The sequence below is a fragment of the Dechloromonas sp. ZY10 genome, from assembly GCF_041378895.1.
GTDB classification, from domain to species: Bacteria; Pseudomonadota; Gammaproteobacteria; order Burkholderiales; family Rhodocyclaceae; genus Azonexus; species Azonexus aquae.
Genome location: NZ_CP144212.1, coordinates 1,092,844 through 1,321,838 on the forward strand (window position 1 = coordinate 1,092,844; position 228,995 = coordinate 1,321,838).

Here is a 228,995-nt window from a genome sequence, read left to right on the forward strand (position 1 = left end):
AGGCGGCGCGCATGGCGCAGGAAGCAAGGCGCGAACAGGCACGGGCCGAAGACGCGGGGGCAGGTACCGAGTCGGCAGCACGCGATCCGTTTGCGCTGCACGGTGTGGCTGCCTATCGTCAGATGGGTGGCGGTCTGGTGCCGCCAGCCGTCGAGGCTTGGGCTTGAGGCAGCTCAGAACAGGCGGCTGAGGGCGAAGGCCGCAAGCAGCAGGAACAGCGCACCACTGACGCGATGAATCCAGGCCAGTGGCAAGCGCTTGAGCCAGCGTCGCCCAGCGTAAATTCCGATCAGCGAGGTGCCGGCCAGGGCCAGGGTGGCACCACACCAGACAGCGGTAGTGGCTTGTGTGCTGCTGAGGCCAGCAACGGCAATTTGCGTTTTGTCGCCAAATTCGGCGAGAAAAATCAGCAGGAAAGTTGTGGCAAAAATTCCGTGTCCCGGCTTGTCCGGGCAGGCTTCCTCCTCGTCATCCTCCTGGTAGCGCAAGGCGCTGATGCCGAAGGCGGCAAAGAGAGTTGCGACAGCTGCAGTGATCAGCCATTCGGGAAGCCAGGCTGCAACTGCAGCGCCGAATAATGTGGCCAGCAGGTTGAGCAGGGCAAAGGCGGAGAGGGCCCCGGCTGCTACCGGTAGTCCTCGGTGGCGTGCGGCCAGCGTCATGCAGACCAGCTGACTTTTATCGCCGAATTCCGCCAGGGTGATCAGCGCAAAGCTGGTGCCTGCCGATGCCAGCCACTGGCTGGCTGCGTTGCCTGTACTTAAATCGGGCATCGCTGTATCAGTTGTCCTTGTCCTGGCGGTGCGGGCAGGCGCTCTTGGTGCATTGAGCGTATAGGTATAAAGCGTGGTCCTGGATGGCAAAACCGCGCTCTTCGGCAATCGCATTCTGCCGGCGCTCGATTTCCGGGTCGTAAAATTCTTCGACGCGGCCGCAGTTGATGCAAACCAGGTGGTCGTGGTGTTTGCCGCGGTTGATTTCGAATACGGCCTTGCCTGACTCGAAGAAATGTCGTTCAAGGAGGCCGGCTTGTTCAAACTGGGTTAGCACGCGGTAGACGGTGGCCAGGCCAATATCCATGTTTTCCGCTATCAATAGGCGGTAAACGTCTTCTGCTGCCAAGTGTCGCTGGGTGCTGTTCTCGAACAGTTCGAGAATTTTCAGGCGGGGGAAAGTGGCTTTCAGCCCGATGTTTTTCAGGCTTTGCGCGTCGCTCATCTTGTATTTTTTCCGGAAATCAGTGGCTCTGGGCCGTTGGGGATTTCGGGTATGATATAACGCTTCCCCGTCGTTTGAGAAACTCCGGAATTGAGCATGCCTTTATTTCGCCCGTTGTTTACGCTTGGTTTTTGCCTGTCGATTGCAGCTTGTTCCTACAAGCCTGCTTTCGTCAGCGAATACAAGATTGATGTTCAGCAGGGCAATGTCCTGTCGCAGGAAATGGTGGCGCAACTGAAGCCTGGGCTTACCCGCGATCAGGTTCGTTACGTGCTGGGTACGCCACTGGTGGCGGATATTTTCCATCAGCAACGCTGGGATTATGTCTATCGTTACCGCAATGGTCAGACGGAGCAGGTTGAGACTCGCAAGCTGGCTCTCTTTTTCGACGGTGATAATCGTCTTGAGCGGGTTGCGGGTGACGTTGAGGTGGCTGCAGTAGCCGATTTGGTTGCGCCGGTGGCTCGCAATCGGGTCGTCGATCTGGGCTCCATCTCGCCGGAGGCTGCGGCGAAGGGCTTGCCACCAAGTGAAGAGCAGGGCTATTTGCGCCGTTTGATGAATATGATTGGTTTGTAAAATGACTGTACCGCGGATTGGAATTGTGGGCGCCAGTGGGCGCATGGGACGGATGCTGATCGAGGCTGTGCTCAAGGATGAGCGGGTGGTGCTCGGGGCGGCCTTCGATTTGCCCGGTAGTCCGGCGGTTGGCAAGAGCGCTGGTGAACTGGTTGGGATGGCTGCTCCGGTGCTGGTCAGTGACGATCTGGTCGGCGGTATGGCAGCAATTGATTGTCTGATTGACTTTACTCGGCCGGAAGGGACTTTGCGGCATCTTGAGTTGTGTCGTCAGGCGGGGGTGGCCATTGTTATCGGGACGACCGGTTTCGAGGCAGAGGGCAAGGCGGCGATTGCCAAGGCAGCAGAAGACATTCCTGTGGTTTTTGCTCCCAATATGGCCGTTGGGGTCAATCTGGTTTTCAAGTTGCTTGATACGGCTGCCCGGATTTTGAGTCAGGGCTACGATATCGAAATCGTCGAGGCTCACCACCGCATGAAAATCGACGCGCCCTCTGGTACGGCGTTGCGCATGGGTGAGGTCATTGCCGGGGCGCTGGAGCGTGACCTCAAGGCGTGTGCGGTCTATGGGCGCGAAGGCGTGACCGGTGAGCGCGATCCTTCCACCATTGGTTTTGCGACGGTGCGGGGCGGAGATATTGTTGGTGACCATACGGTTATGTTCTGTGGCCTCGGCGAACGGGTCGAGGTGACCCATAAGGCGAGTAGTCGCATGCCTTATGCTCTCGGTAGCTTGCGGGCAGCGCGTTTTCTTGCTGGGCGCAAAAATGGCTTGTTCGATATGCAGGATGTACTCGGTTTGCGTTGATTGGCTGGCTTTTTCCGGTGTTCGATTTGCCTGAGGGTGGGCTTTTCGGCTAAAATTGGAAGGTTTGAAAGTACAAGCGGGGAGGCGAAAGCCTTCCCGCTTGGCGCATGAATAAGCTGAAATTCCCAGGAGAGCCGGTCGTGTCCTTGTTGCCCTCATTTTCCCCCGCCATTCTTGCCCTTGCCGACGGTACGGTCTTTCGCGGCCAGTCCATCGGCGCTGACGGCGTCACCAGCGGCGAAGTGGTATTCAATACTGCCATGTCGGGGTATCAGGAAATCCTTACCGATCCTTCCTATTGCCGTCAGATTGTGACGCTGACCTATCCGCATATCGGCAATACCGGCTGCAATGCGGAAGATTTTGAATCCAATGCGAACTACGCTGCTGGGCTGGTCATTCGTGATCTACCGCGGCGTGCTTCCAATTGGCGTTGTCAGGACGATTTGTCGTCCTATTTGAAAAAGCACGGCATTGTTGCCATCGCCGGGATTGATACCCGCAAGCTGACCCGCATTCTCCGTGAAAAGGGGGCTCAGGCTGGTTGTATTCTGGCCGGCGAAGCTGATGAGTCGAAGGCGCTGGCCATGGCTCGGGCCTTCCCGGGGTTGGCCGGGATGGATCTGGCCAAGGTTGTTTCAGCCAAGGAAGGCTATCTCTGGAACGAGGCTGAGTGGACCCTGCAGGGTTACAAGCAGCGTGCCGAAGAGCGTTTCCATGTCGTTGCTTACGACTTTGGAGTCAAGCGAAATATCCTGCGCATGTTGGCCGAACGTGGGGTCAAGCTGACCGTTGTGCCGGCCCAGACCCCTGCGGCCGACGTGCTGGCAATGAAGCCGGATGGCGTCTTCCTGTCGAATGGTCCGGGCGATCCCGAGCCTTGTGAGTACGCGATTGCTGCCATTCGTGAATTCCTTGAGCGCGGAGTGCCGACCTTCGGTATCTGCCTGGGGCATCAGTTGCTGGCGCTTGCTTCCGGCGCCAAGACCCTGAAGATGAAATTCGGGCACCACGGCGCCAACCATCCGGTCAAAGACATGGATACCGGTCAGGTGTTGATCACCAGCCAGAACCACGGCTTTGCAGTTGATGCCGATTCATTGCCCGCCAATCTGCGTCCTACCCACGTCTCGTTGTTCGACGGTTCCCTGCAAGGCATTGCGCGCACCGACGTGCCGGCCTTCTCCTTTCAGGGGCATCCGGAAGCCAGCCCCGGTCCGCATGATGTGGCCTACCTTTTCGACCGCTTCCTCGACTGCATGACGCGTGGCGTCGCTGCGTTGAATCCCGCGCAATAAGCGGCACAGAGAGAGATACACAAGATGCCGAAACGTACAGATATTCAAAGTATTCTCATCATTGGCGCCGGCCCGATCATCATCGGTCAGGCGTGCGAATTCGACTACTCCGGCGCCCAGGCCTGCAAGGCCCTGCGCGAAGAGGGTTACAAGGTCATCCTGGTGAACTCCAACCCAGCGACGATCATGACCGACCCGGAAATGGCCGACGTTACCTACATTGAGCCGATCACCTGGCAAGTCGTTGCCAAGATCATCGAGAAGGAGCGCCCGGACGCGCTGCTGCCGACCATGGGCGGCCAGACCGCACTGAACTGCGCGCTTGACCTCGACCGTGAAGGCGTCCTCGAGAAATTTGGCGTGGAGCTGATCGGTGCTTCCAAGGAAGCCATCGACAAGGCCGAAGACCGCCAGAAGTTCAAGGACGCGATGACCAAGATCGGTCTCGGTTCCGCCCGCTCGGCCACCGCCCACAGCATGGAAGAGGCCTACCAGGTGCAGGCTGCCATCGGCTTCCCGACTATTATTCGTCCCTCCTTTACGCTCGGCGGCACGGGCGGCGGCATTGCCTACAACATGGAAGAGTTCGAGACCATCTGCAAGCGCGGTCTCGAAGCTTCGCCGACCAACGAGTTGTTGATCGAAGAATCGCTGCTCGGCTGGAAGGAATACGAGATGGAAGTGGTTCGCGACAAGGCGGACAACTGCATCATCGTCTGCTCGATCGAAAACCTCGATCCGATGGGGGTGCACACCGGCGACTCGATTACCGTTGCACCGGCCCAAACGCTGACCGACAAGGAATACCAGCTGCTTCGTAACGCCTCGATCGCTGTGCTGCGCGAAATCGGCGTCGATACCGGTGGTTCCAACGTGCAGTTCTCGATCAATCCGAAGGATGGTCGCTGCATCGTCATCGAAATGAACCCGCGCGTCTCGCGTTCGTCGGCGCTGGCCTCCAAGGCCACTGGCTTCCCGATCGCCAAGATCGCCGCCAAGCTGTCGGTTGGCTACACGCTCGACGAGCTGACCAACGACATCACCGGCGGCAAGACCCCGGCGTCGTTCGAGCCGTCGATCGACTACGTCGTGACCAAGGTGCCGCGTTTCGCCTTCGAGAAGTTCCCGCAGGCTGATTCGACGCTGACCACCCAGATGAAGTCGGTTGGCGAAGTGATGGCCATGGGCCGCACCTTCCAGGAGTCGCTGCAGAAGGCCTTGCGTGGTCTCGAAGTCGGCGTCGATGGCTTCAACCTGAAGTCGGTCGATCCGGAAACCATCGACGAGCAATTGGCGCGTCCGTCGCCGGATCGCCTGTGGTACGTCGCCGATGCTTTCGGCGTCGGTATGTCGGTGGAAAAGGTATTCGAACTGACCAAGATCGATCCGTGGTTCCTAGTTCAGATCAAGGAAATTGTCGACCTCGAGTTGGCAGTGGAAAAGCGCGAATTTTTGTCGTTGACCGCAGAAGAGCTGCGTTTCCTGAAAAAGAAGGGGTTCTCCGACCGTCGCTTGGCCTACCTGCTGAAGACGACCGAGTCCGAGTTCCGCAAGCGTCGCCACGAGCTGAACGTGCGCCCGGTCTATAAGCGCGTCGATACCTGCGCGGCTGAATTCTCGACTAACACTGCTTACATGTACTCGACCTATGAGGATGAGTGCGAGGCCAATCCGACCGACAAGAAAAAGATCATGGTGTTGGGCGGTGGCCCGAACCGTATCGGTCAGGGTATCGAATTCGACTACTGCTGCGTTCATGCCGCGATGGCGATGCGCGAAGACGGGTACGAGACCATCATGGTCAACTGCAACCCGGAAACCGTCTCGACCGACTACGACACCTCCGACCGTCTGTACTTCGAGCCGCTGACGCTGGAAGACGTGCTGGAAATCTGCGCCATCGAAAAGCCGGAGGGCGTCATCGTCCAGTACGGCGGCCAGACCCCGCTGAAGCTGGCCCTGGCGCTGGAAGCCAACGGCGTGCCGATTATCGGTACGACGCCCGAATCCATCGACATCGCCGAAGATCGCGAGCGCTTCCAGAAGCTGCTGCACGATCTTGGCCTCAAGCAGCCGCCCAACCGCACCGCGCGCACCGAAGAGGAAGCGCTGCGCCTGGCTGCCGAAATCGGCTATCCGCTGGTCGTTCGTCCGTCCTACGTGCTGGGTGGACGCGCCATGGAAATCGTCCATGAGCAGAAGGACCTTGAGCGCTACATGCGCGAAGCGGTGAAGGTTTCCAACGATTCGCCGGTGCTGCTCGACCGCTTCCTGAACGACGCGGTGGAGTGCGATGTTGATGCGCTCTCCGATGGTGAGGAAGTGATCATCGGTGGCGTCATGGAGCACATCGAACAAGCCGGTGTGCACTCCGGCGATTCGGCCTGCTCGCTGCCGCCGTATTCACTGTCTGCCGCTGTGCAGGACGAACTTCGCCGCCAGACCAAGCTGATGGCCAAGGCGCTCAACGTCTGCGGTCTGATGAACGTGCAGTTCGCGATCAAGGACAACGAGGTCTATGTGCTGGAAGTGAATCCGCGCGCTTCGCGTACCGTGCCCTACGTTTCCAAGGCAACCGGTCTCCAGCTGGCCAAAATCGCTGCTCGCTGTATGGCGGGCAAGAGCCTGAAGGCACAGGGGATTACTAAGGAGGTTGTGCCTCCGTATTTCTCGGTCAAGGAAGCTGTTTTCCCCTTCGTCAAATTCCCGGGGGTGGACACTATTCTCGGTCCGGAAATGAAGTCGACTGGCGAAGTGATGGGCGTTGGTACCAGCTTTGCCGAGGCCTTTGTCAAGTCGCAGCTGGCTGCTGGAGTGAAGTTGCCGAAGACCGGCAAGGTCTTCCTGTCGGTCAAGGATAGCGACAAGGCCAAGGCGGTCGAGATCGCTCGCCATCTCCATGAAGCGGGTTTCCAGTTGGTTGCTTCGCGCGGTACGGCCAAGGCCATCGAGGCTGCAGGGCTGCCGGTGCAGCAGGTGAACAAAGTCACTGAAGGCCGTCCGCATATCGTTGATATGATCAAGAACGATGAAATCGCTCTGATCATCAATACCGTCGAGGAAAAGCGCGGCGCGATCAACGACTCCCGTTCGATCCGGACTTCAGGCCTGCAGGCGCGAGTTACGATGTACACCACGATCTGGGGGGCTGAAGCCGCCGCCGAGGGGATTCGCAACCGTGCCGAGCTGGAAGTCTATTCCATCCAGTCGCTGCACGGACAACTGCAGTAATCGTTGTTTCAGCCGCCGGGTCGCCCTTGTGGGCGCCGGCGGTTTTGCTTTTTCGAGGGAAAAAGATGAATAAAGTACCGTTGACCGTAAAAGGTGCTGAAAAGCTGCGTGAAGAGCTGCATCGGCTGAAAACTGTCGAGCGTCCAAACGTGATCGCAGCGATCGCTGAGGCACGTTCGCATGGCGATCTGTCGGAAAATGCCGAGTACGATGCCGCCAAGGAGCGTCAGGGTTTTATCGAGGGGCGCATCCAGGAAGTCGAAGGCAAGCTTTCCAATGCGCAGATCATTGATCCAAAACTGCTCGATGCCGATGGCCGTTGCGTTTTTGGTGCTACCGTCGAAATGGAGGATCAGGACTCCGGTGATACGGTTACCTATCAGATCGTCGGCGAAGATGAGGCCGATATCAAGGATGGCAAGATTTCAGTCAGTTCTCCTCTGGCTCGTGCGCTGATTGGAAAATATTCGGGTGATATTGCGCAAGTTCAGGCCCCGGGTGGTTTGCGCGAATACGAAATTCTCGACGTTCGCTACGAGTAAATTCGTGCAGCGGCATTTTTCGGACTGGCTTCGTGGGCCGCTGCTAATTGTGTGGGTAGGTAGTCTGTGGGTAGTGGGCTACCTGGTGGTGCCCCAGTTGTTTGTATTGTTGCCTGATCGGGTCATGGCCGGACGGGTTGCAGGCGAGTTGCTGCGAATGGCAGCCTGGGTTGGCTTGGTGCTCGCACCCCCGGTGCTTTTTTCACTTTGGCCAAGGGGGCCGGGGCGTGGTTGGCGACAGCGTTTTCCCTTGGTGTTGCTCGTTTTATTGATTGTCGCGGGCCATGTTGTGAGCTTGGCTTTGCTGCAGCCAGAAATGCTTGCGCTGAAAGCGGCGGTGGCGCCGCTTGATGTCATGCAAAGCCCGCTTCGCGAGCAGTTTGTCCGCTGGCACGGTGCAGCCAGCGGAGTCTATCTGTTGCAAAGCCTAGTGGCCTTGCTCGTGGTCGTCCGCTACGGCGGTGCCAGTCGGATTTAGCCTTGAAAGCTACGTTTGGTCCGGCGCGGTGCCGCACGGCGTGGCTTGCTAGGGGCCTTGTTTTCTTCCGGTTCCGGGCGCCAGACGACCAGCAGTTTGCCGATATGTTGTACCGGTGCAGCACCCAGCTCGGCGCAAATCTGCTCATAGTAGGCGATGCGGTCTTCCCGGCTGTCGCCATAAACACGAATTTTGATCAGTTCATGGGCTTTCAGGCAGACATCGATTTCGCGCATGACCGCATCAGTCAATCCGTTTTCAGAAATCGAAACCACTGGGTTCAGGCTGTGGGCGCGGGCTTTCAATTCCCGGCGCTCGATAGGCGATAATTGCAGCATTGTTTAAAACCTTTCAAAAACCGTATTTTACCGAATGAAAAGAACCCGGACCAGCAAGGCGTGGATGCAGGAGCACGTCAACGACCCTTATGTGCAGTTGGCGAAGAAGGAAGGCTGGCGTTCGCGGGCTGCTTTCAAGCTGATGGAGATTGACGATAAGGATAAATTACTGCGCCGTGGCGAGGTGGTTGTCGACCTTGGCGCCACCCCAGGGGGGTGGTCGCAGGTGGCCGTCAAGCGGGTTGGTGGCGAGGGGTTGGTGATCGCTCTGGATTTGTTGGAAATGGAACCTCTGCATGGCGTGCACTTCATTCAGGGGGATTTTCGTGAGGATGATGTGCTCGAACGCCTGGAGGCCTGCGTTGGTGAGCGCCAGGTTGGTCTGGTGATGTCGGACATGGCTCCCAATATGTCCGGGGTGCCGCTGGTTGATCAGGCCAGGGTGATGCATCTGGCGGAACTGGGTCTGGAGTTTTCCCGGGCGCATTTGAAACCGGATGGGGCTTTCCTGGTCAAAGTGTTTCAGGGTAGTGATTACGAGGCGTTTTTGCGCCTGATGCGCGAGACTTTCAAGACCGTTCAGGTGCGTAAGCCGGATGCTTCGCGTGATCGCAGTCCGGAGTTGTATTTGCTGGGTCGTGTCTTGCGTTGAAAGTTTTGTTTAGAATGTCGTCTTTTCGCTCGACGTTGGATAGAGGAGAGCAGGCTTGAACAACATGTTCAAAAATCTTGCGGTCTGGCTGGTGATCGGCCTGGTGTTGATGACCGTTTTCAACCAGTTCAATAACCGGCAGGTTCCGAACGGTTCGATCGAGTATTCCCAGTTCATCGAAGAGGTGAAGCAGGGGCGGATTGCCAAGGTGGTGATGGAGGGGCGTACCCTGAAGGCCACCACTTCCGAAGGCAAGCGGATTACGTCGTATGCGCCGCCGGATCTGTGGCTGGTTTCCGACCTGCTCAAAAATGGGGTGAAAATCGAAGCCAAACCCGAAGAAGAGCCATCTTTTCTGATGAATCTCTTCGTCAGTTGGTTCCCGATGTTGCTTCTGATCGGGGTTTGGGTGTTCTTCATGCGGCAGATGCAGGGCGGTGGCAAGGGCGGTGCTTTTTCTTTCGGGAAGTCCCGCGCACGGATGATGGACGAAGCGCAGAACACCATTACCTTTGTTGATGTCGCTGGTTGCGATGAAGCCAAGGAGGAAGTTCAGGAGTTGGTCGACTTCCTGCGCGATCCATCCAAATTCCAGAAGCTGGGTGGCCGCATTCCTAAGGGGGTCCTGATGGTCGGCAATCCGGGAACCGGCAAGACCCTGCTGGCGAAGGCTATTGCTGGTGAAGCCAAGGTGCCGTTCTTCAGCATTTCCGGTTCCGATTTCGTCGAGATGTTTGTCGGCGTCGGCGCGGCGCGAGTTCGCGACATGTTTGAAAATGCCAAAAAACACGCACCATGCATTATCTTCATCGATGAAATCGATGCGGTTGGTCGTCATCGTGGTGCCGGTCTTGGTGGCGGTAATGATGAGCGCGAACAGACCCTGAACCAATTGCTGGTTGAGATGGATGGCTTCGAAGGCCATACCGGGATCATTGTGATTGCAGCCACTAACCGTCCTGATATTCTCGACCCGGCGCTGTTGCGTCCGGGGCGTTTTGACCGCCAGGTCGTGGTGCCGCTGCCGGATATTCGTGGTCGCGAGGAAATTCTCAAGGTGCACATGCGCAAGGTTCCGATTGCCGGTGATGTCAAGGCAGACATCATTGCGCGCGGTACGCCGGGTTTTTCCGGTGCCGATCTCGCGAACTTGGTGAACGAGGCAGCGTTGTTCGCGGCCCGCGGGAACAAGCGTCTGGTCGACATGGAGGATTTTGAGAAGGCCAAGGACAAGATCATGATGGGGGCCGAGCGCCGCAGCATGGTTATGACCGAGGAAGAGAAGATGAACACGGCTTACCACGAGTCAGGCCATGCCGTAGTTGCCAAGCTGGTCCCGAAGTCGGATCCGGTGCATAAGGTGACGATCATCCCGCGCGGACGCGCACTCGGCTTGACCATGCAGTTGCCGGAACAGGATCGGTATGCTTACGACAAGGAGTATCTGTTGTCGAGGATCGCGGTTCTGTTTGGTGGCCGGATTGCCGAAGAGTTGTTCATGAATCAGATGACTACCGGCGCTTCTAACGACTTTGAGCGTGCTACCTCGATGGCCCGGGATATGGTGACTCGTTACGGGATGTCGGATCTCGGTGTCATGGTCTATGGCGAGAATGAAGGCGAGGTGTTCCTCGGCCGGTCAGTGACTCAGCACAAGAATGTTTCCGAGGCGACGATGCAGAAGGTTGACGCAGAAATCGCAAGGATCATTGATCAGCAGTATGCACTTGCGCGCAAGTTGCTCGATGAGAACCGCGACAAGGTCGAGGCGATGACCAAAGCGTTGCTGGATTGGGAGACCATCGATGCCGAACAGATTGACGACATTATGGCCGGGCGTCCGCCGCGTCCGCCCAAGCCTTCTGGTGGCAAGGCGGTGGGCGGTAGTGGCGGAGGTGGTTCGCCGGACGCCGAACCCAGCGCAACACCGGCGGTCTGAGTTTCAGTAATACTCGCCGGGAGTCTTGGACTCCCGGTTTTTCTTTTGTGGAGTTCCTTTTGCTGCACTGTGGAAAGTATCGTTTATCGCTAGAGCGCCCGTTGGTAATGGGAATTGTCAATTTGACGCCCGATTCGTTTTCCGGTGATGGCGTGGGGGCTGTATCCGTTGCTGCTGCGCTGGCGCATGCCCGTGCGCAGTTGGAGGCGGGGGCCGATATTCTCGATCTCGGCGCTGAGTCATCCCGTCCGGGGGCTCCAGCGGTGACAGCTAAGGATGAATTGGCGCGTTTGTTGCCTGTGCTGCGCGAGGTAGTTACCTGGGGGGTTCCTGTCTCTGTCGATACCTACAAGCCGGAGGTAATGGAGGCTGCATTGGCCGCAGGTTGCGCGATGATTAATGACATCTCCGGCATGCGCAGCCCGGAGGCCTTGGCGGTTGTCGCCGGGGCGGATTGCGGTATCTGCGTGATGCATATGCAGGGCGTGCCGGGGAGTATGCAGGATGCCCCTAGTTATGTCGATGTGCTTGGGGAGGTGAATTCCGAGTTGTTGGCGGCTGTCGCCCGATGTCGCGAAGCTGGGGTCGATGATGCGCGTTTGGTGTTGGATCCTGGTTTTGGTTTCGGCAAGACCGCAGCGCACAATTTTTCGCTTTTTCGCGGGTTGACCGTGACTGCTGCGCTGGGGTGGCCTGTATTGGTTGGGGTTTCCCGAAAGAGCATGCTGGGCGCAGTCACCGGGCGACCGGTTGAGGAGAGATTGTCAGCCAGCGTAGTTGCGGCTGCCTTGGCTGCTCAGAAGGGGGCGGCGATTCTGAGGGTGCATGACGTGGCGGCAACCTGCGATGCCTTGAAGGTTTTGCGGGCGGTTGAGGAATGTGGGGTGGAGAATGGCTAGGAAATATTTTGGGACCGATGGTGTTCGCGGGCGAGTTGGAGTATCTCCGATCACGCCGGATTTTGTTATGCGGCTGGGTTATGCGGCCGGGCGGGTATTGATTGAAGGCTCTGGTTTGCCCGGAGGTGAACGTCCGGCGGTATTGATCGGTAAGGATACGCGGCTTTCCGGCTATATGCTGGAATCAGCTTTGGAGGCCGGCTTCTCCGCCGCCGGGGTAGATGTCTGTCTGGTCGGGCCTTTGCCAACGCCGGCAATTGCTTACTTGACCCGAGCCTTGCGCTTGCAGGCGGGGGTGGTGATTTCTGCGTCCCATAATCCCTACGCGGATAATGGCATCAAGTTTTTTTCCGCGCAGGGGACCAAGTTGCCGGATGCGGTGGAGCTGGCGATTGAGGCTCGGGTAGATGCCCCGCTGGAGTGCGTCGCCTCGGCCGATCTCGGGCGGGCCAAGCGTATCGACGACGCCAGGGGTCGCTACATCGAGTTCTGCAAAAGCACCTTTCCGGCCGATCTTGATTTGCGCGGCATGAAGATTGTTGTCGATTGTGCGCATGGCGCAGCTTACCAGACCGCACCCAGCGTCTTTCATGAATTGGGGGCCGAGGTGATTGCTATCGGGGTGCAGCCCAATGGTCTGAATATTAACGAAGCTTGCGGTGCAACCTCTCCAGGGGCGCTGATCGAGGCGGTGCGGGCCTCTCGCGCAGATCTTGGGTTGGCATTGGATGGTGATGCTGACCGAATTCAGATGGTCGACGCCGAGGGGGGGCTGTACGACGGCGATCAGTTGCTTTATGCGATTGTCAGACAGCGCGCTGCCTCCGAGCCGGTGGCTGGTGTGGTTGGAACCCTGATGTCGAATCTGGCGCTTGAGCACGCCTTTGCGGAGATGGGTATTCCGTTTGCGAGGGCGGCTGTTGGCGACCGTTATGTGCTCGAAATGTTGCATGCCAAAGGCTGGATTTACGGAGGGGAAAGTTCCGGGCATATCTTGGCGCTTGATCGGCATAGCACTGGGGATGGGACTGTAGCTGCCTTGCAGGTTCTTGCGGCATTGCGCCTGCAGAAGTGCTCGCTGCGGGATTTGTTGGCAGATTTGCAGCTCTATCCCCAAAAAATGATCAACGTTCCGGCTCCACGCGGGTGCCGCTGGCAGGATTATTCTGAACTGGTGGCACGGGTTGGTATGGTTGAGACCCGGATGGCGGGGCGGGGGCGGGTTTTGCTTCGGGCTTCGGGTACCGAGCCCGTGCTGCGGGTGATGGTGGAGGGGCAGGACAGAGTTGAAGTCGAGGCTGCTGCCGTAGAGTTGGCTGAGGTTGCACGTAAGGCCTTGGTTGGGATGGATGGGGTTGCTGACTAACTGGCCGTCTTTTCACGTTGCTGGCCTTTCTTGACCCGCAAAATTTTGGCTCTGTATAATCGTCAGGTTTTTCCTGCGAAAAAGAGTGCAGATGATGCGTAAGAAGTTGGTGGCCGGGAATTGGAAAATGAACGGTTCGCTCGCCAAAAATCAGGTATTGCTCGATTCAGTGAAGCAAGGTCTGGCGAGCGCGCCCTGTGATGTTGCGGTTTTTCCACCGTTTCCCTATTTGCTCCCGGCGTTCGAGTCTCTGCGTGGTACGAGGGTGGCGATTGGGGCGCAGACCCTCAGTGAATATCCGGAGGGGGCCTATACCGGCGAAGTCTCTGCCGGCATGCTGAAGGAACTGGGGTGTGTTTATGTGCTAGTTGGGCATTCCGAGCGGCGTTCGCTGTTCGGAGAGTCGGATTCGACTGTGGCGGCCAAGTTCGTGGCGGCGTTGAGTGCCGGTTTGTTACCTGTCCTGTGTTTTGGAGAGACGCTGGCGGAACGTAATGCCGGGGTTGCGCTTGATGTTGTCAAGCGGCAGGTTCTTGCCGTTCTTGAGCGGTGTGGCGGAGTTTGGCCTGAGCAGGCGCTGCTGGCTTATGAGCCAGTCTGGGCGATTGGTACCGGATTGACGGCGACGCCCCTGCAGGCTCAGGAGGTCCATGCTTTTGCCCGATCATTGCTGGTGTCGGGTGTGGCGGAGAGAGATGCTGGTGTGCGTATTCTCTATGGCGGCAGTGTCAAGCCGCAAAATGCGGCTGAGTTGTTTGCGCAACCGGATATTGATGGTGGCCTGATTGGGGGTGCTTCCTTGCAGGCCGAAGACTTTTTGGGAATCTGCCGCGCGGCAGTTTAGAAGGGTGTAAGGCATGAACTGGTTTTTTTCCTTGGTATTGACGATCCATATTTTGGTCGCCTTGGCGATTGTCGGTCTGGTCCTGATGCAGCACGGCAAGGGGGCTGACATGGGGGCCGCGTTTGGCAGCGGTGCTTCCGGGAGCTTGTTTGGGGCTTCCGGTTCGGCCAATTTTCTTAGCCGGGCTACCGGTATTCTCGCAACCGTGTTCTTTTTGACTAGTCTGACCCTGGCTTATGTAGCGGCGGATAAGCCAAAAACGACTGGCAGTGTGATGCAGGACGCGGTACAATCGCAAGCTGTTCCGCAGGCTGCAGAGCAGTCCTCCGGGATGGCTGCTGCGGGGGTTGAAGGTGCCTCCAAGGCAGTGAATATTCCGAAGTAAAGCAGGCTTGTCCGGCTGGTGGGGAAATCTCCGGTCGGGCAATAAGGTTGTGCCGACGTGGTGAAATTGGTAGACACGCTATCTTGAGGGGGTAGTGGCGCAAGCTGTGCGAGTTCGAGTCTCGCCGTCGGCACCAATAATGAGCCAGGAGCTAGCTGCTGGCTTTGTATAAGAAACTGAACTAATGGCGGCGGATGATGGAAAACTACTTTCCTATCCTGATGTTCGTCCTGGTGGGGATTGCAATTGGTGTCTTGCCGGTTGCGATGGGCTTTTTGCTTGCCCCCAGTAGGCCGGATCCTGAAAAGCTCTCTCCCTACGAGTGCGGTTTTGAGGCTTTCGAAGATGCGCGCATGAAGTTTGATGTGCGCTATTACCTGATAGCCATTCTCTTCATCCTGTTTGATCTTGAAATCGCCTTTCTTTTTCCATGGGCGACGATTTTCAAGGATATTGTCGCTACCGACTCAATCAAGCTCTTTGGTTTTGTCGAGATGATGGTGTTTGTCGCCATTCTGGTCGTTGGCTATGTATATGCCTGGGCCAAGGGTGCGCTGGAATGGGAGTGAGGCCGGGCTATGGCGATTGAAGGCATTCTGCAGGAAGGCTTTGTCACGACGACGGCGGACAAGCTGATTAATTACATGCGCACCGGTTCGTTGTGGCCGATGACTTTTGGCCTTGCGTGCTGTGCCGTGGAGATGATCCACGCTGGTTGTTCACGTTATGACCTGGATCGTTTTGGTGTGGTTTTCCGCCCCAGTCCGCGTCAATCGGATGTGATGATTGTCGCAGGTACTTTGACGAACAAGATGGCTCCTGCCCTGCGCAAGGTCTACGATCAGATGGCTGAGCCGCGCTGGGTTATTTCGATGGGCTCCTGTGCCAATGGGGGGGGGTATTACCACTACTCCTATTCGGTGGTTCGTGGTTGTGATCGGATCGTGCCGGTTGATATTTATGTTCCGGGCTGTCCGCCGACTGCTGAAGCTTTGTTGTACGGCATCATTCAGTTGCAAAACAAGATTCGCCGCACTAACACCATTGCACGTTAATTATCAGGGCTGATTCGCTATGTCTGCTAAGTTGGAAGCGCTCTGCCAAAGCCTTCAGGATCGTTTCGGAGGGCAACTGAAGTCCATCGTCACAGCCTTGGGGGAAGTGACTGTCGAGGTCTCGGCGCAGGATTATTTGCAATTCATGCTTTCTTTGCGTGATGAGCAGGACTTTTCGTTCGAGGAAGTAACCGATCTCTGTGGTGTCGATTATTCGGCCTATGGTAACGGCTCCTGGCAGGGGCGGCGGTTTGCTGTTGTTGTTCATCTCTTATCTGTTCGGCATAATCGCCGTCTCCGCGTACGGGTCTTTGCCGAAGATGATGAGTTTCCTGTTGTGCCCTCGATCATCGGTGTGTGGAAGAGCGCAAATTGGTTTGAGCGGGAAGCCTTTGACTTGTTTGGGGTTGCCTTCCCGGGGCACGATGACCTTCGTCGTATCTTGACGGATTACGGCTTCATCGGTCACCCCTTCCGCAAGGATTTTCCGATTTCTGGGCATGTTGAAATGCGCTACGACCCTGATCAGGGGCGTGTCGTCTATCAGCCGGTCAGCATTGAACCGCGCGAGAATACGCCGCGTATCGTGCGTGAAGACACTTACGGGGATGTAGCACATGGCTGACATTCGCAACTTTACTCTCAACTTCGGTCCGCAACACCCTGCAGCGCACGGCGTTCTGCGCTTGGTGCTCGAGTTGGATGGGGAGGTGGTACAGCGGGCTGATCCACACATTGGTCTGCTTCATCGTGCGACCGAAAAGCTTGCAGAAACTCGCACCTGGGTTCAGTCTGTTCCTTACATGGATCGACTCGACTATGTGTCGATGATGTGCAACGAGCATGCGTACTGCTTGGCTACCGAAAAGCTTCTCGGCATCGAAGTGCCGGAGCGCGGTAAGTACATCCGTACGATGTTCGACGAAATTACCCGGATTCTGAACCATCTGCTGTGGATTGGTTGTCATGCGCTTGACGTGGGCGCGATGACCATGGCGCTTTATACTTTCCGTGAGCGCGAGGATTTGATGGATGCTTACGAGGCTGTTTCCGGTGCTCGTTTGCATGCTGCTTATTATCGGCCGGGTGGCGTTTATCGCGATCTTCCTGATCGTATGCCGCAGTACACCGAGTCTACTTGGACCAGCGCCAAGAAGGCTAAGGAATTGAACGAAAATCGCAGCGGTTCGCTGTTGGATTTTCTTGAAGATTTTACCGAGCGTTTTCCGAAATATCACTCTGAATACCACACGCTGTTGACCGATAACCGGATTTGGAAGCAGCGTCTGGTAAATGTTGGTGTGGTTAGCCCTGAGCGTGCGCTGCAGATGGGTTTCAGCGGAGCCATGCTGCGTGGCTCCGGGATTGCTTGGGATTTGCGCAAGAAGCAGCCCTATGCAGCCTATGACAAGGTTGATTTCGATGTGCCGGTCGGGGTAAATGGCGACAGCTATGATCGCTATTTGGTTCGCATGGAGGAAATGCTGCAGTCGAACCGGATCATTAAGCAATGTATCGATTGGTTGCGCAAGAATCCCGGTCCTGTCATTACTGATAACCACAAGGTTGCGCCTCCTAAGCGCGAGGACATGAAGTCCAATATGGAAGAGTTGATTCACCATTTCAAGCTCTTCACAGAAGGTATTCATGTTCCACCGGGTGAGGCGTATTCAGCTGTCGAACACCCCAAGGGGGAGTTTGGCATCTACTTCATTTCGGATGGTGCAAACAAACCTTACCGGATGAAGATTCGTGCCCCCGGCTACGTGCACCTTGCTGGTATGGATGAAATGTCGCGTGGTCACATGATCGCGGACGTTGTCACCATTATCGGTTCCCAAGATATCGTTTTTGGCGAGATTGACCGCTGATGTTTTCCGCTGAGACCCTGCAGAAGTTTGCCCGCGAAGTCGGCAAGTATCCGGCTGATCAAAAACAGTCGGCCGTGATGGCATGTCTTGCGCATGCACAGGAAGAGCTAGGCTGGCTTCCTTCCGAGGCGATTGAGGGGGTGGCCAATTATCTTGGCATTGCCCCAATGGCTGCTTATGAAGTGGCCTCCTTTTACAACATGTACGACCTGAAGCCTGTGGGGAAGTACAAGATCACCGTCTGCACCAATCTGCCGTGCGCGTTGTCCGGTGGTTACCATGCGGGTGAGTACCTTCAGAAAAAATTGGGTGTTGGTTACAACGAGACTACTCCCGATGGCAAATTCACTTTGAAGGAAGGCGAGTGCATGGGGGCTTGTGGGGATGCTCCGGTGTTTATTGTGAACAACCGCAGCATGTGTAGCCACATGCACCCAGAGCAGATCGACAAGTTGCTGGAGGAGTGCAAATAATGGCAATGCTTGGTTCGATCAACGGTCTTCTGATGGAAGGCCTAGACGGTGACAACACTTGGCGGTTGAAAGATTACGTTGCCCGCGGCGGCTATCAGCAACTGCGAAAAATCCTGGAAAATAAAATTTCCCAGGAGGAAGTGATTAGTGAAGTCAAGAAATCGGTTCTCCGCGGTCGTGGCGGTGCCGGTTTCCCGACTGGCTTGAAGTGGTCGTTCATGCCGCGTTCATTTCCGGGCGATAAGTACGTGGTTTGTAACACCGACGAAGGCGAGCCTGGTACCTTCAAAGATCGTGACATCATGCGGTACAACCCGCATGCTGTGATTGAGGGAATGGCCATCGCTGCGTATGCCATGGGGGCTAATCGTGGCTACAACTACGTTCACGGCGAAATCTGGGAGACTTATCAGCGTTTTGAAGAGGCGCTGGATGAGGCTAGGTCCGCAGGTTTCATTGGGCAGAACATTCTCGGGTCAGGGTTCAATTTCGAATTGTTTGCCCATCATGGCTACGGTGCCTACATCTGTGGCGAAGAAACCGCTCTGCTCGAATCGATCGAAGGAAAGAAGGGCCAGCCCCGGTTCAAGCCGCCTTTCCCCGCTTCTTTCGGCCTCTATGGCAAACCGACCACGATTAACAATACCGAGACGTTTGCCAGTATTCCTTTCATCCTGAAAACCGGCGGAGAAGAATATCTTAATCTTGGTAAGCCGAATAATGGTGGGACTAAACTTTTCTCTGTGTCCGGCCACGTTAACCGGCCCGGTAATTACGAGATTCCGCTAGGCACTCCGTTTTCCACCCTGCTGGAAATGTGTGGTGGGATGCGTGGCGGCCGCAAGCTCAAGGCGGTGATTCCTGGTGGATCATCCGCTCCGGTCTTGCCCGGCAATATCATGATGGACTGCACGATGGACTACGATTCGATCAGCAAGGCTGGTTCGATGCTCGGTTCCGGCGCAGTGATCGTGATGGATGAAACGGTGTGCATGGTCAAGGCGCTTGAGCGACTGTCCTTCTTCTACTACGAAGAGTCTTGCGGTCAATGTACGCCCTGTCGTGAAGGCACCGCATGGATGTACAAGATCATCCACCGCATCGAAAACGGGCTCGGGAAGCCTGAAGATTTGGATTTGCTGAACAGTGTGCTCGGCAATATTTCCGGTCGTACCATCTGCGCCCTGGGAGATGCAGCAGCATTTCCTGTGCAGAGTTTCCTTAAGCATTTCCGTAGCGAGTTCGAATACCACATCGAACAAAAAACCTGTCTGGTGCCAAAAGAATTGCAGTGGAGCGGTAGCGGCTTCCACAAGATTCCGGCCTGAACAAGGTTATTCGCAAGCGATAGATAACAAACTGGCTACAAGGTAGCGACATGCTAGAAATCGAAATCGACGGCAAAAAGGCGCAAGTGCCTGATGGCAGCACGGTAATGGATGCTGCACAGCAGGTTGGGGTATACATTCCGCATTTCTGCTACCACAAAAAACTTTCGATTGCCGCAAATTGCCGGATGTGTCTGGTGCAGGTGGAAAAGGCTCCTAAGCCTCTTCCTGCCTGTGCTACTCCGGTAACCAATGGCATGAAGGTGTTCACCCACTCCGAACTCGCTGTGAAAGCCCAAAAGGGTGTCATGGAGTTTTTGCTGATTAATCACCCGCTTGATTGCCCTATTTGCGACCAAGGCGGTGAATGTCAACTCCAGGATATGTCGGTCGGTTACGGTCCGATGCAAAGCCGTTACACCGAAGAAAAGCGGGTCGTTTTTCACAAGAATGTTGGGCCGCTGATCTCCATGGAGGAGATGAGTCGTTGTATCCATTGCACCCGTTGCGTGCGCTTCGGTCAGGAAATTGCCGGCGTAATGGAACTCGGCATGGCCAATCGCAACATGCATTCGGAGATCACTACTTTCGTCGGGCGCACGGTGGACTCGGAACTCTCCGGCAATATGATCGATTTGTGCCCGGTAGGTGCTCTGACCTCCAAACCCTTCCGCTACACTGCCCGCTCTTGGGAATTGCAGCGCCGTAAGTCGGTTAGTCCGCACGATTCGGTGGGTGCCAATCTGGTTATTCAAGTCAAGCACGATGATGTGATGCGTGTTTTGCCGCGTGAAAACGAAGACGTTAATGAATGCTGGATTTCCGACAAGGAGCGCTTTGCCTATCAGGCATTGAACTCCGACCAGCGCTTGCTCAAGCCCATGGTCAAGCAAGGCGGTGAGTGGCGTGAAGTTGAGTGGAATGTTGCGCTGGATTATGTCGCGCATGGCCTCAAGGACGTTTCCCGCGAACATGGTGGCGATGCGCTGGCTGCCTTGGCATCGCCTAGTTCTACGACTGAAGAACTGTATTTGCTGCGCAAGCTGATGGCTGGACTGGGCAGCTCAAATACTGATTTTCGTCCCCGTCAGAGCGATTTCTCCGCTGATGGCAAGCGCGCTGGTACGCCTTGGTTGGGTTTGCGCCTGAACGAGATCAAGGATCTTGATGGTGCCTTGGTGGTTGGCTCTTTCCTTCGAAAGGATCACCCCCTGATTGCCCAACGCTTGCGTCAAGCAGCGAAGAAGTTTACCAAGGTGAGCTTGCTGACTGTTGCTGCTGATGATCAGCTGATCAACCTTCACGCCTGCAAGCTGGTCGCACCTTCTGAGTTGGCACTGGCATTGGCCGCCGTGGTAAAGGCTGCCGCAGAACTTAAAGGCTTGCCGGTTCCTGCCGATTTGGCCGCGGTCCGGGTTGACGAGATCGCAAGGAGCATTGCCGCGAGTCTTGTCGATGGTGAGAAGCGTGCTATTTTCCTCGGCAATGTCGTCGAGCAATCGCGTGATGCCACCCAAATCCAGGCTCTTGCCAATCAGCTTGCTGAAATCACCAAGGCCAGCGTCGGCTTCCTTGGTTCGGCTGCTAACGTAGTTGGCGGCTATGCTGCTGGTGCTGCCTCTAACGGCGCCAATGCGGTGACCATGTTCAGTCAGCCGCGGAAAGCCTACGTATTGTTTGGCGTTGAGCCCGAATACGATCATGCTGATCCGCAGCTTGCGCTCGCGGCGCTGGAGCGGGCTGCACTGGTCGTCGCGGTTTCCAGCTTTAAAAATGATCTCGCTCTTAAGTATGCTGATGTCGTTTTGCCGCTTGCGCCATTTACCGAAACGGCCGGCACCTTCGTCAATATTGAAGGGCGCGTGCAAAGCTTCAATGGCGTGGTTCGTAGTCGTGGCGATGCTCGTCCTGGCTGGAAAATTCTCCGGGTACTTGGGAACGTCCTGAATCTTGACGGTTTTGGGTACAACACCAGCGAGGAAGTTCGCGACGAGATCCTTGGTGCTGGCGCTGAGTTTATTGCCGGTTTGAGCAATGGACTGACTGGGGTTACGGTGACTTTGCCTGCTGAGCGTCCGGTGAATGGTCCGCTCCAGCGGATCGCTGATGTGCCTATTCACTTTGCTGATGCAATCGCCCGGCGTGCCCCGGCTTTGCAACAAACTGCTGACAGTGCGGTGCCGATTGCTAGGGCAAACGCTGCAACTCTGGCCAGCGCAGGTGTCAACTGTGGCGACATGGTGCGAATCAAACAGGGAGAGGCAGCAGTTCTGATGGCAGCCAAGCTCGATCCAGGTGTTCCTGATCGCTGTGTACGCGTTGCTGCCGCCCACGCTTCTACGGCCACCTTGGGCGCCATGTTCGGCGACATTTTCATGGAGCGTGCATAAATGGATGCGGTTATGAATTTCGGCCAGGGTATTTTCGGGGGAGCCTGGCCGGCAGTCTGGGCCTTGCTCAAGATTGTCCTGATCGTTGCGCCCTTGATGCTGAGTGTTGCTTATCTTACTTGGGCTGAGCGCAAGGTGATTGGCTACATGCAGGTTCGTATCGGTCCCAATCGGGTTGGCCCGTGGGGGCTGATTCAGCCGATTGCCGACGGCCTGAAGCTGTTGCTCAAGGAAATCATCGTTCCCAGCGGTGCCAATAAAGCAATTTTCATCATCGCTCCGATGTTGGCAATCGCGCCTGCGCTCGCTGCTTGGGCAGTGGTTCCCTTTAATGAAACCCTTGTACTCGCCAATATCGATGCAAGCCTGCTGTATATCATGGCGATTACGTCGATGGGGGTTTATGGGATCATCCTGTCTGGTTGGGCATCTAACTCGAAGTATGCCTTTCTTGGTGCGATGCGCTCGGCGGCGCAGATGGTTTCCTACGAAATCTCTATGGGTTTCTCGCTCATCTGTGTGTTGATGGTTTCGAACAGTCTGAATCTTGTCGATATCGTCAAGGCACAGGATCAAGGCATGCTGGCAGGGATGGGACTTAATTTCCTCTCTTGGAACTGGTTGCCTCTGTTGCCGATGTTTCTTGTCTATCTGATTTCCGGTGTCGCAGAAACCAACCGGGCGCCTTTCGATCTGGCGGAAGGTGAGTCCGAGATCGTTGCCGGTTTCCATGTCGAATACTCCGGTATGGCCTTCGCCGTCTTTTTCCTGGCTGAATACGCCAACATGATTCTGATTTCGGCGCTGACCTCAATCATGTTTCTTGGTGGTTGGCTGTCGCCGGTTGGTTTCCTGCCGGATGGGATTCTTTGGCTGTTTGCAAAAATGGCCTTCATCCTCTTCCTGTTCCTCTGGTTCCGCGCCACTTTCCCCCGCTATCGCTATGATCAGTTGATGCGTCTGGGCTGGAAGGTGTTCCTGCCGATCTGTCTGATCTGGCTCCCCGTTGTTGGCATCTGGATGATGTCACCGCTGAATATCTGGAAGTGAGGAGAGACTAATGGGTTCGATGAAGGAAATCTTCAACAGCCTCTTCCTCAAGGAATTGTTGAAGGGTATGTCGGTTACCGGGCGCTATTTTTTCGCTCGCAAGATTACTGTTCAGTATCCTGAGGAAAAAACGCCGCAGAGTTTCCGTTTTCGTGGATTGCACGCCTTGCGCCGCTACCCCAATGGCGAGGAGCGCTGCATTGCCTGCAAACTGTGCGAGGCAATTTGTCCGGCGATGGCTATCACCATCGAGGCGGAGCCGCGCGATGACGGTTCTCGGCGCACCACCCGGTACGATATTGATCTGACCAAGTGCATTTTCTGTGGCTTCTGCGAAGAGGCCTGTCCGGTTGATGCCATCGTCGAGACGCGGGTATTCGAGTATCACGGCGAAAAGCGCGGTGATTTGCACTACACCAAGCAGATGTTGCTGGCCAACGGTGATCGCTACGAAGCGCAAATCGCCGAAGACCGGCAACTTGATGCCCCTTATCGCTGACAGGTGCCCGCTATGGATTTTCAGACTTTTGTGTTTTTTGTATTGTCGGCGATTCTGATCATTGCTGGCCTGAGGGTTATTACTGCGCGTAATCCGGTGCATGCAGCTTTGTATCTGATCCTTGCATTTTTTACTTGCGGCGGTATCTGGGCCTTGTTGCAGGCAGAGTTTCTCGCGATTGCGATCATCTTGGTCTATGTTGGCGCGGTGATGGTGCTGTTCCTGTTTGTGGTGATGATGCTTGATATCAACATCGACAGGATTCGTCAGGGGTTCTGGAATTATTTGCCGCTGGGTGCAATGCTCGGTTTGCTGATGGTGATGGAGATGGGTTTGGTGCTGGGTAGCAAGTATTTTCAGGTGCCAGCATCAGAGGCGGTTATACCTGCCGGCGTATCGAATACCAAAGCTATCGGTGAGTTGATGTTCTCGGACTATGTCTATCCGTTCGAACTGGCTTCCATCGTTTTGTTGGTCGGCATGATCGCCGCGATTGTGCTGACTTACCGTGGTCCTAAGCCTTCCAAAAATACTAATCCGAATCAGCAGGTCTTCGTCAAGGCGAAGGATCGCGTGCGTGTCCTGCAGATGCCGGTTGAAAAAGACTGAACGACGGGGCGCCAATGCTTACACTGACTCTTTCGCATTTTCTGGTACTGGGGGCAATTCTCTTTGCTATCAGCGTGGTCGGCATTTTCCTTAACCGGAAAAACCTGCTGGTTCTGCTGATGGCGATTGAATTGATGTTGCTCGCGGTCAACATGAATTTCGTGGCCTTTTCGCACTATCTGCAAGATTTGTCTGGCCAGGTTTTCGTGTTCTTCATCCTTACCGTTGCTGCAGCTGAATCAGCGATCGGTCTGGCCATCCTGATTGTGCTGTTCCGTAACCTCAAGAGCATCCATGTGGATGACCTGGGCGGCTTGAAGGGGTAACCATGGAAATGCAAAAACTATATCTGCTTGTTCCGCTGGCACCGTTGGTCGGGGCCATGGTGGCTGGTCTCTTTTGTCGTGTGATTCCCCGTTGGGTTGCTCACACCGCAACCATTGCCGGAGTTGCCGTCGCATTCATAGCGTCCTTGATCATTTTCAAGGATGTAATGGCCGGCAATACCTTTAATGGCACGGTTTACACTTGGCTGACCAGTGGCGATTATAAATTCGAAGTCGGTTTCATGATCGATACCCTGACCACGACGATGATGATCGTCGTGACTTTCGTGTCACTGATGGTGCATATCTACACCATGGGTTACATGGAAGAGGATCCGGGTTACAACCGCTTCTTCAGCTACATCTCGTTGTTCACCTTCTCCATGCTGATGCTGGTGATGAGCAACAACTTCATGCAGCTTTTCTTTGGCTGGGAAGCTGTTGGTCTCGTCTCTTACCTGTTGATCGGTTTCTGGTACACCCGTCCGACTGCGATTTTCGCCAACATGAAGGCATTCCTGGTTAATCGGGTCGGCGACTTCGGCTTTATCCTCGGTATCGGTCTGGTGCTGACCCACTTCGGTTCGCTCGATTATGTGACTGTCTTCAACAAGGCGCCGGAACTCGCCAACACGACGATCAATCTGTTTGCTGATCGCGAGTGGGCTACCGTGTCCTTGATGACCATTACCTGTATCTGCCTGTTTATCGGTGCGATGGGTAAGTCGGCGCAAGTGCCGTTGCATGTGTGGCTGCCCGACTCGATGGAAGGTCCGACCCCAATCTCTGCGCTGATTCACGCGGCAACCATGGTTACCGCTGGGATCTTCATGGTCTCTCGGATGTCGCCACTGTTTGAGCTGTCTACCACTGCGCTGTCCTTCGTGATCGTGATCGGTGCCATTACCGCGTTGTTCATGGGTTTTCTCGGGATCATCCAGAACGATATCAAGCGGGTGGTGGCTTATTCGACGTTGTCTCAGCTCGGTTACATGACGGTAGCACTGGGCGCTTCTGCTTACTCGGTAGCGATTTTCCACCTGATGACCCATGCATTCTTCAAGGCGCTGCTGTTCCTCGCTGCAGGTTCGGTGATCATTGGCATGCATCATGATCAGGATATTCGCAATATGGGTGGTCTGCGCAAATACATGCCGATTACCTGGATCACGTCGCTGATCGGTTCTCTTGCTCTGATTGGAACTCCTTTCCTTTCCGGCTTCTATTCCAAGGACTCGATTATCGAGGCTGTTGCTCTGTCGCATATTCCGGGCTCCGGTTTTGCGTACTTTGCAGTGATGGCTGGTGTTTTCGTCACTGCGTTCTATTCCTTCCGGATGTATTTCCTGGTGTTCCACGGAGAGGAGCGCTTTGGCAAGGCTGATCACCATGATCATCATGGCGACCATGACGACGAGGAGGCGACTCACGACCACCACCATGGGTTGGCACCCGGCCAAAAACCGCACGAGACTCCGTGGGTGGTTACCCTGCCACTGGTTCTTCTTGCCATCCCTTCCATGCTGGTTGGCTATGTCGCGATCGAACCGATGGTTTTTGGTGACTATTTCAAGGGCGTTATCCATATCGACCATGCAGCGCACCCGGCGATGGCCCATCTGGCAGAACATTTCCACGGTGCTGCTGCGATGGGGGTTCATGCGCTTACCACGCTGCCGTTCGTCCTCGCCCTCTCGGGTGTGGTTTTGTCGTGGTTCTTCTACATGAAGCGTCCGGATATCCCGGCTGCGATTCAGCGGCGTTTCTCGGTGATTAATACCCTGTTCGAAAACAAGTACTACTTCGACAAGATCAACGAGGTCATTTTTGCCGGTGGCTCCCGGCTGCTGGGCAAGGCGCTGTGGCGTGGCGGTGATGTTGCTATCATCGACGGCATCATCGTTAATGGCTCGGCCAAGCTGGTTGGCTGGATTGCGGCAGTGGTTCGCTTCTTCCAGACCGGCTATGTCTATCATTACGCATTCACGATGATCATCGGCGTATTCGTGCTGATGACCTTGTGGATCAACCGCGCCTAGCGTGAATAGTTCGCAGAAAAGCAAGGAATAAAATGTCGACTTACCCGCTGCTATCCCTCGCAATCTGGGTTCCGATTATTGCCGGTGTGTCCGTTTTGGCTACCGGCAATGACAGGAATGCTCCGCTGGCGCGGATGCTGGCCCTGATTGGTGCTATCGCCGGATTCCTGATCACGATTCCGTTGTGGACCGGTTTCGATCCCAATAACGGAGGCATGCAGTTCGTTGAACTGCAGACCTGGATCCCGCGCTTCAACATCAATTATCACCTCGGCACCGATGGCATCTCGATGCTGTTTGTGGTGCTCAATAGCTTCATTACCGTGATCGTCGTCGCTGCCGGCTGGGAAGTGATTCAGGAGCGTGTGGCCCAGTATTTCGCCGCCTTCCTGATCATGTCCGGTTTGATGAACGGTATTTTCACGGCGATGGATGGCGTTCTTTTCTATGTTTTCTTTGAGGCATCGCTGATTCCGCTGTATTTGATCATCGGCGTCTGGGGTGGCCCGAACCGGGTCTACGCAGCGTTCAAGTTTTTCCTTTATACGCTGTTCGGTTCGCTGCTTTTCCTACTCGCCCTGATGTATCTGTTTATCCAGTCTGGCGGCAGCTTTTCGATTCTTGAGTGGCACAAACTGCCGATTGGCTTGGGTCCGCAGATTTGGCTGTTCCTCGCATTCCTGATCGCTTTCGCGGTCAAGGTCCCGATGTTCCCGGTCCATACCTGGTTGCCGGACGCCCACGTTGAAGCACCTACCGGTGGTTCCATCGTGCTGGCGGCGATTGGCCTGAAACTCGGGGCTTACGGTTTCCTGCGGTTCTCGCTGCCGATTGCGCCTGACGCATCGCACGAATTGGCTGGACTTGTGATTACCCTGTCGCTGATTGCTGTGGTTTACATCGGCTTTGTCGCCCTGATCCAATCGGATATGAAAAAGCTGGTGGCTTACTCGTCGATTGCACACATGGGCTTCGTCACCTTGGGCTTTTTCCTGTTTAGCCCGATGGGTATCGAGGGCGCACTGGTTCAGATGATTTCGCACGGTTTCGTGTCCGGGGCCATGTTCTTCTGTATCGGCGTCATGTATGACCGTGTGCATAGCCGCCAGATCGCCGATTACGGCGGTGTGGTGAACACCATGCCGAAATTTGCTGCTCTGTTCATGCTGTTCTCGATGGCGAATGCCGGCCTTCCGGCAACTTCCGGTTTCGTTGGCGAATTCATGGTCATTCTCGGTGCGGTGAAATTCAACTTCTGGGTGGCGCTACTGGCTGCAACCTCGATGATCCTCGGTGCTGCCTATACTCTGTGGATGTACAAGCGAGTGATTTTTGGCGATATCGGCAACGACCATGTGCGGGAACTGACCGATGTTAATGGCCGAGAATTTGTGATCCTCGCCGTTCTGGCCATCTGTACGTTGTGGATGGGTGTTTATCCGCAGCCCTTTACCGAAGTGATGCACTCCTCGGTCAACGACCTGTTGCGCCACGTCGCCATCAGCAAGATTCAATAAACGGTAGCCGACATGTTCGAGAATTTCGTTGTTCCTGACCTCGTGCCTGCTGCGCCAGAGCTTTTTCTGGCCTTCATGGCGCTCGCCATCCTGCTGGTTGATGTTTTCGTCAAGGATTCCCGTCGGACCCTGACTTTCTTCCTCAGTCAGGCCGCGCTGATCGGTTGTGCCGTGATTCAGTTCGCGACCAGTACCGGGGAAATCACCTATACCTTCAGCAACATGTTCGTCGATGACTTGATGGCGGATTTGTTGAAGATTTTCCTGTACATGACCGTCATTGTGGTGTTGTTCTATTCCCGGGCCTACATTGCCGAACGTGAGGCGATGAACAAGGGTGAGTACTATGTACTGGCCTTGTTTGCGACCTTGGGCATGATGGTGATGATCTCTGCTAATCACTTCCTGACCATTTACATTGGTCTCGAACTGCTGTCCCTGTCGCTTTATGCGATGGTTGCGATGAACCGAGATTCGGTAGTCTCTACCGAGGCGGCAATGAAGTATTTTGTCCTTGGCGCCTTGGCCTCCGGCTTGTTGCTGTACGGTATGTCGATGATTTACGGCGCCACTGGCACGCTGGAAATCACGGCAATTGCCGAGCAGTTGTACGGCGGTGCTGCCAACAAGAGCGTCCTGGTGTTTGGTCTTGTCTTCCTGGTGGCTGGCCTTGCCTTCAAGTTGGGTGTGGTTCCCTTCCACATGTGGATTCCCGACGTTTATCACGGTGCTCCGACCTCGGTTACCTTGCTGATCGGTTCTGCGCCCAAACTCGCTGCTTTTGCCATCACCATGCGCTTGCTGGTCAACGGCCTGATTACCCTGTCTCAAGACTGGCAACAGATGTTGATCATCCTTTCGGTTCTGTCGATGGCGATTGGTAACTTGGCTGCGATTGCTCAGACCAATCTGAAGCGCATGCTGGCTTACTCGGCAATTTCCCACATGGGTTTCATGCTGCTCGGGATCGTCACCGGCGTTGTTGGCGGCGATGCTCGCTACGCCCTTAACGCCTACAGTTCGGCGATGTTCTACATCGTGGCATATGTTCTGACCAGCCTCGGTACCTTTGGCATCATCCTGCTGATGTCGCGTGCCGGTTTCGAGGCCGAAGAGCTTGAGGACTACAAGGGTTTGAACAAGCGCAGTCCGTGGTTTGCAGCGGTCATGTTGATGCTGATGTTCTCGATGGCCGGCGTGCCCTTCTTTGTCGGGTTCTTTGCCAAGTTTTCAGTGCTGCAGGCGGTGGTTGCTGCGGGTTACATGTGGCTCGCGATTGTTGCCGTCCTCTTCTCGCTGATCGGTGCGTTCTACTACCTGCGCGTAGTCAAGATCATGTATTTTGATGCACCGGTTGACGAGACGCCGCTGCAGGCCTGCGGTTCCATCAAGCTGCTGGTATCGCTCAATGGCATTGCCGTGGCTGCGTTTGGCCTGGCGCCCCAGATGTTGATGTCGCTTTGCGCATACGCTCTGCTTCGCTCGCTCTAAGTCTAGTCAGTTGAACCGCATGAACGCCCCGCTGGTCGGGGCGTTTTTCTATGGTTCAGGCTTGGTTGCACCAGGAAATTGTCGAGGTTTCTTGGCAGTCTGCTTAATGAGGGGGGGCAGTTGGTTTTTTGCTGGCACCACGTGAGTGACCCGATTGTCGCGGATCCTCTTTCACGTCGGTCGAATTCGCTTCTTTTGTGCGAATGTCTAATTCAAAACCCGCGTGGTTTTTATCTGGCGCAATGGCGGCAGCGGAAATTATGGGGCTGTAACCTTTTGCGTTTGCGGGCTGGCAAGATCGCGTTCCAAGGCAGGGATTTTTTGCGTGGCGCAAGTGCTTCTTGCGCATGGCTAGTTTGAGGCTTGCCCGAAACCATGTAGGGGAAAATTCATGGTCGGGACAGTTGATGTCCTGGGCGGAAAGAATAAATTTGGGAAATTAAAAAAGGCTCCCAAAGGAGCCTTTTTTGAAATTTTGGTGCCCAGAAGAGGACTCGAACCTCCACGCCGTTAAGCGCTAGTACCTGAAACTAGTGCGTCTACCAATTCCGCCATCTGGGCAGGTACAGAAGCCAGCATTATAATGGTTTAAAACCATGTTGCAAGCTTTTTGTTACTGCAGATAATCGTTTTCAGCTTGGCTGATGTGAGACAATCTGCATTTCTTCGCGGCAACTTGTCGTTTGCCTGGTGCCCAGGAGAGGACTCGAACCTCCACGCCGTTAAGCGCTAGTACCTGAAACTAGTGCGTCTACCAATTCCGCCACCTGGGCTCAGGTGCGAAGAGCCGCCATTATAGGCTAGAATAAAGTGATGTCAAGAAAAAAGTTAAGTAAAGTTCGCCGGGCCGATCCTTTCCTGGATCGTGAACTGGCACGCTATGAGTTTCCGCTGCCTTCGCGGGAATACATTCTTCAAATTCTGGAACAGGAAGCCAGGCCTCTGGAGGCCGAGGAAATCGTTCTCTTGCTCGATGTGAGCAGCGGAGAGCGGGATATGTTCCAGCGCCGACTGGGTGCGATGGAGAGGGAGGGGCAGCTGCTGAGAAATCGCAAGGGAGCCTATCTGGTGCCGGAGAAGGCGAGCCTGATCGCCGGTCGAATCCAGGGGCACCAGGACGGGTACGGTTTCTTGCAGCCAGATCAGGGCGGTGAGGATATCTTTCTCGATCAGCGTCAGATGGCTCGGGCCTTGCACGGAGATCGGGCGTTGGTGCGGATTACCGGCGTTGACCGTAAGGGGCGCAGCGAGGGAAGTATCGTCGAAGTGACTGAGCGGGCGAATCAGCGAGTGGTTGGTCGAGTTTTCGTCGATCATGGCGTGACCTTCGTCATCCCCGAGAATCGCCGGATCGCACAGGACATCCTGATTCCGCCTGTGGCCAAGAGCAAGCTCAAGCCGCAGTCAGGCCAGGTCGTGATGGTCGAGATCATCGAGCAGCCGAACAAGTTTTCACAGCCAATTGGGCGGATCAGCGAAATCATTGGCAACTATGCTGATCCCGGGATGGAGATCGAGATCGCTTTGCGCAAGCACGATTTGCCCTTCGTTTTCTCACCGATGGCCGAGGTGGAGAACAGCAAGACTCCGAGCAAAGTGCGCAAGAGCGACCTCAAGGGGCGAGAGGATTTACGTGATCTGCCGCTGGTCACCATTGACGGAGAAACCGCTCGCGATTTCGACGATGCGGTCTATTGCGAAAAGCGGGGCCGTGGATGGCGGTTAGTGGTGGCTATTGCTGATGTTTCGCACTATGTCCGACCGGGTATGGCGCTTGACCGCGAAGCCCGCGAGCGGGGAAATTCAGTGTATTTCCCGCGGCGGGTGATTCCGATGCTGCCTGAAAAGCTCTCCAACGGGATTTGTTCCTTGAATCCGGATGTCGAACGCCTGGCGATGGTTTGCGACGCCGAGATCAGCAGTACCGGAAAAATCGGCAAATATCGGTTTTATCCGGCCGTGTTTCGTTCGCACGCTCGCCTGACCTATACCCAGGTCTGGTCCTGGCTCTCGGGTGAGGCGCAGCCGGAGGCGGCGGGGTACGTCGCGCTGCTGCCGCAGTTGCAAAACCTCTATAAGCTGTATCAGGTCTTGCACAAGGCCCGGGGCAAGCGTGGGGCGATTGATTTCGAAACCACGGAAACCCGGATGCTGTTCAACGAGCAGGGCAAAATCGAGAACATTGTCCCGGTGGTGCGCAACGATGCCCATCGCATCATCGAGGAGTGCATGCTTGCGGCCAATGTCTGTGCGTCCGATTTTCTGGCGACCCACAAGCAGGCCTGTCTGTATCGCATTCACGCCGCTCCCTCGGAGGAAAAGCTGAAGAATCTGCGCTCCTTCCTTGGCGAGTTCGGCTTGCAGTTGCCGGGCGGCGACGATCCGACGGCCAAGGACTATGCCGCCCTGCTTGAGCAGATCAAGCCGCGTCCCGACTTTGCGCTGCTGCAGACAGTGATGTTGCGTTCCTTGCAGCAGGCCATCTACAGCCCGGACAACGTCGGTCATTTCGGTCTGGCATACGAGCATTACACGCATTTCACTTCGCCGATTCGGCGTTATCCCGATCTGCTGGTGCATCGTGCGATCAAGGCGGTTCTAGCAGGCGAGAAATATCATCCGGAAGGTAGTTGGGACGATATCGGCTTGCAGTGCTCGGCGACCGAAAGGCGTGCCGATGAAGCGACCCGCGATGTTGAAAACTGGCTCAAGTGCTTCTTCATGAAGGAACGGATTGGCGAGGAGTTTGATGGCAGTATCTCGGCGGTAACTTCTTTCGGGATTTTTGTCGCACTCGACGCGGTTTATATCGAAGGTTTGGTGCACGTTTCCGAACTGGGGAGCGATTACTTCCAGTTTGATAACGTCAAGCACCAGATGTTGGGCGAACGTACCGGTCAGCGTTTCCGTTTGGGTGATCGGGTCAAGGTGCGTTTGGTGCGCGTCGATCTGGAAAACAACAAGATCGACTTCGTGCTCGCCGATAGTGGCAAGGGGGCGCGCGGAAATCGGTCCGCTGTTTCGACGTCCGGCCCTGCCGTGCGTTCACGGCCTGCTCGACCGGTTGGCGGGGCTGCCGCAGCAGCCCAGGCAAGGGAAGAGGGGGACCGCCCAGCGCCGGCTGTTAAGAAAAAGGTGGCGGTAAGGGCCGACAAGGCCAAGACCAAGCCACTCAAGTCCAAGGCAGGTAAACCCAAGGCCGCAAAGCGCAAAAAGGCGGCGGCCAACAAGGGGCGCAGCAGGAAATAGCGTGCTGTGCCGGTTGCGGCTCAACTCTGCGGAGGTTCCAGCTGTTGCAGAGATTCCGCCGCAGCGGCCAGTTGGCTGGCGAGTTCCGGGGTGATGTCGGGCAATTGTAGTGCCAGCCAGCCCAGGCCGGCATTTGGGATCAACTTGCCGGCTTCGGCCAGATCGCCGACCAGGGCGCGGTTGGCAAAGCCGCCACTATGCAGGTGGCGGGCGGTGTCGACGCAGAGTCGGGATAGGTTGGCCCGGATATGGTCGACGCCGCGAATCAGGTGGGTTAGCAGTGGTGGCAGGTTCCAGATTCCGGCGCATTTGAGGGTTAAGTCGCGGAAGCGGAAGCCGCAACTGTCGACCTGGGCCTGGACCGAGCGTAGCGACTCGCCGCGAGCCAGGCGGGCTTGCGCGGCTAGCGGTAGTTCAGGGACAAAGCTCCAGAGCAGCAGTTCGCCGATTTCTGAAAGCAATGCGGCCATCGCGATTTCTTCCGGGGAAATGTCGGCGCGGGCGCTTCCCCATTTATATGCCATCCGGCTGGCGGTTACCGAGCGGGCTTCGCAAGCAGCAAGCCCTGGGTTGTTTTCGTCGGTTTCCGGGCTATTCAGAATCAGGCGGTGCACATTGGCAACGCCCAGTTGCATGATGGCGGCGAGCGGCGTTGTGGTTTCATGCTCAAGCCGTTTGACCCGGCGCTTTTCGGCCTCGCGCAGCAAGCGCAGGCAGAGGAAGGGGTCGGTGCCGGCGAGGTGGGCCAGGTGGCAAGCCGACAGTTGCTCCTGATGTTGCTCTTCCAGTTCGAGCAGGCGGGCTTTTGACCGTGGCATACAGGGGAGTTCGGCGGTGCTCAGATAGGCCGCCCATTGGTCGACACCCCAGTTGCGTTGATTCAGTTTCAGCATGCTGCCCACCCGTCGGCCGGATTCCGATGCGTTGAATGTGTAATCCAGTTTACGACCGATTTGACCCGGATTTGAGGTTGGCGTTCTTTTTTAACAAATTTTTTGCTTTTTTACGGTCGACCGTGGCAAAGCGCAAAAACCCTTTCGCCGATTTGCCGAATTCCAGTCCTGGCCATGCGGCCCGGTCCCGGTTGCCGGTACAATCCCGCTTTGTCTATTTCGGAATGCTGTCATGTCCTCCCGTCTGATTTACGGTTTTCATGCCGTGACCGCCAAGCTTCGCCACGACCCGGAATCGGTCAAGGAAATCATGATCGATGCGAGTCGCCAGGATGCGCGCGCGCGCGATCTGATCAAGCACGCCGAACTGCAGGATGTGCGCCTGATCGCCACCGATGGCAAGCGGCTTGACGGGATGGCGCCCGGCGCCCGGCACCAGGGGGTGGTGGCGCGGCTTGAGGGCGGGCGCAAGCTGGCGCATCTCGACGACGTGCTCGACACGCTGGAAGAGCCGGCGTTCCTGCTGATCCTCGACGGTGTGACCGACCCGCGCAATCTCGGGGCCTGCCTGCGCGTTGCCGATGCGGCGGGCGTGCATGCGGTGATCGCACCCAAGGATCGCTCGGCGGGCTTGACCGATGTTGCAGTCAAGACCGCCTGCGGTGCTGCCGAGACGGTGCCTTACGTGACTGTGACCAACCTGGCGCGGACCCTGCGCGAGTTGCAGGAGCGCGAAATCTGGGTGGTCGGCACTGCCGGCGAGGCAGAAACCGGGCTCTATCAGGCCGAGTGGCCACAAGCTACGGCCTGGGTACTCGGTGCCGAAGGCGAGGGAATGCGCCGGCTGACCCGCGAAAATTGCGATCAACTGGTGCATATCCCGATGCACGGCTCGGTCGAGAGTCTCAACGTCTCGGTCGCTGCCGGCGTTTGTTTGTTTGAAGCCCGCCGTCGGCGCGGCTGATCCGGGGAAGATCAATGGGCCTGATTTCGGCGGCGGCGGCGGCGACGATCATCTTTACGTTGCTGGCAGCAATTGCGCTGGGTTTTTTGCTGCGCTTCGTGCTGCCGGCAATCCGCCTCAACCGGGTGCTTGGCGCGGCGGTTCAGCGCCTGGAAAAAATGCAGTCGGGCGGCGCTGCCCGGCCGACTCCGGCCCAGATCGCCGAGGAGGCGATGGCTGCGCCGCGCCTGGCCCATTTGTGGCGTGAGTATGCGCAAACCCTGCACGCTACCGGCGATTCCGCGCAAGGCCAGCGCTGGCGGGCGACGGCGATGGCCGAAAGCATTTTCAGCGAAGCCGCGCTGGTCGATACGCCGCTGAAAACCGAGTTCTACAAACATTTGCCGGGGATTCTCACCGGGATCGGCATCATCGGCACCTTTGCCGGCCTGATCGCCGGCCTGACCCAGTTCGAGGTCAGCAGCGACGCAGCCACCGTGCGCCTGTCCTTGCGCGCGCTGATCCAGGGGGTTGGCCATGCCTTCCAGGTCTCGGCGCTGGCGATTGCCCTGGCGATGTTCGCGACCTGGATCGAGAAATCGCTGGTGACCTTGGCCTACCGCAAGGTGGCGCGGCTCAACGAGTTGATCGATAGCCTGTTCGAAGGCGGGGTCGAGGAGGAATATCTGGCACGCCTGGTGCGGGCCAGCGAAGTTTCGGCGCAGCAGGTCGGGCAATTGCGCGTGGCACTTGGGCAGCAGAAGGAGGATCAGGCCGCCGGCCAGCAGGCGATGATCGCCGAGGCGGTCGGCAAGGCGGTGGCGGTCGCGGTTGACCGCGCCCTGCGCGAGCCGATGCAGCGCATTGCCGAAGCCGTCGAACGCGCTGGCGGCAGCCAGGGCGACGCTGCGGCCAAGGCGCTGGGGCCCCTGCTGGAGCGGTTTACGGCGCGCATGGAGGCCTCGCTCGGCGGCAGCCAGAGCAATCTGGAAGCAACCTTGACGCGCACGGTCGAAGCCTTGGGCAAAGTGGTGCAGGAACTCGGCCGGGTGACGGCGCGGATGGAAAGCACCGGCCAGGGCATGGTCCAGTCGGCTGCCGGCCAGTTGCAGACAGCCGGCCAAGGCGTCGGTCGCGCTGCCGACAGCTTCGCCCAGGCCAGCGGCCAACTGGTCGGCGCAGCCGCGTCGCTGACCGCTGCGGCGATGGAGGCGAGTACGGTGATGCGCGAACAGGCGCAGACCCGCGACGCCTTTGCCGCGATGCTCAGCGAAATGCGCACCCTGCTCGAACAATCGCGGCGCGAGGCAGCGCTCACCGACCAGTTGATCGGCCGTATCGAAGGGGCTGCCTCCGCGCTGGGGCGGGCCGAACTGCAGGCGCGCGACTATCTCGACGGGGTCAGCCGCGTGCTCGGTGAGGCGCACAGCAGCTTTGCCGACAATCTTGAGCGCACTTTGCGGCAGGGTAACTCGCAGTTCCACAAGGAAGTGGCGACCGCCGTTGATTACCTCAAGGGGGCCATCGAAGAACTCGGTGACACCCTGGAAACCCTGACGGCGCGGCGGTGACCTGGTGAGCCTGGGTAGCCGTGCGCCGGTCGCGAAGAAAAAGCGCGACGAAGCTGAAAGGCCGTTCTGGATTTCCTTTTCCGACCTGATGACGGCGCTGATGGTGCTTTTTCTGGTTGCGATGAGCGTGGCGCTGATGGCGATCACCCGTGAAATTTCCGAAGCCGAGGAAAAGAAGGCCGAGCGCGAGGCGGAGATCGCCGAGCTGATGCAGCGTTTGCATAATGCGACCCGCGAATTTCCCGGTGTTCGCGTGCATGGCCGGGTGGTCGATTTCGGTGACCGTGCCCGTTTCGAAACCAACAGTCATCGCCTGAGCGATGCGCAGGCTCGCTTGCTGCGGGGCTTCACGCCGCACATCCTGGCGCTGGCGCGCGATCCGCTGGGCGATAAATGGCTTAAGCGGGTGGTGGTCGACGGTTATGCCGATGCGCGCGGCAGCTACCTGCATAACCTCAATTTGTCGCTGCAGCGCTCGGAGCGGGTGCTCTGCGTGCTGCAGGCCCTACCGCCGCAGCCACTGCCGCTCAGCGAGGCCGACCGGCAACTGGTACGCGAACTCTTCCTGGTCGGCGGTGCGTCCTTCAACGCGCTGCGCGAGAGCGCCGAGGAAAGCCGGCGGATCGAGATGCGGCTCGAATTCCGCGACCTCGACGAGGCGCCTGTCGGCCCGCGTCCGCCTACCGGAGACGGCGATGGACGCTGCCCGCTCGACCTCTGAGGCAGAGGAAACGCCGCTGGACCGGCTCGCCGCCGAGTTGCAGCAGGCGCTGCGCGGCAAGCCCCGGCAATTGCATTGGGGCGACCCGGAGGCGATGCGGCGCTCGCTGGCGGCGGTGCAGGCCCGGTTTGGCGGGCGCCAGGCGATGGCTCGCGAACAGCAGATCGTGCGCGGGGTGCTGGCTTTCCGCATCCTCGGCCGGCAACTCGACTTCGTCCGCCTCAAATACGTGTGCTATGGCGTTGCTCAGGCCATGGACTGGGAGTCGCGGCGTCTGCTGGATAGTCCAGAGCAGGTGCAGGTGCTACTGGAAGCCGTGGCCGCGCTCAAGCATCAGCCGCGGCGTTTCATCAATTGTTGCCGGGGCTTGCACGCATCTTGGCAGCAGGCCTGCGCGGCGGATTTTCCGCTGACGCCATCCGCCCATCAGGGACTGGAAAAGCTGCGCCGTTTCCTGGTTTCGGCCAGCCCCGCGCTGCCGCCGGAATTGCGGATCGGTAACCTTCCGGCTTGAATTGTGATCCGCCTTCGGTTTTTTGCCGCTTGCTACGGTCGACCGTGGCAAGCGGCAAAAAAACCGGGTTCAGCCGGCTTGGCGGATCAGTTCGGCCAGGCGCGCCAGGCCTTGTTCGGCATCGGCTTCGCTGGCGTGGCTGAAGTTCAGCCGCAGGTGGCCCAGCGGTGGCGTGTCGCTGGCAAAGAAGGCTTCTCCGGGCATGAATGCAACATTGGCGGCAATCGCCTGCGGCAACAGGCTGCGGGTGTCTATCTTGCGCTTCAGCGTCAGCCAGAAGAAGAGCCCGCCCGGTGGCACCTGCCAGTCGGCGAGGTCGGTAAAGTGGCGCTCCAGCGCGGCGGCAAAGGCGTCGCGGCGCTGCCGGTAGATGGCTGCCAGTCCCTCGCTGCCGGTGTTCTGCTGCAGATGTTGCAGGACCAGCCACTGACTGACGCGGTTGCTGTGCAGGTCGGCGGCCTGCTTGAGCCGGGTCAGCAGCGGGATCAGCGCCTCGCTGGCAATCAGATAGCCGAGGCGCAGGCCGGGGGCCAGGGTCTTCGAGAACGAGCCTTGGTAAATCCATGGCGCGCTACGCAGGCGGGCGCATACTGGCTGGCGTTCGCAGGCATCGTAGACCAGGTCGCGATAGGGGTCGTCCTCGAACAGCGGTGTGCCGGTGGCATCGCAAGCGGCGGCCAGGGCATCACGTTCATCGGCGGAAAGGCAGTGGCCGCTGGGGTTCTGGAAGGTCGGGATGCAATACGCCAGCGCCGCCTGTGCGGTCGCCAGGTCGTTCCCGGCGGTGCTTGCCGAGTATTCGCTGAAGCGGGCGCCAAAGAAACGGAACACCTGCAGCGCAGCGAGATAAGTCGGGGCTTCGACTGCTACCGGCGTGCCTGGGTCGACGAAGAGCTTGGCCACCAGGTCGATCCCCTGCTGTGAACCGGAGAGGATCAGCACCTGCTCGGCGCTGCAGGCCAGACCGAGGGCCGACATGCGGCTGGCGACTTCCTTGCGCAGTGCCATCTCGCCTTCGCTGGCGCCGTATTGCAATTGCGTGCGAGGCATCGCGGCCAGGGAAAACTCAGGGAAACTGTCCGGCGCCGGCAGGCCGCCAGCGAAGGAAATCATGCCGGGACGGTCGATCACTGCGAGGATTTCGCGAATCGGTGAGGCATGCAGGTCGCGGCTGCGGGCGGAGAGGCGGAGGGTGGGCGTGGACATGATAAGTATATATGTCAAGTTTGTTGACCTATGGACAAGATAGCGCCAGGCCTCCTAACATGTCAATCAGCTTGACTCATAAAATTGATACAAGCCCGGCGCCCTGAAGCCCTGCTTTTCCCGCCGGCTTGTTGTCCCTGCCGGCATTTGGGGAATCGGGCACGGCGGGCGAGAAAGGTGGAACAGGATGTCAGCCAGCCAGCCAGCGTTCGTGGATGCCGATATTGCCGAGGAAGCGGCACTGCGCGAAGCGATTGAGAATTTTTTCTTTGCTTATCGTGCCTTTACCTCCTTGCCCGACCGAATGCTCGGCGAACAGGGGCTGGGTCGCGTGCATCACCGCATTCTTTATTTTGTCGGGCGCGATCCCGGGTGCTCGGTCAATGAGTTGTTGCATACCCTGGGCGTTAGCAAGCAGGCGCTCAATCCACCTTTGCGCGAACTGGTCGAGCGTGGCCTGATCGGAATGACGCCTGCCGAGCACGATCGGCGGATCCGGCGCTTGCGCCTGACCGCTACAGGCGAGATTCTGGAGCGGCAGTTGAGTGCCAGCCAGATGCAGTTGTTGCGCCAGGGTTTCGGACTCGCCGGCGCGGGGGCCGAGGCCGGCTGGCGAGCCGTAATGGCTTGCCTGAGCGAGGCCGCAGCCAAGTAAACTTCAAGCGGCCGCACCGATGGGAGACCGGAAAAAGCAACTTTTTCCCAGTCGACCGTGAATCTGCCTGGTTTCCCGGGGGGGCTTGCGCCGACTTATTCCCAGAGCTTTTTCCAACCCTCCGGGCCAAGCTTTTCCATGGTTTCAATGTTCCGCTGATAGATGCTTTCGGCGTGCGGGAAGGCAGCGACAGCGCGGTCGATGCTGCTCTCGCGTAGCAGGTGCAAGGTCGGGTAGGGGGAGCGGTTGGTGTAGTTGGCGATTTCGTCCGGATCGCTGCCGGCGAATTCGTATTGCGGATGCAGGCTGGCAATCTGGAAGATGCCGTCGTAGCCAAGATTGCGAATCAGGGCATCCACTTCGCCGAGAAAGAAGTGGTAGTCGAGAAAGTCGGTCAGCACGTGCGGGTGGATCAGCAGCGTGGTGTCGAGCGCTTGTGGATCGGTGGTGGCGAGCCGCGTCAGTTCGGCTTCGATTTCGGCCAACAGCTGGTCGGGATCGCTGGCCAGGCTAAGGGCGTAGCGTAGTTGCTTCTTGACTACCACGCTCTTGGCGAAAGGGCACAGGTTGAGGCCGATGACCGCCCGTTCCAGCCATTCGCGGGTAGCGCCGATGACGCGTTCGGCCAGGATGGGGTCGGTGCAGGGGTAGAGCGTATCGGGCATCGGCGGCAGACTTCGCGGAAAGGAAGCGGCAATTTTACCGGGGATTGGTTGAATGCCTGCGTTGATCGGCGTTTGCCGATATACTGGCCGCCTTTTCCTGCAGACTGCCTGCGCTCAAGGCGACAGGCGCGAACGGATGAATTCCTCTGCCAAGCATTTCGTGCGGCGCTGGTTCTGGCCGCTGCTGATCCTGATGGTCGGTCTGGTGGCGACACTCGTTGCCTATGGGCATTTTGCCCGCCAGGCCGAACTGGAGTCGCGCCAGGGCTTGCGCCGCGAAGTGGCTTTGCTGACCTCGGGCCTGGTCAATCGTCTGCATGACCATGCCCAGCTACTGCGTAGTGTCCGTGCCTTTTTTGCCGCCAGCGAGCAGGTCACTCCCGGCGAATGGGCCGCCTACGTCAACCAGTTGCAGGTGGATAGCCGCTTTTCAGGGGTTCATGCCTATGGTTTCGCCGCCTGGCGAGACGGACGCCTGCATCCCAGCTTCCCCTCGGTGGCCAGTCGCGAGCATTCCCTGCTGGCACTCGATGCCTTGCAGGACACCCGGGAGGCCGCCCTGCGCGACGACGAGGCCAGTCTGTCCAGGCCTTTGCTGACAGCCAGCGGCGAATCGCCGCCGCAACTGGTAATGTTGTTGCCGGTGTATCGCAAGCAGTCGGCGATTGCCACAACCGAAGCCCGGCGTCTGGCCTGCATCGGTTACGCCTATGTGATTTACCGGCCGGAGGAATTGTTGGCTGCCGCCTTGCCCCGGCGCAGCTCGCAACTGCTGCCGGTGCTTGCCGATGGCAGCGAGGCACGACTGCCGCCCCTGTTCGACGGGCGGGCCGATGAGTCAACGGCAGTACTGCTGGAGGCCCGGCAGTTGGCTTTTGGCGGGCGCGATTGGCGGCTCAGTTTTTATCTGCAGGGGGTGCCAGCGGTGAGTGGCCCTTTACCCCTGTTGCTGGCCGGCATTCTGCTCAGTCTGTTGCTCGCCTGGGTGGCCCGCAGTCGCCTGCTGGAGCGCGAAGGCGAGGCGGCCCAGGCCGCCGATGCTGCGGCCCAGGCGGAGGACTGGCGGCGCAAGCGGGATTTGCTGGCTACCGTGCTGCATTTCGTGCCGCATCCGGTATTCGTCAAAAACGCGGCTCGCCAGTATGTTGCGGTGAATGCTGCCTTTTGCACCCTCACCGGGCGGCGCGAGGATGAGTTGCTTGGCCAGAAGGGGATCGGCAGTGCTCACTTGGCTCCGGACCTGGTCGCACGGATTCGCGAGGTGGATGACCGGGTATTTGCCGGCGAAGGCGAATTTTGCGATGAGTACGAAGTGCCTTTCGATGCCGGGACCCGCCGGGTGGTTGCGCGCAAAGCCCTGGCCTACGATCCGGATGGTGCGCCGGTGCTGGTGGGAACCCTGACCGATGTCAGCGAGTTGCGGCGGGTTGAACGGCAGCGCAACGACATCCTGGCGGCCGCCACCGAAGTTTCAATCATTGCCACCGATCGCAACGGGCTAATCACCCTGTTCAATGCCGGGGCGGAAAAGATGCTCGGCTATGCGGCCGAGGAGTTGTTGGGCCGCGAAACTCCGGCCATCTTTCACCTCGAAAGCGAGATACAGGCGCGTGGAGAGACCCTGAGTGCTGAACTCGGGCGGTCAGTTGCCGGTTTTTCGGTGTTTGTTGCCATTCCCTTGCGCGATGGTGCCGAGCGTCGCGACTGGACCTATGTACACAAGGATGGGCGGCAGTTGCAGGTCAGTCTGGTGGTGACGGCGGTGCATAACGAGGCGGGCGCCCTTACCGGCTATCTCGGGGTCGCGGTCGATGTTTCCGCGCGTAATGCCTATGCCCGCGAGTTGCAGCGCCACCGCGATCATCTGCAACAGCTGGTCGAAGAACGGACGGCCGATCTGCGCCGGGCGAAGGAAACGGCCGAGCAGGCCAGCGAGGCCAAGTCGGATTTCCTGGCCAACATGTCACATGAATTGCGGACCCCGATGCATGCGGTGCTTGGCTTTGCCCGCCTGGGTGAAGAGCGGGCTGGCGATTTCGGCCAGGACAAGCTGCAGCATTATTTCCAGCGCATTCATCAGAGCGGCCAGCGTCTGCTTGACCTGCTCAATAACCTGCTTGATCTGGCCAAGCTGGAAGCCGGGATGATGCCGATCGTTCCCTGTGAACAGGCGCTACTGCCCTTGCTGCGCGAGGTGGTGCACGAATTCGAGGCACTGGCTGCGTTGCGGGGAATCAGGTTCGAATTGTCCGGCGAGGAGCGGGTGGCTGCGGTTGATGCCGGTACCCTGGCTCAGGTGATGCGCAACCTGTTATCGAATGCCCTGAAGTTTTCGCCCGATCACAGCGTGATCAGCATTGAGCTGACTGCCGGCCTGTTGCCCCGGGGGCGGCGGGCTGCCGATCCGGTCGATCTGCCGGCGACCTGCATTACCGTGCGCGATCAGGGGTGCGGTATTCCTGACAACGAACTCGAAGCAGTCTTCGACAAATTCGTCCAGAGCAGCAAGACGCGAACCGGGGCAGGGGGAACCGGGCTCGGCCTGTCGATCTGTCGGCAGATCGTGCTGGCTCACCGCGGATTGATCCAGGCAAGCAACCATCCGGCGGGAGGTGCAGCATTAACCATCACCCTGCCTTGCGCCGCACTTCCGGCCGGTGCTGCCGAAACTTTGCCCAAGCGGGAGGGCACATGAGCGACAGACGTTTGCTGGTGGTCGACGACGAGTCGATCAACCTGGAGTTGATCCGCGAATATTTCGTCGATACCGGATTTGCGGTCGACACCGCAACCGACGCGGAAACCGCCTGGCAGATGCTGGAGACCGGCGGGGCGTATGCGGCAGTGCTGCTTGACCGGATGATGCCGGGGACCGACGGCATGGCCTTGCTGCGCCGGATCAAGGCGGCGTCGGCACATGCGCATCTGCCGGTAATCATGCAGACGGCAGCGGGTAGCCCGCAGCTGGTTTCCGAAGGTCTGGCTGCCGGTGCCTACTATTATCTGGTCAAGCCGTATGCCCGCGATGCCTTGTTGGCGATTGTCCGGGCCGCGCTCGGCGAACGTGCCGTTCGCGATGCCTTGCGAGCCGAGCTGGCCGCATATGCCGGCTCCCTGCGCTTGCTGCGGCACGCCGAGTTCGTCTTTCGCGATATTGACCAGGCCGGTCAACTGGCGGTGGTGCTGGCGCAAATCTGTCCGGTACCAGAGGCCGCTGAACTGGCTCTGGGGGAGTTGCTGGTCAATGCGGTCGAGCACGGTAATCTGGCAATCAGCTATCAGGAGAAGTCGCGTTTGCGTCGCGAAGATGGCTGGCGCGAGGAAATCGAGCGGCGCCTGGGGCTTCCGGAATATGCGGATCGTGTGGTCCGGGTGGCGGTGCAGAATGGCCCGGAGGCTTGCGAGATCAGCATTGCCGACCAAGGGAGCGGTTTTGACTGGTCGGGCTATCTCGACCTGGCTCCTGAGCGGGCTTTTGACCCCAATGGGCGGGGAATTGCGCTGGCCCGGATTGCCGGCGGTGCGAGCCTGCACTACATCGGCTGCGGCAACACCGTCAGGCTGCGCTTTCCAGCTGGCGGCTGAGCCGGAGGTGAAAGGCTTCAGCTACCGAGCGACAGGTGGCGGGTGGGGAAGTGTCCGGCTGCTGCGTCGGCAACGAAATGTTGCAGGGTGCTGACCACCGAGTGGAAGGAAAGCTGTTCCCAGGGAATTTCGTCGAGCGCGAAATAGCGCGCAGCGAGACTTTCCGGTCCGGGGTCGAGAGCAGGGCTGCTTGCTTGAGCGAGAAAGAAGAAATGCACCTGGTCGGCTTGCGGGATGTCGATCACCGTATACAACTCGCCAATGCTGACTTCGGCGCCGGCTTCCTCTAGTGTCTCGCGGGCCGCCCCCTGGCGGGTGGTCTCGGCCAGTTCCATGAAGCCGGCCGGCAGGGTCCAGGTTGCCCGCCGCGGTTCGATCGCGCGCAGACAGAGCAGCACCCGGTCCTGCCAGAGCGGAATGCTGCCAACTACCATGCGCGGATTCTGGTAATGGATGGCGCCGCAACTGTGGCATAGGTCGCGCAGGCGATTGTCGCCGGGTGGAACGGCAAGGCTGACGGGCGTGCCGCACTGGCTGCAAAATTGCTGCCGGCGCGGGGCCGGGAAGTAGAATTCGGGCGGTCGGTCGAGCATTGGTGCCAGTCAGCAGAGAGTCGGTGGGCGGGAGGGGCACCGCCAGGCAGTGCGCAAGTCGCCATTGTGAACCGCTGTCGCCCGCTTGTCAGCGGGGTGGTGGCGGTTCCCCGGCAGGATTGGCTGGCTGGCGGGTTGCGGCGCGGGCGCCGCTCTGCATCATTCCCCGGCCGGATACCCGAAGTCGTGCGTGCTGCGGGTGGGGGCCTGACGTTTGGCGGTGGCAGAAATGCGGCGACGGGCAGCCTTTTTTACTTTGCTACCGCGCAAATCCGACAGATGGGCAGGGTTTTTTCTGGCTTGCCGATGCTTTTGACTTGCATCAAAATGTGCCGCTGCGGCTGCCTGTCGCGGTATTTCCCCTCTGCTGTCCGCCTTCTTTCCGATTCCTGCTCCAGCTTTTCGAGACCCTCATGCGCGATCATCTGCCCGTACAAACCGATAGCCTGCTGGCTCGCATTCCGCTGTTCGACGGCCTTTCGCCGGACGAGTTGGCCCGCGTTGCCAAGGGCACGCGCGAGGTCCGCCTGAGCAAGCATGACATGCTGTTCCAGCGCGGTGACAAGTGCTCCGGCCTGTATCTGGTGGTGTTCGGCCAGATCAAGCTGGCCTTCACCTCACTGCAAGGAACCGACAAAGTGATCGAGGTGATGGAGCCGGGCGAAAGCTTTGGCGAGTCCTTCATGTTTCTTGACCGGCCCTATCCCTATTACGCCCAGGCGCTGGCCGATTCATTGCTGTTGCACGTCGGGCGGTCGGTGATCGACCACGAACTGGAGAACGACCACCAGTTCATGCGCAAGATGCTCGCCAACATGGCCCGGCAACTGCGCGACGTGGTCGGCGACGTCGAGGCTTATTCGCTGCATAACGGGGAACGCCGCGTGATCGGCTACCTGATGCAGTTGCTTGATGCCAGCCAGTTCGAAGCCGATGACGTGACGATCGAGTTGCCGACCATCAAGGGGGTGATTGCTTCGCGCATCAATCTCACCCATGAGCATTTCTCGCGCATCCTGCACGCCCTGCACGAGCGCGGCCTGCTCACCGTCAAGGGGCGCAAGGTGCATATTTCCAGCGTCGCCAAGCTGATTGCCGCAGCGGAAAATGGCTGAGCTTCCCGCTGTTCCCGTGCCGGACAGGCCGTTGCCCGGCGTCTACCTGGCTGGTCCCGACGTTTTCTTTCCTGACATCGCGGCCAGGGCGGCGGTACAAAAGGCGTTGTGCGGCGAACTCGGGCTACGTCCTTTGCATCCGGTCGATCAGCCTGAATTGCAGGCCGAAACCATCTACCGGCACAACCTCGCTCTGATCCGCGAAGCCGCTGGAGTGGTGGCCAATCTCGATCCGTTTCGTGGTGCCGAGGTTGATAGTGGCACTGCTTTCGAGGTCGGGTACGCAATTGCGCTTGGCAAGCCGGTGGTTGCCTATTTCAGTGTTAATGAGGATTGGCGCCAACGTGTCGAGCGCTGTCAGGGGCCCCTGCATTTCGACCCGTCGCGTGCCGTGTGGTGCGATGCCGATGGCAATCTGGTCGAAAACTTTGGCCTGCCTGCCAACCTGATGCTGGCTATTCCTTGCACGGTGGTAGTCGGCGACGCCGGTACCGCCTTGCGTCGCCTGCGCGACCTGTTGCAGCCTGGCTGTTCCGGTTGTGAGTGAGGAAATTGGCCGGTTTTTACGGTCGACCGTAAAAACCGCAATTTTCCTGCATTTTCCGGGGGGGGGGGCAGGCTGTCCGCCCGCTGCGGGCCTTGCTTCCTGAGCGTGCCGTTTACACCAGGCATTCGACCCGGTTGCGGCCATTGTGCTTGCTGCAGTAAAGCGCCTGGTCGGTGCGGCTGATCAGATCCTTGAGCAATTCGCCGTTGCGGAAAGTGGCAACGCCGAAGCTTGCTGTCAGTTTTCCTGCGCATTGGTGGCACTGGGTTTCGATCGCCTGGCGCAGCTTCTCGGCAAACTGCCGGGCGCCGTCAAGCGAAGTATCGGGGCAGATCAGCAGGAATTCCTCTCCCCCCCAGCGGCCGAGAGTATCGGCCTCCCGCTTGTTTTCCCGCAGCTGCCCGGCGATTTCGCACAGAACCAGGTCGCCGACCGGGTGCCCGAATTCGTCATTCACCGCCTTGAAGTGGTCGACATCAACCAGAATCAGGGAAAACAGTCCGTCATAGCGCTGGCAGCGGGCAAATTCGGCATTCAAAACCTGATCAAGCTTGTGCCGATTGTAGAGTCCGGTCAGGCGGTCGGTAATCGACAGGATTTCCAGTTGCCGGTTTTTTTCCAGCAGCTCCTGCTGTGCCGCACGAACCTGGGCCAGCGCCTCGTTGGTCGAACGCATTGCCGCACGGGCCCGGGCTTCCGCCTCGCTATGCCGCAGGATGATGTGGCGCAGGCGCTGCAACGTCCGGTTGAAGCCTTCGATCACGCTGTCGAATTCGCGCAGGCGGAAAGGGGGTAATTCCTCCTGCGTCTCGGCATCATGTCCGGCCAGACGGTTGAGCGCATCGCGCAAACGGGTGAGGGGAGAGAAGACCAGATTCAGGCTGAAGTAAAGGAGCACGAGCAGCAGCAGATTCATGGCGACGACCTTGAGCGCCTGTCGCAGCAGCGACTGTTGCAGGCTTTGCTCCATGTCGCTGCGATCGAACTCGATTTGCAGCCTGGCGGTGGGCAGGTTTTGCCGTTCGCTGGGGGCTTCCGCCGGGGGATAGATCAGGGCTTCGTCATGCAGCTGGTGCGGATCTTTCTGTTCCGACGAAGTATCGCTGAGACGGGCCGTGGCTGCATAAACTTCGTTGCCTTCCGGGGAAAGGATGCGAATTCTCCTGACTTCAGGGTGCAGCAGGGCGGCCTCCAGGCGGGCGTTCATGATCGCCTGGTTGAGCGACCAGACCGGATCGGTCAGGTTGTATTGCAGATGTTTGATGATCTCCTCGCGGGCCGTAGCGAAGCGCTGTTCCAGTTCGGCCCTGAGCAGATGCTGTTCATAGTAGGCGAACAGGCCCAGGGTCGTCGTGGTCAGGGCGATGAACAGCAGGATCAGCCGGTTGCGCAGAGAGTTCATCATGCTCAGCGGCCCAGGCTTTGATCAAACAGTTCGCGAAAGCGTGCCAGTTCCGGGTTCTTTTCCTCATATTTGCGGCTGAAGCCGACATGCACCGATTCGGTTTTTACGGTCATGATCCGCTTCGATTTGGCCCGCATCCGTTCGGGCAATCCGCGTGCCTCAAGCGTCACCAGGGCTTCGTTGATCACGATGCTGGGGTTGACCACGCAATCGATTTCGCCGACCAGCATCTTCTTGACCAGATCATGGAATTCGATTCCTTCGACCAGCGTCAGTTGTCCGGCACGCGCCATCTCGAAAAAGCGCGGGCCGGGGGCCAGATAGGCGCGCTGGTTGCCGAAGCGCAAGCCGGCAAAGTCTTCGGGGTACTGGTTGAACTGGCGACCGGAAACGGCATCGCGATTGCAATGAACGGCGACTTCCTCGGCGAAAATCGGTTTCGAATGCAGCAGGAAGGGGCGCTCGTCGGGGCGGTGATAGACCCCGACAATGGCTGCGGCATTGCCGGTCTTTACTTCTTCCAGAGCCCTGGCCCAGGGGGCAAAGCGGATTTCGACGCGGTAGGCCGGCAGGGTTTTCAGGACACGCTGGAGGCTGTCGATGTAGAGGCCCTTGGGCATCCCGTTCTCTTCGTATGAAAACGGCCGCTGTCCGGCTTCGGAATAAAACAGTAGCGTTTTTTCCGCCCAGGCTGGCTGGTGCAGTAGCCAGGCCAGCAGCAGTACGATCGTTCGGCGCATGTTCGTCTCCTGTCCGGCTGCAATCGGTCGTTTCGTGCTTACGCCGAAAAAACGCCAATTGCGTGGTTCTGACAATACCGGTGACGAAACGTTGCAGGCAATAGGCCGCTTGGAGCAGTGGAGTAGGTGCTTACCTTGCTGCTTCGGGCGAATCACGGCAACCACTGGCCATGGCCGTGAGCGCAAAAAAACGGGGCCTTGCGCCCCGTGCTGCGTTTCGGCTTAGTCCTTCGCCGGTGGGCGGAACTGCATTGCCTTGTATTCGAGGAAGTCTTCCAGTCCGTATTTGCCCAGTTCGCGGCCGTTACCGGACTGTTTGTAGCCGCCGAACGGCGCGTAGAGATTGAACGGGCCGCCGTTGATCTCGACCTGGCCACAGCGCAGCTTGCGTGCGACGGCTTCTGCCCGCTCGTCGCTACCCGCCCAGACGCCGCCGGCCAGACCGTAAGGGGTGGCGTTGGCGAGGCGGATGGCGGCAGCTTCGTCGCCGTCGGGATAGGTGAGGATGGCCAGTACCGGGCCAAAAATTTCTTCTTGCGCGATGCGGCTGTTCGGGCGCACGCGGCCAAAAATCGTTGGGCGGACATAGGCGCCGCTGGCGAGCAGTTCCGGGGCCAGGCCTTCGGGGGCGTCGACGCCGCCAGTCAACAGTTCGGCACCTTCGGCGATGCCGACGCGGATGTAGTCGCGCACCCGTTCGGCTTGCGCTGCCGAGGCCAGCGGGCCGAGGCGGGTGCTGTCCAGGCGTGGGTCGGCGGGAATGAATTTCGCTGCTGCGGCGACGGCGCGCTCGGCGACTTCGCTGTAGCGGCTCTCCGGGACCAGCAGGCGGGTCTGCGCGGTGCAGGTCTGGCCGGCATTCTGGTAGCAGTTGGCGACCACGGCGGGAATCGCGACGGCGAAATCGGCATCATCGAGGACGACTGCTGCCGATTTGCCACCCAGTTCAAGGGCCACCCGCTTGACGGTCGCCGCCGCCAGTTCGGAAACCCGCTGCCCGGCACGGGTCGAGCCGGTGAAGGAGAGCATGTCGACGTCCGGGTGGTTGGCGAGGGCTTCGCCAACCACTGGCCCGGTGCCGGTGAGCAGATTGAACACGCCCGGTGGCAGGCCGGCTGCGGCTACGGCTTCGGCCAGGATCAGTGCGTCGAGCGGCGCGATTTCGGAGGGTTTGAGTACCACTGTGCAGCCTGCGGCGAGGGCAGCCGCAACCTTGGCGGCAACCTGGTGCAGCGGGTAGTTCCACGGGGTGATGGCAGCGACCACCCCGACCGGTTCGCGTACCACCTTGGAGTTGCCGACCGTTTCCTCGAAGGCAAAATCGCCGAGCAGGCGGGCATACATCCCGAAGCTGGCAATCGGCGATCCGGCCTGCACCGTTTGCGCAAAGCGGATCGGACACCCCATTTCCTGGCTGATGGCGCTGGCAATCTCCCCGGCACGGGCCTTCAGTTCGCCCTGGATCGCCTTGAGCAAGGCGGCGCGTTTGGCGACCGGGGTAGCGGCCCAGCCGTCAAAGGCGCGGCGGGCGGCGGCGACGGCCCGGTCGACGTCTGCGGCGGTGGCTGCCGGAATGCGGGCGATTTCGCTGCCGTTGATCGGTGAAATGACGGCGATGGTTTGTTCGCTGCTGGCAGCAACCCAGCAGCCATCAATGAATAATTGTCCTTGCTGCATGCAGTCTCCTGTCTGTATTGACGCTGTTGTTTTACCTGGCAGCAGTCTAGCAGCCTCTCCGCTGCACCGCTGTCTGTCCTCCGGCCGGCTGACCGCTCGTACAATCACTGGGGAACACGCGACTATTACTTTTGTCGTAGCTGGTGGCAAGCGCAGAAAAGGGCCAGTCGGTGAATCTGGGCTGGCGGGCGAAGTGGTCTCGGGCTCAGGGAGGAGTGAACAGACCGTGCACAAGGGATTGCAGCGACAGCTTAAACGCGGCTTGGGGATCGCCGATCAGGAGGCCTGTGACCGCCTGCTGGCCGAGGCCGTCTTACTCGCCCGGCAACCCGGGGTGTCGGGCGAAATGGCGGCCTTGCTATGCGGCTTGAATGACTTCCTGCAGCGGGTCGAGGCCAGCTACGAGCAGGCCGACCGTGACCTCGAACTGCGCACCCGTAGCCTTGAACTCAGTTCGGCCGAGTTGAATGCCGCCAACAGCAAGCTGCGTGCCGATGTGGCGGCACGCTCGCTGCTGCACGAGGCGGTGCGCAACATCGCGATTGGTTTCACCATCTACGATCCGGAAGACCGGTTGGTGATGTGCAATGAAGCTTATCTCGGCTTCTATGAGGACAGCCGTGACCTGATCGTTCCCGGTGCGACTTTCGAGGAAATCGTTCGCCGGGGAGCCGAGCGTGGTCAGTACAAGCAGGCCATCGGGCGGGTCGATGCTTGGGTGGCGGAGCGGGTCTGGCAGCACCAGCATCCGGACGGTCGGGCGATCGAGCAGGAACTGGCTGACGGGCGCTGGCTGCTGATCATCGAATACCGGACGCCGGGAGGTTATCTGGTCGGCAATCGGATCGATATTACAGCGAGCAAGCAGGCCGACAAGGCTTTGCGCCTGTATGCCAATATTTTCGAGAACAGTGGCGAGGCCATTCTGGTTTGCGACCGCGACAACCTGATTGTCGACATCAATCCGGCCTTCAGCCGGTTGACCGGCTACTGCCGCGAGGAGGTGCTGGGCCAGGATCCCAAACTGCTGGCATCGGGGAGTACCCCGCCGCACATCTATCAGGAAATGTGGGCCACCCTGCGCGATACCGGATACTGGCAGGGCGAACTCTGGGATCGTCGCAAGGATGGTGGTTTGCGTCCGGTGTGGGCGGCCATTTCGGTTATCCGCGATGAATTGGGGGAGATTGCCAACTACATCGCCAGTTTTACTGACATTAGCGAACGCAAGGCGGCTGAGGAGCGGATTGCCCATCTTGCACATCATGACCCATTGACCGGGCTGTTCAATCGCTTCAGCCTTGAGGAGCGCCTTGATCAGGCCCTGTTGTCGGCCCGTCGGGAGCGGCAGCAGGTGGCGGTGATGTTTATCGACATGGATCGCTTCAAATTGATCAACGACACCCTTGGGCATCATATCGGCGACCGCTTGCTGATCGAGGTTGCCCGGCGCTTGCAGGATTGCGTGCGCGAAAGCGACATTGTCGCCCGCTTGGGCGGCGACGAATTCGTGGTGGTTCTCACCGGAGCCGAATCAGGGATGCAGGCGGGAGCAACAATTGCTCAACGCATCCTGCAACGACTCGACAGCCCCTATCTGATCGACGGCAAGGAGTTGCGCTCGACCCCGAGCATCGGGATCAGCGTTTATCCCGGCGACGGTGAAAGTGCCGAGGAATTGATGCAGCACGCCGATGTGGCGATGTATCACGTCAAGGAATGCGGTCGCAATGCGGCCCTGTTCTTTACTCCCGAGATGAACACCTCGGCGCGGGAGCGGATGTCGCTGGAGCGCGACATGCTCAGTGGTCTGGCCGAGGGGCAGTTCGAGTTGCATTACCAGCCGCAGATCGAGGCGGCGAGTTCACGCATCTGCGGCGTCGAGGCGCTGGTCCGTTGGCGCCATCCGGTGCGCGGCATGCTTTCGCCATTGGAGTTCATTCCCCTTGCCGAGGAAACCGGGATGATTGAGCCGCTGGGGAGCTGGGTGCTGGCCGAAGCCTGCCGGCAGCTTGCCGAATGGCAGCAGGCCGGTTGTCCGTCCCTGCGCATGGCGGTCAATCTCTCGGCCTTTCAGCTGCGCTCAGGCAAGCTGATCGAAGAGGTCGGCCAACTCCTCGCGCAGTACCGGATTGCCAGCGGACATCTGGAACTGGAGGTAACCGAGTCGGTGGCAATGGCTAACCCGGAGCGGGCAATCGGGCTGTTGCTGGAATTACGCAACCTCGGGGTCGAACTGGCGATCGACGATTTCGGGACGGGCTATTCGTCGCTGGCCTATCTGAAGCTGTTGCCGATTGATACGCTCAAGCTCGACCGGACTTTCGTCAAGGATATCGAGAGCGATGGCAACGATGCCGCAATCAGTGCCGCAACCATTGCTCTGGCCCATAACCTGGGTCTCAAGGTGATTGCCGAGGGGGTTGAAACCATCGGGCAGGAGGTCTTTTTGCTGGCCCATGCCTGCGACATCCTGCAGGGCTATCGCTACAGCAGGCCGGCGCCGGCCGCCGCCATCGCCGCGCTGCTGCGGGAGGGGCGGCCGGTGCTTGGCGGGGAGCCCTAGCGCACCAGTTCGAGCAACTTGGCGAAGGCTTCGTCGAATTGCTTGAGGCCGGCGGCGAGCAGTTCGGCGCCGACCCGTTCAAGGTCGATCCCGCATTCCTGCAGCGCGGCGAGCTGGGCTGGCGCAACTGCAGCTTGCTGCGGCAAGGTGAGGGCGGCTTCGCCGTGGTCGCGGAAGGCGGCCAGCGTCGCATCCGGGACGGTGTTCACCGTGCCGGCGCCGATCAGTTGCTCGACGTAAAGCACGTCGCGATACGCCGGGTTCTTGCTGGAGGTTGAGGCCCACAGCAACGACTGCGGCCGGGCGCCGCCGGGCAGCGCCGGCTGTTGCTGCCAGCGGGCGTACTCGTTGGCAGCAAAGGCCAGTGCGGTCTTGCCCTGGAGCTCGGCCGGCAGTTGCGGGTCGAGCAGGCTGTCGAGACGGCTGATGAAGACGCTGGCGACCGAGGCGATACGGTCGACCGGCAAACCGGCGGCAAAACGCTGCTCGATGCCGGCGCGGTAGGCGGCCTGGACGCAGGCCAGCTGCGCCGGGGAAAAGATCAGCGTCACATTGACATTGATCCCGTCGGCAATCGCGCCGCTGATCGCCTGCATCCCGGCCGGGGTCGCCGGAATCTTGATCATCGCGTTGGCTTCGCCGATCTCGGCCCACAGGCGGCGGGCGGCGGCGAGGGTGGCGGCGGCATCGTGCGCCAGCGTCGGCGAGACTTCGAAGCTGACGAAGCCGGCCTGGCCCTGGCTGGCCTCATATACCGGGCGCAACAACTGGCAGGCGCGGCGCACGTCGGGCAGGACCAGCGCCTCGAAGCGCTGTTCGGGGCTGGCGTCGGCCGCGCTCTGGCGCAGGCTGGCCAGCGCGCTTTGGTAGTGCGCGTCGTTCTTGATCGCATTGAAGAAGATCGCCGGGTTCGAGGTCACGCCAGCAATGGCGTCTTCTTCGATCCAGCGGGCGAGTTCGCCCGATTCGAGCAGGTGGCGGGAGAGATTGTCGAGCCAGATCTGCTGGCCGAGGGGGGCGATGGCTTTGATGCGGGACATGGCGATGCGAAGTGACGTTGAAAAAGCGGTGGCGGAACTGCTCGCGGGCCGGTCATGCCGGGCGGATGCAGGCGCAAGACTGCCAGTCTAGCAGGCTGCGGGCCGGCTCAGGTGCGGTAGGTGGCGAGATGGATGCTGGTTTCGGTGGTCTGGATGCTGCGGATCAGGCGGATGCGTTCGAGGATGTCCGACAACTCCTTGAGATTTTCGGCACGCAGTTCGGCGAGCAGGTCCCAGCGGCCGTTGGTGTCGTGGAGGCGGGCGACGCCGGGCTCGCCGAGCAGGCTGGCGATCACCGAGCGGGTCTCGTTGCCGGAAACCGCAATGCTCATCCAGGCGCGGATTTCGTTGTTCGGCAGTTCCGGGCGCAATTGCACCGTGTAGCCGGCGATGACCCCGTCCTGTTCGAGGCGGGCCAGGCGGTTGCTGATCGTGCCGCGCGAGACCTTGAGCTTGTGCGCCAGGGTCGCGACGCTTTGCCGGGCGTTATGGCGCAATTGCGCAATCAGTTGCTGGTCGAGCGCGTCCATTTGAACATTCCGTCAATTTGTTGTGTCATTCTGCTTTAAAAACTGACGAAATGCAGCATTGTTTGCGATTTTGTTTGGCGTGAGCGCGTGGGAAGATGAGCGAAACAGTCAACTATTTCTCCCGCTGGAGCTTGTCATGTCGTCCCTCGCCAGTTTGTCGCTGCCCGTATTTCCCGCCGCCGCCATCGCCCGCCTGATCGCCGCCGAAGGACCGGGCGAGTGCATCGCCGGCATCGCCCGCCAACTGGACGCCGATTTCCGCCGCTGGCCGCAGTTCGACAAGAGCCCGCGCGCCGCCTGCCATTCGCCGGAGGGCGTGATCGAGTTGATGCCGGTCTCGGACGGCGTGCATTACTCGTTCAAATATGTGAACGGCCACCCGAAGAACCAGCGCCACGGCCTGCCCACCGTGCTCGCCTTCGGCGTGCTGGCCGAGGTGGCGACCGGCTTGCCCTGCCTGCTCGCTGAACTGACGCTGCTCACCGCCTTGCGGACGGCGGCGATGTCGGCCTTGGCCGCACAGCATTTGGCACGCCCGGACAGCCGGCGGCTGGCACTGATCGGCAACGGCGCCCAGAGCGAGTTCCAGGCCCTGGCCTTCCACCGCCTGCTCGGCATCCGCGAATTCCATCTCCACGATCTCGACCCGGCGGCGACCGCCAAGCTGCAGCGCAACCTGGCCCGCCTCGGTCTGACTTCGCGCGCCTTCGCCAGCACCGCCGAGGCGGTGCGCGGCTGCGACATCGTCACCACCATCACCGCCGACAAGAGCAACGCCACTATCCTGACCCCGGCGATGATCGAGCCGGGGATGCATCTCAACGCCGTTGGCGGCGACTGTCCGGGCAAGACCGAGCTTGCCCCGGAGATTCTCGCCGCCTGTGGCCAGGTCTTCGTCGAATACGCACCGCAAACCCGGATCGAGGGCGAGTTGCAGCAAATGCCCGCCGACTTCCCAGCGCACGAATTCTGGCAGGTCTTGAGCGGTGCTCACCCCGGCCGCCAAGCCGCCGAAGAAGTGACGATCTTCGATTCGGTCGGCTTCGCGCTGGAAGATTTTTCGGCACTCTCCTGGCTGCAGGAAACCGCCGCCGGCCAGGGCGAAACGCTGGGCCTGCTGCCGCAGCTGGCCGACCCGCGCGACCTGTTCGGCTACCTGCCGTTGAGCGCCGGCCTGGCCCGCGCCGCCTGAGTACGGGCCAGGCACCTTGCGCGCACCGCAAAGTCTTGGGGCGCGTCGAGAAATAGCGGGAAGATCGTCGGGATGTTGCCGGCAAGCCGCCGCTGGCGCCTTGCTCTTGGCTGGCAGCGCATCGCCGGCAAGATCGAGGCGTCGCCGTGCCGGCACTTGCCGCGCGGGGAAAAATCCCGAATCACACGGTCGACCGTGAATATGGCCCAAAAATGAAAAATGGCGCCGGAGCAAGCGGTGCCATTTTTTTCCCGGGCAGCGGGGGCGCTGTCCGGCCCCGGCGCAAGGACTAGCGACTCGCCGCCGCCCGTTTTTCCAGCCATAGCGGCAGTAGCTGTACCGCCAGGATGCTGGCGAAGATCAGCGTGCAGCCGGCGAGTTGCAGCGGCCCCAGGCGTTCGCCGAGGACCAGTGCGCCGGCCAGTCCGGCGAACAGGGTTTCCGACGAAAGCAGGACAGCGGCATCCGCCGGGCCAGTGTGGCGCTGGGCGACGACTTGCAGGGTGAAACCGACGCCGACCGAGAGCACGCCGCCGTAAAGAATCGCCGGCAGTGCGGCGAGCAGGCGCTCGCTGCTGAGCGGTTCGGTGAGCAGGCCCCAGATCAGCGCCAGGCTGCCGCAGACAACGAACTGGGTCAGCGCGACCAGGATCGGCGTGCCCTTGCGCGCGGCAACGCGGCCGACGTAGAGCACGTGCAGCCCCCAGAAGAAGGTGCTGGCGATCACCCACCAGTCGCCGCTGCTCAGTTCGGTCAGTTCGCCGCCGGCGAGCAGCCAGGTTCCGAACAGGCTGCAGCCGACCGCCGGCCAGGTCAGCCAGTGCGGGCGGTGGCGGTGCAGCAGCCAGGCCAGCAGCGGCACCAGCGGCACATACAGCGCGGTGAGGAAGCCGGCGTTGGTGACCGTGGTTTCGCCGATCCCGATCTGCTGCAAGATGATCCCGGCAAAGAGCAGGCCGCCGAGACTGATCCCGGCCAGCCAGTCGGCGCCGTCCAGGCGGATGTTGCGGTCGGCCAGGCGGACGTATTCGCGCAGCGCCATCGGCACGATGATCAGCGCGCCGAGCAGGAAACGCAGGCCGGTATAGAGAAAGGGGCCGAGATTGTCGAGCACGACTTGCTGAGCGACGAAGGTGGTGCCCCAGATCAGGGCGGCAATCAGGAGCAGGAAATTGGCTTGCAGGCGGGACATGGAAACGGGGGGCAACGGGAAGGGGGCGGGGAAAATCGGGGGCGAAAAATCGGGAAAGAGTCGGGCAGAGGACTGGGCAAAGAGCCGGAGCCCTGAATGATTTTTGCCGGTTTTCACGGTCGACCGTGAAAACCGGCAAAAACCGGAGGCTAAGGCGCGGGCTAACTATGAATGCGGCACAGCGTGCTTTTGCCGAACAGGCTTTCGATCAGGTCGACCGCCAGTTCGGCGGTCTGGTTGCGGTGGTCGAGCGCCGGGTTGAGTTCGACGATGTCGAGCGAGGCCAGCCGTTCGGTATCGGCGATCATTTCCATGCACAGCTGCGCTTCGCGGTAGGTCGGGCCGCCGCGCACCGTGGTGCCGACGCCGGGGGCGATTTCCGGGTCGAGAAAATCGACATCGAGGCTGACGTGCAGATGAGTGTCGGCGTCGATCCCGGCCAGCGCCTTGTCCATCACTGCGCGCATGCCGTGCTCGTCGATGTAGCGCATGTCGAAGACCTCGATCCCGAGTTGCTGCAGGAAGCGCTTTTCACCGTCGTCAACGCTGCGGATGCCGATCTGGCGGATCTGGTCGGGCAGCATCGCCGGGACGTGGCCGCCGATTTCGCACAGGACCTGCGGGCCGTGGCCACAGAGACAGGCGACCGGCATGCCGTGGATGTTGCCGGAAGGCGTCATGGTCGCAGTATTGAGGTCGGCGTGGGCGTCGAACCACAGCACCCGCAGCTTCTTGCCCTGTTCGCGGCAATGGCGGGCGACGGCGCTGATCGAACCGATCGCCAGGCAATGGTCGCCGCCCATCATGATCGGCAGGCGGTCGGCGGCCAGCTCGCGGTACACCGCGTCGTGCAGCGTCGCGTTCCAGGCGGCGACTTCGGGCAGGTGACGGAGGCCGGCTTGCGGCGGCTGTTCCGGGTTGGCCGGGCCGCTCAGATTGCCGCAATCGACGACATCGACGCCGAAGGCAACCAGGGCTTCGTGAATCCCGGCGACGCGCAGGGCTTCCGGGCCCATGCGGCTGCCACGGGTGCCGGCGCCGACATCGGTGGGAACGCCAATCAGGCTGATGCGGTGGCTATGAACGGTGGCGGTCATGCGCAACTCCTTAAGCGGCAAAGGCGACCTTGAGGCCGGAAATCAGCATCTGCACGGCCATTGTAGTCAGGATCAGACCCATCAGGCGTTCCATCGCCTCCATGCCGGAGCGGCCGAAGAGACGGGCGAGCGGGTCGGAAATCAGCAAGATCAGGGTGTTGACCGTAGATGCGGCCAAGACCGCGCCGACCCACAGCCACGGATCGCCGGACTGGCGCGAGGCGAGCAGGACCATCGCCAGCGCCGAGGGGCCGGCGATCATCGGTACGGCCAGCGGCACAATGAAGGCTTCGCTGCGCGCCGGCGTATCGGCGGCGCCGTGGCCCGCCGGGGGGAAGACCATGCGCAGCGCAATCAAAAAGAGGATCAGGCCGCCGGAAATTTCCAGCGCCGGTTCGGAGAGGTGCATCACCGCCAGCAGGCGGTCGCCGGCAAACAGGAAGGCAAGCAGTACGCCTGTGGCGATCGCGCATTCGCGCAGGATCACCCGGCGCTTGCCGGCCGCTGGCAGGTCGCGCAACAGCGACTGGACGAACGGTACGTTGCCGAGCGGGTCGAGGACCAGCAGGAGCAGGAAAGTCGAGGAAATCAGTTCGGGCGACATGGGCAGGGCGGCGAAGAAAGTCAGACGGTGGCCGGCTGCCCGGTGGTCGCCGGGCGGGGCCGGCGACCGATAGGCGACGGCTTAGTTGAAGTTGTAACGCGCCATCAGGTTGATGCGCGACATATCGCCACGCTGGCCGGACAGGGTCTCGCGGCGGCCATAGATGTACTCGGCGCCGATATCGACATATTTGACCGGGTTCCAGATTGCGCCGACGTGGAACTGCTGGACCTGACGGTTAACGCCGAAGCGGCCGCTGTCGAGGCCGTTGGCACGGGCCCAGTCGGTATAGGCGTTGTCGTAGTGACGCTGACCGCCATAGACCAGGTTCATGCGCAGGGTCTCGCTGAACTTGTGCTGGTAGCCAACCACCAGGCCCAAGGCCTTTTCCATGGTGATCTGGTTGGTGTTGGCGTTGTAGCCGGCGCCTTCGATGTAGTTGAAGTAGCGGCCGATACCTTCGCCGCCGGTGGCGATGAAGCTGATCTGGTCGTTGTCGGTGAAGCGATAGACGCCGGACACCGAGACGCCGTAGCCACGGCGCGATTCGTCGACTACGCGGTTAACGCCGCCGCCCAGTTGCATGCTGCCATCGACGCGATGCTCGTGCGACACCGCGCGCAGGCTCAGCGAGCCCTGGGTGAAGGCCTTGTCCCAGCGCACGATCAGGTCGGGCGACTTGGCAAAGCCGGCGGTCGAGGCGCTGCCGGTCGGGTCGAGCACGTAGCTGACCGAGTTTTCCAGCGCGGCGGTGAAGTTGCCGTAGTTCGGGGTGGCGTAGGTGTAGCGCAGTTGCGGCTGACGGATGAAGGTGCCGCCGATCGGGCCGTTGAAGTCGACCACTTCCGGCGTCGCGTCGAGGTCCATGAAGGTGGACCAGCTCTGGCCGGCCAGCCACGGGCCGAGTTGCACGTAAGCGTGGCGCAGACGGAAGTTGTAGCTGTTGGTCGCCTGCTGGGTGTAGATGTTGCGCAGATCGCCATAGACGGCCGAGTTGCCGGTGCGCGGGTCGTTGTTGAAGTCGCCTTCGATCTTGGCGATCAGCTGGCCGTACTGGGTCGGGGTCGAGGCTTCGACGCCGATCCGCGAGGTGCGGGCGTGCGAGTAGGTCTGGCCCTTGCGCGCTGCTTCCGGGGTGCCGCGCAGCGGGGCATAAGGCATGAAGGTCGAGTAATCCATGTCGGCGTTGCTGCCCTTGCTTTCACGGACCACGTTGTATTCGGCGATGCCGTAGACGCGGATCGAGGTGTCGCCGGAGGCCAGACGATAGGAGTTGGGCAGGTCGCCGACGACGACCGCTTCCTTGCCTTGGGCCGTGACCTGGTCCTGCAGTTGAGCGATTTCCTGCTTCTGGGTTTTCTTCAGCTCTTCGAGCTGGCTCTGCATGGCCTTGAGCTGGGCTTCGAGCTGGGCGATGCGCTGCGAATCGTTGGCCAGCGCCACCGAGGCGAGGCCGAGCCCGCACAGGGCGAGGGTCAGTTGCTTGAGTTTCATGACTTGTCTTTCAATCGTAAAAATGGTCGCGCGATCCGCCGGCTCAGAAGCCGTGGCGGACCTGCGTCAAAAAGGTTTTGGCGCGTTCGTGCGCCGGATTGCTGAAGAAGTCCTGCGGCGTCGAGTCTTCGAGAATGGTCCCGTGATCGAAGAAAATCACGCGGTCGGCAACCTCGCGGGCAAAACCCATCTCGTGGGTGACCACCAGCATGGTGATGCCGGTATGCGCCAGTTCGCGCATCACCGCGAGCACTTCGTTGACCATCTCCGGGTCGAGCGCCGAGGTCGGCTCGTCGAACAGCAGCACCTTGGGGTCCATCGCCAGCGCCCGGGCAATCGCCACCCGTTGCTGCTGCCCGCCGGACAACTGCACCGGGTACTTGTGCGCATGCGCCTTGAGCCCGACGCGGTCGAGCAAGGCCAGGGCCTTGGCTTCGGCGTCGGCGGCCGACATCTTGCGCACCCGCATCGGGGCGAGGGTGATGTTCTTCAGGATCGTCAGGTGCGAGAACAGGTTGAAGCTCTGGAAGACCATCCCGACCTCGCGGCGAATCGCGTCGAGGTTCTTCAGGTCGTCGTTGAGTTCGATGCCGTCGATCACGATGCTGCCGGTGTCGTGCGCTTCAAGGCGGTTCAAGGTGCGCAGGAAGGTCGACTTGCCGGAGCCCGAAGGGCCGATGATTGCGGTGACCTCCCCTTCACGGAAGGTCGCGGAGACCTTCTTCAGCGCATGGAAAGCGCCGAAATGCTTGTCTACATCGCGGGCGACGATGATCGGCCGGGCCGTGGGCTTGATTTCGCTCATGGGGGCTCCTCAGCGCTTGCGCCCGACGTCGAGCTGGGTCTCCAGCGCCGAAGTCAGGGTGGTGAAGGCCGTGGTCAGGATCAGGTAGATCATGGCCACGGTCAGGAAGACCGGAATCGGCTGGTAGCTCTCGGCCTGGACTCGGTAGCCGACCATCGTCAGTTCAACCACGCTGATCGCGTAGGCCAGCGACGAGTCCTTGACCAGCGAGGCCAGGTTGTTGGCCAGCGCCGGCAGGGCCACGCGCATGCTTTGCGGCAGCATGATGTCGATGAAGGTCTGCAGCGGCGACAGGCCGAGCGCCCGGGCGGCTTCGATCTGCCCGTGCGGCACCGCGAGGATGCCGGCGCGCACGCACTCGGTGTTGTAAGCCCCGATGTTCAGCGACAACGCAATGATGGCGCAGGCAAAATCCGATGGCTGCAGCGCATCCGGCAGGAACTGCGGGGCAGCCAGCCAGACGAAAAGGATTTGCAGCAGCAGCGGGGTGCCGCGAAAGATCCAGACATAAAACGCACACAGCCAGCGCAGCGGCGCAATCGACGACATCCGTCCGATCCCGGCGAGAACGCCGAGGACGATACCGATGGTCCCAGAAACCACGGTCAGCCAGACCGTGATCCGGGCGCCCTCGGCAAATTGCTGCGCCGCCGGCCCGATTGGCTCCGGTGCCGCCGACAGCGGAATCGCCAGCCCCCAGAGGAAGGCGAGCAGCCCCAGCATCGCGGCGAACATCGTCCAGCCCGGATTTTGCTTGCTCCAGTTCATGGCGGGCTTCGCTTAGTGGCAGGACACGTCGGTCTTGAAATATTTCTGCGACAAGGTGGCGTAGGTGCCGTCCTTCATCACTTCGGCCAGGCCACGGTTCCACTGCTCGGCCAGTTCCTTGTTGTTCTTGCGCATGATCGCCGAAACGCGCTCGACGAAGACCTGCTCACCAGCGACGATGCCGGCGTCGGCGTTCTTTTCCAGGGTGGCCTTGATCAGCCACTTGTCGGAAATCCAGGCGTCGACCTTCTTGCTCTTGAGCGCCGAGAAGGCTTCCGGATCGGCCTTGTAGGTCTTGATTTCCTTGACCCCGGCGATCTTCTTGGCGCTGTCGGCGTAGCTGGTTGCCAACTGCACGGCGACGGTCTTGCCGGCCAGCGCCGCGGCGGTCAGGGCGCCGTCCTTGGGGGCGGCGATCTGGCCGCCGGTACAGTAATGCGGGTTGGTGAAATCAACCGATTTGGCTCGTTCTTCAGTGTAGCCGTGGGAAGCGATGGCGAAATCAAAACGGTCCTGGCGGATCGAGGCGACTTGCGCGTCGAAGGGCACCACGCGCCACTCGATGGCGAGACCGAGCTTCTTGGCCACGGCTTCGGCAACTTCGACTTCGAAGCCGGTCAGCTTGGCGCCTTCGAAATAATTGAACGGAAAAAATGCACCTTCGGTGACGGCAATGAATTTGCCATCGGCCTTGATCGCGGCCCAGTCGCGTGCTTCGGCACTCGTACCTGCCAGCAGCAGGGCCAGCGGCAACAGCGCGGTCGCCAGTTTGCTCTTCAATCGCATGGTTTGATCCCCAAGAATGATGGAGGCGCGGGGCAGTCATGCCGCAGCCGAAACTGCAAACCCTCTGCGCCGAAGGTCGCGGATTCTAGGGAGCGAGGGGTTGGGGCACCATCACTTATGACGTCAACTACGGGTTATCCCTAGGTGACTTGTTGCGCAAATGCAACGTTTTTCACATTGTGGTTTAAACGTTTGTTCATTGCTTAATGCAATGAAAATAAAAGGTTTTGTCGGTTTTGTACGGAAAATTGAAGGCGGAGAGGCGGAGAGGCGGAGAGGCGGAGAGGCGGAGAGGCGGAGAGGCGGAGAGGCGGAGAGGCGGAGAGGCGGAGAGGCGGAGAGGCGGAGAGGCGGAGAGGCGGAGAGCAGGCGCAACTCTGCCGGCGGGGCGGCTGCTTACACGGTCAACGCTGGGCTGGGGCAAAAAGCCTGGTTCAGCGCAGCTTGATTTCAACCCGGCGGTTGCGCGGTTCTTGCGTGCCGGGGCGATGGGCCACCAGCGGTTCACGGCTGCCGCGGCCGGCAACCTGGATCGCATCACGCGGGATGCCGGCGCCGACTAGCAGTTCTCGGACTCGGTTGGCGCGTTCCAGCGATAGCCGATCATTGATCGGCGTGGTCCCGACTGCGTCGGTATGGCCGATCACCAGCACTTCGGGCGCCGGGAAATTTCTCAGGTCGGCGAGAATGGTTGGCAGCATTGCGCGCGACGCAGCGGTCAGCTTGTCATTGCCGAACTCAAAATTGAGCAGGTAGCGTTGGGGAGAGGCCGGCAAGCCCTCGATGGCCGCCTGGTAACGCTGACGTACTGCGGTTTCGCCAATTTTTTCCGAATTCAGTTTGCCGCTTTCAAGACGCGTGCCGGCATAGGCCTCGGCGACCTCGACGCTGCGCCCGCCGTGTTCGACGATGATGGCACCGACCTGGCCGCTGCGGTCGGGCAACAGGACGATGCGTTCGCGTGGACCGGCTGAGCAGCCGGCGAGCAGTGCCAGGGCGAGGAGCAGCCAGGGGCGGTGGTGCTGCTTATTCATCGGCCTCAACCTCGACGACAAACTCGGTGCCCCGAATGCCGATGGTCGTGGTCGGCGTATTGACCCGCATTGCTTGCGGGTTGGCTTTGGCGACCAGCCCCGAAACCATTGCGGTTACTCCACGCAGGATGGAAATTGCCATGCCGCCTTCGTGGGTGGCCGGGTTGAAGCTGAATTCGCGGATGCTCAATTGCGAATTGGCGCTGGCCGAGATCAGTGTATCGTCGCGCAGGGTCACCCCGATCTGACTATCCTTGCCGCTGATCAGTTTGTCGCCGGGAAAGACGCGGTCGCCGGCTTTCAGCGCGATGCGCTGGCCATTGCGTTCGGCGTAGGTTTCGCCGCTCGCCGATTTGACCGTGCCGGCCCATTCCTGAGCCTGGGCGGACAGGGCAAGAAGCAGTAGCGGCAGGGCAAGGTAGTGGGCAGGGCGGGGCATGGTTGATCTCCTGCGGGGAGGTTGGGGGCAGGGCCAGGGTTTTTGCCACTTTTTACGGTCGACCGTAAAAAATGACAAAAATCCAAGCGCGGATTGTCGCACGAAGCCCGGTGGTTTGGGGAGCGAGGCGGACCGTTGGCTGATGCGCCCGGGTTTTCCCCAGTCGCGTCGGACAAGCCTGGGGATAAATTCTGGATAGTCGGGCTAAACCCGCAAGTCAAAAAGAAAAAAACCCGGCGCCCAAAAAATGGGCGGCCGGGCTAACGAGGGGGGAAAGTGGTGGCTAGGAATTCACAACCAGGCTTGCCAGCCGAGCCAGAAGGCCGCTAGCAGCAAACCGGCCGATAGCACGAACAGCGAACCCTGTGTCGGCGCGGTCTGGCGGAGAGTAATCGGGCGGACGGCGGGGGGGCGACGGTTGGACATTGGAGTATCTCGGTGAATTCAAGCGATGCGCCATGCTACGGCTGGATGACTTTTCGAAAAAGACGATATTTACGAAATTTTTGGCAGTATTTTGCGAAGTTTTTGCTTTGCTTGCCGCTACGGACAGCACGGAGACTGAGGGATGGTGTCCGGAGCGTCCTCCACCGAGGCCGCTTCCGAGTTCCGAGAGGTTCGATGGGTGAATTGCAACTTGTTGAAAAAACGTTGAATTTTTTGTTTTTCAGGAGTTGTCAGGCCGGCTTTGGCGCAGAAGACTGGCAAAGCGGGAGGGGAAACATATAAAATATATAAGACTTGTGGCCCCGGTGCCGGCATCCCGCATTTCCGCCCCTGGCGGATGGTTGCGGTACGGTCGCCGCCATTGTCTTAAAATATCCGTTTTCTCCCCAGTGCAACCCCTTACGAAAGGAAGTCGCCGTGCTTGAAGCCTATCGCGCCCACGTTGCCGAGCGTGCAGCCCTCGGTATCCCGCCGCTGCCCCTGTCCAAGCAACAGACCACCGACCTGGTGGCCCTGCTGAAGAACCCCCCCGCTGGCGAGGAAGCCTTCCTGGTCGAACTGCTGACCTATCGCGTTCCGGCCGGTGTGGACGATGCCGCCAAGGTCAAGGCCGAGTTCCTGGCCAAGGTCGCCAAGGGCGAAGAAGCCTGCGCCCTGGTCTCCAAGGTCAAGGCCACCGAACTGCTCGGCACCATGCTCGGCGGCTACAACGTCAAGCCGCTGATCGACCTGCTGGCTTGCGGCGAGTGCGGCACTGCCGCCGCCGAAGGCCTGAAGAAGACCCTGCTGGTTTTCGACTACTTCCACGATGTCGCCGAACTGGCCAAGGGCGGCAACGCCAATGCCAAGGCCGTGATGCAGTCCTGGGCTGACGCCGAGTGGTTCACCTCGCGTCCGGAAGTCCCGGCCTCACAAAAGCTGACCGTCTTCAAGGTCACCGGCGAAACCAATACCGACGACCTGTCGCCGGCACCGGATGCCTGGTCGCGTCCGGACATCCCGCTGCACGCGCTGGCCATGCTCAAGAACCCGCGTCCGGGTATCGAAGCCGACGAGCCGGGCTCCCGCGGCCCGATCAAGCAACTGGAAGCGCTGGCTGCCAAGGGCAACCTGATCGCCTACGTCGGTGACGTGGTCGGTACCGGTTCTTCCCGCAAGTCCGCCACCAACTCCGTGCTGTGGTTCACCGGCGAAGACATCCCCTTCGTCCCGAACAAGCGTTTTGGCGGCGTCTGCCTCGGCTCCAAGATCGCCCCGATCTTCTTCAACACCATGGAAGATGCCGGCGCACTGCCGATCGAAATCGACGCCGGCCAGATGGACATGGGCGACGAGATCGAACTGAAGGTTGACGGTGCCACCGGCAAGGTCACCGCCACCAAGAACGGTGCTGTGATCGCCGAATCCCAGCTCAAGACCCTCGTTATCCTCGACGAAGTCCGCGCTGGCGGCCGTATCCCCCTGATCATCGGTCGCGGTCTGACCGCCAAGGCGCGTGAAGCCCTCGGCCTGGCCCCGTCCACCCTGTTCCGCCTGCCGCAGAACCCGGCCGACAACGGCAAGGGCTACTCGCTTGCCCAGAAGATGGTCGGCAAGGCCTGCGGCGTTGAAGGTATCCGTCCGGGCACCTACTGCGAGCCGAAGATGACCACCGTCGGTTCCCAGGACACCACCGGCCCGATGACCCGCGACGAACTCAAGGATCTGGCTTGCCTTGGCTTCTCCGCCGACCTGGTGATGCAGTCCTTCTGCCACACCGCCGCCTATCCGAAGCTGGTCGACGTGCGCATGCACCGCGAACTGCCGTCCTTCATCTCGACCCGTGGCGGCGTTGCCCTGCGTCCGGGCGACGGCGTCATCCACTCCTGGCTGAACCGCCTGCTGCTGCCGGATACCGTCGGTACCGGTGGTGACTCGCACACCCGCTTCCCGATCGGCATCTCCTTCCCGGCCGGTTCCGGTCTGGTCGCCTTCGCTGCCGCCACCGGCGTCATGCCGCTGGACATGCCGGAATCCGTGCTGGTTCGCTTCAAGGGCAAGATGCAAGACGGCATCACCCTGCGCGATCTGGTTAACGCCATTCCGTACTACGCGATCAAGGCCGGTCTGCTGACCGTCGAGAAGAAGGGCAAGAAGAACATCTTCTCCGGCCGCATTCTCGAAATTGAAGGTCTGCCGGATCTGAAGGTCGAACAAGCCTTCGAACTGTCCGACGCTGCCGCCGAGCGTTCCGCTGCTGCTTGCGCCATCGCCCTGAACAAGGAGCCGATCGTCGAGTACCTGCGTTCGAACATCACCCTGATGAAGTGGATGATCGCCGAAGGCTACGCCGATGCCCGCACGCTGAAGCGTCGTATCGCCGCCATGGAAGAGTGGATCGCCAACGGCACCCTGTTGAAGGGCGACGCTGACGCCGAATACGCTGCCGTGATCGAAATCGACCTGGCCGAAGTTACCGAGCCGATCCTGGCCTGCCCGAACGACCCGGACGACGTCAAACTGCTGTCCGAAGTCGCCGGCGACAAGATCGACGAAGTCTTCATCGGTTCCTGCATGACCAACATCGGCCACTTCCGTGCTGCCGGCAAGGTCCTGGACGGCAAGAGCGACATCCCGGCACGCCTGTGGATCGCCCCGCCGACCAAGATGGACGCCCTGATCCTGACCGAAGAAGGCTACTACAGCGTTCTCGGCAAGGCCGGCGCCCGCATGGAAATGCCGGGCTGCTCGCTGTGCATGGGTAACCAGGCCCAGATCCGTAAGGGTTCCACTGCGATCTCCACCTCCACCCGTAACTTCCCGAACCGTCTGGGCATCGACACCCGCGTCTACCTCGGCTCCGCCGAACTGGCCGCGATGTGCGCCCTGGCTGGCCGCATCATCACGGTTCCGGAATACATGGAGCAGATCAAGCTGGTGAACGCCAAGGCCGCTGACGTCTATCGCTACATGAACTTCGACCAGATTCCGGAGTTTGTGGAAGTGGCGGCGACGGTCGAGATGTAAGTTGCGGAAAACGGCCGGCGAAATCTGCGGATTTGGCCGGTTGACCGTAGTAGAAGCAAAAAGCCCCCGCCGGGAAACTGGCGGGGGCTTTTGCCTTGTCGGTTTTAGCTGTTTCTGTTTCCCTCGGGTCTGCGCAAGATGCTGGCCCGAATGGGGGTGCTGGCCTCAAGCGGCTACCGGCTTTCGCGCAAGGTATTTAGTGACGGCGTCGGAAAGCTGCTTGGGCTGCATTTTGGGAACGTATTCATCGACGCCGACCGAGAAACCGAGGGCCTGGTTGGATTCGCCTGATAACGAAGAGTGCATGATCACCGGAACCCCGACGAAGCGCGGGTCACTTTTGATCTTCCTGGTCAGCAGGTAGCCGTCCATTTCCGGCATTTCAATGTCGGTGATCACCAGGCTGATGAAGTCGCTGGCTGGACGGCCCGCTACGGCGGCGCGGGCGGCAGTTTTTTCCAGCGCCTCCCAGGTTTCCTGCCCGTTGATCGAACCGTAATGGCGGACTCCCATGGTTTCCAGAGTGCGTTCCACCAGCTTGCGGGCAACCAGGGAGTCGTCGGCAAAGAACACGGTGCCCAGGCTTTCCTGCTCGATTTTCTTGATGCTGCGGTAAATCAGGTCGTTTTCCTGGGGGTGCATCTCGGCCAGGACTTTTTCGACATCGACCATCATCAACAGGCGCTTGTCGGGTAGTTCGGATACGGCGGTGACCAAGCCGCCTTTTTCGGCGGTGAGGATTGCTGGCGGGACGCGCATGCGGCTCCAATCAAGGCGCTGAATGGTCTCGACGTTTTCAACCAGAAAACCCTGGGTGCGACCGTTGTACTCGGTAACGATCATGATGTTTCGCTGATCTTCGGTGGCAACGCCGGCATATTCGGCAAGATCGAGCACCGGAACCAGTTGTCCGCGCAGGCTGGCCATGCCCTTGACTGCCCGCGGCATTTCGGGGGCAGCGGTCAGTGGGGGCACGCGGACGACTTCGCAAACCTTGAATACGTTGATTCCATAAATTTCCCGTTGCTGCCGCCGGTGGTCGTAGCCGAGCGAGAAGAGCAGGACTTCCAGCTTGTTGTTGCCGGCCAACTGGGTGCGTTCGACGATACTGTCGAGCAGGGCGCTCATGGAGTCTCCTTTGACGAGAGCGATGGATTGCGTGCGTCCGATCTGGTTACGGGTGCCGGATTATGCTTTTGCGATGGAGTTGGGCTTATCTGCTCGATAGTAGCATGTTCGCAGCTGGCTGTAGCCCGGAATAGCGCAGCCTGGCGCTTGCCGGCAGGTATCGGCAAGATGCCCGGCATCGGGGTGACACGGTCGACCCGCTGCCGGACGGTTTTTTGCTGTGGCTTCAGTGGTACAGCGAGGCGCTGCCGAGTAGCCGGGTTTCAATGACTTCGGCCGGCAGTGGCTTGGAGAAGTAATAGCCTTGCAGGCAGTCGCACTTCAGTCCGGTCAAGGTAGCTTGCTGGTCGGCTGTCTCGACCCCTTCGGCAATCACGGTCAGGCGCAGGCTGTGGGCCAGCGCCATGATGCCGGTGACGATCGCCACTGCATCCTGATCGCTGGGAATATCCTGGATGAAGGAGCGGTCGATCTTGAGGTTGTCGGCGGGCAGGTGCTTGAGATAGGAGAGTGACGAATAGCCTGTACCAAAATCGTCAATCGACAGGCTGATGCCCAGCGCACGCAGGTCGTCAAGCACTTTCAGTGTGTCGCGTTCACGGTTAACCAGCACGCTCTCGGTGATTTCTAGAACCAGTGCATCCGGGGGGAGTCGGGTTTCGTCGAGGATGTCCTGGACAATCTGTACCAGATCGGGCTGTTCGAGCTGCTTAACCGAGAGATTGACGGCCACATGCAGTGGCCGGGCCCCCATGTCCAGCCAGTTGCGAATCTGCTGGCAGGCGGTGCGCAGGACATGCTCGCCGATCGGGAGGATCAATCCGGTTTCCTCGGCGATGGGGATGAAGGCTGCGGGGGAGACCAGACCCTGTTCAGGGTGCAGCCAGCGGACCAGCGCTTCGACACCAACCATGTTGCCGTTGTCGGCAGCGATCACCGGTTGATAGAAAACCGTGATTTCGTTCCGTTCGATGGCCCGGCGGAGGTCGTTCTCGATCTTCAGGCGGTCGGAAACTGCCGACTCCATCTCCGGTTCGTAGTAGCAGAAGCCGCTGCCGCTTTGTTTGGCGCGGTACATAGCCGTTTCGGCGTGCCGCAACAGGCTGCTGATGTCCAGGCCGTCGTTGGGATAAACACTGATCCCGACGCTGGCGGTGACAACCATCTCTTGTTCCTTGAGGATCAGCGGCGCCGAAACGGTACGGCAGATATTCTGTGCAACGCTGGCCGCGATGGCCGGGTTGGGCAGGTCGTCGAGCAATACGGTGAATTCGTCGCCGCCCAGCCGCGAAACGCAATCGTCGGCGCGGACGCAGCCTTTCAAGCGCTGCGCAATCAGACGGAGCAGTTCATCGCCGGCTTCGTGCCCCATCGTGTCGTTGATGAACTTGAAGCGGTCAAGGTCAAGGAAGAGGACTGCCAGCGAACTGCCATTGTTGCTGGCCTGCTGCAGTCCATGGGTCAGGTATTCGGTAAATTTGAGTCGGTTGGGCAGGCCGGTCAATGCATCGCTGTAGGCCAGGTTGTGTGCATGGCGCTCGGTCCGGGTCGCTTCGATGATCCGGCGGACCCGCTGGTTAACCACCGATAGGTGAATCGGCTTGGGGATGAAATCGCAGGCGCCTGCCTCGAAGGCTCGTTCAATCGAGTGACGATCCTCCAGCGCGGTAATCATCAGCACCGGGATGTCTTTCCATTGCGGGTGGCGCTTGAGTGCCGCACAAGCGGTGAATCCGTCCATCGCGGGCATCAGCGCATCCATCAGGATGGCATCGGCTTCATTTTGCTCCAGCCAGTCAAGGGCCTGGCTGCCATCCTGCGCTTCGGCCACGCGGAAGCCGCTGCGGACCAGGGCGTGTTTGAGTGCGGCGCGGGTGCTGCGGTCGTCATCGACGACCAATACGAGGGCGGCATCGGCTTGCACCGAGGGGCTGCTGTCTTCACTGTGATCGAGTTCGGCAATCAGGGTTGGTTCGACCAGGGCAAATTCGGTGCGCAGGCGTAACAGCAACTCGGTGCTGGCTGGCAGTTCGCCGCGCTCGGCCTGTTCTTCGAGGTCGCGGGCCAGCAGGGCAATGACATTGGCGCCGAGGTTACTGGCAGCGCCCTTGATCACATGAGCAACGCGGCGCAAGGTGAGTGCATCCTGGTTGTCGATGGCTTGCTCGATCTCGACCAGATAACCTGGCATGTCTTCAATGAAGGGCCGCAAGGCTTCCCCGAGTGAGGTGCCAAGTGCATCACGCAGGCGTTTCAGGACATTGCCGTCGAGCGGGGTAGGCGGGGTTGCCGGGGCTTCGGTAGGGGCAATGGCCTGCGTGCTATCGCTGTGGTTCAACCGGGTTGTACGCAGCCACATCTCAAGCTTTTGCGACAGACTTTCCAGTGACAGTGGCTTGGACAAATGGTCATCCATGCCGGCCGCCTTGCAGCGTTCAATGTCCTCCGGCAGGGTATTGGCGGTCATCGCGATGATTGGCGTGCGGCGTGAAGTACCAGATTCCAGACCGCGGATGGTAATTGTTGCTTCATAACCGTCCATGCCGGGCATCGAGCAGTCCATCAGGATCAGATCCCACTGTCCGTCGTGCCATTGGGCAATTGCTTCCAGTCCGTTGTTGGCCAGGCCGGTAGTGCAGCCAAGCAGGCGCAGCATGCCGCTGGCGACCACCTGGTTGGTTTTGTTGTCCTCGACAATCAGAATTCTTCCGTGGCGGATGCTCGGATGTTGGCTCTCTTCGTTGCCCTGGAAGGTCCGGATACCCGCCTTGCCGGGGGTACAAGGCAGTACAAACCAGAAATGACTGCCGGTTTCCGGCGCGCTTTCGACGCCAATTTCGCCACCCATCAGCTTCACGATTTGCTTGCAGATCGCCAGACCCAGGCCGCTGCCTCCGTAGCGGCGAGTAGTCGAGGTATCGGCCTGGGTGAACGAGTCGAAAATCAGGGATTGTTGTTCTGATGCGATTCCGATCCCGGTGTCCTTGACGCTGAAGCGTAATTGCTGGCGCACGTTGTCCAGCGAGACGATCAGAGAAACCGAGCCGCGTTCGGTGAATTTGAGGGCATTGCCGATCAGGTTGATGAGAACCTGGCGGATTCGTGCCGGATCACCATTGAGATGGGCTGGCAGTTCGTCTGAAATTGTACTTGAGATGACAATGTTCTTGATTTTGGCTTGGGCGTGAAACATCTTGATGATGCCGTCTACCAGCGGTGCCAGGGCAAAATCAGTTGCTTCGACCTCCATCCGCCCGGCCTCCAGGCGGGAGAAGTCGAGAATGTTGTTGATCAGTTCCAGCAGATAGTGAGATGAATCCCAGGCCAAGCTCAACAATTCCTGCTGGTCGGCGTTCATGTTTCCGAGGCGCAGCATCTCCAGCGTTCCGATCACTCCGTTCAGCGGGGTGCGGATTTCATGGCTGACCGTGGCGGCGAAGTCGGCTTTCAACTTGGCAAACCGCAGGGCCGCATCGCGAGCTGTACGCAATTCGGTCTCTCGCTGTTCAAGCGCTTCCATCATGCTGTTGAAAGCATGTGCCATTTCGGCAATGTCGCGTGGACCGGCAACTTCTGCCCGCAGGCCCATTTCGCCCAACTCGGCGCGGGCCATGGTTTCGGAGAGCAGGGCCAGGGGGCGGGTCAGGTGGCGGGCCAGGATGCGCAGGGCAAACACGAAGAGGACAGCAAAGGCCAGACCAGCGGCGAAATTGACAATGAAAACTTCTCTGACCAGGGCGGCCAGAGTGGCTTTACTTTGTTCAACTACGACCTGTCCGAGCAGGATGTCCTTGCGCTCTTCTACTTCAAACGGAGATTCTCCGGTCGAGCGTGACCAGACCGGGGCGACAAAGCGCCAGCCTTCGGCATTTTCCTTTTCCAGGTAAGGTTCCTGATTGAGCGGCGAGGCGCTTGCCGGTCCGCCGCCAATCAAGGGGGCGCCGCGCTCAAGAAGGACTCGTCCATCGGCATGGCGAATTTCGATGCGAACTACATCGGGAAAGGCAGATGCCGCAGCCAGAGCTTCCCCTACGTTTTCGGAAGAGCCGAAGGCGAGCGCCAGGCGACTTTGCAGGGCCAGATTGTGGGTGATTCGCAATCCATCCTGCAATTTGCCGCTGTAGAGCTGCCGGCTCCCTTGCCAAGACGTGGCCAGTGCCGACAGCAATGAAACACAAAGGACGCCAACCGAAGAGATGACAGCCAACTGCCGCCTGAATGTGGTATTCCGGAAATATTGCAGCAGTCGGGCGGGGAGGTACATGAACTTACTGTTCCGGGAAAATCAGGTCGAAATTTTGCTGCATAGCCGAGCGAGGCAGACCCAGATGGCTGGCGGTGCGGGTGTTGAAGGCAGTCAGCACATCGCGCAGGGGTTGCACCCCCTTGCTGTTGCCGCCGCTGGCCAGTCCGAGTGCCGATGAGGCCAAGTTGCGTCCGAGTTCGACATTGTTCGGATAAAGCGCAAAGAGTACGCCTCTTTTGACATGCGAGACATTGCTCGAGAATACTGGCATGCCTTTCGCCCAAGACTCCTGCAGGACCAGCGGCAAGACTACCGACTCTTCAACAGTCGTGCTGTCTTGCGGTAGCCACAGAGCATCGCGTTTCGGGTCGGCAGTGTTAAAAATGCTCTGATAAATGGTTACGGCAGCTTTCAGGTCGCCAGCTTCCTGTGCGACCAGTTCAATCCCGTGCTGCCGGGCGGCTTCTTTTGCCAGTTTGAGCAGCCAGCCATTTTGCCGAGGCTCGTAGACCACATGTACGCGTTGGGTTTTTGGGGATAGTACTTTGAGTCGGGCGAACAGCAGTGCCGGATCGGGAGCCAGGCTCAGGATGGCACCGCTGCGGACATCCGCTTCCTGCACCGAGAGTACGCCACCGGCGACAACGCCGATTTCACGGTCAAGCGCACTGGCTGCTTTCAGTCCGTTGCGTCCCAGGGCAATCACTACGCGAACATCCTGCCGTTTGAGTTCACTGGAGATTGATTGGGGGTTGAAATTGGCACCCACTGCGAAGCTGCTGACCTTGGTCTGGGCTTTTTCTTCGATACCTTCGATGATTTTCGAGAAAACGCTGCGATAGGGCTCGCCAATATCGGGATAGAGCACGGCAATCGGCCCGATGGTGCCACCGGCGGCGGCGATGCGGAGGGTCGAACTGACGGCGGACGCGGCTAATAGCACGCGAGACACATCGGCGCTTGGATCGGCCAGACGCAGGCGGATGATCTCGACGCCGGGCAGATTGTCGATGCCACCGAGCACACCGGAGAAACTGCCCGGGATCGTGTCGTCGGCTTCAGTGTAAATCACGGCGATTCGTGTCGTTGCTGCAGCGTTCGAAATCTGCAGACCGCTGCAGAGCAGCGCACAGGCGGTCAGGATGGGAGTCAGTATTTTCTTCATCATCCGTCGCTCTTATAAGCTGTAGCGGCCCTGCAGCCACAAGGTCCGGCCGGGCATGCGGTAGTCGAAAGGTATACCGGCCCCGGTCTTGCTCGGTTCCCTGACGTCGGCATCGAACAGATTGAAAATCGAGAGTGAGACATCCCACCCTTGTTTTGGACGGTCGGAACGGAGGGTCAGGTCGACGGTTGTGTAGTCCGGAATTTCCGGGCGAAGGTCACCCGCCGCACGGCTACGGTCAGCAACGTAGTTCACTTGAGAACTGAGTTGCCAGCCAGGCAGGCCGCGCCAGTCGGCTCGCAAGTAAATCCGGTGATGCGGGGCATAGCCGGCATCACGACCGGTGGTTTCATCGATATTTTTTTGGTAGGCATAGTTTCCGGAAAGGCGAAGCTGGTAGCTGGCATCCCAGACGAATTCCAACTCGCCACCCTTGCCGTTCTGTTTACCGCTGTTGCGATAGGTATTGCCCGACTGACCAATGATGTCGGAAATTTCATGGCGGAACAGTGTCAGGCTGGTTTGCAGGGTATGCATTGGCCGCCAGATTGCCCCGGCTTCCAGGGTGGCGATTTTTTCCGGCTTCAGAGCGGGGTTGCCGAGGGCAACTGGATTGCCGCTGGCGTATTGCTCGATGAAGGAAGGGGCACGGAAGGCCGTGCCGTACATGACCTTGGTGGTCAGATTGTGGGCGGTTTCCCAAACCAGAGCCAGCCGTGGGTTGGTTGTGCCGCCAAAATCGGAGTAGTTGTCGCGACGGATGCCGCCGGTCAAGGTCCAGCTACGGGCAAAGCTCCATTCGTCCTGAATATAAACGTAGTCAAGAGTGCGGCTATGGGGGCTGAGGAAGAGGTCGGCACCGCTGGCTTCGTACATCGGGCGGGGCGCCAGCACCGGAATCTGGGTGAAGTTCTTGCTTTCTCTGGTCCGGTAAATTTCCAACTGGTCGTGGCCCATGCCCATCCGGATGCGATGATCATTCAGACCGCTATACACCGCAGAGGCAGAAAAACGGGCCTGACGTTCCCATTTGTCTGGAACTCCGCGCAGACCATCGGGAAAGCCGGGGATGACGCCTCCCGGATAAACCATCAGGGGAGTCGCAATGGTGTTTGCCAACTGCATGAACGAGGCTTGCAGGGTGACACTCAAATCCTGGGCCAGATTCTGATCTGACCAGCTCAGGTCGCTGGAAATACGTTCACTGCGAACCCGGCCAACCGGATCGAGAGCGCCGGCAATGCCGAGGCCGGTTCCCTGGTTGTCGCGAAGGGTGTAGCCGGCGCGCCAGCGGAATTTGTCGTATGCAAGGTCCAGTTGCCCATCGATTGCTTCGTTTTGCAGATTGACCGAGCCGCTACGCCCAGTGGCGTCACTTTCTATCCGGCGTTTGGAACCATCGGTCGAGCCGACTCGCAGGTAGCCAGCGACTTCCAACTGGTCGTAGCGTTTTCCATGCTGCATCCAGAGGTCGTTGCTGTTGAAAGAGCCGGTGCGAATACCGACCTGGGTGCCGCCGATGTCATCCGCAGTTTTGGTGACGATGTTGATGGTGCCGGCAAAGGCATCGGCACCATAGACGGCGGAGCCAGGACCGCGAATGATCTCGATACGGGCGATGTTGTCTACCGGCAGTTCAACCATCTGCTCGTCAGGATTGCCAAGGTAGACGCTGGTGCGCGGGATACCGTTGATCAACATCAGGACATGCGGAGAAGTGTCGCTGAGGATGCCGCGAACGCCATAAGTCGGGGTGTAGAGATTTTGTAGTCGATTGCGGGAAACGTGCATGCCGGGAACAGCGGTCAATGCCTCGCTGACCGTGCGGGCGCCCATGCTGGCAATCTGGTCGGCAGTGATGACGGTAGCCGCCGCCGGGGCCTTGCTGACCTGCTGCCGCGTGCCGGTGGCAATGTAAATGAAGCTGGTATCGCCGTAAGCTTGAGTCAGCTCGTCTTCATCATTCAGTGATTCCGCATTTGCCTGAAGTCCGGCTGCGCTGAGCAGCAAGACTGGCAGCATGAGGCGTTTGTTGAGCATCTCGTGACCCTTCCTATTGTTTTTATGGATTTTTATCTTATGTATGCGCAATGTGGTTTGGCTGCAGCCGACCTACGTCAGTATTGTATTGGTCTGCTTGTAGGCTCCAGTTGCGTTTGGCCGGCCCATGATAACTCAAGGCCGAGCAGGGCGTGCTGAAAGTGCTTTGCGCTGGCCTTTCGAGAGCTTCTAGGTAGCATGGAGGCATGCCTGCGAGGAAGGCATTGAACATGTACAAGTAATACTCTTGCGGGTTCAGCCCCTGATCCAACGCCAATGCTGCGGCTACTGCACCATAATTCATTCGCATCCGCCAGCGGCCGTGCAACAGAATTTCTTCAACGGCATGAGCCAGTCGCAAGTATTTGCCCCCGGCAAGTCCCAGTTGCTCGGCGATGCCAATCACTACTGCATTGCGCTCATCTGCTGCGCTGCGTGCGACAGGGCGACCGTAGCCGCCAATGCTTCGGTTGTGGCGCAGTTCCTGGCGGACGATGTCGGTCAGGGCTATGCCTTGAGCCTGTTCACGCTCCGCGCGGACCAGAAAGTCGGCGACGGCAATATCAATTTGTCGCCCATAAATCGCGGCTTCCGAGGTCGCCAATGCAGCACTCAATGCCAGATTTCCTGAACTTCGGGTGCTACCGGCCAACGCGGCGACCCGGTTATTCCACAAACGGGCATCCGGATAACTGGTGTTAACCCAGATGGCGTGTAACAGACGGATTTGTTCCGGAGTGTGGCGGCGTCCGGTAATGCTGAAGACAAAAACGTCCATCCAGTCGCTACGGCTCAGGTCGCGATGCAGGTCATGGCCGCGAAATACGGCTCGTTGTCCGGGATAGCAGGCCCCAACGTGGCTGTTCAGGGTGGCCCATGGGGGTTGTGCGGAGGGGGGGGTCATGGGGTATCCGGTGTCCGGGAGGGGGGCTCGGGATCGGTCAACAGGTTCATGCCGAAAAACGGGAAATGGCGAATTCCTTGTTCCTGTTGTTCAAGTGCATGGGCTGCCGCACCGGGAAGACCCAGCAGGAGTGTCAGCATTTCTCCCTGGCTGGGCGAAAACCCCAGATCGAGCAAGGCTGCTGCGGCCACCCCGGTCATGCCGAGTGGGCTGCCGATCTCTTCTTCGACGCTCTCTCTGTGCTCCTGCAGCCAAGCTAGTCGTTGTGTTGGTAGGCAGGCCGTCAATAGTGCCAGAGTTTGTCTGACTGGTAACGGGCAACTGCGGGTATTGGGAGCGAAGCCGGGGCAGTAGCCGGTATCTGGCCAGACTTCACGGCGGGCCGGATGTTCTGGTTTGCTCCCGTCTTGCCGTGCGGCTAGCCATGGGGTCAGTGTTTGCGGATGGGCTTCCCAGGCTTCCATGCAACGGTAGATTTCGCGGCTACCGCCGGCTGCGCCTGCGCCGGCAGCCAATGCGGCGATCAATGCAGCCGCTGCAGGAGAACCGCCAACACCGGCAGACATCGCGGCATGAACAGCCGGGTTACGCGGTCCGGGGTTGGCTAATGCCAGAGCCAGAATCTCTAGTGCCCGGCAGCTTGCGGCATCTGGTCGTTCGCCGCAGAAGAGGAGATAGAGATATTCGATATAGCTGGCATGCTTGATGATCTCGCCGTACACATCATAGCCGCTGCAATAGCAGCGTTCTGCTGTGAACGGATCGTCCGGCGAGGCTTCTTCAAGCCAGATTCGGGAGTGGAATTGCGGGGGGGGCGTAGACATGGGCTGGTATGGCTGGAGCCGCGACAGTTCAAAGTGCGCCACCCAGCATCTGCATTCGCAGATTGATCGGCGGCACGGCTTCCGGGTCGATGTACACATCGAGCAGGCAGGGGCCACCACGCTGGAGTATGGCAGGAATGTCAAGCGAGGCCATATCTTCCGGTGTCCGGATGGTGATCCCGTGCGCCCCCTGAGCCTGGGCGAGGGCAGCAAAATCGGTTGGGGGCAGTTCGTAGGCAATGCGTTCGGCGCCGGCCAAGCGTTGTCCGTGCTTGACCATGCCCAGAGCCTGGTCGTTGAGCACCACAAAGACAACGTTAAGTTTTTCAGCAACCGCAACGGAAATTTCCTGGCCGTTCATCAGCATGCTGCCATCGCCGGAAAGACAGACCACCGGAACTTCAGGGTTGCCGATGGCGGTACCGATGGCGCCGCCGATGGCCCAGCCCATCGGAGCAAAATCCATGGTCAGGCGCAGCCATCCGCCGGGCACCGAAGGTGTGGTGGTGGCTGTCGACGACACCTGGTCGAGGTTGTCAGGTTCGGCGTAACCACCGGGCATCAAATGCTGAATCGCCCAAGCGACGCTATTCCCGGCGTCGGCCAGAAAACGCGTGTGGGGGGGGAAACATTTCCCGAGTTCATGCATCAGTCGGGCCGGTCCGATCTGATCTGGCAGATTTGCACTTGTTGCGGAAAACACGGCCTGGTGGCTTTCGGTTTTCCACGTCGGGATGCCGGCTGCATCGGAGGGGCGTGGTGCGATGGCTTGGGGCGCCTGCCGCAGCAAGCAGGAGAAAATGCTTTGCAGGCGGCCTCGCACATGCAGGCGGGCCATGGGTGAGCGGGCCAGATGTTCGGCCGATTCGTCGATATGAATCAGCTTGTCGTTGAGCAGGGAGTGGCTCCAGCCGCTGCTGGTCCATTCGTTCATGCTGCTGCCGACAGCTAGGACCAAGTCAACGCTTGGGTCGCGCAGCAAGGCACCGGCCGCCGGATGGCCGGCGAAGCCGAAGACTCCGCGATACAGTGGGTCATTGGGCTCAATCAGCCCCTTGCCGTCGGGGGTGGTTACGTAAGGAACAGAGAAACGATGGGCGAAAGCCAGGATGTCGCCGATGGCTTCGCTGCAAGAGCCGCCAATCAGCAGGCAGGGGGTTCTGGCAGTGGCAAACAGTTGACAGAGCCGGTCTACTGCGTCCATGTCGATCAGCGAGGCTCCACGCAATTTGTCCATCAATTGGTAGCTTGGAGCGGGAACCGGGCTGGGCATTTTCATGATGTCCAGCGGAATGGTCAGGTGGACTGGTCCGCAAGGGGCTCGCATTGCCCTCTGGAGTGCTGTGACCAATTTGGTTTCAAACTGCTCCGGGTGCGAGATCAGGGAATCGTAACGGGTGCAATGGCGGAACATGCCAAGGGTGTTAACCCCGGTGCAGGCAGATTCTTGCAGGGCTCTACGGCCAAATGACGGAAGCGAAGGCTGGCCGGTGATCACCAACATCGGGATGCAGTTGTCAAAAGCACAGGCAACGCCGGTGATCAGATTGGTGGCGCCGGGGCCGGAAGTGGCGCAGCAAACTCCGATTTTTCCGGTCTCGCGGGTATAGGCATCGGCCATGAAGGCCGCCCCCGATTCATGGCGGGCAACTACTGGACGAATTCCACCGCGTCTCTGGCTGCGGGCGATGGCGTTGTACAGTGGTTCAATGGCGCCGCCTGGGACGCCGAACACGTGACTGACACCAATTTGCTCAAGGTAGGCAACCAGCAAGTCGGCGATTTGCATATCGGTTTGGGCGTGGCTGATGTTGGCCATTGGCATCAATTATCGCGAAAATAATGCCAATTGTAAGATTGTGATGAAAAAAAAGCTATGACCTATGTCATATGCCGTTGAGTTTAATTTGGATTGTTGCAATGCCCAGCGGGAGCAGAAAAAGGGGGAGCCGAAGTTCCCCCGGACAGGCATGGCGAATCTATTGCCTGTTTGTCGGGCTGAATCACTCAGGGAGTCAGATTCTTGCCGCCTGCTTGCCGCCTTGGCTGGCATACAGTTCCAGCGCGCGGCGAGTCGCGTAAGGCTGGGTTTCGCCGTTGATCTGCAGGTCGCGGTTGCGGGTATCGGACGCATTGCTTTGACCAACCCGCAAGTTGTCGCTGCTGTTGTTGCTGCGGCCGGCGCTTTCCGGTGCCTGGGCTGCGCGGGCCTGTTCGGCCGCACGCGTGGCACCGTAGGCAATGGCGTCATTGACCGATCGGAACTGAACGCGTTCGTTGCGACCGGCACTGCTGCTGGCTTCGCTGGCGCTGCTGCTGGTGGCGTTGCGGACTGCGCTGGCGGTTGCCGGACTGGTCGTTGCGCGGGTAAGTTGCTCGTTGCTGCGGCCAGGAACGGTGGCTTCGCGCGTGCTGGCTTCAAGTGTCGCTGCGCTGCGGGCCTGTTGTTGCTGTTCGGAGCGGGCAGTAGCGGGGCGGCTGTTGCCGTTGCTGGCCTGGGTGTCGGTGCCCACCTGGCGGGCTGCCTGCTCGGTGGCTTTCCGGGTGCCGTAGGCAATTGCTTCGTCAAGCGAACGGAAGCTTTGGCGCTGGGGGCGTTCGTTTGTCTGTGTCTGGCTGGCGGCGTTCGAGGCTGTCTGGTTCTGTTCTGCCTGCAATCGGGCCTGGGCCTCGCGGCTGATGCTGACACGCGTTGACTCGACCGGTGCCGAAGTGGGGCTTTCCAGCCGCTGGCGGGCGCTGACGGCGGCATTGGTGTCGGCACCGACTACCTTGCCGATGCGAGCCGCTTCGTCAAGGCTGCGCGAGAGTCCTGACAACTGACGCTCCGAACGGGCTTGCGCCAACTGGGAGCGGTAGGCTTCCTGAGCCTGGGTGGGGGACGCGATGGCAGTGGTTGACATCATGAGCTCCCGTCAAAAATGGAGAGCCTTGATTTTCCGCCTTTTTTCCGGGTTTGTATATGGCCGTCCGGTTTCAGTCGGCAGCCTCCAGAATCTCGGTATCGGCGGGATCGTAGGCCGGGCTGCAGCAGCACAGGAGGCGAAGTTCCATCGGCCAGGTGTTGTGCAGGCGGTGAGGTGTTCCGGGGGGGATCAGTACGGTATCGCCGGGGCCAACCGCAAAGCTTTGCTCGCCAAGGGTCATCGTGCCCTGGCCGGCGAGGAAGTGGTAGATTTCCTCGCTGTTCCGGTGGCGGTGCAAGGCGGTGCGGCGGCCGGAGTACACCGTGGCTTCGGCCAGACTTTGCTGCCGGTTCCCATGGTGTCTGGGATGTAGCAGTTCGCGGATTTCAGAGCCGTCCTCGGTGATGAAAGGCTGGGTGTCGTTGTATTTGTGCAGAGGGAGCGTCATGGTGCGCTGAGGGGAGGCCGGAAAAGCCGATTTTCGCCGAAAATCGGCTTTTCCGGCAGTTGACCGTGGCAGCGAGGCTACAGGGTTTGCAGCATCTCCTGCGTGGCTGCTTCGATTTCGGGAAGCAGTTCCGCGTAGGCCTCATCGAGGTCGGCCGCATTCCAATCGGGGTTCTTGTCAAGCATTCCCGCCTGGCCGCCACCTGCGATGTGGTTGGCGGCATGGACGACATCGGCCAGCGACAGTGGGCGCGGTGGTAGTGGGCGTGGCTGGTCGTGATCGCCGACGGCCGTGACGATGTGCTCGGGCATCCCAAGTGCAGCAAGCAGGGTCTGGCCGATACTCTCGTGCCACTCGAAAACCAGGTACTTGACGGTGTCCGGGCGAATTCGCAGTTCTTCGTACTGGGCGGCGCGATAGATCATGTAAAAGGCCCCGAGGTCATGCACCAGGCCGGCCAGTTGTGCATCTTCGGGACTGATTGCCGTCAGCCGGCGGGCAATGACCCGGGCAGCGCAGGCGCTGCGCACCGAATGCTCCCACAGGTGGCGGGTCACTTCGCCAAAACTGACCAGATGGCGTGACAGCATGAACTGCTGCATGGCGATGCCCATCACGATGCTGCGTACGGCATTGACCCCAAGGCGGGTGACGGCGCCGCGCAGGTCGAGCACCTTGCTGCCGCCGTAGATCGCGCTGTTGGCTTGGCGCAACACTTTCGAAGAGACTAGCGGATCCAGCGAGATCACATTGCTGACGTGATTGAGGGTGAAGTCCGGCTTTTGCAATACCTCGCGCAGGCGGACGATCAGGTCGAAGCAGGTGGGGAACACGACATCGCCTTCGAGTTCCTTGGCAATGTCTTCGAGCATCTGGAAGCGTTGCTGGGCGAGGGCAGAGCCCTTCTTGTCGAATTCCGGGGGCAGGGAAATTGCCGGCAGATGTTCGCGAGCGGCGGGTCGGGCCGGCGGAGGTGCTGGTCGACTGCGTTCAGGGGTCACCCTGGCGGCAGGTGGCGGCAGCGGAGCGACGGTCGGGCGAGGCGGGGTCAGAGGCGGCGATTGGGGCAGCGCTGCCTGCGGGATCGCCGGCAGCACGCTGGGCACCAACTCGGCGCCGGCAGACGGTGGCTGCGCCGGCGTCGGTCGCAGCAGCCAGAATGCCAGCAGCGCCAGCAGGCAGCCGCCACCGGCACCAATCATTAGCCGGCTGTTGCGTGCCAGATGGGGCAACAGGCCAGCTTCCGCCAGTTTGCCGAGCAGGGCGTAGCTGATCAGGCTACCGAGCAGGAACAGAAGGGGCGGGAGCAGCCAGACCAGTAGCTTGTCGGTGAAGTTTTGCGAAGAGGCGGGAAGCGGCGGGTTCATCAGGTACAGCAATCAGGCAAAAAACAGTGGGGGCAACGCAGCGGTCGGCGTCGCGAAAATCAGGTGGCGGTCGCTGGCATTTTCCGGCTGGGCGCGCATGGAGAACATCCTCGGTGCCGATACGGCAAAAAAGAGGCAACTGGTGCGCCAGTTTAGTGCAAATCGGGGCCTCACCAGCCGGGTGACGCAACTTGCCTGTAAACTGCTTTGCTCCCCCGAATGGATGGGATGCGCCGGGCGGTGGCGTTGCCGCCAGTCCGGACTGGCCTTTTTGCCGATCCGCCCCTACCATGCCCGGGCTCCCCGTAGTGCGGGGGCGTTTTTTGCCTGGACCCAGTGATTTGAGCGACCTGTTTTCCTCTCCTCCCAGTGCGGCCACTGCGGCCGGCGATGCATCTCCAACAGCAGGCGGGGTGCCGCTGGCCGAACAATTGCGGCCGCAGACCCCGGACGACGTGATCGGCCAGCAGCACCTGCTCGGGCCGGGCAAGCCCTTGCGCCTGGCGTTCGCTTCCGGGCAGCCGCACTCGATGATCCTGTGGGGGCCGCCCGGCGTCGGAAAAACCACGCTGGCGCGGATGATGGCGACCCAGTTCAGCTGCGAATTCATCGCCTTGTCGGCCGTGTTCTCCGGGATCAAGGAAGTCCGCGAAGCGGTTGCCCAGGCGGAAGTCTGGCGGGCACAGGGACGGCGCACCATCCTTTTTGTCGATGAAATCCACCGCTTCAACAAGGCGCAGCAGGATGGCTTCCTGCCGTTCGTCGAAAGCGGACTGTTTACTTTCATCGGTGCGACCACCGAAAACCCGTCGTTTGAAGTCAATTCGGCCTTGCTCTCGCGCGCCTCGGTCTATGTCCTGAAGTCGCTTGACGAGGGCGAGATGGGGCAGCTTTTTGACCGCGCCTGTGAGCGGGCGCTGGCCGGTTTGACGTTCGACGAGGCGGCACGGGCACGGCTGGTCGGCCTTGCCGACGGCGATGCCCGGCGTTTGCTCAACCTGCTCGAACAGGTGCGGACAGCGGCGCATACCGCCGGCTTGACTACGGTCGACGGGGCTTTCATCGAAGAAACCATGGCGCAGAACCTGCGCCGCTTCGACAAGGGCGGTGATGCCTTCTACGACCAGATTTCGGCTCTGCACAAGTCGGTACGTGGCTCCAGCCCGGACGGTGCTCTCTACTGGCTGAGTCGCATGCTCGACGGCGGCGCCGATCCGCGCTACCTGGCCCGCCGCATCGTCCGCATGGCCTGGGAGGACATCGGCCTGGCCGACCCGAGGGCGATGCAGATCGCCAACGACGCGGCGCTGACCTACGAACGCCTCGGCAGCCCCGAAGGCGAACTGGCCCTGGGGCAGGCGGTGATCTACCTGGCCGTTGCTGCCAAGTCGAACGCCGGTTACAACGCCTACAACCAGGCTCGCGCCTTTGTCAAACAGGACGGTTCGCGGCCGGTCCCGGTGCACTTGCGCAACGCGCCGACCAAGCTGATGAAGGAACTTGGTTACGGCAAGGCCTACCGTTACGCGCACGACGAGCCGGAGGCCTACGCCGCCGGCGAAAGCTATCTGCCCGAGGGCTTGCCCGAGCCGGGCTGGTACCGGCCGACGCCGCGCGGGCTGGAGGGCAAGATCGGCGAGAAGCTCGCGCACCTGCGCGAACTCGACCGCAAGGCCGGCAAGAAATAGGCTTGGGGTGACCGCATGGACCCGGCGTTCGATCCGCTTGCCAGTATCGCGCTTTCAGCCGGCCTGGCCTGGGCCAGCGGCTTGCGCCTGTATCTGGTGATTTTTCTGGCCGGCTTGCTGGCGCAAACCGGGCATTTAACCCTGCCGCCAGCCCTGGCCGTGCTGCGCGAGCCGCTGGTGATCGGTGTCGCCGGCTTTCTTGCCCTGGTCGAGACGATTGCCGACAAGGTGCCGCTGTTCGACTCCTTCTGGGACAGCCTGCAGACCTGGATCCGGATTCCGGCCGGGGCTTTGCTCGCGGCGCTGGCGGTCGGCGAGACTGGAGGGGCGAGCGGGGCCGCCTTGAATCTGGCCGCCGGCCTGCTTGGCGGTACGATCACTGCCGGCACTCACTTTGCCAAGGCTGGCGGACGACTGGCGATCAACCTGTCGCCTGAGCCGGTGTCGAACTGGCTGGCTTCATTCGGCGAAGACAGCATCGTCCTCGGCGGGCTCTGGGCGATGCTGGTCAAGCCCGCGCTCTTCCTCGGTCTGCTGGCCCTCTTCCTGCTTCTCGCCGGGCTGGCGATCCGCGTTTTCTGGGGCTTGCTTGGCGGCCTGCTGCGCCGCTTGCGGCAAGCACCGGCGGGTGGCCGGTTTTTCGGCAAATTCCACGGTCGACCGTAAAATCGGCCGTTTTTCACCGTCACGCCTCGCCATGCACCAGCCCTGCCGTACCGAAACCATCGCCATTCGTGGTTTGCGCTACCAGATTCGCCACTGGGGGGCGGAGGCTGCGCCCAAGGTATTTTTCCTGCATGGCTGGATGGATTCCTCGGCGACTTTCCAGTTCGTTGTCGATGCCTTGCGCCAGTCCTGGCATGTGATCGCCCCGGACTGGCGAGGCTACGGCGGCAGCGAATGGCTGGGCCGGCCGTACTGGTTTCCTGATTATTACGCCGATCTCGACGCGCTGCTGGCGCATTACTCGCCGGTGCTGCCGGCGCAGATCGTCGGGCATAGCATGGGCGCCAATATCGCGGCGACCTACGCGGCGCTGCGCCCGGCGCGGGTGGCGCGGCTGGCGATGCTCGACTTCCTTGGGCTCAAGCCCGATCCGGCGGTCGATGCGCCCACCCAGCTCGGGCAATGGCTGGATGAAATCGGCCGCCGTCCGCGCCTGCGCCACTACCCGGACTGTGCCGCGCTGGCGCGCCAGCTGCGCGCCGCCAATCCCCGCCTGAGTAGCGAGCGGGCCGATTTTCTTGCGGCCCACGTCAGTTGCCCGACGGCCGAGGGCGGAGTGACGATGGCGTGCGATCCCTGGCACAAGATCGCGGCGCCGACGCTGTACCGGATCGACGATGCGCTGGCCGCCTGGCGCAAGATTGAGGCCCCGGTGCTGCAGGTGATTGCTGATGCCGGTTTTGTCCAGATGCGCTTTGGCCGGGAGCCTGCCGAGAAGCAGCGGCGGCTGGCTGCCTATGCCAAATTGCGCATTGTTGAGATTGCCAATTCCGGCCACAATCTGCAGCACGACCAGCCGGAGGCCGTGGCGGCCGCCCTTGAGGAATTCCTTTTCCGCGATTGAGGGCGCGAACCGAAGCGAAGTTTGCCGGTCGGAGCAACATCGACCGCGTGTTGGGGAGGACGGCATGGCTGATTTGGATCGGCGCTTCAGTATCGGGATACCAGAAATCGACGCACAGCACGCGCACTGGATCGCCATCATCGAACGGTTTCGTCGTGCGGCGGCCGGTCACCAGCTTGACCCACAGGGGATCGAGGCGGCCATCACCGCACTGAATGAACTGGTCGCCTACACCCACCAGCATTTTGCCTGCGAGGAAAAGCTGCTGCAGGCCCATGCTTATCCCCGGCTGGCCGAGCATTGCCGGGCTCACCGCGAGATCGAGCAGCAACTCGACAGCATGCGTAGCGATCTGCTCAATCAGCGAACCCGGCGGCTCTCGCTCAAGCTCAACCTGTTTGCCACGATCTGGTTGTTCGAGCATCTGCTCGGCGCCGATGCCGACTACGCCGATTTCTTGCGTGCCAAAGGTGTGGTCGCGGTCGCTTGAGCGTGTGTTGTGCCGGTCAGGCGGTCGGCATGGCAGAATGGCGGTCTGCTGACTGCTGTCCACGATCAATTCCGATGTCTGCGCTACCGCTTGCTCCCGTCGAACTCGCCAAGTCCTATCTGCTGCTCAACCACGGCCCGGTCACGCTGGTTTCCAGTGCTGCCGGCGGTCGCCGCAATGTGATGGCGGCAGCGTGGGCAATGCCGCTCGATTTCAATCCGGCCAAGGTCGCGGTGGTGATCGACAAGGCCACCCTGAGCCGCGAACTGATCGAGGCCAGCGGCGAATTCGTCCTCAATCTTCCCTGCCGGGCAATTGCCGCGCAGGTATTGGCTGCCGGCTCCTTGAGCGGACGCGACTTGCCTGCCGGTGACGATAAGCTGGGCCATTGCGGCCTGGCGGCCGAGCCGGGGCGTGCGGTGGCGGCGCCGTTGCTTGCCGGTTGCGTCGGCTGGCTGGAGTGCAGGGTGATTCCCGAGGCACACAATCAGCAGGCCTACGATCTGTTCATTGGCGAAGTGGTGGCCGCCTGGGCCGATCCGGCGGTGTTCGCCGACGGACGCTGGAATTTCCCCGACGCTGACCGGCACACCATTCATTACCGTGCCGGCGGTCATTTCTTTGCTACCGGCGAGGCGTTTTCGCTGCCTGCCGGCAGCGCCGACGATTGATCCCTGCCCAGCCGCCCGGCCTGGCCTGACCTGCGTCCATGCTTGCCTACATCGTCCGCCGCTTGCTCTATGCGATCCCGATCCTGATCGGGGTGAACCTGATTACCTTCGCGCTGTTTTTCGTCGTCAATACGCCGGATGACATGGCGCGGATGCAGCTCGGGGTCAAACGGGTGACGCCCGAGGCGATGGCGCGCTGGAAAGCCGAGCGCGGCTACGACAAGCCCTTGTTCGTCAATCCGGCGGCCAGCGGCACCGGAGTGCTTAGCGAAACCATCTTCTTCGAGAAATCGGCTTGCATGTTCGTCGGCGACTTCGGCCGCGCCGAGGATGGCCGCGATATCGCCCGCGAGATCGGGCAGCGGATGGGCCCGTCGTTGGCGATTGCGCTGCCGACTTTCGTTCTCGGCCTCTTCGTTGCCATCGCGGTGGCGCTGACCCTGGCTTTCTTCCGCGCCAGCGCGCTCGACTTCTGGGGCGTCGTGCTCTGTGTCGCGCTGATGTCGATTTCCGGGCTGTTCTACATCATCGGCGGCCAGTACTTGGTCGCCAAGATCTGGAAACTGGTGCCGATCTCGGGCTACGGCGAGGGCCTCGATGCCTGGCGCTTCCTGATCCTGCCGGTGGCGATCGGGGTGGTCTCCGGGATCGGTTCGTCGGCCCGCTGGTACCGCAGCATCTTCCTTGAGGAGGTGGGCAAGGATTACGTGCGTACCGCCCGCGCCAAAGGCTTGAGCGAAACCGTGGTCTTCTCGCGGCACATCCTCAAGAACGCGCTGATCCCGATCCTGACCGGCGTGGTGGTGGTGATCCCGCTGCTGTTCATGGGCTCGCTGTTGAGCGAATCCTTCTTCGGCATCCCCGGCTTGGGCAGCTATACCATCGACGCGATCAACGCGCAGGATTTCGCCGTGGTGCGGGCGATGGTCTTCATCGGTTCGCTGCTCTACATCGTCGGCCTGATCCTCACCGATCTGTCCTACACCCTGGTCGATCCACGGATTCGATTCTCATGATGCCCTTCCAGATCGTCGTCCTCTGGTCCGACCTGCTGGTCTGGCTGCTTTTTGCCTCGGCGCTCGGCTTTGCCCTGCTGGTCCGGCGCAGCCCGCCACTGCGCAGCGCCTGGCGACGGGTCGGGGCCAGGCGCTCGGGGATGGCGGCGGCGACTGTGCTGCTTTGTTTCGCGCTGGTCGGCCTGCTCGATTCGCTGCACTATCGGCTGCGCTTGCCGGCCGCTACCGAGCCGGCGGGTGGTAGCAAGGCCTCGGCGCAATACGCGGTCGAGGTGCTGTCGCTGCTCGACGCGCTGGCTGCGCCCTTGCGCACACGCAATGAAAAAACCTATTCGGCGCCGTTTGCGACCCGGCTGCTGGCCAAGGAAACCCGCGAAGTCGCCGGCGTCGGCACCGTCCGTGAGCAGCCGCGGCTGAAGCACGGCGGCGCGCACCTCGGCGAGAACGAGACCGAGCTTGCCGCCGATGTCGGATTCACCGCCTTCCGCTACGCCGCCCTTGGCTTTCTCGGCTGGGCCTTGCTGACGCTGGCGCTGCTGAGCGGCTTGCGGCGGTGCGCGGCGGACTGGGGCACCACCTCAGAGTCCTGGCAGCAAATGGTGCTGGCGCCGGAGGTGAAAGCAAAATCGCAAGTTTTCACGGTCGACCGTGAACCCGGGCAAAAATCGGAGCTTCCCGGTGCCTGGGCCTTGTTGCGTGGCGCTGCCGGCGGGGCAGGGGGCGCGGCGGGCGGCGGCCTGGCCTGGGACGCGGTGCTGGCCGTGCTGCTCCTGCTCGCCTTGCTGCTGCCCCCCTTGTTCGCGCTGGCCGGCGATTACCACGTCTTCGGCACCGATAAGGTCGGCCAGGACGTGCTTTACCAAGTGCTCAAGAGTATCCGCACCGGCCTGATCATCGGCCTGGTGACGACCTTGGTGATGCTGCCGCTGGCGGTGCTGCTGGGGATCGCCGCCGGCTATTTCCGGGGTTGGGTGGACGACCTGATCCAGTATCTCTATACCGTGCTCAATTCGATTCCCGGCGTGCTGCTGATCGCTGCTGCCGTGCTGATGATGCAGGTCGTGATCGACACCCATCCGCAGTGGTTCTCGACGGCAGCCGAGCGGGCCGACCTGCGACTGCTGGCGCTCTGCTTCATCCTTGGCATCACCTCGTGGACCGGCCTGTGCAGGCTGTTGCGCGGCGAGACGCTGAAGCTGCGCGAACTTGAATACATCCAGGCGGCGCAGGCTTTCGGCGTCTCGCACGCGCGGATCATCGGCCGCCACATCCTGCCCAACCTGATGCACATTGTGGTGATCGCGCTGGTGATGGATTTTTCCGGGCTGGTGCTGGCCGAGGCGGTGCTCTCCTACGTCGGGATCGGCGTCGATCCGACGATGACCAGCTTCGGCACGATGATCAACAACGCCCGTCTTGAGCTGGGCCGCGAGCCGGTGGTCTGGTGGTCGCTGGCGGCAGCCTTTGCAACCATGTTCGTGCTGGTGCTGGCGGCCAACCTGTTCGCTGACGCGGTGCGCGACGCCTTCGATCCGAGGATGCAATGATGAAGGCGCCGGTGCTGCTCGAAGTCTCCGATCTGCGTCTCGGCTTTGCCGCCGGCAGTACGCTACAGGTCGCGGTCGAGTCGGTCTCGTTCGCGCTGGCGGCTGGCGAAACCTTCGCCCTGCTCGGCGAGTCGGGCTGTGGCAAGTCGGTCACCGCGCAGGCCTTGTTGCGCCTCTTGCCGGCGGCCGGGCGGGTACTCGGCGGTTCCGTGCGGCTGGCTGGCGAGGAGTTGTTGAGCGCGCCGGAGACTGCGATGCGCGAACTGCGCGGGCGGCAGCTGGCAATGATTTTTCAGGAGCCGGCAACCAGCCTCAATCCGGTGCTGACCGTCGGCGAGCAGATCGGCGAGGTGCTGGCGCGGCATCCCGATCTGGCTGGCGCTGGACGTGCGCAGTTGCGTGAATGTTTGCGCGAGCGGATGCGCGAACTGCTGCGCCAGGTCGGGATCGCCGACCCCGAGCGGCGGCTCGACGAGTATCCCTTCCAGCTTTCGGGCGGCATGAAACAGCGGGTGATGATCGCGATGGCGCTGGCCGGCGAGCCGCAGGTGCTGATCGCCGACGAACCGACGACCGCGCTCGACGTCACCGTGCAGGCGCAGATTCTCGATTTATTGGCTCAAGTGCAGGTCGACCGTGGCATGGCGATGCTACTGATTACCCATGACCTCGGCGTGGTCGCGCGGATGGCGCAGCGGATCGGCGTGATGTACGCCGGCGAGTTGGTTGAAGTCGCGCCCCGCGCTGATTTCTTCACCGCCCCGCGCCATCCCTACAGCCAGGCCTTGTTCGCCGCCTTGCCCGACGCCGGGCGGCGCGGCCGGCCTCTACAGACGATTCCCGGACAGGTGCCGGGGCTCGACGCGATGCCGCCGGGCTGCCGCTTTGCCGAGCGTTGCCCGCAGGCGATGCCGCGTTGCCGCGAGCAGGCGCCGGAATGGCGCGAGGTTGCGCCGGGGCACCGCGTCCGTTGCCACTGGCAGGGGGCGGCGGCGCAGCCCCCGACGCCTCCGGCAAGCAGCGAAACAGCGCCCGTCGGGCAGGCGCCATGCCTGACGGTGCGCGACCTGAAAGTGCATTTCCCGATTCGCAAGGGCTTGCTGCAGCGTACCGTCGGCCAGGTTTACGCGGTCGACGGCGTTTCCTTGGCGATTTCTCCAGGGCGCACGCTGGCGCTGGTCGGCGAGTCCGGTTGCGGCAAGACCACCGTCGGCAAGGCGCTGCTGCAACTGCAGCCGCCGACGGCCGGTTCGGTGCGGCTCGGCGACCTGGAACTGGTCGGCCTTGGCGGCCGTGCGCTGCGCTCGGCGCGGCGGCAGCTACAGATGGTGTTCCAGGATCCGTTCGCTTCGCTCAACCCACGCCTGCGTGTTGGTGAAATCATTGCCGAGGGGATGCTGGCGCTGGGCGGCGAGGGCGGTGGCGTGGGGGATCAGGCGCGGGCGGAACAGCGGGTAGCAGCGGTTGCCGCCTTGTTGCAGCAGGTCGGCTTGCCGGCCGCTGCTGCCGGGCGTTATCCGCACGAATTTTCCGGCGGCCAGCGGCAGCGGATCGCGATTGCTCGGGCGCTGGCGGTGCAGCCGCAGGTGCTGGTCTGCGACGAGCCGACCTCGGCCCTTGACGTATCGGTGCAGGCGCAGATTCTCAACCTGCTCAAGGCGCTGCAGGCCGAACTGGGCGTCGCCTACCTGTTCATCACGCACAATTTCGCGGTGGTCGAGTATCTCGCGCACGACATCGCGGTGATGTACCTCGGGCGCATCGTCGAGGCCGGACAGGCCGACGAGATCCTGCGCGCACCGCGCCATCCCTACACCCGGGCGCTGCTCGCGGCGGTGCCGCAACCGCGCCTGGAGGCTGGTCGGGCGGCGGCGCACTTGCCGGGCGAAACTCCGTCGCCGGCACAGCCGCCGCGCGGCTGTCACTTCCACCCGCGCTGCCCGCTGGCGGCGCCGCGCTGCCGCGAGGAATACCCCTCAGCGCAGGCGCTTTCGGCGACGCACACGGTCCACTGCCACTTCGCGTAAAAAACCACGCCGACCGGCGGTCTGCTTGCCGGGGCGTTGGCGAATCGGTGGCGACCGGCAGTTTGCGGCAAAATGTCCAAATGACATTTGGGAGGAGTGGAGATGAACGAGCAAGCAATCGAGAAAGCGGCGCAGCAGATTCGCGCTTACCTGGCGGCGCGACCACAGGCAGCCGATACCTTGGAAGGAATCCATCGCTGGTGGATCGATTGGCAAGACCAAGACCGCGAGGAATCGCCGGCGGTGACGCTGGCTGCGCTTGAACAGCTGGCCGCCGGTGGCGAACTGGAAAAGCTCAACTTGGGCGGGCGCAATCTGTGGCGCCGGGCAGGTTGACCGCGTTGCGCACGTTCAGCCGGGAATAATTGACTGTCTCACGCGGCAGCGGTGAGGCCACTACCGGCACGGCCTGCGGAGTCGGAACTGGTGTCGCTGTATCCGGGACGCGCGGATCAGGGCAGGCGGCATTCGGCCTGTGTGCTGTCGGCCGCCTTGGTTGGGCATCGGGTGGCGGCAAATTGGCGCAGTTCAGGCAGCACAGTGCAAGCGGTTAGGGGCAAGATTTACGGTCGACCGGATGAACCGACAAAAATCCGGTGATCCGGGCGGTTTGCTCAGGCCGGCGGCTGGTGGCGTGGAGCGCTTGGCGGTGCGGCTTAGCCGCGGCGGCCGTTGCCCGACTTGGCGACCTTGGCCGGAGCAGCATTCTTGCTGGCAGCCTGCTTGGCGGGAGTCGTTTTGGCTGCAGCGGTCCGGCTCTCGTTGCGGGCTTGTGCGACGCCGGCTTTGCCGTTGCTCTTGCCAGCGATACCGGCGAGTGGCAGTTTGGCCGCCTTGCCACTCGTTTCCTGGCGAGCAGTCTGCAGTGCCTTTTCACCTTTGCCCTTGCTGCTGTCGCGACTGGCAAACTTGTCGCCGGCCTTCCCGGTCTTGCCGCCCTTGGCCTGGCGCAGTACGGGCTCGGGTTCGACGATCTGCGGCAGGGCGGGGGCTTTCATGTAACGCGCAATGTCCTCGCTGCCTTCCCCGGCCGGGACCAGCAGGGTCGAGCCAGCCCCCAGCCGGATTTTTGCCGGCAGGCTGTTGACCTGCTGCAGATCAGAGAGGCGGATGCCGAAACGGTTGGCAACCTGGTCAAGGCGCTCTCCCGATTTCAGCGTATAGGCTTGCCATTCGGACAGTGGCGCCTGGTGGCTTTCGAGATTGCTGCGGAAGGTGTCAAGCTTGTCGGCCGGAATCACCAGCGGGGTATCGGGCTTGATCACCGGGCGGTTGTGTGCCGGGTTGAGGCGGACGAATTCCTCGGTGCTCATCCCGGCCAGTCGGGCAGCCGTCTTGATGTCCATCGCCCGCGGGGTTTCGAGGGTGGCGAAATAAGGACGGTTGGCAATTTCCGGCAGGCCCAGTTGCGCGACCAGGGCAGGGTTACCGAAGATGTTCTTCAGTGCCTGCAATTTGGGTACGTAATGTCGGGTTTCCGGCGGCATGTTCAGGCTGGCGTAATCGGTTGCCTGTCCGCGTGCCAGATTTTTCTCGATGGCCTTCTTGACCGCGCCTTCGCCCCAGTTGTACGAAGCCAGTGCCAGATGCCAGTCACCATGCATGTCGTAGATAGTTTGCAGATAATCGAGCGCCGCACCGGTCGAGGCCAGCACGTCACGCCGCTGGTCTTGCCACCAGCTTTGTTCCAGATTGAAGCGCTTGCCGGTTGCCGGGATGAATTGCCACAGCCCGGAGGCGTGAGCGCGGGAATAGGCCATCGGGTTGAACGAACTCTCGACCATTGGCAGCAGCGCCAGTTCAGTGGGCATCCCGCGCGCCTCTAACTCCTCGACGATGTGGTGCAGGTAAGGCCTGGCGCGATCAACCATCCGACGCAGTGCATCGGGGCGATTCTGGTACCACTGCTGGTAATGCAGGGTCAGGTCATCACTCAGATTGTTCATCGCGAAACCATTGCGCAGGCGAACCCACAGACTGTCCTGTTCGCTGGTCAGGTCAATGGTACGGCGCAGTTGGGGGGCGGCCTTCAATTCCTGAGTCGTGAGCGTTTCTGCAGGAGAAATTTCGCTGGGATTGGCAACTGCTGGTGAGAGTAGTGAAAGCAGCGGAAACGATGTCTCGGCTACGGGGGGTTGTTCCGCCGCAGCAAAGCGGCTTAAGCCGAGCAGGGCAAGTCCGGCGCCGGTCAGGGCAAAACGACGAACGGTGAGCAACAGGTTGCGATCAGGCATCAAAACAGGCTCCCGGCAGAAACTTGACGACTAAACCGAAGATTATAGCGCAAACGTGCTGCCAACTTGCTGCCAACGTGCACAGGCCTGCCGCTTCAGGCATTTGCTGGTCTGGGTTGGGGGGTAAATTGTGGCTGAAAATGAAAAAAGCCCTGAAAGATCAGGGCTTTTGGAAGCTGGCGGAGTGGACGGGGCTCGAACCCGCGACCCCCGGCGTGACAGGCCGGTATTCTAACCAACTGAACTACCACTCCGTTTTACTGAACTGCTGTTGCAGGTGCGATTGCCTGCCACCGGAAATAGGTGCTCCGGCGCACTTTAACTGGTTGGCGGAGTGGACGGGGCTCGAACCCGCGACCCCCGGCGTGACAGGCCGGTATTCTAACCAACTGAACTACCACTCCGCGCATAAAGCTTGGCGTCCCCACGGGGATTCGAACCCCGGTTACCGCCGTGAAAGGGCGGTGTCCTAGGCCTCTAGACGATGGGGACCCGGACAAATTGTGCAGTCTGGTCGCTTGGTGGAGGTAAGCGGGATCGAACCGCTGACCTCTTGCATGCCATGCAAGCGCTCTCCCAGCTGAGCTATACCCCCACAAGGAGACAGCCAGACTACGTTTCGGTCTTGCGACCCGGAAGGCAGTGTTTGCTGCAACCCGTAAATCGTTGGCGGAGTGGACGGGGCTCGAACCCGCGACCCCCGGCGTGACAGGCCGGTATTCTAACCAACTGAACTACCACTCCGCGCATAAAGCTTGGCGTCCCCACGGGGATTCGAACCCCGGTTACCGCCGTGAAAGGGCGGTGTCCTAGGCCTCTAGACGATGGGGACCCGGACAAATTGTGCAGTCTGGTCGCTTGGTGGAGGTAAGCGGGATCGAACCGCTGACCTCTTGCATGCCATGCAAGCGCTCTCCCAGCTGAGCTATACCCCCACAAGGAGACAGCCAGACTACGTTTCGGTCTTGCGACCCGGAAGGCAGTGTTTGCTGCAACCCGTAAATCGTTGGCGGAGTGGACGGGGCTCGAACCCGCGACCCCCGGCGTGACAGGCCGGTATTCTAACCAACTGAACTACCACTCCGCGCATAAAGCTTGGCGTCCCCACGGGGATTCGAACCCCGGTTACCGCCGTGAAAGGGCGGTGTCCTAGGCCTCTAGACGATGGGGACCCGGACAAAACTACCTTCTTCTTTGGTGGAGGTAAGCGGGATCGAACCGCTGACCTCTTGCATGCCATGCAAGCGCTCTCCCAGCTGAGCTATACCCCCGTCGAAGAAGGCCGCATTATAGGGAGTCTCTTGCCTCTTGTAAAGGGCCTTCTGCGGTTTTTAGAGATATTTTTTAATTGATGTGATCACGCGCTCGCGGCCGAGCAGGTGGACTACGGCATCTACTGACGGAGTCTGGGCCTGGCCGGTCAGCATCACACGCAGCGGCATCGCCAGTTTCGGCATCTTCAGCCCGTGTTTGCCGACGGTTTCCTTGATCGTCGCGGCAATCGCCGGGATTTCCCATGGAATGTCGGCCAGTGCGTTGGCAAAATCGGTCAGTGCCGGACGGGCCTCCTCACCAAGGTGCTGGGCGAGCAGTTCCGGTTGGGCTTCAATGTTGCAGTAAAACACTTCGACCGCGTCGGCCAGTACGTTGAGCGTATTGCAGCGGTCGACATAGAGGGCGCAGGCAGCTTCCAGGCTGGGGCCGGTAGTGCAATCGATGCTGCGAGCAGCGAGGCGGGGCGCGATCTTGGCGGCCAGCTCGGCGGCCGGCAGCTGTTTCATGTAGTGCTGGTTCAGCCAGAGCAGCTTTTCGGTGTTGAACTGGGCGGCGGAGGCGGTGATGTGGTCGAGGTCGAACCATTCGACGAACTGCTGGCGCGAGAAGACTTCGTCGTCGCCGTGCGACCAGCCAAGGCGGGCCAGGTAGTTGATGACCGCTTCCTTGAGGAAGCCGTCCTCGTCGTACTGCATCACCGATACGGCGCCGTGGCGCTTCGATAGCTTGGCGCCGTCGTCACCGAGAATCATCGACAGATGGGCGTAGGTCGGCACTTCGGCACCGAGGGCCTTGAGGATGTTGATCTGGCGCGGCGTGTTGTTGACGTGGTCGTCGCCACGAATGACGTGGGTGATGCCCATATCCCAGTCGTCGACGCAGACGCAGAAATTGTAGGTCGGGGTGCCGTCGGCGCGGGCGATGATCAGGTCGTCAAGTTCGTCGTTGCTGATTTCGATGCGGCCCTTGACCGCGTCGTCCCAGGCGACTGCGCCGCCCTTGGGGTTCTTGAAGCGAACGACCGGGTCGATGCCCGCCGGTGGGGTGGGCAGGGTCTTGCCTTCTTCCGGGCGCCAGCGGCCGTCGTAGCGCGGCTTGATTTTCTGCGCTTCCTGCTCGGCGCGCAGGGCGTCGAGCTCTTCCTTGCTGGTGTAGCAGTAATAAGCATGGCCTTGGCTCAGCATCTCCTGAATCACCGCTTTGTAGCGATCCATGCGCTGCATCTGGTAGTAGGGGCCGTCGTCGTGCGTCAGTTCCAGCCAGGCCATGCCGTCGAGAATGGCTTGGACCGCTTCCGGGGTCGAGCGGGCAACGTCGGTGTCTTCGATGCGCAGCACGAAGGTGCCGCCGTGGCGACGGGCGTAGGCCCAGGAAAACAGCGCGGTACGGGCGCCGCCAATGTGCAGGTAACCGGTGGGGCTGGGGGCGAATCGGGTGCGGACAGGCTTCATGAGATGCATCGGCAAGAAGGTAAAGTCAGCATTTTAGCCGACTGTGTTTGACTCGCGGCATCGGCTATGCTTTAATGTCGTCTTTCCGATGGGCGGTTAGCTCAGCGGTAGAGCACTGCCTTCACACGGCAGGGGTCACTGGTTCGATCCCAGTACCGCCCACCACAGCTTTCGGAAAACAGATCAGGCCATCCTTGCGATGGCCTTTTTGTTTTTCGCTGCCGGCCTCGCTATTGTCAATGCACGCAAGGCAAAAAAGGCTATTTTCACGGTCGACCGTGAATAACTGCGATTTTTCTCAAGCCAACTAAAGAAAACGGCGCGTCAGGCGCCGTTTTCTCGGTGTCAGGCCGTGATCAGGCGCGGCTCTGAATTTCTTCGATGTAGCCGAGCATGCCGGTCTTGAGGTTGCCGGCGTTGCCTTCGTCGGTATCGATGTGCATGGCCAGGCGGAAAGCCGGGTTCACTCGCACCACGACGTCGCCGAAGATCAGTTCGCGCTCGCCTTCGACGCGGACGCGGACAACGTAGTTGTCGCGCACCCGGAAGCGCATCGCGTCTTCCGGCGCCATGTGGATGTGGCGCTGGGCGCAGATCACGCCGCGCTCGATGGTGGTACTGCCGTAGGGGCCTTCCAGCGTGATCCCGGGCGTGCCGGCGAGGTCGCCGGATTGGCGGATTGGCGGTTGCACACCAAGTTTGAATTGCTCGGTCATCGCGATTTCAACCTGGGTTTCCTTGCGCGTCGGGCCGAGCACGCGGACATTGGCGATGCGCCCCTTGGGGCCGACCAGATGCACCTTTTCCTCGCAGGCGTACTGGCCGGGCTGCGACAGTTCGTGCATTGGCGTCAGCTGATGGCCGGGGCCGAACAGGGCTTCGACGTCGGCTTGCGCCAGATGCACGTGGTGGGCCGAGATTTCGACCGGGATCGCCGGCGTTTCTTCGGCCTTGGCTTCGAGCAGCAACTGGTTGCGTTCAATGGCGCGCAGGGTTTCCCAGGCCACCAGACGTTCGTCGTCGTTCGCGATGATCAGGATCTTGACCGGTGAATCGTCGGTCGAGACGACTGCGTAACCGTCGACCGGGCCAAGGTTGCGGTTCTTTTCCTCGTCGAGTTTGATGCCCATATAGCCGAGGCCCTGGCAGGCCAGGCTGCGCACCGTAGCGCTGCCTTCGCCGATGTCGCCGGTGAAGGCGAGGACGTCGATCCCACCCATCGCCGCCACATAGGCGCCGATGTTCTTGCGCACCTGGTAGCAGAAGGCCTTGTGCGCGAGCAAGGCGCGGTGATGGCCTTCGGCGGCGGCTGCCTCGATTTCCGTAATGTGGCTGGAGATGCCGGAAATCCCCTTGAGGCCGCTTTCGCTATTGATCAGCGCCGACAGGTCGGCTGGCGACATCTTGTGCTCTTGCATCAGGTGGATCATCACCGCCGGGTCGATGCTGCCGGAGCGGCTGGGCATGATCAGGCCGTCGGTCGGTGTCATCCCCATTGTGGTGTCGACCGAACGGCCATGGTCGATGGCGCACAGCGAGGCGCCGATGCCGAGGTGGCAGGAGACGATTTCCAGCTCGCCGAGTGGCCGTTGCAGCACTTCCGCCGATTTCAGCGAGACATAGCGGTGCGAGGTGCCGTGGAAACCGTAGCGGCGAATCCCGTGCTGCTTGTACAACTCGTAAGGCAGGCCGTAGAGGTAAGCGTAGGGCGCCAGCGTCTGGTGGAAGGCGGTGTCGAAGACGGCGACCTGCGGGATGCCAGGGAAGGCCTTGAGCGCGACGCGGATGCCGGCCAGGTTGGCCGGGTTGTGCAGCGGCGCGAAGACCGACAGTTCCTCGATGTCGCTCATCACCGCCGGGGTGACGACGACCGAGCTGGCGAACTTGTTGCCGCCATGGACAACACGGTGACCGATGGCGGTTACGTCTTCCGGATGAAAGGTGAAGGCGGGGCCCAGTGACTTGCTCGCCTCGACCATCACCTTGAACAGATCGGATAGCTTGAATTGCGGCCAGTCCAGTTTTTTTTGCTGGGGGCCGACGTGGACCGTGACATGGGCCACGTCGCGGTCGGCCTGGTCGATGATGCCATGCACGTCGGCGCCGCTTTCGGCGGTGTTGTAGATGCCGAAATGAATCTGGCTGATGCCGACGTTGAGTGCGACCACCTTGCCCGGCCGGTTGTTGATCAGCGACAGTGCATAGGGATCGCTCGATTTTGCCGGGTTGCCGTGGTTGACCGTGGCTTCTGCTTCGCTGGCGCTCAGCGCGCGGATCCGTTCGGTGAGCAGACGGGACAGGTAGGCGACCGCCTTGGGGTTGGTCAGGATGTGGGTATTGAATACATCCTGCGGAATCAGGAGCACAAAGCAGCGGTTACCGGCGATCACGTCGGCGGCGATCCGCTCGCCGGTGAGCAAGGACATCACGCCAAAAGCATCGCCGACGCCAAGCTGGGCGACGACGCTGCGGGCGCCGGTGTTGTCGCTGACTGAAATTTCGGCGTGGCCGTCAATCAGGATGCCGAGATGCTGGCTGTCATCGCCGGTTTCCAGCATCGCCTCGTTGCCTTCGAAGGTCGAAAGGCGGGACAGACCGATGATTTCGTCAATCTTGTCGGCGCTGAAGTGTTCGAACAGCTTGACCTGTTCCAGAAAAAAACGTTTGAGATCGATTTCGCTCATGATGTTCCTCGGGTTTGAGCAAGTTTACGGGCGCAAGACTACCGTAATGTTGCGGTGCAGCAAATAGCCTGGAGCAAAAATCCTGGCCTGAATCAGGGTTTTCCCGAACCCGATGCCGGTCGGCTGACGTATGCTGCCGGGACGCGGCAACGATTCGGGGGAAAGCATCCGCCCTCGCTGTTGCTCTGTGACCCTGTCCGATAGCTAACCACAAGGAGAAAACCATGCATCCAGTTCGTTGTTCGCTGTTGCTTGCCGGCTTGGTGCTGGCACTTTCCGGCTGCGTTTCGCAACCGGCCAAACCTGGTGCCAGCGCCGAATTTCAGGCCCGTTCGGGCAGTCGCGTCAGTGGCAAGGTGGTGTTGAGCGATCTTGGCAGCGACAAGCTGCGGGTCGAGGTCGATGCTCGCGATGTCCCGCCCGGCGAGCACGGTTTCCATATCCATGAGGTCGGTGACTGCAGCGCCGCCGATGCCAGCAGCGCCAAAGGACACTACAACCCGACCGGCAAGCGGCACGGCCACCACGACAAGGCCGAGCGGCATGCCGGCGACTTGCCCAATCTGGTGGCCGATGCGGGCGGCGTCGTTAAATACAGTGCCGACGTCAAAGGGGTGTCTCTTGGTGATGTGATAGGCCTTAGCCTGATCGTCCATGCTGACCCCGACGACTACATTTCGCAACCGGCCGGCAACAGCGGCAAGCGGATTGCTTGCGCGGTGATTCGCGGATTGTAAGCATCTCGTCGCAGGGGCGCCCTTTGGCGTCCCTCGGCCCTGGCTGCCACCGGCAGCCAGGGGGGGCGTGCTCAATAGCAGCGGCTCACTGAGGCTGGCGTTGCCTGCGTCCCGATTTTTTCTCCGCGCAGGTAAGCCAGCACCGCCGCGATCACCGGCGCGGCTTGCAGCAGGCGTTGGTGGCCGAGTCCGTCGGTCAGCAGGATGCGCGCCTGCGGCCAATGCTGGCCGATGTGCAGCGTATGCCCGACGGCCAGTGCGCGGTCGCTGCGGTCGTGGATCAATAGGGCAGGGTGGGGTCCGACGGGCAGTTCAGCCAATTCGAAACGCCGCCAGGGGGTGGCGAATTGCTGCTCCAGCCGGAATTGCACCGCCGCGCGCAAGGTTTCCGGCAGCCCGTACAGCTCCGCGTATTGCCGCGACAGGGCCAGCAGCGACGCCGCCGGCGCGAGCAAAAGCAGGCGCGTGTCAGCATCGGCGCCGGGTAGTGGCCGGCCGTACAGCGCCAGGGCAGCGGCGCTGGCACCGAGCGAGTGGCCAATCAGGCCGGCCAGGCGAACGCCGCAGGCAGCAATCGCAGTGGCGGCAGCCTCAAGGCTGGCGATGAAAGCTGGCAGACTGGATTGTTCGCCAGGACTGTCGCCGTGCGCCGGGTGCTCGGGAATCCACAATTGGTAGCCAGCGGCCAGCAGCGGGGCGACGAAGGGCTGCCACTGGCCGCCATGGCCGCCCCAGCCGTGGCTGAGGATCAATGCCGGTGCGCCGGCAGGACCGATGACGCGGCAGGCTATCCGCTGGTCACCGGCGTTCAGCAACTGCTGTCGGCATGGTGCGGGAAAGTCATGCGGCGGGGCGACCGTGCGCTGCGGCGGCGTCAGAAAGCGCCGTACCGCCTGGCGGGCGGTCCAGCGTGGCGCAAGGCGGATGGCCAGGCGACTGAGCAGGGCGCCGCCGTGGCGAATTATAAAAGACCGAACGGTCGTGCTATTTTTGGCGCTGAGGGTAGGCAGGCTCATGGCATGACTCCTGGAAAAGGAACTTAGGGACGGACGGTGGGAGGCGCCACGATACTCGCCGGCGTTTCGCCGGCGGCTGCAGCGAGTAGACGGGCGAAGGCGAGTTGGGCCTGGGTGCCGGATTCGGGATCCTGGTACAGGATGCGGCTGCGGTAACAGCTGGCAATGATGCCGAAGGTTTCGAAGGCGAATTGCTGCGGCGTGACGGCGCCGGAAAATTCGCCGAGGGCCATCGCAGCGTTGACGTTCTCGGCAATCGCCGCGTCAAGGCGGCGCATCTCGCGTTCGAGGGCGTCGCGCATCGGGCCGGGCTGGCTGTCGTACTCGCCCAGCGCCGACATCATCGGACAGGCCGGCAGGCCGCTACGCTTGGTCCATTGCAGCCAGTGGGCGAACAGCGCGCTCAGCCGGGCGCGCCCGGCCGGCGCCGCCAGTGCCGGCTGGTAGACAGTTTCGATAAAGCGGCGGACGACTTCGTCGAGCGCCGCCAGTTGCAATTCTTCCTTGGAGCCGAAATGGGCGAACAGGCCGCTCTTCGAGAGCCCGGTCTGGCTCGCCAGGCCGCCGATGGTCAGCGCCTCGAAACCGGCCAGCGCTGCTTGCTGGACGGCGGCATCGAGAATGCAGGCGCGGGTCAGTTCGCCCTTGCTGGCGGTGGTGGCGGATTTCGACATGGAGTAATAATAGAACGGTCGTGCTATTTATTCAAATAAAAAAGCGGACCAAGGCGTCCGCTTTTGCTTTCCGGGGTCAGCCCTTGACGTGCAGGCCGCATTCCTTGGATTCGGGGTTTTCCCACCACCAGCGGCCGGCGCGCACGTCTTCGCCGGGTGAAATGGCGCGGGTGCAAGGGGCGCAGCCGATACTCGGGTAGAACTTGTCGTGCAGCGCGTTGTACGGCACGTTGTTCTCCTTGATATAGGTCCACACTTCCTTTTCGCTCCAGCTGGCGAGCGGATTGAATTTCTCCAGCCCGTTGCCTTCGTCGTATTCCTGCACCGCCAGGTTGCCGCGGGTCGCCGCCTGCTCGGCGCGCATGCCGGTGATCCAGGCGCGCTTGCCGGCCAGCGCCCGCTTCAGCGGTTCGACCTTGCGAATCGCGCAGCAGGCCTTGCGCAGCGTGACCGAGTCGTAGAAACCGTTGATGCCCTGGTTGCGGACATACAGTTCGACGTCGTCGGCGCGCGGAAAAAACACGGTCAACTGGGTTTTATAGTGTTTTTCCACCGCGCCCATCAGATCGTAGGTCTCGGGCGGCAGGCGGCCGGTGTCGAGGCTGAAGATCTGGATCGGCAGCTTGTGCTTCAGGATCAGGTCGGTCAGCACCATGTCCTCGGCGCCGAGGCTGTTGGCGAAGGTCGCCGGGGCGAAGTCGCGGGCGATGCGGGCCAGCAGTTGCAGGACTTCGCCGGTCTTGGTCGCTACGCTGGTCGAGAGTTCGGGCGTGATGCGGAGCAGGTTCGGGGTCATCGGCGGGCCTCAGGCGTTGCGGCGGAAAGCCGGCAGCGGTTGGTCGGTGGCGCCCTGGTAGGGCTGGCTGAAAGTGGCAAAGCCACTGGCCAGCGCCGCTTCGACGCTCTTGCCGTCCTTTAGCGCGTAGGCATCGAAACCGACCCGGCGCATGAAGAACAACTGGTCGTGCAGCACGTCGCCGACGGCCCGCAGTTCGCCGGCAAACTGATAGCGCTGGCGGAGCAGGGCGGCGGTCGAGTAGCCACGGCCATCGACGAATTTGGGGAAATTGACTGCGATCACCTGGAAGTAGTGCAGGTCGGCGGCGACGTCCTCAACCCTGTCGGCCGGCTGCAGCAGCAGGCCGATGCGCGGATAGCGGGCGATGATTTCGTTCTTGCGCGCCAGCCACACGGCGAGCGGGAAGAGCAGGTCGCCTTCCGGCAAGCTTAGGGTTTCCGGGCTTTCGCCCTCGGCGATTTCCAGGCTATTCCAGGTGTCGACCGTGAGCGAGCCATTCTTGATCAGTTGCGCCATCATGCATTCTCCTGGGCTGCAGACTTGGCCTTGCCGTGGGCGCGGCCTTCGTACACGAGGTTCTTGAAGGGATCGAGACCGATCCGGTCGAAGGTGTCGATGAAGCGCTCGTCTTCATGGCGGTTGGCGAGATAGACCTTGATGATCTTCTCGACCACGTCCGGCATTTCCTCGGCCGAGAACGACGGGCCGATCACCTTGCCAAGCTTGGCTTCGTAGCCCTGGCGACCGCCCAGGGTGACCTGGTAGAACTCGGCATCATTCTTGTCCACGCCCAGCACACCGATGTGGCCGACGTGGTGGTGGCCACAGGCGTTCATGCAGCCGGAGATGTTGAGGTCGATTTCGCCGATGTCGAACAGGTAGTCGAGGTCGTCGAAACGGGCCTGGATGGCGGTGGCAATCGGAATCGACTTGGCGTTGGCCAGATCGCAGAAATCGCCGCCGGGGCAGCAGATCATGCCGGTCAGGAGGCCGATGTTGGGCGTTGCCAGGCCGGCAGCGCTGGCCTTTTGCCAGACTGCGTACAGGTCGGCTTGCTTGACGTCGGCGAGGATGATGTTCTGTTCGTGGCTGATACGCAGTTCGCCGAAGCTGTAGCGGTCGGCGAGGTCGGCGACGATCTCCATTTGTTCCGCAGTGATGTCGCCCGGCGCGATGCCGTGTTTCTTCAGCGACAGGGTGACGGCGGCGTAGCCCGGCACCTTGTGGGCGTGGGTGTTACGGTCGACCCAGCGCAGGAAGGCTTTTTCCTGCGGTAGTTCGGCGGCACTCAGGGTTTCGTAGGCTGGTGCGGCAAAGTGTGCGGCGACGCGGTCGTATTCGGCCTGGGTAATGGTCATCGGGCCGTTCTTGCCATGCGCCCATTCGGCCTCGACTTGTTCGCGGAAGGCCTCGATGCCGAGCGCCTGGACCAGAATCTTGATCCGTGCCTTGTAAGCGTTGTCGCGGCGGCCGTAGCGGTTATAGACGCGGAGCACTGCTTCGCAATAGGACAGAATGTCTTGCCAGGGCAGGAAATCGCGGATGATCTGGCCGCGGATCGGGGTGCGGCCAAGGCCACCGCCGACGATCACGGTGAAGCCGACCTGACCGTCGACCTGTTTCAGGTGCAGGCCGATGTCGTGGAACCAGGTGACGGCGCGGTCTTCCTCGGTGCCGGAAATCGCGATCTTGAACTTGCGCGGCAGGAAGGCGAATTCAGGGTGGAAGGTGGTCCACTGGCGCATGATCTCGGCCAGCGGGCGCGGGTCGATGATCTCGTCGGCAGCAACGCCGGCGAACTGGTCGGTGGTGATGTTGCGCAGGCAGTTGCCCGAGGTCTGGATCGCGTGCAGATCGACGGTGGCCAGTTCGGCGAGCATTTCCGGCACGTCTTCGATCTTCGGCCAGTTCAACTGCAGGTTGTGACGGGTGGTGAAGTGGCCGTAGCCACGGTCGTAGGTGCGGGCCAGGTGAGCCATCTTGCGCAGTTGTTCGGCGTTGAGCATGCCGTAGGGCACGGCGATGCGGAACATCGGCGCGTGGCGCTGGATGTAGAGACCGTTCTGCAGGCGCAGTGGGCGGAACTCCTCGTCGGAGAGTTCGCCGGCTTTCCAGCGGCGGACCTGATCGCGGAATTGGGCGACGCGCTCGTTGATCAACTGGCGGTCAAGGGCATTGTATTGATACATGGCGATTCCTTGGGGAAATCTCAGGCAAGGACCAGCTTGGTGCCGATCAGCACCAGCATGGAGGCCAGGATGCGGCGCAGGATATGCTCCGGCACCTTGGCGGAAAGATGGCTGCCGAGCCAGATGCCGGGCAGCGAACCAAGCAGCAGCGAACCAAGCAGCACCCAGTCGACGCCGCCGAGCAGCCAGTGGCCAAGACCGGCGACCAGCGTCAGCGGTACGGCGTGGGCGACGTCGGAACCGATGATTTTCACGGTCGACAGCTTGGGATAGAGGAAAAACAGCGCGGCGACGCCGAGGGCTCCGGCGCCGACCGACGAAATCGTGACCAGCACGCCGAGAATGGCGCCTACGATTACGGTAATCGTAGGCAGGCAGCAGCGGCGCAGTTCGGATTCTTCATGGCGATTGGCGTAGTCGCGCAGCTTCTTGCCAAAGAGGATGGCGATCGCGGTCAGGAAGAGCGCAAAGCCGAGACCGTGCGAAATGATTGCGCCAATCGCGTTGCTACCCTTGGGGAGTTGGGACAATACCCAGATGGTGATTGCGGCAGCCGGAATGCTGCCGGCCGCCAGGCGCAGGGTGATGTTCCAGTCGATGTGTCCTTTCCGACCGTGTGCCACCGTGCCGCCAGCCTTGGTCAAGGCGGCGTAAAGCAGATCGGTGCCGACCGCCGTGGCGGGATGGACGCCAAAGACCAGCACCAGCAAGGGGGTCATCAGCGAACCGCCGCCGACGCCGGTCAAACCGACAATCGCGCCGACGGCAAAGCCGGAAAGGGTGTAGAGATAGTCCATGGGCGCGCATCGTACCGGGCTTTATTTGAAACAAAAAGAATATTGGGTTAGATTGTTATATCTTCTGGTTATTAGTATAAAGGATCGAACTGCAAGCAACTTTCTTGCTCCTTGATCCTCGCTCTGCCTTATGAAACTCCAGCAATTACGCTACATCGTCGAAATTCAGCGCCAGGGTCTCAATGTCTCGGAGGCGGCTGAATCCCTGTACACCTCGCAGCCGGGAATCTCTAAGCAGGTCAAGCTGCTTGAGGACGAACTCGGGGTGGCGATCTTCGAGCGCAGCGGCAAGCGCTTCACCGGTATCACCGAACCGGGCAAGGTGGTGCTGGCGATCGCCGAGCGCATCCTGCGTGAGGCCGAGAACCTCAAGCGGGCGAGCGGCGAGTTTGCAGCCGGCGACAGTGGCCGGCTGGTGCTGGCGGCAACCCACACCCAGGCCCGTTATGCCTTGCCGCTGGTGGTCCGCGACTTCGTCGCCCAGCATCCGCAGGTCAAGCTGGAGATGCATCAGGGCAGTCCGACCCAGATCGCCGAATGGGTGGCGGCTGGCGATGCTGATATTGGCATTGCGACCGAGGCGCTGGATCAGTACCCGCAACTGGTCACTTTGCCGGTCAGGCAGTGGAGCCACTGCGTGATCGCTCCGGAAGGACATCCGATCACCCGCAGCGGTGTTCTCAATTTGCAGGAGTTGGTGCGCTGGCCTCTGATTACCTACGATACCGCCTTTGCCGGCCGGTCGCGGATCAACCGGGCCTTCGAGCGGATCGGTGCAACTCCCAATATCGCCTTGACCGCACTCGATGCCGATGTGATTAAAACTTACGTCAGTCTCGGCCTGGGCCTGGGGATCATTTCGGCGCTGGCGTACGATGCACAGCGCGATGCCGGCCTGGTCGCACTTGATGCAGCGCATCTGTTCGAGTCGAACACGACTCGCCTGGCCTTGCGCCGGGGCGCCTATCTGCGGCGCTATGACTACGACCTGATTGCACTGTTCGCACCGCACCTGATTCGTCGGGTGGTCGAAATGGCGATGCAAGGAGGTGGTGATGCCTATCAGCTATGACTTTTGTCAAATATGCAACCGATTGATTCCTGTGTAGTATCCAAAGGATATATTGCAAAGCGAGGAATCCAGCATGGCTAAGGCTTTAGACAAATTGGCCGCTACTTCGGTCATCCATCTGTGCAATGCGCGTAAATTCCGCATGGCAGCCCAGTTTATGCGTACTGGCGAGATTCGCTGCGAGTGTCTGGTCGACGAGCCGCACACGGTTCAAGGCTTTGCCCTGAGTCCGGAAAGCCTGGCGGCATACACCCGCGCTGCTCATCAGTGCCGGCGTGACCTCGGCGAATGCCACGCGGCAATGCAGTCCGGTGATCGCGAGAACCTGCGCCGTTCGCTGAGCAGCTTTGTCAGCAACTCCAGCGGTATCGGGGCGGCCCTGCTGCCTTGAAAGCGGCTGGCGCTTGATTGCTGTCGGCAGACAAGTCGGTAGTCCGGTTCACGCGCAGCCGGCAACGCAGTTAACGATGTAAACGCGAAATCAGCGGCGGCGCTCCGGGGCCGCCTTTTTTTCGCCCATGCGCGGGGCCGGGTCGCGCAGGATCAGGCTGGGCGCGGCAAAGGGTGCCAGGCGTTCAAGAAAGTCGAGTAGTTCGAGTACTGGCGAATTGCGGAAAAAGCGCGCCGCCGGGGTCTCCATCCAGATCCGGTCGGACCAGGCATAGAGTTCGTGCGGGGTGTCGCCGATGCCGTCGCCGTCGCGATCAAAGCCTTCGTAGTCATCCCAGAGATTATTCAGCCAGACATCGTTCATCGGATCGCCGTCGCCGATGATGGTCACCGGCCACAGATTGCTGCGAAAGCGGTTGTTGATCGCAATGTGTCCGCCCTTGGCACCGTAAAAATAGATGCCGGTGATGTTGTGGGCGACCAGATTGTCGATGAAAACGATGCGGTTGATCGGGTGCATTGGCGAATCGGCCATGATGCCGTGCGCACAATGAACAATTTCGTTGTCCTGAATCAGCGCGGCATCGGTTTCCTTGAGCGCCACCCCGGCTCCCGAGGGATCCATGGCGTGCAGGATGCGGTTGCGGCGGATGGTCAGGCCATCGGAGTTGAGCGCAATGATGCCGGTCGAGTTGTGTTCGAACAGATTGCCTTCGACCAGGGTGCGGTGAGCGAACAGGAAGTTGAGTCCGCGCCGGCTGTGGCGTACCCGGTTATTGATAAAACGGTTATGGGTGGCGTTGCTGACGGTGATGTCGCGGATTTGCGCGATGTCGTTGTTCTCGATCCGGTTGCCGCTGCTGTACCACAGGCGTAGCCCGTCGCCGCGTTCGGCCGAGTCCACCGGGCGGGAGCGGATGTAGTTGTTGCGGATCACGCTGTCGCGGCTGCGGTGCAGGGAAATGCCGAACAGCACGTCGTCGATCCGGTTGTCCTCGATCCGTAGGCGGCTACCTTCGGCCATGATGCCGCCGTCGATGGCGTCGTGCGAGTCGCCGCTGGCGCGCAGGTGCAGCCCCCGCACGCTGACGTCGTCGCTACGAATGGTCAGTACGGTTCCTTGGCCGCCGCCGTCGAGGATGACTTGGTGGTTGCCTTCCAGGGTCAGCGGCTTGCTGATGATTGCCGGTCCGCGATATTTCCCGGGCGGCAGGCGCAGGACGGTGCCGGACGGAGCGGCATCGAGCCAGGGTTGCAGCGCTTGCGTCGCATAAACGCTACCGGCGGCAAACCAGCTCAGCAGTAGAAGAGTCAGTGGGTGGATCGGCATCGCCCGGTATTGGGCCATGTTTGCCGGGGAAAGACATGGACATGGATCAATTCGACTCATGGCCTGCGCTGGCCAGCGTCGGTCGTGAGCGAAGTGTTTCGCTTCTTGGTCGCTTTGTCGCTTACTCCCAGTGTTCGGTGACTTCGCTGGCCCAGGCGGTTGCGGCGAGGAAGGCGCGGTTGACCGAGTGCGGCGACAAGCCGGCATCGCGGGCGGCGGACTCCAGTCGTAACAGATCGAAGCTGTCGCCGGCGATCGCGGTGCGCAGCAATGCAGCCAGTGTGCCCCGGCCATGCAACAAGGCTTCTGCGACAAGCTCGGGGAGGGGCATGTCTGCCAGAATTTCGGCCAGAGGGCGGCGCAGGAGACGGTCCAGGCAGGAAAAGATTCCGGCCAGAAACAGGGTGTCGCTGGCTATGTCGGGATGGCTTTCGCGGCCCAGCAGTTCCATCAGGCGGCCACGGGTGAGTGCGCTTTCAACCAGCAGCCAGTCGCCGAATTGTGGTTCGCGGACCGAGAAAAGCAGTACCGACAGCCAGCGGAACAGACGTTGTCGGCCGAGCAGCATCAGTGCTTGTTCCATGCTGTCGATACGTCCGGAAAGACCCAGTGCCGGGGAGTTCAGATAGCGCAGGATGCGGAATGCCAGCAATGGGTCGTGCTTGAGGGCGACGGCAATTTCACTGGTGTCGGCATCGCTCTGCACCAGGCGCAGCAGATGCAGCAACTGCATTTTGTGTGGATCTGCTCCGCTGCGTTCGCTGTCCGGGAGTGGCGGCAATTCGGCGAAGCGGCCGTGGAAGTAGTCGAAATGCCACTGGCGACAAAGCTGCAATTCGTCGAGGTGGTCGATATTGGCGGCAAACAAGGCATTCGGGCGGGTCTTCTCGATCGCTCGGTAGGCGGCAGAGAAGTCGCGAATGGTTTCCGGCGGATGGGCGGCAATGTCGAGTGCCCCGCAATCACTGGCGGCGACGAGTTCGCCAAATGCGGCATGGCGCGGTTGGCGATAAAGACCGATCTGGAGCCCCTGTTCCTGCAACTGCTCAATCCGTGGCAGCAGTTCCTGGCTGCAGGCTGCATCGGCCAGTTGCAGCAGGAGCATGATTTTCCGTCCGGCCAACTGGTCGACCGTGGGCAGCGACAGGCTGGCTGAGGATAGCGGGAGAAAGAAAAGTCCTCCGTGCTCGGGCTGCTCTTCATTGGTCAGCAATGCCAGCAGTTGCTGGTCATGGGCAGTTTGCAGCGGTGCCGGTGCTTGTGCGGCGAAGTCCGCCCGGCGCATTCGCAGCAAGTGACCGGCAATCCGGTTGCGGCGGTCAAACACAACTTCGCTGCAGAGCAAGGCATTGGCAGCCGGTACAACCGTCCCCTGGGGGGCGGTTGGCGGGTTCGCTGCTTGCCGGTTTTTCAATCCGAACACGGGCCGTCTCCTGGCGTTCGCTGAAAAAGAAATGCCCGCCGATGGCGGGCAAGCGAACTGGCGCTGGCTGCGCCTTAGTTCACCTTGGCTTTGGCACGCAATTCCTTGACCAGCTTTTCAACCTGTTGCTGGTTGGCGCGCTGTTGCAATTGCGGCTTGAGCTGGTCGAACGGCGGCGGGGTCAGGGCGCGGGTATCGTCGAGCTGGATGACGTGGTAGCCGAAGTCGGTCTTGACCGGGGTCTTGGTGTAATCCCCCTTCTTCAGCTGGCCGAGGGCATCGGCAAACGGCTTGACGTAGGCGCTCGGGCTGCTCCAGCCGAGGTCGCCGCCATTGTCGCGGGAGCCGGGATCCTTGGATTGCTTGGCCTGGTCGGCAAATTTTTCGCCCTTGGCCAGTTTGTCGATGATCGCCTTGGCTTGCTCTTCGCTCTCAACCAGCACGTGGCGAGCCTTGTACTCGGTATTGCCGAGGCTGGCCTTGATCGCATCGTATTCGGCGCGCAGTTGGGCATCGCTGATCGGGTTGGCGCGAACGTGTTCGGAGAGCAGGGCCCGGATCAGCACGGCCTGGCGGGCGAGTTCGATTTGCCCCTGAATGTTCGGGTTTTTGTCGAGGCCCTTCTTCTTGGCCTCCTGGGCCAGGATTTCGCGACGGACCAGTTCTTCGCGAATGGCCGCCTGCAGTTCCGGTGAATCCGGCGTACCCTGGGCCTTTTGTTCGCTGCTGAAAGCCTCGTAAACCGAATTCGGGATCGCTTGGCCGTTGACCGTGGCGAAGGCCTTACCTTTCTCGGCGAGGGCCGGCAGGGAGACGATGGCGCCAGCGACAAGGAGGGCGGCCAGACGGGAGATGTTACGCATGGGAAACTACCTCGGTGGGAGTGTGGTTTGGGACAGGATTATAGTTCGTCGGGTGTTTTGGCGTCGATGACCAGGGCATGAATGCCATTGCGCATCAAGTCGCCGACCGCATCATAAACCAGGCGATGGCGGGCCAGGGTTGATCGGCCGCAAAATTGCCGGGAAACAATCCGTAGGCGGTAGTGTCCGCCTTCGCGGGCACCAGCATGGCCGGCATGGCGGTGCGAATCGTCGGTGATTTCGACAGCCTCGGGTTCGAGCACTGCCAGCCTGGCGCGCAGGTTCTCCGGGATTTCGCTCACGCCGGCAGTGCCTTCTTGAAGGGCTTGACCGTGACGCGTTCATAGACGCCGGCCGCGACATAGGGATCGACCTCGGCCCAGGCTTGAGCGTCGGCCAGCGAGGGAAACTCGGCAATGATTAGGCTGCCGCTGAAGCCGGCCGGGCCGGGGTCCGGCGAATCAACTGCCGGGCAGGGCCCGGCAACGAACAGTCGGCCTTCGGCTTGCAGCGCCTGCAATCGGGCGAGGTGTGCCGGGCGGGCGGACAGACGTTGTTCGAGCGTGCCGGAACGATCTTCGGCAATGATGGCGTAGAGCATTACTTGTCTTCCTCAAGATATTTCGAAAGCAGCATGCCCTGGCCGAGGACGAAAACCAGCATCAGGCCCATGCCGCCGAAAAGTTTGAAATTGACCCAGGTATCGGTCGGAAAATTGTAGGCAACCACCAGGTTGAGTATTCCCATGGCGGCGAAAAAGGTCATCCACGAACGATTGAGCGTACTCCAGACCTGTTCGGGCAGTGTCAGCTGCTCGCTGAGCATGTTGCGGATGGCGTTCTTCTTGAGGACCAGCGAACTGAAAGCCAGGCTGGCTGCAAATACCCAGTAAAGGATGGTCGGCTTCCACTTGATGAAGGTCTCATCCTGAAAAATCAGGGTCAGGCCACCAAACACCACGACCAGAGCCAGGCTGATCCACAGCATCTTGTCGACACGTCCGTGCCGGAAGCGGACCCACAGGATCTGGGCGATGGTGGCGGCAATCACGACTAATGTAGCGAGCAGGATCGGCGCCTGCTTTTCGTCGCCGGGCGCTTGCCCGAGGAGCCCGGTCAGCCAGTCGATGGCCTGCTCCGGGTGCTTCTCGGAGTACTTGAAGCTGACGAAGAAAAGAATGACAGGGAAGAGATCGAAAAGTAGTTTCATGCCGGCCATTATATACTTGCCGTCTATCCTTCAATCTGCAGGCAAGGCGGCCCATGAATACCGTTCTCATCGTCGATGACAGCCCGATCAACCTGACGCTGATCAAGGCACTGGTCCAGAAGCTGGGAGAATGCGAGCCGGTATTGTTCGAACATCCCCAGGCTGCCCTCGACTGGTGCCGGCAAACCACGCCCGATCTGGTGATTGTCGATTACATGATGCCCGACCTGAATGGCTTGCAGTTCATTGAGGCCTTTCGTGGCCTGGAGGGCGCGGCGGACATTCCGGTGCTGATGGTCACCGCCAACGACCAGAAGGAAGTTCGCTATCAGGCCTTGCAGGGCGGGGCTAACGACTTTCTCACCAAGCCGATCGACCGGGTCGAGTTTTCGGCGCGGGTGCGCAACATGCTGAGTCTGCGCGAAGGGCAGAAATTCCAGGCCGACTGGACCCGGCACCTGGCGATCATGGTTGATGAACGGACTCAGGCGATTCTTGCCCGCGAGCAGGAGCTGATTTACCGGATGTCGCGGGCGGCAGAGTTCCGCGACCCTGAGACCGGGGCGCATATTCAGCGCATGGCGCATTATTCGGCCCTGATTGCGCAGACTTTGGGCCTTGATGTCGACCAGCAGAGATTGCTGCTCGAATCGTCGCCGCTGCACGACGTCGGCAAAATCGGCATTCCCGATGCCATCCTGCTCAAGCCGGCCCGCCTTACCCCGGAAGAGTTCGAAATCATGAAGCAGCATGCCCGGATGGGGTACGAACTACTCAAGGACAGCGGCTCGGAAATCCTTCGGGCCGGAGCGGAGATCGCCCTTTCCCACCACGAAAAATTCGATGGCAGTGGCTATCCCTGCGGTCTGGCCGGTGAGGCGATCCCGATTTTCGGGCGCATCGTTGCGGTGGCCGATGTCTTTGATGCATTGACTTCGGAGCGTCCGTACAAACCGGCATGGTCCCTGGATGATGCGGCGAACTTGCTCCGCGAGGGGCGGGGGGCGCATTTTGACCCGGCGTGCGTCGATGCCCTGTTGCAGTCGTGGGAGCGGGTGCTCGAAATCCGGGCGCGTTTCCAGGACGAGCATCCTGCGCGGATGTAAGTGCCCGGCAAGGGCGTCTTTGGCAGAGCGGCTGCCAGCCTGTTAGACTGTCGCGATGCCTTGAACCTTCACCGGCCGGCAGCAACCGGATCCGGACCAGGAGATACAGATGAGCCAGCCTTTTGTTCTCGATCGCGGCCTGATTCTCGACCGCCTCGGGGGCGACGAGGAAATCCTCGCGATGATGATCGACATGTTCCTGCAGGACGTTGATGCCAACTGTGCGGCGCTGACGGCTGCCCATGCGGCAGCCGATGCCGCTGCGCTGCGGCGCGAAGCGCACACGATCAAGGGGTTGCTGTCGACCATGTCGGATGAAGCCGGTGCCGCCGAGGCGCTGTTCATCGAGCAAAAGGCCAAGGCTGGCGAGATTGCCGGGTTGGATGCGGCCGTGGCTGGCCTGTTGGCACGAGTACGTCTGGTGGCTACGGTTCTGCAGCAGGAAACGGCGGCCTGAGCGGACTGCCTCGGCAGGTTTCCGCGCAGGGGGCGCAAACCGCCCGGGGCATCGGCTCAGCGCTGTGCCGGGGGTAGTTGCAGGTACTCGGCCGCGCCTGCGGCTCCGCCTGTTGGCGCGTGCGGGATGGTTCCCAGCAGTGGGGCGGGAATCAGTTGGCGCAAAGTCTCCAGATTTTCCGCAAAGCGCGACATCGCCGGGTCGATCCGGTTGGCGACCCAGCCGGCGATCTGCAGTCTGCGGGCAGCGATGGCTTCGATGCTGAGCAGGCTGTGGTTGATGCAGCCGAGACGCATCCCGACAACGAAGATGACCGGCAGTCCAAGCGCTACCGCCAGGTCGGCGCTGTCTTGAGTGCGGCCGCTACGGTCAACCCCCAGCGGCACGCGAAAACCGCCGGCACCCTCGACGATCAGGAAGTCGGCCTGTTTCCGGGCGCCGGCGAGGTCGCCGGCAATCGCCGCGAAATCGATCGCACGCCCTTCCTCGCGGGCCGCCAGATGCGGAGCGATCGCGGCCTGAAAGCAATAGCGGTTGACCTGTGCCGGCGGCAACACGATGCTGCTGGCCGCGCGAATTTGTCGGACATCCTCGTTTTCGCCATCGGCCTCGGTGCCGGCAGCTACCGGCTTGAGGCCGGCAGCGCGGAATCCCTGGTTGCGCGCGCAATGCAGCAGTGCGCAACTGACGAAGGTCTTGCCGATTTCGGTATCGGTCCCGGTGATGAAATAAGCGGAGGCTGACATGGCAATACTCGGAAAATGGGGGATCGGTCCGCAGTGCTTGCAGCTTAAGCGCGGGCGGTCAGGAAAATCACTTCATAGCTGAGCGGCAGGCCGTTGATGTTTCTGCCGTTTTCGGCGGCGGCAGCGGCGCGGGCGAAGGCGCTGCGGCCGAGCAGGCTGGTGCGCCGCCCGTCGCCGACCTGGTTGGCGCCGACCGCCTTGACGGCCTTGAGCAGGCTGCGGAAATCGGGGTAGTAGGCAGTTTCTTGCCGGATTTCGACGTCGACCGTGGCAAACCCGCTGGCCCGGGCGAGTTGCTCGACTTGTGCGGCATCCACGAAGCTCAGGGTATGCGCGTGCCGGTCGATGCCGGCAAAAGCCGTACGCAATTCATGGAAAGTGCCCGGACCCAAGGTGGCCAGCGCCAGCTGGCCGCTGGCGGCGAGTACCCGCCGGGCTTCGCCCAGGGCGCGGGCGAGGTCGCACCACTGTACGGCCAGGCTCGACCAGTACAGGTCAAGACTGGCGCTCCCCAGCGGCAGGTGTTCGATGTCGCCGGCCAGCGCCAGCGGCGCGTTGGGGGCGCTGCGTCGGCAGTGCAGCAGCATCGCCGGCGAAAAATCGAGGGCCAGCGCTTGGGCATGGGGGTAGCGCTGGTGCAGCAAGCCCAGGGCGTAGCCGGTGCCGCAGCCGGCATCGAGCAGCCGCTGCGGCTGTAGCGCGGCCGGCAGCCGGGTCAGCAGGTGCTGGCAGATCCGACGCTGCACTTCGGCAGCGCCGTCATAGCTGTCGGCAGCACGCTCGAAGGCGGCGCGGACGCGGGCCTTGGCCGGTTGCTCAGGCATTGATGAAGGCGCGTGCCTGGACTAGGAAATCGTCCGGACGGGAAATGAACGGCGCGTGCGCGCAATCGGCGAACAATTCGAGGCGGGCACCGGGGATCAGTGCTGCCAGCGCTTCGGCGGCGCCTTGCGGCATCAGCGGGTCGGCACCGCCATGCAGCAGCAGGGTCGGGGCCTGTACCTGTGGCGCGAGCGGGCGCAAGTCGACTTCGGCCAGCCAGCGCAGGCCGCTTTGCAGGACTTCGCCGGCCGGACGCGGATCGGCCAGGTCGAGCAGGTTGCGGGTGACTTCCTTGGCACGGGCATCGCCGCGATTGAAGCCGCCGACAAAGCGCGGCAGCATCGCTTCGGCATCGGCGGCCATCGCAGCGGTGAATTCGGCAAGGGCTGCCGGTGGCATCGCATGCGGCCAGCCGTCGCGCTGGACGAAGGAGGCGGTGCCGGCGACCAGCAGCAGCTTGCCGACCTTGGTCGGCGCCTGGGCGGCAACCGCCAGCGCCAGCTGCGCGCCAATCGACCAGCCGGCCAGCGTCGCGCCGGTTGGCAGGCGTTCGGCGTAATGCGCAACAGTGGCGGCAAAATCGTCGATGGGCGGGGTGCCATCGGCGGCGTTGCGGTAACCGGGGAGGTCGAGAAATTGGCCGTTGAGCGCGTCGACCGTGGATTGCAGCGGGCCCCGGCCGAGGCACCAGCCGGGGATGAAAAACAGCGGAGCAGTCATGCCAGTTCCTTCAAGGCGGTGATCAGGCGTTCGAGATCGTCGGCGGTGTGTCCGGCCGACAGCGAAATGCGCAGCCGGGCGCTGCCCTTGGGCACCGTCGGCGGGCGGATCGCTGGCGTCCACAGCCCGCGCTGGCGCAAGGCATCAGCGAGTTGCAGCGCGGCCTGGTTGTCGCCGACGATCAGCGGCTGGATCGCGGTCTCCGACGGCAGCAAGGTCCACGGCAGGCCGGCAAGGCCAGCGCGCAATTGCGCAATGTGTGCCTGCAGGCGGGCGCGCAGGTTGTCGCCGGCGGCGATCAGACTCAGGCTGGCTTGTAGCGCGCAGGCGATGGCCGGCGGTGCGGCCGTAGTGAAGATGTAGCCACGGCCACAGTTGAGCAGGTAGTCGATCGCGATGTCCGAACCGGCAACGAAGGCGCCACCGACGCCGGCGGCCTTGCCCAGCGTGCCCATCAGCAGCAGACGCGGGTGGTAGGGCAGCTGGCAATGTGCCAGGCTGCCTTCGCCGTGCGGCCCGAGCACGCCGAAACCGTGCGCGTCGTCGATCACCAGCCAGGCGTCGTGCGCTTCGGCGAGGGCGAACAGCTCGTTGAGCGGTGCCAGGTCGCCATCCATGCTGAACACGGCATCGGTGACGATCAGCTTGCTGCTGGCACTGCTTTTTTCCAGCAGTCGGGCCAGCGCCGCCATGTCGTTGTGCGCGTAGCGGTGGACTTCGGCACCTTGTGCCTTGGCCAGCTGCATTGCGTCGATCAGCGAGGCGTGGTTGAGCTTGTCGGCGAACACGGCCGCGCCCCGGCCGGCAAAGGTCGGAGTAACGGCGATATTGGCCAGGTAGCCGGTGGCAAAACTGAGCACGCGCGGAAAACCGACGAAAGTGGCGAGCGCCTGCTCCAGGTCTTCGTGCGCCTGCATGTGGCCGCTGACCAGATGGGCTGCGCCGCTACCGGCGCCCCATTGTCCGGCGCCTGCGGCCAGGGCTGCTGCCAGGTGCGGGTCGCCGGCGAGGCCGAGATAGTCGTTGCTGGCGAAATTGAGCAATTTTTGCCCGTCGACCGTGACTTCGCGGCCGCATGGGGTTTCCAGCACCCGGCGGCGGCGGCGCAGGCCAAGTTCGTCAAGCACCGTCAGTTCGGTGCGCAGGCGGTTTTCCAGGGACGAAGCGGGGACGTTGGGCAGCAAAGAAGCAGGCATCGAAAAGCGCTCAGGCGAGCGGGGCAAGACAAACGAAAGTGCGGGAGGGTAACATTTTGCCGGCTCCGATGGCGTATCGAAAAGTGACAGTTTGCACGGTCGACCATGGCCAGCGGGCAAAATACCGGCAGCGGGAACTCCTCCCGGTGCTGCCTTTCTTAAACCTCTTTGAATCCGGATTCCTGCCATGAGCGAAACCCCGTCTGTTCTCTTCGAGCCCTTGCGCGCCGGCGCGCTGGAATTGCCCAATCGCATCCTGATGGCGCCGCTGACTCGCTGTCGCGCCGAGCCGGAGCATGTGCCCGGCGCCTTGATGGCCGAGCACTACGCCCAGCGCGCCAGCGCCGGTTTGATCATTGCCGAGGCGACGATGGTCAGCGAAGGCAATTCGGCCTTCTGGAAGGAACCCGGAATCTATTCAGCGGCGCAGATCGCCGGCTGGCAGCAGGTGACCAACGCGGTGCATGCGGCTGGCGGCCGGATTGTGCTGCAGTTGTGGCATGGCGGTCGCGCCTGTCATCCGCTGCTCAACGACGGGCGGCAGCCGGTGGCGCCGAGTGCCCTGGCGATCGAGAACGATGAAGTGCATACGCCGCAAGGCAAACAGCCCTACGTCGTGCCGCGCGCGCTGGACGACGCCGAATTGCCCGGAATTGTCGCCGGCTTTGCCCAGGCCGCAGCCAACGCCAAGGCGGCGGGCTTCGACGGGGTCGAAGTGCATGGGGCCAACGGCTACCTGCTCGACGAGTTCCTGCGCGACGGCGCCAACCGTCGCAGCGGGCCTTACGGCGGGTCGCTGGAAAACCGTGCCCGTTTGCTGCTGGAAGTCACCGAGGCAGTGTGCAAGGTGTGGGGCAGCGAGCGGGTCGGGCTGCGGATTTCGCCGCTCAACAGCTACAACAGCATGCTCGACAGTGATCCGGCCGGACTCACCGCCTGGCTGGCCGCGCGCCTGAACGACTTCGGGCTGGCCTACCTGCACGTGATGCGCAGCGACTTCTTCGGTCTGCAGAAAGGCGACGTGCTGACTCCGGCGCGGGAGAACTTCACGGGCGTACTGATCGGCAACATGGGCTACTCGGCCGCCGAGGCCGAAGCCGCGATTGCCGCCGGCCAGCTCGACGCGGTGGCCTTTGGCGTGCCCTTCCTTGCCAATCCCGACCTGCCGGCCCGTTTCAAGGCCGGCGCAGCGCTCAACGCGGCCGACCCGGCGACCTTTTATTCGCCGGGTGCGGCTGGTTACACCGATTATCCGACCCTGGCTGGCTGAACTCCGGCTGCTTCAGCAAAAAGGGCCGTGGCGTTTGCCGCCACGGCCCTTTTTTACGGTCCACCGCCAAGCGGGGCAAAAAACGCTCAGGCTCGCATTACAACAGCTTGGACAAACCCTTGACTTCGAAGCGCAGGGCGCCGGTCGGGCAGGTGTCGACACACAGACCGCAGCGGGTGCAGTCCGGACCGAGGCCGATCTGCTCCTCGTCGGCGCGGCCCTTGATCGTCACCTCGAGCACATGCGGCACCAGGCAGACCTTGCGGCAATCGCCTTCGTGGAAGCAGTGTTCGACGTGGTAGGTGATCTGCAGCGGCGAGAGGGTGCCGACGGCGCCGTAGGTCAGGCCGATCGGGCAGATGTAGCGGCACCAGGCGCGGCGCGACCAGAAGATTTCAAACAGCAGCAGCAGGAAGACCCAGCCGAGCGCCAGACCGGGGCCGTAGATCAGCGCCCGCGACAGGATGCCGGTCGGTGACAGGGTTTCGAACACGGTGTAGCCGGTGAGTACCGCCATCAGGCCGAATAGTACCCAGAACACGGTACGCGTGCCGCGATGGAACTCGTGGTCGGTGACGAGCTTCTTCTCGACCAGCTTGAGATGCAGCTTTTCGGTCAGTTCCGCCAGCAGGTGGTAGGGGCAGACCCAGGAACAGAAACTGCGTCCGCCGAGCAGCACCCAGAGCAGGAAGACGGTAAAGGTGCCGATGAACAGGTTCACGATGATGTGCTTGTGGGCCAGCATCACCTGCAATGCGGAGTTCAGATCGATCAGATGGAAGCCGGCAAAGCGCGAAGCGGTCAAGGCGCCTTCGAGCAACTGGATGTCCAGCCAGAAACTGAAGACGAACAACAGGTTGACCGCCAGCAGCACCGCCCAGCGGCGGTTGCGCCATTTGTGGCTGACGTCGTGGTGGGCACGGGCGTGCAGTTTTTCCTTGATGTAGCGATCCTTGTCCTCGTATTTGAGGAACATGATCTGCTGTACTTTCTCCGAGACTTTTTCCGGTTTTTGCGGAGCAGCTCCGAGCATTACCTTGATCTGGTCAATAAATCGGCTCATCACGAACTCCGCTCAGGCTTTCCAGGGGGCTTGCGCATCAATCACGATGGCTGCCGGCTCGGCCGGGCAGACCATCTCACAGACGCCGCAGCCGACACAAGGTTCGAGGACCACCGGGGTCATCCGCTCGACGCCGTCGGCTGCCTTGACCGGACGCAATTCAATGGCGCCCTTGAGCGGGCACTCGCGGACGCAGAGGTCGCATAGCGGCAGGTCATAGGGATGATCGGCGACCGGGATCGGTTTCCAGCGATCCACCTCCATGTAGCGCAACTGGCCCTTGAATGCGGTACCGCGCGCCTGCCCCTTGAAACCTTTGCCTTGCACGGCCAGGCAGGCTTCGGGGCGGGCCAGGCGGGCGACACCAATCCGTTCCTTGAGGTTGAGGGTCGGCTCGGCATCCTTTTCCTTGGCCTTCAGGATCGGTGCCGCCGCCAGCTTGACGCCGTCGCGAACCTCCATGAATTCAGGCTTCTTGTAGGTCAGCGCACCGGTCGGGCAAGCCAGGATGCACTGCACCGCATCGCAGGAAAAATCGCAGGCCTGATCGCGGGCGGCAATGTAAGGAACACCGATCCCGAAACCATCGGTAATATCGGCCAATTTGATTGCCTGGACCGGGCAGACCTGCACGCATTGTCCGCACTTGATGCACGACGAGAGGAAGTCGGCCTCATCCAGTGCGCCGGGCGGACGCAGGCGAGTCGGCCGGGCACCCGAAAGCGGCGCGTAACCGAGCAGGGAAAGGCCGACCACGCCAACGGTCAGACCCAGCGATTGCAGGAACTTGCGACGGGCCTTCTGGGCCTTTTCCAGCGATACGGCCGGCTTCTTCGACGCCGGCTTGCGCGGGGCGGTTTGGTCGCCCGGCGGGTTCGGGGGCGTGCGTTCGGTCATGCTCAGACCCTTTTTTCAGGTTTGACGAAGCGGGGCTCCGGATCCTTCAGTTGCAGTTCGGGCGAGGAGAACGGGGCCAGCCGCTCGAGGAAATCGAGCAATTCAAGTACCGGCGAGGTCTTGAAGAAGCGAGCCATCGGCAACTCCATCCAGATCTGGTCGGCGTAGGCATACAACTCGTAAGGCGCATCGCCGATGCCGTCGCGGTTACGGTCAAAGCCCTGGTATTCGGCAAAATAGTTGCCGCGCCATTCGTTTTTGTCGGCCACGCCGCGCCCCATTTGCACCACGTCGGTGAGGTTGCCCTCGAAGACGTTGTCGGTGAGGATGTTGCCGCCGAGTTCGCTGGTGAAGCGCACGGCAATGCCGTTGAAGGCAAAGCGGTTGCGCTGGAAACGCAGGGTGGTATCCGGCTCGAAGGGCGAGAGGTCGGAACCGACGCCGACCGCGCAATAGACGATTTCATTGTCCTCGATGTCGGAATCGCTCGATTCCTTGAAGCCGAGCGCCATTCCGGCAGCACCGGTAGCGTGCGAGATGATGTTGCGGCGCAGGTGCACGCGTTCGGTGTACATCAGGTACACGCCAACCGCGTTGTCGTAGAAGGCGTTGTCCTCAACGTCGTTGTCCTTGGCGAACATGAAGTGGATCGAGTAGCGGCTGCGCTTGCCGACGTTGCCGCGCCAGACGTTGTTGTTGGAGTACCAGGCGACCATGTCGCGCGAGTCCACCACTTCGTTCTTCTCGATCAGGTTGTGATTGCTGTACCACAGGCGCAGGCCATCACCCCGGACGCCCAGCTCACGGTCCTTGGAGCTGATCCGGTTGCCGCGAATGGTGTTGTGGTTGGCCTGCTTGAGGTCGATCCCGAACAGGCAGTCCCGAATGCGGATATTTTCAACCACGTGATGGTTGCCACGGACATTCAGGCAGCTGTCGTCGCTGTCGTGCGAATCGCCCGAGCCTTGCAGCTGCAGGTTGCGCAGGGTGATGCCGCTGCCTTCGATGACGAAAACGCTGCCCTTGCCACCGCCATCGACGCTGACCTGGTCGTTACCATCAACAACCAGGGGTTTGTCGATCAGGACCGGGCCGGCGTAGGCACCGGCCGGGATTTTAAGGACCGAGCCGGCCGGGGCGGCGTCGATCAGCGGTTGCAGCCAGGGCAGGTCGCTGCGGTTGGGGGCCTCCGGGCGGCGGGCCTTTTCGTCGGAGGAGCCCCAGCTGGCACCCAGGTTGGGTTTGCCCATGCCTTCCAGCGATTGCGAAGCGGCTAGCCCGGCCATGCCGAGTCCGGCAGCAACCAGGGTGCCGATTCCAATTCCGCGTAGCAGGGAGAATAAGGGGCGAAGAGAACGCGACATCCTGATACCTGCCTTATTCGGCCTGGCCTTCGCGCAACTGCTTGCGGCGCAGCAGCAGGGCCAGCATCTCGCAGAAGAAGATCACCAGCAGCAGAGCATAACCCCAGTAGGGATAGGAATAGGTCGAGAATTGCGCCACCTTGCCCTCACCGAACACCGTCGGCATGAAGGGTTTGACGGTGAAGGCGCCCCACGGATGCAGGTTGTGGCCGAAGAACCACAACCAGCCGGCGTAGGTAATCAGGAAGAAGAGCGGCAGCAGGGCCGGAACCAGTGGCAGCACCAACTGGAACTGGCGAATCTTGGCGGTGCCGGCGATGACCACCAGCATGGCGCCGATCAGACCGAGGATCACCAGTTGCGAGATGCTGCGTACGTTGTCGCCCCAGACCTTGATTTTGTCCGGCTCCTTGAAGAAGGCTCCGGCTTCGTTCATGTAGTGCTGGACGTGGCTTTCGAGGTGGCCGAGGACGAACTGGTCAACCAGCATCCAGCCTGCCACGGCAGCAAAACCCACGGTCAACGCCGCAATCCGGGCTTTTTTGCGGGGCAGGGCAAACGCCACCATCATTACCGCAAAAAAGCCGAAGAAGAACTTGGCCAGCGGTTTTTCCACCGGGGCGCCGGTGGCGATCGGGAACATCCCGACGTAGTGGTTGATGGTGTTCATCTCGTGCACGCAATCGAGGCCTTCGGCACCCTTGTTGTGATCCTTTTGCGAATCGAGGATCGGGTTGTAGCGCTCGTCGTCGTGCGAGAGGTCTTTCTGGATGATCTCGTTGGCCATCCGGGTGCCCTTGCCGGCAGCCTTGCAGCCGTTATAGACGCCGTCGAAATGGAAATGGATGCGGATGCCGTCAGGGAAGGCATCGGCCGGGTAGTTGGGGGCGGTCAGCGAGACCCACCAGATCGGTGAGAAATAGGCTGCAACCAGGGCAATCAGTGCCAGCAGCGTCAGGCCGCCGATCATTTTGTTCTGTTTTTCCATGATGCTGTTCTCTGTGAGGCGTGAAGTTTAAAGTCCGGGTAGCAGCGGGTATCCGCCTTCATTTGCTTGGGACTGGCACGGCCGGTGGCGGTGCGACAGGATGGCCCCGGCCGGAGCGCGGGCCATCCTTGCTGGCGCTACGATAGCTTACTTCTTCTTCGCAGCCTTCGGCTTGCACATGCTGCCCGGCATCACCAGGCTCGACTGATAGGCCGAAATGGCGATCAGCTGGTCATTGGTGTAAGGCTTGATCACCTTGACCATGTCCGGGTTGGCATTGCGACGATGACCATCGCGGATTTCGGTCATCTGACGCAGCAGGTACTTGTAGTGCTGACCGGCGATCACCGGGTAGAACTTGTCCTTCTGGCCTTCGCCGTTCTTGCCGTGGCATTCCAGGCACTGCTTTTCATACAGTTCCTTGCCCTGCTGAATCTTGATGGCAGCATCGGCACCTTCGTACTTGCCGTGCTCGACCGGGATGCACAGGCTTTCGATGTAGGCAGCGGCATCGGCCAGTTCCTGCGGGTCGGTCAGGGTGGCGGCAAACGGGTACATCGTCGGATTGTCGCGGGTGCCGGCACGGATGTCGGCCATCTGCTTGATCAACACCGTGGTGTGCTGGCCGGCGAGTTGGGGGAAGGTGCCGTCGGGGCGACCGGCACCGGACGGCAGGTGGCAGGCGCCGCAGACTTCATAAGCTTCCTCGCCGCGCTTCTTGTCGCCCTTGAGCTTCAGTGCTTCGGATTTCTCGCCGCCGTCGGCATTCCACTTGTAGCCTTTCGACTCGATACCGTCGGCGTGAGGGGCCGGTGGACCGGCGAAGGCGATGCCGGCACTCATCAGGCCGATCAGCAGAATTGATGCTTTCATATTCGCTTTCCTTTAAACGATTTTGCCTTGGAACGCAGTGGATGGATTATTCCATCGGGTATATCAGTGTTCCTTGATGTGGGTCATAAGCCCCGTTTCAGGCGGGGCCGGGGCTTATTTGAGCTTGGACAGATAGTCGGCCAGGGCCTTGATTTCCTCGTCATTGACCAGTTCCATCACACCCTTCATCGCAGCTGCTTGACCATTGCTGCGGACGCCGCTCTTGATGTCCTTCATCTGTTGCTCGGCGTAGGCAGCGTTCTGGCCGGCAACTTTCGGGAATTGCGGGGTCAGGGTCTTCTTGCCGTCCTTGCCGTGGCACGACCAGCAGGTTTTTTCCTGGTACAGGGTGGCGCCATCGGCAGCAGCGAAAGCCGGGGCGGAAACGATGGCGGCAGCCAGCAGAGTCATTACAAATTTCATGGTTTTTCCCTCCATTAAGTGAAACGGGGAGCAGATTGACTCTGCTCCCCGTGATTTGCCTTAAGTCAGATCAATTCAGCCTGATCGGCCTTACTTGACCTTCTTGGCGCCGTTTTGCTCCAGGTAGGTCTTGGCGCGCAGGCCGAGGTCGGCCGCCTTGACCTGGTACTGCCAGACTTGCTCAGCCCACAGATTGGCCTGTTCCCAGTCCTTCTTGGCGGCTGCGGCTTCGTGCTTGGCCTTGGCATCCTTGATCTTGTTGAGCTGGTCGGTTGCGTCGTCGACCATGTTCACCACATCCGGGAAGTCCTTGAAGTTGACGCTGGTGATGTAACCGACGACGGAGTCGATGACCGCCTGGGTGTCGGCAACCTTCTTCAGCGTGGTCTTGTAGTCAGCTTCGGTATAGGAGGCCTTGGCCAGTTCGGTCTTGGTCGGCTTCCAGCCCTTCGGCTTGACCAGCAGGTAGCCCATCATTTCAAGGTGCAGCGCAGAGCAGAATTCCGTGCAGTAGTACGGATAGACGCCTTCCTTGTCGGCCTTGAACTTGACGGTCACGGTCTTGCCCGGTTCGACCGACGCATGCACGTTGTAGGTCGAGACGGTGAAACCGTGGGTTTCGTCCTGGGCGCGTTCGAGGTTGGTCAGATGGACGGTGATTTCGTCGCCCACTTCCGCCTCGATGGTTTCCGGCGTGATGTGCGAACGGATCAGGGTGCCCTTGACCTCGATCTTGTTGCCCTTCTTGGTGGTGACTTCCTCGCCGGCACGGACAGCGCCCGGATGCGGCTTGTCGGTGCGGGAGTCGGTACCAACCTTGTAACGCACGCCCGGCTTCAGCTTGGTGGCGTCGATGGCGACGGCGTAGTGCGGCTCGCCCAGCGGCAGCGGCATGTCGTACAACAGTTGCATCTTGTCGTTCGAAATGTCGATCAGCTGGTGGTTCTGCGGGTGCAGCGGACCAACCGGCACGAAGCGGTCAATGGCCAGCTTGTTCAGTGCGACCAGGTAGCGGCCCTTCGGATCGGCGGAGTCGCCTTCCATCGCCATCAGGTGACCGATGTTGTAATGGACGGAGATCTTGTCGACGACCTTGCCTTCACAGTAGTTCCACTTGGCCACTTGCGAATCGACGTACAGCGAGGTGTAGGCGATACAGGGCTTGGAGTCGTACTGGGTGTGCAGGGGGCCGAGGCCGAGCTGGACTTGCTTGTCGAGGGCATCCTTGAGACCGATCACCGGCACGCCGTACGGATCCTTGGATTCGAACTTGCCAGCCTTGATTGCGGCCTGCATCTTCTCGAAGGAGTACACCGAGGTGTGGGTGTCGAGCTTGCCGGAAACGATGATGAACTTGCCGTCCGGGCTGACGTCGACGCCGTGCGGCGACTTCGGCTCGGGGATCAGGAAGAGCACGCCTTCCTTGGCGGCCACGTCGAGCGGCAGGACCTTGTGGCCGTTGATGACCTTGGCCTTGCCGGCCTTGACCAGTTCTTCTGCCTTCTTCCAGTTGACCATGTGCAGGTAGTCGGTGTCCTTGGCGGAGCAGCCGGCTTCGTACGGCGGGCGACCCTTTTCGATGCCACCGACGTAACGTTCGGAACAGAAGGAGTTGGTGAACGACCAGCCGTCGGACGGACCCTTGCCGGCGTCGGAGAGATCCTGCCAGTACGGTGGGGCTTCAATCGAGAAGGATTCCTTCGGATTGATGCGGCCTTCCTTGCGGTCGAACTTCCAGTAGGTGATGCCACCGCGATACTTTTCGTTCATTTCCTCGAGCGGATAGAACTTCTTGTTCTCGAGCGGGGCCGGGTACTGGGCGGCTTCGATCACGTATTCGGTGTTCGGGGTGACGAAGGCACCGCCGTGTTCGGACTTGTAGATCGGGTTGGTGACGATCTGCTTGGTTTCGAAGTCGCGCAGGTCGATCACGGCCAGGCGCGGATTGGCCTTGTCGTTGATGAACAGGAACTGGCCGTCGTACTTGCCCTGGGTTTCGGAGATGGCCGGGTGGTGCGTGTCACCCCAGGTGATTTCCTTGCCGTCAATCCAGCCTTGCTTCAGCACGGCCTTGGAGTTTTCGTCGTAGCCGTAGCCCTGCCAGGGTTCCGGGGTGAATACGCCGATATACTTCAGGATGCGCATCGACGGAATGCCGTAGACGATGATCTGCCCGGACTGACCGCCGGAACTGAAGACAACGAATTCGTCGCGCTTGCCGGTCGGAACGTAAGTCTTGGCGGCGGCCAGCAGGTCCTGTTGGCTGAGGCCGCGACGCTTCAGCACGTCCTGCAGCGATTCGGCGGCACCGGCGGAGGCGGCGCCGAATCCCAGGGTGGCTGCGATAAGCAGCGTGCTGGTCTTCACTGCAAATGATTTCATTTAGGTTCTCCCATGAAAATCAAGAAGTTGAACTTCTACCCTCCATCGTCGCAGTGAACCCAAAGCCCCCCTGCGGCAATTTGTCGCACACTGTATTCCGGGCGGAATATGAAAGAATTGATCTTTGTTAATTCCGCCTGGGTGGAGACAAGGAAAAATCCCCAACCACCGGCATTTCCGGCGCTTTGGCCGCCGGATGGGAAAAGCGATACGTGAAGAAAAAATTACTGATAGACCTGATCGGCCTGCTGCTGATCGCCCTGATCGTGGTGGTCGGCTACAAGCTGTCGCCCTTGTTGTTGCCGCAGGCCGATCTGGTGGCTCATCCCGATCCCGGCTGCGACCTGCAGCGCCAGGCTTGCGCGGTCGAGTTGCCGGGTGGCGGCCGCGCCGAACTGCTGGCAGCACCGCTGCCGATCCCGATGGTCAAGCCATTCACCGTTCGGGTCCGGGTTAGCGGTCTGCGGGTCAGCGCTGTCGAGGTTGATTTTGCCGGGATCGACATGAACATGGGGCTCAACCGGCCGCAGCTCGTGGCCGAAGGCGACGGTCGTTTCGTCGGCGAAGCGACCCTGCCGGTCTGCATCAGCGGGCAGATGGATTGGCAGGCTACGGTGTTGCTGACGACCGAGCGGGGGCGGATGGCCTTGCCCTATCGGTTCACCACCGGGGGAGGGGGCTGAAATGGGCTGGATGCAGGAAAAAACCCAGGAGCGTTTGCTTGCCACCGCAGCCGCCGTGCTGGCCGGGCTGCTGCTGTGGCTGACTATCGCTTGGCAGCCGGAACTTCCGGAGGCACCGCTGCCGCGTGCGGCCGCACCGTCCGGCGGCGACTTCGTGCTGGAGTCGGCGACCGGGCCGGTCGACCTGCGCAGCTTCCGGGGGCGTCTGACGCTGATCTATTTTGGTTACACCTATTGTCCCGACGTTTGCCCGACCTCGCTGGCCGCGACCAGCGAAGGCCTCAAGCGCTTGCGTCCGGAAGAGGCGGCCAAGGTGGCGATGCTGTTTGTCTCGGTCGATCCGGAGCGGGATACGCCGGCGCGGCTGAAGGAGTATGCCGAGTTTTTCCACCCCGGGATTGTCGGAGTGACCGGCAAGCCGGAAGAGCTGGCGAGCATTGCCCGGCGCTATGGCGCTTTTTACGCCCGTCAGGCGGTTGCTACCGCCGGTGACGGCTATGTTGTCGATCATACCTCCGACACCTATGTGGTCGGGCCCGATGGCCGCCTGCTAGGCAAGATCGGGCATGCCACACCGCCTGACGAGGTGGTGACGATTATCCGCAATTATCTGAAACAAAACTGAAAGCGAGTTCACGATGAAAAAAGTCTCCCTGCTGTTCTCGGCCTTGTGCCTGTCTGCCGGCGCCTGGGCCGGTGCCGCCGATCAGATTACAGTGCAGGAGCCCTATGTTCGCCTGGCACCGCCGAACGCGCCGGCCACCGGTGCTTTCATGGTGCTCAAGAACAACGGCGACAAGGATGTGAAGTTGCTCAAGGCCGACAATCCGGCCTCGAAGGTGACCGAGTTGCACAATCACATCAACGACAACGGGGTAATGAAAATGCGCCCGGTCGCGGCGGTCGAGATCAAGGCCAAGGGCGAGGCGGTACTCAAGCCGGGTAGCCTGCATGTGATGCTGATCGACCTCAAGGCTCCGCTGAAGGAAGGTGACAGCGTGCCGCTGACGCTATCCTTCGACGACGGTAGCAGCAAGACGGTCGAGGCCAAGGTCGTGCGTCCGAGCGCAGCTGTCGCGATGCCGCCGATGCAGCACCAGGGGCACAAGCACTAAGCTGGTTTTCAGAATTCCCGGCGTGAGGGCTCGCCGGGGGGAAAAAGCCGATTTTCGCGGTCGACCGTGAAAGTCGGCTTTTTTTAGTGCTTTTCTGCCCTGAGCGGTGAGATGAAAACCGGTGCTGCAATGCCGAGGCGTGTCTGTGGCAATCGCTGCCCGCCAGTCTTTCAGGCCTTGGCCGGGCGCTTGCTCAGCTTGCGCTGGAGGGTGCGGCGGTGCATTTTCAGGGCGCGGGCGGTGGCTGAAATGTTTCCGTCATTTTCTGCCAAGACTCGCTGGATGTGCTCCCATTCAAGCCGGTCGACCGACAGTGGCTCGTCAGGGGCGGGCAGTCCAAAATCCGGCCCTTCGTCCTCGAAAGCGGCCAGAATGGCCTCGATTTCGACCGGTTTGGCCAGGTACTGGATCGCCCCCAGTTTGACCGCATCGACGGCGGTGGCGATGCTGGCGTAGCCGGTGAGGACGACGATGCGCGCTTGCGGGTCGATGGCCAGCAGTTCGGGAATCAGTGCCAGGCCTGACTGGCCGTTGAGATTGAGGTCGAGCACCACTTGGGCGCAGCCTTGCTCGCGCGCCAGTGCCAGCGCACTGGCCGGGTCCTGTGCGCCGTGGGCTGGGTAGCCACGGCGTTCGAGGGTGCGCACCAGAATGGCGTTGAAACTCGGATCGTCGTCGATGATCAGGATGCGGTCGTTCATGCGTGCGCTCGGACGGGTGAAGAGGGCGTGCCCAGGCGGGGAAGCTGGATGCTGGCGCGGGCGCCGCCGCCGCCCGGGTTGTCGAGAAGGAGCTGGCCGCCCAGTTGGGCGATAGCGCTATGCGTCAGCAACAGGCCGATACCACTGCCGCCGGCGTGCGCCGGAAAGGCCTGGCGCCCGCCCCGGGCGAGCACGGCGGGCGGAAAACCGGGGCCATGGTCGACGACGCGCAGGTACAACTGGCTGACATCCCAGTCGAGCTCGAGGTCGACGGTACCCTGGCTGGCACTGGCGGCATTGTTGAGCAGGTTGAGCAAGGCTTGTTCAAGTCGCGGGTCGGCGAGCAGTTCGGGAGGCTGGCCCATGCCTCGGCAAAGCAACCGGCTGTTGCTTTGCGGCCGGGCGGCATGCCAATGCTGGCGGAGTTGTTCCAGCCACTGGTCGGCGCCAATCCGTTGCACATTTTCCAGGCGTTCGGCCCCGGCGCGCCGGGACAGGCCGGTAATGATCTGTTTGCAGACACCAATCTGCTGCCGCAGCAAGTCGATGTCGTCGCGGATTTCGCTGGGCAGGCGCGGGTCGCCGGCCAGTTCGCCGGCCAGCAGCGACATGGTTGCCAGGGGCGTCCCCAGTTCGTGCGCGGCACCGGCGGCGAGGGTGCCCATCGCCATCACCCGCTCGTTGCGCAGGCCTTGCTCGCGGGCTGCCGCCAGTTCGGCATCGCGGGCACGGATCAGGCGGGTCATGCGGACCACGAACCAGGCAATCATCGCTGTCGATACGGCAAAGGTCAGCCACATTCCGGTCAGGTGCAGTTGGGCGGCGCGGCTGGCGTCGGGGAGCGGCAGCGGCAGATAAAAAGCCATCAGGGCGCTGTAGGCGGCAATTGCCACCGCCGCCACCAGTGCCACGCAACTGGCCGGCAGGGTCAGCGCGGCAATCGCTACCGGCGGCAGCAGCAGCGAGACCAGCGGATTGGTCGCCCCACCGCTGAGAAAGACCAGGGCCGAGAGAATGGCAATATCGAGCAGTAGCTGGCTCAGCAATTCCCACTGGCTGGCCGTGCTGGCCTGGCGCAGGCGCCAGTGGCGCAAGGCATTGAAAGCGGCGGCAACGACCAGAACGCCGCTCAAGGGCCACAGCGGCAAGGGGATGGCGAGCGGTTGTGCGGCAACCCAGATCAGCAGCGCCATGCTGGCGAGTACCGCCCAGCGGGCGGCGAGCAGACGGCGCAGGTGGCCGAGCGTATCGGCGTCGGCCAGCGTGCAATCGGCAGCGGCGAGGGAGGCGGGGAAGAGCGAAAATGCCATAGCCTGAATTATCCGCGAATTGGCTGCAGCTTGCCGGTGGCCGGCGGGGGTTGCGGCAATTTGCCGCAGGTCGGGAGGCGCTAGCGCGCCCCGCGCCGGAGCAGCCAGGTCAGAATCGGTGGCGTCAGTAGCGTGGTCAGGATGACCATGATCACGATTACCGAGAACAGGGTATCGTCGATGACCCCCAAGCCTTTGCCGGCCATCGCGAAAATCAGGCCGACTTCACCGCGCGGCACCATGCCCCAGCCAACCAGCCAGGGATTTTTGCCCGGGCCGGCGACGAAGCCGGAGGCGATCTTGCCGACGATGGCGGCAGCGCTGACTCCGATGGCGATGGCGACGATCTGTGGGTCGGCCAGGACCCGCAGATCGACCTGCATGCCGGTAAGGACGAAAAAGACCGGAACAAAAAAATAGCCGATCGGTTCGACCAGGTGTTCGTGCTGATGCCCGCTGTGGCGTTCGAGCACGCTGCGGATTTCCGCCTGCCGGGCCGGCGTGACCTGGTCGCCGATCAGTTGTTCGACCTCCTGAACCAACCTGGGCGTATCGAAGCCCTTGAGGAATACCGGTTCGAACAGCAGGCCGGCGGCGAAGGCGCCGATGATCGCGGCAAGACCGATGCTGTGCGCCAGCCAGGCGAGGAACAGGCCGGCAACCAGGACCAGCGAAAAAAGCATCGAATGGCTGCTGTCGAGGCGGGCCAGCCAGCGCAGCAGGGTTGGTGCCAGGGCGCGGCCGATGGCAATCGAGCCGCCGAGGAAGAGGACCGCTTCGGCGACGATCCAGCCGACCTCGCCGAGACTGACGCTGCCCGCCTGAACCAGGCTGGAAACCACGGCCAGAATGACCAGTCCGAGCACATCGTCGATCACCGCTGCGCCGAGCACGATCTGCGCTTCCGGCATCCGCAGGCGGCCGAGATCGCGGAAAACCCGCCCGGTGATGCCTACCGAAGTTGCTGACAGGGTGGCGCCGAGAAACAGGTAGGTGTTGAAGTCGAGGCCCGGCAACAGCAGCGGGCCGGCGACAAACGCGCCGAGGGCGAAGGGGAGGACGATGCCGAGCGAGCCAACCAGCGAGGCCCGGGCACCGACCCGGACCAGGTCGCCGAGCCGGGTTTCCAGGCCGATCTGGAGCAGCAGTACCACAACCCCGAGTTCGGCCATGAACTGGATGATCGGATCGCGGGCGATGCTGGTGAACAACCCGACCCCGAGCAAGCCCAGATTGCCGAGCATAACCCCGAGCAACAATTCCCCGAGAACGGCCGGGAAGCCAATCCGCTGCGCCAGCGGCGCGAAGAGCCGGGCGGCGAGGATGATCAGCGCCAGCCACAGCAGGTTTTCTCCGATCACCCCGTTGCCGGCCGCCCAGACGGTGGTCGGGAGCAGCACGAGGGGCAGCAGGGCCGCGTGGAGAAAACCTTTTTTCGGCATTTTGTCAGTTGACCGTGGCAATCGGTGGCGGAGCCGGAATCGCAGCGGCCGGCGGAGTCTGGGTATTGCGTACCTTCTCTTCCGGGTGCCAGCCCAAGGTCGCCGCGAGTACCGCAAAGCCGACCACGTAAGCCAGCGCGACGTGCCAGCCATGGCGCAGCCACTGGCCGACCGACTTGGCTTCCGGATACATGTTGGAGAGGGCGACGCCGGCCGACGAGCCGAACCAGATCATCGAGCCGCCGAAACCGACGGCGTAGGCCAGGAAGCCCCAGTCGTAGCCGCCTTGCTTGATCGCCAGCGCGGTCAGCGGGATGTTGTCGAACACTGCCGAGACGAAGCCGAGGCCGAGTGCAACGACCATCGAGGCCGGCGGTAGTTCTTCAACCGGCATCATCGATGCGCACATCACCAGCGAGAGCAGGAAAATCGTGCCCTTGGCCGTTTCCGGCAGCACTTCCCAGTCCGGGCGGCGAACGCTGACGGTGATCAGGATCGCCAGCCAGACTGCGACGCCGATGAACGGAAAGTGGTCGGCCAGATGGTTGAGGCGCAGATTGACCACCACGTTGGTGATGATCGCAAAAACCAGGATCAGGCCGACGATGCCGACCCGTGCCCAGTCGATCCGGATGTGCTCGTGGCCGCCCTTGATGATCGGCGAGTAGGCATGCTGCTGCTTGGCGGCGACATAGCCGGTGATCAGCAGGGCGACAAAGGCGGCGATGTAGGCGTCGAGTACCTGCAGCGGCGAAACGCCGGCCAGCCACAGCATGGTGGTGGTGGTGTCGCCGACTACCGAGCCGGAGCCGCCGGCATTGGATGCGGCGACGATGGCTGCGAGATAACCGATATGGACCCGGGCCTTGAACAACTGGTGGGCCATCGCGCCGCCGATCAGCGCGGCGGCGATGTTGTCGAGGAAGCTGGAGAGTACGAAAACCATCACCAGCAGCACGAAACCGCCTTTCCAGTCGTTCGGCAGGTACTTCGGCAGGACGACCGGGACATGGCTTTTTTCAAAGTGGCGCGAGAGCAGTGCAAAGCCGGTCAGCAGGCAGAACAGATTGGCCAGGGTGACCCATTCGTGGCTCAGGTGGCCGATGAAGCCAAGGACGCCGATGCCCGTCTTGAAGCTGGTGAACAGGATTTTGTAGCCGGCAATCGCGATCATCCCGGTCAGCGCGACATACAGTGTGGCATTATGAAAAAGGGCGACGCCGAGCAGGGTCAGCGCGAACAGGATGAAATCGACCGGAATTCCGCCGACCGCGATGCTATGAACCGGGTCCGGGTCGAGACCGGTGGCGGCCAGAACCGGCGCCGAAGCGGCGGCCAACAGGGCCAGAGCGACACTCCTCGAAAACGACATGCTGAATACTCCGCGAGATGCTTGCTGATTGCGATTGAAGGATCGCCCATTTTACCACCCGCCCCTAGGGGCAGCCCTTATGGAAACTACCTAGAACAATGCAGTTTGTAGCACCCCTGACGCCGTTTGCGAGCGAACAAGTCGCAGCGCCGTTCGACCAGCTGGCCCCGTTGCCGGTGTGGCGCCATTTTTCCCGCCTCTGTGCGATTCCCCGACCTTCCAAGCATGAAGACGAATTGCGCCGGCAGATTCTTGACTGGGCCGTCCTGCGCGGCCTTGGCGCGAGTATCGACGCGGCCGGCAACCTGATCCTGCGCAAGCCGGCGACGCCGGGCTGCGAACGTCAGCCGGGCGTCGTCCTGCAGGCGCATCTGGACATGGTTTGCCAGAAAAACGCCGAGGTCGCCCACGATTTCCACGTCGACCCGATCCAGGTGCGGCTGGCCGATGGCTGGCTGACGGCACCGGGTACCACGCTGGGCGCCGACAACGGCATCGGCGTGGCGTTGATTCTCGCCGTCCTTGAGGACCGCAGCCTCCGCCACGGGCCGCTGGAGGCCCTGCTCACGGTCGACGAGGAGGCCGGCATGGGCGGTGCCCGTGGCCTGCAGCCGGGCCAATTGCAAGGTCGTTTGCTGCTCAACCTCGATACCGAGGACTGGGGGCAGTTCTATCTCGGTTGTGCCGGCGGTCTCGATGTCGAGGTCGAACGCAGCGGTAGCGCCGAGGCGCCGGTTGCCGGCATGGCGACCTGGGCGATCGAGGTCAGCGGCCTGCGTGGCGGCCATTCCGGGGTCGATATCCACGAGGGGCGCGGCAACGCTGTCAAGCTGCTGGTGCGGGTGCTCAAGGCACTCGAACACGATGTGGCCTTCCGGCTATCCACGCTGCGCGGCGGCAACGCCCGCAATGCCCTGCCGCGCGAGGCCGAAGCCCGGATTGCGGTGCCGGCCGAAGCGGTGGCGCGTCTGCCTGAGCGGATCGCGGCGATTGAAGGGCGCTTGCGCGAGGAGTTGCTCGGAATCGACGACGGTCTGCGCATCTATGCCCACCCGGCGGCGCCGGTGGTGATGCCGCTGTTGATGGCCCCGGTCGAGCAGCGCCTGTGGCTCGACGCCTTGCACGCGGCACCGCACGGGGTGAGACGGATGAGCCGGCAGCTGCCGGGCGTTGTCGAAACCTCGAACAATCTGGGCATCGTCGATCTGCGGCCGGCTGGCGGACGCTGCAATTTCATGGTCCGCTCGCTGGTCGACGCGGCAGCGCACGAACTCGCCGATGAAATCGTCAGCCTCTTTGCGCTGGCCGGGACGCCGGCGGTCAAGTCAGGGTTCTATCCGGGCTGGAAACCCAACCCCGATTCGCCGCTACTGGCGGTCTGCCAGCAGGTATACCGGCGCGGAGCCGGTAGCGATGGCGAGGTCAAGGTGATCCATGCCGGGCTGGAGTGCGGCCTGATCGGCGACAAGTACCCGGGGATGGACATGGTCTCCTTCGGTCCGACCATTCGCGGTGCGCACGCGCCGGGGGAACGGGTCGAGGTCGCCTCGGTCGAGCGTTGCTGGGGCTTGCTGCTGGCGATTCTGTCCGAGCTGGCCGGACCGGCCGCATGAAAAGAGCCCGAAACCACGGTCGACCGTGGTTTCGGGCTCTTTTTCCTGATCCGGCGCGGAGCCGGTCTTAAAGGCTGAGCGCGAAGCTGAGCCAGTGCGTCGGAGTCACGATGCGGTCGCTGTCGCGGCCGTAGGCACTGTATTCGCCGTGGCGACCATTGAGATTCTGGCCGATGTAGGCGATTTCGGCCCGGCTGCCGCCAAACCGGAAGGGATAGCCGACGCGCAGGTCAAGGCGGTGGTAAGGGGCGACGCTGGTATTGGTCGACCATTTCATGCTGCCAACCCATTGGGCGAACGCCGACAGTTCGATGCCATTGCCCAGGCGGTGCATCAGCATTGCCGAACTCGCCAGGTGCGGCGCGGAGCGTTCCGACAACTGATCGGTATTACTCAGTGCTTCGCTGCTCAGATAGGCCCGGTTGGCCGGATCGTTCAGCGTCTGCGGCAGGTAGTTGGCGGCAATCCGCACCAGGGCCTGGCCGAAGGCCAGCCGGGTTTGCGGACCGAGCGTCCAGACGGCCTGGTATTCACCGCCGCGGATGTCGATTTCCTGCAATTCCTGCGGGGTGCGCAAGGCACGGAAGCTCTGGTAGTAGCAGAGCGCCGAGCCGCCGTTGCCGAGGCATTCTGGGTAACGCCGCTCGATGGTGAACCAGCGGTTGGGAATGCGCTCGGAAAAGGCGCGAACGTCGAGCTGCAGCCCCAGGCTCGGCCAGTTGCCGAGATAGCCGAGTTCGCTGCTGGCAAACCGTTCGTTACTCAGTGCCGCATTGCCCTGTGTCAGGAACATCGTGCCGAGGCCGTTCAGGGCAACGTTCTGGCGTCCTCGGTAGTCGCCCGGGCTGCCAGCCCGCTGGCTGCGCGAGAAGCCGATACGCAGGGTGTGCTGCGGGCTGAGGTGGTAGTTGAGGCCGAAGCGTGCGGAAGGCATCCAGCCGCCGTAGCTGTCATGCTCGGTGGCGAGCCCGAGGTTGCCGGTCAACACCGGTAGCGGCTTCCATTCGAGGTTGGTGAAAAGGCGGCTGGTGTCGCGGCTGACCGTGCCCTGGCCAGCAAAATTGAAGGCGCTGTCAATGTTCTCCTGGCGATGGCTGGCGCCCCAGACGCTGCGCAGGTTGCCGGCGAAGCTGCGGTGATAGAGCGCTTCGATTTCGTGCCGCAGTGCCCGGCTGCCCTGTGGGTCGTAGGTGAAGGTGTAGTTGCCGAAACGGCCATCGTAGCGCTGATCGAGCCGGTCTTCGATCAGGGAGTAACGCACTTGGAATTCGGCATCGCTGCCGACCAGGTGGCGCCACTGGGCTTGCAGGTAGCTGGTGGTCGAGCGCAGGTCGTGCGGCGGGTTGTCTGCGCTTGCCAGCCGTCCCTGGCGCAGTTCCGAGCGCATCCAGCCGGCGTCGATCTGCAGGCTGGTGTAGGTATCGACCGCAAGATCCGAGCGCCAGGTGAGCATTTCCGAACCATAGCCGTCGAGCCAGTCGGCGCGATTGACCAGGCCCGAATCGCTGCGCCGGTTGTAGGTCAGCCGGTAGCTGCCGGCCTCTCCCAGGCGGCCACCGTGGCGTACGGTCTGGCTGCTTTCACCGCGACTGCCGATGCGGCCGGAAAGCGTGGTGCCCTGGCTCAGCGAGGTATCCTCGGTGATTACATTGACCATCGCCTGAAAGGCGTTGCCGCCGAACGCTGCCGCATTGCTGCCGCGGGTGACTTCGATCCGTTCGATGTCTTCGATCGCGACCGGCAGCAGCGACCAATTGACGCCGCCGCCGAACAGCGGCGAGAACTGCGAGCGGCCGTCGATCAGCACCTGGATGCGCGACGACTGTTCGGAATCGGGAATCCCGTGGTAGGTCACGCGCGGCGATTCGGTATTGCGTACGAAGGTCTGGAAGCCGGGAACCAGGCGCAGGATTTCGCTGAGGTCCTGCGCGCCGCTGGCCTTGATTGTTGCCCGGTCGATCACCGTGACCGAGGCCGGCAGGTCCTTCTGCGGCTGCGGCAGGCGGCTGACCGAGGCAACGATGGGCAGGTCGGCAAAAAACAGGTTGTCCTCGGCATGGCCGGCTTGCTGGACCATCAGGCAGGCGCCGATGGCGTAGAGCAGGGCGGCAGGACGGAGTCTGGAAGGGAAAGGGGTGGGGTTCATGGTCGGGGCAGCCCCGACAAACCGGGGAATACTGAAACAGGTGCGGCCAATGCTAACAAAAGCAGCAGAAACCACGAAGGTTCCCGCTGTCTTTTTTATCCTGCGGGCCGGTCGACCGTGAAAATAGGCCCTTCCCCCGCCGGTTCAGGCACTGCGGATCCGGTAACGCTTGACGGTGGCGTTGATGCGCGCAGCCAGACTATCGAGCTCGCCAGTGCTGCGCGTGGTTTCGCCGGTGGCGCGCGAGGCTTCCTGCGAAATTTCGCGCAGTGACTCGAATTCGCGGGTGATCGCGCTGGTCGCCTCGCGCTGGTTGCGAATGGCGGCAGCAATCTCGGATACCGTCGCGAGCACGTTTTCCGACCCCGAGCGGATCGCCGAAAGCGCCTCGATCGCGTTGCTGGCTTTGTCGACGCCGCTTTCGACGCGGGTCACCACCGTCTGCATGGTGTCGACTGCCAGCGACGACGAGCGCTGAACCTGGGCGATCAGTTGCGAGATCTGCTGCGTCGATTGCGCGGTGCGTTCGGCCAGCTTCCTGACTTCGTCGGCGACCACCGCGAAGCCGCGTCCCTGTTCGCCGGCGCGGGCGGCTTCGATCGCCGCGTTGAGCGCGAGCAGGTTGGTCTGCTCGGCGACTTCGGTGATTACCCCGACCACCGAGGAAATGCTGCTGGTCTGGCTGCGCAAGGCTTCGATGTCGGCGGCTGCCGAATGCACGGTTTCGGAAATGGCGCGGATTTCCTCGATGCTCTCGCGGATGGTTTCGCCGCCATGGCTGGCCTGTTGCCCGGATTCACGGGCCAGACGCTCGGCATCCTCGGTCCGCTGCGCCACTTCGCGGATGTTGTCGCTGACCGCCTGCAGGGTCTGCGCCACCGCCGACGATGAATCGCTGGTCTGCGTCGAGATGTGCTGGATGTCGTGCGAGGTCTGGCGCAGGCGGCCGGTGGCGCCGGCCAGCGCATCCATCGAGCCGACGATTTCACGCAGGCTGTCCTGCATCGATAGCAGCAGACGGTTGAAGGCTGCCACGGCCTGCCCGAGTTCGTCGCCGGAAGCGACTTCGAGCTGTTCGGTAAAATCAAGCTGGTTGGCGACCCGGGTCATTGCCTCGGTCATCGACCCAAGGGGCCGCATCACCGAGCGGTAGAGAACGAAACCGAGCAGCCCGAGCACCACCACCCCGACGCTCATCGCGACGATGTACAGGGTGATCGCGCGGGCGCTATCGCTGGCAACCTGGGTTTCGATGCTGCGTTGCCGTTGCAGCAGTTCCTTCTGGTGGTCCTGCAGCAGTTGGCCCAGTTTTTTCTCGGCCGGGATGACCTGGGTGTACAGATCGAGCTGGGCTGCCTCGCGGTTGCCGGCCTTGCCGCTGGCGGTGGCGACGGCGCGGGCGTAGCCCTCGGCACTCTGCTGCAGTTGCTGCGCTACCCCGGCCAGGCCTTCGATCCTGCCCAACTCGGCGATCCCGCTGTGCAGCCGGGTTTCCGCATCGCGGATGTTCTGCTGGAAGGCCTTGGCGAGGTCGGCATCGTCCTCCATCAGCAGCGCCAGCAGCAGCGCCCGGGTTTCCTTGAAATTGTCCGAAATCTGGTTCATTGCCAGCATTGCCGGCAGTGCACGCTGGGTCACCAGGTCGAAGTCGCCCTGCATGCCGCGCAGCTTGCCGACGCCGTAGAAGCCGCCGCCGGCCAGACCGAGCATCGCGACGGCAACGAGAATGGCGAGGCGTTTTCCTATGCTCATGATCGTTCTCCGCAAAGGGAATGGAAAAAGGGCGTTTCACTGCGGAAACGCCCATGGCCGAGAAGCTGTCTGCTTAATGCAGTGCGAACACGGTTTTCACGCCGCCGCCGGCATCGGCCTTGTCGACATAGCCGATGGCTGCCGGATTGCGTGCCACCTGCTCGGCCACCGCCTTGCCGTTGGCTGCTTCGCTCGGGGCCTTGCCCTTGCCGGTGAACTCGATCTTGGCCCAGTGCGCCTTGGCCTGGTCCCCACTCTTGCCGGCAATCCCCTGGTAAAAGGCATCGCGCAGCGCGGCGTTGTCGATCGGCGCTGCGGCGCCGCCACCCGGGAAGCTGGCTGTGCGGCCGAGGAAGAGCTGTTCAACCTGTTCCTTGCTCAGGCTGGCCAAGGGATTTTGCGGATGGACGATGACGACCTGTGCGTGCGCTGCGGCACTCAGCAACAGACTGGCCAGGGCGATCAAATTGCGTGCTTTCATGACGGCTCCCGGATCAGAAAACGAAATCGAGCGAAAGCGCAAAGACATTGCCGGCCGCGCGGGTCGGGTAGTCGCTGCCCCGGTTGATCAGGAAGCCCTGGCTGCCAGGCGACTTGGGCGTGACCCGGTCGAACTGCGCCTTGAGCGCCATGTTCTTGTAGACGTCCCAGCGTACCCCGAGGCTGACGGTTTCCTGGTCGCGTACCGAGTTGTTGGCCAGTGACTGGATTCCCGCCTGCAGGGCCCCGGCGGTCGCGGCGCCGACCAGCGGGGCCAGGCGCGGTGCAACGTCGGCAATTTCGATGCGGTTGCGGGTCTTGGCCGCCGAGTAGGACAGATAAGGGGTGAACTTTCCGATCCGGTAGCCGCCGAGCAGCGACCAGGCATCGGTATCGTTGAAGGCGCGCTCGGAGCGCAACATCACGTATTCGCCGGTCAGTACGAAGCGGCCAGCGTCGTAGGTGCCACCGATGCCGGTAAAGGACGAGCGGGCGTCGCGAATTTCCCAGGCGTCGCGGATCGCGGCACCGGTCGCGCCGAAGCGCCCGAGCGGGGTGAAAATCTGCTGTCGGGCGGAGAGCGCATCGTAGCTCAGCTTGCCTTCCGTGCGGCCGACGCGCAGGGTCCAGGGGCCATTTTCATAGGTGGCATTGACGTAAGCGAGTTCGTCGATGTCGGCCTTGTCGTACTTGCGCTGCGCCGGCAACGAAGGAATCACCTCGGCGCGAACCTGGCCGACACCGGCCTGCAGGTTGAGCTGGCCGCCAGCCAGCGGCAGGGTAAACAGCCCTTCGATCACGTCGGAAGAGTTCACCGGAACCAGGTTGTAGACCTCGACCGGGGGGCGCAAGGTGAGGTTGGCGTAGTTGACCTGGCGGTAATCGGAGAGCAGGAAAAACGGGTGGCCGATGCGGCCGACCCGGACGGCGACGTTCTCGTTGAACGAGTACTTGATGTTGGCCCAGTCAATGCTCGGATTCCAGTCGTCGCGCGGGGTCTTACGCACCATGGTCTGCAGCGTTGCTTCCAGATTGGCCGTCGGGGTCAGCCGCATCTGCAGGCCGAGCTTGCTGTCGACGGCGAGCGAGGTTGTCGCGCTGCGGCCGGCGCCTTTCTGGACGTTGGGGCCGCCGCCGAAGTCGATGTCATCACGGCTGAAATGCGTGGCGCCCAGCGTGCCGAAGCCGGAAACGCGGAACAGGGAACTCTCCTGGGCCTGCACGGCGGGGGAGAGCAGGCCGGCGATCAGCACGGCCAGCAAGGTTTGACGGAACATGGGTAAACGGTCTCCTGAATGTTTTTCTGGTTGCCGCACCGCGCTGCCGGTGGAGGAGATGCGAGGGGAGACAGCGCGGCGGGCGGTGCGCATTGTGCCGCAAAATCGAAATAATTCAAACGTTCGTATTAAATTTTTTCATCGGTAAGCGATGGTTTTTTCGGGGTTTATTCCAGACAGGTTGCCGCTCGGTAAGGGTGAGGCGGCGCGAATCAGCCCGCTGGAGGGCCTTTTCGGCGGTGTGCAATGCGTTTTCCTACACCGGAAACCCCGCCCGGCGGCAGCGGTCAAAAATCCGTACCTGCGGCGCCCGTAAGTGTTTCGGCGATTCGCCAGCGGCCGCTAGCCTGGACAATCGCGGCGTTGGCGGGCAACACCGTTGCGGAGGAAAAATTCATTGATGGAACACGACATTTCCCTGATCAGTACGATTGCCGTCGGCTTTGGCGTGGCCCTGATCCTCGGCCTGCTGGCCGAGCGCCTGCGCTTGCCAGCATTGGTCGGCTATTTGCTGGCCGGTATCCTGATCGGACCGGCAACCCCGGGATTTGTCGCCGACCTGCACGTGGCCTCGCAGTTGTCCGAAATCGGCGTGATGCTGCTGATGTTCGGGGTCGGGCTGCATTTTTCGCTCAACGATCTGCTCTCGGTCCGGCGCATCGCGCTGCCCGGCGCAGTCGTCCAGATGGGTCTGGCCACGGCTCTCGGCATGGCCCTGGCGGCAGCCTGGGGCTGGCACTGGGGGAGCGGGCTGATCTTCGGCCTGTCCTTGTCCTGCGCCAGCACCGTGGTTCTGCTCAAGGCGCTGGAGTCGCGCAAACTGCTCGATTCGATGAATGGCAAGATCGCCGTCGGCTGGCTGGTGGTCGAGGACCTTGCCTGTGTGCTGGTGCTGGTATTGATGCCGCCGCTGGCCGGGGTGCTCGGCGGCAGCAGCGCTGCCGGCGGGGCGAGCACGGTACCGCTGTGGCAGACCATTGGTGGCACCCTGCTGCAGGTCGGCGGCTTCATCACGCTGATGCTGCTGGTCGGGCGCCGGGCTTTGCCCTGGCTGCTGTGGCAGGTGGCGCGCAGCGGCTCGCGCGAATTGTTCACGCTGGCGGTGATCGCGATGGCGATCGGCATCGCCTACGGTGCGGCGCAACTGTTCCATGTTTCGTTTGCGCTCGGCGCCTTTTTCGCCGGCATGGTGATGCGCGAATCCGAGTTCAGCCACCGCGCGGCGGCCGAGTCGCTGCCCTTGCGCGACGCCTTCTCGGTGCTCTTCTTCGTCGCCGTCGGGATGCTGTTCGAGCCGGCGGTGCTGCTGGAAAAGCCGCTGCAACTGCTCGGTACCGTGGCTATCGTCGTGGTCGGCAAGACGCTGGCGGCGCTGGCCTTGGTGCTGGTTTATCGTTACCCGCTGAATACCGCGCTGACGGTTGCGGCCAGCCTGGCCCAGATCGGCGAATTTTCCTTCATCCTGGCCGGCCTTGGGCTGACGCTCGGCCTGTTGCCCAAGGAGGGCATGAGCCTGGTGCTGGCGGCGGCGCTGCTGTCGATTGCGGTCAACCCCTTCGTCTTTGCTGCGACCGAGCCGGTGCGGCGCTGGGTGCTGCAGCGCTCGGCCTTGGCCCGCCGGCTGGAGCAGCGGCAGGATCCGTACGCCGAACTGCCGACCAGTACTGCGGAAAAATACCTCAAGGGTCAGGTGGTGCTGGTCGGCTACGGTCGCGTTGGGCGGCGGATTGCCGAGGAACTGGAGCGTACGGGGATTCCTTATGTGGTTGCCGAGGCCAACCGGGAAATCGTCGAAGCCCTGCGCAAGCGCGGAGTCGCTGCGGTGTCGGGCAATGCCGCCGACCCGGCGGTGCTGATTCAGGCCCACATTGCGCATGCCGCGATGCTGGTGGTTGCAGCGCCTGAGTTGATCGAAGTCCGGCAGATTCTCGAATGTGCACGGACGCTCAACCCGGCGATCCGCGTCGTGTTGCGCACGCATGGCGAGGAAGAGTCGGAACTGCTGCGCGGCGAGCAGGCCGGCACGGTGTTCTTCGGCGAGGAGGAGCTGGCGCGCGGGATGAGCGCGCACATCCTGGCCCAGTTCGAGTTGAACGTGCTCTGCGATCCGGCGCGGCGGCCAGCGAGTTGATCAGCAGCTGGGGGCGTCGTCCCGAGTGCTGCGGACTTCCCCTGCAATCCCCGGGGGGGCGTCGTCCGGGGAAGAAGTCAGGGGGCAGAGGCAAAACCGGAAAAATTCACGGTCGACCGTGGATCGGCACGAAAAACCGCCGGTGATGCGCTCGCCCTGCCGACGGCAAAGCCAGCGGCGTCGGTTTGGAACAAGCGGACGGCGCAGGGGCCGGGCCGGCAGTGGTGCTGCAGCGCCGTTAGTAGCCGCGCTGCGCCTTGTGACGGGCGATGCCCTGTTTCATCGAGCGTTCCATCTCTTCGGCAAAGGTCGGGAAGTCGAGCCCGAAGCGACTGCGCAACTCCTTGGCGAAACCGTGCAGCCAGCGCCAGCGCGGGTCGAAGGGACGGGCCTTGAAGGCGTAGAGGATGTGGTTGCCGTCTTCCGGTACCGAGGTCACGATCACCTGGTCGTCGAACACTTCCATCGCTGTCGCGATCAGCCCGGCGTAGCTCTCGGCGTCGCCGGCCAGATTGATCACCAGCACGCCGTTGCCGGCGAGCTTGCCGTAGGCGCTAGCGAAAAACTCGCGGTTGGCCAGCGCCGGGGCGAAGCCGGTTTTGTCGAAGGCATCGACCAGCAGCAGGTCGATACCTTTTTCCGCCTGCGCCAGGTATTCGGCGCCGTCGCCGTGCACGATGCTTAGGCGCTCGTCGTCGGGCGGGACCATGAAGGTATCGCGGAAGGCGATCACGTCGGCGTCGAGCTCGACCGCGACGATCCGGGTACCGGGCAGGCGGCGATGGCAGAACTTGACCAGCGAGCCGCCGCCGAGACCGATCAGCAGCAGGTTTTTCGGGCGCGGCAGGAAGAGCAGGCCGGCGAGCATTTTCTGCGTGTATTTGAGCGCCAGGTCGTGCGGGGCCTTGAGCGACATCTCGCTCTGCATCAGGCGGACGCTGAAGTAGAGGTAGCGCGCCTTGCCGTCGTCGATGACGAAGGGCTTGCCGTAGCTTTCGTCGAGCAATTGCGCCCGCAATTCGCCGGCACGTGCCCAGGCCGGTTCGTGCAGCAGCACGGTGCCGGTTTCGAGGTCAAAGGGGCTGGGCAGGGAGTAGAGCGTCGACATGCGGTAGCGGCCAGGGAAAGAGGGGAACGGCGGGGGCGATCAGCGGATCGGTAATGGGGGCGGCCAGTGGCGCGGCAGCCACGGCGGCACCCCGCAACCGGGCAGCGGCAGCGACGACCCAACGGAAAAAATCAGGAGGCGGCTGTCGGCCGCCGTCCCGATGCGGTGTTCACGGTCGACTGCCGGTAGCCTGAATTTTCAGTCCGGCAGTTCTTCGTAACGCAGCATGAACACGTACTGGTCGCCGGCCCGGGTGTCGAGCCAGGTGAACGGCAGCTGCGGGTAGGCCGCTTCGAGTTCGTCGCGGTTGTGCCCGATCTCGACCACGACGATGCCGCCCGGATTGAGGTGGCGCTTGGCATTGGCGAGGATGATGCGGGTGAAGTCGAGGCCGTCCTCGCCCGAGCCGAGGGCCATTTCCGGCTCGTGCAGGTATTCCGGCGGCAGCGCGGCGACCGACTCGGCATTGACGTAGGGCGGGTTGGAAATGATCAGGTCGTAGCGGCGGCCGGCGAGCTGGCTGAAGGCGTCGGAATGGACGCGCTCGACGCGATCTTCGAGGCCGTAGTCGGCGATGTTCTTGGCGGCGACGGCGAGCGCATCTTCCGACAGGTCGACGGCGTTGACCTGCGCATTGGGGAAAGTCAGCGCGGTGAGGATCGCCAGGCAGCCGGAGCCGGTGCACAGGTCGAGCGCCGATTCGACTGCCCACGGATCCTCGATCCACGGCGACAGCTGTTCTTCGAGCAGTTCGGCGATGAAGGAACGGGGCACGATCACCCGCTCGTCGACATAGAAACGGTAGTCGCCGAGCCAGGCCTCGTGGGTCAGGTAGGCGGCTGGCAGGCGTTCGTCGCAGCGGCGGTGGTAGAGCTTGACCAGCGCCTCGCGCTCGTGTGCCAGCAGGCGCGCGTCGAGGAAGGGTTCAAGCCGGTCGAGCGGCAGGTGCAGCGCGTGCAGCGTCAGGTACACGGCTTCGTCCCAGGCGTTGTCGCTGCCGTGGCCAAAGAACAGCTCGGCGGCGTTGAAACGGCTGACCGCGTAACGCAGGCAGTCGCGGACGGTGATGAGTTCGGTGTGGAGAGTCGTAGTCATGCGGAGAGCAGGATTTTTTCGAGAATTTGACGGTAGACCGTGGACAGCAGCGGCAGGCCTGCGACGGCGATGCATTCGTCGATCTTGTGGCTGGTTTCGTTGACCGGGCCGATTTCCAGCATCTGCGAGCAGATTTCGGCGATGAAGCGGCCGTCCGAGGTGCCGCCGGTGGTCGACAATTCGGTTTCGATGCCGCAGACGGCACGGATTGCGGCGCTGGCGGCGTCGGCCAGCGGGCCGCGGCCGGTCAGGAAGGGGCGGGCGCCGAGCGTCCATTTGATCTCGTAGTCGAGACCGTGCTTATCCAGAATCGCGCACAGCCGCTGCTGCAGGCCTTCCGGCGTGCTGGCGGTGGAGAAGCGGAAATTGAACTTGACCTCGACATGGCCGGGGACGACGTTGGTCGCACCGGTGCCGCCGTGGATGTTCGAGACCTGCCAGGTGGTCGGCTGGTAATACTCGTTGCCGGCATCCCACTCGGTCGCCGCCAGTTCGGCCAGCGCCGGCGCGAACTGGTGGATCGGGTTGCGACCCTTTTCCGGGTAGGCGATGTGGCACTGGATGCCCTTGACCGTCAGCACGCCCGAGAGCGAGCCACGGCGGCCGTTCTTGATCATGTCGCCCAGCGTATTGACCGAGGTTGGTTCGCCGATGATGCAGTAGTCGAGGTGTTCGCCGCGTGCCTTGAGCGCCTCGACCACGGCGACGGTGCCGTCGGTGGCGTCGCCTTCCTCATCCGAGGTGAGCAGGAAGGCGAGTGAGCCGGGATGCTCGGGGTGGGCGGTGACAAAGGCTTCGACGGCGGTGACCATCGCTGCCAGCGAGGATTTCATGTCGGCGGCGCCGCGTCCGTAGAGCATGCCGTTGCGCACTTCCGGCGCGAAGGGCGGGCTGCTCCATTTTTCCAGCGGTCCGGTCGGGACCACGTCGGTATGGCCGGCAAAGACGAACAGTGGCTTGGCCGTGCCGCGCCGCGCCCACAGGTTGCTGGTGCCGTTGCGGTCGATGCGTTCAAGCTGGAAGCCGAGCGGCGCCAGGCGCTGGGCAAAGATTTCCATACAGCCGGCGTCGTCCGGGGTCACGGACGGGCAGGACATGATCTGGCGGGCGAGGTCTAGGGTCGGATCGCTCATGCTGGGTTCGTTCAGGTGGCTTGGCCGCCAGGCGGCCAGCAGGTTGGGGAAGGTTTTTTGTCTTTTTTACGGTCGACCGTGAATACGGGCAAAAAGCGGCCGGCGGACTTCAATTCGGCCCGGCCAGGTCGAGCTTGAATTCGGCAAACGAGGCGCCGTCGCCCTTGTTGCCCGGCTCCCGGGCGGGGGCGTCGGCGGCGAGTTCGGCGCTCTGGCCGGAGTTGTTGATCAGCCACGACAGGTTGGTCGGCGAATCGGCGTTGGCCAGCGCTTCGTCGAGGCTGATCACGCCGTCGCGGTAGAGGCGGAAGAGGTCCTGTTCGAAGGTCTGCGAACCGGGGGCGAGGGTTTTTTCCATCGCTTCCTTGATTTCCTGCACCTCACCTTTTTCGATCAGTTCGGAGATGTAGCGGGTGTTGAGCAGCACTTCGCAGGCCGGCGCGCGCTTGCCGTCCGGCTTCTTGACCAGGCGCTGCGAAATGATCGCCTTGAGTGCGACCGAGAGGTCGAGGAACAGCGCCGGCCGGTTCTCCAGCGGGAAGAAGCTGATGATCCGGTTGAGCGCGTGGTAGCTGTTGTTGGCGTGCAGCGTTGCGACGCAGAGGTGGCCGGTCTGGGCATAGGCAATCGCCGCCTGCATGGTTTCCTTGTCGCGGATTTCGCCGATCAGGATGCAGTCCGGCGCCTGGCGCATCGCGCTCTTCAGCGCCGAGTTCCAGTCCAGGGTATCGAGGCCGACTTCGCGCTGGTTGACGATCGATTTCTTGTGCGTAAACAGGAATTCGACCGGGTCCTCGACGGTCAGGATGTGGCCCGAGTAATGCGTGTTGCGGTGATCGAGCATCGCCGCGATGGTGGTCGACTTGCCCGAGCCGGTCGAGCCGACGACCAGGATCAGGCCGCGCTTTTCCATGATCAGTTCGGGCAGCACCGCCGGCACGCCGAGTTCGCTCAAGGCCGGGATCGTCGCCGGGATGTAGCGGATCACCATCGCCACCGCGCCGCGCTGGCGGAAAATATTGATCCGGTAGTTGCCGACATTGGGAATGCCGACCGACAGATTCATCTCCAGCTTTTCCTCGAAAACCTGGATCTGTGCCGGCGTCAGCAGTTCGTAGGCCATTTTCTCGATCATTTCGGGAACCATCACCTGCTGGTTCACCGGCATCGAGACGCCGCCGATCTTGATATGGATCGCCGCGCCGGCCGAGATGAAGATATCGGAGGCCTGCTTGTCGGCCATCAACTGGAACAGTTTGTCGAGGATCATGGCGGCGGAGGGCTGGCTGGAGTTAAGGGAAAGAAAGCGAAGCGTGCAGTAGCAAAAAACGGGCGGGGCGCTGCTGCGCACCCGGCCCGTTATTCATGCCGCAGGCGCGACTCAGGGACGCAGCAACTCGTTGATGCTGGTCTTGGAACGGGTCTGGGCATCGACGCGCTTGACGATGATCGCGGCGTACATGCTGTAAGCGCCATCACCCTTGGGCAGGTTGCCGCTGACCACCACCGAACCGCTGGGCACGCGGCCATAGCTGATTTCGCCGGTAGCGCGGTCGTAGATCGGGGTGCTCTGGCCGAGATAGACGCCCATGCCGAGGACCGAGTTTTCTTCGACCACGACGCCTTCGACGACTTCCGAGCGGGCACCGATGAAGCAGTTGTCTTCGATGATCACCGGGCCGGCCTGGATCGGCTCAAGCACGCCGCCGATGCCGACGCCGCCGGAGAGGTGCACGTTCTTGCCGATCTGGGCGCAGGAACCGACGGTGGCCCAGGTGTCGACCATCGTGCCTTCATCGACGTAGGCGCCGATATTGACGAAGGACGGCATCAGCACGACATTCTTGGCGATGAACGAACCCTTGCGCGCAAAGGCGCCGGGCACGACGCGGAAGCCGCCGGCCTGGAACTGTGCTTCGCTCCAGCCCTGGAACTTGGTATCGACCTTGTCGTAGAAGCGCACGTCGCCGGCTTCCTGAACGCGGTTGTCGCGGGTGCGGAAGGACAGCAGCACGGCCTTCTTGGCCCACTGGTTGACGATCCACTCGCCATTTACCTTCTCGGCGATACGCAGCTTGCCGGCGTCGAGGTCGGCGATCACCGATTCAATGATCTTGATCGCTTCGGTCGATTGCGGGTTCAGCTCGGTGCGGCGTTCCCAGAGGTCGTCAATGGTGCTTTGCAGGGGATGGGTCATGTTGGGCTCTCTGTAACAAGTAATTGCGCATTGGCTTGCGCGAGGCGTTGGTTATAGGGATCGGCAAAAGGCGCGGATACGCTCGGCGGCCTCAAGGCATTCTTCGAGCGAGGCGACCAGCGCGATGCGGACGAAGCCGGCGCCGGGATTGACGCCGTCGGATTCGCGGGCGAGGAAGCTGCCGGGCAGAACCACCACATTATAGTGTTCGAGCAGGCCACGGGCGAACTCGGTATCGGCAATCGGCGTCTTGGCCCACAGGTAGAAACCGGCGTCGGGCTGAGCGGTGCCGAGCACCTCGGCGACCAGCGGCGTCACTGCCGCGAACTTCTCGCGATAGAGGCGGCGGTTCTCGGCGACGTGTTCCTCGTCGTTCCAGGCGGCAATCGACGCGGTCTGGACCGGCGGCGGCATCGCGCAGCCGTGGTAGGTGCGGTAGAGCAGGTATTGCTTGAGGATCTTGGCGTCACCGGCGACGAAGCCGGAGCGCATGCCGGGTACGTTGGAGCGCTTGGACAGGCTGGAGAACATCACCAGCCGGTCGAAACTGCGACCGAGCAGCTTGGCCGCCTGCAGCCCGCCAATCGGGCGCTCGCTTTCGTCAAAGTAGATTTCGGAGTAGCACTCGTCGGATGCGATGATGAAACCGTATTTGTCGGACAGCGCGAACAGCGTCTGCCAGTCGTCGAGCGACAGCACCTTGCCGGTCGGGTTGCCCGGCGAGCAGACGTAGAACAGCTGCACCCGCTGCCATTCGGCTTCCGACAACTGCGCGTAATCGAAGGCGAAATCATTGCCCGGCAGGTTGTTGAGGAAGCGCGGCTCGGCGCCGGCCAGATAGGCCGCGCCTTCGTAGATCTGATAGAAAGGGTTGGGGCTGGCGACGATGGGCGTATAACCCCGGTTCGGGTCGATCACCGTCTGGGCAAAGGAAAACAGCGCCTCGCGCGAACCATTGACCGGCAGAATCTCGGTTTCCGGGTTGAGTTCGATCTCGTAGCGATGCGCGCACCACTGGCCGATCGCCTGGCGCAGCGCCGGTACGCCGGCGGTGACCGGGTAATTGGCCAGGCCGCCCAGGCCCTTGGCCAGCGCCTCCATGATGAAGGCCGGGGTCGCATGTTGCGGCTCGCCGATGGAGAGCTTGATTTCCTTGTACAGCGGGTTCGGCGTCACGCCGGCAAACAGGGCGCGCAGCTTTTCGAACGGATAGGGTTGCAGCAGATCGAGGCGGGGATTCACGGGCGCATTCACGGGCAGCTTCCGGTGCAGTCAGTCAAAACCGCGATTATCGCCGATAACGCCGGGTTTTTTGCGCCCCGGCCCGACTTTGCCGTTGTCGCCGCTGGTTGCGCTGGCGCCCGAAAAGACGTGGCTTGGTGGATCAGTTGCCGGCGGCGAGGAGGTGGCTTGTTGAGCGCCGGCGACAGGAGGGGCAAGCTCCGGCGCGGTCGCAGTATCCACAAATTCTGTGGATAACTCTGTGGGTGAAGTGGGGGGCGGTGGGCTAAGTCCCTCTCCGATAAAGGTTTTTGTTATTCTGCTCTAAACTTGGGCGAAAATTTAGGTGATTGATTTTTAACTGTTTTTTTGCATTTATTGCGGTGTTTGCCGTCACCCTCTGCGGGGCGCCGTCAAGCGGGCCGCCAAGTGTCGCAGCCTTTTCCCCTGTGTGTAATCGGGCTTTAACGGCGCGCTACCGGAGCGCGGGCAGGCCGCGTTAAGCGAAACGGGCCCGGATCGTTGGCAGCGGGCAGGCGATCGGGGCGAGCCGGCAAAAACTGCTGCCGACAAGGTCGACCGTGAAAATCCTGCGATGGCCGCCGTTTCTCCCGTACCGGGCGGCTCAGGGGGTGGCGCGAGCCTGGCGGCGGGATTTTCCTCCCGGCGCTTGCAGCACCAGGTCAAGGGTGTCGGGTCGGGCCGGGTCAAGTGCCTGCTCCCCGGCCAGCAGAATACTGCCCCGGCGTTCGATGCGGGCGCGGACGACCAATTGGGGGTTGGTGCCGAGCAGATCGCGGTCGACGGTGGTGGCGAACGGGAAGGGCGACTGGGCGCCACCGAGGCGGAAGTGCTTTTCGGCCAGGGTCAGCGGTTTTTTCGGCCGCTGCCGGTCGATTACCTGAACGATCATTTGTGCGTCCGCCGGCAGGGCGATACGGCTGTGGTGGGCAATCTGGCCGCTGACGTCGAGGAAGCTGCTGCTCGCCGCCACGATTTCGCCGCGCTGGCAGTTGCGGTGGTTGCCGCGTCCGTCCTCAAACAGCGCCTCATCCCCCTTGACGTGCAGGCGCACCGCTTCATTGCGGTAGAGCGTGCCGGAGGCGGCTGGCACCTGGGGCAGCACGACTTCGCCGTCGGCAAAGCGCAGGGTGGCCTGCGGGCGACCATCGGCGGCTTCGCCAAAGTCGATGCTGAGGCGGTCGGGGCCGCAGTGCCAGGTCTCGGCCAGGCTGGTCAGTGGAAAGGTGAGGCTGGCTGCAAGCAGCAGGGCGCGGCTCAGGGCAGGACGGCGGGGTGTTGCGGCGGTAGAGAGGGGAGTCATCGGCTGCGGCACAGTAAGAGTGGTGTTCAGATCGGGGTTCAGGCAGGGGGAAGCGGCGGCTTGAGCGGAGGATGATCCGGATCGAGGGGTTGCCAGGTCTTGCCTTGCGGACCGTCGAGCAGGGCTTCGAGCGGCCGGAAGCTGGCCTTGTAGGCCATCTTGCGCGATTCGGCGATCCAGTAGCCGAGGTAGAGATAGGGCAGGCCAATGGCCTGGCACTGGCTTAGCTGCCAGAGGATGTTGTACACCCCGAAGCTGGCGCCGGGCAGGTCGGGGTCGTAGAAGGTGTACACCGAAGATAATCCGTCGTCGAGTACGTCGATGACGCTGACCATACGCACCACGCCGTTTTCCGAAAACTCGACCAGCCGGGTATCGACGTGGCTTTGCAGCAGGAATTGCGCATATTGCTCGTGGCTATCCTCGTCCATGCCGCCGCCGCTGTGGCGCGCCTGCTGGTAGCGGTTGTAGAGCGCGTAGTGGGCATCGTCGAAACGCAGCGGCATTTCGCGGGCGCTGAGTCCGGCATGCCGCTTCGCAGCCCGCTTCTGGCTGCGGTTGGCGCTGAATTCGGCCACCGGCAGGCGAACCGGGATGCAGGCCTGGCAATGGTCGCAGTGCGGCCGATAGGTGTACAGGCCGCTGCGGCGGAAACCTTCGCGGACCAGGGCGCTATACAAGTCAGGATTGATCAGGTGACTCGGTGTTGCCACTTGCGAGCGAGCCTGGCGGCGGGGCAAGTAGCTGCAAGGGTAGGCCGAGGTCGTATAGAAGCTGAGCAGTGACCAGGGCAGGCGGGCGTCGTCGGGGAGGGCCATGCTTACCACTCGACGGGAAGATGGGCGAAGGACCACCGGCTTTGCTCCGGTCCTTGCCCGATCAGCGCCTGCAGCCGGGCGCCGAAGTCGGCGCGGGGAATTTCGCGACCGCCGAGCGACGCGAGGTGGGGGGTGTACATCTGGCAGTCGATCATGCCGAAGTCTTGGGTTTGCAATAGCCGGATCAGGTAAGCGAAGGCGATCTTCGAGGCATTGTCGCGGTGCGCGAACATCGACTCGCCGTAGAACATGCGGCCGATCGCCAAACCGTACAGCCCGCCGACGAGATCGCCTTCTGCATAAACTTCGACCGAGTGCGCCCAGCCAAGTTCATGCAGCTCAACATAGGCGGCGCGCATCGCGTCGTCGATCCAGGTACCGTCCTGGCCGGGGCGCGGGGTTTGGGCGCAGGCGCCGATCACGCCGGCAAAGTTTTCGTCGCAGGCGACCCGAAAGGGCTGGCCGCCGCTCAGCCGGCCGCTGCGCAGCGTCTTGCGCAAGGAGCGGCTGAGGCGGAATTCGGCGGGAAAGAGGACCATGCGCGGGTCCGGGCTGTACCACAGCGGGTAGCCCTCGAGCCGGCCCCAGGGAAAGATGCCGCGCCGATAGGCGTCGAGCAGGCGGGCTGGCGAGAGGTCGGCGCCGGCGGCGAGCAGGCCGCCGTACTCGTCGCTGGCGGCGCTCAGCGGCGGAAAAGGCGAGTCCGGAGCGAGTAGCGGGATCATTGGCGCGGCAATTGGCCGATTTTCACGGTCGACCGTGAAAATCCGGCAAAACCGTTTTGCATTGCCGCGCCCATCCTCTCCGGCTCAGGCGGCCGCCGTCTGGCAGCAGTCAGCTGCCCCGGGGCGGGCAAAGGCGATCACATGGTCGACGTCGGGGCGGATGCCGATTTTTTCGCCGAGCGCGTGGTTGTGGTGCGACGGCACCAGCGACAGCACTTCGGCGCCGTTGCCCAGGCGCAGGGTGTACAAAATGTCGGCACCGCGAAAGGCCTTGTGCAGCACTTCGGCACGCAAGGGGCTGGCGTCGTCGTGCACCACATCGTCGGGGCGCAGCAGCACATCGACCGCGCAACCATCGTGGCAATTGACGCAGGTTTCGCTGCATTCGATCAGCACGTCGGAGTGCAGGCGGCCGAGTTCGGTGTCGACTTCGCGGCCGTTGCTGACCACGCCCTGGATCAGCACGCCCTGGCCGATGAAGTCGGCGACAAAGCGGTTGCTCGGGCGGTGGTAGAGGTTGTACGGCGTATCCCACTGCTGGATGCAGCCGGCGTGCATGACGCCGATTTCATCGGCCATCGCAAAGGCTTCGTTCTGGTCGTGGGTGACCAGGATCGCGGTCGAGCCCTCGCGCTTGAGGATTTCGCGGACCTCGACCGAAAGCCGCTCGCGCAGGCCGACATCGAGGTTGGAAAAGGGCTCGTCGAGCAGGATTAGCTCCGGTCGCGGCGCCAGCGCACGGGCCAGCGCGACGCGCTGCTGCTGGCCGCCGGAAAGTTCGTGCGGGTAATGCGCGCCGCGCCCGCTCAGGCCGACCGTGGCCAGCAACTGGCGGACACGCAGCCAGGCCGCTTCGTCCGGCTTGCGCCCGAGGCCGAAGGCAACGTTCTGTTCGACGGTGAGGTGCGGGAACAGCGCGTAATCCTGAAAGACCATGCCGATCCGGCGCTTTTCCGGCGCCACGCGGAAGCCGGCGCGGCTGACCGCCTCGCCGTGCAGGCGGATTTCACCGCCGGCAATTTCCTCAAAACCGGCGATGCAGCGCAGCAGGGTGGTCTTGCCGCAGCCCGAAGGGCCGAGCAGGCAAGCGATGCGACCGGCTTCAAGGTGAAAATTCACGCCATTGACGACGGTCTGCTTGCCGTATTGCTGAACGACGTCATTCAGTTCTAGTTGTGCCATGGTCGGCGATTATAATTCGCATTTACGCCCATGCATCGCCGATAATGCAGCGCCCAGCCCAGACCACCCGTTCCGCCAATTCTTTCCTGTTGCTCTTTGCCATTGCCGTGGCGGCGCTGGCGGCGTTGCCGGTGGTCAGCGTCGGTCTCAACCTGCTGGTCGGCGGCACCAGCGAAACCTGGAGCCATCTCGCCGCCACCGTGCTTGGCGACTACATTGCCAATTCGCTGTGGCTCTGTCTCGGCGTCGGCCTCGGGGTCGGCACCGTCGGCGTCGCCACTGCCTGGCTGACGGCGATGCACGATTTCCCCGGCCGCCGCATTTTCGAATGGGCGCTGGTGCTGCCGCTGGCGATGCCGGCCTACGTGCTGGCCTATGTCTATACCGATTTCCTGCAGTTCGTCGGGCCGGTGCAAAGCGCGCTGCGCGAGGCTTTTGGCTGGAACTACGGCGACTACTGGTTTCCCGACGTGCGCACCCTGCCCGGTGCGATGCTGATGTTCGTCTGCGTGCTTTATCCCTATGTCTATCTGCTCGCCCGCGCCGCCTTTCTCGAACGCGCCAGTGGCATGCTCGAAGCCGCGCGGACGCTGGGGCTGGGGCCGTGGCGCGCGTTCTTTTTAGTCTCGCTGCCGCTGGCCCGGCCGGCGCTGGTCGCCGGCATCGCGCTGGCCTTGATGGAAACCCTGGCCGATTACGGCACGGTCGCTTACTTTGCGGTGCAGACCTTCACCACCGGCATCTACCGCGCCTGGTTCTCGCTCGGCGACCGGGTGGCGGCGGCGCAGCTGGCGGCGATGCTGCTCGCCTTTGTCCTTGGCCTGCTGCTGCTGGAGCGGGTCTCGCGCGGACGCGCCCGCTATCACAACACCACCGGCCGTAATCGGCCGCTGACCGGTAGCCGCTTGCAAGGCCTGGCCGCCGGTCTGGCGGTCGCCGCCTGCTTGCTGCCGCTGCTGTTCGGCTTTTTGCTGCCGGCCGGGCTGTTGCTCAAGATGGCGCTGGTTGAAGGCGATGCGCAGTTTGGCGAACGCTTCGTACTGCTCGCCCGCAACAGCTTCGTCCTCGCCGGGCTGACCGCGCTGATCGGGGTTTTTCTGGCGTTGCTGCTGGCCTACGGCGCCCGCCTCTCGAAAAACCCGCTGGCGAATATCCTCAACCGCTTGGTCGGTCTCGGCTACGCCGTGCCCGGCGCGGTGATCGCGGTTGGCGTGCTGATTCCGGTGACCCGCCTCGACACCTGGCTGGCCAGTGCTGCGCAGGCCTGGTTCGGAGTCAATCCCGGCCTGTTGCTGACCGGCGGCATCGCCGCGCTGATCTACGCTTACTTGGTGCGCTTCCTCGCCGTCGCGCTGCATACCGTCGAATCAAGCCTGGCCAAGATCACCCCGAACATGGATGACGCGGCGCGTAGCCTGGGGCTGGGGCAGGGCGAAACCCTGCGCCGGGTGCACGCGCCGATGCTGCGCGGCAGCCTGCTGACCGCTGGCCTGCTGGTTTTCGTCGATGTGATGAAGGAATTGCCGGCGACGCTGGTGATGCGTCCGTTCAACTTCGACACGCTGGCTACTCAAGCCTACACGCTGGCTTCCGACGAGCGTCTGGCCGAAGCCTCGACGGCGGCGCTGGCCATCGTCGCGGTCGGCATCCTGCCGCTGATCGCGCTATCGCGCCAGATCGCCCGCAGCCGGCGCTGAGGCGCGCAAGCCCCAGTCTTGCCCCGCGCGCAGAAGCTTGCTCTCGTTTCGCCTGCGCCAGCGCAGACTGCCGGTAAAACCGGCGGTCCATGTGCGGCCTGGTTGGCATGACAGTAACGGGGGCGTGGTTTTTGGCCTGTTTTTACGGTCGACCGTGGGCGAGGGCAAAAATCGCCGGTGGCAATCTCCGCCACTTGCCCACCCCGCCAGCCAGTTTCCAGGTGTCCGGCAGTTTGGCCGGCCGAATCGTCACAGGAAAACTCCATTTGCCGTTTTAGCCGGTGCTGATGGTGGTGCGAAGCCGCGTCGGCTGCTTGGGCATTGGTGCGACGGCTGGCAAGGGGGCACGGCAGCCGTCGCAATCACCCGGGGGCTGGCCGCCCGGATGATTGTGTATGGATTTACAGTGGCTTTGGCGCGTCCTGTTCGTACTGCAGAAAGCGGCAAATCACCGGCTGGCCGCTGTGGCGTTCGACGTAGGTGGCGCTGCGGTCGCTGATGATGCGCCAGTCGGCGAGCGGGATTTCAGCCGGGAACAGGGTGTCGCCGGGGTAGGCAGCGGCGATCCGGGTCAGGTAGAAGCGCTGGCAGTAAGGCCAGGCGGCGGCGTAGATTGAGGCGCCGCCGAGCACGAACACCGGCTTGCCGGTGGCGACTGCCCGGCGTAAAGCGTCCTCGACTGTGGCGCAGGCGTGGCAGCCGGGGCGCAGCGGCAAATCCAGCTGGCGGGTGACGATGAAACAGTCGGCCGGCACCACGTCCATCGACTCGTAGGTCAGCCGCCCGATCACCAGCGCGGCACCGGCCACGGTGGCCTCGAAGTAGGCGAGTTCTTCCGGAATGTCCCAGGGCAGCCAGTGGTCGCGGCCGATCATGCCGTTGGCGGCGACCGCGCTGATCGCCGCGATCATCGCGGCAGCGCCTGCCAGGCGGCGCGGGTCAGGTTGAGCGAAATCGCCGGCGTGCCGCCGCCGTTATAGACATGCGGCTTGTGCATCGAAACCGCCGCCTGGGTGACGATGGGCATCGAGAAAATCGCGTCCATCACCTTGAGGATGCTGGTTTCCAGGCAGATGTGGTGCGGATCGGTTTCGAGTTTTCGGATCGCCAGGTAGATCACCTCGTAATCGACTACATCCTCGATCCGGTGCGGATCGGCCACTGCAGCCAGCGGTGCCCAGGCATCCGCGTGTACCTGCACGGCCTGCGGTCCATGCTGTTCCAGTGGATTGCAGCCGGTCCGCAATTGGATCGTCGCATCAACCGATGCGCACCAGTGATTCGTGAGCACGTGCCCGCCTCCTTCAAACAAGGCCGCTGAGGGCCGGGAAAGGGCTGAAAGATACCAGAGGCCATGCCGGCCGGGCTATGGCCATGTTCGGCAGGTAAGGGTGATGGCGGCTACGGGGGCGGGGAACTGCGCCTTGCGGGGCAGTCTGGCAGGGACGGATGTGCTGGCGGGAGAGGGAGAACTCAGGCCGTCACGTTGATCAACTGACCGGTCACCTGGCCGCTGCTGTTGATCGTCGGGCGGGGGGCTGCCGCCGTCGCGCTGCCGGCGGCAGCTTCGGTGACAGCATTGGCCAGGCGGGTAGTGGTCTGCTCCAGTTGATCGCCCAGTTGCTGGAAGCGCGTCCCGGTCTGCAAGCCCTGGCGGACGACGCGGGCTTCGTCATTGGCGGCGCCGGCCTGTTGCTGCAGGCTGTCGGCGCGCTGTTCGGAGGCATCGGCGTCCTTGCGGGCGCTGGCGGCTTCGCGCTGCAGCGTGTCGGCCCGCAACTCGGCCTGCCGGGCCGCCTGTTCGGCCTGGCGGCGCTGGAATTGGGCGGCGCTGGCAGAGTAATTGCTGCTGGTCGCGGAGGTGGTGGAAAAGTCCATGATCCGGGGCTACAGATAAGCTGGGCGCGGGGTGGGGGCAGGGGGCGGAAAGTTCAGCGGGAAAGAATCAGGCGGTGACATTGATCAGTGTGCCGGTTTGTTGCCCAAGCGCATTGGTCACCGGCTTGGGCTTGGCCGCCTGTTCGTTCTCCTGGCGCTCGGCCTTCTGCTCGGCCTGGCGGGCTTGCACACGTTCGGCGTTGCGGGCTTCCTGAGCGGCGTCGGCGCGACTGACCTGGGTGCTGCCGTAAGCGCCCGTGCCTGAACCGGTGGTGATGGAATCGATGCTCATGATCTGCTCCAAAGCAAATGCCTTACGCTAAGTGTAGGCGATAGCGGGGATTTTTTTAAGCAGGGGCTTGCAGTTGGCGGTTGAATCATTGATCCTTGCGCCTTCTTCGGCGGGGTGGCGGCTTGCGTAAATTGAGGCCCTCTCGTAGGATTTAAACAAACGTATGAATTTGGAGTCTGGCTGTGGCTGAATCCCGGGCTGGCGAAAGCCGTAACACGGATACCCGCGAACGCATTCTCGACGCCGCCGAGCGCCTGTTCATGGCCCATGGCTATGAAGGCACCTCGATGCGGCAGATCACCGGCGAGGCCGGGGTCAACCTGGCGGCGGTGAATTATCACTTCGGCTCCAAAGAGTCGCTGATGCAGGAAGTCTTCCGGCGGCGTCTCGACTGGCTCAACGACGAACGGATGCGGGTTCTCGACGAACTCGAACAGGAGGCTGCCGGGCGGCCGCTGAAGCCCTCGCAGATCGTCGATGGCTTTTTCGGCACCCTGCTGCGCATGGCCGACGACGAAGCGCGCGGCGGCATGACCTTCCTCCGCCTGCTCGGCCGCACGCTGACCGAACCGTCGGAATTCATCCGCACCTTCCTCGCGCAGGAGTACCGCACCGTCGTCGAACGCTACAAGGAAGCCTTGTTCAAGGCGCTGCCCGACGTACCCAAGGCAGAAATCGTCTGGCGCTTCCACTTCATGCTCGGCGCCACCTCCTACGCCATCGCCGGCACCGACGCCCTGCGCCTGGTCACCGACTGGCAGATCGAGGACGAAGCGACCATGGACCGCCTCGACCACCTGCTGCCGCGCCTGATGTCCTTCCTCCTCGGCGGCCTGCGCGCCCCGCTGCCGCAGCTCAACGAGGGCGGCCAGATCTAGGGCCGCCGCTGTTTGAGATCGTGCCGGCAGTGTCCAGGTGCGGCTGAAGTGATCCCCGCCGGTGGCGAGCCGGGCGGGGATTTTTTATGGAATTTCGCTGCGTTGCCCGATTGGTCGCATTGCATAGTCGGGGAGGGAGCACGATTTTCCACGCCCGGAAAATGCCTCATTCTTGCAGTCGACCGCAAGATCAGGGGTTATTCAAAATGAATCGTGGTCTATCCCCTATTTTCCCTGAAACAATCAGAGACCATCGGTGCCCGCAGTGCCGATAGTGCGTAGCGGCAGTCCGGCCAAATAGTCTCCGGTTCATCGCCTATTCCATGTTCGGACGCTGACTCCCAAGCGACGCGGCACTTGTGCGGCATCCGGTCGCGCAATACTCCATTGACATTAAAAATATCATGTGAGTCAATGATGTGTATATAACAAATAAATAACACGAAAGAACAATGAACATGCTGATAGCGCAGCAGGAAATGACGGCCCATTCACCGGTGCAGCTTGATACAGCATCGGCTCTGTGGTTACTGGGCAGTCTGGCCGGCTTTTACCGCCGGTCTTTCGACACTGCGCTGGTACTGCAGCGCTTTGCGCCACCGTTTGATTTCCCTTCCCTGCTTGAGGCGCTCGAAGCGCTGGGACTCAAGGCCGGGCTAGCCGAGTGGCCCGAGGAGGATTGGTCGAGTCTGCCGCTGCCGGCGGTGGTGTTCCTGCCGGAGGCGAAAACTGGGCTACAGCCCATCAGCACCATTCCAGAACTCGTCCCGACTGAAACTATTTCCAGTCTCCCGCCAGCACTGATCGTCAAACACGGCGGCCATACCCCGGCCAGGCCAGCCCCGAACCGCTCTCAGCCGAAATCGCTCGCGCGCAGTGTTTGCCGCTCATGTTGCTGGCGGCCGAAGCCGAGCCACTGGTCAGCGAGTCAGTCGGCGCATCGCTCAGCCGGGCACCGGAGGACGGCAAAGCCGGCAAACCCTTCCGCTTTTCTTGGTTCATCCCTGAACTGCTGCGCCACAAAATGATCTGGCGCGACGTGCTAATCGCCAGTCTCGCCATCCAGCCCTACCGTTACGCTGGGAAAGAAGACATCACCCTCGACTTCGACAGAGGGGCGGCCACCCTCGAGTTCGCCGATGGCACGCAGGCGATCCTGAGCAGCCAGACCTCCCCGGGCGACTTTGCTGCCGCCCCTTTCAGCATCCAGTTCGAAGACAAACCGGCGGTTGCCCCCCATCGGACAGAGAAATAATTGGAGACTTGGTACCGATCGGTTTCGACTCAGGGGCCAGCGTCCAATATGACGATTCGGGCAATTTCATCAGCGAGGAGAGGTAAATGCTAAAAGTCTATATTTATGCCAATGAACTATTTGGCGGTGCCGGCAACGAAACCCTGCATGCCGACTAAGAAAGCCACCTGACCAGACTGAAAAACCTCACGGAATTCGGCGGCGCCGGCGTCGAAGACAAGATCGGCGAGGAACTTTTTGGCGGCCAGGGCAATGACGCCCTGGCTGGGAGCAATCGCCACGATGTGATGCCGGGGCGGTGGAGAAAAGTCAGTCCCAGTGGAACGGGGGCGAATGATGGGAAATGGAGGGTGACGGAATGAAGAATGCGTTGAGCCGATGGCTGATCTCGATAGCGATGCTCCTGCTTGGCGGCTGCGGCATGACCGTTACCTGGCAAGAGGAAGTACAACTCAGCGACGGGCGGGTCATTGTGGTGGAGCGAGAGACGGTGCGGGTTTCCGGTGGGGATGACCTGGCTCACGGCGGAAGCGGTTCTACGCCAAAGGAGCGGCGGATACGGTTTGAATTTCCTTTGGGGTCTGGTCAGCGGGTGGAATGGCGGTCATCAAAATCTGACTCGAGGCAATTTCCGGAAAGTCCTTTGGTGCTCGATATCGTGGCCGAACAGCCTGTAATACTGACCATCAACCCAATCTCAGAGGGATGCGAGGTTTATTCAAAATATAGCTTTCAAAACGGTAGTTGGATTAAAGAGAAGCTCCCAGATGCATTCGCTAAGCAAGCAACAAATCTCTATCTAAAAAGCGGCCCATCTATGCCTTCGTTCGTCGACATAGCGACTAAGAACCGCGATAACGCAGATATCCGTTATTTCCGCACACTCAAGCAAGTTGGCCCTCGCCGCGTCATTTGCAGTGGATGACTACATTCAAAACGATTACTGAAGGAGCAATGCTATGGCCGAACGGATCGAATATGCACAACTGGCGGCGGTTGTGTACGCGGCATCAAACAAGAATAAATTGGGAATCCCCGCCGGTTGGACCGAACTCGACTGGCAACCAGATCAAAGCGGAACCACAGGGTTTTCGGCTGGCGCTTACCGTAAAGGCAACGATATCGTCATTGCTTACACCGGTACCAATGACCTGAACGATATAGCGAATTGGTCGATCGGACTTGGTCTATCCCCATTCTTTTATCAAGTTACCGAGGCCGTTGCCTACTACCAGGCTTTCAGGGCGACGTATCCAGACACCAATTTCAGTTTTACCGGCCATTCACTGGGCGGCGGCCTGGCATCTTTGATGGCGGTGTATTTCGACAAACCGGCCACGACCTTCGACGAAGCTCCATTTCAATTGGCAGCGCTATCGCCAGTTGTTCTGGCTGCAGTCAATCAGTTCATGAGCACTCGCGGCATCAGCGATGCAGCCTTTACCAGTTACTCCTTATCCGGTGGTCTGCTTGCGCTCAGCCGGGAATACAACATCAACCATTACTCAATAGAAGGCGAAGTATTAAGCCCCCTGCGAACCTCTGTCAGCACGCTGGTGGGTGCAGGTCATGAAGTTGATAAAGGTGAGAGTACCGCCGGAGCTATCAATCTTCATTCCATGACACTACTGATGGCCGCACTGGAATCCCCAAGTTTTCTTGAGATCATGCAGAAACTCCCGAGTCTGGTCGAACAGATGCTGGATACAAATTTATTTGGGACAGATCAGAGCGATGATAGTAAACAAGACCTGCTCCGCCACCTGCTACGCCACCAATTCGGAGCGGATGGCATAACGAAGGACGACATGCTCGACCGCTTCGGTACTGATCTGGGCCGATTGGCCGGAGGCGAGGGCAACTTCCTTTCCACCCCGATAGTGAAGGCGCTGATCGGTGTCGCCCTGCAGCACTACTACCAACAAAGCGACACCAAGGAGTATTTTTTCCAACAGCTACCTGCCGGCATCCAGTTCGACCTGACCAAACCGCTGGGCAACGAAAATGTGGAACTCGGCGCGATCCTCGGCTACGAAAAGTTGCTCGAAGCCGCGCGCGGCATGATCCCAGTCGACGTGGGCGCGGCATACCCCCAACCCGAAGATGCCTTCATGGAATTCACCGCCGAGAAAGTTCGCTGGAACGCTGCGCTTGGCGAGAAAGGCCTACAAGGTAACGCTACGGGAAGCGCCGCCGACCTCGTCCTCGGCGGCGCCCAGGGAGATATTTTCGCCGCTGGCGAAGGCAACGACTTGCTGCTCGGCGGACTTGGTTCGGACGTCCTGCAAGGCGAAGCCGGCGACGACACCCTGTATGGCGGCGCCGACAACGACACTCTGCTGGGCGAGGCTGATACCGACAAACTCTACGGCGGTGCTGGCATGGATCTGCTTGACGGTGGGGAAGGAGACGACACCCTTGTCGGCGGCGACGGCCGGGACGTTTACCGCCTGAATGCACAAAGCGGCACCGACCATATCGAAGACGACAGCGGCGTGCTGCTGTGGCAAGGCCATATCCTGGCCGGCAGCTTCCTGAAACAGGGCGATGGCAAAACTTACCGCAACGCCGGACAAGAAGGCATCACCCTCGACTTCGACAGCGGGGCAGCCACCCTCAAGTTCTCCGACGGCACGCAGGTGATCCTGAGCAGGCAGACCTCCCCAGGCGACTTCGCTGCCTCCCCTTTCGGCATCCAGCTCGAAGACAAACCGGGGGTTGCCCCCTTATCAGACAGAGAAATCATTGGAGACTTGGTGCCGATCGGGTTCGACTCCGGGGCCAGCATCCAATACGACGATCTGGGCAACGTCATCGGCGAAGAGAGGGAAATGCCAGAAGGTTATACCTATACCGATGAACTATTTGGCAGTGCCGGCAACGACCACATCCAAGCAAAAAGAGGCAACGACTGGGTACAGGCACGCGGCGGTGACGATGTGGTCGTGGGCGGCGAGCAAGTTGCTGAACAGGGCTATCAGGACTACCTGATGGGCGAAGCCGGCAACGATACCCTGCATGCCGACGAAGAAAGCGACCTAGCTGGATTGAAAAGCCTCAAGGACTTTGGCAGTGCAGGCGTCGAAGACAAGATCGGCGACGCGCTCTTCGGCGGCCAGGGCAATGACACCCTGGCCGGGAGCAATCGGCACGACGTGATGCTGGGCGGTGGGGGAGGCGACCTGATGCTCGGTGGTGCCGGCGACGATGTGCTGGTCGGCAACCAGGATCGCAAGACCACGGACGTCGACTTCTTCTACGACCACGGCAATGGCTTCGATACTCGCTTTGTCGTGTTTGAAAGGGACAAGGCGAATACCGGTTCCTGGACCGTGGGCACGGGGTCACGGTCGTTCCAAGTCTCTGGGCCGTATTACTTGCGCAGCCTCGAAGTAGACCTGGGCGGCGGAAGCGACATCATTTACGGTGGCGCGGGCGACGAATTGTTCCTGTTCGCCGATGGCATGCGGGTGCTGTGGAAAAAAGTCAGTCCTGGCTGGAAAGCGAGGAATGACGGCGAATTGAGGGCAGCGGCATGAACAAGGCTACTTTGCTGAAATCACTGACGCTAATTCTGACGATGGGGGTGGGCATGAATGCAATGGCGGGCTGGTTCGGATTGGATGGCACGAGTTGGAAGGAAGAGGTGCTGCTCCACGACGGGGCGAAGATCGTGGTGCAGCGATCACAAAGCTATGGCAGTCGTCCGACACTGGACAGTCGGGAAAAGCGGGTTCTGGAGGAGGTCTGGAGTATTCCCGTGCTGGGAGGCGATCGAACGCTTATCTGGAAAACCGGTTTTCGCACGCCTCCGGAAGGCCCAAGCCTGATACTGATGCTCATCGATTTCATCAATGGCATTCCCTATCTGGCCACCTCGCCCGCCGGCTGCATTGCTTACAACTATTGGGGACGCCCTAATCCGCCCTATGTCTTTTTCAAGCATGACGGCAAGGACTGGCGGCGCATCTCCCTTGAAGAATTTCCGCCGCAATTCACGGAACCGAACGTGGTCGTCGGGCGACCCGATCCAAACCATCGATCCGGCACGCTGACTCTCGACATGGTGAAGCAGGATAACGCGGGATTGGAGCCGTATCACCGCGTTATTGCACGTGAGCCGATTACGAAGGGCGATGGGAACTGGAGGTGTCCACAGATGGAGTATGACGGTGAAGGAGGGTGGCGCGCCCCAGGAGGTGCCAAGGCTCCGCATCCGATTGAGCCTGTAGGGACAGCAAAAGGGCAGAAATAACTCTTCTATGAATTTTCGAAAAGGGAACTGTTGTGGTAGCTAATGATGACTATGTCTTGATGGCTGGATATGCATATCAAGATACGAAGGATCGAATGAATTGGTTTCCTGTTCCGCAAAGATGGACAAATTTCAATCATCAAGTAAAACCCAGTGGCTTCGAAGCCGTCTCCTTCCAACGAGGCAATGAAATTGTCATTTCATTCGCTGGTACCGATCCTGGCGATCTGTTCGGCGATGTGGCGGCGGATATCGCGCTGGCCCTTGGTCTGGGTTCGGATCAATTGCGCGAGGCTGCGGTTTATTACCTTGAGGTGCGCGCGGCCAATCCGGAAGCTGTCATCACATTTACTGGCCACAGTCTGGGTGGTGGCCTTGCCGCCCTGATGGGGGTGTTCTTCGACCGGCCCGCTGTTACCTTCGACCAAGCCCCCTTTGCTGCCAGCACGGCTGTCGTGGACAGCGGTGAAGGCAATCTCGCCGGTGTGCATGTTGCCTTGCTCAATCATTTGCGTGGCCTCGGATATGCGGATTATCATCTGCGACCGCTCGAAACCTATATCGGCCTGACGGATAGACAGCACTGGGTCAGCGGCCAATATGTCGTCGGTGAATTCCTTACCGACTATCCCATAATTAATTGGCTCTCCGGTATAGGCAATCAAACCCCGCTCGAACATGGAGCGAATAATCTTTCCGGCATCGACCTGCACTCCCAGGCGCTGCTCGCCGCCTTCGTGTTGAATGACGGCTTTCGCCAAGTCACCATGAGTCTGCCAGACTTGGGGAAACTGCTGTTCGATAGCGCGCTGTATTACCACGATCCGAACGACACGGAGAACCCGCAACGCAACTATCTTGAAAACCTCTTGCGTCACCAAGTTGGTGTCAATGGTGCGATTGAAGCGGACAAGATGCTCTCCCGCTTCACCTCCGATCTGCAAAAGCTCGCCGCCACGGACGGCCTGTCGGAATCGGGAACGAACCTCACCAAGGCCCTGATCGCCTTTGCCATGCAGGCCTACTACGACGGCCCGAAAAACTCGGAAGCCGACCACAAACTCTACGAAGCCGTCGAAGGCGGCGTGCATTTCGACCGCAGCGACATCGGCGCGACCCTGGACGACATTCAAGGGCTACACCCAATACTTCAAGCACCACCTCGCCACCCTGTCGGCCGAAGAACAGGAAGGCATCAACCAACAGCTATCTGACCTGCTCGACTGGTATATCGCCGGCAAAAAGATGACCGCCACGGCGGCAGACAAAACCGCCTTCATGCTTGGCGCGAACGAAACAGACATCCTGACCGGCGGATCCAAGAACGACTTGCTGCTCGGCGGACTTGGTTCGGACGTCCTGCAAGGCGAAGCCGGCGACGACACCCTGTATGGCAGCGCCGACAACGACACCCTGCTGGGCGGGGCTGATACCGATAAACTCTACGGCGGTGCTGGCATGGATCTGCTTGACGGTGGGGAAGGAGACGACACCCTTGTCGGCGGCGACGGCCGGGACGTTTACCGCCTGAATGCACAAAGCGGCACCGACCATATCGAAGACGACAGCGGCGTGCTGCTGTGGCAAGGCCATATCCTGGCCGGCAGCTTCCTGAAACAGGGCGATGGCAAAACTTACCGCAACGCCGGACAAGAAGGCATCACCCTCGACTTCGACAGCGGGGCAGCCACCCTCAAGTTCTCCGACGGCACGCAGGTGATCCTGAGCAGGCAGACCTCCCCAGGCGACTTCGCTGCCTCCCCTTTCGGCATCCAGCTCGAAGACAAACCGGGGGTTGCCCCCTTATCAGACAGAGAAATCATTGGAGACTTGGTGCCGATCGGGTTCGACTCCGGGGCCAGCATCCAATACGACGATCTGGGCAACGTCATCGGCGAAGAGAGGGAAATGCCAGAAGGTTATACCTATACCGATGAACTATTTGGCAGTGCCGGCAACGACCACATCCAAGCAAAAAGAGGCAACGACTGGGTACAGGCACGCGGCGGTGACGATGTGGTCGTGGGCGGCGAGCAAGTTGCTGAACAGGGCTATCAGGACTACCTGATGGGCGAAGCCGGCAACGATACCCTGCATGCCGACGAAGAAAGCGACCTAGCTGGATTGAAAAGCCTCAAGGACTTTGGCAGTGCAGGCGTCGAAGACAAGATCGGCGACGCGCTCTTCGGCGGCCAGGGCAATGACACCCTGGCCGGGAGCAATCGGCACGACGTGATGCTGGGCGGTGGGGGAGGCGACCTGATGCTCGGTGGTGCCGGCGACGATGTGCTGGTCGGCGACCAGGATCGCAAGACCACGGACGTCGACTTCTTCTACGACCACGGCAATGGCTTCGATACTCGCTTTGTCGTGTTTGAAAGGGACAAGGCGAATACCGGTTCCTGGACCGTGGGCACGGGGTCACGGTCGTTCCAAGTCTCTGGGCCGTATTACTTGCGCAGCCTCGAAGTAGACCTGGGCGGCGGAAGCGACATCATTTACGGCGGCGCGGGTGACGACCGCATCCATGGGCAGATCGGCAACGACATCCTCCTGGGAGAAAAAGGCAAGGACGTCATCACCGGTGATGATGGTAACGACACGATCTATGGCGATGATGATGATGATCGTCTGACTGGCGACTCGGGTCGTGCCGAAGAGTCCGCCAGCGGTAATGATTACTTGGATGGCGGCGACGGAAACGACTGGCTGCAGGGCGAAGCGGGAGACGACATTTTGGTCGGCGGTGCGGGGAACGATCAGATCGTCGGCGATGCCGATTTTCTGGACAGTACCCGGCACGGCAACGACATCCTCAATGGCGGTGACGGCGACGATGTTCTTATGGGCCAGTACGGCGACGATATTCTCATCGGCGGTGCTGGCAACGACACTCTGAAAGGAGGGGCCGGCAAGGATACCTACATTTTTAACAAGGGCGACCGTATCGAGCAAATCGACGACGATTCGACCGGAGCAGAGAAAAGCGTCGTGATCATCGGCAACGGCATTTCAGCCGCCGACGTCAAACTTGGACTGGGTTTGCTGCTGCTCGACTTCGGCAACGGTGATGCCATTCATATCGAGAACTTCGACCCCTACGATCCGTTTACCGCCACGAGCATCGAATTGTTCCAGTTCGCAGATGGGAGCGTGTTCACCTGGGATGATATGTTGGCCAAGGGGTTCGATTTGGGCGGGACAACCGGCAGCGACGTGCTGGAAGGCACGGCGCTGAACGATCGCATCTCCGGGCTGTCGGGCAATGACGATTTGTGGGGCGGTCAGGGTGGCGACGTCCTCTCCGGTGGCGCGGGGGACGATGCGCTAGTTGGCGAAGGAGGCAACGATACCTTGTCCGGCGATGTCGGTAATGACTATCTTGATGGCTGCGATGGCAGTGACCGCTATGTGTATGAACAGGGCGGCGGGATCGATTACGTGCTGGAGGAAAGCGACGACAGTACAGGCTATCGTGCCTGGTTTTACGCCAATCTCGGTATCGTCGACCAGCAGGAAGTCGACTTGCGCATGAACTATGGCGGACTCTGGTATTGGCGCGATCCTTTCTCCGAAGGACGCGATCAGCCTTATGCGGCGGACAGTGTCGAGGGGCTGCGGAATCTGCTCGCAGAGGAGTATCCATGGGCGGCAGAGCAGTTCGACCAGTTCGTGCTTGACGGGGAGGTACGATACATTGAGCCGTTGCCGGAACCCTTGCCCGAGATTGTCGGCAACGACTACGCAGCCATTGAGACTCTTTACGAGACCGGCGCTATCGCGCTCGATCGCGTCGTGTTTGGAGCCGGTATCAGTCGGGATGATCTTGACCTGTCGGTCGACGAGGAAGGCAATTTATCTATACGAATGGTTGATGGTGGCGGGATGGACATCATGCTGGCCAACGAAGGGAGCAATATCGGCAGGGGGATCGAGCTCTTCGAATTCGCAGATGGGCAGATCATGACAATACGGCAAATGCTGGAAAGGGGGGGATTTTCTACCGGCAACGTCCAGACGCCCACCATCACCAGCGCCACCTACAACGCCAGCACCGGCGCCCTGGTCGTCACCGGTACCGGCCTGCTGCAGAAGACCGGCGCAACCAACGACATCGTCGCCAACAAAATCACCCTCACCGGCGAAGGCGGCAGCACCTACACGCTGACCGACACCGCCAGTGTCGAACTCACTTCCGGCACTGCCTTTACCCTGACCCTGAGCGCCACCGACAAGGCGGCGGTGAACCAGATCGTCAACAAGAACGGAACGATGTCGACCGGTGGCACCACCTTCAACCTGGCCGCCGCAGAAGACTGGGCCGCAGGCGCGGATAGCGCCATCGTCGTAGCTGACCTCACCGGTAATGGCGTCACCGCCAGCAACGTCGCGGCACCGACGCTGACGAGCGCCACCTACGACGAAGCCAGCGGCGTGCTGGTGGTAACCGGAACCGGTTTCCTCAAGCTGGGTGGGGCGACCAACGACATTGATGTGACCAAGCTCAAGATTGCTGGTGACTCGACCGAGTACACCCTGACCAGCACCAGCGTCGAGATCACCAGTGCGACCAGTTTCAGCGTGACGCTCAACGCCAACGACAAGACTGCGCTGGCGACCCGGCTGAACAAGGCCGGCACCAGCTCGACCGGCAACGTGACCTACAACCTCGCTGGCGCCGAAGACTGGGCCGCCGGGGCCGATGCGGCAGTGAATGTGGCCGACCTGACCGGTAACGGCATTACCGTGACGCTGACACCGCCGAGCAGCGGCGGCGGTGGCGGGGGAGCCACGACGACACCCAGCAGCGACGGCGACAGCATCCCCGACAGCGTCGAGGACGAAGCCCCAGCCCTGTCCGGCAACAACGGCAACGGCGGTGGTAGCGGCAGCAATCCGGGGGTCAAGGGCGACGGCAACGGCGACGGGATCGCCGACAGCAAGCAGGCCAACGTCACTTCACTGCAATTCGAGAAGAACGACCAGGCGGTGAGCAACCCGAACAACGTCAAGACCTTCGTCACGCTGGAGGTCAACGATGCGAATACCACCGGCGGCAGCACCCAGTCGACGGCGACGCTGACCAGCGTCAAGCAGCAGGATGCGCCCAAAGAGAAGCCGGCCGACCTGAGCATGCCGATGGGGCTGATCGACTTTACCGCCAAGGCCTCAAGCACCGGTGCCAGCGACACCTTCAAGCTGTTTGTTGATAGCACGATCAAGGCCAACGGTTACTGGAAGCAGAACGTCAAGAAAGAATGGGTGAACCTGGCCAGCAGCGACTACGGCGGCAAGGTGGTGACCGAGAACGGCAAGACCCGCTTCGAGTTCAAGATCAAGGACGGTGGCGAATTCGACAACGACGGCAAGGCCGACGGGGTGATTACCGACCCGGGCGCGATCGGTTTCCGCGAACTGAGCAGCGCCAACGACAGCGACCGCGACCAGTTCCCGGATACGCTGGAAGCAGCCAACGGGCTCAAGGTCGGGACCAAGGACAACGACGTCTTCGGCAGCAGCAAGTTCTTCGTGATGCAGCTCTACCGCGACATTCTCTTCCGCGAAGCGGAGGAGGGTGGGCTCAAGTACTGGCAGAACCTGATCGACACCGGGGCACGCAGCAAGACGTTGGTCGCGTCGAATTTCCTCGATTCGCCGGAATTCCAGGCCGGTGCCGGAGCGGTGGCACGGCTCTACTTTGGCGCACTTAACCGCCTGCCGGACGATGCCGGGATGGATAGCTGGATGACACAGGTGCTGAGCGGCACGCCGGTGGCGGCGATTGCGTCGAACTTCGTGGCGAGCAGCGAATTCACCAGCCGCTTCGACACCCAGAGCCTGGAGAGCTTCGTCGACCGGATGTACCAGAACGTGATGAGCCGCAGCGCCGACGCCAACGGCAAGGCCTACTGGGTGCAGAAGCTGAATGCCGGGGCGAGCAAGGGCGAGGTGGTGCTGGGCTTTACCGAATCGCCGGAATACCAGGCGGCAACGGCGGCGAAGGTGGGGATGACCTTGAACTACGTCGGCCTGCTCGGGCGTTCGCCGGAGCAGAGCGGGATGGACTTCTGGCTGGCCAAGCAGGCAGCGGGCACGCCGCAGATCGAGATCATCGGCAGCTTCATGGGGGCCCAGGAGTACCACGACCGCTTCCTGCCCTGAGAAGGATAGGAAATTCAACGCCCCCAAGGTAAGCATCGCGGTGATTTTTCGCATCATGTCAACCGAGAATCGCACGCGGAAACCTCGCTCGTCCTCTCAGAACCGTCGCCTGAAGGCTCAAGGCCGGCCGAATTTGGCCGGCCTTGAGCCTTCAGGCGCGAGTTGTCCCGCGACAAGCCCGAAGCGTTGTCTTTGCAGTCGCTACCAAGCCACGCGCTGGTCGAACTCGTAGTCCGGTGCCGGTTGTGCCTGCTGCAAAAAACCAATGATCTGCTCTTCTGAAAACCGCTTCTTCAAGTCCATTCTCCTTCTCGAAAACAGACTTTACTAAATTGTCGGTGGCACTGTTTATGGGGGGCACCTCAGGGCCTGTGCAGCTTTTTGCGCGGGGCGCTTGGAATGTAGTGTTGAACGAAGCTGCTACGCGGAACTGGGTTGTTGCAGAACTCCATACATATCCTGCACATTGACCCCTTCGTTGCTGAGGGGCTGAATTTTGCTGTATTTCGAATGAATAAATAAGCATGCCAATCAATTTTGCAGCGCACTTTGACCGACAGTAGGGCGGCCACCTCAAGCATCTGAATTGAATGGGCTGTCGCTCCAGACATAGCTGCCAGAACAGCGCCTTCCATGGCGAAGTTCAGACTAACAGCTCCGCCCCCCACAAAAAAACACCGAAAAACACTTGCCAGTGGCCGGCATTGTTCTTATGATTCAAACGAACGTATGAATTGCTTGCGGTGATGATCCGTGATGGTCACGGTCGACGCTGCAAATGTCCGAAAAACACCCCAGGAGACAAGTCATGGAATTCACTCTGACGAGTTGGCCCGCTATCGCCGCCGGGGTGGCGTGCTTCGTGTTTTTGTTGCTCGCCATCCGCCCGCTGCGCCGCAGCCTGATTACCCGTCCGATTTTTGCCGCTTACCGCAAGGTGCTGCCGCAGATGTCCGAAACCGAGCGCGATGCGCTTGAGGCTGGCACTGTCTGGTGGGAAGGCGAACTCTTTCGCGGCAAGCCGGACTGGCAGAAGCTGCAGTCCTATCCGGTGCCGAAGCTGACCGCTGCCGAGCAGTCCTTCCTCGACCATGAGTGCGAGGAGGCCTGCCGCCTGGTCGATGACTGGAAGGTGACCCACGAGCTTTACGACCTGCCGCACGAAGCCTGGCGCTACATCAAGGATAAAGGCTTCCTCGGGATGATCATCCCCAAGAAGTACGGCGGCCTGGAGTTCTCGGCCTACGCGCATTCGCAGGTGGTGACCAAGCTGTCGACCCGCTCTTCGGCGCTGTCGGTTTCGGTGATGGTGCCCAACTCGCTCGGCCCGGCCGAATTGCTGCTGCATTACGGTACCGAAGCGCAGAAGGACTACTACCTGCCGCGCCTGGCCAAGGGCATCGAAGTGCCGGCCTTTGCGCTGACCAGCCCGTGGGCTGGTTCCGATGCCGCGTCGATTCCCGATGCTGGCGTCGTCTGCAAGGGCATGTGGCAGGGCAAGGAAGTGATCGGCATGCGCGTCAGCTGGGACAAGCGTTACATCACGCTGGCCCCGGTGTGCACCGTCTTCGGCCTGGCTTTCCATCTTTATGACCCGGAAGGCCTGCTTGGCAACAAGAAGCATATCGGCATCACCTGTGCGCTGGTCCCTTACGACCATCCGGGCGTCGATACCGGTCGCCGTCACTTCCCGCTCAACGCGATGTTCATGAACGGCCCGACCCGTGGTCAGGACGTCTTCATGCCGCTCGATTTCATCATTGGCGGCCCGAAGATGGCCGGGCAGGGCTGGCGTATGTTGATGGAGTGTCTGGCCGCCGGGCGTTCGATCTCGCTGCCGTCGTCCAATACCGGCATGGCGCAGATGACGGCACGCGCCGTCGGCGGTTACGCCCGCGTTCGCTCGCAGTTCAAGATGGCAGTCGGCAAGTTCGAAGGCGTCGAGGAAGCGCTGACCCGCATCGGCGCCTACACCTACATGATGGATGCGGTACGCAAGATGACCGCCGGCGCGGTCGATCTCGGCGAAAAGCCGTCGGTGGTTTCGGCCATCGCCAAGTACCACGTCACCGAGCGTGCCCGTCAGGTGGTCAATGACGGCATGGACGTGATCGGCGGCAAGGGCATCTGCCTTGGCCCCTCCAATTTCCTCGGCCGTGCCTACCAGCAGGTGCCGGTGGCGATCACCGTCGAAGGCGCCAACATCCTGACCCGTTCGCTGATCATCTTCGGTCAGGGCGCGATCCGCTGCCATCCCTACCTGCTCGCCGAAATGCAGGCAGCGCAGAACCCGGATAGCGGTAAAGGCCTGGTCGATTTCGACAAGGCGCTGTTCGGCCACATCGGCTTTACCGTCAAGAACGCACTGCGCGCCCTTGGCCTGGGCCTGACCGGCTCGCACTTCGTTGGCGTCAATGCCGACGTGGCGCCGGAAATGAAGCGTTACTACCAGCAGCTGACCCGTTTCTCGGCGGCTTTTGCTTTCCTCTCCGACGTTTCGCTGCTGGTGCTGGGCGGCAGCGTCAAGCGCCGCGAAAAGCTGTCGGCCCGCCTCGGCGACATCCTCGCCCAGATGTACCTGATCTCCTGCACGCTGAAGCGCTACGAAGCCGACGGCCGCCGGAAGGAAGACGCCGCGCTCGCCCACTGGGCGATCTGGGACGCGATGTACAAGGCGCAGCAGGCTTTTGACGGCGTCATCGCCAACTTCCCGGTGCGTTCCATTGCCGGTCTGGTCAATCGCCTGATCTTCCCCTGGGGTCACCCCTACGTGGTGCCGTCCGACGAGGTCGGTCACCAGGTGGCCAAGGCCTTGATCGCGCCGTCGGAAACCCGCGAGCGTCTGTGCGCCGAATGCTTCGTGCCGCAGGAAGAGAACGAGCCGGTCGGCGCCATCGAACTCGCCTTGCGGGCGACTCTCGAAGCCGAAGCCATCGAAGCCAAGATCCGCGAAGCCGAGAAGGCCGGCCGTTTCGACGCCAACCCGCGCGCCAACGTGCGTGACATCGCCTCAGTCGCAGTCGAATGCGGGGTGATTACGGCGGCAGAATACGAAATCATGCGTCGCCGCAACCATTTGCGCGATATCGTGGTCCAGGTCGACGACTTCCCGTTCGATTACAACGTCGCCACCGCCAATAAGCCGGCCGAGTGCCGCAAGGCCGCCTGAGATGAATGCCGTTGCACCGCCGCCGAGCCCGCGCAGGGCTTGGCGGTCGGGTGACGGCAGGAAGGGATGAAGATGAGCAAGACCATTTACGTGGTGGACGGCGCCCGGACGCCGTTCCTGAAAGCCCAGAAAGGGCCGGGGCCGTTCGCGGCTTCCGACCTCGCGACGCAGGCCGGGCGCGCGCTGCTGCTGCGCCAGCCGTTTGCGCCGTCCGACCTCGACGAGGTGATCCTCGGTTGCGCGGCGCCGTCGCCGGATGAAACCAATATCGGCCGCATGGTCGCGCTGCGCCTCGGCTGCGGCAAGAAGGTGCCGGGGTGGACGGTGATGCGCAACTGCGCCTCCGGGATGCAGGCGATTGATTCGGCGATTGCCAACATCCAGAGCGGGCGTTCCGAACTGGTGCTGGCCGGCGGCGTTGATGCCTTGTCGCGGGCGCCGCTGCTGTATTCGGATGCGATGGTGCGCTGGTTTGCCGGGATGATGAGCCTGCGCACGGTCAACCAGAAAATTGCCCATTTTCTCAAGCTGCGCCCGGCGATGCTGCTGACCCCGGTGATCGGCCTGATGAAGGGCCTGACCGACCCGGTGGTTGGCCTGTTGATGGGCCAGACCGCAGAAAACCTGGCCTGGCGTTTCGGCATCGACCGGCAGCAGATGGACGAGTTTTCGGTGCGCAGCCACCAGCGGGCGCTGGCTGCCCGCGTGGCCGGGCATTTCGGTGAAATCGTGCCGCTGGTCGATGGCAACGGCAAGGTCTATGCCGAAGACGACGGCGTCCGCGCCGATGCCAGCATGGCCGGGATGGCCAAGCTCAAGCCTTTCTTCGACAAGAAGTACGGCAACGTCACCGCCGCCAACAGCTCGCAGATCACCGACGGCGCCGCCTGGGTGCTGCTGGCTTCGGAAGAGGCGGTGCGGAAGTGGAATCTCAAGCCGCTGGGCAAGATCGTCGATAGCCAGTGGTCCGGCCTCGAACCCGAACAAATGGGGCTCGGCCCGGTGCATGCGTCGACGCCGATCCTGCAACGGCATGGCCTGGGTCTGGCCGATATCGACTACTGGGAACTGAACGAGGCCTTTGCCGCGCAGGTGCTCGGTTGTCAGGCTGCCTGGCAGGACGAGGCCTACTGCCGCGAACAGCTGGATCTGCCCGCTGCCTTGGGCGCAATCCCCGACGAGCGTCTGAATGTCGATGGCGGCGCGGTGTCGATTGGCCATCCGGTCGGCGCTTCCGGCGCCCGCATCGTGCTGCACCTGCTGCATGTATTGCGGCGTAACCGCGCCAAGCGCGGGATGGCGACGATTTGCATCGGCGGCGGTCTGGGTGGCGCGATGCTGCTGGAAACCTGTGCGGAGGCTGGCGATGCAGCGTGATGCGGTGATGGAGCTATTGACGGGGGCGAAGATGAAGCATTGGCAACTGATCAAGGAAAGCAGCGGGATCGCGGTGGCGATTCTCGACAAGGCGGAAGAGTCGGCCAACTCGCTGTCGGCCGAGGTGCTCGCCGAATTCGCGCAGATTCTCGACCAGCTCGACGTCTATCCGCCCAAGGGGCTGATCGTGCGTTCGGGCAAGGCTGCCGGTTTCATCGCCGGTGCCGACATTGGTGAATTCTCGCAATTGGATACGCAGGAAAAGGGCCGGGCGCTGGTCGAGCGCGGCTGGAACCTGTTCAACCGGCTGGCGGCGGTCAAGTATCCGACCCTGGCGCTAGTGCGCGGCCACTGCCTGGGCGGTGGTCTGGAACTGGCGCTGGCTTGCCGCTACCTGCTTGCGGTCGATGAGGCCGGAACCAAGATGGGCTTGCCGGAAGTGATGCTTGGCATCTTCCCGGGCTGGGGCGGCATGCTGCGCCTGCCCGAACGGGTCGGCCCGTCGGCAGCGCTGGACATGATGCTGACCGGACGCACGGTCGACGGCAAAAAAGCCAAAAAACTGGGTTTGGCCGACGATTGCGTGCCGCCGCGCGTGATGGAAATGGCAGCGCGGCAACTGCTGCTCTCCGGCCAGCCGCGCCGGCCCTTGCCGCTGATGCAGCGCCTGCTCAACGGGCCGCTCAAGGCGGTGGTCGCCAACGGCGCGCGCAAGCAGGTGGCGAAGAAGGCGCGGCCCGAGCATTACCCGGCGCCCTACGCGATCATCGACTTGTGGGCCAAGCATAACGGCAACGCGCTGGCTGCGCCGGAAGTGGTCGACCGGATCATTTCGTCGCCGACTGCGCGCAACCTGGTGCGTGTTTTCCACTTGCAGGAACGCCTCAAAGGCTTCGGCAAGGATGCAAGCTTCAAGGCCAAGCATGTACACGTGATCGGTGCCGGCGTGATGGGCGGCGACATTGCCGCCTGGTGCGCGCTGCGCGGCCTGACCGTGACCCTGCAGGACCAGAACGTCGATCGCATTGCGCCGGCCATTGCCCGTGCCGGCAAGTTGTTCAACCGCCGCCTGCGCGATCCGCTCAAGGCACGGTCCGCTTTCGACCGCTTGATTCCCGACCCGCAAGGCGAGGGCGTGCGCCATGCCGACGTGGTGATCGAGGCGATTTTCGAGAATGTCGAGGCCAAACACGCGCTGTTCCGCAGCCTCGAACCCAAGCTCAAGCCCGGCGCAGTGCTGGCGACCAATACCTCCAGCCTGCGTCTGGAAGACCTGCGCGTTGCCTTGCGGCAGCCCGAGCGACTGGTCGGCATCCATTTCTTCAATCCGGTGGCGATGATGCCGCTGGTCGAAGTGGTCGAGGCCGAGGGCTGCGATGCAGGGGCGGTGCAGTCTGCCTGCGCCTTCGTCAAGCAGATCGACAAGCTGCCGCTGCCGGTCAAGAGTGCGCCGGGCTTCCTGGTCAATGCCGTGCTCGCGCCCTACATGCTGGCGGCGATGCGCGCGGTCGACGAAGGGCTGACACCGGAAACCGTCGACGAGGCGATGCTCGCCTTCGGCATGCCGATGGGGCCGATTGAACTGGTCGATACCGTCGGTCTCGATATTGCCATGGCGGCCGGCAAGCAGCTGGCCGGCGGCGCCGAACCGCCCAAGTGCCTGCTGACCCGGGTCGAGAAGAACCAGCTCGGGAAGAAAACCGGGCAGGGCTTCTACGACTGGTCGTCCGGGCGGGCCAGGAAGGGCGCACCGGGCACGGTGCCGGCCGGCCTGGCGGAAAAACTGGCCAAACCGCTGGTCGACCGTGTGCAACAGCTGGTCGCCGACGGGGTGGTCGAGGATGCCGACCTGGCCGATGCCGGGGTGATTTTCGGCACCGGGTTCGCACCGTTTACCGGCGGCCCCTTGCATCGCAGGAAAGGCTGATCGGCGCGGGGTGTTGTGCTAGCGCAACACCCCGGTAAAATTTTTTTTGTTCAAACAGTATTTCAAACGTTTGTATCATGTTTAATGAGTGTCACTAGCGTAAATCGCGCTTTTTGATAAAACCACCAAGGAGACAAACCGATGCAACAAATGTTCACTCCGCGCCTGATGCCGGTGCTGCTGTCGCTGGCTTTTGCCGGTTCCGCCCAGGCTGCCGGCTTCCAGCTGCAGAACCAGAACGCTTCCGGTACCAGCGTGGCGTTCGCCGGCGCTGCTGCCGTTGCCGAAGACGCCAGCACCATTTTCTTCAACCCGGCCGGGATGACCTACCTGCCGCAGGGGCACAGCATTTCTTTGGGCGGCACCGCGATCCATCGCTCGGTCAAGTTCAACGATACCGGCACCAGCCGGATGCCGGTGATCAACCCGCTGACCGGGGCGCCGACCGGTGCTTTCCATCCGCTCGGTGACAATGGCGGTAACGGTGGCGGCACGGGTCTCGCCCCGGGCATGTATTACAGCTATTCGGTATCGGATGCGCTGCGCGTCGGCCTCGGCTTCTCGGTCACTTACGGCAGCGAAACCGAATACAGCGACAATTTCGCTGGCCGTTTCTCCGGCCGCTATACCTCGATCCACCAGTTGAACCTCAATCCTTCGGTGGCTTACAAGATCAACGATAAGGTCTCGGTCGGTTTTGGCCTGAATTACGCCAAGTCGGAAATCGAATTCCGTCAGAACGCACCCTTCGTCGGCGCACCGCTGGGCATGCTCAAGGGCGACGATACGGCCTGGGGCTGGAATGCCGGTGCGATGTTCCAGTTGTCGCCGCAAACTCGCCTCGGCCTGAGCTACCGTTCGACAATCAAGTTCGATCTGGAAGGCAAGCAGACCATTGCCGCGCCGCTGAATGTGGATCGTGGCATCACCGCCAAGCTGGAAACTCCCGATACCTTCTCGCTGGCGCTCAGCCAGAAGATCGGCGACCGCCTGGAACTGCTCGCCGACGCCACCTGGAACGGCTGGAGCTCGCTCAAGGCATTGGAGCCGATGGTTGGCAGTGCCCGTGCGACTGCCCCGCTGCGCTACAACTTCAAGGACACCTGGCGTTTCGGCCTGGGCGCCAAGTACCAGCTGAACGACGCCTGGAACCTGCGTGCCGGTATCGCCTTCGACCAGACCCCAGTGCCGGATGAAGCCAGCCGGACGATGACCGTGCCTGATTCCGACCGCACCTGGCTGGCCTTTGGCGCGCGCTGGAAGATGAATCCGAATACCTCGATCGACATGGGCTATGCCCACATCTTCTTCCAGGATGTGAAGACCGCGCGGGCGGTGATGAATACCACCGAAACCGCGACCCTGCAGACCGTGCGCGGCGATTTCAAGACTCATGCGCACCTGTTCTCGGTGCAGATGAACTACCACTTCTGATTTTTCGTGCATCTCCCTTTGCGTCATGTTTGCCCCGGCTTGTCCGGGGTTTTTTTTATTTTTGCTGCCAGCGGTTTTTTTGCAAAAAAACAGTTGACCGTAGAAGCGTCTTATCTATAATTCAAACGTTCGTTTTATGTTTGTGCACGTCATTGTCCGGTAGCCCGTTATCCGATGCATGGTTCCGACCGGCGGTGCGAAGAAATCGCTAAAGGAGACAAGTCTTGAGCAAGTTGATCGTTAAAAAAGCGGCGGTGCTGGGCGCCGGCGTGATGGGGGCGCAGATTGCCGCGCACCTGGCCAATGCCGATGTGCCGGTGGTGTTGTTCGACCTGGCCGCCAAGGAAGGCGACAAGAACGGTATCGTCAAGAAGGCCCTCGACGGCCTGAAGAAGCTGGACCCGGCGCCGCTTTCCAGCAAGAACAAGCTGAAGTTCATCGACGCCGCCAACTACGACGAGCATCTGGCGCAACTCGCCGAGTGCGACCTGATCATCGAAGCCATCGCCGAGCGCATGGACTGGAAGAACGATCTGTATGCCAAGATCGCACCGCACATCGCGCCCAATGCCATCGTCGCCTCCAATACCTCCGGCCTGTCGATGAACCTGCTGGCCCAGGGGCTGCCGGCTGAAGTTGGTCCGCGTTTCTGCGGCATCCACTTCTTCAACCCGCCGCGCTACATGCACCTGGTCGAGATCATCGGCACCGAACAGACCAACCCGGCCACCCTTGATGCGCTGGAAACCTGGCTGACCTCGCGTTTGGGCAAGGGCGTGATCCGCGCCCTCGATACCCCGAACTTCGTGGCCAACCGCATCGGCGTTTTCTCCATTCTGGCCGTGATGCACCACACCCAGGCCTTCGGCCTCGGTTTTGACACGGTCGACGCGCTGACCGGTCCGAAAATCGGCCGTCCGAAGAGTGCTACCTACCGCACTGCCGACGTGGTCGGTCTCGATACCCTGGCGCATGTGGTCAAGACCATGCAGGACACGCTGCCGAACGATCCGTGGCACGCCCATTTCAAGGTGCCGGCCTGGCTCCAGTTGCTGATCGGTCAGGGGGCGCTGGGTCAGAAAACCCGTTGCGGCATCTTCCGCAAGCAGGGTAAGGAAATCCAGGTGCTCGACCTGGCCGCGCAGGATTACCGCACTTCCGCCGGTGAGATCGCCGACGAAGTCGCCGCCATGCTCAAGGTCCGCAACCCGGCTGAAAAATTCGCCGCGCTGCGTGCCTCCAGCCATCCGCAGGCGCAGTTCCTGTGGGCGATCTTCCGCGACATCTTCCACTACGCCGCCGTGCAACTGGAGCACATCGCCGACAACGCCCGCGACCTCGACCTGGCGATGCGCTGGGGCTTTGGCTGGGCACAAGGCCCGTTCGAAACCTGGCAGGCCGCCGGCTGGGCCGAGATTGCTCAAGCCGTCGCTGCCGACATCGCCGCCGGCAAGGCCATGAGCAGCGTGCCGCTGCCGGCCTGGGCACTGGAAGCCGGCCGGACCGGCGTGCATGCCGCCGAAGGTTCCTACTCCGCCCGCAAGAACAGCTACGTGCCACGTTCGGCGCTGCCGGTCTATCAGCGCCAGCTGTTCCCCGAGCGCGTCCTCGGCGAGAACGCCGCGACGCCGGAAAAATCCGGCGAGACCCTGTTTGAAAACGACGGTGTCCGCCTGTGGCGCTTGCCCACGGTCGACGCCGGGATCGGCATCATTTCGATCAAGTCCAAGATGCACACCATCGGCAACGAGGTGCTCGACGGCGTGATCGCCGCCGTGCGCCAAGCCGAAGGCACGCTGGATGGCGTGGTCGTTTGGCACGAAGCGCCGTTTGCCGTTGGCGCCAACTTGCAACAGGTGTCGGAAGCGATTGCCGCCGGCGAGTTCGGCCTGCTCGAACAGACCGTCGAGAAGTTCCAGCGCGCCTCGCAGACCCTGAAGTACGCGCAAGTCCCGACCGTCGCTGCGGTGCAGGGCATGGCGCTGGGCGGCGGTTGCGAATTCGTGATGCACGCCGGCAAGCGGGTGATGGCGCTGGAAAGCTACGTCGGCCTGGTCGAAGCCGGGGTTGGTCTGATCCCGGCCGGCGGCGGTTGCAAGGAATTCGCCGTGCGCGCTGCCGATTGGGCCGCTCAGTCGGCGACGCCGGGCGAAGTGTTCAACTTCCTGCAGCCGGTATTCCAGACCATCGCCATGGCCAAGGTCGCCAAGAGCGCGCAGGAAGTGATCGACTACGGCTTTGCCAAGCCTTCCGACACCATTCTGTTCAACGCCAACGAGCTGCTTTGGGTCGCGATCCGGGAAGCCCGCGCCATGGCCGACGCCGGCTACGCCCCGCCGCCGATGGCGCGCGCCATCCCGGTCGCCGGCAAGAACGGCATCGCCACCTTCGAGATGATGCTGGTCAATATGAAGGAAGGCGGGATGATCTCCGCGCACGACTACAAGGTCGCCAAGTCGGCCGCCACCGCGCTGTGCGGCGGCGAGATCGAAACCGGCAGCCGGGTCGATGAGGAATGGCTGCTCACCGTCGAGCGCCGGCTGTTCGTCGAACTGCTCAAGGACCCGATGACCCAGGCCCGGATCAAGCACATGCTGGAAACCGGCAAGCCATTGCGCAACTGATCGTTGCCCGGGATCGAGCTGCCAGTGACCGATTGGTTTTGCTGGCAGCTCCAACGCCTGACAGCTAACAGCTAATAGCGAATACAGCTAAGGAAATAGAGATGAGTAAACAAGTTCAAGATGCCTACATCGTTGCCGCGACCCGTTTGCCGGTCGCCAAGCGCAACGGGATGTTCCGCAATGTCCGCCCGGACGACATGCTGGCGGCGGTGATCAAGTCCGTCGTCGCCCAGGTGCCGGGCGTTGATCCGGCGCTGATCGGCGACGTGATCGTCGGCTGCGCGATGCCGGAAGCCGAGCAGGGGATGAACGTCGCCCGCATCGGCGCGCTGCTCGCCGGCCTGCCGATCACCGTGCCCGGCCTGACCATCAACCGCTTCTGCTCCTCCGGGGTGCAGGCCGTGGCCGACGCCGCCAACCAGATCCGCCTCGGCCTGGCCGACGTGATGCTCGCCGCCGGCACCGAGTCGATGACGGTGATGCCGCAGATCATGGGCAACAAGACCTCGATGAACCCGGCGATCTTCGCACATGAGGAAAACCTGGGTATCGCCTACGGCATGGGCCTGACCGCCGAGAAAGTGGCGCAGCAGTGGAAGATTTCCCGCGAGGCGCAGGATGCTTTCGCGCTCGCCTCGAACCAGAAGGCCTGCGCCGCGATTGCCGCCGGCCACTTCAACGCCGAAACCACGCCTTACCTGATCAACGAAAGCCTGCCCGACCTGCGCAGCGGCGAGATCAAGACCCGCTCGCGCACGGTCGAATTCGACGAAGGCCCGCGCGCCGACGCCTCGCTGGAAAAGCTGGGCAGGTTGAAGCCGGTGTTCCACGCCCGGGGCTCGGTCACCGCCGGCAACTCGTCGCAGATGTCGGACGGCGCCGGGGCGGTGATGCTGGTCTCCGAGAAGATTCTGCGCGAACACAACCTGACCCCGCTCGCCCGCTTTGCCGGCTTTGCCGTCGGTGGCGTCGCCCCCGAGATCATGGGCATCGGCCCGGTCGCGGCGATTCCCAAGGTGCTGGCGCAGGCCGGGATCAAGCAGGACGACCTCGACTGGATCGAACTCAACGAAGCCTTTGCCGCGCAGTCGCTGGCGGTGATCCAGGAACTCGGCCTCAACCCGGAGAAGATCAACCCGCTTGGCGGCGCGATTGCCCTCGGCCACCCGCTCGGCGCCACCGGCGCGATCCGTACCGCGACCGTCGTGCATGGCCTGCAGCGCACCGGCGGCAAGTACGGCATGGTGACCATGTGCATCGGCACCGGCATGGGCGCTGCCGGGATTTTCGAGCGCGTATGATGCCGCTCCCCCGTCCGCGCCAAGCGGCCGGGGGAAAACGCCGATTTCCACGGTCGACCGTAAAAAAACAGCTTTTCCCTCACCCCTTTGATCCTCGATCCTGAAGCATGAAACCTGCCTGGCTGGCCAAACTCTCCCCGTCGTGGCGCGCGCGCATGGTGCGCCTCGGCTTCAACCTGCACCCGGCGTTTCGCGGGAGCGGCGGGCGGGTGGTGCACGTCGGGCGCGACCTGCGCCACATCCGCATCGCGCTGCCGCTGTCGTGGAAGACGCGCAACATCGTCGGCTCGCTCTACGGCGGCTCGCTGTTCGCGATCACCGATGGGGCGCATCCGATGATGCTGATGGCGGCGCTGGGCGACGGTTACATCGTCTGGGACAAGGCGGCGAGCATTCGCTACAAGAAGCCGGGTTACACCACGCTCTATGCCGATTTTGTGCTGACGGCCGAGGAACTGGCCGAGATTCGGCGGCGTCTGGCCGAACATCCGGAACTGGAGCAGACCTTCCAGATCGAATTAAAAGATGCGCAAGGCGTGGTGCACACCGTGGTTGAGCGCACCGTGTATATCGCCGAAAAGAATTTTTACCGCAATAAATCCATTGGAGGAGACTTATGAGCGCAAACCATCGTCTGGCCGGCCTGGTCCTGGCTGCCGGGCTGTTCGCCGCCACCAGCGCTTATGCTGCCGAGGTCGCCGGCGTCAAGCTCGACGACAGCCAGCGGGTCGCTGGCAGCGAACTGTTGCTCAACGGCGCCGGCCTGCGCAGCAAGCTGTTCATCAAGCTGTATGTTGCGGCGCTCTATCTGCCGCAGAAGGCGACCGGCGCGGCCGCCGTGCTCGATGCGCCGGGGCCGCGCCGGATGCAACTGCGGCTGCTGCGTGAAATCGGCGCCGATACCCTGCATGGTGCGCTCGAAGAAGGCCTGGCCAACAACAATACGGCGGTCGAACTCGATGCGATCAAAACCCAGAGCGAACAGTTCGGTGCATTGATGAAAGGTTTGGGCAAGGTCCGTGAAGGCGATAGCGTGACGCTCGATTTCACCGCCGATGGCGTTGCCGTCAGCCTGAATGGCGAAGTCCGTGGCAAAGTGGCCGGTGTGGCTTTCGGCAAGGCATTGCTGAAGGTCTGGCTGGGCGAGAAACCGGCCGATGCGGCCCTGAAAAAAGCCCTGCTCGGCAACTGACCGGCAGGCGGAGGAGACAAACATGGAAAAAATCTGGTTGCAAAGCTACCCGGCGGAAATTCCGGCCGAAATCGACATCGACCACATCCCGTCGCTGGTCGCGCTATTCGAAGATGCCTGCAAGAAGTTCGCCGACAAGGTCGCCTACATCAGCATGGGCAAGGAAATGACCTATCGCCAGCTTGACGACGAGGCGCGCGCTTTTGCCGGCTGGCTGCAGTCGCTGGGGCTGAAGAAGGGTGATCGTGTCGCCTTGATGATGCCCAACCTGCTGCAATATCCGGTGGCGCTGTTCGGCACGCTGCGCGCCGGCTGCGTGGTGGTCAATTGCAACCCGCTGTACACCCCGCGTGAACTGGAACACCAGCTGAAGGATTCCGGGGCGACCGCCATCGTCATCGTCGAGAATTTTGCTCACACTCTGCAACAGGTGCTGCCGACCACCGCGATCCGCCATGTCGTGGTCACGCCGATGGGCGAGATGCTGGGTACGGTCAAGGGGGCGCTGGTCAATCTGGTCGTTCGTCACGTCAAGAAGCTGGTCCCGGACTGGAACATTCCGGTCGCGATCAACTTTGCTTCGGCGCTGGCGGCCGGCCGTCGCCATGGTTTCAAGCCGGTGCCGCTGACCCAGGGCGACCTCGCTTTCCTGCAATACACCGGTGGCACCACCGGCGTCTCGAAGGGGGCGATGCTGACCCACGCCAATATCGCGTCCAACGTGACCCAGGCCTACACCTGGATTCATCCGGTGGTTCGCGATGGCGAGGAACTGGTCGTCACTGCCTTGCCGCTGTATCACATCTTCGCGCTGACCGCGAACTGCCTGACCTTCCTGATGATCGGCGCCCGTAACCTGCTGATTGCCAACCCGCGCGACATTCCCAATTTCGTCAAGGAATGGAGCAAGTACCCGGTCACTGCCTTTACCGGCGTCAATACCCTGTTCAATGCGCTGCTCAACAACCCGGAATTCGCCAAGCTCGACTTTTCGACCCTGCGCGTGACGCTGGGTGGTGGCATGGCGGTGCAGGGGCCGGTCGCCGAACGCTGGAAAAAGCTGACCGGGACGCCGCTGCTGCAGGCCTACGGCCTGACCGAAACCTCGCCGGCGGCGACCATCAACCCGCTCGACATGAAGGACTTCAACGGCGCCATCGGCCTGCCGATTTCCTCGACCGAAGTTTCGATCCGCGACGACATCGGCGCCGAGGTGCCGGTCAACCAGGTGGGCGAAATCTGCATCCGTGGCCCGCAGGTGATGCAGGGCTACTGGCAGCGCCCCGATGAAACCGCCAATGTCTTCCACCCGGACGGTTTCCTGCGCACCGGCGACATGGGTTACATGGACAAAAAAGGCTTCATTTTCCTGGTCGACCGTAAAAAGGACATGATTCTGGTCTCCGGCTTCAACGTCTATCCCAACGAGGTCGAGGAGGCCGTGGCGATGCACCCCGGCGTGATCGACGTGGCCGCCATCGGCGTTGCCGACGAGCATTCGGGCGAGGCGGTGAAGATTTTCGTGGTGCGCAAGGACCCGGCGCTGACCGAAAAGGCCTTGATTGAACACTGCCGCACCGTGCTTACCGGTTACAAGGTGCCCAAGCACGTCGAGTTCCGCGACGACCTGCCGCGTACCAACGTCGGCAAGATTCTCCGCCGCGCCTTGAAAGAAGCCGCCTAGTTTTTGGGGGCCGGGTGCCGGGTCGTAAGCTGTTGTCAGCCAATGACCTAGCACCAGCCAGTACCGACCTACCGTTGATTGTTAACGACCAACCTTCTGCGACGCAAAACATGCCCATTCCCGCATCCCTGAATCAGAACCTGACGCTGCCGGTGATCTGCGCGCCGATGTTCATCGTTTCCAACCCCAACCTGGTGATTGCCCAGTGCCAGAGCGGCGTCATCGGCTCCTTCCCGGCGCTCAACGCGCGGCCCAAGGAACTGCTCGACGAGTGGCTGACCAGGATTCGCGCCACCCTGGCCGAAAGCCCGAACGCCGCGCCGTTTGCGGTTAACCAGATCATCCACCCGTCGAACGACCGGCTGGAGCACGACATGGCCCTGTGCGTGAAGCACCAGGTGCCGCTGATCATCACCAGCCTGTCGGCACCGACCCAGATCGTGCCGCACGTCCATGCCTACGGCGGCAAGGTCTTCCACGACGTGATCAGCGTCCGCCACGCCGAAAAGGCGCTCGAAGCCGGAGTCGATGGCCTGATCCTGGTCTGCGCCGGGGCCGGCGGCCACGCCGGGACCTTGAGCCCGTTTGCGCTGGTCAGTGAAATCCGCAAGTTCTACGACGGCCCGATTGCGCTTTCCGGCGCCATCAGCACCGGCCAGAATATCCTCGCCGCGCAGGCGCTGGGCGCTGATTTTGCCTACATCGGCACCCGCTTCATCGCCACCCGCGAGGCGAATGCGGTCGACGCCTACAAACAGGCAATTATCGAATCGGCGGCCAAGGACGTGGTGTACACCCCGTACTTCACCGGCGTCCATGGCAACTACCTGAAGAAGAGCATCGTCGCTGCCGGCCTCGATCCGGACGACCTGCCAGTCAAGGACAAGACCGCGATGAGCTTTGGCAGCAGCCGCGACGCCAAGGCCTGGCGCGATATCTGGGGCGCTGGTCAGGGCGTCGGCAGCATCGACCAAGTGCTGCCCGCCGCCGAACTGATCGCCCGGATGAAGACCGAATACCTGACTGCCAAGGCCGAACTGCTGGCCAAGGCATTTTAAGCATCCGGCGGTGTGGACCGTAGTGGTCCGCGCCGCCGGCGTAAAGACGTAGCAACAAGCATTCAGTTTGCGCCCGGTTTTTGCCCGCTTGGCGCGTTAATATCAAACGAACGATTGACCTAGGAGACTGGAAAATGAGCGACTACCGCGCCCCGATCAAGGACATGCGCTTTGTCATGGATGAAATCGCCGGCTTTGCCGAGATCGGCCAACTGCCGGGTTGCGAAGAGGCGACCCCCGATCTCGCCGACGCGATTCTCGACGAAGCCGCCAAACTCGCCAGCGAAGTGCTGGCGCCGCTCAACCGCCTGGGCGACCAGCAGGGCTGCCAGCTGACCGCCAGCGGCGTGACCACGCCCAAAGGCTGGAAGGAAGCCTACGACCAGTACCGCGAAGCCGGCTGGAACGGCATTACGCTGCCCGCCGAGTTTGGCGGCCAGGGCCTGCCCGACCTGCTCGGGATCGCGGTCAAGGAAATGATCTGCTCGTCGAACATGGCTTTCTCGCTCGGCCCTTTACTCACCACCGGCGCTGTCGAAGCGCTGCTGACCTGCGCCAGCGACGAGCTGAAGGCGGTCTTCCTCGACAAGATGGTTTCCGGCGAGTGGACCGGCACGATGAACCTGACCGAGCCGCAGGCCGGCTCCGACCTGGCGCTGATCCGCAGCAAGGCCGAGCCGCAGGCCGACGGCACTTACCGCGTCTTCGGCCAGAAGATTTTCATCACCTACGGCGACCACGACATGACCGACAACATCGTGCATTTGGTGCTCGCCCGCCTGCCGGACGCGCCGGCCGGGGTCAAGGGGATTTCGATGTTCCTGGTGCCCAAGTTCCTGGTCAATGCCGACGGTTCGCTCGGTGAGCGCAACGACGCCTACTGCGTGTCGATTGAACACAAGCTCGGCATCCACGCCAGCCCGACCTGCGTCATGGCTTATGGTGACAACGGTGGCGCCGTTGGTTACCTGCTCGGCGAAGCCAATCGCGGCCTTGAGTACATGTTCATCATGATGAACGAAGCCCGCCTCGGCGTCGGCCTGCAGGGCGTTGCCCTTGGCGAACGCGCCTACCAGCAGGCGCTGGCCTATGCCCGCGACCGCAAGCAGGGCCGCGATGCGCTGACCGGCGAGGCGCTGGTCTCGATCGACAAGCACCCCGACGTGCGCCGTATGCTGATGTTGATGAAGTCGCGCGTCGAAGCTTGCCGCGCCATGACCTATTACACCGCCGGCCTGCTCGACCGCGCCCACAAGCACCCGGACGCCGACGTGCGCAAGCAGAGCCTCTACCTGGCTGAGCTGATGATCCCCATCGTCAAGGGTGGCAGCACCGAAATGGGCATCGAAGTCACCTCGCTCGGCGTGCAGATTCACGGCGGCATGGGCTTCATCGAAGAAACCGGCGCCGCGCAACACTGGCGCGATTCGCGCATCACCACCATTTACGAAGGCACCACCGGCATCCAGGCCAACGACCTGCTGTTCCGCAAGCTGATGCGCGACCAGGGCGCCACCGCCAAGGTGGTGTTTGGCGAGGTGTACGCTACGGCCAAGGCACTCGGCGCTTCCGGCCAGCCGGAATTGCAGGCCATCGGCCAGAAGCTCGGCGCCAGCCTCAAGGCCTGGACCGTTGCCACCGAATGGCTCGCCGGCAATGCCAAGAGCGGCCTGGCCGGCGTGCTCACCGCTGCCGTGCCTTACCTGCACCTGGCGGTCACCGTCACCGGCGGCTGGATGCTCGGAAAATCGGCGTTGGCCGCTGCTGGCCATTTGGCCAAGGGCGAGGGCGATGCCCAGTTTTATCGCAACAAAATCGCCACCGCCCGCTTCTACGCCGACCAGATGCTGCCGCAAGCCGCCGCCTACGCCGAAACGACGATGGCCGGCGATGCCGCGCTGACCGGTTGCGGCGACGAGTTGTTCGAGTAATGCCCCGGCGGGAGCGTGTGCCTGCACCGCGCGCTCCCGTGGCTCCGCTGTTCTCTCTCTGTGCATCTCCTTGTTGCCCCCGCTGGTCGGGGGCTTTTTTTGCCTGTTGGAGTGTCGACCGTGAAATTGCCCGCAACCACCGTGATTGAACTTGGTTTTAACGCCGGCGTGCTCGAAGTGCGCCTCAACCGCCCCGAGCGCGCCAACGCGCTGGACGATGCGATGTGGCAGGAACTGCGCCAGGTCTTCGATTGGGCTGACGGCGAGCCCGCCGTGCGCGTCGCCATCCTCGCCGGCGCCGGCCGCCACTTCTGCGCCGGGATCGACCTGGCGATGCTCGGCGGCGTCATGCAGCGCATTGCCCATCCGGACGAAGCACGCAGCCGCGAAGCCCTGCGCCGGCTGATCCTCGATCTGCAGGACTGCCTGACCAGCCTGGAACGCTGCCGCAAGCCGGTCCTCGCCGCGATCCACGGCGCCTGCCTGGGCGGCGGGCTCGACCTGGTTGCCTGCTGCGATATGCGCTACGTCGCCGCCGACGCCGAACTGGCGATCCGCGAAATCGACCTCGGCATGGTCGCCGACGTCGGCAGCCTGCAACGCCTGCCGCGCCTGATGCCGCCCGGACTGGTCCGCGAACTCGCCTACACCGGGCGCAGCCTGACCGCCGCCGAAGCCGTCGCCTGCGGCCTGGCCAACGCCAGCCTGCCCGACGCCGACGCGCTGCTCGCCCACGTCCGCGCCATCGCCGCCCAAATCGCCGAAAAATCCCCGCTCGCCATTCGCGGCAGCAAGGAAATGCTCAACTACAGCCGCGACCACAGCCTCGCCGACAGCCTCAACTACGTCGCCACCTGGAACGCCGGCCAACTACTCTCCGCCGACCTGCGCGAAGCGATGGCGGCCGGGCGGGAGAGGAGGGCGGGGCGGTTCGGGGATTGAGTGGGTTGCCTGATGGGGGGGCTGCGTTGGTCGTTGAATGGCAGCTGCCGCCCCTGAGCTTCCCTTAGACGCTTTGGAAAGCGGATCTTTAACGTTTGAATTCACCGGCCTTGCGCGGCTTTATGCGCAAGGTCCGGTGAATTGATGGGTTCGGCATCATCGACGCCCTTGAGGAGCAAGCCCTATTTGCTTTAGGAGCAAGAGCCCCAAACGACTAGCCTGATGACATTTGACTTTAAAATTGCCAGAAAAGCGATCGAACTCAGGCGCACCATCACGGTCTTTCGCAATTTCCGCGCTTACTAGGCCAAGTCGAATAAGGTGGTCTCTGTAGCTCTTTTGTATTGCTTCGGCATCGACTTCATCTTCCGATGATCCAAGATGAGCGGACTTTGGATGAAGTACGTTTTTATGAAGCTCACGGAATTCCTGATCTCTGCCAGTGGTCGGAACGGCATAGAACCGCAGCCATATCACCTCCACGTCTGACAATTCGCCTAGAAGCCGCATGAGATGTTTTGTCTCGGCGTAGGAAATCGCATCTGATGAAAGGCTTGTGGCAAGCAGAGTAGCCAAGTACTCGCGCCTCTCCGATGTAGTAGCGCGAGATGCCTGTCGAAGTGCCTCTTCCGATAGGTCAGTGAACTCTTCGTCGTTGAGTGCGGCTGTAACCGATCCCTTTTCTAAGTGTTCAATGCGCTGTTCGAGCTTTGAAGCAAAGTCAGCGATCCGATCTACTCGCTGCCTCGGAATAATTGATCCAGCAATCTCCGCCAGAAGCGACCCCGCGAAAGGAATGGCGCTAAGAATAGCCTTGGCACCAGCGGTCACGTAGTCAACTGCGTTGGCTTGAATCGGAGTTGGAAGGTTGTCGTTAGTGCTCATGATGTGATGATGTCGAACGTAATGTCGACGTCAATTTTGCAGGGTTTCTCGGACTTTTGACAGATAACTTGGCGACCAAGGTTGGCGCAATCCATTGTTTTAAAAATAAATTTTTGGGTATTGCAAGTCCGCAGACAGTACTAAGTATTTTGCCAAACCCTGCAAGCAGGCAAAAAGTGCCAACGGCATTATACGACTGCTTTCGGGCGACTCGACCACTGGCCGCTTCTGGCCGGAAGTAGCCATTTGTGATTCCGAGGGTGGGCTTACTCTTCCGCCGATAACCTGCACGTTCCCACATAATTTCCCGCTTTCCCACGGTCGACCGTGAAAAACGCAAAAAACCGCCCGGCTGGGTTGCCGGGCGGTGAAGCGGGTGGGGGCCGCTTTAGTTCGGCGAGTACAGCCCGACCCGGTTGCCTTCGCAGTCGATAAACAGCGCAATGTGGCCGATGGCTTTGCCGTCGGGCCTTTGGCCGAGGTCGGTTTTGGCCATGTCGATACGGCCGCCGGCTGCCGGAATGCGGGCGAGGATGCTGTTGAGGTCGGCACCGCCGTTGAGGTAGATCAGCGTGCCTTGCGCGCTGGGTTGCAGTTGCGGCGCGGCGATCAGGGCGCCGGAGGGCTGGCCTTCGGCGTGGGGGAAGATGGCCATGGTGTGGCCGCCGCAGTTTTCCGGGCGCAGTTGGGTGGCGAGGATGTCCTGGTAAAAGCGGGTGGCGCGGTCGAGGTCGGCGACGGGGATTTCGAACCAGCAAATCGGGGTGTGCATGTGTTTTCTCCGGTGAGTGTGGCCCGGCGGCTGCCGGGATGCCTCGCATTGTCGGCCGGGGCTCCTGACAGCCTGGTGTCAGGAGTCTTGGCGCGGGCCTGGTGGCAGCGTGCTACGCTGCGCTTCCTCCTTGCCTGCTGCTGCCACTGTGCGGCTATTGATGCCATGCGCCCGGTCGACCGCCTGTTCCGTATCCTGTTATTGCTCCGCCACGGCCGCGTGGTGACCGCCGCGCAACTGGCGGTGATGCTGGAGGTGTCGGAGCGCACGGTGTATCGCGACATTGCCGCCTTGCAGTTGTCCGGGGTGCCGGTCGATGGCGAGGCCGGCGTCGGCTACCGGCTGCGCCGCGATTTCCAGGTGCCGCCCTTGATGTTTGCCGGCGACGAGCTGGCGGCGCTGGCGATTGGCGCCAAGCTGGTCGCGGCCTGCGGCGATGCGGCCCTGGGGGCGGCGGCGGCGTGTGCGTTGGCGCGGATCGAGGCGGTCTTGCCGCGTGCCGAGGAGGCGCGGATCAGTGCCTTGAGCGAGCGTTATCTGGCGCCGGATTTCATGCGCCCAATGGCGCAGCGCGAGCCGCTGGCGGCCTTGCGCGAGGGCATCGCGACCAGCCGCAAGGTGACGGTGACGTACCGGCGCGGCGACGGCGAACTGTCGCAGCGCTGCCTGTGGCCGCTTGGCCTGGTCTTCTGGGGGCATTGCTGGACGCTCGGCGCGTGGTGCGAGTTGCGCCAGGAATTCCGCACTTTCCGGGTTGATCGGATTCAGACGGTGGCGGTCAGCGACGAGCCTTTTGCCGACCGCTATGGCCACTTGTGGCAGGAATACTTGGCCCGGCAACGCGGCGAAGGCGATTGCGCAGCCGCCCAATGAAAATTGCCCGTTGCCACGGTCGACCGTGAAAACGGGCAAAAATGCCGCCCGCCGGGGTGGCGGGCCAAGGGGGAAAGGGGCTTACTTGAAGCCGGCGCGGTCGAACAGGATTTGCGCCTTGGTCGCGTACATCGCCAGATTCTTGACCGGCAGGCTGTCGGCCTTGAATTTGCCCATCGCTTCCAGGCCCGGGTTGCTGATCTTGACGCTGGCGACGGCCGGCCATTCGTTGTTGCCGTCGGCAAAGTAACGCTGGGCTTCGTCGGAGGCGAGGTATTCGAGGAACTTGACCGCCGCTTCCTTGTTCGGCGCGGTCTTCAGCATACCGCCGCCGGAAACGTTGATGTGGGCGCCGGTATTGCCCTGGTTGGGCCAGACAATGCCGACTTTTTCCATCATCTTTTGATCTTCCGGCTTGGTCGAGCGCAGCAGGCGGGCGACGTAGTAGGTGTTGGAGATCGCCACGCCGCATTCGCCGGCCGAGACCGCCTTGATCTGGTCGGTATCGCCGCCCTTCGGCGCCCGCGCGAAATTGGCGACCATGCCCTTGGCCCATTGCTCGGCCTTGGCTTCGCCTTCGTGCGAAATCACTGCGGCCATCAGCGACAGGTTGTAGGGGTGCGAACCCGAGCGCGAGCAGAATTTGCCCTTGAGCTTGGGATTGGCGAGGTCGGCGTAGTTCTGCACATCCTCGGCCTTGACCGTGCCCTTGTTGTACACGATTACCCGGGCGCGGGTCGAGAAGGAGAACCAGTCTTCGGCGCGCAGGTGGGCGGGGATGCGGCTTTCGAGCAGCTTGGACTGGACCGGGGCGAACAGGCCGAGTTCATGCGCCTTGGCCAGACGGGCAGCGTCGACGGTGAGGAAGACGTCGGCCGGGCTGTTGGCGCCTTCGTTCTTCAGGCGTTCGAGCAACTCGTCTTCCTTGCCCTCGATGCGATTGATCTTGATCCCGGTCTGCTTGGTGAAGTTGCTGTACAGCGCTTCGTCGGTTTGGTAGTGGCGGGCCGAGTAGAGGTTCAGCACCTTTTCCTGGGCTGTGGCAGCGCTGCCGATCAGCAGCAGGCCGACGACGGTCAGACCAAGTTTGCTACGCATGGGTTTCTCCAGATGTTGTTGTAGGTATTGCTTGCAATTCGCCAGCGAGTTTAGCGGGACTGAAAAATTTTGTAAATGAGAAACGTTATTGAATGCTGATGTAAAAAAAGCGGCTTTCGCCGCTTGATCTGGTCGCGCACCGCAGGCTTCAGTTGCCTTCGAGAATGCGGCGGGCGCCGTTGTAGCGCTTGACCCAATAGCTGCTTTCCATGCTTTCGACGCGGACTTCGGCGCCGGCGCGCGGGGCGTGCATGAAGTAGTTGTCGCCGAGGTAGATCCCGACATGCGAGAAGGTGCGGCGCATGGTGTTGAAGAAGACCAGGTCGCCCGGCTTGAGCTGGCTGGCATCGATCTGCTGGCCGACTTCGCTCATTTCCTTGGCAGTACGCGGGAGCAGGGCACCGATGCTGTCCTTGAACACCAGGCGGACAAAGCCGCTGCAATCAAGGCCGGAATCCTCGTTGTTGCCGCCCCAGCGGTAGCGGATGCCGACCAGCTTGAGCCCCTGCAGGATCACATCCTGCGCAGCATTGGTATAGCGTTCGAGGAAGGAAAGCGGGGTTTGCTGTTCGTCCGCCTTGCGGACCGGTTCGGCGACGGAGACGCTGGCAACCCCGGCAAACAGGGTAACAGCGACCGCGAGGGAACGGGTTACGGAAGTTAGAACTTTACGCATAGCCGCAGAATGTAGTGCAAATCGCTGCCGCTGTAAACACGTTGTCGTAATATTTGCAGGAGTTCGCCACACGGACTATTGTTCATAATCCGTAATTATGAATACAATTTTAACTTCACAGGAGATACAGCACGATGGATTCCTTCAAGGCATTGTTGATCGAGGAGCGCGACGGCAAGGTTGGCAACCGCTTCGTCGAGATGAACGAGAGCCAGCTCGACGCCGGTAACGTGACCATTCGCGTTGCCTATTCGAGCATCAACTACAAGGATGCGCTGGCCGCCACCGGCGCCGGCAAGATCATTCGCCGTTTCCCCTGTGTCGGCGGGATCGACCTGTCCGGCGTCGTGGTGGCCAGCGACGACTCGCGCTTCAAGGCCGGTGACGCGGTGATCGCCACTAGTTTCGACATCGGTGTCGCCCATCACGGCGGTTATGCCGAATACGCTCGCGTGCCGGGCGACTGGGTGGTGCCGTTGCCGGCCGGCCTCAGCCTTTACGACGCGATGGCACTCGGCACCGCCGGCTTTACTGCGGCCTTGGGTATTGTCCGTATGGAAGAAAACGGCCTGACTCCGGCCAAGGGTCCGGTGATCGTTACCGGCTCGACCGGTGGCGTCGGCAGCCTGGCCATCGACATGCTGGCCAAGCTTGGCTACCACGTCGTCGCGCTGACCGGCAAGGCCGAAGAGGCCGACTACCTGAAGAGCCTGGGCGCGGCCGAGGTGATGCTGCGCCAGGAGCTTGACCTGGCCAAGATTCGTCCGCTCGACAAGGCGCGCTGGGCCGGTGCCGTCGATAACGTCGGCGGCGACACCCTGGCCTGGATTGCCAGCACGATGCAGCAGGGTGGCACCATCGCCAGCATTGGCCTGGCCGCCAGTCATCTGTTGAATACCACGGTGATGCCTTTCATCCTGCGCGGCGTGTCGCTGCTCGGGGTCGATTCCGGCTACATCCGCGAACCTTATCGCCAAGGCGTCTGGCAACGCCTGGCCGGCGACCTGCGGCCACCGCATCTTGAGCGGATGTCGCGCAAGGTTGCCTTCGATGCGTTACCCGCCCTGTTCGACGAGTACATCGCCGGCAAGGCCAAGGGACGTGTCGTGGTAGAGCTGGCCGGCGGCTAAGCCCCGGTCACGTCTCGGTCCTTTTTCGGAGGGCGGCAAATAACGATTACAGGCCGCCCATTTCGTTTGTGCAGGAAATTTGTCAGTAAGAGAGGGATGTCTTCATGACGACATACAAGGAGTTTCACCAGTATTCAATCGAAAAACCGAATGAATTCTGGACCGAGCAGGCACAGTTGATCGATTGGCAGGAACCGTTCACCCAGGTGTGCGACTTCTCCCGCCCGCCTTTCGTCAAATGGTTTGTCGGTGGCAAGACCAACCTGTGTCACAACGCGATTGACCGTCATGCGGCCAAGCGCCCGAATGACAAGGCGCTGATCTACATCTCGACCGAAACCGATGAGGAGAAGGTGTATTCCTTCGCCGAGTTGCAGACCGAGGTCGAGCGTATGGCGGCAATCTATCAGAGCCTCGGCGTCAAGAAGGGCGACCGCGTCCTGATCTACATGCCGATGATCCCGCAGGCTGCTTTTGCGATGTTCGCCGCCGCCCGTATCGGCGCCGTGCATTCCGTCGTTTTCGGCGGTTTCGCCTCCGGCTCGCTGGCCACCCGCATTGACGATGCCAAGCCGACCCTGATCGTTTCTTCCGACGCCGGCATGCGCGGCGGCAAGGCCGTGCCCTACAAGCACCTGCTCGACGAAGCGATTGAGATCGCCGAGCACAAGCCGGCCAAAGTGCTGATGATCGACCGTGGCCTCGACCAGGGTTTCAACAAGGTCGACGGACGCGACGTCGATTACGCCACCCTGCGCGAGCAGCATCTGAACGCCAAGGTCGCTTGCGAATGGCTGGAATCCTCCGAGCCGTCCTACATCCTCTACACCTCCGGCACCACCGGCAAGCCCAAGGGCGTGCAGCGCGATACCGGCGGCTATGCCGTGGCGCTGGCCTCGTCGATGAAGCACATCTACTGCGGTGGCGAGGGTGAGACCTACTTCTCGACCTCGGACATCGGCTGGGTGGTCGGCCACTCCTACATCATCTACGGCCCGCTGATCGCCGGCATGGCCACGATCATGTACGAAGGCACACCGCTGCGTCCGGATCCGGGCATTTGGTGGCAGATCGTCGAGAAGTACAAGGTCAACGTGATGTTCTCGGCGCCGACCGCTGCCCGCGTGCTGAAGAAGCAGGACCCGGCGTACATGCACAAGTACGACCTGTCGTCCCTGAAGCACATCTTCATGGCCGGCGAGCCGCTGGATCAGCCGACCCACGAGTGGTTCCAGAACGAACTGCAGAAGCCGGTGATCGACAACTACTGGCAGACCGAAACCGGCTGGCCGATGCTGGCCGCGCTGCATGGCGTTGAAAAGACCCCGATCAAGTTCGGTTCGCCGTCCTTCCCGGTCTATGGCTACAACCTCAAGATCTTCCGCGAGGACGGTTCCGAGTGCGGCCCGAACGAGAAGGGCATCGCCGCCGTCGTGCCGCCGCTGCCGCCCGGCTGTTTGTCCACCGTCTGGGGCCAGGACGAGCGTTTCGTCAGCACCTACTTCAGCCTGTTCAAGGAGCCGCTGGTCTACTCCTCCTACGACTGGGCGATCAAGGACGATGACGGTTATTTCACCATCCTCGGCCGTACCGACGATGTGATCAACGTCGCTGGCCACCGCCTCGGCACCCGCGAAATCGAGGAAGCGATCCAGAACCACGCTGCCATCGCCGAAGTCGCGGTTGTCGGCGTCGAGGACAAGCTCAAGGGCCAGATGCCGATGGCTTTTGCCGTGGTCAAGGATGCGTCCAAGATCGCCACGCCGGAACTGGTCAAGGCGCTGGAGAAGGAAGTGTTTGCCACGGTCGACGGGATTTTGGGCGCAATTGCCCGCCCGGCCCGTGTGCACTTCGTGGTTGGCCTGCCCAAGACCCGCTCCGGCAAGATGCTGCGCCGCTCGCTGCAGGCGCTGGCCGAGGGTCGCGATCCGGGCGATCTGACCACCATCGAAGATCCGTCCACGCTCGAAAACATCAAAAATCTGTTGGCAGGTTGATCCTCCGCAGTCTCTCCCGCAAACGCCGGCCTTCGGGTCGGCGTTTTTTTTCGTCGATAGCGGCCGGAATTGTAAAAATCCGGCTCGGGGCAGGGTGCTAAAATCCCTGCTGGCAGGGGCTTTGCGCGCGAAGCACGGAAGTCCCAGCGTTTTTTATTTTCCTCTGGTGCTGCACTGATGATTTACGAAACCGTTGCTGCGGTCGACATGGGTTCCAACAGCTTTCGCCTGCAGGTCGGGCGGGTGGTGGATGATCAGATCTATCCCCTTGATTCGCTGAAGGCGCCGGTGCGGCTGGCTTCCGGTCTGACTGCCGACAAAATGCTCGACGCTGCCGCGCAACAGCGAGCGATCGACGCCCTGCGCCTGTTCGGCGAGCGCCTGCGCGGTCTCGACCAGGGCGCGGTGCGGGCAGTGGCGACCAATGCTTTACGGGTGGCCAAGAATGCCGCCGATTTTTTGCCGCGTGCTGAGGAAGCGCTGGGTTTTCCGATTGAAATCATCGCCGGACGCGAAGAGGCGCGGCTGATCTACATCGGTGCCTCGCATGCCCTGCCGTCGGCGCCGCACAAGCGGCTGGTGGTCGACATCGGCGGTGGTTCGACCGAGTTCATCATCGGCAAGCGGCACGAGCCGCTGATGATGGAATCGCTGTACATGGGCTGCGTCAGCTACTCGTTGCGCTTCTTTCCGGATCGCAAGATCGACAAGAAGCGACTGCGCGAGGCGCAGATCGCGGCGGCCAAGGAAATTGAACTGATCGCCCACGAATACCAGAGCCTCGGCTGGAAAGAGGCAGTGGGTTCGTCGGGGTCGGCGCGGGCGATTGCCGACGTGCTCGAACTCAATGGCCTCAACCCGAATGGCGAGAGCGGGATTACCCGGGTCGGCCTCGACAAGCTCTGTTCGCTGCTGATCAAGGCGGGGTCGGCCGAGGCGCTCGATCTGCCGGGGGTCAAGACCGACCGCCTGCCGGTGTTGCCGGGCGGGGTGGCGATCATGTCGGCCATCTTCGAAGAGCTTGATATCGAGCGCATGACCTATTCCGACGGCGCCCTGCGTCAGGGTGTGCTCTACGACTTGCTCGGGCGCTTCCATCATCACGATATGCGCGATGCGACGGTGGCGCAGTTCCGCCGCCGTTACCAGGTTGAGCGCGACCAGGTCGAGCGGGTCGAGGCCGTGGCGCTCTCGGCGCTGGCGCAGTTGTCCGGCGGCGAAGCGGGTGAGGACGATGTGCACTTCCTGACCTGGGCAGCGCGCCTGCACGAGATCGGGATTTCGATTGCGCACAACGCTTACCACAAGCACGGTGCCTATATCCTGACCTATGCCGACATGCCCGGTTTCTCGAAAAAAGATCAGGCACGACTGGCGATGCTGGTCCTCGGCCATCGCGGCAAGCTGGAAAAGTTGAGCAGCCTGCCTTCGAGTGACAGCGCCTGGCGACTGATCTTCTGCCTGCGCCTGGCGGTGTTGCTCAACCGCACCCGCGACGACCGCGACTTGCCCGCCTGGCAGGTGACTCCGGCCGCCAACGGTTTTCTCGTCGAGGTCGATGCGCAGTGGCTGAAGGCCAATCCCTGGACGGCTGCGGCGCTGACTGAAGAAAGCGGGGTCTGGAAGCAGATCGGGCGGCCTTATCAGGTCCGGCCGCTGGTCGCCGGAGGCTGAACTTGCATACGCCACCGTCACTGCTCAGGGACGGAGCGACGGTTCGCCTGAGCGGCGAATGGACGCTGGCGGCGATGTTGCCGGGACTGGCCACCCTGCAGCAGCAACTGGCCGCGTTTGCCGCCGATGCGGAAAGCTGGGATCTGGTCGCGGTCGAGCGGATCGACAGTGCCGCAGCGGTGCTGTTGTGGCGGGTGTGGGGCGAGGTCTGGCCCAGTGGCTTGCTGGTCTCTCCCTTGCAGCGGCAGGTGCTGGCGCGAGCCGCCGCCTTGCCGCACGATCTGCCGCCGGTCGAACCCGAGTTGCCGCACCCGGTCGCGGTACTGGGCGGGCAACTGCTCAAGGCGGCGGAAAACTTTCGCGGCTTGGTGACCTTGTTCGGACGCTTGTTGCTCGACCTGGTGTATTTGCTGCGGCATCCGGCCGATCTTCCGGCCAAGGAATTCGCCGCCAATATCTACAAATCCGGGGTGCTGGCGCTGCCGGTCACGGCCTTGGTCGGTTTCCTGATCGGTGTCGCGATCAGTTATCTGTCGGCCTTGCAGTTGAAGAATCTCGGTGCCGACCTGTTCATCGTCAATATCCTGGGCATCGGCATCGTCCGCGAACTCGGCCCGGTGCTGGTCGCGGTGCTGGTTGCCGGGCGTTCCGGTTCGGCGATGACGGCACAGATCGGGGTGATGCGGGTGACCGAGGAAATCGACGCGCTGGCGACGATGGGTATTCCGCGCAGCGTGCGCGTGGTTTTGCCCAAAATTGCCGCGTTGACCGTGGTGATGCCCTTGCTGGTCTTCTGGACCTCGGCGGTGGCGCTGTTCGGCGGCATGCTCGCGGCCTGGCTGCAACTCGACCTGTCGCTGGCCTATTTCATCGACAACCTGCCGCGCGCGGTGCCGGTCGCCAACCTGTGGATCGGGCTGGCCAAGGGGGTCTGCTTCGGTTTTATCATCGCGCTGGTCGCCTGCCACTTCGGCCTGCGCGTCAAGCCCAACAGCGAAAGCCTGGCCAGCAGCACGACGCGGGCGGTGGTGACGGCGATCACCGCCGTGATCCTGATCGATGCGCTGTTTGCAATCTTCACCCGACAGGTCGGGATTCCCCGTCTGTGAGCCGCCGAGCCATTCGTCAATGAACGCGCCAACCCAGCCGCCGGTGATCGAATTGCGCGGGGTGCATACCCGTTTTGGCGGCCGGGTCATCCACCGTGACCTCAATTTGCGCATTGAGCCCGGGCAGATTGTCGGCCTGCTGGGCGAATCGGGCAGCGGCAAGACCACGCTGCTGCGCGAGATTCTCGGCCTGCACCAGCCCGATGCCGGTTCGGTGCACCTCTTCGGTGTCGACCTGGCCGACCCGGACATCGCCCGCCAGCGCTCGGTACGCCGACGGCTGGGGATGCTGTTCCAGCACGGGGCGCTGTTTTCGGCGCTGACGGCCTTCGACAACATTGCCTTTCCGTTGCGCGAGCTGAAGTGTCTCGACGAAGACTGGATTCGCCGCCTGGTCCATCTCAAGCTGGCGATGGTCGGGCTGGAACCGGCGCAGGGACGGCTGATGCCGGCCGAACTGTCGGGCGGCATGGTCAAGCGCGTGGCGCTGGCCCGGGCGCTGGCGCTGGAGCCCGAACTGCTGTTGCTCGATGAGCCGACCGCCGGCCTCGACCCGGATCGCAGCCAGAACTTCGTCGAACTGATCGCGGCATTGCAAAAGGAGCTTGGGCTGACCGTGCTGATGGTCACCCATGACCTGAATACCCTGGCCGGGCTCGCCAGCCATGTCGCCGTACTGGCCGATCACCAGGTCGCGGCCTTTGGTCGGCAGGAGCAGGTGATGACCTCCGACCATCCATTCGTTACCGGTTTCTTTGCCGGCGACCGGCGAAAACTGCTTTAATCGCGGCTTATGGAAAACAAATCGCATGCCTTTGCCGCCGGCCTGTTTGCGCTGGCCTTCATCGCCGCTGCGGTGCTGGCGCTGTACTGGCTGGGCGGCGGCAGCCAGGATACGCACGAATACGTGGTGGTCGCCAAGCAGAATGTCAGCGGCCTCAACCCGCAGGCGCAGGTGCGCTATCGTGGCATCCGGGTCGGCAAGGTCAATGAGATCCGGCTCGATCCCGACGATTACAGCAACATCCTGATTTCGATTGAAATCAGCGATGACGTACCGCTGACCAAAGGCACGGTTGCCAAGCTCAATTACCAGGGCGTGACCGGATTGGCGCATATCCTGTTGCTGGAAACCGGCAAGCATCCCGAGCCGCTGCCGCCAAACGATGCCGATCCACCCAAAATCGCGATGATCCCGTCGCTGATGGAAGAATTGAGCGAGTCGGGCATGGCGACGCTGAAGCAGGCGCGGCAAGTGATGCACAACCTCGGAGAGACGCTGGGCGAGGAAAATCGCCGTCACCTGGCCAGCACCTTGCGCAATCTGGCGGTGGCTTCCGAGCGGCTGGCGCCGACTCTTGAGCGGCTCGACGGGACGCTTGCCCGCGTCGGTCGCCTGGCCGATGAAAAGACGCTCGCTGGCCTGGCCGCCGCTGCCCAGGAAGCTGGGCCGCTGCTCGCCGAAACCCGCACGCTGGTTGGCCGCCTGCAGGGTACCGGGGCGCGGGTCGATGCGCTGATCGGTGAAGCCGATGGCGAGGGGGTTGCCGCCCTCTTGCCGCGACTCAACGAATTGAGTCGGGACATGGCGCAAACCACGCACCAGTTGAACCGGGTTTTGCGGATTGTCGAGGAAACCCCGCAGGGGCTAATCTTCGGCCCGCCGGCGGTGCCGCCGGGGCCGGGCGAGGCGGGCTTTGTGGCAACGGGAGGACGATGATGCGACGTAGCCTACGAACCGTAGCGGGACTGCTGCTGGCGCTGGCGACCAGCGCCTGCCTGACCGGTGGCCGGCGCGGCGGCGACGCGGCGATGACGGCTTACGATCTTGGCTTGCCGGTGATGCGGGCAGAGGCTGGAGGCTCGGCGGGCACGCGCTGGCAACTGGAGGTCAAGGCGCCGGTCTGGCTCGACAGTGCAGCGATGGTCTATCGCCTGGCCTATGCCGATCCAGCGCAGTGGCGAGAATTCAGCCAGGCGCGCTGGGTCGCGCCGCCGGCCGGCTTGCTCGAACGCCGCCTGCAACGGCTGCTCGGCTACGCCCCTGCCGGCCGGCGGGGCGCTTGTCTGCTACGGCTGGAACTCGATGAATTCAGCCAGGTATTCACCGATCCGCAGCGCAGCCATGCGCTGCTCTGGCTGCAGGCCAGCTGGTTTGATGGCGAGCGCAAGCCCTTGCTGGTCAAACCGGTGCGGATCGAACTGGCAGCCGGCGCCGATGCGCAGAGCGGGGTTGCGGCGCTGGTGCAGGCGGTCGAAAGCCTGGCTGGGCAACTGGCGGCGCAAGAAAAGACCTTGTCGGCAAATTGCCGCTGACGATCACGGTCAACCGGCAAAAAACACGAATTTGATCGTTGACCGTGTGAGCCGGCCTGTCGTTTGCATGCGTCCTAGTTGGCGACGATGCGTTCGGCGATTCGCCGCTTGAGCTCCGGCAGGTTGCTGTCGAACGTGTCGTAATGCATCAGCGACAGGCCAAAAACGCAGGCGTAGAGCAGCAGGCTGCGGCTTTTGGCGTCGGCGGCGCTCATCCCTTTGGCGATGAACAGGCGCTGGGTGCATTCGAGGCGGTAGAGATCGACCGCCTCGACCACAGCGGCAGCTTGCGCGTCGTGCCGGGCCCAGTCGCGCACGGCGAGTTCGATGGCCATCCCCTTGCGGTTGCGATTGGCGCCGTATACCTCGATCACATGGTGCAATTGTTCGATCTCGGCGCCGGGCAGGCCGGCGGTGGTTTTTTCGATATCGCGGATACGGCCCTCGCGCCAGCGTTCAAGCACTGCGTCGAGCAAGGCCTGACGGTCGCGGAAATGCCAGTAGAAACTGCCCTTGGTGACGCCGCAACGCTTGGCCAGTACTTCGACCCGCAAGCCGGCAATTCCGGCGCTGGCGAGCACGTCGATGGCGGCGTCCACCCAGCTTTCGGGGGCCAGTTGCAGGCGCGGCTTGGCGCTGCGCCGGAGACGTCCGGGAGCAGGGGCGGGGGCAGTTGCAGATTTTGCCGGAGGGACCTTGACAGCTTTCTTTTCCATACGCTACCGTATGCTTTTCCATACGACACAGTATGGTCATTGTGCGGCCCCTCGGAAAGTCTGTCAAACCCCGGTGGTTAGGTCGTTCAGGGCTGTGCCGGTCGTTTCCAATAGAACAGGCTGGAAGGAGCAGACTCGTGAAAATTCTCGTTCCCGTGAAGCGGGTGGTGGATTACAACGTCAAGGTTCGCGTCAAGGCGGACGGTTCGGGTGTGGATCTGGCGAACGTCAAGATGAGCATGAACCCGTTCGACGAAATCGCGGTGGAAGAGGCGGTGCGCCTCAAGGAAGCCGGCGTTGCCACGGAAGTGGTGGTCGTTTCCTGCGGCGTTGCCGCTTGCCAGGAAACCCTGCGCACGGCGATGGCGATCGGTGCCGATCGTGGCATCCTCGTCGATTGCGGCGATGTCGATCTGCAACCGCTGGCCGTGGCCAAGCTGCTCAAGGCCGTCTGCGCCAAGGAAGCGCCGCAACTGGTGATCTGCGGCAAGCAGGCCATCGACGACGACGCCAACCAGGTCGGTCAGATGCTGGCCGCGCTGCAAGGCTGGCCGCAAGCCACCTTCGCCTCCAAAGTCGTGTTGAACGGCAATAGCGCCCAAGTCACCCGCGAAATCGACGGCGGCCTGGAAACCCTGGAAATCAGCCTGCCGGCCGTGGTCTCGACCGACCTGCGCCTGAACGAGCCGCGCTACGCGACCCTGCCCAACATCATGAAGGCCAAGAAAAAGCCGCTGGACACGCTCAAGCCCGCCGACCTCGGCGTAGACGTCGCGCCGCGCCTGACCACGCTGAAAGTCGCCGAGCCGGCCAAGCGCTCGGCCGGCGTCAAGGTGGCTGACGTGGCCGAACTCGTCAGCAAGCTCAAGAACGAAGCCAAAGTGATCTAAGGGGACGCCACCATGACCATTCTCGTTATTGCCGAACACGACAACGCCAGCCTCAAGGCCGCGACCCTGAACACCGTCGCCGCTGCCCAGAAAATCGGTGGCGACATCCACGTGCTGGTCGCCGGTGCCAACTGCGCCGCCGCCGCCCAACAAGCCGCCGCCCTCGCCGGTGTTGCTGCCGTCAAGGTCGCTGATGCGGCTCAATACGCCGACCAGACTGCTGAAAACCTGACCGCGCTGGTGATTGCCAACGCCGCCGGCTACAGCCACATCCTGGCCCCGGCCACCACCTTCGGCAAGAACGTCGCGCCGCGCATCGCCGCGCTGCTCGACGTCGCCCAGATCTCCGAAATCGTCGGCGTCGAAGCCGCCGATACCTTCGTCCGCCCGATCTACGCCGGCAATGCGCTGGCCACGGTCAAGAGCGCCGACGCGGTCAAGGTGATCACCGTCCGTACCACCGCCTTCGACGCCGTCGCCACCGGTGGCGCGGCCGCCGTTGACGCCCTGGGCGCCGCCGCCGACACCGCGCAGAGCAAGCTGCTCGGCCGCGAACTGACCAAGTCCGAGCGTCCCGAACTGGGCGCCGCCAAGATCATCGTCTCCGGCGGTCGCGGCCTGGGCAGTGGCGAGAACTACCACAAGCTGCTCGAACCGCTCGCCGACAAGCTCGGCGCCGCGCTCGGCGCCAGCCGTGCCGCGGTCGATGCCGGCTTCGTGCCCAACGACTACCAGGTCGGCCAGACCGGCAAGATCGTCGCGCCGCAGGTCTATATCGCCGTTGGTATCTCCGGCGCGATCCAGCACCTGGCCGGGATGAAGGACTCCAAGGTGATCGTTGCGATCAACAAGGACCCGGAAGCGCCGATCTTCCAGATCGCCGACTACGGCCTGGTCGCCGACCTGTTCGAAGCCGTGCCGCAACTGACCGCAGCGGTCGGTTAAAATTGTCGGGTGAATCTTCCCGACACCCTGCTCGACCCGGCGTGGTACTGGACGGCATTCGCCGTCTGGGCCGCGCTGCTGGTGTACTGTCTCTGGCGGGCGCCTTGGCGGCGCCTGCAGGATTCCGAGTTGCTCAATGTCTGGCTCGGAATGATCGTATTGCTGACCCTGATCTGGAGCCTGCAGGCCGGCGTCAAACCCGGCCTGGCGCTGCATCTGCTTGGGGCGACGATATTTACCCTGTGCTTCGGTCCGGCCCTGGCTTTTGCCGGACTGTCGCTGGTCGCGCTCGGCGTGGCGCTCAACAGCGACAACGGCTGGCTGGCCTATCCACTCAATGCACTGCTGCTCGCTGGGGGCGGGGTTGTGCTCAGCCAGGCGCTGTACCGCCTGTTTGTCGCGCTATTGCCGCGACATTTTTTTGTTTTCATTTTCATCAACGGCTTTCTCGGTTCGGCGCTGACGGTAGTCGGCATCGGGCTGCTGGCCAACCTGCTGCTCGGGATTTCCGGGGCGTACGCCTGGGATTACCTGATGGAAGAATATTTGCCGTACTTTGTGCTCCTCGCATTTGCCGAGGCCTGGCTATCGGGTATGGTAATGACCTTGTTCGTGGTCTATCGCCCGCACTGGGTGGTGACTTTCGACGACCGGCAATATCTTGCCGGGAAGTGATTTGACGCAAAAAAGCAAGACCTACAACTAACCATAAAAGGAGTCCGAAACATGAGTGAATACGTAGCACCGCTGAAAGACATGCGTTTCGTGATGCAGGAACTGGCTGGCTTGGACCAGGTCGTGGCCCTGCCGGGTTGCGAGGAAGCCTCGCCCGACGTGGTCGATGCGATTCTCGAAGAAGCCGCCAAGTTCGCCAACGGCGTGCTGTCCCCGTTGAACCGCGTCGGCGATACCAACGGCGCCAAGTGGAAGGACACCGTCGTCACCACCACCCCGGGCTGGAAGGAAGCCTACGCCCAGTTCGTCGAAAACGGCTGGAACGGTCTGGGTTGCGATCCCGAGTTCGGCGGCCAGGGCTTGCCGCACATTGTCTCGACCGCCGTCAGCGAAATGTGGAAGTCGGCCAACCACGCCTTCTCGCTGTGCCCGATGTTGACCCAGGGCGCTATTGAAGCCCTGACCATCGCCGGTTCCGACGAGCAGAAGGCGGCTTACCTGCCGAACCTGATCTCGGGCGAATGGACCGGCACGATGAACCTGACCGAGCCCAACGCCGGTTCCGACCTGGCTGCCGTCAGCGCCCGTGCCGAGCCGGTTGGCGACGGTACCTACAAGGTCTTCGGCCAGAAGATTTTCATCACCTACGGCGAGCATGACATGGCCGACAACATCATTCACCTGGTGTTGGCCCGCACGCCGAATGCGCCGGCTGGCGTCAAGGGGATTTCCCTGTTCGTCGTACCCAAGTTCAATCTCAAGGCCGACGGCACCCCGGGTGACCGCAACGACGTTTACTGCGTGTCGATCGAGCACAAGCTCGGCATCCACGGCAGCCCGACCGCCGTGCTGGCTTTCGGCGACAACGGCGGTGCCATCGGCACCCTGGTCGGTGAAGAGAATCGCGGCCTCGAATACATGTTCATCATGATGAACGCGGCACGCTTCAACGTCGGTCTCGAAGGCCTGGGCGATGCCGAGCGCGCCTACCAGCGCGCCGTTGCCTATGCCCGCGACCGCGTGCAAGGCACCGAAGTCGGCGTCAAGGGCGGCCCCAAGGTCGCTATCCTCAAGCACCCGGACGTGCGCCGCATGCTGATGTCGATGCGTTCGCGGATCGAAGCGATGCGCGCCATCGCCTACGTCACTGCAGCCGCTCAGGACAACGCGCATTGCAACCCGGACAGCGCCGCCGCCGAGAAGGCCCGCGCCTTTGCCGACCTGATGATCCCGGTGGTCAAGGGCTGGAGCACCGAAAGCGCCATCGACATCGCCTCGATTGGCGTGCAGGTGCACGGCGGCATGGGCTTCATTGAGGAAACCGGTGCTGCCCAGCATCTGCGCGATGCCCGCATTACCGCGATCTACGAAGGTACGACGGCGATTCAGGCCAACGACCTGATCGGCCGCAAGATCGCCCGTGAAAACGGCGAAACGATCAAGACCGTGATCGCCGAGATGCGCGCTGCGACCGAAGCCCTGAACGGCGATCTGGCCGACATCGGTGCCCGCCAGCAGTCCGCCATCGACGCGCTCGACAAGTCCGTCGACTGGCTGCTTGCCACTTTCAAGGCCGATCCCAAGGCGGCGCACGCCGGTGCGGTGCCCTTCCTGCACCTGTTCAGCATCGTCGTTGGCGGCTGGCAGCTGGGCCGTGCGGCGGTGATCGCCCGTGCCAAGATCGCCGCTGGTGAGAACGATCCGTTCTGGGCTGCCAAGATCGCCACCACCCGCTTCTTCGCCGGTCACTTCCTGACCCAGGCTGGTGGCCTGGCCGACACCGTGGTTGCCGGTGCCGCCGGTGCCCTGGACATCGCTGACGAAGCGTTCTAAGCCAAAGCGCTGCGCAAACAGCCAGTAAAAAGCCGCCCCGGCTTAGTCCGGGGCGGCTTTTTTATATTGATTGAGGCGGTTCGTTGTCAGGTTGCGGCTATTCACGGTCGACGCCGGAAAAAAGGCAAATTCCGGCTGTGGATTGCGAGAGGGCTGTTGGCCTCGGGTTCCCGGGGTTCAGCCGGACAGGGCCTGCAGCATGCTGGTGCTGCGCGGTCCCAGGCGGCCGTTGATCCGGCTCATGATCGGGCTGACCGCAACGCGGGTGGCGCCAACCATGCGGGCGATTTCGGCATTGGTCAGGGCGCCGACCGGGTCGAGCCCGATGCTGCGGCAATGGCGGAGCAGGGCATGTACCCGGCCTTCCAGTGGGCCGCGCATCAGTTCAACCTGGCGTTCGACGTCGATCTGGCGTTCTGCCATCTTGCCGGCAACAGCGAAGGAAAAGGCCGGCGAGGATTGCATCAGGGAACTGAATTCATCGTTCGGGATGCGGATCAGTTCGCTGGTGGTCAGCGTGATTGCCGATGAACGTTCGCTGCCGCCCAACAAGGCTGCGGCTTCGCCGACCATGCTGCCCGGGCCGATCAGGGCGACCATCGCGTCGAGACGCGGACGCTGCCGCCGCTCGTTGCTGCCCTGCGGCATGCACGGACGGGCAACGCCCTCGCCACGCATGATCTTGACGTAGCCGCTGAGCAGGAAGCTGACCGCATTGGCGTCGTCGTTCTGGCGGATGAAGCAATAACCGGGATCCAGTGAAATCCAGCTGGCGCAGTTGAGCAGGCGGACGAGGCTGTTTTCGGGGAGAACGGCAAGTGGCGCAATCGCGCGCAAGGTGGTCAGCGTGGGGCGGCGTGACATGTGGGCGGGAACTTGTTAGTGATTGGTTACAAACATACCACAGCCCGCTGGTGGAGCATCCCTGCTCATATGAAACAGAGCAAAAAGTGATAGGTATGGTTTGTTGCGTTTTTGCCGAATTTGAATTTTCGGACGCCTGCCGGCCTATTTTCCAGCAGGGGGGGGCAGTGGCGGCAAATCGTCATCTGCGGCTTCTTCGAGGTTGTGGCGGTAGACTTGGCAGGCCTTGCGGAGCACGCGAATTTGCTCGCGGTAGTTGTCGCAGCCACGGCAGATGGTCAGGTGAACTTCCAGCCCGATGCGTTCGCCGACACCCAGCGCTCGGTCCAACTCTGCCGACATCAGTTGGGTAGCGTGTTTGCAGTCCATCATGAGGCCCTTTCGCCTGCCATCAGCCAGCCTTTTTCCAGGCAGCCACGCAAGGCTGCACGAGCGCGGTGCAGGATCACATGGCAGTTGCTGCCGCTGATCCCCAGCGTCGAGCAAATTTCTCCGGTGTCGAATTCAAGAAACTCGCGCATCATGAAGACGCGCGCAGTATTGGCCGGCAGGACCGTCAGGCAAGCATCGAAAACCGCCCAGAAATGCTTTTCCTGCAGCAGGGCTTCCGGATTGCCCCAGTCGCGGGGGGCCACGGCCGGGTGCCAATGCGCGTTTTCCTTGAACAGGATGTCAAATTGGCTATCCAGGCTTTCGCCTTCGCCGGCATAGGCCGAGATTGGCGTACTTCTTCCCTGCTGGCGCAGCAGATCGACGATCTTGTGCTTGAGAATCCCGAACACCCAACTCTTCAGCGCCGCCTGGCCGGCGAAGGTCTGTTCTCCGTGCAGCGCTGCGGTCAAGGCCTCCTGCACGGCATCCTCGGCCAGTTCGGCGTCGCGCAGTTGCAGACGGGCGAAGGCCAGCATGTCCTGGCGGACGGTACTGACGAAGCGGTTATCGATGGTGGCTGCAGACATGGGCAGGGGAGTGTGAGGGCATGATCCGATCAACGGCAGAATAGCAAAGCAGGCCACCGCAGTTGCTGAAGGGCGCAAAAACACATGGAAATTTGCGCTTTTGAATGGCTTATTGCAGAGCATTCGCGGTTGCGGTGCTACGGTTTGGCCTCGATGGGCAGGCCAGCCATGCTGCGTAGGCGGTAGGGGGTAGTGGGCGGGAAAATAGATAGCCTTGCAACAGGTCGCAGCCGAGAGCAGCAAGCATGGCCTGCTGTTCCGTTGTTTCCACCCCCTCGGCTACAACCTCCAGCCGGAGCTCCGCAGCCAGGGCGAGGATCAGGCGGACAATTGCCGGCTGGCTGAGGTGGTCGCGGATGAAGGACTGGTCGATTTTCAGTGTGTCGATGGGAAAACGCTGCAGATAGGCCAGCGATGAATAGCCGGTACCGAAATCGTCGATGGCCAGAGAGACCCCGAGTTGCTTGAGTTTGTGCATGGTGGCGATGACTTGGTCCGGGTCGTTGGCGGCGACGGCTTCGGTGATTTCGAGTTCGAGCATGGCTGGGGGAACGCCGTGATGTGCCAACGTGTTCGCCAGCCAGGCGGGAAAATCCGGCGCTTGGAATTGTTGGGCAGAGATATTTACCGCCAGTGGCAGCGCGGGTAGCCCCCCGTTGTGCCATTGTTTCCATTGGCGGCAGGCTTCTTCGACCACCCAGTTACCCAGCGGAATGATCAGGCCGCTTTCTTCGGCGACAGGAATGAACTCGCCGGGCGATACCCATTGTCCGGCGTGTCGCCAGCGAGCCAGCGCTTCGGCTCCCCGCAGTTCGCCAGCCGGCGTAAGCTTGGGCTGATAGTGCAAGCTCAGTTCCTGCTGCTGCAGGGCATGTCGCAAGGCGGTTTCCAGGGCCAGGCGGTGATCATTGGCCGCTGCCAGGCTGGAACTGAAAAATTGGCAATCGTCGCCGTTGACCGTGTGCTGCAAGGCAGCTTCGGCGTTGCGGATCAGACCGCCGGGGTCTTGACCGTCCTTCGGAAAGAGGGTGATGCCGATGCGCAGTTCGACCGTCAGGCGGCGGGCTTTGAGTTGCAGGGGGTAGTTTGCAATCTGGCGTAGCTGGTTGGCCAGCGTTGCGGCGGTGGCGGCGTCATACCCGGGCGCAAGCACTGCCAGTCGCTCGCCTTCGATGCGGAACAGCAACGGATCTTCACTGCTCCGGCCGAGTTCGTTGCGTAGCCACCGCGTGGTGGCCTGGAGCAGCGCATCGGCACTGGCCTGACCATGAATGCCGGCAAGGCGCGGGTAGGCCGGCAGACTGAGCAGCAGCAGGCAGCCATTACTCGTGGGGGGGAGATGCTGCAATGCGTATTCCAGGCTGCGCCGGTTGGGCAAGCCGGTCAGCTGGTCGAAATGCGCCTGCTGCTGCAGAGCCGACTGATCCTGTTGCCGGGCACGCAAGATACTCATTGCGATTCCGGCAACCAGCAGCATTCCCAGGCTGAATGCGATTTGCATCCAGGTCAGGCGGCCGACCTCGGCGAGCGCCGATTGGCTGGCTTCGGCAGTACTCAGCCGGATCGCTTCGTCCCAGGCCGCAAACATGACGGCCTGAGCATCGAGGCTGCGTTGGGCAGCTGCCAGATGGTCGCGCAAGGTATCCCAGTTGCGTCGCATTGGCCGTTGCATTTCGCGGTTGAAAATCTGCGTGTGCTGCAGCCAGTCGCTGGCATGCCGGCGATAAAGCTGTTGCTCCGAGTTTGGCAGGCCGAGGCCGATCAGGGCCGAGAGGCCGCGTTCCATTTGCTGCTCGATCTGTTGGTCGGCTGCCCGCCAGGCTTCGCCGTCGGTGGTGGCGTAGTAAAGATAGAGCTGGTTGCCGCGGGCTGCGAGTTGAGCCCGCAAATCGCTGATTGCCCGCAATTCGGGAATGCGTCGTTCGGCAAGCGTGGCCGACTGGGTGGCAACGGCGCGGCTGGCGGACAGATTCAGCCAGATCACGCTGGCGGCAAACAACAGCAGCAGTACAAAAGCCGCCAGCAGGCGGCGCATCGACAAAAGGGCGCGGGAAGGAGGAAGGAGGACGGAGTGCATGGGCCGGTCAGTAGACGAGTTGTGCCAGCTGCTGTTGGAGTTCGCGAGTATCGCTGGCTAGTTGCTGGGCGCTTTCGGCCAGCAGGCCGGCCAGTTGATCGACCTGGCGGGCGGTAGTGTCGACCCGTTCGGTGCGTTCCCCGATCTGATGCATGGCCTGCTGATGTTCGGCACCGGCATGGTCGATACGCCGGTTGAGATCGCGAATCTGTCCCATCGCGACCAGAATCGCCGCCAGCTGGTCTTGCGCTTGCAACGAGCGTTCGCCGCAGGCGGCGGCACCTTCCTTGCTGCGCCGCATGACCTCGGCGGTTTGCCGGGTGACGCTGCCTAGATGTGCGAGCAGCGCATCGATTTCGGTGGTTGAGGTATCGGCGGTGTTGGCCAGCTTGCGAACCTCATCGGCGACGACCGCGAAACCCCGGCCGGCTTCGCCGGCACGCGCAGCCTCGATTGCTGCATTGAGTGCCAGCATGTTGGTTTCCTGGGCAATGCTGCGAATCCGTTCGAGTACGCTGCCGACCTGGCGGGCATCGTCGTCGAGCCGTTCGACCAGATCGGCCGAGGTCAGGACTTCGGCCGAGAGCGTGGCAATGGCCAGGCGGGTCGCATCGACCGCCTCCGCCCCCGCCTCGCCGCAGTGCTCGGAATGTTCGGCTGCGCTCGAGGCCTGGGCGGTATCGCCGGCAATTTGCTCGACTTGTTCGGTGCCTGTCTGGATGGCGACCCGGATTCCCTGCAGTTCCACCAACTGGCGTCCGGCGCTAGCGCGAGCATCGGCGACCCGTTGCAGCAACTCCTCGGCGAAATGACTGAGGCGGCGGGTGGTGCTGTTGAAGGTGCGTGCTGCTTGCCGAAATGCTGTGAGCAATTCGTTGACTGCATGTGCGATCTGATCGGTTTCATCGCTGCCGCCACCGGGCAGGGTGGCGGTTAATTCACGCTCGGCGGCAATGCGCTGAATCTCCCGGCTCATCCGGCGCAAGGGCAGACTGATGCTGCGGTCGAGATAAAACAGGGCGACTGCAAAAACCAGCAAGGTTAGCCCGACCGCCAGGGCACCGCCCCAGATCAACTGGCGGGTGAGGTGGGCCGAATGATCTGCCTGGCTTTGCGACAATTGTGCCGCGTGGGCAACGGCCGCCTCCAGCTTCTCCTGTAGCTCGCCGGCCTGATGGCGAAAAGCCGCCAGCGCATCGCGGGCGGCGTCCCAGTCGATTGCCTGAGCGGTGAGCAGTTCGATGACCTGGCGTTGCTGTTGCAACAGTTGTGGCCAGGCGGTGTTCCAGTTCGCCAGCAAAGGGGCCAGTTCCGGTTGCCGGCGCAGTTTTTCGATCTGGCGGGCGACCTGTTCGTCGTTGCCTTGCAGCCAGCGTTGTAGCGGTTCTCCATCGGTTGTCGCATATAACTCGTAGAGTTGCGACTGCCTGGCCTCCAGGGCCTGCGACAGAGCATTGACGGCGAGCAGGCCGGGCAGGCGCTGTTCGGCGATCAAGCGGGTGGTATGCTCGATCTGCCGGCCGTTGGCCAGAGTCAGCAAGGCCGAGGCGATGGCGACGACGAGAAAGGCGCTGAAGGCGAGCGCAATGCGGGTGCGGATGCCGGCAAGTTTCATTCGGCCTCCAGCTTGCGCCGCAGCAGGTGGTCCAGCGAGAGTTTACCCGGACCTTGCAGCAGCAAGGGCAGCAGCATCCCGAGGAAAATCATCGGCAGCTTGAAGTTGCCATGGCCCTGGTCGGTAAAAACATACCCGCGCATCAATTCGCTCAGGCTGTGCCATTCTCCAGGCCAATGGACGGCGGCAATTGCGACCACGGTCAGCACGCCGAGTGTCAGCGCAAAGAAGCGGGTGCCGATACCGAGTACCAGAGCGATGCCGCCGATCAACTCGAACCAGGTGGCAAGTTGCCAGCTGAGCCATGCCGGCAACAGGTTGAAAGGAAAGGGAAACTGGTTCTGGATTTCGGCAAACCAGTTCTCACCGTGCAGTTTTTCCAGTCCGGATTCAAAAAAATCCCAGCCGAGCAGCAGGCGCAGGCTGAGCAGCGCCAGCCAGGGGGCGCCGTGATCAAGTTGGCGGAGCAAGGCCAGCGAGCATTGCGACAGGCATGGCCAGAGGTTGGGCTTCATATTGTGCGGGCTCCAATAATCACGCCTTGCTGTTGCAATTGCTGCAGCAATGTCCGGCCATGCTGCAGAAAGCGTTGGTGGTTGCCGGTGGCTTGTTGCTTGGCCAGTAGCAGCAAAGCCTGTTCGCCGCTGAGCGGTGCGCCGGCGAGCAGTTCCAGCAAGCGGGCGGAGAGGGCGTTGGTTTCGATGAATTGCACCCGCTCGTCGGCATCGCGATAGACCAGCAGATGGGTCAGGCGCGGCTTGCGTGGACGGTATTCGCGGCTGATTTCATGCACTGGCCAGGCGTAACTCAAATTGTGCAAGCTCGGGTTGAGGGCAACCGGAGACTCCCATGGGTCGGCGTCGGGTCGGAGAGCGGGGGCCGGGCTGGCGTCGGTATCGACCGCCAGCTCGACCCATTCATAGTGGGCGAGATCGGCCAGCCAGTGCGGTAGCGGCTGACGGATTTCGCCCTCGCGCAGATAGGTGACAAAGTTGCCGGGAATGTCGCGAAACCACGACGAGCGTTGTGGCCAGTCGCGATAGAAGCAGCGGCACAGGCGCGACCAGGCGCGTTCGCCGAGCAGGTCGCGGCCGACCGGAAAGCAGGCGTCGACAAAGCTGCGCAGGTTGTTGTAGAGCAGTTCGTTGTAGACACTCATGCCGCGCGCTGCAACGCCGGCCGGGCGCGGCGCGTGCCAGGGGTCGCGGACATGGCGGGCAAAGGCCTGCTGAAAACGCTGAAAATCGGGGTACAGGCTGTTCATCATGCCACCTTGCGCAAGCCTTGCGGTGCGGCAGCCTGGAGCCGGGCAATTTGCTCGACTTCCACGGTCAACGCCGCCAGATCGGGCATATTGAAATCGCGTTCGAGGCAGGTCGGTACGTCGCCACCGATCCGCTCGTAGGTCCCCGCCAGCAACTGCCACACCGGGTCGATCACCGCGCTGCCGTGGGTGTCGATGATCAGGCCGTCGGGCTCGGTGTAATGGCCGGCAACATGGACGTAGCAGGTGCGTTCAAGCGGCAGCGCGTCGATGAAGGCGAGGGCGTCGAAGCCGTGGTTGCGGCTATTGACGTACACATTGTTCACGTCGAGGTGGAGCAGGCAGTCGGCCTCGGCGAGGATGGCGCTGATGAACTCGGTTTCACTCATTTCGGCGCCGGGCGGCACCACATAGTAGGAGGCGTTCTCGATCCCGATCCGCATTCCGAGAATGTCTTGTGCCTGGCGGATGCGGGCGGCCGTCCACCGTACCGCATCGCCGGTCATCGGTACCGGCAGCAGGTCGTAGAGCTGGCCGTCGGCCGAGGTCCAGGCCAGATGCTCTGTATACAGGGCCATCCCGTGTTCGCGCATGAAGTCGCGGATGCGGCACAGCAATTCGCGATCCAGCGGGTCCGGGCCGCCCAGCGACAGCGACAGGCCGTGGCAGACAAAGGGGTGGCGTTCGGTAAACGCGCGCAACTGGCGCGCCGAGCGGCCGCCGATGCCAGCCCAGTTTTCCGGTGCCAGTTCAAAAAAATTGATGGCGGCGGGGACGCCGTGGCTCAGTTCGTCGAGCAATTCGCGGCGAAAACCCAGGCCGGCACCAAAAACGGAACGGGGAGGAAGCATGATCAGACTCTCGATGGCGGGGGCGGCGACGATGACGCGCCCCCCCCGGTGGCTGGACAATTATTTCTTGGCACCGCACTTGGCTTCGCCGCACTTGCCGTCGGCCTTCTTGTCAGCCGGCTTCTTGTCGCCGCCACACTTGGCCTCGCCGCACTTGCCGTCCTTCTTCTTGTCGGCGGCCTTCTTGTCGCCACCGCATTTGGCTTCGCCACACTTCCCGTCCTTTTGCTTGCTGTCAGCTTGCGCCAGTTGGTAGCCGGCTTCCAGCTTTTTGGCGGAGAACGGGGTGTCGCTGGCAGCCAGTGCCGGAGACAGCGAGGCAGCGGCCAAGGCGGAACCGAGGGCGAGGGAGGTCAGGGTTTGCTTTTTCATGATAGGACTCCATTGAGAGTGAGAGTTTTAAGCTGCAAAAACCCGGTTTTTTTCGGGCTTGCTGGTTAGTCGGAGCTGGCGGCTGATTTCTTACAAGGGCGGAGAGATTTTTTTCTGGCCATATCTCCGGCCAATATCCGACCGACTTTCTGCTGTTGCAGGCGCGATGGTGGCCGTGCTTGCCCGATTTGAATTCATTTGTCATTCTCTGGGCATGGTCCCGATCGTTCTTCCCGCGCTGGCGTTGACCTCCGGCATCTGCTTTTTGCAGATGTTGCCGGTCCTGCCGCCATGGCCCTGGCGGGGGCTGCTGGTCGCCGTGCTGCTGGGGCTGTTGTGCTTGGGCTGCTGCGGTTCCGGCCGCGCCGGCCAGCTTGTCCGGCTGCTGCTGGCGTGTGGGCTCGGCTTTGTCTGGGCGGGGTGGCAGGCCGCAGACCGACTGGCCGAACGGCTTGATCCGGTGTGGGAGGGGCGTGACCTGCAGGTGATTGGCGTGGTGGCAACACTGCCGCAATACAGTGAGCGTGGTCAGCGCTTCGAGTTTGTGCTGGAAAGCCGGTTGACCGTGGAAAACGATCGCCGCCAGGAAATTCCCGCCCGTCAGGCCGGGTTGCCGGCGCGCATCCTGCTCAGTCATTACTGGCGCGGAGGAATGGCGGCGGCCGGGGATGCTCCCGAGCCGATACCGTTGTTCCGGGCTGGCGAACGCTGGCAACTGAGCGTGCGGCTGAAACAGCCGCACGGCAATGCCAATCCCGGCAGCTTCGATTACGAAGCCTGGCTGTTCGAGCGTGGCCTGCGCGCTACCGGCTCTCTGCGTCCAGGGCCGGCAGTACGCCTGAGCGAACTGGTTGCCCAGCCTCGGTGGTGGCTCGAACGCTGGCGCGATAGCTTGCGGCAGCAGATGCTGGCCCAACTGCCTCCGGCCGACTATCCTGGCGCCGGCATTCTGGTCGCTCTGGCGATGGGCGATCAGCGTTCGATCGGCCCGGGTGAATGGCAGGTTTTTAGCCGTACCGGTACGACACATTTGATGAGTATTTCCGGTCTGCATGTAACCATGCTCGCGGCGCTCTGCGCAGCCCTGGTTACCGCCGGCTGGCGGCGCCATCCGGCACTGGTCCGTTGCTGGCCGGCGCAACAGGCCGGCTGGCTCGCCGCAGCGCTGGCCGGTTGCGGCTACGCTCTGCTCGCCGGTTTTGCCGTGCCGGCCCAGCGTACCGCGATGATGCTGCTGGTGGCCTGTCTGGCGGGTTTGCTGCAACGCCAGCCGGCACCATCACGTGTTTTGGCCCTGGCGCTGGTTGCCGTACTGCTCTACGACCCCTGGGCCGTACGTGCTCCCGGCTTCTGGTTGTCTTTTGGCGCGGTAGCGGCGCTGTTCTGGATCGCCCAGGCGCAGCCGGCCGGCAGCGGCTGGCGGCAACGCCTGCTGGGCTGGGGGCGCGTGCAGTGGGCGGCAACGCTGGCCTCGTTGCCGATCCTGCTGTTGCTGTTCCAGCAACTGTCGTTGGTTTCGCCGCTGGCCAATGCGCTGGCGATTCCGCTGGTCAGCTGGGCGATTGCCCCGCTGGCGCTGGCAGCAGCCTTGCTCGGCAGTTTGCCCGGCGGCGAAACTCTTGCCGCGATGACGCTGCAGTTGGCCCATCTACTGCTTGCCGGCCTGCTGCTGTTTCTCGCCTGGTGCGCCCAGGCACCACTCTGGCAGCCACCGGCTCCGCCCTGGCCGGTCGCATTGCTGGCCGGCGTAGGGGTGGCGATTGCGCTATTGCCGCGCGGCCTGCCCGGGCGTGGGCTCGGCCTTTGTTTGGTGCTACCTGCACTGTACTGGCCGGCACCGCGCCCGCAGCAAGGCAGCGTCTGGGTCGATTTTCTCGATGTCGGGCAGGGATTGGCGGTGGTTGTCCGTACCGCGCGGCATAACCTGGTGTATGACCCCGGCCCGCTTTACGGCCCGGCGGCCGATGCCGGCGAGCGGGTGCTGCTGCCGTTTTTGCGTTTTTCCGGCGTCGACCGTGTGCATCGCCTGGTAATCAGCCACCGCGACAGTGATCACGCTGGTGGCACGGCCTCGCTGCTTGCTGCCCTGCCGGTGGAGGAGGTGAGCAGTTCCTTCGCCTCCACCCCGTCCGAGCTTTGCCGTGGCGGCGAACGCTGGCAGTGGGATGGCGTTGATTTCGCCTTCCTGCATCCGCCGCCCGAGGCTTACACGGTCGACCGTGCCAAACCGGTAAAAAGCAATCACCTCTCCTGCGTCCTGCGCATTACTGCCGGCGGCCACCACCTGCTGCTCACCGGCGATATCGAAGCCGTCGACGAAGCGCGGCTGCTGGCGGTGGTACCGCACGAACTGCTCGCCGACGTCCTGCTGGTCCCGCACCACGGCTCGAAAACCTCGTCCTCTCCCGAATTCATCGCCGCCGTCGCACCGCTGCACGCCGTCTTCACCGTCGGCTACCGCAATCGCTTCGGCCATCCCCGGCCGGAAATCCTCGCCCGCTACACCGCCCACGGCACGCAAACCTGGCGCAGCGACCGCGACGGGATGGTCAGCATCGAACTGGGTCCCAGCGGGGCCAGGCTCAGTGCCTGGCGCGAGCAGCGGCAGGCTTACTGGCATAGGGTATTCGTTGGCCGGTAAGCCGCCAGCCGTCCTCTGCCTTCAGGGCGCTGCGGCACTAATCTTGCCAGGCTATTGCCCCTGCATTTTTGGGGCAGGTGCTGGCTAAAAACTGGTGTGATGGAGAGAGGGGGATGTAATTCAAATTTTTATTTTCATTGACTTTGGTCATAATTTCCCGGCATTATTTTTTGCCAATGGAATTTCTGTGTGGGTCGCCCCGGAACCTGTAGATGCTCGGGAGCCTTAAAAATAGGCAAAAGGAGAAGTCATGAGCAGCACGCATCAGCGAGAAAAATTCAAGGTTGAAGCAGTTAAACAGGTGACCGACCGGAGGCATCCCGCCTCAGAAGGCGTCAACTGGCTGGGCGTGTCGTTGCCGACGCTGTATGAGTGGCTCAAGCGCTATAGCCTGCCAGAGGCCAAGCAAAGTGACTTCAACTGTGTTCAGCACCCGCAATGCCAGTCTTCGTTCAGCATTGCTTTCGCCACGGGCAGCACGAATCTCAAAACGGGTTGTGGCGTCGAATTCGGACAGCATCAGAGTGGCCATTTCGTAGATCAGGCGATTGAGCGGTGTGCCTCGGCTTTTGGCAAGTGCGTTCAATCGTTGATGCTTCTCATCGGATAGGCGAACAGTGAGCACACCCATGTTGAATCTCCTTCAAAAAATCTTCGGGTGGAGCAACTCCGAAGTCTGCAAAGGCTCCCCCACGAAAGTACTGCTCATCAGCGCCTCTGCAAATAAATGAAAACTACCCCCAAAACTTGGTGGCTTACCGGCCTACCCGCAGCAGGCAAAACCACACTGGCCACCCGGCTGTGCAAAGAACTGCGCCAACGGGGTCACCCTGCCTGCCTGCTGGATGGCGATGAAGTCCGCCAAGGCCTGTCTAAAGACCTGGGTTTCTCGATGAATGATCGGGAAGAAAACATGCGCCGTGTCGCCGAAATGGCACGGCTGCTGAATAACTCTGGCATTCATGCAGTAATAGCACTGGTTTCCCCTTCGATTGCAGGGCGTAGCACAGCAAAGCAAATCATCGGTGCTGATAACTTCATCGAAATTTACGTGGCAACGCCGCTGGAAATATGTCGGGAAAGAGACCCCAAGAACCTATACATCAAAGCCCTCGCCAGCAAAGGGATGGAAATGACCGGCGTTGACTCTCCATATGAACCGCCAATCAATCCCAATTTCACTGTTCTTGGGGTAGGCGATGAAGAAATTCATGTACTAACCAGGGAGTTTTTCTACTCTGCTGATTTATAAAAAGAACCTCAATAAAGCACCCAAACAACATACGCCTTTAGTCATGCGCCAAGATAAATCAACCTGACAAACTAATTGCGATATTTAATGGTATTTGCATAAAAAGAAAGTCATTGTGCCAAGGGGGATGCAGAAGGAATAATGACCCGGCGGTTCTTCTGAATCTACAAATTAAGAGGATTGAAAATGGTAAATAAACTTATTCGACACACGCGTCAGGCGGCTATGGTCGCTGGCTTCATGGCTATTGGTGGGTTAGTACAGGAAGCTCAAGCTTGTCCGACGACTCCATTCGTTGGAACCGTTTGCACCACCTCCATTAACTACTGCCCCGAGGGTTACCTTGAAGCTAAGGGGCAGGCCGTTTCGATCAGTAACTATGAAGTGCTTTATGCCGTTATTGGTGCCACCTACGGTGGCACGGCTACTACATTTAACTTGCCCGACATTCAAAGCCGTGCAGTTGTTGGCATTGGCTCATCGCCAAGCGCTCCCTCAGTGGTTCAAGGGGGAATATACGGACGAGAAGCCGTAAGCTTTACGTCTGCTGAACTGCCTGCTCACAGCCATACAAGCAGCTATACGCAAACAGCGACTGGCACCCCCCAAGGTACTGTTTCCGTTTCAATCTCCAGTGCCACTGGGACAACAGATACCCCAAGTGCCAATGCCAATTATTTGTCAAATTCCACCAATGTCACGGTTGCTGGCGGTAAGGCTGCGGTTTACGCCTCCACCCCCACACAAACAATCGCCTTGGGTGGCGTCACCGTTTCCGGCTCTGTAGGCACGGTGACAGTGGGGGGGGTTGGTGCTAGCACGCCCATTTCCATTGTCCCCCCACAACTTGGGTTAAGACAGTGCATTGCCTATCAGGGTATTTATCCTGTGCGTCCATAAATTCCAGTCCAGCCTTAGACCGTAGATATTGCGTGGCCCAACAAACAAAGGTCATGCCATTCAAATGAAACAGTCGTAATGACCGGAGAAATGTAATGATGAAGTCTTCGAAGAAAATCCTTGCTGTCAGCCGCCAAACGCTACTCGCAATCTGCGCAACAGCAGGAACTCACGCTGCCCTTGCCTGTGACGGTGATGGGGAATATATCGGCTCTATCTGCGTCACTGCTGCCGGCTATTGCCCCCAGGGCTATTTAGAGCCAAATGGTCAGAGCCTCCCAATCAACGGCAATCAAGCCTTGTTCGCTGTTATTGGCATTGCCTTTGGTGGCGACGGCAGGACCAACTTCAATTTGCCCAACCTACAGACGCGCACCCCCGTCGGCACCAATCCCAATACGTCAAATGGCCTGAACATCGTCAACTTGGCGCAGCAACGGGGAGCAGCCACTGTGACCCTCACCCAAGCTAACCTGCCCCTGCACTCCCATCCTGCAAATTACAACCCCAATGCAGTTCCCAACAGCCTGACAGTCAGCATCCCAGTGTCCGCATATAGTGCTGCCACTACGGTCACGCCCACTACGACGTATAACCGCTTATCAGCCTCCACCACCGGTCCGAACGATGCCTATATTTGGTCCGGCACCATGGCCGAGGTTGCTACTGTTGGTGGGGTTACCCTCAACGCGGCAAATAACAATGCCAATATCCCGGTATCCACCTCAGGTATGGGACAGCCCTACGCTAACTTGGCACCTGAAATTGGCTTGCGTTATTGCATTGCTAACGTGGGTATTTTCCCCCCCCGGAATTAATGCCTAACGGTTCATCTCTGCCATAAATTGGCCACACGAACCCAATAATTGTCTGTTTGCATTTTCCATTTGGAGAATCTAATGAATACTCGGTCGATTCGCGTACACCAACTGATCCAGCGTAGTCTGGGACTGTTGGCCTGCACCCTCTCTATTTCTGCTTTTGCTTGTCCCAGCGATGCCCTAACGGGGACGATCTGCCCTACCGCCGCCAATTACTGCCCCGTTGATGGCAACGGTTACACGATTGCTGATGGGCGACCACTCGATATTCGCCAATATCCCGCCTTGTTCTCACTCATCGGTTATATCTACGGCGGTAGCCAAAATACCTTCTATCTGCCCGACCTCCGTGGCCGGACTCCCGTTGGCGTAGGGCAAGGTGCAGGCTTGTCCCCCGTTGCCTTGGGCGAAAAACGCGGTGCTGAAACCACCCCCATGACTATGTCCAATATGGCGTTCCACAACCATACTGCTACCTTCCAGCCCACTGGCTTGTCCGTTACAGTGCCCGTGTCTACTACCCCGAGTGCCCCGGTACCTGTAACGACACCAGACACCACCCATAACTATTTATCTGCTGCTCCTACAACTGGCCCAACAGGTGCCGGTATTTGGACAAATAGCACCACGCAAATTGCCACGGTAGGAAAGGTAACCACTTCTGTCAGTGGGGTAGCAGGTAATATTGCCCTTGGTACAGCGGGCACGCAAACCCCCACCCCGGTTCCTACACTGCCTCCCCAATTGGGTTTGACCTACTGTATTGCTACCTACGGCAGCTATCCCCCTAATCCAAACTAACGGACATTTGTTAGGCAATGGCCGCATTGGCAACATGGCGGTCATTATTACTTCTTGACCTAGCCCACATTGGCCATGACGAGTCACGCATCTATTTTTCACTTCATCTCCGGCCTGCCACGTTCCGGTAGCACGCTTTTATCTGCCCTGCTGCGACAGAATCCTCGATTCCATGCCTCCATGACCAGCGGTCTTGGCGCCTTGGTCAACGGCGTCACCCAAATGATGAGTCCGGGCTCCGAAGTAGCGCTCACCATGGCGGGCGAACAACGGCAAGACATACTGTCCGGCTTGTTCCACAGTTACTACCAACACCTGCAAGACAAGCCCGTTATCTTTGACACCAACCGCATGTGGACATCCCGCATGCCCTTGCTCAAAGCCCTCCACCCCAAGGCCAAGGTCATTGCCTGTGTGCGGGACATTCCTTGGGTCATGGATAGCCTGGAACGCCGGGTGCGGGAAAACCCCTACCACTTCACCCGCCTGTTCGGCCCCATGAATCAGGGCACCGTCTATAGCCGCGTTGAAGCCCTGATGGGCCACGAAGCCCTGGTAGGCCGCGCCTGGAGCGGCCTCAAAGAAGCTTTTTACGGTGACGAAGCCGACGCCCTGCTGGTGGTGGAATACGAATACCTTTCCCGCATGCCGGAAAAAGTGCTCAGACTGATCTACGACTTTATCGGCGAGCCCTGGTTTGAAGGTCACGATTTTGAAAATGTGGAATTCGACGCCCCCGAGTTTGACGAAGCCTTAGGCGTTTCCGGCCTGCACAAGGTGCGCCCCAAGGTGGAGTTTCAATCCCGCCGCAGCATTTTGCCCCCCGACCTGTTCAAGAAGTTTGAAGGCATGGATTTTTGGCGAGAAATGGCGGGTAGCAAAGCATTTGTCATTGCAGGTAAGCGAGAGGAAGGTCGTTGAATTGCATTGGCATTATTCTATTTGCATTAATATTGGCAATTAAATCCTTGAATTGCGCCTACCCTGAATAACCCCGCCCCCCCTAAGCGAGGCAAACCATGAACCACCAATACCGCAGCATCTGGAACGAACTCACCCAAACCTTTGTTGCCGATGCAGAAAATGTGCAACCAATAGGAAAAAGCAGCCAATCAGAGGCCGCAGGGTCGCCAGAGCAAGCCGCCCAGCCCCGTACAGCCCGGGCCTGGATGGCATTGGAACAACGGTTCATGTTTGATGGCGCAGCAGCGGCCGACGCCGCCCACGCCCTGCCCGAAGTAGTGGCCCCGGTCCAAATTCGCGCCGCTGACCCCAGCCTGAACCAGGGTAAAAAAGAGGTGGTGTTTGTGGACACCGCCGTCGCCGACTACAAAACCCTGGAAGCGGGCATCAAAGAGGGGGTGGAAATTGTCGAAATTGCCGCCAATCAGTCCGGCCTAGCGCAAATTGCCCAATGGGCCAAAACCCACGAAGGCTACGACAGCATTCAAATCCTTAGCCACGGTTCCACCGGTACCCTGAATCTGGGGACCGATGGCCTTAACAATGCCCAATTGTCCGACACCACCGTCAAAACCGAGTTAGCCCTCTTGGGTCATGCCCTCAAGGCTGACGGTGACTTGATGATTTACGGCTGCGATATTGGTCAGGGGGATGCAGGCCAACACTTCGTTACCGACTTAGCCCTGGCAACAGGGGCCGATGTGGCAGCTTCGTCAGATACAACGGGTGCCGCTAGCAAAGGTGGAGATTGGACCTTAGAAGTTCAGCAGGGTGATATTCAAAGCGCAATTCCCATCACGTCAAACGCCCTAAATAGCTATTCCGGAGTGCTATCGGCATATTCAGGAACCTTAGGTTTCAACGCATACGGCTACGGACCAGGAAGCGGATCTGGGAGTGACTACACTGTTGCAGTTGATAGCACCTACACCTTTAAGGCAGATGGACATTTGTCAGGTTTTTATACCCGAGTTGCAGATAGATCGGGTACCGCCTCTGTCGGGGCTTCCGCGCTCCGGAGTTATGGCGGCACAGAAGACCTTATAACATTTAGCTTTACCAAGACAGTTGGTGGAACGGCCACAACTTTTGCCCCCCAGTACATATGGCTCTTTTCTCAAGATACCAGTAACACCACGACCTTCACGTTTAACGGGGCCATTACTACTCCGAACATAACTGGCAATACCTGGACAAAAATTGATTTAACAAGCCTAAATACAATTTCTAGCTTGCAGATCACAAGCAACCACACCTTGCAGAACCAAAACTTCGACGACTTCAAAGTCAGTAACGTCCAAGTCGCAGCAACTGGCCCCACTGTCAGCGGCGTTGCCATCACCTCTGCTACCGGCATTCAAAACAGCACCTTGAATGCCGGTGATGTCGTTTCTGCCACGGTGACCATGTCCGCGGCCACGACGGTCAATACCGGCGGCGGCACCCCCTATCTCGACTTGAACATTGGCGGAACAACGGTTCAAGCGGCCTATGCTTCGGGTAGTGGTTCCACATCCTTAGTATTCCAATACACCATTCAGGCAGGCCAAACCGACGCCAACGGCATCAGCATTGGCGCCAGCGGCATCCACACGAACGGTGGAACATTCAAGGATGGTTCCGCCAACGATGCAACCCTCACCTTCTTAGCAGTCAGCGACAACGCCAGCTACAAGGTGGACACTGCTGCGCCCACGGTGAGCGGCGTGACCGCCAGCACCGCCAACGGTTCTTACAAAGTGGGTGATACCGTTTCCATCCAGGTGAACTTTTCCGAGAACGTCACCGTCATCGGTACGCCTCAGCTCACCCTGGAAACCGGCACCACCGACCGCACCATTAACTACGTCAGCGGTAGTGGCGGTAGCAGCCTGACCTTTACCTACACCGTGCAGGCGGGCGATAACACGAGCGATCTGGATTTCACGTCCACTTCCGCCCTGGCCCTGAACGGCGGAACCATTAAGGATACCGCCGGTAATAATGCCACGCTCACCCTGGCCAGCCCCGGCGCGGCTAACTCTTTGGGCGCCAACAAGGCCATTGTGATTGACGGCATCGTCCCCACGGTGAGCGGCGTTACGTCCAGTACCGCCAACGGCACGTATAAGGTGGGCGATACCGTTTCCATTCAGGTGAACTTTTCCGAGAACGTCACCGTCATCGGTACGCCTCAGCTCACCCTGGAAACCGGCACCACCGACCGCACCATTAACTACGTCAGCGGTAGCGGCGGTAGCAGCCTGACCTTTACCTATACCGTGCAGGCAGGTGATACAAGCAGCGATCTGGATTTTGCTTCCTCGTCTGCTTTGGCGCTTAACAGCGGCACGATCAAGGATGCCGCCGGTAACGATGCAACGCTGACCCTGGCAACGCCGGGGGCCGCCAATTCGCTGGGCAACAACAAGGCGCTGGTGATCGACGGTGTCGTGCCGACGGTCACCGCCGTGTCCTCCTCGACCAGTAACGGTACCTATACCACTGGGGATGTGATCGCCATCACCGTCACCTTCAGTGAGGTGGTGAACGTCACCGGCACGCCGCAATTGACGCTGGAAACCGGAAGCACGGACCGGACCATCGACTATGCCAGCGGCACCGGTACCAATACGCTGACCTTCAATTACACGGTCCAGAACGGCGATACCAGCGCCGATCTGGATTACGTGGCAACCAGTTCCCTGGCCTTGAACGGTGGCACGATCAAGGATGCGGCCGGTAACGATGCGACGCTGACCCTGGCTTCACCAGGCGCTGCGAATTCCTTGGGTAACAACAAGGCGATCGTAATTTCGACGACCAAGGAACTCATCTCTGCGACTTACGACGCGAGCACCGGCGTGCTCTCGGTGACCGGCGCCAACATGGGCACCGGGGCCACGGTTGACGTCAGCAAACTGTCGCTGACTGGCCAGGGCGGAGCGAGCTACACGCTGACCACCGGCAACGTTACCACCAGCAGCGGCACGGCCTTCTCGGTCACGCTGAACGCGACCGACAAGCTCAACATCAACGGCCTGCTCAACAAGAACGGCACGAGTTCGGTCGGGGCTACGACCTACAACCTGGCCGGCGCCGCCGACTGGATCAGCGGTGCTGCCGCTGACACCACCGGCAACGGCGTGACCGTCTCGAACGTACAAACCCCGACCATCACCAGCGCTACCTACGACGCCAGTACCGGCGCTCTGGTAGTCACCGGCACCAACCTGGTCAAGGCCTCGGGGGCGACCAACGACATTACCGTCAGCAAGCTCAAGCTGACCGGCGAAGGCGGTAGCGGCGCGGCGTACCTGCTGACCACCAGCGATGTTGAAGTCACCAGCGCCACCAGCTTCAGCGTGACGCTGAACGCGACCGACAAGGCAGCAGTCAACCAGATTCTGAACAAGAACGGCACCAGTTCGACCGGCAGCACCACCTACAACCTGGAAGCAGCGGACGACTGGAATACGGTGATTGGCAACACGGATATTGCCGATGCCACCAACGCGGTCACTGTCAGCAACGTGGCGGCACCGACCATTACCAGCGCCACCTACAACGCCAGCACCGGCGCCTTGGTGGTCACCGGCACCGGCTTCCTCAAGCTCACCGGGGCGACCAACGACATCGTCGCCAACAAATTCACGCTGACCGGCGAAGGCGGCAGCACCTACACGCTGACCGATACCGCCAACGTCGAGATCACCTCGGGCACCGCCTTCACGCTGACGCTGAGCGCCACCGACAAGGCGGCGGTGAACCTGATCGTCAACAAGGACGGGGCGAGTTCGACCGATAACACCACCTATAACCTCGCCGCCGCCGAAGACTGGACGGCGGGCGCGGATAGCGCCGTTGTCGTGGCCGATCTGACCGGTAATGGCGTCACCGCCAGCAACGTCGCGGTGCCGACGATCACCAGTGCCACCTACGATGCGGCGACCGGCGCACTGGTCGTGACCGGCACCGGTTTCCTGAAGAAGAGTGGCGCCACGAACGACATTGTGGCCAACAAGCTGACGATCAGTGGCGACTCGAGCGCCTACACGCTGACCGACACGGCTAACGTCGAAATCACCAGTGCGACCAGTTTCACGGTCAACCTCAGCGCTACCGATAAAACGGCCGTAGCCTCGCGGATCAACAAGGACGGCACGACCTCGAACGGCAGCGCCACCTACAACCTGGCGGCCGCCGAAGGCTGGGCTGCCGGCTCGGCAGCAACCCATGCCGATTTGACCCTCAACGGCATCACCGCCAGCAATGCCGGGGTCTCCCTCGTTTCCGCCACCTACGATGCGAACACCGGCATTCTGGCCGTCACCGGCGCCAACATGGGTACGGGCGACACCATCGACGTCAACAAGCTGACCCTGGCCGGCGAAGGCGGCGCGACCCATGCACTGACCACCAGCAGCGTGACCACCAGCAGCGGCACCGCCTTCTCGGTGACGCTGAACGCGACCGACAAAGCGGCCGTCAACCAGATCCTGAACCAGGCCGGGACCAGCTCGACCGGTGGCACCACCTTCAATCTGGCCGGCGCCGCCAACTGGAACAGCACCGTCAGCGCCCCGGCCGACCTGACCGGCAACGTCGTCACCGTCAGCAACCCGACCACCCCGACCATCACCAGTGCCACCTATGACGCTGCCGCCGGCACCCTGGTCGTGACCGGTACCGGCTTCCTCAAACTCAACGGGGCGACCAACGACATCGTCGCCAACAAGTTCAAGCTGACCGGCGAAGCCAGTTACACGCTGACCGATACGGCCAATGTCGAGATCACCTCGGGTACCGCCTTCACGCTGACCCTGAGCGCCACCGACAAGGCGGCGGTCAACCAGATTCTGAACAAGAACGGCACCAGTTCAACCAGCAACACCACCTACAACCTTGAAGCGGCGGAGGACTGGGCGGCCGGCGCGGCGGCGGCCGTGGTGGTTGCCGACACCACCGGCAACGGCATCACCGTCAGCAACGTGGCCGTCCCGACGATCACCAGCGCCACCTACAACGCCAGCACCGGCGCACTGGTCGTCACCGGCACCGGCTTGCTGCAAAAGAGTGGTGCGACCAACGACATTGTCGCCAACAAATTCACCCTGACCGGCGAAGGCGGCAGCACCTACACGCTGACCGATACCGCCAACGTCGAGATCACCTCGGGCACCGCCTTCACGCTGACCCTGAGCGCCACCGACAAGGCGGCGGTGAACCAGATCGTCAACAAGGACGGAACGACGTCGACCGGTGGCACCACCTTCAACCTGGCCGCCGCAGAAGACTGGGTGGCCGGTGCAGATAGCGCCGTCGTCGTAGCTGACCTCACCGGCAACGGCGTCACCGCCAGCAACGTCGCGGCACCGACGCTGACCAGCGCCACCTACGACGAAGCCAGCGGCGTGCTGGTGGTGACCGGGACCGGTTTCCTCAAGAAAAGCGGGGCGGCCAACGATATCGTCGCCAACAAGCTGACAATCAAAGGCGATTCGACGGACTACACGCTGACCGACACGGCCAATGTCGAGATTACCAATGCAAGCAGTTTTACGGTCAACCTGAGCAGCACCGACAAAACGCAGTTGGCGACCCGGCTGAACAAGGCCGGCACCAGCTCGACCGGCAACGTGACCTACAACCTCGCTGGCGCCGAGGACTGGGCCGCCGGGGCCGATGCGGCGGTCAATGTGGCCGACCTGACCGGTAACGGCATTACCGTGACGCTGACACCGCCGAGCAGCGGCGGCGGTGGCGGGGGAGCCACGACGACACCCAGCAGCGACGGCGACAGCATCCCCGACAGCGTCGAGGACGAAGCTCCAGCCCTGTCCGGCAACAACGGCAACGGCGGTGGCAGCGGCAGCAATCCGGGGGTCAAGGGCGACGGCAACGGCGACGGGATCGCCGACAGCAAGCAGGCCAACGTCACTTCACTGCAATTCGAGAAGAACGACCAGGCGGTGAGCAACCCGAACAACGTCAAGACCTTCGTCACGCTGGAGGTCAACGATGCGAATACCACCGGCGGCAGCACCCAGTCGACGGCGACGCTGACCAGCGTCAAGCAGCAGGATGCGCCCAAAGAGAAGCCGGCCGATCTGAGCATGCCGATGGGGCTGATCGACTTTACCGCCAAGGCCTCAAGCACCGGTGCCAGCGACACCTTCAAGCTGTTTGTTGATAGCACGATCAAGGCCAACGGTTACTGGAAGCAGAACGTCAAGAAAGAATGGGTGAACCTGGCCAGCGGTGACTACGGCGGCAAGGTGGTGACCGAGAACGGCAAGACCCGCTTCGAGTTCAAGATCAAGGACGGTGGCGAATTCGACAACGACGGCAAGGCCGACGGGGTGATTACCGACCCGGGCGCGATCGGTTTCCGCGAACTGAGCAGCGCCAATGACAGCGACCGCGACCAGTTCCCGGATACGCTGGAAGCAGCCAACGGGCTCAAGGTCGGGACCAAGGACAACGACGTCTTCGGCAGCAGCAAGTTCTTCGTGATGCAGCTCTACCGCGACATTCTCTTCCGCGAAGCGGAGGAGGGTGGGCTCAAGTACTGGCAGAACCTGATCGACAGCGGGGCACGCAGCAAGACGCTGGTCGCGTCGAACTTCCTCGAGTCGCCGGAATTCCAGGCCGGTGCCGGAGCGGTGGCACGGCTCTACTTTGGCGCGCTCAACCGCCTGCCGGACGATGCCGGGATGGATAGCTGGATGACGCAGGTGCTGAGCGGCACGCCGGTGGCGGCGATTGCGTCGAACTTCGTGGCGAGCAGCGAATTCACCAGCCGCTTCGACACCCAGAGTCTGGAGAGCTTCGTTGACCGGATGTACCAGAACGTGATGAGCCGCAGCGCCGACGCCAATGGCAAGGCCTACTGGGTGCAGAAGCTGAACGCCGGGGCGAGCAAGGGCGAGGTGGTGCTGGGCTTTACCGAATCGCCGGAGTACAAGGCGGCGACGGCGGCCAAGGTCGGGATGACCTTGAACTACGTGGGTCTGCTCGGGCGCTCGCCGGAGCAGAGCGGGATGGACTTCTGGCTGGCCAAGCAGGCGGCGGGCACGCCGCAGATCGAGATCATCGGCAGCTTCATGGGGACGCAGGAGTACCACGACCGCTTCTTGCCCTGACGCCGGTTGCGCCACCAAGGGCCGCCCTCGGGGCGGCCCTTTTTTTCTGGTTTTTCACGGTCGACCGTAGAATTCGCGCTTTTTCGAGTCAGCCGCATGTATCTCCCTGCCAGTTTTCAGCAAACCGATCCGCAACGGATTGCCGCCTTGCTTCATGAGCACCCGCTGGGGTTGCTGGTTTCGCACGGCAGTCGGGGGCTGCAGTGTTCGCCCTTACCCTTCCAGTTCGTCCCGCAAAGCGGCGAGCAGGGCATGCTGAAAGCCCATCTGGCACGGGCCAATCCGCACTGGAAGGAGCTCGACGGCAGTGACTGCCTGGTGGTGTTTCAGGGGGCGCAGGGTTATGTTGCCCCGGAGTGGTATCCGAGCAAGGCAGCCAGCGGCCGGGCGGTGCCGACCTGGAACTACGCGGCGGTCGAGGTGCGTGGCCGGGCGAGGGTGGTACAGGATTTGGGTTGGCTGCAGGCGCAGCTGGGCGAGCTGACTGCCGAGCATGAAGGCAGGCGGGCCTGCCCCTGGTCGCCGGCGGATGCGCCACCGGACTATCTGGCGGCACAGTTGCGGGCAATCGTCGGGCTGGAAATCACGATCACCGGCATCGACGGTAAATGGAAAATGAGCCAGAACCGAGATTCGGCGGACCGCGCCGGAGTGATTGCCGGTTTGCGCGATCCGGCTGACCCGCATGCCCATCCGGTACTGGCCGACCTCGTTGCCGACAGCTGCCGCGAGGCTTGAGCCGCAGGCAGACGGGGGTGGTTTCCCTCCTTTGCAGGCAGGAGTGCGGCCGTTATGCTTGTCCCTTTTTGCCGTTCAGGAGTTTTTCATGCAGATCGCTCAGGTTGCCCAGCGCCGCTATACCACCAAGGCTTTCGATCCCAGCCGCCGGATTTCCACCGACGATCTGGCTGCCATTCGCACGCTGTTGCGCAATGCCGCGTCTTCGGTCAATTCACAGCCCTGGCACTTCATCATGGCCAGCAGCGATGCCGGCAAGGGCGCAATTGCCGATACCCTGAAAACCGGCTACGCCTACAACGAGGGCAAGGTGCGCAATGCCTCGCAGGTCGTTGTCTTTTGTGCTCGCAAGGGGCTCGATGCCGCCCACCTGAGCGCGGTGCTCGCGCAGGAGGAAGCCGATGGCCGCTTTGCCACTCCGGAAGCCAGGGCTACGCAGGAAAAAACGCGCATGCACTATGTCGGGCTGCATCAGGAAACACTGGGCGATGTCGATGCCTGGATCGACCGGCAGATCTATCTGGCGTTGGGGACGTTGCTGCTGGGGGCTGGTGCCTTGCAGATTGATGCCTGCCCGCTGGAAGGGTTTGATGCGGCAGCGGTCGATGCGGCGCTGGGGCTGGAGGCCAAGGGCTTGCGCAGCGTGGTGATGGTTGCGCTGGGTTACCGGAGCAGCGAGGATTTCAATGCCCGCCTGCCGAAATCCCGTCTTCCGGAAAGTGTGATTTTTAGCGAAATCTGAGTCAGCGGCGGCGTATTTGCCGCTTTGCTGTTATTGATTTCAAATATCGCATTTAGAATGGTGGAATGACTTAACCCTAGCGCCTTTGCCGGCGGCATCGCCATGACCGATACCAAGCCGTTGTCTGCACTGATGAGCACGGAATTGCAGCTGATTCCGCCGACGTGGACCCTGCACCAGGCAGCCGAACTGATGAGCGAGTTGCGCATCAGTTCGGTGCTGATTGCCACCGATGCGGTGCCGGCCGGTATCCTCACCGAGCGCGACGTGCTGCGTGCCTGGGACCACGGGCATCCGCCCGAAACGCCGGTGACCACGGTGATGAGCCAGCCAGTGCGTACGGCCCCGGCAGATCAGGACTGGCGGCAGGCACACCATCAGATGGCAATGCAGAAGCTGCGCCATCTGGCGGTGGTCGATGCGGATGGGCGGGTGGTCGGAATGGTTAGCGAAAGCGACTTTCGCCGCCATCTCAGTCAGGACCTGATTGCCCGCTTCAACGATCTGAGCGCGGTGATGACCGTCGAGGCCCTGCGTTTTTCCCCGGATACCTGCCTGGCCGATGCGCTGCGCTTGATGCGCAGCAACCGTCTGACCTGCGCCGTAGTGGTCGAACATAACCGGCCGCTGGGGATCGTGACCGAGCGCGACGTGACCCGGCTGTTTGCCCGCCGGGTCGATCACCGTGCTACCAAGGTCAGCCAGATCATGACCGCGCCGGCCCTGACCATTGCGCTCAATACCCCCTTG

199 protein-coding genes, 14 tRNA genes and 1 pseudogene (2 of these 214 only partly in view) are annotated in these 228,995 nt (G+C 61.6%); 106 read left to right on the top strand and 108 right to left on the bottom strand.

Going from position 1 to position 228,995, the window contains the following annotated elements; genetic code table 11:
- Nucleotides 1–167 carry the 3' portion of a putative metalloprotease CJM1_0395 family protein gene (locus tag VX159_RS04940; protein WP_371324877.1) on the top strand. Its footprint begins 379 nt before the window's first position, so 167 of the gene's 546 nt are visible here — the last part of the coding sequence; its start codon lies beyond the left edge, outside the window; it ends in the stop codon at nt 165–167.
- A 6-nt stretch (nt 168–173) separates the two neighbouring features.
- Here VX159_RS04940 and VX159_RS04945 read toward each other — a convergent pair whose 3' ends face one another.
- Both VX159_RS04945 and fur read right to left on the bottom strand, forming a co-directional pair.
- Entirely contained in the window at nt 174–773 is a 600-nt protein-coding gene (locus VX159_RS04945) for a TMEM165/GDT1 family protein (protein WP_371324878.1), read from the bottom strand.
- 7 nt (nt 774–780) lie between these two features.
- Nucleotides 781–1,218: a ferric iron uptake transcriptional regulator gene (gene fur / locus VX159_RS04950; RefSeq protein ID WP_371324879.1), complete on the bottom strand. Its 438-nt coding sequence runs from the start codon at nt 1,216–1,218 to the stop codon at nt 781–783.
- Nucleotides 1,219–1,314: 96 nt separating this feature from the next.
- Between fur and VX159_RS04955 the strand changes: the two genes are divergently transcribed.
- The 6 genes from VX159_RS04955 to VX159_RS04980 all read left to right on the top strand — a co-directional run bounded on the left by VX159_RS04955 (nt 1,315) and on the right by VX159_RS04980 (nt 8,154).
- Nucleotides 1,315–1,797 (top strand): outer membrane protein assembly factor BamE, encoded by a 483-nt coding sequence (locus VX159_RS04955; protein WP_371324880.1) that lies wholly within the window; start codon nt 1,315–1,317, stop codon nt 1,795–1,797.
- 1 nt (nt 1,798) lies between these two features.
- A complete protein-coding gene (gene dapB, locus VX159_RS04960; protein ID WP_371324881.1) occupies nt 1,799–2,605 on the top strand; it encodes a 4-hydroxy-tetrahydrodipicolinate reductase in 807 nt (268 codons plus the stop codon).
- A 107-nt stretch (nt 2,606–2,712) separates the two neighbouring features.
- The gene (gene carA, locus VX159_RS04965; protein WP_371324882.1) at nt 2,713–3,903 is read left to right on the top strand and encodes a glutamine-hydrolyzing carbamoyl-phosphate synthase small subunit; all 1,191 of its coding nucleotides are present in this window, start codon (nt 2,713–2,715) and stop codon (nt 3,901–3,903) included.
- Nucleotides 3,904–3,927: 24 nt separating this feature from the next.
- A complete protein-coding gene (carB, locus tag VX159_RS04970; RefSeq protein WP_371324883.1) occupies nt 3,928–7,134 on the top strand; it encodes a carbamoyl-phosphate synthase large subunit in 3,207 nt (1,068 codons plus the stop codon).
- 65 nt (nt 7,135–7,199) lie between these two features.
- On the top strand, nt 7,200–7,676 hold the full coding sequence (gene greA, locus VX159_RS04975; RefSeq protein WP_371324884.1) for a transcription elongation factor GreA: 477 nt from the start codon (nt 7,200–7,202) through the stop codon (nt 7,674–7,676).
- Nucleotides 7,677–7,680: 4 nt separating this feature from the next.
- Nucleotides 7,681–8,154, top strand: a complete 474-nt coding sequence (locus VX159_RS04980; RefSeq protein WP_371324885.1) for a DUF4149 domain-containing protein — start codon at nt 7,681–7,683, stop codon at nt 8,152–8,154.
- Here VX159_RS04980 and VX159_RS04985 read toward each other — a convergent pair.
- Entirely contained in the window at nt 8,151–8,492 is a 342-nt protein-coding gene (locus VX159_RS04985) for a YhbY family RNA-binding protein (protein ID WP_371324886.1), read from the bottom strand. The genes VX159_RS04980 and VX159_RS04985 overlap by 4 nt on opposite strands.
- 34 nt (nt 8,493–8,526) lie before the next feature.
- Here VX159_RS04985 and rlmE point away from each other — a divergent pair, with 34 nt between their 5' ends.
- From rlmE to nuoN, 21 genes are all read left to right on the top strand, one after another.
- The gene (gene rlmE, locus VX159_RS04990; RefSeq protein WP_371324887.1) at nt 8,527–9,144 is read left to right on the top strand and encodes a 23S rRNA (uridine(2552)-2'-O)-methyltransferase RlmE; all 618 of its coding nucleotides are present in this window, start codon (nt 8,527–8,529) and stop codon (nt 9,142–9,144) included.
- A gap of 55 nt (nt 9,145–9,199) precedes the next feature.
- The gene (gene ftsH / locus VX159_RS04995; protein WP_371324888.1) at nt 9,200–11,083 is read left to right on the top strand and encodes an ATP-dependent zinc metalloprotease FtsH; all 1,884 of its coding nucleotides are present in this window, start codon (nt 9,200–9,202) and stop codon (nt 11,081–11,083) included.
- Between the two features lie 107 nt (nt 11,084–11,190).
- On the top strand, nt 11,191–11,982 hold the full coding sequence (folP, locus tag VX159_RS05000) for a dihydropteroate synthase (RefSeq protein WP_371325492.1): 792 nt from the start codon (nt 11,191–11,193) through the stop codon (nt 11,980–11,982).
- Nucleotides 11,975–13,348, top strand: coding sequence for a phosphoglucosamine mutase (gene glmM / locus VX159_RS05005; protein WP_371324889.1), 1,374 nt, complete (start codon nt 11,975–11,977; stop codon nt 13,346–13,348). Before folP ends, glmM begins: the two co-directional genes overlap by 8 nt.
- Nucleotides 13,349–13,442: 94 nt before the next feature.
- A complete protein-coding gene (gene tpiA / locus VX159_RS05010; protein ID WP_371325493.1) occupies nt 13,443–14,192 on the top strand; it encodes a triose-phosphate isomerase in 750 nt (249 codons plus the stop codon).
- Between the two features lie 13 nt (nt 14,193–14,205).
- Nucleotides 14,206–14,577, top strand: a complete 372-nt coding sequence (gene secG, locus VX159_RS05015; protein WP_371324890.1) for a preprotein translocase subunit SecG — start codon at nt 14,206–14,208, stop codon at nt 14,575–14,577.
- 51 nt (nt 14,578–14,628) lie between these two features.
- A tRNA-Leu gene (locus tag VX159_RS05020) sits at nt 14,629–14,713 on the top strand.
- Nucleotides 14,714–14,771: 58 nt separating this feature from the next.
- A complete protein-coding gene (locus VX159_RS05025; protein ID WP_371324891.1) occupies nt 14,772–15,146 on the top strand; it encodes an NADH-quinone oxidoreductase subunit A in 375 nt (124 codons plus the stop codon).
- A gap of 9 nt (nt 15,147–15,155) precedes the next feature.
- Nucleotides 15,156–15,632: an NADH-quinone oxidoreductase subunit B family protein gene (locus VX159_RS05030; RefSeq protein WP_290893201.1), complete on the top strand. Its 477-nt coding sequence runs from the start codon at nt 15,156–15,158 to the stop codon at nt 15,630–15,632.
- A 19-nt stretch (nt 15,633–15,651) separates the two neighbouring features.
- Nucleotides 15,652–16,257: an NADH-quinone oxidoreductase subunit C gene (locus tag VX159_RS05035; protein WP_371324892.1), complete on the top strand. Its 606-nt coding sequence runs from the start codon at nt 15,652–15,654 to the stop codon at nt 16,255–16,257.
- Complete coding sequence (locus tag VX159_RS05040; RefSeq protein ID WP_371324893.1) at nt 16,250–17,503, top strand: NADH-quinone oxidoreductase subunit D; 1,254 nt, start codon at nt 16,250–16,252, stop codon at nt 17,501–17,503. Before VX159_RS05035 ends, VX159_RS05040 begins: the two co-directional genes overlap by 8 nt.
- Nucleotides 17,503–17,976, top strand: a complete 474-nt coding sequence (gene nuoE, locus VX159_RS05045; RefSeq protein WP_371324894.1) for an NADH-quinone oxidoreductase subunit NuoE — start codon at nt 17,503–17,505, stop codon at nt 17,974–17,976. Before VX159_RS05040 ends, nuoE begins: the two co-directional genes overlap by 1 nt.
- A complete protein-coding gene (nuoF, locus tag VX159_RS05050) occupies nt 17,976–19,304 on the top strand; it encodes an NADH-quinone oxidoreductase subunit NuoF (protein ID WP_371324895.1) in 1,329 nt (442 codons plus the stop codon). The genes nuoE and nuoF overlap by 1 nt, the downstream gene beginning before the upstream one ends.
- Nucleotides 19,305–19,354: 50 nt before the next feature.
- Complete coding sequence (gene nuoG, locus VX159_RS05055; RefSeq protein ID WP_371324896.1) at nt 19,355–21,694, top strand: NADH-quinone oxidoreductase subunit NuoG; 2,340 nt, start codon at nt 19,355–19,357, stop codon at nt 21,692–21,694.
- On the top strand, nt 21,695–22,744 hold the full coding sequence (gene nuoH / locus VX159_RS05060) for an NADH-quinone oxidoreductase subunit NuoH (RefSeq protein ID WP_371324897.1): 1,050 nt from the start codon (nt 21,695–21,697) through the stop codon (nt 22,742–22,744).
- A 10-nt stretch (nt 22,745–22,754) separates the two neighbouring features.
- The gene (nuoI, locus tag VX159_RS05065; protein ID WP_371324898.1) at nt 22,755–23,243 is read left to right on the top strand and encodes an NADH-quinone oxidoreductase subunit NuoI; all 489 of its coding nucleotides are present in this window, start codon (nt 22,755–22,757) and stop codon (nt 23,241–23,243) included.
- Nucleotides 23,244–23,255: 12 nt separating this feature from the next.
- Entirely contained in the window at nt 23,256–23,852 is a 597-nt protein-coding gene (locus VX159_RS05070) for an NADH-quinone oxidoreductase subunit J (protein ID WP_371324899.1), read from the top strand.
- 14 nt (nt 23,853–23,866) lie between these two features.
- Nucleotides 23,867–24,178, top strand: a complete 312-nt coding sequence (nuoK, locus tag VX159_RS05075; RefSeq protein WP_371324900.1) for an NADH-quinone oxidoreductase subunit NuoK — start codon at nt 23,867–23,869, stop codon at nt 24,176–24,178.
- 2 nt (nt 24,179–24,180) lie between these two features.
- Nucleotides 24,181–26,217 carry an NADH-quinone oxidoreductase subunit L gene (gene nuoL / locus VX159_RS05080; protein ID WP_371324901.1) on the top strand — a complete coding sequence of 679 codons (2,037 nt, stop codon included), beginning with the start codon at nt 24,181–24,183 and terminating at the stop codon, nt 26,215–26,217.
- Between the two features lie 32 nt (nt 26,218–26,249).
- Nucleotides 26,250–27,734 (top strand): NADH-quinone oxidoreductase subunit M, encoded by a 1,485-nt coding sequence (locus VX159_RS05085; RefSeq protein ID WP_371324902.1) that lies wholly within the window; start codon nt 26,250–26,252, stop codon nt 27,732–27,734.
- A gap of 12 nt (nt 27,735–27,746) precedes the next feature.
- Nucleotides 27,747–29,225 carry an NADH-quinone oxidoreductase subunit NuoN gene (gene nuoN, locus VX159_RS05090; RefSeq protein WP_371324903.1) on the top strand — a complete coding sequence of 493 codons (1,479 nt, stop codon included), beginning with the start codon at nt 27,747–27,749 and terminating at the stop codon, nt 29,223–29,225.
- A 476-nt stretch (nt 29,226–29,701) separates the two neighbouring features.
- On the opposite strand, the gene VX159_RS05095 is transcribed toward nuoN, so the two are convergent.
- Both VX159_RS05095 and VX159_RS05100 read right to left on the bottom strand, forming a co-directional pair.
- Nucleotides 29,702–29,786: transfer RNA gene (locus tag VX159_RS05095), tRNA-Leu, on the bottom strand.
- A 127-nt stretch (nt 29,787–29,913) separates the two neighbouring features.
- Nucleotides 29,914–29,998 (bottom strand) — tRNA-Leu (locus VX159_RS05100).
- Between the two features lie 40 nt (nt 29,999–30,038).
- On the opposite strand from VX159_RS05100, the gene rnr reads away from it, so the two are divergent.
- Nucleotides 30,039–32,474 (top strand): ribonuclease R, encoded by a 2,436-nt coding sequence (rnr, locus tag VX159_RS05105; RefSeq protein WP_371324904.1) that lies wholly within the window; start codon nt 30,039–30,041, stop codon nt 32,472–32,474.
- Nucleotides 32,475–32,494: 20 nt separating this feature from the next.
- On the opposite strand, the gene VX159_RS05110 is transcribed toward rnr, so the two are convergent.
- Nucleotides 32,495–33,367, bottom strand: a complete 873-nt coding sequence (locus VX159_RS05110; protein ID WP_371324905.1) for an HDOD domain-containing protein — start codon at nt 33,365–33,367, stop codon at nt 32,495–32,497.
- Between the two features lie 232 nt (nt 33,368–33,599).
- On the opposite strand from VX159_RS05110, the gene rlmB reads away from it, so the two are divergent.
- The 4 genes from rlmB to VX159_RS05130 are packed head-to-tail and all read left to right on the top strand — an operon-like array spanning nt 33,600 to nt 37,116.
- Complete coding sequence (gene rlmB / locus VX159_RS05115; RefSeq protein ID WP_371324906.1) at nt 33,600–34,331, top strand: 23S rRNA (guanosine(2251)-2'-O)-methyltransferase RlmB; 732 nt, start codon at nt 33,600–33,602, stop codon at nt 34,329–34,331.
- A 14-nt stretch (nt 34,332–34,345) separates the two neighbouring features.
- A complete protein-coding gene (locus VX159_RS05120) occupies nt 34,346–35,881 on the top strand; it encodes a hypothetical protein (protein ID WP_371324907.1) in 1,536 nt (511 codons plus the stop codon).
- Nucleotides 35,882–35,885: 4 nt separating this feature from the next.
- Nucleotides 35,886–36,602, top strand: a complete 717-nt coding sequence (locus tag VX159_RS05125) for a flagellar motor protein MotB (RefSeq protein WP_371324908.1) — start codon at nt 35,886–35,888, stop codon at nt 36,600–36,602.
- Nucleotides 36,577–37,116, top strand: a complete 540-nt coding sequence (locus VX159_RS05130) for a hypothetical protein (protein WP_371324909.1) — start codon at nt 36,577–36,579, stop codon at nt 37,114–37,116. The genes VX159_RS05125 and VX159_RS05130 overlap by 26 nt, the downstream gene beginning before the upstream one ends.
- Nucleotides 37,117–37,185: 69 nt before the next feature.
- Here VX159_RS05130 and VX159_RS05135 read toward each other — a convergent pair whose 3' ends face one another.
- Complete coding sequence (locus VX159_RS05135) at nt 37,186–38,322, bottom strand: PLP-dependent aminotransferase family protein (RefSeq protein WP_371324910.1); 1,137 nt, start codon at nt 38,320–38,322, stop codon at nt 37,186–37,188.
- A 187-nt stretch (nt 38,323–38,509) separates the two neighbouring features.
- On the opposite strand from VX159_RS05135, the gene VX159_RS05140 reads away from it, so the two are divergent.
- Nucleotides 38,510–38,977: a MarR family winged helix-turn-helix transcriptional regulator gene (locus VX159_RS05140; protein ID WP_371324911.1), complete on the top strand. Its 468-nt coding sequence runs from the start codon at nt 38,510–38,512 to the stop codon at nt 38,975–38,977.
- 95 nt (nt 38,978–39,072) lie between these two features.
- On the opposite strand, the gene VX159_RS05145 is transcribed toward VX159_RS05140, so the two are convergent.
- A complete protein-coding gene (locus tag VX159_RS05145; RefSeq protein ID WP_371324912.1) occupies nt 39,073–39,642 on the bottom strand; it encodes a DUF1415 domain-containing protein in 570 nt (189 codons plus the stop codon).
- A gap of 136 nt (nt 39,643–39,778) precedes the next feature.
- On the opposite strand from VX159_RS05145, the gene VX159_RS05150 reads away from it, so the two are divergent.
- Together VX159_RS05150 and VX159_RS05155 are read left to right on the top strand one after the other, a co-directional pair.
- A complete protein-coding gene (locus tag VX159_RS05150; RefSeq protein ID WP_371324913.1) occupies nt 39,779–42,337 on the top strand; it encodes an ATP-binding protein in 2,559 nt (852 codons plus the stop codon).
- On the top strand, nt 42,334–43,227 hold the full coding sequence (locus tag VX159_RS05155; protein WP_371324914.1) for a response regulator: 894 nt from the start codon (nt 42,334–42,336) through the stop codon (nt 43,225–43,227). The genes VX159_RS05150 and VX159_RS05155 overlap by 4 nt, the downstream gene beginning before the upstream one ends.
- 17 nt (nt 43,228–43,244) lie before the next feature.
- On the opposite strand, the gene VX159_RS05160 is transcribed toward VX159_RS05155, so the two are convergent.
- A complete protein-coding gene (locus tag VX159_RS05160) occupies nt 43,245–43,820 on the bottom strand; it encodes an NUDIX hydrolase (RefSeq protein WP_371324915.1) in 576 nt (191 codons plus the stop codon).
- A 413-nt stretch (nt 43,821–44,233) separates the two neighbouring features.
- On the opposite strand from VX159_RS05160, the gene VX159_RS05165 reads away from it, so the two are divergent.
- Together VX159_RS05165 and VX159_RS05170 are read left to right on the top strand one after the other, a co-directional pair.
- Nucleotides 44,234–44,935, top strand: coding sequence for a Crp/Fnr family transcriptional regulator (locus VX159_RS05165; RefSeq protein WP_371324916.1), 702 nt, complete (start codon nt 44,234–44,236; stop codon nt 44,933–44,935).
- The gene (locus VX159_RS05170) at nt 44,928–45,482 is read left to right on the top strand and encodes a nucleoside 2-deoxyribosyltransferase (RefSeq protein WP_371324917.1); all 555 of its coding nucleotides are present in this window, start codon (nt 44,928–44,930) and stop codon (nt 45,480–45,482) included. The genes VX159_RS05165 and VX159_RS05170 overlap by 8 nt, the downstream gene beginning before the upstream one ends.
- Before the next feature lie 112 nt (nt 45,483–45,594).
- On the opposite strand, the gene VX159_RS05175 is transcribed toward VX159_RS05170, so the two are convergent.
- The 3 genes from VX159_RS05175 to VX159_RS05185 form a co-directional block, all read right to left on the bottom strand.
- Nucleotides 45,595–46,887, bottom strand: coding sequence for a GGDEF domain-containing protein (locus VX159_RS05175; RefSeq protein WP_371324918.1), 1,293 nt, complete (start codon nt 46,885–46,887; stop codon nt 45,595–45,597).
- Nucleotides 46,888–46,889: 2 nt separating this feature from the next.
- Entirely contained in the window at nt 46,890–47,627 is a 738-nt protein-coding gene (locus tag VX159_RS05180; RefSeq protein ID WP_371324919.1) for a substrate-binding periplasmic protein, read from the bottom strand.
- A 222-nt stretch (nt 47,628–47,849) separates the two neighbouring features.
- Nucleotides 47,850–49,304, bottom strand: a complete 1,455-nt coding sequence (locus VX159_RS05185; protein ID WP_371324920.1) for an aldehyde dehydrogenase family protein — start codon at nt 49,302–49,304, stop codon at nt 47,850–47,852.
- Between the two features lie 226 nt (nt 49,305–49,530).
- On the opposite strand from VX159_RS05185, the gene VX159_RS05190 reads away from it, so the two are divergent.
- Nucleotides 49,531–51,870: a putative bifunctional diguanylate cyclase/phosphodiesterase gene (locus VX159_RS05190; protein ID WP_371324921.1), complete on the top strand. Its 2,340-nt coding sequence runs from the start codon at nt 49,531–49,533 to the stop codon at nt 51,868–51,870.
- On the opposite strand, the gene tal is transcribed toward VX159_RS05190, so the two are convergent.
- Complete coding sequence (gene tal, locus VX159_RS05195) at nt 51,867–52,910, bottom strand: transaldolase (protein ID WP_371324922.1); 1,044 nt, start codon at nt 52,908–52,910, stop codon at nt 51,867–51,869. The two genes, VX159_RS05190 and tal, sit on opposite strands and share 4 nt — an antisense overlap.
- A 107-nt stretch (nt 52,911–53,017) precedes the next feature.
- Nucleotides 53,018–53,440 (bottom strand): Lrp/AsnC family transcriptional regulator, encoded by a 423-nt coding sequence (locus VX159_RS05200; protein WP_371324923.1) that lies wholly within the window; start codon nt 53,438–53,440, stop codon nt 53,018–53,020.
- A gap of 136 nt (nt 53,441–53,576) precedes the next feature.
- Here VX159_RS05200 and VX159_RS05205 point away from each other — a divergent pair, with 136 nt between their 5' ends.
- Nucleotides 53,577–54,632 carry an ornithine cyclodeaminase gene (locus VX159_RS05205; protein ID WP_371324924.1) on the top strand — a complete coding sequence of 352 codons (1,056 nt, stop codon included), beginning with the start codon at nt 53,577–53,579 and terminating at the stop codon, nt 54,630–54,632.
- Nucleotides 54,633–54,921: 289 nt separating this feature from the next.
- Here VX159_RS05205 and VX159_RS05210 read toward each other — a convergent pair whose 3' ends face one another.
- From VX159_RS05210 to VX159_RS05255, 10 genes are all read right to left on the bottom strand, one after another.
- The gene (locus tag VX159_RS05210; RefSeq protein ID WP_371324925.1) at nt 54,922–55,824 is read right to left on the bottom strand and encodes a DMT family transporter; all 903 of its coding nucleotides are present in this window, start codon (nt 55,822–55,824) and stop codon (nt 54,922–54,924) included.
- Nucleotides 55,825–55,985: 161 nt separating this feature from the next.
- A complete protein-coding gene (gene rocF, locus VX159_RS05215; RefSeq protein ID WP_371324926.1) occupies nt 55,986–56,921 on the bottom strand; it encodes an arginase in 936 nt (311 codons plus the stop codon).
- Nucleotides 56,922–56,931: 10 nt separating this feature from the next.
- Nucleotides 56,932–57,525, bottom strand: a complete 594-nt coding sequence (locus tag VX159_RS05220) for a MarC family protein (protein WP_371324927.1) — start codon at nt 57,523–57,525, stop codon at nt 56,932–56,934.
- Between the two features lie 81 nt (nt 57,526–57,606).
- The gene (locus VX159_RS05225; protein ID WP_371324928.1) at nt 57,607–59,019 is read right to left on the bottom strand and encodes a DcaP family trimeric outer membrane transporter; all 1,413 of its coding nucleotides are present in this window, start codon (nt 59,017–59,019) and stop codon (nt 57,607–57,609) included.
- 43 nt (nt 59,020–59,062) lie between these two features.
- On the bottom strand, nt 59,063–59,794 hold the full coding sequence (locus tag VX159_RS05230) for an amino acid ABC transporter ATP-binding protein (protein ID WP_371325494.1): 732 nt from the start codon (nt 59,792–59,794) through the stop codon (nt 59,063–59,065).
- 39 nt (nt 59,795–59,833) lie between these two features.
- Nucleotides 59,834–60,592, bottom strand: coding sequence for an amino acid ABC transporter permease (locus tag VX159_RS05235; RefSeq protein WP_371324929.1), 759 nt, complete (start codon nt 60,590–60,592; stop codon nt 59,834–59,836).
- 12 nt (nt 60,593–60,604) lie between these two features.
- Nucleotides 60,605–61,378 (bottom strand): ABC transporter substrate-binding protein, encoded by a 774-nt coding sequence (locus VX159_RS05240; RefSeq protein ID WP_371324930.1) that lies wholly within the window; start codon nt 61,376–61,378, stop codon nt 60,605–60,607.
- 434 nt (nt 61,379–61,812) lie between these two features.
- On the bottom strand, nt 61,813–62,412 hold the full coding sequence (locus VX159_RS05245; protein WP_371324931.1) for an OmpA family protein: 600 nt from the start codon (nt 62,410–62,412) through the stop codon (nt 61,813–61,815).
- Nucleotides 62,405–62,851, bottom strand: a complete 447-nt coding sequence (locus VX159_RS05250) for a FecR domain-containing protein (protein ID WP_371324932.1) — start codon at nt 62,849–62,851, stop codon at nt 62,405–62,407. The genes VX159_RS05245 and VX159_RS05250 overlap by 8 nt, the downstream gene beginning before the upstream one ends.
- A 291-nt stretch (nt 62,852–63,142) precedes the next feature.
- Complete coding sequence (locus VX159_RS05255) at nt 63,143–63,277, bottom strand: hypothetical protein (RefSeq protein WP_371324933.1); 135 nt, start codon at nt 63,275–63,277, stop codon at nt 63,143–63,145.
- A gap of 438 nt (nt 63,278–63,715) precedes the next feature.
- On the opposite strand from VX159_RS05255, the gene acnB reads away from it, so the two are divergent.
- A complete protein-coding gene (acnB, locus tag VX159_RS05260) occupies nt 63,716–66,304 on the top strand; it encodes a bifunctional aconitate hydratase 2/2-methylisocitrate dehydratase (RefSeq protein WP_371324934.1) in 2,589 nt (862 codons plus the stop codon).
- Nucleotides 66,305–66,469: 165 nt separating this feature from the next.
- On the opposite strand, the gene VX159_RS05265 is transcribed toward acnB, so the two are convergent.
- The 10 genes from VX159_RS05265 to VX159_RS05310 all read right to left on the bottom strand — a co-directional run bounded on the left by VX159_RS05265 (nt 66,470) and on the right by VX159_RS05310 (nt 81,332).
- Nucleotides 66,470–67,432 carry a chemotaxis protein gene (locus VX159_RS05265; RefSeq protein WP_371324935.1) on the bottom strand — a complete coding sequence of 321 codons (963 nt, stop codon included), beginning with the start codon at nt 67,430–67,432 and terminating at the stop codon, nt 66,470–66,472.
- Between the two features lie 226 nt (nt 67,433–67,658).
- Nucleotides 67,659–71,639: an EAL domain-containing protein gene (locus VX159_RS05270; RefSeq protein WP_371324936.1), complete on the bottom strand. Its 3,981-nt coding sequence runs from the start codon at nt 71,637–71,639 to the stop codon at nt 67,659–67,661.
- Nucleotides 71,640–71,700: 61 nt separating this feature from the next.
- Nucleotides 71,701–72,846: an ABC transporter substrate-binding protein gene (locus VX159_RS05275; RefSeq protein ID WP_371324937.1), complete on the bottom strand. Its 1,146-nt coding sequence runs from the start codon at nt 72,844–72,846 to the stop codon at nt 71,701–71,703.
- A gap of 9 nt (nt 72,847–72,855) precedes the next feature.
- Nucleotides 72,856–74,934 (bottom strand): TonB-dependent receptor plug domain-containing protein, encoded by a 2,079-nt coding sequence (locus tag VX159_RS05280; protein WP_371324938.1) that lies wholly within the window; start codon nt 74,932–74,934, stop codon nt 72,856–72,858.
- Complete coding sequence (locus VX159_RS05285; RefSeq protein ID WP_371324939.1) at nt 74,921–75,787, bottom strand: hypothetical protein; 867 nt, start codon at nt 75,785–75,787, stop codon at nt 74,921–74,923. The genes VX159_RS05280 and VX159_RS05285 overlap by 14 nt, the downstream gene beginning before the upstream one ends.
- The gene (locus VX159_RS05290) at nt 75,784–76,611 is read right to left on the bottom strand and encodes a hypothetical protein (RefSeq protein ID WP_371324940.1); all 828 of its coding nucleotides are present in this window, start codon (nt 76,609–76,611) and stop codon (nt 75,784–75,786) included. The genes VX159_RS05285 and VX159_RS05290 overlap by 4 nt, the downstream gene beginning before the upstream one ends.
- A 28-nt stretch (nt 76,612–76,639) precedes the next feature.
- Nucleotides 76,640–78,436: a thiamine pyrophosphate-binding protein gene (locus tag VX159_RS05295; protein ID WP_371324941.1), complete on the bottom strand. Its 1,797-nt coding sequence runs from the start codon at nt 78,434–78,436 to the stop codon at nt 76,640–76,642.
- Between the two features lie 190 nt (nt 78,437–78,626).
- Entirely contained in the window at nt 78,627–79,517 is an 891-nt protein-coding gene (locus VX159_RS05300; protein ID WP_371324942.1) for a hypothetical protein, read from the bottom strand.
- A gap of 70 nt (nt 79,518–79,587) precedes the next feature.
- Entirely contained in the window at nt 79,588–79,965 is a 378-nt protein-coding gene (locus VX159_RS05305) for a cupin domain-containing protein (RefSeq protein WP_371324943.1), read from the bottom strand.
- A 77-nt stretch (nt 79,966–80,042) separates the two neighbouring features.
- Nucleotides 80,043–81,332, bottom strand: a complete 1,290-nt coding sequence (locus tag VX159_RS05310; RefSeq protein WP_371324944.1) for an HDOD domain-containing protein — start codon at nt 81,330–81,332, stop codon at nt 80,043–80,045.
- Between the two features lie 341 nt (nt 81,333–81,673).
- On the opposite strand from VX159_RS05310, the gene VX159_RS05315 reads away from it, so the two are divergent.
- The 9 genes from VX159_RS05315 (at nt 81,674) to VX159_RS05355 (ending at nt 90,677) form a co-directional block, all read left to right on the top strand.
- Entirely contained in the window at nt 81,674–83,020 is a 1,347-nt protein-coding gene (locus VX159_RS05315) for a replication-associated recombination protein A (RefSeq protein ID WP_371324945.1), read from the top strand.
- Between the two features lie 15 nt (nt 83,021–83,035).
- Nucleotides 83,036–83,686 (top strand): DUF4126 domain-containing protein, encoded by a 651-nt coding sequence (locus VX159_RS05320; RefSeq protein WP_371324946.1) that lies wholly within the window; start codon nt 83,036–83,038, stop codon nt 83,684–83,686.
- 31 nt (nt 83,687–83,717) lie between these two features.
- Nucleotides 83,718–84,590, top strand: a complete 873-nt coding sequence (locus VX159_RS05325) for an alpha/beta fold hydrolase (protein WP_371324947.1) — start codon at nt 83,718–83,720, stop codon at nt 84,588–84,590.
- A 64-nt stretch (nt 84,591–84,654) separates the two neighbouring features.
- The gene (locus tag VX159_RS05330; protein WP_371324948.1) at nt 84,655–85,080 is read left to right on the top strand and encodes a bacteriohemerythrin; all 426 of its coding nucleotides are present in this window, start codon (nt 84,655–84,657) and stop codon (nt 85,078–85,080) included.
- A gap of 74 nt (nt 85,081–85,154) precedes the next feature.
- Nucleotides 85,155–85,751 carry a flavin reductase family protein gene (locus VX159_RS05335; protein ID WP_371324949.1) on the top strand — a complete coding sequence of 199 codons (597 nt, stop codon included), beginning with the start codon at nt 85,155–85,157 and terminating at the stop codon, nt 85,749–85,751.
- Nucleotides 85,752–85,789: 38 nt separating this feature from the next.
- Entirely contained in the window at nt 85,790–86,767 is a 978-nt protein-coding gene (locus VX159_RS05340) for an ABC transporter permease (RefSeq protein WP_371324950.1), read from the top strand.
- On the top strand, nt 86,767–88,314 hold the full coding sequence (locus VX159_RS05345) for an ABC transporter permease (RefSeq protein ID WP_371325495.1): 1,548 nt from the start codon (nt 86,767–86,769) through the stop codon (nt 88,312–88,314). Before VX159_RS05340 ends, VX159_RS05345 begins: the two co-directional genes overlap by 1 nt.
- Nucleotides 88,311–90,341, top strand: coding sequence for a dipeptide ABC transporter ATP-binding protein (locus VX159_RS05350; RefSeq protein WP_371324951.1), 2,031 nt, complete (start codon nt 88,311–88,313; stop codon nt 90,339–90,341). The genes VX159_RS05345 and VX159_RS05350 overlap by 4 nt, the downstream gene beginning before the upstream one ends.
- A gap of 102 nt (nt 90,342–90,443) precedes the next feature.
- A complete protein-coding gene (locus VX159_RS05355) occupies nt 90,444–90,677 on the top strand; it encodes a hypothetical protein (RefSeq protein ID WP_371324952.1) in 234 nt (77 codons plus the stop codon).
- A 320-nt stretch (nt 90,678–90,997) separates the two neighbouring features.
- Here the strand turns inward: VX159_RS05355 and VX159_RS05360 are convergent, their stop codons facing one another.
- From VX159_RS05360 to gltX, 12 genes are all read right to left on the bottom strand, one after another.
- The gene (locus tag VX159_RS05360; RefSeq protein ID WP_371324953.1) at nt 90,998–92,575 is read right to left on the bottom strand and encodes a transglycosylase SLT domain-containing protein; all 1,578 of its coding nucleotides are present in this window, start codon (nt 92,573–92,575) and stop codon (nt 90,998–91,000) included.
- Between the two features lie 177 nt (nt 92,576–92,752).
- Nucleotides 92,753–92,829 (bottom strand) — tRNA-Asp (locus VX159_RS05365).
- A 73-nt stretch (nt 92,830–92,902) separates the two neighbouring features.
- Nucleotides 92,903–92,979, bottom strand: a tRNA-Asp gene (locus tag VX159_RS05370).
- A 12-nt stretch (nt 92,980–92,991) separates the two neighbouring features.
- Nucleotides 92,992–93,067: transfer RNA gene (locus VX159_RS05375), tRNA-Glu, on the bottom strand.
- Between the two features lie 27 nt (nt 93,068–93,094).
- Nucleotides 93,095–93,170: transfer RNA gene (locus tag VX159_RS05380), tRNA-Ala, on the bottom strand.
- A 72-nt stretch (nt 93,171–93,242) separates the two neighbouring features.
- Nucleotides 93,243–93,319 (bottom strand) — tRNA-Asp (locus tag VX159_RS05385).
- A gap of 12 nt (nt 93,320–93,331) precedes the next feature.
- Nucleotides 93,332–93,407, bottom strand: a tRNA-Glu gene (locus tag VX159_RS05390).
- A 27-nt stretch (nt 93,408–93,434) separates the two neighbouring features.
- A tRNA-Ala gene (locus VX159_RS05395) sits at nt 93,435–93,510 on the bottom strand.
- Between the two features lie 72 nt (nt 93,511–93,582).
- Nucleotides 93,583–93,659, bottom strand: a tRNA-Asp gene (locus VX159_RS05400).
- Nucleotides 93,660–93,671: 12 nt separating this feature from the next.
- Nucleotides 93,672–93,747, bottom strand: a tRNA-Glu gene (locus VX159_RS05405).
- Between the two features lie 23 nt (nt 93,748–93,770).
- A tRNA-Ala gene (locus VX159_RS05410) sits at nt 93,771–93,846 on the bottom strand.
- A 60-nt stretch (nt 93,847–93,906) separates the two neighbouring features.
- Nucleotides 93,907–95,301, bottom strand: a complete 1,395-nt coding sequence (gltX, locus tag VX159_RS05415; protein ID WP_371324954.1) for a glutamate--tRNA ligase — start codon at nt 95,299–95,301, stop codon at nt 93,907–93,909.
- A 90-nt stretch (nt 95,302–95,391) separates the two neighbouring features.
- On the opposite strand from gltX, the gene VX159_RS05420 reads away from it, so the two are divergent.
- A tRNA-Val gene (locus VX159_RS05420) sits at nt 95,392–95,466 on the top strand.
- 191 nt (nt 95,467–95,657) lie between these two features.
- Here VX159_RS05420 and VX159_RS05425 read toward each other — a convergent pair.
- Nucleotides 95,658–97,985, bottom strand: a complete 2,328-nt coding sequence (locus VX159_RS05425; protein ID WP_371324955.1) for an acetate/propionate family kinase — start codon at nt 97,983–97,985, stop codon at nt 95,658–95,660.
- Between the two features lie 224 nt (nt 97,986–98,209).
- Here VX159_RS05425 and VX159_RS05430 point away from each other — a divergent pair, with 224 nt between their 5' ends.
- A complete protein-coding gene (locus VX159_RS05430; RefSeq protein WP_371324956.1) occupies nt 98,210–98,722 on the top strand; it encodes a superoxide dismutase family protein in 513 nt (170 codons plus the stop codon).
- A gap of 71 nt (nt 98,723–98,793) precedes the next feature.
- Here the strand turns inward: VX159_RS05430 and VX159_RS05435 are convergent, their stop codons facing one another.
- The 6 genes from VX159_RS05435 to VX159_RS05460 all read right to left on the bottom strand — a co-directional run bounded on the left by VX159_RS05435 (nt 98,794) and on the right by VX159_RS05460 (nt 104,197).
- Complete coding sequence (locus VX159_RS05435) at nt 98,794–99,738, bottom strand: alpha/beta fold hydrolase (protein WP_371324957.1); 945 nt, start codon at nt 99,736–99,738, stop codon at nt 98,794–98,796.
- 23 nt (nt 99,739–99,761) lie between these two features.
- A complete protein-coding gene (locus tag VX159_RS05440; RefSeq protein ID WP_371324958.1) occupies nt 99,762–100,412 on the bottom strand; it encodes a TetR/AcrR family transcriptional regulator in 651 nt (216 codons plus the stop codon).
- A 76-nt stretch (nt 100,413–100,488) separates the two neighbouring features.
- The gene (locus tag VX159_RS05445) at nt 100,489–101,208 is read right to left on the bottom strand and encodes a phosphoadenylyl-sulfate reductase (RefSeq protein WP_371324959.1); all 720 of its coding nucleotides are present in this window, start codon (nt 101,206–101,208) and stop codon (nt 100,489–100,491) included.
- Between the two features lie 9 nt (nt 101,209–101,217).
- A complete protein-coding gene (locus VX159_RS05450) occupies nt 101,218–101,730 on the bottom strand; it encodes a DUF934 domain-containing protein (RefSeq protein WP_371324960.1) in 513 nt (170 codons plus the stop codon).
- Nucleotides 101,727–103,400, bottom strand: a complete 1,674-nt coding sequence (locus VX159_RS05455; RefSeq protein ID WP_371324961.1) for a nitrite/sulfite reductase — start codon at nt 103,398–103,400, stop codon at nt 101,727–101,729. Before VX159_RS05455 ends, VX159_RS05450 begins: the two co-directional genes overlap by 4 nt.
- Before the next feature lie 20 nt (nt 103,401–103,420).
- Entirely contained in the window at nt 103,421–104,197 is a 777-nt protein-coding gene (locus VX159_RS05460) for a sulfite exporter TauE/SafE family protein (RefSeq protein WP_371324962.1), read from the bottom strand.
- A gap of 130 nt (nt 104,198–104,327) precedes the next feature.
- Here VX159_RS05460 and VX159_RS05465 point away from each other — a divergent pair, with 130 nt between their 5' ends.
- Both VX159_RS05465 and VX159_RS05470 read left to right on the top strand, forming a co-directional pair.
- Nucleotides 104,328–105,269, top strand: coding sequence for a CysB family HTH-type transcriptional regulator (locus VX159_RS05465; protein WP_371324963.1), 942 nt, complete (start codon nt 104,328–104,330; stop codon nt 105,267–105,269).
- Nucleotides 105,270–105,342: 73 nt separating this feature from the next.
- Nucleotides 105,343–105,660, top strand: a complete 318-nt coding sequence (locus VX159_RS05470; protein ID WP_371324964.1) for a hypothetical protein — start codon at nt 105,343–105,345, stop codon at nt 105,658–105,660.
- 90 nt (nt 105,661–105,750) lie between these two features.
- On the opposite strand, the gene nosD (VX159_RS05475) is transcribed toward VX159_RS05470, so the two are convergent.
- From nosD (VX159_RS05475) to VX159_RS05500, 6 genes are all read right to left on the bottom strand, one after another.
- Nucleotides 105,751–107,007 carry a nitrous oxide reductase family maturation protein NosD gene (gene nosD, locus VX159_RS05475; RefSeq protein ID WP_371324965.1) on the bottom strand — a complete coding sequence of 419 codons (1,257 nt, stop codon included), beginning with the start codon at nt 107,005–107,007 and terminating at the stop codon, nt 105,751–105,753.
- A gap of 103 nt (nt 107,008–107,110) precedes the next feature.
- On the bottom strand, nt 107,111–108,412 hold the full coding sequence (locus VX159_RS05480) for an EAL and HDOD domain-containing protein (RefSeq protein ID WP_371324966.1): 1,302 nt from the start codon (nt 108,410–108,412) through the stop codon (nt 107,111–107,113).
- Nucleotides 108,413–108,486: 74 nt separating this feature from the next.
- Nucleotides 108,487–109,275: a peptidylprolyl isomerase gene (locus VX159_RS05485; RefSeq protein WP_371324967.1), complete on the bottom strand. Its 789-nt coding sequence runs from the start codon at nt 109,273–109,275 to the stop codon at nt 108,487–108,489.
- 38 nt (nt 109,276–109,313) lie between these two features.
- On the bottom strand, nt 109,314–109,577 hold the full coding sequence (locus VX159_RS05490) for a BolA family protein (protein WP_371324968.1): 264 nt from the start codon (nt 109,575–109,577) through the stop codon (nt 109,314–109,316).
- Nucleotides 109,574–109,876 carry a YciI family protein gene (locus VX159_RS05495; protein WP_371324969.1) on the bottom strand — a complete coding sequence of 101 codons (303 nt, stop codon included), beginning with the start codon at nt 109,874–109,876 and terminating at the stop codon, nt 109,574–109,576. Before VX159_RS05495 ends, VX159_RS05490 begins: the two co-directional genes overlap by 4 nt.
- On the bottom strand, nt 109,876–110,484 hold the full coding sequence (locus tag VX159_RS05500; protein ID WP_371324970.1) for a septation protein A: 609 nt from the start codon (nt 110,482–110,484) through the stop codon (nt 109,876–109,878). The genes VX159_RS05495 and VX159_RS05500 overlap by 1 nt, the downstream gene beginning before the upstream one ends.
- Before the next feature lie 53 nt (nt 110,485–110,537).
- Between VX159_RS05500 and VX159_RS05505 the strand changes: the two genes are divergently transcribed.
- Both VX159_RS05505 and VX159_RS05510 read left to right on the top strand, forming a co-directional pair.
- A complete protein-coding gene (locus VX159_RS05505; RefSeq protein WP_371324971.1) occupies nt 110,538–111,590 on the top strand; it encodes an HD domain-containing phosphohydrolase in 1,053 nt (350 codons plus the stop codon).
- Nucleotides 111,591–111,699: 109 nt separating this feature from the next.
- Complete coding sequence (locus VX159_RS05510; RefSeq protein WP_371324972.1) at nt 111,700–112,047, top strand: Hpt domain-containing protein; 348 nt, start codon at nt 111,700–111,702, stop codon at nt 112,045–112,047.
- A 56-nt stretch (nt 112,048–112,103) separates the two neighbouring features.
- Here VX159_RS05510 and bioD read toward each other — a convergent pair whose 3' ends face one another.
- Genes bioD through bioF form a run of 4 tightly spaced genes read right to left on the bottom strand, consistent with a single transcriptional unit; the run spans nt 112,104 to nt 115,531 of the window.
- Entirely contained in the window at nt 112,104–112,793 is a 690-nt protein-coding gene (bioD, locus tag VX159_RS05515) for a dethiobiotin synthase (protein ID WP_371324973.1), read from the bottom strand.
- Between the two features lie 44 nt (nt 112,794–112,837).
- A complete protein-coding gene (gene bioC, locus VX159_RS05520) occupies nt 112,838–113,617 on the bottom strand; it encodes a malonyl-ACP O-methyltransferase BioC (protein WP_371324974.1) in 780 nt (259 codons plus the stop codon).
- Complete coding sequence (locus VX159_RS05525) at nt 113,610–114,335, bottom strand: alpha/beta fold hydrolase (protein ID WP_371324975.1); 726 nt, start codon at nt 114,333–114,335, stop codon at nt 113,610–113,612. The genes bioC and VX159_RS05525 overlap by 8 nt, the downstream gene beginning before the upstream one ends.
- Nucleotides 114,332–115,531 carry an 8-amino-7-oxononanoate synthase gene (gene bioF / locus VX159_RS05530; RefSeq protein WP_371324976.1) on the bottom strand — a complete coding sequence of 400 codons (1,200 nt, stop codon included), beginning with the start codon at nt 115,529–115,531 and terminating at the stop codon, nt 114,332–114,334. Before bioF ends, VX159_RS05525 begins: the two co-directional genes overlap by 4 nt.
- Before the next feature lie 187 nt (nt 115,532–115,718).
- Between bioF and VX159_RS05535 the strand changes: the two genes are divergently transcribed.
- On the top strand, nt 115,719–116,801 hold the full coding sequence (locus VX159_RS05535; RefSeq protein WP_371324977.1) for an alkene reductase: 1,083 nt from the start codon (nt 115,719–115,721) through the stop codon (nt 116,799–116,801).
- A gap of 97 nt (nt 116,802–116,898) precedes the next feature.
- On the opposite strand, the gene VX159_RS05540 is transcribed toward VX159_RS05535, so the two are convergent.
- The 7 genes from VX159_RS05540 to nosZ all read right to left on the bottom strand — a co-directional run bounded on the left by VX159_RS05540 (nt 116,899) and on the right by nosZ (nt 124,791).
- Nucleotides 116,899–117,864, bottom strand: coding sequence for a NapH/MauN family ferredoxin-type protein (locus VX159_RS05540; protein WP_371324978.1), 966 nt, complete (start codon nt 117,862–117,864; stop codon nt 116,899–116,901).
- A gap of 12 nt (nt 117,865–117,876) precedes the next feature.
- Nucleotides 117,877–118,761: a 4Fe-4S dicluster domain-containing protein gene (locus VX159_RS05545; protein WP_371324979.1), complete on the bottom strand. Its 885-nt coding sequence runs from the start codon at nt 118,759–118,761 to the stop codon at nt 117,877–117,879.
- A 2-nt stretch (nt 118,762–118,763) separates the two neighbouring features.
- On the bottom strand, nt 118,764–120,125 hold the full coding sequence (gene nosD / locus VX159_RS05550; protein WP_371324980.1) for a nitrous oxide reductase family maturation protein NosD: 1,362 nt from the start codon (nt 120,123–120,125) through the stop codon (nt 118,764–118,766).
- A gap of 13 nt (nt 120,126–120,138) precedes the next feature.
- Nucleotides 120,139–121,113, bottom strand: a complete 975-nt coding sequence (locus VX159_RS05555) for a hypothetical protein (protein ID WP_371324981.1) — start codon at nt 121,111–121,113, stop codon at nt 120,139–120,141.
- 147 nt (nt 121,114–121,260) lie between these two features.
- On the bottom strand, nt 121,261–121,986 hold the full coding sequence (locus VX159_RS05560; protein ID WP_371324982.1) for a cytochrome c: 726 nt from the start codon (nt 121,984–121,986) through the stop codon (nt 121,261–121,263).
- Nucleotides 121,987–122,100: 114 nt separating this feature from the next.
- Nucleotides 122,101–122,409 (bottom strand): cytochrome c, encoded by a 309-nt coding sequence (locus VX159_RS05565; protein ID WP_371324983.1) that lies wholly within the window; start codon nt 122,407–122,409, stop codon nt 122,101–122,103.
- A gap of 90 nt (nt 122,410–122,499) precedes the next feature.
- Nucleotides 122,500–124,791, bottom strand: coding sequence for a Sec-dependent nitrous-oxide reductase (gene nosZ / locus VX159_RS05570; RefSeq protein WP_371324984.1), 2,292 nt, complete (start codon nt 124,789–124,791; stop codon nt 122,500–122,502).
- Nucleotides 124,792–125,003: 212 nt separating this feature from the next.
- On the opposite strand from nosZ, the gene VX159_RS05575 reads away from it, so the two are divergent.
- From VX159_RS05575 to VX159_RS05585, 3 genes are read left to right on the top strand one after another with little or no spacing between them, the layout of a single operon-like run.
- Nucleotides 125,004–125,474 (top strand): hypothetical protein, encoded by a 471-nt coding sequence (locus VX159_RS05575; protein ID WP_371324985.1) that lies wholly within the window; start codon nt 125,004–125,006, stop codon nt 125,472–125,474.
- A gap of 1 nt (nt 125,475) precedes the next feature.
- Nucleotides 125,476–126,099 carry an SCO family protein gene (locus VX159_RS05580; protein WP_371324986.1) on the top strand — a complete coding sequence of 208 codons (624 nt, stop codon included), beginning with the start codon at nt 125,476–125,478 and terminating at the stop codon, nt 126,097–126,099.
- A 13-nt stretch (nt 126,100–126,112) separates the two neighbouring features.
- Nucleotides 126,113–126,589 (top strand): copper chaperone PCu(A)C, encoded by a 477-nt coding sequence (locus tag VX159_RS05585; RefSeq protein ID WP_371324987.1) that lies wholly within the window; start codon nt 126,113–126,115, stop codon nt 126,587–126,589.
- A gap of 170 nt (nt 126,590–126,759) precedes the next feature.
- Here VX159_RS05585 and VX159_RS05590 read toward each other — a convergent pair whose 3' ends face one another.
- The 4 genes from VX159_RS05590 to VX159_RS05605 form a co-directional block, all read right to left on the bottom strand.
- Entirely contained in the window at nt 126,760–127,290 is a 531-nt protein-coding gene (locus VX159_RS05590; RefSeq protein ID WP_371324988.1) for a response regulator transcription factor, read from the bottom strand.
- Nucleotides 127,287–128,600 (bottom strand): ATP-binding protein, encoded by a 1,314-nt coding sequence (locus tag VX159_RS05595; RefSeq protein WP_371324989.1) that lies wholly within the window; start codon nt 128,598–128,600, stop codon nt 127,287–127,289. Before VX159_RS05595 ends, VX159_RS05590 begins: the two co-directional genes overlap by 4 nt.
- A gap of 80 nt (nt 128,601–128,680) precedes the next feature.
- Nucleotides 128,681–130,042 carry a cation:proton antiporter gene (locus tag VX159_RS05600; RefSeq protein WP_371324990.1) on the bottom strand — a complete coding sequence of 454 codons (1,362 nt, stop codon included), beginning with the start codon at nt 130,040–130,042 and terminating at the stop codon, nt 128,681–128,683.
- Between the two features lie 4 nt (nt 130,043–130,046).
- Nucleotides 130,047–131,414 carry a citrate transporter gene (locus tag VX159_RS05605; protein WP_371324991.1) on the bottom strand — a complete coding sequence of 456 codons (1,368 nt, stop codon included), beginning with the start codon at nt 131,412–131,414 and terminating at the stop codon, nt 130,047–130,049.
- 98 nt (nt 131,415–131,512) lie between these two features.
- Here VX159_RS05605 and VX159_RS05610 point away from each other — a divergent pair, with 98 nt between their 5' ends.
- The gene (locus VX159_RS05610) at nt 131,513–133,027 is read left to right on the top strand and encodes an aminoacyl-histidine dipeptidase (RefSeq protein ID WP_371324992.1); all 1,515 of its coding nucleotides are present in this window, start codon (nt 131,513–131,515) and stop codon (nt 133,025–133,027) included.
- A gap of 67 nt (nt 133,028–133,094) precedes the next feature.
- Here VX159_RS05610 and VX159_RS05615 read toward each other — a convergent pair whose 3' ends face one another.
- From VX159_RS05615 to VX159_RS05630, 4 genes are all read right to left on the bottom strand, one after another.
- The gene (locus VX159_RS05615) at nt 133,095–135,173 is read right to left on the bottom strand and encodes a TonB-dependent receptor plug domain-containing protein (protein WP_371324993.1); all 2,079 of its coding nucleotides are present in this window, start codon (nt 135,171–135,173) and stop codon (nt 133,095–133,097) included.
- Between the two features lie 144 nt (nt 135,174–135,317).
- Nucleotides 135,318–136,925, bottom strand: a complete 1,608-nt coding sequence (locus tag VX159_RS05620; protein WP_371324994.1) for a methyl-accepting chemotaxis protein — start codon at nt 136,923–136,925, stop codon at nt 135,318–135,320.
- 73 nt (nt 136,926–136,998) lie between these two features.
- Entirely contained in the window at nt 136,999–137,406 is a 408-nt protein-coding gene (locus VX159_RS05625) for a hypothetical protein (RefSeq protein WP_371324995.1), read from the bottom strand.
- 13 nt (nt 137,407–137,419) lie between these two features.
- Nucleotides 137,420–138,682 carry a porin gene (locus VX159_RS05630; protein ID WP_371324996.1) on the bottom strand — a complete coding sequence of 421 codons (1,263 nt, stop codon included), beginning with the start codon at nt 138,680–138,682 and terminating at the stop codon, nt 137,420–137,422.
- A gap of 400 nt (nt 138,683–139,082) precedes the next feature.
- Here VX159_RS05630 and ybaL point away from each other — a divergent pair, with 400 nt between their 5' ends.
- Nucleotides 139,083–140,813: a YbaL family putative K(+) efflux transporter gene (gene ybaL / locus VX159_RS05635; RefSeq protein WP_371324997.1), complete on the top strand. Its 1,731-nt coding sequence runs from the start codon at nt 139,083–139,085 to the stop codon at nt 140,811–140,813.
- Nucleotides 140,814–141,051: 238 nt separating this feature from the next.
- Here the strand turns inward: ybaL and VX159_RS05640 are convergent, their stop codons facing one another.
- From VX159_RS05640 to VX159_RS05685, 10 genes are all read right to left on the bottom strand, one after another.
- The gene (locus VX159_RS05640; protein WP_371324998.1) at nt 141,052–141,921 is read right to left on the bottom strand and encodes a spermidine synthase-like protein; all 870 of its coding nucleotides are present in this window, start codon (nt 141,919–141,921) and stop codon (nt 141,052–141,054) included.
- A gap of 198 nt (nt 141,922–142,119) precedes the next feature.
- On the bottom strand, nt 142,120–143,016 hold the full coding sequence (gene prmB, locus VX159_RS05645; RefSeq protein ID WP_371324999.1) for a 50S ribosomal protein L3 N(5)-glutamine methyltransferase: 897 nt from the start codon (nt 143,014–143,016) through the stop codon (nt 142,120–142,122).
- On the bottom strand, nt 143,013–144,149 hold the full coding sequence (dapE, locus tag VX159_RS05650; RefSeq protein ID WP_371325000.1) for a succinyl-diaminopimelate desuccinylase: 1,137 nt from the start codon (nt 144,147–144,149) through the stop codon (nt 143,013–143,015). Before dapE ends, prmB begins: the two co-directional genes overlap by 4 nt.
- Nucleotides 144,150–144,258: 109 nt before the next feature.
- Nucleotides 144,259–145,419 (bottom strand): PilT/PilU family type 4a pilus ATPase, encoded by a 1,161-nt coding sequence (locus VX159_RS05655; protein ID WP_371325001.1) that lies wholly within the window; start codon nt 145,417–145,419, stop codon nt 144,259–144,261.
- Between the two features lie 111 nt (nt 145,420–145,530).
- Complete coding sequence (gene dapD, locus VX159_RS05660) at nt 145,531–146,346, bottom strand: 2,3,4,5-tetrahydropyridine-2,6-dicarboxylate N-succinyltransferase (RefSeq protein ID WP_371325002.1); 816 nt, start codon at nt 146,344–146,346, stop codon at nt 145,531–145,533.
- Between the two features lie 51 nt (nt 146,347–146,397).
- Complete coding sequence (gene dapC, locus VX159_RS05665) at nt 146,398–147,588, bottom strand: succinyldiaminopimelate transaminase (RefSeq protein ID WP_371325496.1); 1,191 nt, start codon at nt 147,586–147,588, stop codon at nt 146,398–146,400.
- Between the two features lie 604 nt (nt 147,589–148,192).
- Nucleotides 148,193–148,891 (bottom strand): YbaY family lipoprotein, encoded by a 699-nt coding sequence (locus VX159_RS05670; protein ID WP_371325003.1) that lies wholly within the window; start codon nt 148,889–148,891, stop codon nt 148,193–148,195.
- 38 nt (nt 148,892–148,929) lie between these two features.
- Nucleotides 148,930–149,709: an arginyltransferase gene (locus VX159_RS05675; RefSeq protein ID WP_371325004.1), complete on the bottom strand. Its 780-nt coding sequence runs from the start codon at nt 149,707–149,709 to the stop codon at nt 148,930–148,932.
- Between the two features lie 2 nt (nt 149,710–149,711).
- Nucleotides 149,712–150,434: a leucyl/phenylalanyl-tRNA--protein transferase gene (aat, locus tag VX159_RS05680; RefSeq protein ID WP_371325005.1), complete on the bottom strand. Its 723-nt coding sequence runs from the start codon at nt 150,432–150,434 to the stop codon at nt 149,712–149,714.
- Nucleotides 150,435–150,518: 84 nt separating this feature from the next.
- Nucleotides 150,519–151,616, bottom strand: coding sequence for an ABC transporter ATP-binding protein (locus VX159_RS05685; protein WP_371325006.1), 1,098 nt, complete (start codon nt 151,614–151,616; stop codon nt 150,519–150,521).
- Between the two features lie 44 nt (nt 151,617–151,660).
- Here VX159_RS05685 and VX159_RS05690 point away from each other — a divergent pair, with 44 nt between their 5' ends.
- Nucleotides 151,661–153,313 (top strand): ABC transporter permease, encoded by a 1,653-nt coding sequence (locus VX159_RS05690; RefSeq protein ID WP_371325007.1) that lies wholly within the window; start codon nt 151,661–151,663, stop codon nt 153,311–153,313.
- 401 nt (nt 153,314–153,714) lie between these two features.
- On the opposite strand, the gene VX159_RS05695 is transcribed toward VX159_RS05690, so the two are convergent.
- The 4 genes from VX159_RS05695 to VX159_RS05710 form a co-directional block, all read right to left on the bottom strand.
- Nucleotides 153,715–154,224: a dihydrofolate reductase gene (locus tag VX159_RS05695; RefSeq protein WP_371325008.1), complete on the bottom strand. Its 510-nt coding sequence runs from the start codon at nt 154,222–154,224 to the stop codon at nt 153,715–153,717.
- Nucleotides 154,221–154,604: a dihydroneopterin aldolase gene (locus VX159_RS05700; protein WP_371325009.1), complete on the bottom strand. Its 384-nt coding sequence runs from the start codon at nt 154,602–154,604 to the stop codon at nt 154,221–154,223. Before VX159_RS05700 ends, VX159_RS05695 begins: the two co-directional genes overlap by 4 nt.
- Before the next feature lie 182 nt (nt 154,605–154,786).
- The gene (locus VX159_RS05705) at nt 154,787–155,191 is read right to left on the bottom strand and encodes a hypothetical protein (RefSeq protein ID WP_371325010.1); all 405 of its coding nucleotides are present in this window, start codon (nt 155,189–155,191) and stop codon (nt 154,787–154,789) included.
- A 67-nt stretch (nt 155,192–155,258) separates the two neighbouring features.
- Nucleotides 155,259–155,483 (bottom strand): hypothetical protein, encoded by a 225-nt coding sequence (locus VX159_RS05710; protein WP_371325011.1) that lies wholly within the window; start codon nt 155,481–155,483, stop codon nt 155,259–155,261.
- A 176-nt stretch (nt 155,484–155,659) separates the two neighbouring features.
- Here VX159_RS05710 and VX159_RS05715 point away from each other — a divergent pair, with 176 nt between their 5' ends.
- From VX159_RS05715 to VX159_RS05725, 3 genes are all read left to right on the top strand, one after another.
- Complete coding sequence (locus VX159_RS05715) at nt 155,660–156,361, top strand: TetR/AcrR family transcriptional regulator (protein WP_371325497.1); 702 nt, start codon at nt 155,660–155,662, stop codon at nt 156,359–156,361.
- Between the two features lie 452 nt (nt 156,362–156,813).
- Nucleotides 156,814–157,389, top strand: coding sequence for a hypothetical protein (locus VX159_RS05720; protein ID WP_371325012.1), 576 nt, complete (start codon nt 156,814–156,816; stop codon nt 157,387–157,389).
- Nucleotides 157,386–157,616 carry a hypothetical protein gene (locus tag VX159_RS05725; RefSeq protein WP_371325013.1) on the top strand — a complete coding sequence of 77 codons (231 nt, stop codon included), beginning with the start codon at nt 157,386–157,388 and terminating at the stop codon, nt 157,614–157,616. Before VX159_RS05720 ends, VX159_RS05725 begins: the two co-directional genes overlap by 4 nt.
- 116 nt (nt 157,617–157,732) lie before the next feature.
- On the opposite strand, the gene VX159_RS05730 is transcribed toward VX159_RS05725, so the two are convergent.
- Nucleotides 157,733–157,897, bottom strand: coding sequence for a hypothetical protein (locus VX159_RS05730; protein WP_371325014.1), 165 nt, complete (start codon nt 157,895–157,897; stop codon nt 157,733–157,735).
- 77 nt (nt 157,898–157,974) lie between these two features.
- On the opposite strand from VX159_RS05730, the gene VX159_RS05735 reads away from it, so the two are divergent.
- The 17 genes from VX159_RS05735 to VX159_RS05815 all read left to right on the top strand — a co-directional run bounded on the left by VX159_RS05735 (nt 157,975) and on the right by VX159_RS05815 (nt 186,672).
- Nucleotides 157,975–158,541, top strand: a complete 567-nt coding sequence (locus VX159_RS05735; protein ID WP_371325015.1) for a hypothetical protein — start codon at nt 157,975–157,977, stop codon at nt 158,539–158,541.
- Between the two features lie 34 nt (nt 158,542–158,575).
- Entirely contained in the window at nt 158,576–161,155 is a 2,580-nt protein-coding gene (locus VX159_RS05740; RefSeq protein ID WP_371325016.1) for a hypothetical protein, read from the top strand.
- Nucleotides 161,152–161,871, top strand: a complete 720-nt coding sequence (locus tag VX159_RS05745) for a hypothetical protein (RefSeq protein WP_371325017.1) — start codon at nt 161,152–161,154, stop codon at nt 161,869–161,871. The genes VX159_RS05740 and VX159_RS05745 overlap by 4 nt, the downstream gene beginning before the upstream one ends.
- A 95-nt stretch (nt 161,872–161,966) precedes the next feature.
- Nucleotides 161,967–163,085: a hypothetical protein gene (locus tag VX159_RS05750; protein ID WP_371325018.1), complete on the top strand. Its 1,119-nt coding sequence runs from the start codon at nt 161,967–161,969 to the stop codon at nt 163,083–163,085.
- A gap of 31 nt (nt 163,086–163,116) precedes the next feature.
- Nucleotides 163,117–168,033: a DUF4214 domain-containing protein gene (locus VX159_RS05755; protein WP_371325019.1), complete on the top strand. Its 4,917-nt coding sequence runs from the start codon at nt 163,117–163,119 to the stop codon at nt 168,031–168,033.
- 808 nt (nt 168,034–168,841) lie between these two features.
- Entirely contained in the window at nt 168,842–171,202 is a 2,361-nt protein-coding gene (locus VX159_RS05760; protein WP_371325020.1) for an acyl-CoA dehydrogenase, read from the top strand.
- Between the two features lie 72 nt (nt 171,203–171,274).
- On the top strand, nt 171,275–172,579 hold the full coding sequence (locus tag VX159_RS05765; RefSeq protein ID WP_371325021.1) for an acetyl-CoA C-acetyltransferase: 1,305 nt from the start codon (nt 171,275–171,277) through the stop codon (nt 172,577–172,579).
- Nucleotides 172,569–174,506 (top strand): 3-hydroxyacyl-CoA dehydrogenase NAD-binding domain-containing protein, encoded by a 1,938-nt coding sequence (locus tag VX159_RS05770; RefSeq protein ID WP_371325022.1) that lies wholly within the window; start codon nt 172,569–172,571, stop codon nt 174,504–174,506. Before VX159_RS05765 ends, VX159_RS05770 begins: the two co-directional genes overlap by 11 nt.
- A 141-nt stretch (nt 174,507–174,647) precedes the next feature.
- On the top strand, nt 174,648–175,940 hold the full coding sequence (locus VX159_RS05775) for an OmpP1/FadL family transporter (RefSeq protein WP_371325023.1): 1,293 nt from the start codon (nt 174,648–174,650) through the stop codon (nt 175,938–175,940).
- A 224-nt stretch (nt 175,941–176,164) separates the two neighbouring features.
- Entirely contained in the window at nt 176,165–178,564 is a 2,400-nt protein-coding gene (locus VX159_RS05780; protein WP_371325024.1) for a 3-hydroxyacyl-CoA dehydrogenase/enoyl-CoA hydratase family protein, read from the top strand.
- Nucleotides 178,565–178,665: 101 nt separating this feature from the next.
- Complete coding sequence (locus VX159_RS05785) at nt 178,666–179,865, top strand: acetyl-CoA C-acyltransferase (RefSeq protein WP_371325025.1); 1,200 nt, start codon at nt 178,666–178,668, stop codon at nt 179,863–179,865.
- Nucleotides 179,866–179,972: 107 nt separating this feature from the next.
- Nucleotides 179,973–180,485 carry a DUF4442 domain-containing protein gene (locus VX159_RS05790; RefSeq protein WP_371325026.1) on the top strand — a complete coding sequence of 171 codons (513 nt, stop codon included), beginning with the start codon at nt 179,973–179,975 and terminating at the stop codon, nt 180,483–180,485.
- Nucleotides 180,482–181,057 (top strand): chalcone isomerase family protein, encoded by a 576-nt coding sequence (locus tag VX159_RS05795; protein ID WP_371325027.1) that lies wholly within the window; start codon nt 180,482–180,484, stop codon nt 181,055–181,057. Before VX159_RS05790 ends, VX159_RS05795 begins: the two co-directional genes overlap by 4 nt.
- 22 nt (nt 181,058–181,079) lie before the next feature.
- Entirely contained in the window at nt 181,080–182,741 is a 1,662-nt protein-coding gene (locus VX159_RS05800) for a long-chain-fatty-acid--CoA ligase (protein WP_371325028.1), read from the top strand.
- Nucleotides 182,742–182,851: 110 nt separating this feature from the next.
- Entirely contained in the window at nt 182,852–183,799 is a 948-nt protein-coding gene (locus VX159_RS05805; protein ID WP_371325029.1) for an NAD(P)H-dependent flavin oxidoreductase, read from the top strand.
- 134 nt (nt 183,800–183,933) lie between these two features.
- Entirely contained in the window at nt 183,934–185,730 is a 1,797-nt protein-coding gene (locus VX159_RS05810) for an acyl-CoA dehydrogenase (RefSeq protein ID WP_371325030.1), read from the top strand.
- A 120-nt stretch (nt 185,731–185,850) separates the two neighbouring features.
- On the top strand, nt 185,851–186,672 hold the full coding sequence (locus VX159_RS05815; RefSeq protein ID WP_371325031.1) for a crotonase/enoyl-CoA hydratase family protein: 822 nt from the start codon (nt 185,851–185,853) through the stop codon (nt 186,670–186,672).
- 156 nt (nt 186,673–186,828) lie between these two features.
- Here the strand turns inward: VX159_RS05815 and VX159_RS05820 are convergent, their stop codons facing one another.
- Together VX159_RS05820 and VX159_RS05825 are read right to left on the bottom strand one after the other, a co-directional pair.
- Nucleotides 186,829–187,557, bottom strand: a complete 729-nt coding sequence (locus VX159_RS05820; RefSeq protein ID WP_371325032.1) for a hypothetical protein — start codon at nt 187,555–187,557, stop codon at nt 186,829–186,831.
- A gap of 388 nt (nt 187,558–187,945) precedes the next feature.
- Nucleotides 187,946–188,329: a VOC family protein gene (locus VX159_RS05825; RefSeq protein WP_371325033.1), complete on the bottom strand. Its 384-nt coding sequence runs from the start codon at nt 188,327–188,329 to the stop codon at nt 187,946–187,948.
- Nucleotides 188,330–188,494: 165 nt separating this feature from the next.
- Between VX159_RS05825 and VX159_RS05830 the strand changes: the two genes are divergently transcribed.
- Nucleotides 188,495–189,202, top strand: a complete 708-nt coding sequence (locus VX159_RS05830; protein WP_371325034.1) for a helix-turn-helix transcriptional regulator — start codon at nt 188,495–188,497, stop codon at nt 189,200–189,202.
- Nucleotides 189,203–189,283: 81 nt separating this feature from the next.
- Here the strand turns inward: VX159_RS05830 and VX159_RS05835 are convergent, their stop codons facing one another.
- Both VX159_RS05835 and VX159_RS05840 read right to left on the bottom strand, forming a co-directional pair.
- Entirely contained in the window at nt 189,284–190,300 is a 1,017-nt protein-coding gene (locus tag VX159_RS05835) for a Fe(3+) ABC transporter substrate-binding protein (protein WP_371325035.1), read from the bottom strand.
- Nucleotides 190,301–190,448: 148 nt separating this feature from the next.
- On the bottom strand, nt 190,449–190,976 hold the full coding sequence (locus VX159_RS05840; RefSeq protein WP_371325036.1) for a C40 family peptidase: 528 nt from the start codon (nt 190,974–190,976) through the stop codon (nt 190,449–190,451).
- A 134-nt stretch (nt 190,977–191,110) separates the two neighbouring features.
- On the opposite strand from VX159_RS05840, the gene VX159_RS05845 reads away from it, so the two are divergent.
- From VX159_RS05845 to VX159_RS05875, 7 genes are all read left to right on the top strand, one after another.
- Nucleotides 191,111–192,106: an oxidoreductase gene (locus tag VX159_RS05845; protein WP_371325037.1), complete on the top strand. Its 996-nt coding sequence runs from the start codon at nt 191,111–191,113 to the stop codon at nt 192,104–192,106.
- 104 nt (nt 192,107–192,210) lie between these two features.
- Entirely contained in the window at nt 192,211–194,103 is a 1,893-nt protein-coding gene (locus tag VX159_RS05850; RefSeq protein ID WP_371325038.1) for a propionate--CoA ligase, read from the top strand.
- Nucleotides 194,104–194,280: 177 nt separating this feature from the next.
- Entirely contained in the window at nt 194,281–195,777 is a 1,497-nt protein-coding gene (gene ppx, locus VX159_RS05855; RefSeq protein WP_371325039.1) for an exopolyphosphatase, read from the top strand.
- 2 nt (nt 195,778–195,779) lie between these two features.
- Nucleotides 195,780–196,886 (top strand): ABC transporter permease, encoded by a 1,107-nt coding sequence (locus tag VX159_RS05860; RefSeq protein WP_371325040.1) that lies wholly within the window; start codon nt 195,780–195,782, stop codon nt 196,884–196,886.
- Between the two features lie 19 nt (nt 196,887–196,905).
- The gene (locus VX159_RS05865) at nt 196,906–197,670 is read left to right on the top strand and encodes an ABC transporter ATP-binding protein (protein WP_371325041.1); all 765 of its coding nucleotides are present in this window, start codon (nt 196,906–196,908) and stop codon (nt 197,668–197,670) included.
- Between the two features lie 9 nt (nt 197,671–197,679).
- Nucleotides 197,680–198,606 carry an MlaD family protein gene (locus VX159_RS05870; protein ID WP_371325042.1) on the top strand — a complete coding sequence of 309 codons (927 nt, stop codon included), beginning with the start codon at nt 197,680–197,682 and terminating at the stop codon, nt 198,604–198,606.
- The gene (locus VX159_RS05875) at nt 198,603–199,202 is read left to right on the top strand and encodes a hypothetical protein (RefSeq protein ID WP_371325043.1); all 600 of its coding nucleotides are present in this window, start codon (nt 198,603–198,605) and stop codon (nt 199,200–199,202) included. The genes VX159_RS05870 and VX159_RS05875 overlap by 4 nt, the downstream gene beginning before the upstream one ends.
- A 74-nt stretch (nt 199,203–199,276) precedes the next feature.
- On the opposite strand, the gene VX159_RS05880 is transcribed toward VX159_RS05875, so the two are convergent.
- The gene (locus VX159_RS05880; protein WP_371325044.1) at nt 199,277–199,918 is read right to left on the bottom strand and encodes a TetR/AcrR family transcriptional regulator; all 642 of its coding nucleotides are present in this window, start codon (nt 199,916–199,918) and stop codon (nt 199,277–199,279) included.
- A 137-nt stretch (nt 199,919–200,055) separates the two neighbouring features.
- Between VX159_RS05880 and VX159_RS05885 the strand changes: the two genes are divergently transcribed.
- The 4 genes from VX159_RS05885 to VX159_RS05900 are packed head-to-tail and all read left to right on the top strand — an operon-like array spanning nt 200,056 to nt 204,261.
- A complete protein-coding gene (locus VX159_RS05885) occupies nt 200,056–200,808 on the top strand; it encodes an electron transfer flavoprotein subunit beta/FixA family protein (RefSeq protein ID WP_371323631.1) in 753 nt (250 codons plus the stop codon).
- 12 nt (nt 200,809–200,820) lie between these two features.
- Complete coding sequence (locus tag VX159_RS05890) at nt 200,821–201,753, top strand: electron transfer flavoprotein subunit alpha/FixB family protein (RefSeq protein ID WP_371325045.1); 933 nt, start codon at nt 200,821–200,823, stop codon at nt 201,751–201,753.
- Between the two features lie 9 nt (nt 201,754–201,762).
- A complete protein-coding gene (locus VX159_RS05895; RefSeq protein WP_371325046.1) occupies nt 201,763–202,428 on the top strand; it encodes an energy-coupling factor ABC transporter permease in 666 nt (221 codons plus the stop codon).
- Between the two features lie 51 nt (nt 202,429–202,479).
- Nucleotides 202,480–204,261: an acyl-CoA dehydrogenase gene (locus VX159_RS05900; protein ID WP_371325047.1), complete on the top strand. Its 1,782-nt coding sequence runs from the start codon at nt 202,480–202,482 to the stop codon at nt 204,259–204,261.
- Nucleotides 204,262–204,438: 177 nt separating this feature from the next.
- Here VX159_RS05900 and VX159_RS05905 read toward each other — a convergent pair whose 3' ends face one another.
- The 9 genes from VX159_RS05905 to VX159_RS05945 form a co-directional block, all read right to left on the bottom strand.
- On the bottom strand, nt 204,439–205,125 hold the full coding sequence (locus tag VX159_RS05905; protein WP_371325048.1) for a Crp/Fnr family transcriptional regulator: 687 nt from the start codon (nt 205,123–205,125) through the stop codon (nt 204,439–204,441).
- A gap of 144 nt (nt 205,126–205,269) precedes the next feature.
- Nucleotides 205,270–205,497: a zf-HC2 domain-containing protein gene (locus VX159_RS05910; RefSeq protein WP_371325049.1), complete on the bottom strand. Its 228-nt coding sequence runs from the start codon at nt 205,495–205,497 to the stop codon at nt 205,270–205,272.
- Complete coding sequence (locus VX159_RS05915) at nt 205,494–206,084, bottom strand: sigma-70 family RNA polymerase sigma factor (protein WP_371325050.1); 591 nt, start codon at nt 206,082–206,084, stop codon at nt 205,494–205,496. Before VX159_RS05915 ends, VX159_RS05910 begins: the two co-directional genes overlap by 4 nt.
- Before the next feature lie 109 nt (nt 206,085–206,193).
- Nucleotides 206,194–208,161 carry a putative bifunctional diguanylate cyclase/phosphodiesterase gene (locus VX159_RS05920; RefSeq protein ID WP_371325051.1) on the bottom strand — a complete coding sequence of 656 codons (1,968 nt, stop codon included), beginning with the start codon at nt 208,159–208,161 and terminating at the stop codon, nt 206,194–206,196.
- 7 nt (nt 208,162–208,168) lie between these two features.
- Nucleotides 208,169–209,776, bottom strand: a complete 1,608-nt coding sequence (locus VX159_RS05925; protein WP_371325052.1) for a methyl-accepting chemotaxis protein — start codon at nt 209,774–209,776, stop codon at nt 208,169–208,171.
- A complete protein-coding gene (locus tag VX159_RS05930; RefSeq protein WP_371325053.1) occupies nt 209,773–210,291 on the bottom strand; it encodes a DoxX family protein in 519 nt (172 codons plus the stop codon). Before VX159_RS05930 ends, VX159_RS05925 begins: the two co-directional genes overlap by 4 nt.
- Entirely contained in the window at nt 210,288–211,043 is a 756-nt protein-coding gene (locus VX159_RS05935; protein ID WP_371325054.1) for a DUF2063 domain-containing protein, read from the bottom strand. The genes VX159_RS05930 and VX159_RS05935 overlap by 4 nt, the downstream gene beginning before the upstream one ends.
- The gene (locus VX159_RS05940; RefSeq protein ID WP_371325055.1) at nt 211,040–211,951 is read right to left on the bottom strand and encodes a DUF692 domain-containing protein; all 912 of its coding nucleotides are present in this window, start codon (nt 211,949–211,951) and stop codon (nt 211,040–211,042) included. Before VX159_RS05940 ends, VX159_RS05935 begins: the two co-directional genes overlap by 4 nt.
- Complete coding sequence (locus tag VX159_RS05945; RefSeq protein WP_371325056.1) at nt 211,952–212,263, bottom strand: hypothetical protein; 312 nt, start codon at nt 212,261–212,263, stop codon at nt 211,952–211,954.
- A 214-nt stretch (nt 212,264–212,477) separates the two neighbouring features.
- Here VX159_RS05945 and VX159_RS05950 point away from each other — a divergent pair, with 214 nt between their 5' ends.
- Nucleotides 212,478–214,904 carry a DNA internalization-related competence protein ComEC/Rec2 gene (locus VX159_RS05950; protein WP_371325057.1) on the top strand — a complete coding sequence of 809 codons (2,427 nt, stop codon included), beginning with the start codon at nt 212,478–212,480 and terminating at the stop codon, nt 214,902–214,904.
- A 325-nt stretch (nt 214,905–215,229) separates the two neighbouring features.
- Here VX159_RS05950 and VX159_RS05955 read toward each other — a convergent pair whose 3' ends face one another.
- Entirely contained in the window at nt 215,230–215,535 is a 306-nt protein-coding gene (locus VX159_RS05955; protein WP_371325058.1) for a toxin-antitoxin system HicB family antitoxin, read from the bottom strand.
- A 96-nt stretch (nt 215,536–215,631) separates the two neighbouring features.
- Between VX159_RS05955 and cysC the strand changes: the two genes are divergently transcribed.
- The 10 genes and pseudogenes from cysC to VX159_RS06005 all read left to right on the top strand — a co-directional run.
- Nucleotides 215,632–216,156, top strand: a complete 525-nt coding sequence (cysC, locus tag VX159_RS05960; protein WP_371325059.1) for an adenylyl-sulfate kinase — start codon at nt 215,632–215,634, stop codon at nt 216,154–216,156.
- Nucleotides 216,157–216,342: 186 nt separating this feature from the next.
- On the top strand, nt 216,343–217,056 hold the full coding sequence (locus VX159_RS05965) for a phage tail protein (protein WP_371325060.1): 714 nt from the start codon (nt 216,343–216,345) through the stop codon (nt 217,054–217,056).
- Nucleotides 217,057–217,151: 95 nt separating this feature from the next.
- A complete protein-coding gene (locus VX159_RS05970; RefSeq protein ID WP_371325061.1) occupies nt 217,152–217,874 on the top strand; it encodes a phage tail protein in 723 nt (240 codons plus the stop codon).
- Nucleotides 217,875–217,955: 81 nt separating this feature from the next.
- Nucleotides 217,956–218,678, top strand: coding sequence for a phage tail protein (locus VX159_RS05975; protein ID WP_371325062.1), 723 nt, complete (start codon nt 217,956–217,958; stop codon nt 218,676–218,678).
- Nucleotides 218,679–218,753: 75 nt separating this feature from the next.
- On the top strand, nt 218,754–219,599 hold the full coding sequence (locus VX159_RS05980; protein ID WP_371325063.1) for a sulfotransferase: 846 nt from the start codon (nt 218,754–218,756) through the stop codon (nt 219,597–219,599).
- 98 nt (nt 219,600–219,697) lie between these two features.
- A pseudogene (locus VX159_RS05985) lies at nt 219,698–220,462 on the top strand (DUF4347 domain-containing protein); the annotation flags it as partial.
- 435 nt (nt 220,463–220,897) lie between these two features.
- Nucleotides 220,898–226,765, top strand: coding sequence for a DUF4214 domain-containing protein (locus tag VX159_RS05990; RefSeq protein ID WP_371325498.1), 5,868 nt, complete (start codon nt 220,898–220,900; stop codon nt 226,763–226,765).
- 96 nt (nt 226,766–226,861) lie between these two features.
- The gene (locus VX159_RS05995) at nt 226,862–227,503 is read left to right on the top strand and encodes an FMN-binding negative transcriptional regulator (RefSeq protein WP_371325064.1); all 642 of its coding nucleotides are present in this window, start codon (nt 226,862–226,864) and stop codon (nt 227,501–227,503) included.
- An 88-nt stretch (nt 227,504–227,591) separates the two neighbouring features.
- The gene (gene nfsB, locus VX159_RS06000) at nt 227,592–228,245 is read left to right on the top strand and encodes an oxygen-insensitive NAD(P)H nitroreductase (protein ID WP_371325065.1); all 654 of its coding nucleotides are present in this window, start codon (nt 227,592–227,594) and stop codon (nt 228,243–228,245) included.
- A gap of 102 nt (nt 228,246–228,347) precedes the next feature.
- Nucleotides 228,348–228,995, top strand: the 5' end (the start) of a protein-coding gene (locus VX159_RS06005; RefSeq protein WP_371325066.1) for an EAL domain-containing protein. Its footprint extends 2,754 nt past the window's final position; 648 of the gene's 3,402 nt are visible here — the first part of the coding sequence; the start codon lies at nt 228,348–228,350; its stop codon lies off the right edge, out of view.

What these genes read in the sequence shown, in the direction of transcription:
- VX159_RS05355 (WP_371324952.1), top strand. Translation starts at nt 90,444, where the DNA reads ATGAACGAGCAAGCAATCGAGAAAGCGGCGCAGCAGATTCGCGCTTAC.
- VX159_RS05155 (WP_371324914.1), top strand. Translation starts at nt 42,334, where the DNA reads ATGAGCGACAGACGTTTGCTGGTGGTCGACGACGAGTCGATCAACCTG.
- VX159_RS05535 (WP_371324977.1), top strand. Translation starts at nt 115,719, where the DNA reads ATGAGCGAAACCCCGTCTGTTCTCTTCGAGCCCTTGCGCGCCGGCGCG.
- VX159_RS05565 (WP_371324983.1), bottom strand. Translation starts at nt 122,409, where the DNA reads ATGAAATTTGTAATGACTCTGCTGGCTGCCGCCATCGTTTCCGCCCCG.
- VX159_RS05830 (WP_371325034.1), top strand. Translation starts at nt 188,495, where the DNA reads ATGCGCCCGGTCGACCGCCTGTTCCGTATCCTGTTATTGCTCCGCCAC.
- VX159_RS05030 (WP_290893201.1), top strand. Translation starts at nt 15,156, where the DNA reads ATGGCGATTGAAGGCATTCTGCAGGAAGGCTTTGTCACGACGACGGCG.
- VX159_RS05265 (WP_371324935.1), bottom strand. Translation starts at nt 67,432, where the DNA reads ATGAGCGCCCTGCTCGACAGTATCGTCGAACGCACCCAGTTGGCCGGC.
- fur (WP_371324879.1), bottom strand. Translation starts at nt 1,218, where the DNA reads ATGAGCGACGCGCAAAGCCTGAAAAACATCGGGCTGAAAGCCACTTTC.
- VX159_RS05525 (WP_371324975.1), bottom strand. Translation starts at nt 114,335, where the DNA reads ATGACTGCTCCGCTGTTTTTCATCCCCGGCTGGTGCCTCGGCCGGGGC.
- VX159_RS05945 (WP_371325056.1), bottom strand. Translation starts at nt 212,263, where the DNA reads ATGAAAAAGCAAACCCTGACCTCCCTCGCCCTCGGTTCCGCCTTGGCC.
- folP (WP_371325492.1), top strand. Translation starts at nt 11,191, where the DNA reads ATGGGAATTGTCAATTTGACGCCCGATTCGTTTTCCGGTGATGGCGTG.
- VX159_RS05165 (WP_371324916.1), top strand. Translation starts at nt 44,234, where the DNA reads ATGCGCGATCATCTGCCCGTACAAACCGATAGCCTGCTGGCTCGCATT.
- VX159_RS05250 (WP_371324932.1), bottom strand. Translation starts at nt 62,851, where the DNA reads ATGCCCCGCCCTGCCCACTACCTTGCCCTGCCGCTACTGCTTCTTGCC.
- VX159_RS05500 (WP_371324970.1), bottom strand. Translation starts at nt 110,484, where the DNA reads ATGAAACTACTTTTCGATCTCTTCCCTGTCATTCTTTTCTTCGTCAGC.
- VX159_RS05765 (WP_371325021.1), top strand. Translation starts at nt 171,275, where the DNA reads ATGAGCAAGACCATTTACGTGGTGGACGGCGCCCGGACGCCGTTCCTG.
- VX159_RS05810 (WP_371325030.1), top strand. Translation starts at nt 183,934, where the DNA reads ATGAGCGACTACCGCGCCCCGATCAAGGACATGCGCTTTGTCATGGAT.
- VX159_RS05110 (WP_371324905.1), bottom strand. Translation starts at nt 33,367, where the DNA reads ATGCTGAAACTGAATCAACGCAACTGGGGTGTCGACCAATGGGCGGCC.
- VX159_RS05710 (WP_371325011.1), bottom strand. Translation starts at nt 155,483, where the DNA reads ATGAGCATCGATTCCATCACCACCGGTTCAGGCACGGGCGCTTACGGC.
- VX159_RS05035 (WP_371324892.1), top strand. Translation starts at nt 15,652, where the DNA reads ATGTCTGCTAAGTTGGAAGCGCTCTGCCAAAGCCTTCAGGATCGTTTC.
- VX159_RS05220 (WP_371324927.1), bottom strand. Translation starts at nt 57,525, where the DNA reads ATGTCGCCCGAACTGATTTCCTCGACTTTCCTGCTCCTGCTGGTCCTC.
- VX159_RS05610 (WP_371324992.1), top strand. Translation starts at nt 131,513, where the DNA reads ATGCAGTTTGTAGCACCCCTGACGCCGTTTGCGAGCGAACAAGTCGCA.
- VX159_RS05910 (WP_371325049.1), bottom strand. Translation starts at nt 205,497, where the DNA reads ATGATGGACTGCAAACACGCTACCCAACTGATGTCGGCAGAGTTGGAC.
- VX159_RS05150 (WP_371324913.1), top strand. Translation starts at nt 39,779, where the DNA reads ATGAATTCCTCTGCCAAGCATTTCGTGCGGCGCTGGTTCTGGCCGCTG.
- nosD (WP_371324965.1), bottom strand. Translation starts at nt 107,007, where the DNA reads ATGGCCCAATACCGGGCGATGCCGATCCACCCACTGACTCTTCTACTG.
- VX159_RS05640 (WP_371324998.1), bottom strand. Translation starts at nt 141,921, where the DNA reads ATGTCGACGCTCTACTCCCTGCCCAGCCCCTTTGACCTCGAAACCGGC.
- nuoK (WP_371324900.1), top strand. Translation starts at nt 23,867, where the DNA reads ATGCTTACACTGACTCTTTCGCATTTTCTGGTACTGGGGGCAATTCTC.
- nuoI (WP_371324898.1), top strand. Translation starts at nt 22,755, where the DNA reads ATGGGTTCGATGAAGGAAATCTTCAACAGCCTCTTCCTCAAGGAATTG.
- VX159_RS05185 (WP_371324920.1), bottom strand. Translation starts at nt 49,304, where the DNA reads ATGCAGCAAGGACAATTATTCATTGATGGCTGCTGGGTTGCTGCCAGC.
- VX159_RS05175 (WP_371324918.1), bottom strand. Translation starts at nt 46,887, where the DNA reads ATGATGAACTCTCTGCGCAACCGGCTGATCCTGCTGTTCATCGCCCTG.
- VX159_RS05170 (WP_371324917.1), top strand. Translation starts at nt 44,928, where the DNA reads ATGGCTGAGCTTCCCGCTGTTCCCGTGCCGGACAGGCCGTTGCCCGGC.
- VX159_RS05685 (WP_371325006.1), bottom strand. Translation starts at nt 151,616, where the DNA reads ATGGCACAACTAGAACTGAATGACGTCGTTCAGCAATACGGCAAGCAG.
- VX159_RS05925 (WP_371325052.1), bottom strand. Translation starts at nt 209,776, where the DNA reads ATGAAACTTGCCGGCATCCGCACCCGCATTGCGCTCGCCTTCAGCGCC.
- VX159_RS05295 (WP_371324941.1), bottom strand. Translation starts at nt 78,436, where the DNA reads ATGCCAATGGCCAACATCAGCCACGCCCAAACCGATATGCAAATCGCC.
- VX159_RS05800 (WP_371325028.1), top strand. Translation starts at nt 181,080, where the DNA reads ATGGAAAAAATCTGGTTGCAAAGCTACCCGGCGGAAATTCCGGCCGAA.
- VX159_RS05285 (WP_371324939.1), bottom strand. Translation starts at nt 75,787, where the DNA reads ATGACCCCCCCCTCCGCACAACCCCCATGGGCCACCCTGAACAGCCAC.
- VX159_RS05130 (WP_371324909.1), top strand. Translation starts at nt 36,577, where the DNA reads ATGGACGCTGCCCGCTCGACCTCTGAGGCAGAGGAAACGCCGCTGGAC.
- VX159_RS05915 (WP_371325050.1), bottom strand. Translation starts at nt 206,084, where the DNA reads ATGTCTGCAGCCACCATCGATAACCGCTTCGTCAGTACCGTCCGCCAG.
- glmM (WP_371324889.1), top strand. Translation starts at nt 11,975, where the DNA reads ATGGCTAGGAAATATTTTGGGACCGATGGTGTTCGCGGGCGAGTTGGA.
- VX159_RS05955 (WP_371325058.1), bottom strand. Translation starts at nt 215,535, where the DNA reads ATGGGTGTGCTCACTGTTCGCCTATCCGATGAGAAGCATCAACGATTG.
- VX159_RS05620 (WP_371324994.1), bottom strand. Translation starts at nt 136,925, where the DNA reads ATGAGCATAGGAAAACGCCTCGCCATTCTCGTTGCCGTCGCGATGCTC.
- VX159_RS05180 (WP_371324919.1), bottom strand. Translation starts at nt 47,627, where the DNA reads ATGCGCCGAACGATCGTACTGCTGCTGGCCTGGCTACTGCACCAGCCA.
- bioD (WP_371324973.1), bottom strand. Translation starts at nt 112,793, where the DNA reads ATGTCAGCCTCCGCTTATTTCATCACCGGGACCGATACCGAAATCGGC.
- VX159_RS05880 (WP_371325044.1), bottom strand. Translation starts at nt 199,918, where the DNA reads ATGGAAAAGAAAGCTGTCAAGGTCCCTCCGGCAAAATCTGCAACTGCC.
- VX159_RS05760 (WP_371325020.1), top strand. Translation starts at nt 168,842, where the DNA reads ATGGAATTCACTCTGACGAGTTGGCCCGCTATCGCCGCCGGGGTGGCG.
- VX159_RS05595 (WP_371324989.1), bottom strand. Translation starts at nt 128,600, where the DNA reads ATGGCATTTTCGCTCTTCCCCGCCTCCCTCGCCGCTGCCGATTGCACG.
- VX159_RS05200 (WP_371324923.1), bottom strand. Translation starts at nt 53,440, where the DNA reads ATGGACGCGCTCGACCAGCAACTGATTGCGCAATTGCGCCATAACGCC.
- VX159_RS05040 (WP_371324893.1), top strand. Translation starts at nt 16,250, where the DNA reads ATGGCTGACATTCGCAACTTTACTCTCAACTTCGGTCCGCAACACCCT.
- VX159_RS05345 (WP_371325495.1), top strand. Translation starts at nt 86,767, where the DNA reads ATGCCCTTCCAGATCGTCGTCCTCTGGTCCGACCTGCTGGTCTGGCTG.
- greA (WP_371324884.1), top strand. Translation starts at nt 7,200, where the DNA reads ATGAATAAAGTACCGTTGACCGTAAAAGGTGCTGAAAAGCTGCGTGAA.
- nuoH (WP_371324897.1), top strand. Translation starts at nt 21,695, where the DNA reads ATGGATGCGGTTATGAATTTCGGCCAGGGTATTTTCGGGGGAGCCTGG.
- VX159_RS05255 (WP_371324933.1), bottom strand. Translation starts at nt 63,277, where the DNA reads ATGTCCAACCGTCGCCCCCCCGCCGTCCGCCCGATTACTCTCCGCCAG.
- dapE (WP_371325000.1), bottom strand. Translation starts at nt 144,149, where the DNA reads ATGAGCGATCCGACCCTAGACCTCGCCCGCCAGATCATGTCCTGCCCG.
- rnr (WP_371324904.1), top strand. Translation starts at nt 30,039, where the DNA reads ATGTCAAGAAAAAAGTTAAGTAAAGTTCGCCGGGCCGATCCTTTCCTG.
- VX159_RS05720 (WP_371325012.1), top strand. Translation starts at nt 156,814, where the DNA reads ATGAACATGCTGATAGCGCAGCAGGAAATGACGGCCCATTCACCGGTG.
- VX159_RS04945 (WP_371324878.1), bottom strand. Translation starts at nt 773, where the DNA reads ATGCCCGATTTAAGTACAGGCAACGCAGCCAGCCAGTGGCTGGCATCG.
- VX159_RS05305 (WP_371324943.1), bottom strand. Translation starts at nt 79,965, where the DNA reads ATGACGCTCCCTCTGCACAAATACAACGACACCCAGCCTTTCATCACC.
- VX159_RS05875 (WP_371325043.1), top strand. Translation starts at nt 198,603, where the DNA reads ATGATGCGACGTAGCCTACGAACCGTAGCGGGACTGCTGCTGGCGCTG.
- tal (WP_371324922.1), bottom strand. Translation starts at nt 52,910, where the DNA reads ATGTCCCGCATCAAAGCCATCGCCCCCCTCGGCCAGCAGATCTGGCTC.
- VX159_RS05900 (WP_371325047.1), top strand. Translation starts at nt 202,480, where the DNA reads ATGAGTGAATACGTAGCACCGCTGAAAGACATGCGTTTCGTGATGCAG.
- secG (WP_371324890.1), top strand. Translation starts at nt 14,206, where the DNA reads ATGAACTGGTTTTTTTCCTTGGTATTGACGATCCATATTTTGGTCGCC.
- ppx (WP_371325039.1), top strand. Translation starts at nt 194,281, where the DNA reads ATGATTTACGAAACCGTTGCTGCGGTCGACATGGGTTCCAACAGCTTT.
- VX159_RS04985 (WP_371324886.1), bottom strand. Translation starts at nt 8,492, where the DNA reads ATGCTGCAATTATCGCCTATCGAGCGCCGGGAATTGAAAGCCCGCGCC.
- VX159_RS05510 (WP_371324972.1), top strand. Translation starts at nt 111,700, where the DNA reads ATGAGCCAGCCTTTTGTTCTCGATCGCGGCCTGATTCTCGACCGCCTC.
- aat (WP_371325005.1), bottom strand. Translation starts at nt 150,434, where the DNA reads ATGATCCCGCTACTCGCTCCGGACTCGCCTTTTCCGCCGCTGAGCGCC.
- VX159_RS05275 (WP_371324937.1), bottom strand. Translation starts at nt 72,846, where the DNA reads ATGATGAAGAAAATACTGACTCCCATCCTGACCGCCTGTGCGCTGCTC.
- VX159_RS05600 (WP_371324990.1), bottom strand. Translation starts at nt 130,042, where the DNA reads ATGCCGAAAAAAGGTTTTCTCCACGCGGCCCTGCTGCCCCTCGTGCTG.
- nosZ (WP_371324984.1), bottom strand. Translation starts at nt 124,791, where the DNA reads ATGAAATCATTTGCAGTGAAGACCAGCACGCTGCTTATCGCAGCCACC.
- VX159_RS05465 (WP_371324963.1), top strand. Translation starts at nt 104,328, where the DNA reads ATGAAACTCCAGCAATTACGCTACATCGTCGAAATTCAGCGCCAGGGT.
- VX159_RS05745 (WP_371325017.1), top strand. Translation starts at nt 161,152, where the DNA reads ATGAACAAGGCTACTTTGCTGAAATCACTGACGCTAATTCTGACGATG.
- VX159_RS05160 (WP_371324915.1), bottom strand. Translation starts at nt 43,820, where the DNA reads ATGCTCGACCGACCGCCCGAATTCTACTTCCCGGCCCCGCGCCGGCAG.
- VX159_RS05935 (WP_371325054.1), bottom strand. Translation starts at nt 211,043, where the DNA reads ATGATGAACAGCCTGTACCCCGATTTTCAGCGTTTTCAGCAGGCCTTT.
- VX159_RS05670 (WP_371325003.1), bottom strand. Translation starts at nt 148,891, where the DNA reads ATGACTCCCCTCTCTACCGCCGCAACACCCCGCCGTCCTGCCCTGAGC.
- VX159_RS05340 (WP_371324950.1), top strand. Translation starts at nt 85,790, where the DNA reads ATGCTTGCCTACATCGTCCGCCGCTTGCTCTATGCGATCCCGATCCTG.
- prmB (WP_371324999.1), bottom strand. Translation starts at nt 143,016, where the DNA reads ATGACTACGACTCTCCACACCGAACTCATCACCGTCCGCGACTGCCTG.
- bioF (WP_371324976.1), bottom strand. Translation starts at nt 115,531, where the DNA reads ATGCCTGCTTCTTTGCTGCCCAACGTCCCCGCTTCGTCCCTGGAAAAC.
- VX159_RS05975 (WP_371325062.1), top strand. Translation starts at nt 217,956, where the DNA reads ATGAATACTCGGTCGATTCGCGTACACCAACTGATCCAGCGTAGTCTG.
- VX159_RS05070 (WP_371324899.1), top strand. Translation starts at nt 23,256, where the DNA reads ATGGATTTTCAGACTTTTGTGTTTTTTGTATTGTCGGCGATTCTGATC.
- VX159_RS05625 (WP_371324995.1), bottom strand. Translation starts at nt 137,406, where the DNA reads ATGAAAGCACGCAATTTGATCGCCCTGGCCAGTCTGTTGCTGAGTGCC.
- VX159_RS05930 (WP_371325053.1), bottom strand. Translation starts at nt 210,291, where the DNA reads ATGAAGCCCAACCTCTGGCCATGCCTGTCGCAATGCTCGCTGGCCTTG.
- VX159_RS05555 (WP_371324981.1), bottom strand. Translation starts at nt 121,113, where the DNA reads ATGGAAAAACAGAACAAAATGATCGGCGGCCTGACGCTGCTGGCACTG.
- VX159_RS05210 (WP_371324925.1), bottom strand. Translation starts at nt 55,824, where the DNA reads ATGTCCCGCCTGCAAGCCAATTTCCTGCTCCTGATTGCCGCCCTGATC.
- VX159_RS05850 (WP_371325038.1), top strand. Translation starts at nt 192,211, where the DNA reads ATGACGACATACAAGGAGTTTCACCAGTATTCAATCGAAAAACCGAAT.
- bioC (WP_371324974.1), bottom strand. Translation starts at nt 113,617, where the DNA reads ATGCCTGAGCAACCGGCCAAGGCCCGCGTCCGCGCCGCCTTCGAGCGT.
- VX159_RS05790 (WP_371325026.1), top strand. Translation starts at nt 179,973, where the DNA reads ATGAAACCTGCCTGGCTGGCCAAACTCTCCCCGTCGTGGCGCGCGCGC.
- VX159_RS05805 (WP_371325029.1), top strand. Translation starts at nt 182,852, where the DNA reads ATGCCCATTCCCGCATCCCTGAATCAGAACCTGACGCTGCCGGTGATC.
- VX159_RS05775 (WP_371325023.1), top strand. Translation starts at nt 174,648, where the DNA reads ATGCAACAAATGTTCACTCCGCGCCTGATGCCGGTGCTGCTGTCGCTG.
- VX159_RS05630 (WP_371324996.1), bottom strand. Translation starts at nt 138,682, where the DNA reads ATGTTCCGTCAAACCTTGCTGGCCGTGCTGATCGCCGGCCTGCTCTCC.
- VX159_RS05470 (WP_371324964.1), top strand. Translation starts at nt 105,343, where the DNA reads ATGGCTAAGGCTTTAGACAAATTGGCCGCTACTTCGGTCATCCATCTG.
- VX159_RS05140 (WP_371324911.1), top strand. Translation starts at nt 38,510, where the DNA reads ATGTCAGCCAGCCAGCCAGCGTTCGTGGATGCCGATATTGCCGAGGAA.
- VX159_RS05445 (WP_371324959.1), bottom strand. Translation starts at nt 101,208, where the DNA reads ATGACCCCGAACCTGCTCCGCATCACGCCCGAACTCTCGACCAGCGTA.
- VX159_RS05605 (WP_371324991.1), bottom strand. Translation starts at nt 131,414, where the DNA reads ATGTCGTTTTCGAGGAGTGTCGCTCTGGCCCTGTTGGCCGCCGCTTCG.
- VX159_RS05025 (WP_371324891.1), top strand. Translation starts at nt 14,772, where the DNA reads ATGATGGAAAACTACTTTCCTATCCTGATGTTCGTCCTGGTGGGGATT.
- VX159_RS05580 (WP_371324986.1), top strand. Translation starts at nt 125,476, where the DNA reads ATGGGCTGGATGCAGGAAAAAACCCAGGAGCGTTTGCTTGCCACCGCA.
- VX159_RS05795 (WP_371325027.1), top strand. Translation starts at nt 180,482, where the DNA reads ATGAGCGCAAACCATCGTCTGGCCGGCCTGGTCCTGGCTGCCGGGCTG.
- VX159_RS05770 (WP_371325022.1), top strand. Translation starts at nt 172,569, where the DNA reads ATGCAGCGTGATGCGGTGATGGAGCTATTGACGGGGGCGAAGATGAAG.
- VX159_RS05840 (WP_371325036.1), bottom strand. Translation starts at nt 190,976, where the DNA reads ATGCGTAAAGTTCTAACTTCCGTAACCCGTTCCCTCGCGGTCGCTGTT.
- VX159_RS05225 (WP_371324928.1), bottom strand. Translation starts at nt 59,019, where the DNA reads ATGAAACTCAAGCAACTGACCCTCGCCCTGTGCGGGCTCGGCCTCGCC.
- dapD (WP_371325002.1), bottom strand. Translation starts at nt 146,346, where the DNA reads ATGACCCATCCCCTGCAAAGCACCATTGACGACCTCTGGGAACGCCGC.
- VX159_RS05440 (WP_371324958.1), bottom strand. Translation starts at nt 100,412, where the DNA reads ATGTCGAAATCCGCCACCACCGCCAGCAAGGGCGAACTGACCCGCGCC.
- VX159_RS05450 (WP_371324960.1), bottom strand. Translation starts at nt 101,730, where the DNA reads ATGATGGCGCAACTGATCAAGAATGGCTCGCTCACGGTCGACACCTGG.
- carB (WP_371324883.1), top strand. Translation starts at nt 3,928, where the DNA reads ATGCCGAAACGTACAGATATTCAAAGTATTCTCATCATTGGCGCCGGC.
- cysC (WP_371325059.1), top strand. Translation starts at nt 215,632, where the DNA reads ATGAAAACTACCCCCAAAACTTGGTGGCTTACCGGCCTACCCGCAGCA.
- tpiA (WP_371325493.1), top strand. Translation starts at nt 13,443, where the DNA reads ATGCGTAAGAAGTTGGTGGCCGGGAATTGGAAAATGAACGGTTCGCTC.
- dapB (WP_371324881.1), top strand. Translation starts at nt 1,799, where the DNA reads ATGACTGTACCGCGGATTGGAATTGTGGGCGCCAGTGGGCGCATGGGA.
- VX159_RS05485 (WP_371324967.1), bottom strand. Translation starts at nt 109,275, where the DNA reads ATGCGTAACATCTCCCGTCTGGCCGCCCTCCTTGTCGCTGGCGCCATC.
- VX159_RS05245 (WP_371324931.1), bottom strand. Translation starts at nt 62,412, where the DNA reads ATGAATAAGCAGCACCACCGCCCCTGGCTGCTCCTCGCCCTGGCACTG.
- VX159_RS04955 (WP_371324880.1), top strand. Translation starts at nt 1,315, where the DNA reads ATGCCTTTATTTCGCCCGTTGTTTACGCTTGGTTTTTGCCTGTCGATT.
- VX159_RS05675 (WP_371325004.1), bottom strand. Translation starts at nt 149,709, where the DNA reads ATGGCCCTCCCCGACGACGCCCGCCTGCCCTGGTCACTGCTCAGCTTC.
- nfsB (WP_371325065.1), top strand. Translation starts at nt 227,592, where the DNA reads ATGCAGATCGCTCAGGTTGCCCAGCGCCGCTATACCACCAAGGCTTTC.
- VX159_RS05705 (WP_371325010.1), bottom strand. Translation starts at nt 155,191, where the DNA reads ATGGACTTTTCCACCACCTCCGCGACCAGCAGCAATTACTCTGCCAGC.
- VX159_RS05560 (WP_371324982.1), bottom strand. Translation starts at nt 121,986, where the DNA reads ATGAAAGCATCAATTCTGCTGATCGGCCTGATGAGTGCCGGCATCGCC.
- VX159_RS05835 (WP_371325035.1), bottom strand. Translation starts at nt 190,300, where the DNA reads ATGCGTAGCAAACTTGGTCTGACCGTCGTCGGCCTGCTGCTGATCGGC.
- VX159_RS05430 (WP_371324956.1), top strand. Translation starts at nt 98,210, where the DNA reads ATGCATCCAGTTCGTTGTTCGCTGTTGCTTGCCGGCTTGGTGCTGGCA.
- nuoL (WP_371324901.1), top strand. Translation starts at nt 24,181, where the DNA reads ATGGAAATGCAAAAACTATATCTGCTTGTTCCGCTGGCACCGTTGGTC.
- rlmB (WP_371324906.1), top strand. Translation starts at nt 33,600, where the DNA reads ATGTCCTCCCGTCTGATTTACGGTTTTCATGCCGTGACCGCCAAGCTT.
- VX159_RS05590 (WP_371324988.1), bottom strand. Translation starts at nt 127,290, where the DNA reads ATGAACGACCGCATCCTGATCATCGACGACGATCCGAGTTTCAACGCC.
- VX159_RS05320 (WP_371324946.1), top strand. Translation starts at nt 83,036, where the DNA reads ATGGACCCGGCGTTCGATCCGCTTGCCAGTATCGCGCTTTCAGCCGGC.
- VX159_RS05145 (WP_371324912.1), bottom strand. Translation starts at nt 39,642, where the DNA reads ATGCCCGATACGCTCTACCCCTGCACCGACCCCATCCTGGCCGAACGC.
- VX159_RS05845 (WP_371325037.1), top strand. Translation starts at nt 191,111, where the DNA reads ATGGATTCCTTCAAGGCATTGTTGATCGAGGAGCGCGACGGCAAGGTT.
- VX159_RS05360 (WP_371324953.1), bottom strand. Translation starts at nt 92,575, where the DNA reads ATGCCTGATCGCAACCTGTTGCTCACCGTTCGTCGTTTTGCCCTGACC.
- VX159_RS05950 (WP_371325057.1), top strand. Translation starts at nt 212,478, where the DNA reads ATGGTCCCGATCGTTCTTCCCGCGCTGGCGTTGACCTCCGGCATCTGC.
- VX159_RS05615 (WP_371324993.1), bottom strand. Translation starts at nt 135,173, where the DNA reads ATGAACCCCACCCCTTTCCCTTCCAGACTCCGTCCTGCCGCCCTGCTC.
- VX159_RS05920 (WP_371325051.1), bottom strand. Translation starts at nt 208,161, where the DNA reads ATGCACTCCGTCCTCCTTCCTCCTTCCCGCGCCCTTTTGTCGATGCGC.
- VX159_RS05495 (WP_371324969.1), bottom strand. Translation starts at nt 109,876, where the DNA reads ATGCTCTACGCCATCATTGCCGAAGATCGTTCCGGCACGCTCGAACAA.
- VX159_RS05505 (WP_371324971.1), top strand. Translation starts at nt 110,538, where the DNA reads ATGAATACCGTTCTCATCGTCGATGACAGCCCGATCAACCTGACGCTG.
- nuoG (WP_371324896.1), top strand. Translation starts at nt 19,355, where the DNA reads ATGCTAGAAATCGAAATCGACGGCAAAAAGGCGCAAGTGCCTGATGGC.
- VX159_RS05755 (WP_371325019.1), top strand. Translation starts at nt 163,117, where the DNA reads ATGACCGCCACGGCGGCAGACAAAACCGCCTTCATGCTTGGCGCGAAC.
- VX159_RS05325 (WP_371324947.1), top strand. Translation starts at nt 83,718, where the DNA reads ATGCACCAGCCCTGCCGTACCGAAACCATCGCCATTCGTGGTTTGCGC.
- VX159_RS05545 (WP_371324979.1), bottom strand. Translation starts at nt 118,761, where the DNA reads ATGACCGAACGCACGCCCCCGAACCCGCCGGGCGACCAAACCGCCCCG.
- rlmE (WP_371324887.1), top strand. Translation starts at nt 8,527, where the DNA reads ATGAAAAGAACCCGGACCAGCAAGGCGTGGATGCAGGAGCACGTCAAC.
- VX159_RS05695 (WP_371325008.1), bottom strand. Translation starts at nt 154,224, where the DNA reads ATGATCGCGGCGATCAGCGCGGTCGCCGCCAACGGCATGATCGGCCGC.
- VX159_RS05460 (WP_371324962.1), bottom strand. Translation starts at nt 104,197, where the DNA reads ATGGACTATCTCTACACCCTTTCCGGCTTTGCCGTCGGCGCGATTGTC.
- VX159_RS05435 (WP_371324957.1), bottom strand. Translation starts at nt 99,738, where the DNA reads ATGAGCCTGCCTACCCTCAGCGCCAAAAATAGCACGACCGTTCGGTCT.
- VX159_RS05820 (WP_371325032.1), bottom strand. Translation starts at nt 187,557, where the DNA reads ATGAGCACTAACGACAACCTTCCAACTCCGATTCAAGCCAACGCAGTT.
- VX159_RS05290 (WP_371324940.1), bottom strand. Translation starts at nt 76,611, where the DNA reads ATGTCTACGCCCCCCCCGCAATTCCACTCCCGAATCTGGCTTGAAGAA.
- VX159_RS05120 (WP_371324907.1), top strand. Translation starts at nt 34,346, where the DNA reads ATGGGCCTGATTTCGGCGGCGGCGGCGGCGACGATCATCTTTACGTTG.
- gltX (WP_371324954.1), bottom strand. Translation starts at nt 95,301, where the DNA reads ATGAAGCCTGTCCGCACCCGATTCGCCCCCAGCCCCACCGGTTACCTG.
- VX159_RS05310 (WP_371324944.1), bottom strand. Translation starts at nt 81,332, where the DNA reads ATGAACCCGCCGCTTCCCGCCTCTTCGCAAAACTTCACCGACAAGCTA.
- VX159_RS05585 (WP_371324987.1), top strand. Translation starts at nt 126,113, where the DNA reads ATGAAAAAAGTCTCCCTGCTGTTCTCGGCCTTGTGCCTGTCTGCCGGC.
- nuoF (WP_371324895.1), top strand. Translation starts at nt 17,976, where the DNA reads ATGGCAATGCTTGGTTCGATCAACGGTCTTCTGATGGAAGGCCTAGAC.
- VX159_RS05240 (WP_371324930.1), bottom strand. Translation starts at nt 61,378, where the DNA reads ATGCGATTGAAGAGCAAACTGGCGACCGCGCTGTTGCCGCTGGCCCTG.
- VX159_RS05235 (WP_371324929.1), bottom strand. Translation starts at nt 60,592, where the DNA reads ATGAACTGGAGCAAGCAAAATCCGGGCTGGACGATGTTCGCCGCGATG.
- carA (WP_371324882.1), top strand. Translation starts at nt 2,713, where the DNA reads ATGAATAAGCTGAAATTCCCAGGAGAGCCGGTCGTGTCCTTGTTGCCC.
- VX159_RS05330 (WP_371324948.1), top strand. Translation starts at nt 84,655, where the DNA reads ATGGCTGATTTGGATCGGCGCTTCAGTATCGGGATACCAGAAATCGAC.
- VX159_RS05335 (WP_371324949.1), top strand. Translation starts at nt 85,155, where the DNA reads ATGTCTGCGCTACCGCTTGCTCCCGTCGAACTCGCCAAGTCCTATCTG.
- VX159_RS05725 (WP_371325013.1), top strand. Translation starts at nt 157,386, where the DNA reads ATGATCTGGCGCGACGTGCTAATCGCCAGTCTCGCCATCCAGCCCTAC.
- VX159_RS05890 (WP_371325045.1), top strand. Translation starts at nt 200,821, where the DNA reads ATGACCATTCTCGTTATTGCCGAACACGACAACGCCAGCCTCAAGGCC.
- VX159_RS05205 (WP_371324924.1), top strand. Translation starts at nt 53,577, where the DNA reads ATGTCGTCCCTCGCCAGTTTGTCGCTGCCCGTATTTCCCGCCGCCGCC.
- nosD (WP_371324980.1), bottom strand. Translation starts at nt 120,125, where the DNA reads ATGTCGCGTTCTCTTCGCCCCTTATTCTCCCTGCTACGCGGAATTGGA.
- VX159_RS05735 (WP_371325015.1), top strand. Translation starts at nt 157,975, where the DNA reads ATGAAGAATGCGTTGAGCCGATGGCTGATCTCGATAGCGATGCTCCTG.
- VX159_RS05540 (WP_371324978.1), bottom strand. Translation starts at nt 117,864, where the DNA reads ATGAGCCGATTTATTGACCAGATCAAGGTAATGCTCGGAGCTGCTCCG.
- VX159_RS05965 (WP_371325060.1), top strand. Translation starts at nt 216,343, where the DNA reads ATGGTAAATAAACTTATTCGACACACGCGTCAGGCGGCTATGGTCGCT.
- VX159_RS05350 (WP_371324951.1), top strand. Translation starts at nt 88,311, where the DNA reads ATGATGAAGGCGCCGGTGCTGCTCGAAGTCTCCGATCTGCGTCTCGGC.
- nuoE (WP_371324894.1), top strand. Translation starts at nt 17,503, where the DNA reads ATGTTTTCCGCTGAGACCCTGCAGAAGTTTGCCCGCGAAGTCGGCAAG.
- VX159_RS05740 (WP_371325016.1), top strand. Translation starts at nt 158,576, where the DNA reads ATGGCCGAACGGATCGAATATGCACAACTGGCGGCGGTTGTGTACGCG.
- VX159_RS05995 (WP_371325064.1), top strand. Translation starts at nt 226,862, where the DNA reads ATGTATCTCCCTGCCAGTTTTCAGCAAACCGATCCGCAACGGATTGCC.
- VX159_RS05870 (WP_371325042.1), top strand. Translation starts at nt 197,680, where the DNA reads ATGGAAAACAAATCGCATGCCTTTGCCGCCGGCCTGTTTGCGCTGGCC.
- VX159_RS05300 (WP_371324942.1), bottom strand. Translation starts at nt 79,517, where the DNA reads ATGATGTCAACCACTGCCATCGCGTCCCCCACCCAGGCTCAGGAAGCC.
- VX159_RS05980 (WP_371325063.1), top strand. Translation starts at nt 218,754, where the DNA reads ATGACGAGTCACGCATCTATTTTTCACTTCATCTCCGGCCTGCCACGT.
- nuoN (WP_371324903.1), top strand. Translation starts at nt 27,747, where the DNA reads ATGTTCGAGAATTTCGTTGTTCCTGACCTCGTGCCTGCTGCGCCAGAG.
- rocF (WP_371324926.1), bottom strand. Translation starts at nt 56,921, where the DNA reads ATGACCGCCACCGTTCATAGCCACCGCATCAGCCTGATTGGCGTTCCC.
- VX159_RS05825 (WP_371325033.1), bottom strand. Translation starts at nt 188,329, where the DNA reads ATGCACACCCCGATTTGCTGGTTCGAAATCCCCGTCGCCGACCTCGAC.
- VX159_RS05970 (WP_371325061.1), top strand. Translation starts at nt 217,152, where the DNA reads ATGATGAAGTCTTCGAAGAAAATCCTTGCTGTCAGCCGCCAAACGCTA.
- VX159_RS05425 (WP_371324955.1), bottom strand. Translation starts at nt 97,985, where the DNA reads ATGAGCGAAATCGATCTCAAACGTTTTTTTCTGGAACAGGTCAAGCTG.
- ybaL (WP_371324997.1), top strand. Translation starts at nt 139,083, where the DNA reads ATGGAACACGACATTTCCCTGATCAGTACGATTGCCGTCGGCTTTGGC.
- VX159_RS05135 (WP_371324910.1), bottom strand. Translation starts at nt 38,322, where the DNA reads ATGTCCACGCCCACCCTCCGCCTCTCCGCCCGCAGCCGCGACCTGCAT.
- VX159_RS05655 (WP_371325001.1), bottom strand. Translation starts at nt 145,419, where the DNA reads ATGATCCTCGACAAACTGTTCCAGTTGATGGCCGACAAGCAGGCCTCC.
- VX159_RS05750 (WP_371325018.1), top strand. Translation starts at nt 161,967, where the DNA reads ATGAATTGGTTTCCTGTTCCGCAAAGATGGACAAATTTCAATCATCAA.
- VX159_RS05905 (WP_371325048.1), bottom strand. Translation starts at nt 205,125, where the DNA reads ATGTCACGCCGCCCCACGCTGACCACCTTGCGCGCGATTGCGCCACTT.
- VX159_RS05085 (WP_371324902.1), top strand. Translation starts at nt 26,250, where the DNA reads ATGTCGACTTACCCGCTGCTATCCCTCGCAATCTGGGTTCCGATTATT.
- VX159_RS05455 (WP_371324961.1), bottom strand. Translation starts at nt 103,400, where the DNA reads ATGTATCAATACAATGCCCTTGACCGCCAGTTGATCAACGAGCGCGTC.
- VX159_RS05690 (WP_371325007.1), top strand. Translation starts at nt 151,661, where the DNA reads ATGCAGCGCCCAGCCCAGACCACCCGTTCCGCCAATTCTTTCCTGTTG.
- VX159_RS05865 (WP_371325041.1), top strand. Translation starts at nt 196,906, where the DNA reads ATGAACGCGCCAACCCAGCCGCCGGTGATCGAATTGCGCGGGGTGCAT.
- VX159_RS05785 (WP_371325025.1), top strand. Translation starts at nt 178,666, where the DNA reads ATGAGTAAACAAGTTCAAGATGCCTACATCGTTGCCGCGACCCGTTTG.